General features: G+C 59.5%; 207 protein-coding genes, 2 tRNA genes and 1 pseudogene (2 of these 210 only partly in view). 74 read left to right on the top strand and 136 right to left on the bottom strand.

All coding sequences use genetic code 11. The features are described 5' to 3' along the window. From ACYVDM_RS10540 to metE, 17 genes are all read right to left on the bottom strand, one after another. Positions 1–682: the 5' portion of a hypothetical protein gene (locus ACYVDM_RS10540; protein WP_415786077.1), read on the bottom strand. Its footprint begins 8 nt before the window's first position; 682 of the gene's 690 nt are visible here — the first part of the coding sequence; the start codon lies at positions 680–682; its stop codon lies beyond the left edge, outside the window. Between the two features lie 137 nt (positions 683–819). Continuing rightward, positions 820–1,470, bottom strand: coding sequence for a hypothetical protein (locus tag ACYVDM_RS10535; protein ID WP_415786079.1), 651 nt, complete (start codon positions 1,468–1,470; stop codon positions 820–822). Then, positions 1,467–2,903 carry a hypothetical protein gene (locus ACYVDM_RS10530; protein ID WP_415786081.1) on the bottom strand — a complete coding sequence of 479 codons (1,437 nt, stop codon included), beginning with the start codon at positions 2,901–2,903 and terminating at the stop codon, positions 1,467–1,469. Before ACYVDM_RS10530 ends, ACYVDM_RS10535 begins: the two co-directional genes overlap by 4 nt. Next, entirely contained in the window at positions 2,900–3,157 is a 258-nt protein-coding gene (locus ACYVDM_RS10525) for a hypothetical protein (protein WP_415786083.1), read from the bottom strand. The genes ACYVDM_RS10530 and ACYVDM_RS10525 overlap by 4 nt, the downstream gene beginning before the upstream one ends. A 210-nt stretch (positions 3,158–3,367) precedes the next feature. Then, positions 3,368–3,499, bottom strand: coding sequence for an entericidin A/B family lipoprotein (locus ACYVDM_RS10520; protein WP_415786085.1), 132 nt, complete (start codon positions 3,497–3,499; stop codon positions 3,368–3,370). Between the two features lie 222 nt (positions 3,500–3,721). Continuing rightward, positions 3,722–4,417: a fumarylacetoacetate hydrolase family protein gene (locus ACYVDM_RS10515; RefSeq protein WP_415786087.1), complete on the bottom strand. Its 696-nt coding sequence runs from the start codon at positions 4,415–4,417 to the stop codon at positions 3,722–3,724. A gap of 158 nt (positions 4,418–4,575) precedes the next feature. Then, positions 4,576–5,106: an inorganic diphosphatase gene (gene ppa, locus ACYVDM_RS10510; protein ID WP_415786089.1), complete on the bottom strand. Its 531-nt coding sequence runs from the start codon at positions 5,104–5,106 to the stop codon at positions 4,576–4,578. Between the two features lie 3 nt (positions 5,107–5,109). After that, positions 5,110–6,720, bottom strand: a complete 1,611-nt coding sequence (locus tag ACYVDM_RS10505) for a heme biosynthesis HemY N-terminal domain-containing protein (RefSeq protein ID WP_415786091.1) — start codon at positions 6,718–6,720, stop codon at positions 5,110–5,112. A 3-nt stretch (positions 6,721–6,723) separates the two neighbouring features. Further along, positions 6,724–7,917, bottom strand: coding sequence for a uroporphyrinogen-III C-methyltransferase (locus ACYVDM_RS10500; RefSeq protein ID WP_415786093.1), 1,194 nt, complete (start codon positions 7,915–7,917; stop codon positions 6,724–6,726). Positions 7,918–7,954: 37 nt separating this feature from the next. After that, complete coding sequence (locus tag ACYVDM_RS10495; RefSeq protein WP_415786095.1) at positions 7,955–8,746, bottom strand: uroporphyrinogen-III synthase; 792 nt, start codon at positions 8,744–8,746, stop codon at positions 7,955–7,957. A 53-nt stretch (positions 8,747–8,799) separates the two neighbouring features. Then, positions 8,800–9,741, bottom strand: a complete 942-nt coding sequence (gene hemC, locus ACYVDM_RS10490; RefSeq protein ID WP_415786097.1) for a hydroxymethylbilane synthase — start codon at positions 9,739–9,741, stop codon at positions 8,800–8,802. Positions 9,742–9,852: 111 nt separating this feature from the next. Beyond that, positions 9,853–10,572, bottom strand: a complete 720-nt coding sequence (locus tag ACYVDM_RS10485; RefSeq protein ID WP_415786099.1) for a TerC family protein — start codon at positions 10,570–10,572, stop codon at positions 9,853–9,855. A 114-nt stretch (positions 10,573–10,686) separates the two neighbouring features. Beyond that, a complete protein-coding gene (locus ACYVDM_RS10480; protein ID WP_415786101.1) occupies positions 10,687–11,394 on the bottom strand; it encodes a TerC family protein in 708 nt (235 codons plus the stop codon). Positions 11,395–11,636: 242 nt separating this feature from the next. Continuing rightward, complete coding sequence (sucD, locus tag ACYVDM_RS10475) at positions 11,637–12,518, bottom strand: succinate--CoA ligase subunit alpha (protein ID WP_415786103.1); 882 nt, start codon at positions 12,516–12,518, stop codon at positions 11,637–11,639. A gap of 18 nt (positions 12,519–12,536) precedes the next feature. Next, entirely contained in the window at positions 12,537–13,697 is a 1,161-nt protein-coding gene (sucC, locus tag ACYVDM_RS10470; protein ID WP_415786105.1) for an ADP-forming succinate--CoA ligase subunit beta, read from the bottom strand. Between the two features lie 10 nt (positions 13,698–13,707). Continuing rightward, entirely contained in the window at positions 13,708–14,310 is a 603-nt protein-coding gene (locus ACYVDM_RS10465) for a DUF2889 domain-containing protein (RefSeq protein WP_415786107.1), read from the bottom strand. 149 nt (positions 14,311–14,459) lie between these two features. Next, a complete protein-coding gene (gene metE / locus ACYVDM_RS10460) occupies positions 14,460–16,754 on the bottom strand; it encodes a 5-methyltetrahydropteroyltriglutamate--homocysteine S-methyltransferase (protein WP_415786109.1) in 2,295 nt (764 codons plus the stop codon). Positions 16,755–16,883: 129 nt separating this feature from the next. Between metE and ACYVDM_RS10455 the strand changes: the two genes are divergently transcribed. Continuing rightward, entirely contained in the window at positions 16,884–17,804 is a 921-nt protein-coding gene (locus tag ACYVDM_RS10455; RefSeq protein WP_415786111.1) for a LysR family transcriptional regulator, read from the top strand. Positions 17,805–17,816: 12 nt separating this feature from the next. Here the strand turns inward: ACYVDM_RS10455 and recX are convergent, their stop codons facing one another. Both recX and recA read right to left on the bottom strand, forming a co-directional pair. Continuing rightward, complete coding sequence (gene recX / locus ACYVDM_RS10450; protein ID WP_415786113.1) at positions 17,817–18,353, bottom strand: recombination regulator RecX; 537 nt, start codon at positions 18,351–18,353, stop codon at positions 17,817–17,819. Continuing rightward, positions 18,350–19,423: a recombinase RecA gene (recA, locus tag ACYVDM_RS10445; protein ID WP_415786115.1), complete on the bottom strand. Its 1,074-nt coding sequence runs from the start codon at positions 19,421–19,423 to the stop codon at positions 18,350–18,352. The genes recX and recA overlap by 4 nt, the downstream gene beginning before the upstream one ends. A 345-nt stretch (positions 19,424–19,768) precedes the next feature. On the opposite strand from recA, the gene ACYVDM_RS10440 reads away from it, so the two are divergent. From ACYVDM_RS10440 to ACYVDM_RS10420, 5 genes are all read left to right on the top strand, one after another. Further along, positions 19,769–20,458: a response regulator gene (locus ACYVDM_RS10440; protein WP_415786117.1), complete on the top strand. Its 690-nt coding sequence runs from the start codon at positions 19,769–19,771 to the stop codon at positions 20,456–20,458. Then, positions 20,436–21,950: a sensor histidine kinase gene (locus tag ACYVDM_RS10435; RefSeq protein ID WP_415786119.1), complete on the top strand. Its 1,515-nt coding sequence runs from the start codon at positions 20,436–20,438 to the stop codon at positions 21,948–21,950. Before ACYVDM_RS10440 ends, ACYVDM_RS10435 begins: the two co-directional genes overlap by 23 nt. Positions 21,951–22,162: 212 nt before the next feature. Beyond that, positions 22,163–23,839, top strand: a complete 1,677-nt coding sequence (locus tag ACYVDM_RS10430; protein ID WP_415786121.1) for an MFS transporter — start codon at positions 22,163–22,165, stop codon at positions 23,837–23,839. Positions 23,840–24,267: 428 nt separating this feature from the next. Beyond that, positions 24,268–24,930: a response regulator transcription factor gene (locus ACYVDM_RS10425; protein ID WP_415786123.1), complete on the top strand. Its 663-nt coding sequence runs from the start codon at positions 24,268–24,270 to the stop codon at positions 24,928–24,930. Further along, entirely contained in the window at positions 24,927–26,378 is a 1,452-nt protein-coding gene (locus ACYVDM_RS10420) for a sensor histidine kinase (RefSeq protein ID WP_415786125.1), read from the top strand. The genes ACYVDM_RS10425 and ACYVDM_RS10420 overlap by 4 nt, the downstream gene beginning before the upstream one ends. 4 nt (positions 26,379–26,382) lie before the next feature. Here the strand turns inward: ACYVDM_RS10420 and ACYVDM_RS10415 are convergent, their stop codons facing one another. Continuing rightward, positions 26,383–26,601 carry a hypothetical protein gene (locus ACYVDM_RS10415; RefSeq protein WP_415786127.1) on the bottom strand — a complete coding sequence of 73 codons (219 nt, stop codon included), beginning with the start codon at positions 26,599–26,601 and terminating at the stop codon, positions 26,383–26,385. Positions 26,602–26,876: 275 nt separating this feature from the next. On the opposite strand from ACYVDM_RS10415, the gene ACYVDM_RS10410 reads away from it, so the two are divergent. Next, positions 26,877–27,776, top strand: a complete 900-nt coding sequence (locus ACYVDM_RS10410) for a recombination-associated protein RdgC (RefSeq protein ID WP_415786129.1) — start codon at positions 26,877–26,879, stop codon at positions 27,774–27,776. Between the two features lie 147 nt (positions 27,777–27,923). On the opposite strand, the gene ACYVDM_RS10405 is transcribed toward ACYVDM_RS10410, so the two are convergent. The 3 genes from ACYVDM_RS10405 to ACYVDM_RS10395 all read right to left on the bottom strand — a co-directional run bounded on the left by ACYVDM_RS10405 (position 27,924) and on the right by ACYVDM_RS10395 (position 29,980). After that, positions 27,924–29,216, bottom strand: coding sequence for an aspartate carbamoyltransferase (locus ACYVDM_RS10405; RefSeq protein ID WP_415786131.1), 1,293 nt, complete (start codon positions 29,214–29,216; stop codon positions 27,924–27,926). Between the two features lie 96 nt (positions 29,217–29,312). Further along, the gene (locus ACYVDM_RS10400; RefSeq protein WP_415787048.1) at positions 29,313–29,744 is read right to left on the bottom strand and encodes a BPTD_2524 family lipoprotein; all 432 of its coding nucleotides are present in this window, start codon (positions 29,742–29,744) and stop codon (positions 29,313–29,315) included. 107 nt (positions 29,745–29,851) lie between these two features. Then, positions 29,852–29,980, bottom strand: a complete 129-nt coding sequence (locus ACYVDM_RS10395) for an entericidin A/B family lipoprotein (protein WP_415786133.1) — start codon at positions 29,978–29,980, stop codon at positions 29,852–29,854. 180 nt (positions 29,981–30,160) lie between these two features. On the opposite strand from ACYVDM_RS10395, the gene ACYVDM_RS10390 reads away from it, so the two are divergent. After that, complete coding sequence (locus tag ACYVDM_RS10390; protein ID WP_415786135.1) at positions 30,161–30,520, top strand: hypothetical protein; 360 nt, start codon at positions 30,161–30,163, stop codon at positions 30,518–30,520. Positions 30,521–30,550: 30 nt separating this feature from the next. Here the strand turns inward: ACYVDM_RS10390 and ACYVDM_RS10385 are convergent, their stop codons facing one another. From ACYVDM_RS10385 to ACYVDM_RS10370, 4 genes are all read right to left on the bottom strand, one after another. Beyond that, complete coding sequence (locus ACYVDM_RS10385) at positions 30,551–30,892, bottom strand: hypothetical protein (protein WP_415786137.1); 342 nt, start codon at positions 30,890–30,892, stop codon at positions 30,551–30,553. 94 nt (positions 30,893–30,986) lie between these two features. Continuing rightward, positions 30,987–32,987: a DUF4139 domain-containing protein gene (locus tag ACYVDM_RS10380; protein WP_415786139.1), complete on the bottom strand. Its 2,001-nt coding sequence runs from the start codon at positions 32,985–32,987 to the stop codon at positions 30,987–30,989. Positions 32,988–33,100: 113 nt separating this feature from the next. Next, positions 33,101–33,886, bottom strand: a complete 786-nt coding sequence (locus ACYVDM_RS10375; protein WP_415786141.1) for an anti-sigma factor family protein — start codon at positions 33,884–33,886, stop codon at positions 33,101–33,103. Beyond that, positions 33,883–34,413: an RNA polymerase sigma factor gene (locus ACYVDM_RS10370; protein ID WP_415787050.1), complete on the bottom strand. Its 531-nt coding sequence runs from the start codon at positions 34,411–34,413 to the stop codon at positions 33,883–33,885. Before ACYVDM_RS10370 ends, ACYVDM_RS10375 begins: the two co-directional genes overlap by 4 nt. 429 nt (positions 34,414–34,842) lie before the next feature. On the opposite strand from ACYVDM_RS10370, the gene ACYVDM_RS10365 reads away from it, so the two are divergent. Next, entirely contained in the window at positions 34,843–35,589 is a 747-nt protein-coding gene (locus ACYVDM_RS10365; RefSeq protein WP_415786143.1) for a substrate-binding domain-containing protein, read from the top strand. A gap of 92 nt (positions 35,590–35,681) precedes the next feature. Here the strand turns inward: ACYVDM_RS10365 and ACYVDM_RS10360 are convergent. After that, positions 35,682–35,758, bottom strand: a tRNA-Met gene (locus ACYVDM_RS10360). A gap of 611 nt (positions 35,759–36,369) precedes the next feature. Between ACYVDM_RS10360 and ACYVDM_RS10355 the strand changes: the two genes are divergently transcribed. After that, on the top strand, positions 36,370–37,830 hold the full coding sequence (locus tag ACYVDM_RS10355) for an aminotransferase-like domain-containing protein (RefSeq protein ID WP_415786145.1): 1,461 nt from the start codon (positions 36,370–36,372) through the stop codon (positions 37,828–37,830). Positions 37,831–37,971: 141 nt separating this feature from the next. Here ACYVDM_RS10355 and ACYVDM_RS10350 read toward each other — a convergent pair whose 3' ends face one another. Beyond that, the gene (locus tag ACYVDM_RS10350) at positions 37,972–38,217 is read right to left on the bottom strand and encodes a hypothetical protein (protein ID WP_415786147.1); all 246 of its coding nucleotides are present in this window, start codon (positions 38,215–38,217) and stop codon (positions 37,972–37,974) included. 122 nt (positions 38,218–38,339) lie between these two features. Here ACYVDM_RS10350 and ACYVDM_RS10345 point away from each other — a divergent pair, with 122 nt between their 5' ends. Continuing rightward, on the top strand, positions 38,340–38,660 hold the full coding sequence (locus tag ACYVDM_RS10345; protein ID WP_415786149.1) for a hypothetical protein: 321 nt from the start codon (positions 38,340–38,342) through the stop codon (positions 38,658–38,660). 45 nt (positions 38,661–38,705) lie between these two features. Here the strand turns inward: ACYVDM_RS10345 and ACYVDM_RS10340 are convergent, their stop codons facing one another. Further along, the gene (locus tag ACYVDM_RS10340) at positions 38,706–39,845 is read right to left on the bottom strand and encodes a glycosyltransferase family 2 protein (RefSeq protein WP_415786151.1); all 1,140 of its coding nucleotides are present in this window, start codon (positions 39,843–39,845) and stop codon (positions 38,706–38,708) included. A 439-nt stretch (positions 39,846–40,284) separates the two neighbouring features. After that, positions 40,285–40,878, bottom strand: a complete 594-nt coding sequence (locus ACYVDM_RS10335) for a BPSL1445 family SYLF domain-containing lipoprotein (RefSeq protein WP_415786153.1) — start codon at positions 40,876–40,878, stop codon at positions 40,285–40,287. A gap of 483 nt (positions 40,879–41,361) precedes the next feature. On the opposite strand from ACYVDM_RS10335, the gene ACYVDM_RS10330 reads away from it, so the two are divergent. From ACYVDM_RS10330 to ACYVDM_RS10290, 9 genes are all read left to right on the top strand, one after another. Next, complete coding sequence (locus ACYVDM_RS10330; RefSeq protein ID WP_415786155.1) at positions 41,362–42,681, top strand: integrase; 1,320 nt, start codon at positions 41,362–41,364, stop codon at positions 42,679–42,681. Then, complete coding sequence (locus ACYVDM_RS10325; RefSeq protein WP_415786157.1) at positions 42,681–43,493, top strand: hypothetical protein; 813 nt, start codon at positions 42,681–42,683, stop codon at positions 43,491–43,493. Before ACYVDM_RS10330 ends, ACYVDM_RS10325 begins: the two co-directional genes overlap by 1 nt. 78 nt (positions 43,494–43,571) lie before the next feature. Next, positions 43,572–43,787, top strand: coding sequence for a helix-turn-helix transcriptional regulator (locus tag ACYVDM_RS10320; RefSeq protein WP_415786159.1), 216 nt, complete (start codon positions 43,572–43,574; stop codon positions 43,785–43,787). Between the two features lie 119 nt (positions 43,788–43,906). Continuing rightward, the gene (locus ACYVDM_RS10315; protein WP_415786161.1) at positions 43,907–44,188 is read left to right on the top strand and encodes a hypothetical protein; all 282 of its coding nucleotides are present in this window, start codon (positions 43,907–43,909) and stop codon (positions 44,186–44,188) included. Positions 44,189–44,190: 2 nt separating this feature from the next. After that, on the top strand, positions 44,191–46,401 hold the full coding sequence (locus tag ACYVDM_RS10310) for a phage NrS-1 polymerase family protein (protein ID WP_415786163.1): 2,211 nt from the start codon (positions 44,191–44,193) through the stop codon (positions 46,399–46,401). A gap of 484 nt (positions 46,402–46,885) precedes the next feature. Then, positions 46,886–47,269 (top strand): hypothetical protein, encoded by a 384-nt coding sequence (locus ACYVDM_RS10305; RefSeq protein ID WP_415786165.1) that lies wholly within the window; start codon positions 46,886–46,888, stop codon positions 47,267–47,269. A gap of 498 nt (positions 47,270–47,767) precedes the next feature. After that, on the top strand, positions 47,768–48,778 hold the full coding sequence (locus ACYVDM_RS10300; RefSeq protein WP_415786167.1) for a phage major capsid protein: 1,011 nt from the start codon (positions 47,768–47,770) through the stop codon (positions 48,776–48,778). A gap of 210 nt (positions 48,779–48,988) precedes the next feature. After that, entirely contained in the window at positions 48,989–49,186 is a 198-nt protein-coding gene (locus ACYVDM_RS10295) for a hypothetical protein (protein WP_415786169.1), read from the top strand. A gap of 576 nt (positions 49,187–49,762) precedes the next feature. Further along, entirely contained in the window at positions 49,763–50,344 is a 582-nt protein-coding gene (locus ACYVDM_RS10290; protein WP_415786171.1) for a hypothetical protein, read from the top strand. 25 nt (positions 50,345–50,369) lie between these two features. On the opposite strand, the gene ACYVDM_RS10285 is transcribed toward ACYVDM_RS10290, so the two are convergent. The 21 genes from ACYVDM_RS10285 to ndk form a co-directional block, all read right to left on the bottom strand. Continuing rightward, entirely contained in the window at positions 50,370–50,684 is a 315-nt protein-coding gene (locus ACYVDM_RS10285) for a hypothetical protein (RefSeq protein ID WP_415786173.1), read from the bottom strand. Between the two features lie 142 nt (positions 50,685–50,826). After that, positions 50,827–50,905, bottom strand: a tRNA-Ile gene (locus ACYVDM_RS10280). Positions 50,906–50,921: 16 nt separating this feature from the next. After that, entirely contained in the window at positions 50,922–53,219 is a 2,298-nt protein-coding gene (gene rpoD, locus ACYVDM_RS10275; RefSeq protein ID WP_415786175.1) for an RNA polymerase sigma factor RpoD, read from the bottom strand. Between the two features lie 495 nt (positions 53,220–53,714). Beyond that, positions 53,715–55,817: a DNA primase gene (dnaG, locus tag ACYVDM_RS10270; RefSeq protein WP_415786177.1), complete on the bottom strand. Its 2,103-nt coding sequence runs from the start codon at positions 55,815–55,817 to the stop codon at positions 53,715–53,717. Between the two features lie 19 nt (positions 55,818–55,836). Beyond that, positions 55,837–56,049 (bottom strand): 30S ribosomal protein S21, encoded by a 213-nt coding sequence (gene rpsU / locus ACYVDM_RS10265; protein WP_012417992.1) that lies wholly within the window; start codon positions 56,047–56,049, stop codon positions 55,837–55,839. 306 nt (positions 56,050–56,355) lie between these two features. Further along, positions 56,356–56,904: a phosphoribosyltransferase gene (locus tag ACYVDM_RS10260; protein WP_415786180.1), complete on the bottom strand. Its 549-nt coding sequence runs from the start codon at positions 56,902–56,904 to the stop codon at positions 56,356–56,358. Positions 56,905–57,045: 141 nt separating this feature from the next. After that, complete coding sequence (locus ACYVDM_RS10255) at positions 57,046–58,341, bottom strand: adenylosuccinate synthase (protein WP_415786182.1); 1,296 nt, start codon at positions 58,339–58,341, stop codon at positions 57,046–57,048. A 78-nt stretch (positions 58,342–58,419) separates the two neighbouring features. Continuing rightward, a complete protein-coding gene (locus ACYVDM_RS10250; RefSeq protein ID WP_415786184.1) occupies positions 58,420–59,577 on the bottom strand; it encodes an ATP phosphoribosyltransferase regulatory subunit in 1,158 nt (385 codons plus the stop codon). Between the two features lie 212 nt (positions 59,578–59,789). Beyond that, a complete protein-coding gene (gene hflC, locus ACYVDM_RS10245; RefSeq protein ID WP_415786186.1) occupies positions 59,790–60,680 on the bottom strand; it encodes a protease modulator HflC in 891 nt (296 codons plus the stop codon). 18 nt (positions 60,681–60,698) lie between these two features. Then, positions 60,699–62,003, bottom strand: coding sequence for an FtsH protease activity modulator HflK (hflK, locus tag ACYVDM_RS10240; protein ID WP_415786188.1), 1,305 nt, complete (start codon positions 62,001–62,003; stop codon positions 60,699–60,701). Beyond that, positions 61,969–63,075 carry a GTPase HflX gene (gene hflX, locus ACYVDM_RS10235; RefSeq protein ID WP_415786190.1) on the bottom strand — a complete coding sequence of 369 codons (1,107 nt, stop codon included), beginning with the start codon at positions 63,073–63,075 and terminating at the stop codon, positions 61,969–61,971. Before hflX ends, hflK begins: the two co-directional genes overlap by 35 nt. Positions 63,076–63,234: 159 nt before the next feature. Then, entirely contained in the window at positions 63,235–63,471 is a 237-nt protein-coding gene (gene hfq, locus ACYVDM_RS10230; protein ID WP_415786192.1) for an RNA chaperone Hfq, read from the bottom strand. A gap of 162 nt (positions 63,472–63,633) precedes the next feature. After that, the gene (gene hisC, locus ACYVDM_RS10225; protein WP_415786194.1) at positions 63,634–64,704 is read right to left on the bottom strand and encodes a histidinol-phosphate transaminase; all 1,071 of its coding nucleotides are present in this window, start codon (positions 64,702–64,704) and stop codon (positions 63,634–63,636) included. Positions 64,705–64,706: 2 nt separating this feature from the next. After that, positions 64,707–66,068: a ribosome biogenesis GTPase Der gene (der, locus tag ACYVDM_RS10220; protein WP_415786196.1), complete on the bottom strand. Its 1,362-nt coding sequence runs from the start codon at positions 66,066–66,068 to the stop codon at positions 64,707–64,709. A 21-nt stretch (positions 66,069–66,089) separates the two neighbouring features. Then, positions 66,090–67,247 (bottom strand): outer membrane protein assembly factor BamB, encoded by a 1,158-nt coding sequence (gene bamB / locus ACYVDM_RS10215; RefSeq protein ID WP_415786198.1) that lies wholly within the window; start codon positions 67,245–67,247, stop codon positions 66,090–66,092. Positions 67,248–67,251: 4 nt separating this feature from the next. After that, on the bottom strand, positions 67,252–67,890 hold the full coding sequence (locus ACYVDM_RS10210; protein WP_415786200.1) for a YfgM family protein: 639 nt from the start codon (positions 67,888–67,890) through the stop codon (positions 67,252–67,254). 7 nt (positions 67,891–67,897) lie between these two features. Next, positions 67,898–69,178 carry a histidine--tRNA ligase gene (hisS, locus tag ACYVDM_RS10205; protein WP_415786202.1) on the bottom strand — a complete coding sequence of 427 codons (1,281 nt, stop codon included), beginning with the start codon at positions 69,176–69,178 and terminating at the stop codon, positions 67,898–67,900. 57 nt (positions 69,179–69,235) lie between these two features. Next, a complete protein-coding gene (gene ispG, locus ACYVDM_RS10200; protein WP_415786204.1) occupies positions 69,236–70,522 on the bottom strand; it encodes a flavodoxin-dependent (E)-4-hydroxy-3-methylbut-2-enyl-diphosphate synthase in 1,287 nt (428 codons plus the stop codon). A gap of 12 nt (positions 70,523–70,534) precedes the next feature. Further along, positions 70,535–71,053, bottom strand: a complete 519-nt coding sequence (locus ACYVDM_RS10195) for a helix-turn-helix domain-containing protein (RefSeq protein WP_415786206.1) — start codon at positions 71,051–71,053, stop codon at positions 70,535–70,537. Beyond that, positions 71,050–72,195 carry a dual-specificity RNA methyltransferase RlmN gene (gene rlmN / locus ACYVDM_RS10190; protein WP_415786208.1) on the bottom strand — a complete coding sequence of 382 codons (1,146 nt, stop codon included), beginning with the start codon at positions 72,193–72,195 and terminating at the stop codon, positions 71,050–71,052. The genes ACYVDM_RS10195 and rlmN overlap by 4 nt, the downstream gene beginning before the upstream one ends. A 27-nt stretch (positions 72,196–72,222) precedes the next feature. After that, positions 72,223–72,648 (bottom strand): nucleoside-diphosphate kinase, encoded by a 426-nt coding sequence (gene ndk / locus ACYVDM_RS10185; RefSeq protein ID WP_415786210.1) that lies wholly within the window; start codon positions 72,646–72,648, stop codon positions 72,223–72,225. A 154-nt stretch (positions 72,649–72,802) separates the two neighbouring features. Here ndk and ACYVDM_RS10180 point away from each other — a divergent pair, with 154 nt between their 5' ends. Continuing rightward, positions 72,803–75,688, top strand: coding sequence for a valine--tRNA ligase (locus tag ACYVDM_RS10180; RefSeq protein WP_415786212.1), 2,886 nt, complete (start codon positions 72,803–72,805; stop codon positions 75,686–75,688). Between the two features lie 127 nt (positions 75,689–75,815). On the opposite strand, the gene ACYVDM_RS10175 is transcribed toward ACYVDM_RS10180, so the two are convergent. The 3 genes from ACYVDM_RS10175 to ACYVDM_RS10165 all read right to left on the bottom strand — a co-directional run bounded on the left by ACYVDM_RS10175 (position 75,816) and on the right by ACYVDM_RS10165 (position 78,457). Continuing rightward, positions 75,816–76,808 carry a Bug family tripartite tricarboxylate transporter substrate binding protein gene (locus ACYVDM_RS10175; protein WP_415786214.1) on the bottom strand — a complete coding sequence of 331 codons (993 nt, stop codon included), beginning with the start codon at positions 76,806–76,808 and terminating at the stop codon, positions 75,816–75,818. Beyond that, positions 76,805–77,671 (bottom strand): TauD/TfdA dioxygenase family protein, encoded by an 867-nt coding sequence (locus ACYVDM_RS10170; RefSeq protein WP_415786216.1) that lies wholly within the window; start codon positions 77,669–77,671, stop codon positions 76,805–76,807. Before ACYVDM_RS10170 ends, ACYVDM_RS10175 begins: the two co-directional genes overlap by 4 nt. A 177-nt stretch (positions 77,672–77,848) precedes the next feature. Continuing rightward, entirely contained in the window at positions 77,849–78,457 is a 609-nt protein-coding gene (locus tag ACYVDM_RS10165; protein ID WP_415786218.1) for an RNA-guided endonuclease InsQ/TnpB family protein, read from the bottom strand. Positions 78,458–78,594: 137 nt separating this feature from the next. Here ACYVDM_RS10165 and ACYVDM_RS10160 point away from each other — a divergent pair, with 137 nt between their 5' ends. After that, entirely contained in the window at positions 78,595–79,476 is an 882-nt protein-coding gene (locus ACYVDM_RS10160) for a LysR family transcriptional regulator (RefSeq protein ID WP_415786220.1), read from the top strand. A 33-nt stretch (positions 79,477–79,509) separates the two neighbouring features. Here ACYVDM_RS10160 and trmD read toward each other — a convergent pair whose 3' ends face one another. The 5 genes from trmD to alaS all read right to left on the bottom strand — a co-directional run bounded on the left by trmD (position 79,510) and on the right by alaS (position 84,167). Then, entirely contained in the window at positions 79,510–80,277 is a 768-nt protein-coding gene (trmD, locus tag ACYVDM_RS10155; protein ID WP_415786222.1) for a tRNA (guanosine(37)-N1)-methyltransferase TrmD, read from the bottom strand. Further along, positions 80,277–80,900 carry a ribosome maturation factor RimM gene (rimM, locus tag ACYVDM_RS10150; protein ID WP_415787052.1) on the bottom strand — a complete coding sequence of 208 codons (624 nt, stop codon included), beginning with the start codon at positions 80,898–80,900 and terminating at the stop codon, positions 80,277–80,279. The genes trmD and rimM overlap by 1 nt, the downstream gene beginning before the upstream one ends. A gap of 42 nt (positions 80,901–80,942) precedes the next feature. Continuing rightward, positions 80,943–81,203 carry a 30S ribosomal protein S16 gene (rpsP, locus tag ACYVDM_RS10145; RefSeq protein ID WP_415786224.1) on the bottom strand — a complete coding sequence of 87 codons (261 nt, stop codon included), beginning with the start codon at positions 81,201–81,203 and terminating at the stop codon, positions 80,943–80,945. Positions 81,204–81,301: 98 nt separating this feature from the next. Beyond that, positions 81,302–81,559, bottom strand: a complete 258-nt coding sequence (locus tag ACYVDM_RS10140) for a sulfurtransferase TusA family protein (protein ID WP_415786226.1) — start codon at positions 81,557–81,559, stop codon at positions 81,302–81,304. After that, positions 81,546–84,167 carry an alanine--tRNA ligase gene (gene alaS, locus ACYVDM_RS10135; protein WP_415786228.1) on the bottom strand — a complete coding sequence of 874 codons (2,622 nt, stop codon included), beginning with the start codon at positions 84,165–84,167 and terminating at the stop codon, positions 81,546–81,548. Before alaS ends, ACYVDM_RS10140 begins: the two co-directional genes overlap by 14 nt. A gap of 424 nt (positions 84,168–84,591) precedes the next feature. On the opposite strand from alaS, the gene ACYVDM_RS10130 reads away from it, so the two are divergent. The 4 genes from ACYVDM_RS10130 (at position 84,592) to ACYVDM_RS10115 (ending at position 89,357) form a co-directional block, all read left to right on the top strand. Continuing rightward, positions 84,592–85,302: a response regulator transcription factor gene (locus ACYVDM_RS10130; protein WP_415786230.1), complete on the top strand. Its 711-nt coding sequence runs from the start codon at positions 84,592–84,594 to the stop codon at positions 85,300–85,302. After that, positions 85,299–86,600 carry a sensor histidine kinase gene (locus tag ACYVDM_RS10125; RefSeq protein WP_415786232.1) on the top strand — a complete coding sequence of 434 codons (1,302 nt, stop codon included), beginning with the start codon at positions 85,299–85,301 and terminating at the stop codon, positions 86,598–86,600. The genes ACYVDM_RS10130 and ACYVDM_RS10125 overlap by 4 nt, the downstream gene beginning before the upstream one ends. Before the next feature lie 106 nt (positions 86,601–86,706). Beyond that, positions 86,707–87,765: a glycosyltransferase family 2 protein gene (locus tag ACYVDM_RS10120; protein WP_415786234.1), complete on the top strand. Its 1,059-nt coding sequence runs from the start codon at positions 86,707–86,709 to the stop codon at positions 87,763–87,765. Next, positions 87,762–89,357: an ArnT family glycosyltransferase gene (locus ACYVDM_RS10115; protein ID WP_415786237.1), complete on the top strand. Its 1,596-nt coding sequence runs from the start codon at positions 87,762–87,764 to the stop codon at positions 89,355–89,357. The genes ACYVDM_RS10120 and ACYVDM_RS10115 overlap by 4 nt, the downstream gene beginning before the upstream one ends. Here ACYVDM_RS10115 and ACYVDM_RS10110 read toward each other — a convergent pair. Further along, on the bottom strand, positions 89,305–89,700 hold the full coding sequence (locus tag ACYVDM_RS10110) for a GtrA family protein (protein WP_415786239.1): 396 nt from the start codon (positions 89,698–89,700) through the stop codon (positions 89,305–89,307). The two genes, ACYVDM_RS10115 and ACYVDM_RS10110, sit on opposite strands and share 53 nt — an antisense overlap. A gap of 87 nt (positions 89,701–89,787) precedes the next feature. Here ACYVDM_RS10110 and ACYVDM_RS10105 point away from each other — a divergent pair, with 87 nt between their 5' ends. From ACYVDM_RS10105 to ACYVDM_RS10090, 4 genes are all read left to right on the top strand, one after another. Continuing rightward, positions 89,788–90,624, top strand: coding sequence for a ChbG/HpnK family deacetylase (locus ACYVDM_RS10105; RefSeq protein WP_415786241.1), 837 nt, complete (start codon positions 89,788–89,790; stop codon positions 90,622–90,624). 239 nt (positions 90,625–90,863) lie between these two features. Beyond that, the gene (locus ACYVDM_RS10100) at positions 90,864–92,333 is read left to right on the top strand and encodes a catalase (protein ID WP_415786243.1); all 1,470 of its coding nucleotides are present in this window, start codon (positions 90,864–90,866) and stop codon (positions 92,331–92,333) included. Positions 92,334–92,418: 85 nt separating this feature from the next. Continuing rightward, a complete protein-coding gene (gene yghU / locus ACYVDM_RS10095) occupies positions 92,419–93,303 on the top strand; it encodes a glutathione-dependent disulfide-bond oxidoreductase (protein WP_415787055.1) in 885 nt (294 codons plus the stop codon). Positions 93,304–93,335: 32 nt separating this feature from the next. Then, positions 93,336–93,464: a hypothetical protein gene (locus tag ACYVDM_RS10090; RefSeq protein WP_415786245.1), complete on the top strand. Its 129-nt coding sequence runs from the start codon at positions 93,336–93,338 to the stop codon at positions 93,462–93,464. A 32-nt stretch (positions 93,465–93,496) separates the two neighbouring features. Here ACYVDM_RS10090 and ACYVDM_RS10085 read toward each other — a convergent pair whose 3' ends face one another. Next, positions 93,497–94,513: an XdhC family protein gene (locus ACYVDM_RS10085; protein ID WP_415786247.1), complete on the bottom strand. Its 1,017-nt coding sequence runs from the start codon at positions 94,511–94,513 to the stop codon at positions 93,497–93,499. A gap of 123 nt (positions 94,514–94,636) precedes the next feature. Between ACYVDM_RS10085 and ACYVDM_RS10080 the strand changes: the two genes are divergently transcribed. Beyond that, positions 94,637–95,209, top strand: coding sequence for a nucleotidyltransferase family protein (locus ACYVDM_RS10080; RefSeq protein WP_415786249.1), 573 nt, complete (start codon positions 94,637–94,639; stop codon positions 95,207–95,209). Between the two features lie 41 nt (positions 95,210–95,250). Here the strand turns inward: ACYVDM_RS10080 and ACYVDM_RS10075 are convergent, their stop codons facing one another. From ACYVDM_RS10075 to ACYVDM_RS10055, 5 genes are all read right to left on the bottom strand, one after another. After that, positions 95,251–96,408: an alpha-hydroxy acid oxidase gene (locus ACYVDM_RS10075; protein ID WP_415786251.1), complete on the bottom strand. Its 1,158-nt coding sequence runs from the start codon at positions 96,406–96,408 to the stop codon at positions 95,251–95,253. A gap of 105 nt (positions 96,409–96,513) precedes the next feature. After that, on the bottom strand, positions 96,514–97,677 hold the full coding sequence (locus tag ACYVDM_RS10070) for an acyl-CoA dehydrogenase family protein (RefSeq protein WP_415786253.1): 1,164 nt from the start codon (positions 97,675–97,677) through the stop codon (positions 96,514–96,516). Between the two features lie 58 nt (positions 97,678–97,735). After that, positions 97,736–98,905 carry a CaiB/BaiF CoA transferase family protein gene (locus ACYVDM_RS10065; protein ID WP_415786255.1) on the bottom strand — a complete coding sequence of 390 codons (1,170 nt, stop codon included), beginning with the start codon at positions 98,903–98,905 and terminating at the stop codon, positions 97,736–97,738. 14 nt (positions 98,906–98,919) lie between these two features. After that, complete coding sequence (locus tag ACYVDM_RS10060; protein ID WP_415786257.1) at positions 98,920–100,611, bottom strand: thiamine pyrophosphate-binding protein; 1,692 nt, start codon at positions 100,609–100,611, stop codon at positions 98,920–98,922. Positions 100,612–100,623: 12 nt separating this feature from the next. Continuing rightward, positions 100,624–101,598 carry a Bug family tripartite tricarboxylate transporter substrate binding protein gene (locus ACYVDM_RS10055; protein WP_415786259.1) on the bottom strand — a complete coding sequence of 325 codons (975 nt, stop codon included), beginning with the start codon at positions 101,596–101,598 and terminating at the stop codon, positions 100,624–100,626. Between the two features lie 249 nt (positions 101,599–101,847). On the opposite strand from ACYVDM_RS10055, the gene ACYVDM_RS10050 reads away from it, so the two are divergent. Next, positions 101,848–102,597, top strand: a complete 750-nt coding sequence (locus ACYVDM_RS10050) for an IclR family transcriptional regulator (RefSeq protein WP_415786261.1) — start codon at positions 101,848–101,850, stop codon at positions 102,595–102,597. On the opposite strand, the gene ACYVDM_RS10045 is transcribed toward ACYVDM_RS10050, so the two are convergent. Next, positions 102,544–103,956 (bottom strand): RNA-guided endonuclease TnpB family protein, encoded by a 1,413-nt coding sequence (locus ACYVDM_RS10045; RefSeq protein ID WP_415786263.1) that lies wholly within the window; start codon positions 103,954–103,956, stop codon positions 102,544–102,546. The two genes, ACYVDM_RS10050 and ACYVDM_RS10045, sit on opposite strands and share 54 nt — an antisense overlap. Between ACYVDM_RS10045 and ACYVDM_RS10040 the strand changes: the two genes are divergently transcribed. Continuing rightward, complete coding sequence (locus ACYVDM_RS10040; protein WP_460475413.1) at positions 103,932–104,369, top strand: enolase C-terminal domain-like protein; 438 nt, start codon at positions 103,932–103,934, stop codon at positions 104,367–104,369. The two genes, ACYVDM_RS10045 and ACYVDM_RS10040, sit on opposite strands and share 25 nt — an antisense overlap. Before the next feature lie 15 nt (positions 104,370–104,384). Here the strand turns inward: ACYVDM_RS10040 and ACYVDM_RS10035 are convergent, their stop codons facing one another. The 9 genes from ACYVDM_RS10035 to ACYVDM_RS09995 all read right to left on the bottom strand — a co-directional run bounded on the left by ACYVDM_RS10035 (position 104,385) and on the right by ACYVDM_RS09995 (position 113,030). Next, a complete protein-coding gene (locus ACYVDM_RS10035; protein ID WP_415786265.1) occupies positions 104,385–105,803 on the bottom strand; it encodes an MmgE/PrpD family protein in 1,419 nt (472 codons plus the stop codon). After that, positions 105,800–106,696: a polysaccharide deacetylase family protein gene (locus tag ACYVDM_RS10030; protein WP_415786267.1), complete on the bottom strand. Its 897-nt coding sequence runs from the start codon at positions 106,694–106,696 to the stop codon at positions 105,800–105,802. The genes ACYVDM_RS10035 and ACYVDM_RS10030 overlap by 4 nt, the downstream gene beginning before the upstream one ends. Position 106,697: 1 nt before the next feature. After that, a complete protein-coding gene (locus ACYVDM_RS10025; protein ID WP_415786269.1) occupies positions 106,698–107,447 on the bottom strand; it encodes an ABC transporter ATP-binding protein in 750 nt (249 codons plus the stop codon). 7 nt (positions 107,448–107,454) lie between these two features. Continuing rightward, the gene (locus tag ACYVDM_RS10020; protein ID WP_415787059.1) at positions 107,455–108,240 is read right to left on the bottom strand and encodes an ABC transporter permease; all 786 of its coding nucleotides are present in this window, start codon (positions 108,238–108,240) and stop codon (positions 107,455–107,457) included. Between the two features lie 110 nt (positions 108,241–108,350). Beyond that, positions 108,351–109,337, bottom strand: coding sequence for an ABC transporter substrate-binding protein (locus ACYVDM_RS10015; RefSeq protein WP_415786271.1), 987 nt, complete (start codon positions 109,335–109,337; stop codon positions 108,351–108,353). A 25-nt stretch (positions 109,338–109,362) separates the two neighbouring features. Then, positions 109,363–110,166 carry an enoyl-CoA hydratase gene (locus tag ACYVDM_RS10010; RefSeq protein ID WP_415786273.1) on the bottom strand — a complete coding sequence of 268 codons (804 nt, stop codon included), beginning with the start codon at positions 110,164–110,166 and terminating at the stop codon, positions 109,363–109,365. A gap of 38 nt (positions 110,167–110,204) precedes the next feature. After that, positions 110,205–111,401: a CaiB/BaiF CoA transferase family protein gene (locus tag ACYVDM_RS10005; RefSeq protein WP_415786275.1), complete on the bottom strand. Its 1,197-nt coding sequence runs from the start codon at positions 111,399–111,401 to the stop codon at positions 110,205–110,207. Between the two features lie 61 nt (positions 111,402–111,462). After that, entirely contained in the window at positions 111,463–112,824 is a 1,362-nt protein-coding gene (locus tag ACYVDM_RS10000) for an amidase (RefSeq protein ID WP_415786277.1), read from the bottom strand. Continuing rightward, entirely contained in the window at positions 112,800–113,030 is a 231-nt protein-coding gene (locus ACYVDM_RS09995) for a hypothetical protein (protein ID WP_415786279.1), read from the bottom strand. The genes ACYVDM_RS10000 and ACYVDM_RS09995 overlap by 25 nt, the downstream gene beginning before the upstream one ends. A gap of 127 nt (positions 113,031–113,157) precedes the next feature. Here ACYVDM_RS09995 and ACYVDM_RS09990 point away from each other — a divergent pair, with 127 nt between their 5' ends. Then, positions 113,158–113,820 carry a GntR family transcriptional regulator gene (locus ACYVDM_RS09990; RefSeq protein WP_415786281.1) on the top strand — a complete coding sequence of 221 codons (663 nt, stop codon included), beginning with the start codon at positions 113,158–113,160 and terminating at the stop codon, positions 113,818–113,820. Positions 113,821–113,928: 108 nt separating this feature from the next. Beyond that, positions 113,929–114,321, top strand: a complete 393-nt coding sequence (locus tag ACYVDM_RS09985; protein WP_415786283.1) for a VOC family protein — start codon at positions 113,929–113,931, stop codon at positions 114,319–114,321. A 105-nt stretch (positions 114,322–114,426) separates the two neighbouring features. Here ACYVDM_RS09985 and ACYVDM_RS09980 read toward each other — a convergent pair whose 3' ends face one another. The 3 genes from ACYVDM_RS09980 to ACYVDM_RS09970 all read right to left on the bottom strand — a co-directional run bounded on the left by ACYVDM_RS09980 (position 114,427) and on the right by ACYVDM_RS09970 (position 117,274). Then, on the bottom strand, positions 114,427–114,876 hold the full coding sequence (locus tag ACYVDM_RS09980) for a TrbG/VirB9 family P-type conjugative transfer protein (RefSeq protein ID WP_415786285.1): 450 nt from the start codon (positions 114,874–114,876) through the stop codon (positions 114,427–114,429). A 167-nt stretch (positions 114,877–115,043) separates the two neighbouring features. Next, positions 115,044–116,009, bottom strand: a complete 966-nt coding sequence (locus ACYVDM_RS09975) for a Bug family tripartite tricarboxylate transporter substrate binding protein (RefSeq protein WP_415786287.1) — start codon at positions 116,007–116,009, stop codon at positions 115,044–115,046. A 56-nt stretch (positions 116,010–116,065) separates the two neighbouring features. After that, positions 116,066–117,274: a mandelate racemase/muconate lactonizing enzyme family protein gene (locus ACYVDM_RS09970; protein WP_415786289.1), complete on the bottom strand. Its 1,209-nt coding sequence runs from the start codon at positions 117,272–117,274 to the stop codon at positions 116,066–116,068. Positions 117,275–117,457: 183 nt separating this feature from the next. On the opposite strand from ACYVDM_RS09970, the gene ACYVDM_RS09965 reads away from it, so the two are divergent. Further along, a complete protein-coding gene (locus ACYVDM_RS09965) occupies positions 117,458–118,186 on the top strand; it encodes a FadR/GntR family transcriptional regulator (protein ID WP_415786291.1) in 729 nt (242 codons plus the stop codon). 99 nt (positions 118,187–118,285) lie between these two features. On the opposite strand, the gene ACYVDM_RS09960 is transcribed toward ACYVDM_RS09965, so the two are convergent. Then, positions 118,286–119,815 carry a CoA-acylating methylmalonate-semialdehyde dehydrogenase gene (locus ACYVDM_RS09960; protein ID WP_415786293.1) on the bottom strand — a complete coding sequence of 510 codons (1,530 nt, stop codon included), beginning with the start codon at positions 119,813–119,815 and terminating at the stop codon, positions 118,286–118,288. A gap of 128 nt (positions 119,816–119,943) precedes the next feature. On the opposite strand from ACYVDM_RS09960, the gene ACYVDM_RS09955 reads away from it, so the two are divergent. The 3 genes from ACYVDM_RS09955 to garD all read left to right on the top strand — a co-directional run bounded on the left by ACYVDM_RS09955 (position 119,944) and on the right by garD (position 123,651). Then, positions 119,944–120,885: a LysR family transcriptional regulator gene (locus ACYVDM_RS09955; protein ID WP_415786295.1), complete on the top strand. Its 942-nt coding sequence runs from the start codon at positions 119,944–119,946 to the stop codon at positions 120,883–120,885. Continuing rightward, positions 120,851–121,921 (top strand): LacI family DNA-binding transcriptional regulator, encoded by a 1,071-nt coding sequence (locus ACYVDM_RS09950; RefSeq protein ID WP_460475381.1) that lies wholly within the window; start codon positions 120,851–120,853, stop codon positions 121,919–121,921. The genes ACYVDM_RS09955 and ACYVDM_RS09950 overlap by 35 nt, the downstream gene beginning before the upstream one ends. Positions 121,922–122,040: 119 nt before the next feature. Then, complete coding sequence (garD, locus tag ACYVDM_RS09945; protein ID WP_415786299.1) at positions 122,041–123,651, top strand: galactarate dehydratase; 1,611 nt, start codon at positions 122,041–122,043, stop codon at positions 123,649–123,651. A gap of 78 nt (positions 123,652–123,729) precedes the next feature. Here the strand turns inward: garD and ACYVDM_RS09940 are convergent, their stop codons facing one another. The 3 genes from ACYVDM_RS09940 to ACYVDM_RS09930 form a co-directional block, all read right to left on the bottom strand. Further along, positions 123,730–125,061 carry an extracellular solute-binding protein gene (locus ACYVDM_RS09940; RefSeq protein ID WP_415786301.1) on the bottom strand — a complete coding sequence of 444 codons (1,332 nt, stop codon included), beginning with the start codon at positions 125,059–125,061 and terminating at the stop codon, positions 123,730–123,732. A gap of 4 nt (positions 125,062–125,065) precedes the next feature. Continuing rightward, positions 125,066–126,322 carry a D-amino acid dehydrogenase gene (locus ACYVDM_RS09935; protein WP_415787061.1) on the bottom strand — a complete coding sequence of 419 codons (1,257 nt, stop codon included), beginning with the start codon at positions 126,320–126,322 and terminating at the stop codon, positions 125,066–125,068. Between the two features lie 172 nt (positions 126,323–126,494). Further along, positions 126,495–127,541, bottom strand: a complete 1,047-nt coding sequence (locus ACYVDM_RS09930) for a CDP-6-deoxy-delta-3,4-glucoseen reductase (protein WP_415786303.1) — start codon at positions 127,539–127,541, stop codon at positions 126,495–126,497. 211 nt (positions 127,542–127,752) lie between these two features. Here ACYVDM_RS09930 and sugE point away from each other — a divergent pair, with 211 nt between their 5' ends. Continuing rightward, positions 127,753–128,067 carry a quaternary ammonium compound efflux SMR transporter SugE gene (gene sugE / locus ACYVDM_RS09925; RefSeq protein WP_415786305.1) on the top strand — a complete coding sequence of 105 codons (315 nt, stop codon included), beginning with the start codon at positions 127,753–127,755 and terminating at the stop codon, positions 128,065–128,067. 82 nt (positions 128,068–128,149) lie between these two features. Here sugE and ACYVDM_RS09920 read toward each other — a convergent pair whose 3' ends face one another. The 10 genes from ACYVDM_RS09920 to ACYVDM_RS09875 all read right to left on the bottom strand — a co-directional run bounded on the left by ACYVDM_RS09920 (position 128,150) and on the right by ACYVDM_RS09875 (position 137,452). Next, positions 128,150–129,025, bottom strand: a complete 876-nt coding sequence (locus tag ACYVDM_RS09920; RefSeq protein WP_415786307.1) for an MOSC domain-containing protein — start codon at positions 129,023–129,025, stop codon at positions 128,150–128,152. Between the two features lie 45 nt (positions 129,026–129,070). Then, positions 129,071–129,985 carry a GntR family transcriptional regulator gene (locus ACYVDM_RS09915; protein WP_415786309.1) on the bottom strand — a complete coding sequence of 305 codons (915 nt, stop codon included), beginning with the start codon at positions 129,983–129,985 and terminating at the stop codon, positions 129,071–129,073. A gap of 4 nt (positions 129,986–129,989) precedes the next feature. Next, a complete protein-coding gene (gene pdxA / locus ACYVDM_RS09910) occupies positions 129,990–131,045 on the bottom strand; it encodes a 4-hydroxythreonine-4-phosphate dehydrogenase PdxA (RefSeq protein ID WP_415786311.1) in 1,056 nt (351 codons plus the stop codon). Positions 131,046–131,047: 2 nt separating this feature from the next. Next, complete coding sequence (dtnK, locus tag ACYVDM_RS09905) at positions 131,048–132,319, bottom strand: D-threonate kinase (RefSeq protein WP_415786313.1); 1,272 nt, start codon at positions 132,317–132,319, stop codon at positions 131,048–131,050. Beyond that, positions 132,319–133,347 carry a 2-keto-3-deoxygluconate permease gene (locus tag ACYVDM_RS09900; protein ID WP_415786315.1) on the bottom strand — a complete coding sequence of 343 codons (1,029 nt, stop codon included), beginning with the start codon at positions 133,345–133,347 and terminating at the stop codon, positions 132,319–132,321. Before ACYVDM_RS09900 ends, dtnK begins: the two co-directional genes overlap by 1 nt. A gap of 247 nt (positions 133,348–133,594) precedes the next feature. Next, the gene (thpD, locus tag ACYVDM_RS09895; RefSeq protein WP_415787063.1) at positions 133,595–134,518 is read right to left on the bottom strand and encodes an ectoine hydroxylase; all 924 of its coding nucleotides are present in this window, start codon (positions 134,516–134,518) and stop codon (positions 133,595–133,597) included. A 17-nt stretch (positions 134,519–134,535) separates the two neighbouring features. Next, complete coding sequence (locus ACYVDM_RS09890) at positions 134,536–134,937, bottom strand: ectoine synthase (RefSeq protein WP_415786317.1); 402 nt, start codon at positions 134,935–134,937, stop codon at positions 134,536–134,538. After that, positions 134,934–136,241, bottom strand: a complete 1,308-nt coding sequence (gene ectB / locus ACYVDM_RS09885) for a diaminobutyrate--2-oxoglutarate transaminase (protein WP_415786319.1) — start codon at positions 136,239–136,241, stop codon at positions 134,934–134,936. The genes ACYVDM_RS09890 and ectB overlap by 4 nt, the downstream gene beginning before the upstream one ends. 108 nt (positions 136,242–136,349) lie before the next feature. Next, complete coding sequence (gene ectA, locus ACYVDM_RS09880) at positions 136,350–136,910, bottom strand: diaminobutyrate acetyltransferase (RefSeq protein WP_415786321.1); 561 nt, start codon at positions 136,908–136,910, stop codon at positions 136,350–136,352. Further along, positions 136,907–137,452 (bottom strand): MarR family winged helix-turn-helix transcriptional regulator, encoded by a 546-nt coding sequence (locus ACYVDM_RS09875; RefSeq protein WP_415786323.1) that lies wholly within the window; start codon positions 137,450–137,452, stop codon positions 136,907–136,909. The genes ectA and ACYVDM_RS09875 overlap by 4 nt, the downstream gene beginning before the upstream one ends. 414 nt (positions 137,453–137,866) lie before the next feature. Here ACYVDM_RS09875 and ACYVDM_RS09870 point away from each other — a divergent pair, with 414 nt between their 5' ends. The 3 genes from ACYVDM_RS09870 (at position 137,867) to ACYVDM_RS09860 (ending at position 142,675) form a co-directional block, all read left to right on the top strand. Continuing rightward, a complete protein-coding gene (locus tag ACYVDM_RS09870) occupies positions 137,867–138,811 on the top strand; it encodes a MurR/RpiR family transcriptional regulator (RefSeq protein ID WP_415786325.1) in 945 nt (314 codons plus the stop codon). Between the two features lie 113 nt (positions 138,812–138,924). After that, entirely contained in the window at positions 138,925–139,932 is a 1,008-nt protein-coding gene (locus ACYVDM_RS09865; protein WP_415786327.1) for a TAXI family TRAP transporter solute-binding subunit, read from the top strand. A 136-nt stretch (positions 139,933–140,068) separates the two neighbouring features. Next, entirely contained in the window at positions 140,069–142,675 is a 2,607-nt protein-coding gene (locus tag ACYVDM_RS09860; RefSeq protein ID WP_415786329.1) for a TRAP transporter permease, read from the top strand. A gap of 275 nt (positions 142,676–142,950) precedes the next feature. Here the strand turns inward: ACYVDM_RS09860 and ACYVDM_RS09855 are convergent, their stop codons facing one another. Beyond that, complete coding sequence (locus ACYVDM_RS09855) at positions 142,951–143,688, bottom strand: LysE family translocator (protein ID WP_415786331.1); 738 nt, start codon at positions 143,686–143,688, stop codon at positions 142,951–142,953. On the opposite strand from ACYVDM_RS09855, the gene ACYVDM_RS09850 reads away from it, so the two are divergent. Next, a complete protein-coding gene (locus ACYVDM_RS09850) occupies positions 143,687–144,577 on the top strand; it encodes a transcriptional regulator GcvA (protein ID WP_415786333.1) in 891 nt (296 codons plus the stop codon). The genes ACYVDM_RS09855 and ACYVDM_RS09850 overlap by 2 nt on opposite strands. Positions 144,578–144,587: 10 nt before the next feature. Here ACYVDM_RS09850 and parC read toward each other — a convergent pair whose 3' ends face one another. Both parC and parE read right to left on the bottom strand, forming a co-directional pair. Continuing rightward, the gene (gene parC, locus ACYVDM_RS09845) at positions 144,588–146,903 is read right to left on the bottom strand and encodes a DNA topoisomerase IV subunit A (protein WP_415786335.1); all 2,316 of its coding nucleotides are present in this window, start codon (positions 146,901–146,903) and stop codon (positions 144,588–144,590) included. Positions 146,904–146,991: 88 nt separating this feature from the next. Beyond that, entirely contained in the window at positions 146,992–148,953 is a 1,962-nt protein-coding gene (gene parE / locus ACYVDM_RS09840; RefSeq protein ID WP_415786337.1) for a DNA topoisomerase IV subunit B, read from the bottom strand. 308 nt (positions 148,954–149,261) lie between these two features. On the opposite strand from parE, the gene trxA reads away from it, so the two are divergent. Further along, on the top strand, positions 149,262–149,588 hold the full coding sequence (trxA, locus tag ACYVDM_RS09835) for a thioredoxin TrxA (RefSeq protein ID WP_415786339.1): 327 nt from the start codon (positions 149,262–149,264) through the stop codon (positions 149,586–149,588). A 115-nt stretch (positions 149,589–149,703) separates the two neighbouring features. Next, positions 149,704–150,960 (top strand): transcription termination factor Rho, encoded by a 1,257-nt coding sequence (gene rho, locus ACYVDM_RS09830; protein WP_415786341.1) that lies wholly within the window; start codon positions 149,704–149,706, stop codon positions 150,958–150,960. Between the two features lie 135 nt (positions 150,961–151,095). On the opposite strand, the gene ACYVDM_RS09825 is transcribed toward rho, so the two are convergent. Further along, complete coding sequence (locus ACYVDM_RS09825) at positions 151,096–154,884, bottom strand: YhdP family protein (protein ID WP_415786343.1); 3,789 nt, start codon at positions 154,882–154,884, stop codon at positions 151,096–151,098. Positions 154,885–154,899: 15 nt separating this feature from the next. Here ACYVDM_RS09825 and glnE point away from each other — a divergent pair, with 15 nt between their 5' ends. From glnE to ACYVDM_RS09810, 3 genes are all read left to right on the top strand, one after another. Next, positions 154,900–157,692, top strand: coding sequence for a bifunctional [glutamate--ammonia ligase]-adenylyl-L-tyrosine phosphorylase/[glutamate--ammonia-ligase] adenylyltransferase (gene glnE, locus ACYVDM_RS09820; RefSeq protein ID WP_415786345.1), 2,793 nt, complete (start codon positions 154,900–154,902; stop codon positions 157,690–157,692). A 63-nt stretch (positions 157,693–157,755) separates the two neighbouring features. Continuing rightward, positions 157,756–158,436 (top strand): epoxyqueuosine reductase QueH, encoded by a 681-nt coding sequence (locus ACYVDM_RS09815; protein WP_415786347.1) that lies wholly within the window; start codon positions 157,756–157,758, stop codon positions 158,434–158,436. A gap of 414 nt (positions 158,437–158,850) precedes the next feature. Further along, positions 158,851–159,465, top strand: a complete 615-nt coding sequence (locus ACYVDM_RS09810) for an IMPACT family protein (protein WP_415786349.1) — start codon at positions 158,851–158,853, stop codon at positions 159,463–159,465. Here the strand turns inward: ACYVDM_RS09810 and ACYVDM_RS09805 are convergent. From ACYVDM_RS09805 to ACYVDM_RS09790, 4 genes are all read right to left on the bottom strand, one after another. Continuing rightward, positions 159,462–160,259 (bottom strand): type 2 periplasmic-binding domain-containing protein, encoded by a 798-nt coding sequence (locus ACYVDM_RS09805; protein WP_415786351.1) that lies wholly within the window; start codon positions 160,257–160,259, stop codon positions 159,462–159,464. The two genes, ACYVDM_RS09810 and ACYVDM_RS09805, sit on opposite strands and share 4 nt — an antisense overlap. Before the next feature lie 372 nt (positions 160,260–160,631). Further along, positions 160,632–161,405, bottom strand: a complete 774-nt coding sequence (locus ACYVDM_RS09800; RefSeq protein WP_415786353.1) for an ABC transporter permease — start codon at positions 161,403–161,405, stop codon at positions 160,632–160,634. Beyond that, complete coding sequence (locus tag ACYVDM_RS09795) at positions 161,402–162,400, bottom strand: ABC transporter substrate-binding protein (protein ID WP_415786355.1); 999 nt, start codon at positions 162,398–162,400, stop codon at positions 161,402–161,404. Before ACYVDM_RS09795 ends, ACYVDM_RS09800 begins: the two co-directional genes overlap by 4 nt. A 166-nt stretch (positions 162,401–162,566) precedes the next feature. Continuing rightward, entirely contained in the window at positions 162,567–163,343 is a 777-nt protein-coding gene (locus ACYVDM_RS09790) for an ABC transporter ATP-binding protein (protein ID WP_415786357.1), read from the bottom strand. A gap of 373 nt (positions 163,344–163,716) precedes the next feature. Here ACYVDM_RS09790 and ACYVDM_RS09785 point away from each other — a divergent pair, with 373 nt between their 5' ends. From ACYVDM_RS09785 to ACYVDM_RS09770, 4 genes are all read left to right on the top strand, one after another. Next, on the top strand, positions 163,717–165,378 hold the full coding sequence (locus tag ACYVDM_RS09785; protein ID WP_415786359.1) for a Hint domain-containing protein: 1,662 nt from the start codon (positions 163,717–163,719) through the stop codon (positions 165,376–165,378). Between the two features lie 259 nt (positions 165,379–165,637). Then, complete coding sequence (locus tag ACYVDM_RS09780) at positions 165,638–166,867, top strand: Hint domain-containing protein (RefSeq protein ID WP_415786361.1); 1,230 nt, start codon at positions 165,638–165,640, stop codon at positions 166,865–166,867. A gap of 106 nt (positions 166,868–166,973) precedes the next feature. Continuing rightward, a complete protein-coding gene (locus ACYVDM_RS09775) occupies positions 166,974–168,623 on the top strand; it encodes a Hint domain-containing protein (protein ID WP_415786363.1) in 1,650 nt (549 codons plus the stop codon). A gap of 113 nt (positions 168,624–168,736) precedes the next feature. Continuing rightward, a complete protein-coding gene (locus ACYVDM_RS09770; protein ID WP_415786365.1) occupies positions 168,737–170,026 on the top strand; it encodes a Hint domain-containing protein in 1,290 nt (429 codons plus the stop codon). Between the two features lie 101 nt (positions 170,027–170,127). Here the strand turns inward: ACYVDM_RS09770 and ACYVDM_RS09765 are convergent, their stop codons facing one another. Further along, positions 170,128–170,352, bottom strand: coding sequence for a type 2 periplasmic-binding domain-containing protein (locus ACYVDM_RS09765; protein ID WP_415786367.1), 225 nt, complete (start codon positions 170,350–170,352; stop codon positions 170,128–170,130). A gap of 155 nt (positions 170,353–170,507) precedes the next feature. Between ACYVDM_RS09765 and ACYVDM_RS09760 the strand changes: the two genes are divergently transcribed. The 3 genes from ACYVDM_RS09760 (at position 170,508) to ACYVDM_RS09750 (ending at position 175,336) form a co-directional block, all read left to right on the top strand. Further along, positions 170,508–172,613 carry a hydantoinase/oxoprolinase family protein gene (locus ACYVDM_RS09760; RefSeq protein ID WP_415786369.1) on the top strand — a complete coding sequence of 702 codons (2,106 nt, stop codon included), beginning with the start codon at positions 170,508–170,510 and terminating at the stop codon, positions 172,611–172,613. Continuing rightward, positions 172,610–174,238, top strand: coding sequence for a hydantoinase B/oxoprolinase family protein (locus ACYVDM_RS09755; RefSeq protein ID WP_415786371.1), 1,629 nt, complete (start codon positions 172,610–172,612; stop codon positions 174,236–174,238). The genes ACYVDM_RS09760 and ACYVDM_RS09755 overlap by 4 nt, the downstream gene beginning before the upstream one ends. Before the next feature lie 114 nt (positions 174,239–174,352). Continuing rightward, positions 174,353–175,336, top strand: coding sequence for a Bug family tripartite tricarboxylate transporter substrate binding protein (locus tag ACYVDM_RS09750; RefSeq protein WP_415786373.1), 984 nt, complete (start codon positions 174,353–174,355; stop codon positions 175,334–175,336). On the opposite strand, the gene ACYVDM_RS09745 is transcribed toward ACYVDM_RS09750, so the two are convergent. From ACYVDM_RS09745 to ACYVDM_RS09725, 5 genes are all read right to left on the bottom strand, one after another. Further along, positions 175,323–176,273, bottom strand: coding sequence for a LysR family transcriptional regulator (locus ACYVDM_RS09745; RefSeq protein ID WP_415786375.1), 951 nt, complete (start codon positions 176,271–176,273; stop codon positions 175,323–175,325). The genes ACYVDM_RS09750 and ACYVDM_RS09745 overlap by 14 nt on opposite strands. A gap of 151 nt (positions 176,274–176,424) precedes the next feature. After that, a complete protein-coding gene (locus tag ACYVDM_RS09740; protein WP_415786377.1) occupies positions 176,425–177,570 on the bottom strand; it encodes a TauD/TfdA family dioxygenase in 1,146 nt (381 codons plus the stop codon). A 148-nt stretch (positions 177,571–177,718) separates the two neighbouring features. Continuing rightward, the gene (locus tag ACYVDM_RS09735; RefSeq protein ID WP_415786379.1) at positions 177,719–179,323 is read right to left on the bottom strand and encodes an ABC-F family ATPase; all 1,605 of its coding nucleotides are present in this window, start codon (positions 179,321–179,323) and stop codon (positions 177,719–177,721) included. A 78-nt stretch (positions 179,324–179,401) separates the two neighbouring features. Further along, positions 179,402–180,115, bottom strand: a complete 714-nt coding sequence (locus ACYVDM_RS09730; protein ID WP_460475380.1) for a hypothetical protein — start codon at positions 180,113–180,115, stop codon at positions 179,402–179,404. A 1-nt stretch (position 180,116) separates the two neighbouring features. Beyond that, positions 180,117–180,857, bottom strand: a complete 741-nt coding sequence (locus ACYVDM_RS09725) for a hypothetical protein (RefSeq protein ID WP_460475379.1) — start codon at positions 180,855–180,857, stop codon at positions 180,117–180,119. Positions 180,858–181,149: 292 nt separating this feature from the next. Between ACYVDM_RS09725 and ACYVDM_RS09720 the strand changes: the two genes are divergently transcribed. The 4 genes from ACYVDM_RS09720 (at position 181,150) to ACYVDM_RS09705 (ending at position 185,872) form a co-directional block, all read left to right on the top strand. Beyond that, positions 181,150–182,274 (top strand): TRAP transporter substrate-binding protein, encoded by a 1,125-nt coding sequence (locus tag ACYVDM_RS09720; protein WP_415786381.1) that lies wholly within the window; start codon positions 181,150–181,152, stop codon positions 182,272–182,274. Between the two features lie 127 nt (positions 182,275–182,401). Beyond that, on the top strand, positions 182,402–183,025 hold the full coding sequence (locus ACYVDM_RS09715) for a TRAP transporter small permease subunit (RefSeq protein ID WP_415786383.1): 624 nt from the start codon (positions 182,402–182,404) through the stop codon (positions 183,023–183,025). Beyond that, entirely contained in the window at positions 183,022–185,025 is a 2,004-nt protein-coding gene (locus ACYVDM_RS09710; protein ID WP_415786385.1) for a TRAP transporter large permease, read from the top strand. Before ACYVDM_RS09715 ends, ACYVDM_RS09710 begins: the two co-directional genes overlap by 4 nt. 31 nt (positions 185,026–185,056) lie before the next feature. Further along, positions 185,057–185,872, top strand: a complete 816-nt coding sequence (locus tag ACYVDM_RS09705; protein WP_415786387.1) for an enoyl-CoA hydratase/isomerase family protein — start codon at positions 185,057–185,059, stop codon at positions 185,870–185,872. Between the two features lie 490 nt (positions 185,873–186,362). Here ACYVDM_RS09705 and ACYVDM_RS09700 read toward each other — a convergent pair whose 3' ends face one another. The 13 genes from ACYVDM_RS09700 to ACYVDM_RS09640 form a co-directional block, all read right to left on the bottom strand. After that, entirely contained in the window at positions 186,363–187,343 is a 981-nt protein-coding gene (locus tag ACYVDM_RS09700) for an LD-carboxypeptidase (protein WP_415786389.1), read from the bottom strand. After that, complete coding sequence (tadA, locus tag ACYVDM_RS09695; RefSeq protein WP_415787065.1) at positions 187,340–187,819, bottom strand: tRNA adenosine(34) deaminase TadA; 480 nt, start codon at positions 187,817–187,819, stop codon at positions 187,340–187,342. Before tadA ends, ACYVDM_RS09700 begins: the two co-directional genes overlap by 4 nt. A 4-nt stretch (positions 187,820–187,823) precedes the next feature. Beyond that, on the bottom strand, positions 187,824–188,672 hold the full coding sequence (locus tag ACYVDM_RS09690; RefSeq protein ID WP_415786391.1) for an HAD family hydrolase: 849 nt from the start codon (positions 188,670–188,672) through the stop codon (positions 187,824–187,826). Between the two features lie 57 nt (positions 188,673–188,729). After that, positions 188,730–189,299 (bottom strand): hypothetical protein, encoded by a 570-nt coding sequence (locus tag ACYVDM_RS09685; RefSeq protein ID WP_415786393.1) that lies wholly within the window; start codon positions 189,297–189,299, stop codon positions 188,730–188,732. Between the two features lie 159 nt (positions 189,300–189,458). Beyond that, complete coding sequence (gene mnhG, locus ACYVDM_RS09680) at positions 189,459–189,806, bottom strand: monovalent cation/H(+) antiporter subunit G (RefSeq protein ID WP_415786395.1); 348 nt, start codon at positions 189,804–189,806, stop codon at positions 189,459–189,461. Further along, positions 189,803–190,084, bottom strand: a complete 282-nt coding sequence (locus tag ACYVDM_RS09675) for a K+/H+ antiporter subunit F (protein ID WP_415786397.1) — start codon at positions 190,082–190,084, stop codon at positions 189,803–189,805. The genes mnhG and ACYVDM_RS09675 overlap by 4 nt, the downstream gene beginning before the upstream one ends. Then, positions 190,081–190,557 (bottom strand): Na+/H+ antiporter subunit E, encoded by a 477-nt coding sequence (locus ACYVDM_RS09670; protein WP_415786399.1) that lies wholly within the window; start codon positions 190,555–190,557, stop codon positions 190,081–190,083. Before ACYVDM_RS09670 ends, ACYVDM_RS09675 begins: the two co-directional genes overlap by 4 nt. Beyond that, positions 190,557–192,182 (bottom strand): monovalent cation/H+ antiporter subunit D, encoded by a 1,626-nt coding sequence (locus ACYVDM_RS09665; protein ID WP_415786400.1) that lies wholly within the window; start codon positions 192,180–192,182, stop codon positions 190,557–190,559. Before ACYVDM_RS09665 ends, ACYVDM_RS09670 begins: the two co-directional genes overlap by 1 nt. Continuing rightward, positions 192,179–192,523, bottom strand: coding sequence for a Na+/H+ antiporter subunit C (locus tag ACYVDM_RS09660; protein ID WP_415786402.1), 345 nt, complete (start codon positions 192,521–192,523; stop codon positions 192,179–192,181). Before ACYVDM_RS09660 ends, ACYVDM_RS09665 begins: the two co-directional genes overlap by 4 nt. Beyond that, positions 192,514–195,441, bottom strand: coding sequence for a monovalent cation/H+ antiporter subunit A (locus ACYVDM_RS09655; RefSeq protein ID WP_415786404.1), 2,928 nt, complete (start codon positions 195,439–195,441; stop codon positions 192,514–192,516). The genes ACYVDM_RS09660 and ACYVDM_RS09655 overlap by 10 nt, the downstream gene beginning before the upstream one ends. Before the next feature lie 239 nt (positions 195,442–195,680). Further along, on the bottom strand, positions 195,681–198,323 hold the full coding sequence (locus ACYVDM_RS09650) for an AAA family ATPase (RefSeq protein WP_415786406.1): 2,643 nt from the start codon (positions 198,321–198,323) through the stop codon (positions 195,681–195,683). Then, positions 198,320–199,438 (bottom strand): metallophosphoesterase family protein, encoded by a 1,119-nt coding sequence (locus ACYVDM_RS09645; RefSeq protein WP_415786408.1) that lies wholly within the window; start codon positions 199,436–199,438, stop codon positions 198,320–198,322. Before ACYVDM_RS09645 ends, ACYVDM_RS09650 begins: the two co-directional genes overlap by 4 nt. A gap of 82 nt (positions 199,439–199,520) precedes the next feature. Next, positions 199,521–200,828, bottom strand: coding sequence for a D-amino acid dehydrogenase (locus ACYVDM_RS09640; protein WP_415786410.1), 1,308 nt, complete (start codon positions 200,826–200,828; stop codon positions 199,521–199,523). Positions 200,829–200,966: 138 nt separating this feature from the next. On the opposite strand from ACYVDM_RS09640, the gene ACYVDM_RS09635 reads away from it, so the two are divergent. From ACYVDM_RS09635 to ACYVDM_RS09625, 3 genes and pseudogenes are all read left to right on the top strand, one after another. Next, the gene (locus tag ACYVDM_RS09635; protein ID WP_415786412.1) at positions 200,967–201,437 is read left to right on the top strand and encodes a winged helix-turn-helix transcriptional regulator; all 471 of its coding nucleotides are present in this window, start codon (positions 200,967–200,969) and stop codon (positions 201,435–201,437) included. A gap of 27 nt (positions 201,438–201,464) precedes the next feature. Then, a pseudogene (locus ACYVDM_RS09630) lies at positions 201,465–202,115 on the top strand (DUF502 domain-containing protein); the annotation flags it as partial. A 254-nt stretch (positions 202,116–202,369) separates the two neighbouring features. Further along, the gene (locus ACYVDM_RS09625; RefSeq protein ID WP_415786414.1) at positions 202,370–202,948 is read left to right on the top strand and encodes a restriction endonuclease; all 579 of its coding nucleotides are present in this window, start codon (positions 202,370–202,372) and stop codon (positions 202,946–202,948) included. A gap of 47 nt (positions 202,949–202,995) precedes the next feature. Here the strand turns inward: ACYVDM_RS09625 and ACYVDM_RS09620 are convergent, their stop codons facing one another. From ACYVDM_RS09620 to ACYVDM_RS09595, 6 genes are all read right to left on the bottom strand, one after another. Next, on the bottom strand, positions 202,996–204,726 hold the full coding sequence (locus ACYVDM_RS09620; RefSeq protein WP_415786416.1) for an ABC transporter substrate-binding protein: 1,731 nt from the start codon (positions 204,724–204,726) through the stop codon (positions 202,996–202,998). A 93-nt stretch (positions 204,727–204,819) separates the two neighbouring features. Further along, entirely contained in the window at positions 204,820–205,128 is a 309-nt protein-coding gene (locus ACYVDM_RS09615; protein ID WP_415786418.1) for a DUF2160 domain-containing protein, read from the bottom strand. A gap of 15 nt (positions 205,129–205,143) precedes the next feature. After that, a complete protein-coding gene (locus ACYVDM_RS09610) occupies positions 205,144–205,956 on the bottom strand; it encodes a carbohydrate ABC transporter permease (RefSeq protein WP_415786420.1) in 813 nt (270 codons plus the stop codon). Then, positions 205,949–206,830: a carbohydrate ABC transporter permease gene (locus ACYVDM_RS09605; RefSeq protein WP_415786422.1), complete on the bottom strand. Its 882-nt coding sequence runs from the start codon at positions 206,828–206,830 to the stop codon at positions 205,949–205,951. Before ACYVDM_RS09605 ends, ACYVDM_RS09610 begins: the two co-directional genes overlap by 8 nt. Then, on the bottom strand, positions 206,827–207,996 hold the full coding sequence (locus tag ACYVDM_RS09600) for an ABC transporter ATP-binding protein (protein ID WP_415786424.1): 1,170 nt from the start codon (positions 207,994–207,996) through the stop codon (positions 206,827–206,829). Before ACYVDM_RS09600 ends, ACYVDM_RS09605 begins: the two co-directional genes overlap by 4 nt. Then, complete coding sequence (locus tag ACYVDM_RS09595; RefSeq protein ID WP_415786426.1) at positions 207,996–209,072, bottom strand: ABC transporter ATP-binding protein; 1,077 nt, start codon at positions 209,070–209,072, stop codon at positions 207,996–207,998. Before ACYVDM_RS09595 ends, ACYVDM_RS09600 begins: the two co-directional genes overlap by 1 nt. A 136-nt stretch (positions 209,073–209,208) precedes the next feature. Here ACYVDM_RS09595 and ACYVDM_RS09590 point away from each other — a divergent pair, with 136 nt between their 5' ends. Next, positions 209,209–210,006, top strand: a complete 798-nt coding sequence (locus tag ACYVDM_RS09590; protein WP_460475378.1) for a DeoR/GlpR family DNA-binding transcription regulator — start codon at positions 209,209–209,211, stop codon at positions 210,004–210,006. A 48-nt stretch (positions 210,007–210,054) separates the two neighbouring features. Next, positions 210,055–211,662 (top strand): glycerol-3-phosphate dehydrogenase/oxidase, encoded by a 1,608-nt coding sequence (locus ACYVDM_RS09585; protein ID WP_415786430.1) that lies wholly within the window; start codon positions 210,055–210,057, stop codon positions 211,660–211,662. A 98-nt stretch (positions 211,663–211,760) separates the two neighbouring features. Here ACYVDM_RS09585 and ACYVDM_RS09580 read toward each other — a convergent pair whose 3' ends face one another. From ACYVDM_RS09580 to ACYVDM_RS09570, 3 genes are all read right to left on the bottom strand, one after another. Then, on the bottom strand, positions 211,761–213,857 hold the full coding sequence (locus tag ACYVDM_RS09580; protein ID WP_415786432.1) for an ankyrin repeat domain-containing protein: 2,097 nt from the start codon (positions 213,855–213,857) through the stop codon (positions 211,761–211,763). Between the two features lie 280 nt (positions 213,858–214,137). Further along, positions 214,138–215,085 carry an ankyrin repeat domain-containing protein gene (locus tag ACYVDM_RS09575; protein WP_415786434.1) on the bottom strand — a complete coding sequence of 316 codons (948 nt, stop codon included), beginning with the start codon at positions 215,083–215,085 and terminating at the stop codon, positions 214,138–214,140. Next, entirely contained in the window at positions 215,085–216,164 is a 1,080-nt protein-coding gene (locus ACYVDM_RS09570) for an ankyrin repeat domain-containing protein (RefSeq protein WP_415786436.1), read from the bottom strand. The genes ACYVDM_RS09575 and ACYVDM_RS09570 overlap by 1 nt, the downstream gene beginning before the upstream one ends. A gap of 144 nt (positions 216,165–216,308) precedes the next feature. Between ACYVDM_RS09570 and ACYVDM_RS09565 the strand changes: the two genes are divergently transcribed. Beyond that, positions 216,309–217,130, top strand: a complete 822-nt coding sequence (locus ACYVDM_RS09565) for an NRDE family protein (protein ID WP_415786438.1) — start codon at positions 216,309–216,311, stop codon at positions 217,128–217,130. 47 nt (positions 217,131–217,177) lie between these two features. On the opposite strand, the gene ACYVDM_RS09560 is transcribed toward ACYVDM_RS09565, so the two are convergent. Both ACYVDM_RS09560 and arfB read right to left on the bottom strand, forming a co-directional pair. Further along, positions 217,178–218,239 (bottom strand): ankyrin repeat domain-containing protein, encoded by a 1,062-nt coding sequence (locus ACYVDM_RS09560; protein ID WP_415786440.1) that lies wholly within the window; start codon positions 218,237–218,239, stop codon positions 217,178–217,180. A 162-nt stretch (positions 218,240–218,401) separates the two neighbouring features. Next, the gene (gene arfB / locus ACYVDM_RS09555; RefSeq protein ID WP_415786442.1) at positions 218,402–218,818 is read right to left on the bottom strand and encodes an alternative ribosome rescue aminoacyl-tRNA hydrolase ArfB; all 417 of its coding nucleotides are present in this window, start codon (positions 218,816–218,818) and stop codon (positions 218,402–218,404) included. A gap of 175 nt (positions 218,819–218,993) precedes the next feature. Between arfB and queE the strand changes: the two genes are divergently transcribed. Together queE and queD are read left to right on the top strand one after the other, a co-directional pair. Beyond that, entirely contained in the window at positions 218,994–219,626 is a 633-nt protein-coding gene (gene queE / locus ACYVDM_RS09550) for a 7-carboxy-7-deazaguanine synthase (RefSeq protein WP_415786444.1), read from the top strand. A 31-nt stretch (positions 219,627–219,657) separates the two neighbouring features. Next, positions 219,658–220,101 (top strand): 6-carboxytetrahydropterin synthase QueD, encoded by a 444-nt coding sequence (queD, locus tag ACYVDM_RS09545; protein ID WP_415786446.1) that lies wholly within the window; start codon positions 219,658–219,660, stop codon positions 220,099–220,101. Positions 220,102–220,197: 96 nt separating this feature from the next. Here queD and ACYVDM_RS09540 read toward each other — a convergent pair whose 3' ends face one another. Both ACYVDM_RS09540 and ACYVDM_RS09535 read right to left on the bottom strand, forming a co-directional pair. Then, positions 220,198–221,283, bottom strand: coding sequence for a TRAP transporter substrate-binding protein (locus tag ACYVDM_RS09540; protein WP_415786448.1), 1,086 nt, complete (start codon positions 221,281–221,283; stop codon positions 220,198–220,200). A gap of 13 nt (positions 221,284–221,296) precedes the next feature. After that, positions 221,297–222,085 carry an aldolase gene (locus tag ACYVDM_RS09535; protein WP_415786450.1) on the bottom strand — a complete coding sequence of 263 codons (789 nt, stop codon included), beginning with the start codon at positions 222,083–222,085 and terminating at the stop codon, positions 221,297–221,299. A gap of 267 nt (positions 222,086–222,352) precedes the next feature. On the opposite strand from ACYVDM_RS09535, the gene ACYVDM_RS09530 reads away from it, so the two are divergent. The 6 genes from ACYVDM_RS09530 to ACYVDM_RS09505 all read left to right on the top strand — a co-directional run bounded on the left by ACYVDM_RS09530 (position 222,353) and on the right by ACYVDM_RS09505 (position 228,193). Then, positions 222,353–222,949, top strand: a complete 597-nt coding sequence (locus tag ACYVDM_RS09530; protein WP_415786452.1) for a helix-turn-helix domain-containing protein — start codon at positions 222,353–222,355, stop codon at positions 222,947–222,949. Between the two features lie 140 nt (positions 222,950–223,089). After that, entirely contained in the window at positions 223,090–223,566 is a 477-nt protein-coding gene (locus tag ACYVDM_RS09525) for a MarR family winged helix-turn-helix transcriptional regulator (protein ID WP_415786454.1), read from the top strand. Continuing rightward, the gene (locus ACYVDM_RS09520) at positions 223,563–225,617 is read left to right on the top strand and encodes an FUSC family protein (protein WP_415786456.1); all 2,055 of its coding nucleotides are present in this window, start codon (positions 223,563–223,565) and stop codon (positions 225,615–225,617) included. The genes ACYVDM_RS09525 and ACYVDM_RS09520 overlap by 4 nt, the downstream gene beginning before the upstream one ends. Continuing rightward, positions 225,614–225,826, top strand: a complete 213-nt coding sequence (locus ACYVDM_RS09515; RefSeq protein WP_415786458.1) for a DUF1656 domain-containing protein — start codon at positions 225,614–225,616, stop codon at positions 225,824–225,826. Before ACYVDM_RS09520 ends, ACYVDM_RS09515 begins: the two co-directional genes overlap by 4 nt. Positions 225,827–225,830: 4 nt before the next feature. Then, a complete protein-coding gene (locus ACYVDM_RS09510) occupies positions 225,831–226,709 on the top strand; it encodes an efflux RND transporter periplasmic adaptor subunit (protein WP_415786460.1) in 879 nt (292 codons plus the stop codon). Next, the gene (locus ACYVDM_RS09505) at positions 226,709–228,193 is read left to right on the top strand and encodes an efflux transporter outer membrane subunit (RefSeq protein WP_415787067.1); all 1,485 of its coding nucleotides are present in this window, start codon (positions 226,709–226,711) and stop codon (positions 228,191–228,193) included. Before ACYVDM_RS09510 ends, ACYVDM_RS09505 begins: the two co-directional genes overlap by 1 nt. A 35-nt stretch (positions 228,194–228,228) precedes the next feature. Here the strand turns inward: ACYVDM_RS09505 and ACYVDM_RS09500 are convergent, their stop codons facing one another. Both ACYVDM_RS09500 and ACYVDM_RS09495 read right to left on the bottom strand, forming a co-directional pair. Then, entirely contained in the window at positions 228,229–229,086 is an 858-nt protein-coding gene (locus ACYVDM_RS09500) for an amidohydrolase family protein (RefSeq protein WP_415786462.1), read from the bottom strand. Positions 229,087–229,109: 23 nt separating this feature from the next. Continuing rightward, positions 229,110–229,737, bottom strand: partial view of an alpha/beta fold hydrolase gene (locus tag ACYVDM_RS09495; protein WP_415786464.1) — the 3' portion only. 197 nt of this gene lie beyond the right edge of the window; 628 of the gene's 825 nt are visible here — the last part of the coding sequence; its start codon lies beyond the right edge, outside the window; its stop codon occupies positions 229,110–229,112.

The raw sequence follows: 229,737 nt of genomic DNA, 5'->3' as shown, positions 1-229,737 counted from the left end.
CGGACCCATCATGTTGATGCACCAGGATTCCACTGCCGCCGTCGACGGCGGTGATGGTGATCTGAAGCGTGCTGCGTTGCCGCACCCATCGGCCAGCATCCGGCGTCAAGGTTTCTAATTGCCACTGCTCTTGCTGTAAGCCCCGGACGATAGCTCGCCATGCGGCAGGTACTGGCAAGGGAAATGTCCATACCTGCTGTGATGTATGCCCACCGCCCCTATCCTCTTGGGCGTCCAGCCGTAGTCGAAGTCGCGCGTCGCCCGGTAACCAACTCTGTGCCGGCGACGCGGTGCTGCGATGCGACTGCGTGCCATTCGCTGGATTCAAGGTCGCGAAGGAAGTGGCCGCCATGTCCAGCACGGAAATACTGCCTCGCGTTTGGCGAAGCCCCGCGGGCTCGAGTGTCACGACCCAGAATTGATCGGCAACCTCTCCGGATAACACTGCACAACCCGGATAGACACTCAGGTCGGACAGCCCGGGATACTGCTCGCTCAACATGCGTGCGGCCTGTGTAACCGACTCCGGTATTTCGATGACGCGGATATCGACAGGCACACCATGGAGCTGCATCCGAGTACCCAGCGCGGCCTGAGCGCTGCCCGGTGGCAAGACCAACCGATCAAGCAAAGACAACGTGTCGGCATACGTACTATCGGAGAGAGCCAGAGAGATCATCACAGCAAACACGCCTTGCAAACAAAATGACGTGTATGGCGACCGAGGCACGTGCCCAGAATATGCAGAGGTACACGATAGCCATCTACCCAATACGACGTTCAAATAGCGGGTTATGTCACCGCCCCATCGGCTGACGATCATGGTGTTTTCTCGGCGATCGGTGCCAGGTCATGCCAAGCCTCAAGCCAATCCCCTGTCCAGTTGCCTCGGCCCCAGGGGGCGTCCACAGGCAGCATGGGTTGCCTCAGGGCCTGCGCGGCACGTAATGAGCGTCGGGCCGCGCCCGACCAACCCAGCACAGAATCTTGAGTCCGTCGCGCCACCGTCGCATCATCGGACGCGTGCCCTGCTCCCACCGCCACGACAGTTTGGCGACGTACGGACAGCATCGACGCCGGTCTAACGTGCTCGGAAAAGGCAAGGTGCCCAGAGGGATACACGGTAGCTTGTGCTTGGCGCAATCGGGGGTCGGCCCGTAACCAGTCTTGAGCCAAAGTCGCTGCCTGCGCATTTCCGACGCGGTTGATGTCACCGGACTGAGGTAGCGTCGTCACCAACGATACAGATCCGCCTGAGCGCCCTGCCATGTCTGCACGATGGATGTGGTCTTGTCCTCTTGCGCTGGCAAACGCAGCATAGCGGCTCAGATGGGCCGCTTGTTGACCTCGCAGCAAAGAATCACCGATCGTCACCAACCCGTGCATGAATACCCCAAGCAGGCCGAGCGCGAGCATGGATTCGACGACGGCTTGCCCGCGAGACGATGAACAAGAAAGTTGGGGTTTCATCGCGGCCCACCCTCTGGATGGCGGGGCTGGGCGGAGCTAAGCCGCGCCTGCCAGTAAGGTCGAAAAAGACTCGCAAGCTCGTGCCGGCCGTCGACGCGCGAATGCGGTCGTGCAAAGTATGTTTCCGCCGCACTGCCTACCGTTATGGCCTGCCCTGCCCTCAATCCGAGGTAGGTGTATCTGCCGACAGGCGCGGCCACATTGCTTGCGGCGTCAGTCGTGGACATCGACGTAGCGGACTGACGCACCTGGATGGCAAAACGCAGAGCGTGATTCACCGCGCTCTTGTCTATCTCGTGATACGCAGGCAGCCCACGACTCGGCCATCGTTGCACGTCTACCGAGCCATAAGCATTTGCCAGGGAGTTGCTTCGGCCCGAGAATAAATCCCACGAGGTGTTTTCGTGTACCCAACGCCAAAAGTCCTGCTGTGAAAATTCATGAGGCGGTGTTGGGGTCGCCTTAGCATCCCCCGGCGTACGATGTCCGTTCTGGCCCCACCCCATCGCGTACTCACGGTAGTGGCACCCAATCCAGCGGTTAGAGCGCAAGGCGTGATAAGACAACGTGTCTTCTGCTGCCCAGCGACCCTGGGTATCGAGCCAGGTCTCGCCACGACGACGAAGCTCGTGCCGACGCGTCGGACACTCCGCCTGCACTGTCCAGGCATTGCGGCGCGTCAGGTCACGTGGCCGCAAAAAGTCGTAGCGGCCCGCAGCCCCCTGCGCCATGCCCCGCAAGTGTCCGTCTTCGCGATCTTGGTGTTGCCTCAGATAACCCGAATAGCCATCGGAGAACATGGATAATCGAAAGGGCCCATGCGAAGATGTCTCGCCCTGATCAACCGTGTCATGCGCATCGAACCCGGCACGGTCAAACTCGGGATAGTTCGCACGCAGCACCTGCCACATTGCCTGCCGGCGAAATGCCACCAGGCTGGAAACTACCGAAGCCGAGGCTTGCTGCAGGATCTGGTGCACCACGTGATCGTGCTGCTGAAAGGCATCAGCCAGCTCAGGCAGCGCGCCGCTCGTAGCGCTGGCCCGAGCGTATGCCGCGCCCAGATCCGAGCCAAAGAGCTTGCCAATCAGCGCGACCTGCGGATTGTGCCGTGTGTGCTGCTGCGATTGCGTTTGTCCGAACTGTGCCCACGATCCCAACGTCACGAGATGCGCCATCGCTACCTGATGCGCCACCTGAGCACGATTGATATAAGACAACAGATTAAGGCTGCGCGCCTGCGCGAGCGCCCCGCTATACGCGACCGCATCGGCGACATGCGTCAGACGTACGCGAGCACTGGCCGTCTGCCCAACGTTGTACAGCGCAATCCAGGCGATTCCCGCTACCGCCATCAGCATCAAGGCCAAAGGCAAGGCCTGACCGCGCTGCGCAGTAATAATGCCTGTCTGCAACACGACGTGGCCCATCATTTTGCGTGGCCCGTAAACGACTTGAGCGTACGTACTTTGGTCTGGGTGGCGGCCTTGCCCGCCGTGGACTGTGCGGCACGCGACGCGGCGGTGCCGTCTTCTCCCGCGAGCTCGTTCGCCATCGCAGCCGTCTGGGAACGGATGACCTGGCCGAACAACTGATAGACCGCAATCGCGGCCACGGCGATCAGCGCCACCACAATGACGTACTCGGTCATGCCCTGGCCACGCTGGCGAGAAATACGCGGGATCATGCATCAGCCTCTTTTCAATCGATAGAGGCTGTATTCTGAAACGACGCGGACGGGCGGGCTATTCGCAGATGCCGAGGTAGGCGAATTGGTCTCACAGACCTAGACAGGGGCTAAGCCAAGCATTAAGCAGACACTAAACAGGAGAACACTTGCCGTGATCAAAACAACAACGGCCCCCGAAGGGGCCGCCGTCATCAAAACGCGTGGGTCTTATTTGTCTGCGGCGTTAGTGATGGCTTGACCTGCCTTGGACATGTCTTGACCCACGCCAGCCATCGTATTGCAGCCTTGCAGCACGACCCCAAAAACGATAACCGCCGTCAGTATGACTCTTGCGCGCATGATGAAACTCCTGAATCAAAAAACACCGCACTGCCTCTTCAGTTTACAGTTCGGCGGTAAAAATAGCCCCCACGCTGCGCCTTTGGCTTGCTGTCCACCTCGCGGCAGGCAGGCCGCTCGGATTCGCCAGGCACACAACAGTCCGCAGGGACTGTTCTGTGTCCGGGCTCATCCCCCAAGGGGGCGTTTTTTGCCTTGGGGCGGCCCGGCGGCAAAAATATATCAAGCGATACGCACGCGCAACTCGCCCAGGCCCTCGACGCTACCGACGAGCTCATCGCCTTGTACGACAGCGCCCACGCCTTCGGGGGTGCCTGTGAAAATCAGATCGCCGGCCTTCAGTTCGAACAGGCCCGACAGGTACGAGATGCTCTCGGGGATATTCCAGATCATCTGCGAGATATCGCTGGACTGCTTGCGCTGCCCGTTGACATCCAACCAGATGGCGCCCTTTTCGAGCGTGCCGACGGCACTGCGCGGATGAATAGGACCGATCGGCGCGGATAGATCGTAAGCCTTGCCGACTTCCCAGGGACGGCCCTGTTTCTTGGCCTCGCCTTGCAGGTCGCGGCGTGTCATGTCCAGACCTAGCGCATAGCCCCACACATAGTCATTGGCCTGGTCGACGGGAATATCTTTCCCACCTTTGCCCAGCACCACAACCAGCTCCATCTCGTAATGCAGGTTGCTGGTCTTGGGCGGATAAGGCGTGGCGCCCGTCTGGCCATCCGCAATCGTCACGATAGCGTCATTAGGCTTGCTGAAAAAGAACGGATCTTCGCGACCGGTAAAGCCCATTTCCTTGGCATGCTCGGCGTAGTTGCGGCCAACGCAATAAATACGACGCACGGGGACTAATGCATCGCTGCCCACAACAGGCACGGCAACGGGCGGCAACGGAGGGAATACGTAATCCATGTTCTCTTGACCTTGTTGAATGCGTGTCGGCATGGCCGACAAAGGGGAAATCCAGTTCGCGAGTTTATCCGTTATTTCGGTGTGCCGGACCATGCAAAGACAACGGGCCGCGAAGCATTAGTGCACCGCAGCCCGACGAAATGCCAGCCCGGTTGGCCTTAGTCCTTGTTGTAGCGCTCGGCGCTACGGACGATTTCTTCGCGGGCAGCGTCGACGCCCTTCCAGCCCTTGACCTTGACCCATTTGCCTTTTTCCAGATCTTTGTAGTGCTCAAAGAAATGCTGGATACGGCTGATGTCTTCGGCGGGCAGATCTTCGTAAGACTTGATATTGCGATACGGTGGGTACAGTTTGTCGACCGGGACCGCCAGGAGCTTGGCGTCACCGCCGGCTTCGTCATCCATTTCCAGCACGCCCAGGGCGCGGCAGCGCACCACGGCGCCCACCTGGATGGGGAACGGCGTCAACACCAGTACGTCGGCGGGATCACCATCGTCGGAGAGGGTTTGCGGGATGTAGCCATAGTTGCACGGATAGTGCATGGCGGTCAGCATGAAACGATCCACGAACACGGCGCCGCTGTCCTTGTCGACCTCGTACTTGACCGGATCGGCATTCATGGGGATTTCGATGATGACATTGAAGTCTTCCGGTAGATTTTTACCGGGAGAGACGCGATCGAGACTCATGATTCAACCTTGTTTGTCTGAAAGAAGATGTGATTTGTCGTCATCCCGCTTGTCCGCATCACGCTCGACAGGTGACTCGGCCGGCCACGTGCTGTAGGTAGGCACATCAAACGCGGCGATCGGGATGGGTGCGCTATCGAAGTAGTCTTCGATATCGACGTTGGAGCCAACGGGTGCGACGGCGGGAGGATCCGGCTGCAACGCCACTGATGCCTCATGTTCCAGGGCGCGGGCATCGGGATCCAAAACGTAGTCCGCAGGCGCAGACACGGGCATATCGCTCTGGACGGTGGCGTGACTGCCTGCCAGCGAAACCTCGGGCGGATAAGTGGAATATTCGCCTTCGGCGTCCAGGTGCAGCGGATCGGCACTGGTCTCGGCCGCGGGCAAAGCCTGATCCGTCGCCAGAATGGGCAATGCCATCGTCGCTGCGGTCGCCAGGCGCCAGTGCCGCGTCGCGTCGACCGGACGGTCCAGGCGGTCATACAAGCTGCCCAACAAGGCGTGCGTCTCGGGCGAGTCAGTGCGCAAGCGCAGGCTGCGCTGCAGATAACGTTCGGCCTGCCCCCACAACTGTCCGTTCAGGCACAACATGCCCAACGCGCTCAGGAGGCCGGCATCGGCCGGACGTTTTTGCAGCCAACCCTCTGCCTTGGCCAAACGACGAGGCACCTGATCGGAATCACACCGGGCATAGGCTTGCACCAACGCAGGGGTGAAATGCACGGGAACAGCGGCTTCGAGGATTTTTGCGGCCTCGGCAGGCTCACCAGCTGCCTCGAACACCATCGCGCCCGCCAATGCAATTTGCGGCAGGGTACGCTCGTCGCTCTTGAGGTCTTTCCAGACACTGCGCCAGGCCTCGGTGCCCGATGCGGCGGCGGCGCGCAAACGCGCCGCACCCGATTTGTCGATCAGTTGCTCCGCCTCGGACTTCGATAGTGCATTGCGGCGCATCAAGCCACGCGCCAGCGTAAAGACCCGCTCGTGGTGATCCAGCGCGGCCTCTGCACGCAACAGCAGGCGCATCGTATGCAAATGACGGGCCCCGCCATCTTGCAAGGGCGTAAGCACGGCCAATGCATCCTGCGCGCGCCCTTGGTCCAACAATTGATCCGCGGCCACCGTAGCGATGGCTTCTTGCAGGCCGGTATTGCCCGACGCGTGCTCTCTTGCAGCATCCAGAAGCTGGTCTCGTCGCGCAAATTCGCCCAACTCGTGCGCGGCGCGAGCCGCCGACAAGCCCGCCAACACCCGGCGATTGGCCACGCGAGTCTGGCCCAGGAGCTTGGTCAAATTCCTTTCGGCATGGGCAAAGCGCCCCTCGAGGAGCTCTGTCCAGCCGCGCTCGAGCAGCACGTGGTCACGCGCCTCGGCGCGCTGGCCACGCCAGACGCGCATGCGATCGGGAATGGCCAGCAGCCACGCCAACAGACGCAACCCCACGTACAGGGCAATGAAAAAGCCCAGCACCAGCAGCACGAACAGCGTCAGCGACAGCTCAACGCGCCAGGGCGAAATCAACAGGATGACGTTGCCCGCATGGGAGCGCAGCACCACGGCCAACGCAACAGCGACGACGAGCAGCAGTAAAGTCCAGAACCAAGTACGCATACGTCAGTCCTGTTTGGGCGATTCAAAACCGGCGGAACGCAACGCTGCCAAGCCAGTCAGGCTATCCGCAACATCGGGTAACTGGACGGCGATATTGGTATTGGCCAACTCGTCGGTCAAACGCAGCGCCGCCTGGGTATCAACCGAACGACCGTCGTAATAGATGCCCAGCACGTCAGCGACGTTATCGAGCTCGTTTTTCCAGACCTCGGGCTGGCGCATCAACATCGCCAATTGCGCGGTCATCAGACGCTGACGCAAGGAGGCGCGCACCTGCTCGGCCTGCTCGGACGACAGCATCAATGCCGCAGGCTGGTCCACGCGTTGCACGCTGATGAGATCGCCTAACTCTTGCGCCAAGACACTGCCGGCGCGACTTGGCCAAGAAGCCATCTCGGCGCGCCAGCGCTCCCACCACGCGGCATCCGCGGGTAACTGGCTGCGCGGATCATCAGCTCGAGGCGTGGCGGGCGCCACAGCGGGCTCGGCCGAGCTATCGATCGGCTCACCCGGCGCGGCGGCATCGGGCACGAGCAACGGTGCCTTGGAAATCAGGCCCGCCAAACGATCGATACGCGCGGATTGTGCCGGGATATCTACCGTGGCAACAGCCCGCAGACGGTCGATATCACCATTGATGCTTTGTTGCAGGCTGGCAAAACGCGGCCGCGCGGCCTGCGTCAAGCGAGCTTGTGCGGTTTCCAGCGCCACGATGGCATTGTTGACATTACCGGCCAGGCGCAGTTGTTGATTGGCCAACACCAGCAGATGCTCGACATCGTTAGCCAGAATTTCATCGGTCGCGCCGCCGCTGAACGTTTGCCAAGCCTGCTGCAGGTCGTCGTAGCGCGTCTTGGACTCTTGGGCCTGGGTCGCGAGGGAGCGAAGCTGGGCCTCCTGGCTTTGGGCCAGGGTCAGGGCTTCGCGGGATGCTTTGCGGCCTTCGGCGACCGCATTTTCCAGAGTGCTGAGACGAGTCGCCACCTCACGGCCAGCCGTTTGGGACTGCTTGCGCTGTAACCATAGCGCCCACCCCATACCCAGGGCCAACAGCAGCACGATGATCAGCGCCGCGCTTAGCAGGCCTGTCGCGCGGGAAGGCTTTTTAGCCGGAACCTTGGTCGGCTTGGCGGGCGAAGCAGCGCCCGGAGTTGCCGTCTCGACGGCAGGTGCAGTATCAGGAGTCTGGTCTGTCATGACGCGATTGTATTCGGTGAAATGCCAAAACTTCGATTCAAGCCGCAACAAAGGCGGAGAGGATCGCATCATCGGCCGGTAAACAGATTTTTACCATTGGCGCTGCGCCCGTGCCACCGGCCTCTTGTTGCAGCCGTCGGGCCAGCGTGGGATGCGTGACAATAAAGCGGGAGGTCCACCACCAATCATCCAGGTCCGCCTGATGCAACCGGTCCCGAACCGCCGACAGGCCTTCTCCACTGGTCAGCAGCCACGTCACGGGCTGGTGTCGCTGCGCCCAGTCGTGCAACTGCCGCAAGGAGGATTCGGGCCAGACGGCGGGTTGGCGGCGATAGGCGGCGTGCCGCAGTACCTGTACACCGGCGGACTCGAGCTGATCACCCAACCAATCTCGCCCCTGCGTACCGCGTACCAGCAGTACACGTTGCGGCAAGTCGCCGCGTGCTGACAATACTTGCCACAATGCCTCGGAATCGTGCGTCGGCGCCTCTGGGCCCGGACACAGCACTGTTGTATTGGCGCAAAAACCGGGCGCCTCGCGCAAGACGCGCGCACTGGCCAGGCCCACAGTGGCCGCCGGCACCGCGACCGGCCAGTCGATTTGTCCTGCCAGCTCGCGGAGCTGGCTCAAATACAGCTGTATGGCATTGCCGCTGACAAAGATGACGAGATCGTAGTCTTGAGGCAATGGCAGATCGGCGGCCGCAATTGGCAGTGGCTGCAGCGTAAGCGCAGGCAAGACCAAAGGCTGCCAGCCTGCTGAACGCAGGCCGGTCGCCAGCGTATCGTTGCGGCCGTCGGGACGGGTCAGGATGGCGACTTGTGGCATAGACGAGCTTGGACGTATCCCCAAAAGAAAGCGACCGGCGAACGCCGGCCGCCTCAGACGGCGGAAGGATCTTGCAGTACGGCCAAAATGGCAGCCGCGCCGTTCGACAGCAACTCTTGTGCGGCGGCCTCGCCAATCCGCTGGGCATCCTCAATCGGACCCGTGTGCTGGCAGCGAATCATCCGGGAACCATCGGGAGACGCCACCAGCGCCTGCAGGATGACGGTATCGCCCTCAAGCTGAGCATACGCCGCCAAGGGGACCTGGCAGGAACCGCCCAAAGTGCGGGACACGGCACGCTCGGCCAGGACACAAGCCGTCGTCCGCGCGCAAGCAAGCGGCGCAAGCCACGCTCGGAGGTCATCCCGGTCGTCACGGATTTCGATACCCAATGCGCCCTGCCCGGCAGCAGGCAGGCTATCGGCAGTCTCGAGCAGGCTACGAATACGCTGATCCAGGCCCAGGCGTTGCAGACCGGCTGCCGCCAGCACAATGGCCGCATAATCCCCTCGGTCGAGCTTGCCCAGACGCGTGTCCAGATTGCCGCGCAGCGGTTTGACCTGCAGTTGGGGATACCGGTGCCGAATCTGCGATTCACGTCGCAAACTGGAGGTGCCCACGATGGCGCCGACGGGCAAGTCGGCCAATGACGTGTACTGATTGGAAACAAAAGCGTCCCGCGGATCGGCCCGGTCGAGCACGGTGCACAGTTCGAACGGGGCTTGCAGTTCGACGGGGACGTCTTTCAGGGAGTGCACGGCCAGATCGGCACGGCCATCGAGCAACGCGGTTTCGAGCTCTTTGACAAAAAGCCCTTTGCCCCCGACCTTGGAGAGGGTGCGATCAAGAATCTGATCGCCCCGTGTCGTCAGCGTCAGCAATTCGACCGTGCAGTCGGGATATAAGGTGCGCAAGCGATCACGTACATGCTCGGCTTGCCATAAGGCAAGCCGGCTGGCGCGCGTTGCGATAACGAGACGTTGCGGTGCAGACACGGGCAGAATCAACCGCCCAGGCTGGAGAAAATCACCGCAACGATGACCCCGATGATGGCCAGCACTGCAAGACCTTGCAGCAAGCTCAGACCGGACCCGGGGTTGCTGCCTTTACGCAGACTCATGTGTAGATTCCTTAGAGGCAATTTTACGGCTGGCAAGCCACCGCCCCAAGGCTACAACAAGCACTGCGCCGATGACTTCTGCAGCAATTTTAACCGCAGTGGGCTGCGGACCGAATTGACTTTCGACAATCACATCGGTAACAACCATGCCACCCGCGATCCAGCCCAGCAGTCCCGCGCCCAGCGTGACCACGAACGGATAGCGGTCGATGAGCTTAAGAACCAGGGTGCTGCCCCAGATGATGATGGGCACACTGACGATCAGGCCGAATACAACCAGGCCAATCTGATGATCCGAGTGCGCATTTTGGGCCGCCCCGGCGATGGCGATGACATTATCCAGGCTCATCACGAAGTCAGCCACGATGATGGTCTTGACCGCCGCCGCAATGGATGTACTGCCTTTGATATTGTCGTGCCCCTCGTCCTCGGGAATCAGGAGCTTGACGCCGATCCAGACCAGCAGCAGGCCGCCGACGACCTTGAGGAACGGGATGGCCAGCAGCGTGAGGGCAAAAGCAATGAGCACCACGCGCAAGATAATCGCGCCGGCCGTCCCCCAAAGAATCCCTTGCATGCGCTGCTTGGGAGCAAGATTTCGGCAAGCCAGCGCGATGACGACTGCATTATCGCCACCCAACAGGATGTCGATCATGATTATTTGGAATACTGCAGCCCAACTTATTGTTTGTAGGAACTCAAACACGCTAAAACCCCCCACCGAAGTATTTATCTAACGCACTGCTACCAGCGCAACACAGGCGAGACATCGCCGCGCCCGTCGCACGCGGCAATGTCTCGCCAAAGCGGTAAGTATAATTCAGGCCTGAGTCAGGGTTTGGCGCCGGGCCAGAAAAAATTTCCCTAACGCCAAAACCAGCAGTGCACCGATCGCGCCGGCCACTAATGCCAGTTGATGCTCAGTCCACCCCAACGCCATATCGACGCTGATGACAGAATCATGCAGCGCGGGGTCACCCACCAACAGTTCGCCAGCAATAAAGCCCAACAATGCTGCGCCAATCCAGACGATCAAAGGGAAGCGCTCGATGACCTTCAACAGCAGCGTGCTGCCGAAGATAACCAGCGGGATACTGATCGCCAAGCCCACCACCAGCAAGGTGGTGTCGCCCATTGCTGCCGCGGCGACAGCCACGACGTTGTCCAGGCTCATGACTAGATCCGCGATCATGATGGTGCGGATAGCCGACAGCAACGAGCCGTGCTGTTTGCCGTCGCCATCATCCTCACCCTCGGGTAACAGCAGCGTCACACCGATATAGACCAGCAACAGCGCGCCAACCAGCTTGAGCCACGGCAGCAGCAACAGCTTGGCAGCAACCAGTGTCAACAGGATACGCATGACGATCGCGGCCACAGAGCCTATCGTGATGGCTTTTTTCTGCTGCGAAGGCGGTAGCGAGCGCGCGGCAAGCGCAATAACCACGGCGTTATCGCCGGACAACAGGATGTTGACCCAAATGATTTGCAACAAGGCAATCCAGAATGCTGCGGATGTAAGTTCCATTCCTCTCTTCCTAGCGATCCCCTAGGTGTGAGTCAATACAGGATGCGTACCGGCCGACTTGGTATGCGCGAATAGTGTGGCCAGTGCCGGGTGCCTATGTCACCAGACGATTTTTTATGGGTGTACGCGTAAAACAAGCTCGTTATTATATTTTGCCGAGCCGGTGAAACAACTCGCGTTGCTCCTCGTGAAAAAGCCCGCCAAAACGGGCGGGCTTTCCAGACACGAGGAACGCCTCGCGTTTACAGCACGGACTTGAGCAACTTGCCCATTTCCGACGGATTGCGCGTGGTACGAATACCGCAGGCTTCCATCACTTCGAGCTTGGCATCGGCCGTATCAGCACCGCCGGAAATCAGCGCGCCGGCGTGGCCCATACGCTTGCCCGGAGGCGCCGTGACGCCGGCGATGAAGCCGACCACGGGTTTCTTCATGTTGTCTTTCGCCCATTGTGCGGCGTTGACTTCGTCGGGGCCACCGATTTCGCCGATCATGATGACGGCATCGGTATCGGGATCGTCATTGAACAGCTTGAGCACGTCAACGTGCTTCAGGCCATTAATGGGGTCGCCGCCAATACCGACGGCGCTGGATTGGCCCAGACCCAATTCGGTGACTTGCCCCACGGCCTCGTACGTCAAGGTGCCAGAGCGGCTGACGACGCCGATACGGCCCTTGCGGTGAATATGGCCGGGCATGATGCCGATCTTGATTTCATCGGGGGTGATCAGGCCGGGGCAGTTCGGGCCCAGCAGCAAGGTTTTGCTGTTCTTGGCCTTCATGCGGTTTTTGAGCTCCAGCATGTCGCGCACCGGGATACCCTCGGTGATGCAGATGACCAGATCCAGTTCGGCTTCGACGGCTTCCCAGATGGCGGCGGCAGCACCGGCGGGCGGCACGTAGATGACGGATACGGTCGCGCCGGTTTCTTGCTTGGCGTCTTGAACGGTGCCGAAAATAGGCACGCCTTCGAAGTCCTCACCGGCACGCTTGGGATTGACGCCAGCCACGAAGGCGGCTTTGCCATTGGCATACTCACGGCACATGCGGGTGTGGAACTGGCCCGTCTTGCCCGTGATGCCTTGGGTGATGACTTTGGTGTCCTTGTTGATCAGAATCGACATTTGTGAATCCTTGGCAATTTATTTGACGGCGGCTACGACGCGGGTGGCCGCTTCGGCCATGGTGTCGGCGCTGATAATGGGCAGCCCCGAGTCGGCCAGCATTTTCTTGCCCAGTTCTTCGTTGGTGCCCTTCATGCGAACGACCAACGGCACGCTCAGGTTGACGGCCTTGCACGCGGCGATCACGCCTTCGGCGATGACGTCGCAGCGCATGATGCCGCCAAAGATGTTGACCAGAATGGCCTGCACGCCCTTGTTCTTGAGCATGATCTTGAAGGCTTCGGTCACTTTTTCGGCGGTCGCGCCACCGCCCACGTCCAGGAAGTTGGCCGGCTCGCCGCCGAACAGCTTGATGGTATCCATGGTTGCCATGGCCAGACCAGCGCCGTTCACCAGGCAGCCGATGTTGCCGTCGAGCTGAATGTAGGCCAGATCGAATTTGCTGGCTTCGACTTCGGCGGGATCTTCTTCGTCCAGATCTCGGTAAGCCACGATTTCCGGATGACGGAACAGGGCGTTCGGGTCGAAGTTGAACTTGGCGTCCAGGGCGATGATGTTGCCCTTGCTGTCGCAGTTCAGAGGATTGATTTCGACCAACGAAGCGTCGGTTTCCATGTAGCACTTGTAGAGCTTTTGGAACACGTCGGCAGCCTGATCAGCGGCGCCGCCGCTCAGGCCAATGGACTCGGCCACTTTCTTGGCTTGTTCGACCGACAGACCGGTCTGCGGATCGACGTATTCGGTGATGATTTTTTCGGGAGTCGAGTGAGCGACTTCCTCGATATCCATGCCGCCTTCGCTGGAAGCGATGATGGCGACGGTCTGCGTGGCGCGGTCGGTGACCAGCGACACGTAGTATTCCTTCTGGATATCAGCGCCGTCTTCGATGTACAGGCGGCCTACCTTTTGGCCTGCGGGGCCGGTCTGGTGCGTGACCAATTGCATGCCCAGGATTTCCGACGCCAGCGTACGAACGTCGTCGAGCGAACGGGCGAGCTTCACGCCACCGCCCTTACCACGGCCGCCCGCGTGAATTTGCGCCTTGACGACCCAAACCGGCCCACCCAGCTTTTCAGCGGCAGCCACGGCCTCGTCGACGGAAAATGCGGGGATCCCGCGGGGCACAGGCACGCCAAATTGCTTTAGCAGTTCCTTGCCTTGATACTCGTGGATTTTCATGTGTTACCTGTCAGGACGAATGAGAAAAAGAGGGGGAATCGGAACTCGCGCCCGCTGTCGCTTCAGCGCTATCCCCGGTGTACCACTTGGGATAGTGCTCAAGCACCACCGCGCCGTCAGTGCGCAAGGCATGACAGCCGTCCAGCTGAAATGGGCGTACATCCGGATTGCTGCTTTGGCGCCGCCGATTGGCCATAGATTGTACTGCCGCAGTGGGCAGCACTTGTGACAGCTCGGTCATATGTGTACAGCCTGCCGTACGACCAAAACGCTCTTTGACCTGGCGCCGAAACCCTTTTAGCAGGTTCATGCCCACCAACCCCTCGTAGGCAGCGGCGATGCTCGTACATTGCTGTTCGTAGGGCGCCGCGTCATAAACCGCCTGAGCCGCCACAATCGTACATGCGTCATCAATAGTGATGCGCAGCAGCATGTGGTGTATATGGCGGCCGGCCTCGAAGACCTCGCCGTTATGCTTGGGGAAGTCGTAGCCCTTGAAGTCGATGAGCTCGGCTTCAAGGTCCCATAGCCCATCATCGCGCTCATAGGACTGCACGCGTATAGAACGCGTGTGCAGGGGGCGACGAGAAACAGATGGAGGTGGCAATGGCATTACGGGGGACCTGCTCAGGGAATTTGACGCAAAGCAGCAAATCCAGAGAAGTATAACGCAGGGCATTCAGAAACGCCCTGTCCCCCACCAACTGGCGCCCCTCCTGGGAACGCCTACACGTGACCGGCCCGGGGGCGGACCGGGACGGGTCAAGCCGCGCGCAAGGTACGCGCCGCGTCGACCATGCTAACCAGAGCCGCTTCGGTCTCGGGCCAGGCGCGCGTCTTCAACCCGCAATCGGGGTTCACCCAGAGACGCTCGCTCGGCAGGCGGGTCGCCGCCTTGCGCATCAGGCCCACCATCCAGTCCACATCCGGCACATTGGGCGAGTGAATGTCATAGACACCGGGCCCGATGTCATTCGGATAATGAAAATCCTCAAATGCCTTGAGTAGCTCCATATTGGAGCGCGAGGTTTCAATCGTAATCACGTCGGCATCCATCGCGGCAATGGATTCAATGATGTCGTTGAATTCGGAATAGCACATGTGCGTATGAATCTGGGTGTCGGCGGCCACGCCCGCAGTCGACAAGCGGAAGCAATCCACCGCCCAATCCAGATAGGTCTGCCAGTCGCCGCGACGCAGCGGCAGGCCCTCGCGTATCGCGGGCTCGTCAATCTGGATGACCCGTACACCCGCGACCTCTAGATCGACCACCTCATCGCGCAGCGCCAGCGCCAATTGGCGGCACGTCTGTTCGCGGGGTTGATCGTCGCGTACAAACGACCACTGCAAGATGGTCACCGGACCGGTCAACATCCCCTTGACGGGCTTGTCCGTCAAGGACTGGGCGTACGAGGACCAGGCAACGGTCATCGGTGCGGGACGGGCCACGTCGCCAAAAATGATCGGCGGCTTGACGCAGCGCGAACCATAGCTCTGTACCCAGCCGTTGCGGGTGAAAGCAAAGCCCGCCAACAACTCGCCGAAATACTCGACCATGTCATTGCGTTCGGGCTCCCCGTGTACAAGCACGTCCAGGCCGATTTTTTCCTGGAAACGAATAACGGCCTCGATTTCGAGGCGAATCGCTTTTTCGTAGGCTGCGTCGCTCAGTCCGCCGGCTTTCCAATCACGGCGCAGTGCGCGGATCTCGGCCGTTTGTGGAAACGACCCAATGGTCGTGGTGGGAAACGCCGGCAACTTCAGCAATTGCTGCTGTTGCGCAATACGATCCGCAAAAGGCACCCGATCGCGCGCGACCTCGGCGGCAGCTGCCATACGACGAATGACGGCCGGGTTATGAATCCGTGGAGATTGACGACGCGCTCGCAAAGCCGCGCGTTGCGCCGTCAACGCCTCGTTGACCTCTGGCGCCTCAGCGTTATCGAGCGCGCGGCCCAATACGCTGAGTTCATCCAGCTTTTGGGCCGCAAAGGACAGCCAGCCTTTGAGTTCGGCATCCAGCTCCGTTTCGTTGTCCAGATCAACGGGCACGTGCAACAGCGAGCACGAGGGCGCCAACCAGAGGCGACCCCCCAATTGCCGGCGAACCGGTGTCAATGCCTCTAGCGCAGCATCCAGATCCGTACGCCAGATGTTACGCCCATCGATCACACCGGCCGACAACACCTGATCCGGACGCAATGCGGCGGCGATATGCTGGAGCTGACCTGGCCCGCGGACCAAATCCACATGCAAGCCAGCGACCGGCAACGCCAGCACAGTGTCCTGATTGTCTTGCAGTCCTCCGAAATACGTCGCCAGCAGCAATTTAACCGGTGCCTGCGTCAGACGCTCGTACGCCGACCGGGCGGCATCGTGCCAGGCCTGGGGCAAGTCCAATACCAGAATGGGTTCGTCAATCTGCACCCATTGCACGCCTAACCGTGCCAAACGGGCCAGCACCTCGGCATAGACCGGCAACAGCGCGTCCAGCAGCGACAATTTCGCCTCGTCCCCTGCCCCGTCGGCAAACGCGTCTCCCTTGCCCAACCACAACCACGTCAGCGGACCGGGAATAACGGGTTTGACATGGTGACCCAGGGCTAGCGCCTCGTTGACCTGCTCAAACAAATACTCGCGCGCAATGCGAAACGTCTGACCCGGCACGAGTTCGGGCACGATGTAGTGGTAGTTGGTATCGAACCATTTGGTCATTTCGCAGGCGGCGGTCGGCGTGCCCGAGGGCGCGCGCCCACGCCCCATCCGAAACAAGGTATCCAGCGAGACCGGCTGATCATCAGGTTGACCAAATCGAGCAGGTACGGCACCCAACAATGTGGTCCATTCCAGAATGTGGTCGTACCAGGCAAAGTCGCCCACGGGTACGAACTGCACGCCAGCGGCGGCTTGGCGCCGCCAATGCGCGCTGCGCAATTCGCGGCCGGTTTGTTCCAGCTCCGCGGCATTCTGTTTACCTGCCCAGTAGGCCTCGACCGAGCGCTTGAGCTCACGCTGAGCGCCAATACGAGGGAAGCCTAAATTATGAATTATTGTCATAGAAATATCCAAATAAACAAATTCTGTTCAACTCAGATGCTATTCTGCCCTTAACTTAAGTTGCGTCAAAATCAATCTCAACATACATTTATTGAATATTTTTCATATAAATAATCGGTCACCCCAGCCATGCTTGAAATCCGCCATCTCGAGACACTCTCTGCTATCCGCGATGGCGGTAGCCTGCAAGAGGCCGCCGATCGGTTGCATTTGACGCAGTCCGCGCTATCTCATCAACTGCGCGATCTGGAAGCCCGGCTGGGCACCCCCTTGTTGAATCGGCGCACACGCCCTGCCCGCCTGACCACGGCCGGTCTGCGTGTCCTGGCATTAGCCGATGAGGTGTTACCCCGGATGCGAGCCACCGAGCGAGAGCTACAGCGATTGGCGGCGGGACGCACGGGCCGACTGCATATCGCCATCGACTGTCATTCATGTTTTCAATGGCTCATGCCCAGCCTGGATGTGTTTCGTACGCAGTGGCCCGATGTCGCCCTGGATCTTTCAGCGGCGTTTTCATTTGCCCCGCTACCCGCCTTGGTGCGCGGTGATCTGGATCTGGTGATTACCTCTGATCCTCAACCCCTGGAAGCCGTGGAATACCTGCCGCTGTTCAAGTATGAGTTGGTGCTGGCCGTATCGGAATCTCATCCTCTGGCGTCCAGCAAGCACATCGCCCCCGAACAACTAGCGGATCAGGTGCTGATCAGCTATCCCGTGGATCGACAACGTCTGGATGTCTTTACCGCGTTTTTGGATCCCGCCGGCGTCGAGCCCGCCGGGGTACGCAAGGCTGAATTAACCCCCATGATTGTGCAGCTTGTCGCCAGCAATCGTGGCGTCACCGCGCTGCCCAACTGGGCGCTGACAGAGTACTTGCATCAAGGCTGGCTACGGTTATGCCATTTGGGGCAGCAAGGGGTATGGCGCACGCTCTATGCCGCCGTGCGTACCGAAGATACCGATGCGTCGTATATCAGTGATTTCTTGGCGATTGCACGTGAAACGTGCTTTAAAACGCTAGACGGGATTCGATCGGCGAAAGTCTGAGCGCCATTGGCCTTAGTCGTCGCGCTCGTCACCCAATAGACGTCGAATCACCTCATGGGCAAAGCCCCGGCCCGCCAGAAAACGAGCCTGCTTGGCGTATTCGGCACGGTCTGCGGGCTTGACGCCGTAGCGCTTGCGCCAGACCTCCTGGGCGCGCTGATATTCGGAAGCGCGCAGATCATCGCGCAACTGCGCGACTTGATCTTCGGCGACACCGTGCTGGCGTAACTCTTGGACAATGCGCGCCGCGCCCTGCCGTGAGGCGCGACGATGTACCAGGCTGTGCGCAAAGCGCTCCGTAGACAGCCACCCTTCTTTTTCCAGGGCATCAAGCACGGGGTCAATCTCGGAGGCATCCTCAGCATAAGGCTGAAGCTTGCGCGCGAGCTCGTTGCGCGCGTACTCCCGTCGTGACAGATAGCCCACTGCGCGGGCCTTTAGGCTAGGGCCGCGCGGCTTGGGCTTGCCCAGCGTTTCAAAGCCGCCATCATCAGGCTCGGACTTGTCCGAGCCCCGCTGCGACCATGAAGAACCGGACCGACCAATCATGCTTCGCTATCGGCCTCGGCTTCGGCCTCGCTAGGTGGGAAGGTCGCAGCACGACTGACGATACTGTGGTTCTCGCGCACCTTGTTCTCGATCTCGATGGCGATCTGGGGGTTCTGCTTCAGGTACTCGCGCACGTTGTCCTTGCCCTGGCCAATGCGCGTACCGCTGTAGCTGTACCAGGCACCCGATTTATCAACCACACCGGCTTGCACGCCCAGGTCGATGATCTCGCCCTCGCGTGAAATGCCTGCGCCATACATGATGTCGAACTCGGCTTGCTTGAACGGCGGGGACACCTTGTTTTTGACGACCTTGACCCGGGTTTCGTTACCGACGACCTCTTCGGCTTTTTTAATGGAACCGATGCGACGGATATCCAAACGCACGGATGCATAGAACTTCAGTGCATTGCCGCCCGTGGTGGTTTCCGGGTTGCCGAACATCACACCGATCTTCATCCGGATCTGGTTGATGAAGATGACCATGCAGTTGGTACGCTTGATCGAGGCGGTGAGCTTGCGCAGCGCCTGGCTCATCAGGCGAGCCTGCAAACCGGGCAAGGAATCGCCCATTTCGCCTTCGATTTCGGCCTTGGGCACCAAGGCCGCCACGGAGTCGATCACGATCAGGTCGACCGAGCCCGAACGCACCAGGGCGTCAGTGATTTCCAGGGCCTGCTCGCCGGTATCGGGCTGCGAGATGAGCAGATCGGTCAGATTGACACCCAGCTTGGATGCATACTGCACGTCGAGCGCATGCTCGGCATCGACGAATGCGCACGTGCCGCCGACTTTCTGCATTTCGGCGATGACTTGCAGGGTAAGCGTGGTCTTGCCCGACGACTCAGGGCCGTAGATTTCAATCACCCGTCCCCGTGGCAGGCCGCCAATGCCCAGTGCGATATCGAGTCCCAGCGAGCCAGTCGACACGACCTGAATGTCATGTTCAACCGCGTTATCGCCATAACGCATGATCGAGCCCTTGCCAAACTGCTTTTCGATTTGCGAAAGCGCGGCGGCCAGCGCCTTGGCCTTTTCCGAGGCGGCTGCTTTGCTGGTTTTATCGTCCATGTGGTGTCCCGTGGATAAATGAGGTTGACGCTGTAAGGGTATGACGCGAAGGCGTGCTGCGCAGCAACAGTGACAATGCCACAATGCGGCGCGCTCCGTGCCAGAGCGGCGATTATTGCATCGGATTGTACTGTATATAAACCCAGTATGCCAAATTTCTGTAGGGTATCAGGGCCCCGACGGGGGATTCCCCGCTCTGTAGGGCGGACCATTTTCTCTAAGCATAGACCGGATTTCCCAGGAATTCCCTGGCTGGGCAATTGTCCCGGGCTGTGCCAGAATGCTCCCACACGGCGACCGCAATAGTGTCGTGCCATTCCAACGGCCTGCCCCCGCTTCCTACGCATGCGCATCCTTATCGCCGAAGACGACAGCATTCTGGCCGACGGCCTCTCTCGTTCACTCCGCCAAAACGGCTACGCCGTTGACGCGGTGAGTGACGGAACAGCCGCTGACTCCGCCCTGGCTGCCCAGCCTTTTGATCTGCTCATTCTGGACTTGGGCCTGCCCCAATTGACCGGGCTCGAGGTATTACGCCGCTTGCGGGCCCGCAACTCGGTCCTGCCGGTTTTGATCCTGACGGCGGCCGATAGCGTCGAACAACGCGTCAAGGGTCTGGATCTGGGTGCCGACGATTACATGGCCAAACCCTTTGCCCTATCAGAACTCGAAGCCCGGGTCCGCGCCCTGACCCGACGCGGTGCGGGCGGCGGCGCCACGCTCTTGCGTCACGGCCGCCTGATGTTCGACCAGACGGGTCGCGTGGCGCTGGTGGATGATCAGACGCTGGATTTGTCTGCCCGCGAAGTCAGTCTGCTGGAAATCCTCTTGACCCGCAGCGGCCGCATGGTCAGCAAGACCCAGTTGGTCGATCATTTATGCGAGTGGGGCGAAGAGGTCAGCACCAACGCCATCGAGGTTTATGTGCATCGCCTGCGCAAAAAACTCGAACCCAGCGGGGTCAAAATCATCACCGTGCGCGGCCTGGGCTATTGCCTCGAACGAGACCAAGGTGCCAGCCACCTCACCCACTGAGTCGGTCGCTCACGAAGCCCTCAACCAGGAAGCCCTGGACGCAATGCGCGGCGGGGCCAAAGGTCCAAGCTTCGCGCCGCCGCAACGATCTTTGCTGGGCGAGATCCTGGACTGGATGCTCGCCCCCCTGTTTTTGTTGTGGCCAATGAGCGTGGCCATCACCTATGTCGTTGCACAAAACATTGCCAACGTTCCGTACGACGGCACCCTGGCGCAAACCCTGCACACGCTGTCACGGCATATCCACGCGCAGGACGGGCGGGCTGTCCTCCGTCTGAATGACTCCATCCGCGATGTGCTGCATCCGGGTGAAACGGACAGCATATTCTGGCTGATTCAGGGCAGCCACGGCGAAGTCCTGGGTGGGGACAGCAGCCTGCCCTTGCCCCCCGACCTGGGCCCGCCACAGCCCGGTACCGTGCTCTATACCGAGAATACCTTGCGAGGATTTGACGTGCGTCTGGCCTACACCTGGGTCGACTTGCATATCCCGCAAACCCAGCCAGTCTTTCTGGTGGTTGCGGAAACCATGGAAAAGCGCACGGAACTCGCCAACGACATCATCAAAGGCGTGATCATTCCGCAGTTTATTGTGCTGCCCGTGGCAGTCTTGCTGGTCTGGTTTGGCCTGTCGCGCGGCGTGGCACCGCTCAACGCCTTGCAGCAACGCCTACGGGCACGCCGCCCTGACGATCTCTCTCCCATCGACGAAGGCGCCGCACCCTCGGAAATCGCCCCGCTGGTCGGCGCCATGAACGAGCTCCTGGATCGCCTGTCAGCCAACGTCCAGGCACAAAAGCGCTTTGTCGCTGACGCGGCCCACCAACTGAAAACGCCATTGGCAGGCCTGCGAACCCAGGCGGAATTGGCCTTGCGCGACGCCAGCCCGGACGAAATGCAGGCGAGTCTGCGCCAATTGATCATGGGTTCCGAGCGTGCAACGCGTCTGGTCAACCAGTTGCTGCTGCTGGCGCGCGCTGAAAACCCGCACTCCGCGGGCTTGACGTCCACGGATCTCGACACCATTGCGCACGAGCAAACTCTGCAATGGGTGCCCCAGGCGCTTAATCTGAATACCGATTTGGGCTTCGAAGGGGCTCACGGCCCGCTCTTGATTGCCGGCAACGACATTCTGCTGGCCGAGTTGCTGAATAACTTGATCGATAACGCGCTGCGCTACACGCCGTCCGGCGGGCACATCACCGTGCGCGTGCGCCGCAGCACAAAGCACGCCATCCTTGAAGTCGAAGACTCCGGCCCCGGCATTGCCACCGAAGAGCGCGAGCGCGTATTCGACCGCTTTTACCGCGTACTGGGCACGCAGGCCGAAGGCAGCGGCCTCGGCCTGGCCATTGTGCGTGAAATTTCCCAAAAACATCATGCCCAGGTGCACATTCTGGAGGGCACCTCCCACTCCGATCTGTCCGGGACCTGCATTCGCGTGCAATTTCCGTTGTATGAAAGCAATGAATCCCCTCTTCTTACCCTCTAGGGATATCCCTGCCTCTTGCACGCTCAACGCGTTCCGTTGCCCCGCTCGGGGCCTAATGGCACACTTTTTGTTTCAAATTTAAGATTCAAGTAAGCCTTCCGTCAGAACCTCGTCAGTCTCGTTTTCTACCTTGCTAACTGCCTTACACCGGAAACATACCGGACAAGAGCCGGCACGGTGGATCACTACCGGGCCAAAAACGAGGAGACATCATGAGCACTGCAACGGTGGCCAGTCCCGGCCCATCTTCGGGTCCGCGCCCGATGACCAAGGAAGAACGGCGCGTCATTTTCGCGTCGTCGCTAGGCACAGTATTCGAGTGGTATGACTTTTATCTGTACGGATCACTCGCAGCCATCATCGCGGGGCATTTTTTCTCGGGTGTAAACCCCACAGCCGCCTTCATCTTTGCACTGTTGGCCTTTGCTGCCGGCTTTGCCGTGCGCCCCTTCGGCGCGTTGGTATTTGGTCGCTTGGGTGATCTGGTCGGACGTAAATACACGTTCCTGATCACCATCGTGATCATGGGCCTGTCGACGTTCCTCGTGGGCGTACTGCCCAGCTATGCCAGTATCGGCATCACCGCCCCCGCGATCCTGATCGTGCTGCGACTGCTGCAAGGTCTGGCACTAGGTGGGGAATACGGTGGCGCGGCCACCTATGTGGCGGAACACGCGCCGCAGGGCCGTCGAGGCGCCTACACCGCCTGGATCCAGACGACCGCCACGATGGGCTTGTTCCTGTCGCTGCTGATCATCATGGGCGTGCGTGGCGTTATGGGCGAAGAGGCCTTCGCTGAATGGGGCTGGCGCATTCCGTTCCTGCTATCCGTCGTGCTGTTGGGCATTTCCGTGTGGATCCGGCTGCAGCTCAATGAATCGCCTACGTTCAAACGCATGAAGGAAGAAGGCCGGGGCTCCAAGGCGCCGCTGACAGAGTCGTTCGCCCAATGGAAAAACCTGAAGGTCGTGATCATTGCCCTGCTGGGCCTGACCGCCGGCCAAGCCGTGGTCTGGTACACGGGCCAGTTCTACGCCCTGTTCTTCCTGACCAAGACCTTGCAAGTCGATCCCAACACCGCCAACATCATGATCGCGCTGGCGCTGTTGATCGGTACGCCCTTCTTCCTGATTTTTGGTTCGCTCTCGGACCGTATCGGTCGCAAGCCGATCATTATGGCCGGCTGCCTGATCGCCGCTCTTACGTACTTCCCACTGTTCCAGGGCCTGACCCACTTTGCCAACCCTGCGCTCGAAAAAGCCCAGGCGACGGCACCGGTCACCGTGATTGCGGATCCCGCTACGTGCTCATTCCAGTTCAACCCAGTAGGCACCTCGGCATTCACCAGTTCCTGCGACGTGATCAAGTCATTCCTGGCCGGCAGCTCGGTGAACTACAGCAACCAGTCCGCTCCCGCTGGCACGGTCGCCAAGGTCACGATCGGCAACGATGAATTTGTCTCGTTCGAAGGCAAAGACATGTCGCCCGCCGAGTTCAAAACCAAAACGGCCGAGTTGAAAGCAGCCCTGACGACAGCCATCCGAGACCACGGCTACCCGGCCAAGGCCGATCCGGAGCAAATGAACAAAGTCATGGTCGTCGTACTGCTGACCATTCTGGTGATCTACGTGACCATGGTCTACGGCCCGATCGCCGCCATGCTGGTTGAGATGTTCCCCACACGCATCCGCTACACCTCGATGAGCTTGCCATATCACATCGGTAACGGCTGGTTCGGCGGCTTCCTGCCCCCCGTCGCCTTTGCCATCGTCGCCGCAACCGGCAACATCTACGACGGCCTGTGGTATCCGATCATCATCGCTGTCATGACCCTGATCATCGGCATGTTGTTCGTCCGGGAAACCAAAGACGTGGACATCAACAACTAATCACACTGTTTTCCCCCGCCAGGCGGGACTGCTGCGCCTGTCTGGCTCTTCCAAGCTCCTTCGGGAGCTTTTTTTTGGCCATCGGCCAGAGCCAAAACCAAGGCTTCGGAAAAAGAGGCGTGATTCAGGACGATGTCAGACCGACAAGACTAGACTGCAAGCTCAGAACACGACCTTGCTCCACATTGCGGGACGTTTGATCCCCAGTCCCGCAATAGCAGGGTTAGTTCTCTGACACCGATGCCACGCCCCCCGCGAGCCTTTAACGGCGTGGCATTGTGTGACCCTGCCAGGCCCGGCTTCTAAAGCCGGGCCTTTTTTTGTCTCAAGACGGCGCTATCCGCCCTTAACAAAAAACTAAACTGCTTACCCCATTATCTCGGAATACAGCCGATGTGTAGGTATGGATGGCGATGAATCGGGGTGAAATGAATCTACTTCTCGTGGAAGACGATCAATTGCTGGGCGAGACCATTTGCGATGGTGCACGCCAGAGCGGATGGCGCGTTCATCACGTCGGTGATGCGAGTTCCGCCCGGGCCGCGCTGGTGGATCACGCCTATGCGGCGGTCTTACTCGACATCGGGCTTCCCGGAGATTCCGGCCTGGCCGTTCTGCGTGCCATGCGGGTGCGCTACGACTCCACGCCTGTCCTGATCCTGACCGCGCGGGGCCGGTTGAGCGAACGGATCGCCGGCCTGGATGCGGGCGCCGACGATTATCTGGTCAAACCGTTCCAGTTCGACGAACTCTGGGCACGCTTGCGCTCCGTCATCCGACGCAGCCAGGGACGCGTCGTTCCCGTTTTCACTCATGGGGATATACAGATCGACCGCAGCCGCCGCGTGGTGAAGAAGGCGGGCGCCGATGTCATCCTCAGCGCCCAGGAATACCGCACATTGCTGGCGCTTATTGAGCGCCCTGGACATGTGGTGACGCGCGACCATTTGCATGACATCGTCTATGGCACGACGAGCGATGTCGAGAGCAATACCATCGCCGTCTTCATCCACCAGTTACGCCGCAAGCTCGGTGACGACCTGATCCGGACCGTTCACGGGCTAGGCTACATAGTGGGACAGCCGACATGAAGTCGCGCTCCATCAACGCGCAGTTAATCTTGGCAATCATCGGGGTCACCGCGTTGTTCTGGATCATTGTGGTCGCGGTGGTGCTCACAAAAACATCGATCAACCGCACCAGCACTTGGGACGAAAGGCTTGAGGCCGTCACCACACAACTGCTCGTCAGCATCCCCGCCGACAGTTACCGCGACGAGCGCGGGGGACCAGGTTTAACGTTGCCGCAATCCTTCGACGCAGTGCGCGGGTCACTGGTCTTTCAGATATGGATAGATCGAAGCAGACTGCTCGCCCACACACCGGGGGGACCGCAGACCCCGCTGCAGCCCGACTTCGCCGATGGACCTGCGTCGACCCATGTTGAAGGGAATAAGTGGCGTGTTTACTCCGCGTCTGACAGTACCGGCCGGGTGACGGTCCAGATAGGTAACCTGCAAAGTGTCGTGGATGCTGACTTACGTCACGAAGCAACGAATGAGGTAGTCCAGACGACCATACTGCTCATGATTGTGGGCCTCGTCATGTGGCTCGTCACCCACAGCGCGCTCAGACCGGTCCGCACCCTGGGCTCGGCCCTGCATCGCCGGCCCCGCTTCGATTTCACTCCCCTGCCGCTCAAGGGCCTGCCGCGGGAGTTGCATCCATTGGTCGACGCATTCAACCGCCTGCTGCAGCAACTCGACCAAGCCATTGAGGGCGAACGCCGCTTTATTGGCGATGCAGCTCATGAACTACGCACCCCGCTATCGATCTTGCAGGGGCAGGCTGAGATTGCCCTTCGCGAGGCAAACCCGCAGAAGAAAGATGCGGCCCTGAAGAAACTGCTCGTGGTGGCCCGACACAGCACCCGCCTGTCTGAGCAGTTGCTCGACCAGGCCCGCATCAATGCCGGCGGCAAGGCGCCCAAGCACGCACCTGCAGACTTGAGCAAGCTCGCACAGCATGTCGCGGATGAATTCGAGGTCTACGCCAGCCAGAATCAGCGCTCGTTGCTCTTGGAAGTATCGTCCTGCATGATTCAGTGCGACATAGACGAAATTGGCATCCTGCTGCAAAACCTATTGCACAACGCCATGCGCTACACCACCGAAGGTGGCAACGTACTGGTGCGCTGCGGCTACATGCTACCCGCGCGCGCCGCAGACGGCCCCACGGTCTTCTTGGACGTCGCGGACGACGGTCCAGGCGTTCCGGCCTCAGAACACGATGCCATCTTCGAGCGCTTTCACCGGGTAGCGAACACGCCTGTGAGTGGCAGCGGAATCGGCCTGTCATTGGTCGCAGGCATTGCCGAGTCGCATAACGCCACCATCCGGACCGGCACGGGACTGGAAGGCCGTGGTTTCATGGTGCGCGTGGTCTTCCCAGGAATAGCCCCTGCCCGGTCTCTAGGCCGAAATCAAGATAAGCGCCAAGCGACCGGGAGCGGCGCGGTCCCGAGCACACCGGGCGCTTAGGACATTAGCGACCGCGACCCAGCCCAATCACCAACAGGCCGACCACGATGGCGCCCACGCCGGCCCAAGTCGGGACCGATACCGCTTTTTCGGTCTCGGCAGTCGCCTTGACTGAACCGATCTGCAATACGGTTTCCTCGGTGGTGTAGGTAAAGCCCTTGTACACCAAAGCCGCCGCACCTATCGCGATCAGCACGCCCCCAATAATTGTCGCCAGTTTCATGGTTTGCATCCTTTTTTAGTCAGAGTCACTACGCGGCGCACGATACCGGAACGCCCCTGCGTAGTCAGTGACAGAATGTGTAACATGCCACCGTTGTGAAAGAAAGCAATAGCCTGGAACCACGGCCCCTTGTGTTGCGTAATTGACGCCAAGGGGGGGCATCCTCAGAAATGTCCGCGAAGCCCCCTGGACAACGAAGAGATACACAACAAAAGCACGTTCACACCTGCGATGCGATTCGGGGTCGTATAGAATCTACCCTTTTGCCCGACGCCATGTGGTTCAAGAATCTCAAGATCTACCGACTATCCGCACCGTGGACGCTAACCGGCGAACAGCTTGAAGAAAGCTTGGCGCGACACGCCTACCAGTCCGGCAACAACCTCGAAATGCAAAGCGTGGGGTGGATTTCCCCGCGCGAAAACGCCGCCTTGTCGCATACGGTCAATCAGCAAATTCTGCTGAGCCTGCGCGCCGAGAAAAAATTGCTCCCCGCCACCGTCGTCAATCAGGTGGCACGCGTACGCGCCCAGGAAATCGAAGAGCAACAAGGCTACAAGCCGGGCCGCAAACAGATGAAGGAAATCAAGGAGCGTGTCACCGACGAGCTCTTGCCCAAAGCCTTCAGCGTCTATCGCGACACGCGCGTGTGGATTGATCCGGTCAACCATTGGCTGGTCATTGATGCCGCAGCCTCGGCCAAAGCCGACGAAGTCATCGGCCTGCTGGTCAAGACCATCGACCCCTTGCCACTCGAAAACCTGTATGTGGCCCAATCGCCCGCTGCCGCCATGACGGGCTGGCTAGCTGCCGACGAGGCCCCTGACAACTTCAGCATCGACCAGGACACCGAGCTGCGCGCATCCGGCGAAAGTCGTGCCGCGATCCGTTACGTCAAGCACACCATCGACGTCGATGACGTGCGTCGCCACATCCAATCGGGCAAGCAATGCACCCGTCTGGCGATGACCTGGGCAGACCGTGTGTCTTTTGTCCTGACCGAGGCACTCGACGTCAAGCGCATCGCCCCGCTGGACGTACTTAAAGAAGGCAACGATGCCGTCATGCAAAATGACGACGAAAAATTCGATTCGGACATGGCGCTCATGACCGGCGAACTCGCCAAACTCCTGGCCGAGCTGACCGAGGCCCTGGGTGGAGAAAAGCGGATTTAACCAGGCAACATCACTCAAAAAACGAGTTCGGTAAACAAACACGGCAGATAGGCAACGGGGTGCCATCTCACCAAAGAGATGGCACCCCGCTCGTTTTTGGCAAGCCTGAAAACCACAAGGCACGCCATCACGTACCCTGCCTGCCAATCAATCCAGTCCGTGAAAAATCGAATCATCCGGACCGACGTGCGATGGATGTTTCCAGGTCACATCGCGCATTGAATGCTGTACCAAGCCCTCGACGCCGAGCAGCACGGCAAAAATAGCCATCCGGATCGGAATGCCGTTATCCGTCTGACGGAAAATGGCCAAGCGCGGGTCATCATTCAGATCCGTACTCAGGTCGTTCGCACCTGGGCGGCTATCTCGCGGTAGCGGATGCATGACGATAGTGTCCGGGCCGCAATGGGTGTCGATCGTCGCGCGACTGATCTGGAACTCCGGCGTATAGCCTTCGCTTTCCTCGTTGGCAAAACGCTCTTTTTGCACGCGTGTCGCATAAATGACATCCGCGCCCGCCAGCCCGTCGGCCACACTGCTCTTTTGCTCGATCACATTATCGTTGCGACTGGCCTGATCGATGATATACGTCGGCATTTCCAGCCCTGACGGCGAAATCAGCGTGAACTTGATGCCCTTGTACAGCGCCAGCAGCTTGATCAGTGAATGCACGGTACGGCCGTACTTCAGATCACCAACCATGGCGATATGCGCGCCGTCGAGCAACTTGCCCAGACGGGAAAACTCCGTCAGGATTGTATAGAGATCCAGTAATGCTTGACTGGGATGCTCGCCGGGACCATCACCGCCATTGACCACCGGAATATTCGTCGCCTCGGCGAACTCTGCGACCGACCCCTTGTCAGGGTGGCGGATGACCATCGCATCGACGTAGCCGCTCATGACGCGACTCGTGTCGTAGATGGACTCGCCCTTGGCCATAGAAGAGAAAGTAAAGCCCGTGGTGTCGCACACCGAACCGCCCAGGCGACAAAATGCCGAACCGAAACTCACCCGCGTACGCGTGCTGGCCTCGAAAAACAAATTCCCCAGCACGGCGCCCTCGAGCACGCGCGAGACTTTTTGTCGGCGTGCAATGGGCTGCATCAGATCGGCTACACGAAACAGGTCTTCCACCGACTCGCGTGTGAACTGATCGACCGAAATCAGCTGGTGTTTGCCATTGAACGCAATACGCTCACGCAACGGACCCATCTGTGCGCTTTGCGTATATTTTTCGAGTAACGCGGTGTTTTGAACGATTTCGCTCACGAACCGCTCGACCACCTCGGGCATCGCACGAAACTCCTGCGATTCCTCTGGCAACAGCCAAGTATCCAGGGCGCGCCGCTTGACGCCGATGCGCGTCGCGAAGACATCACGAGTCAAATTGAGGCGACGCATCGCGTCGCGCAGGAAGGCTTGCTGGGAAATGGACATGGCGGCCCTTGGATGGATAATGTACGCAATGCGTATATTAAATCCAGCTCATCACGGGCCGCAAGGTTTTTCCTATCGCATCCGCCAGACGCCGATTCAGTTTTCCAGGGGCCGGCAAACCGGTGTCGCGCTCTGAATAGAGGCCTGGGCTGCCTGGACTTCGGCCTCATCCCAAGGCGCATCGCCCAGCACCAAAACGGTCACCTGCGACGTGGCCGGGCCATCCGACTGAGCGCGAATGATTTCGAGGATCTTGGCAGGCTCGGTTTGCTTGTATACGCGCACCTCGTTCGGTGCGCCCTTTTCGCCCAGGCTCTGGTGAGACTGATACGTCACACCATAAGCATGGCGACGCTGTTCATGACAGACCCGCACAAATTCGCCCGCGCGGCGATGCGCCGCCTGAACGTCCGCCTGCACTGGAAAAGTCGCTGTAGCGCCCGGGGGATCGCCCGACATCAATCCTTTGCTGGCGCAGCCGCTGATTACAACGGCGATGGCAAACCCGGTCAGGCCCAAAATGCGCATAATCATTCCCACTAGATTTCACTAATAGTGGAATTATGCATCACACCTACTGCGATGCGAATTGCCCACTGCTCACGCACAGTGTGTGAGCAGTGGGCAATTAGGGATTAATCAGCAGCTTTTTGAATGCTTTCACCACCCTTTTCGATGTCTTTCCCGGCCCCTGCAACGGTATTGCACCCAGCCGACACCGCCGAAACCGCGAGCAAAACGATAAGCAAGATCTTGTTCTTCATGGGTAGGTTCTCCTAGTAACAACAAACTACGGGTGCCAGCTTGCCCAACACCCGAACCGGGCGATAAATCCCGACGTAGGCAATCATGCACTGATTACTGGTAAACCAGCAACTACACCCGTCGCGCGCAAACCACGCCCTGTCATACACGCCGGCGTCGCGTTGGTATAGCATGAGGGTATGCAAAACTCTTCTTCTTCGACGGGCGACGCGGACCAGGGCTGGGGCTGGCAACAGCCCGCCCACGGTCAAAGCGCCTTGGCACTATTCATCGACGACCTGCACCGCGTACTGCAGGCGCATGCCGCCCGGCAGTTGGCGGGGGCCGCGCCGTTGGCTAGCGCCCAAGAGCAGGTCGACAGCCTGATCGCACATTACGTCGAGCTGCGTCGAGCCCCCGAGATTTTCGACGGGCAGTCGGTCACCCTCAAAGAGGGAACGGACCGTGATGGCGTCTCGCATACCGTGCCGATTTTTTCACCGCACCTGAAAAAATCGCTGGTCGCCATGCTGGGCGGCCAAAACAAAACCACCCAGTAGGCTGACGCCAATCATTCTGACCCGGCCCCGTCACTGCCGGGTGGCGGCCTGCATCGGACCCGCCCAGGGCTCGGTCTCGAGTGACAGGCGCGTTTCCTGAAACCCTCCTAGCCCATCGCGTAACAGGCCCGCGCTCAAGGCTTGCCCCAGCGCGCGCCGGCAGAGGGTTTCAAAATCGTCGGATAGCGACTGAAAGGCGCCGTCCGGGATGCGTAACCGCAGGTTCGCATCCGCCGCCTCTGCGGCCGCGGCGGCCGTACCGATATGGACATGCGCCGGATAACCGTGTGGGCACCATACCCCCACATAGTACTGGCCCTGCGGGCCCATATCGGCAATGTAGCCGGGATGATCGTACTTGGCAGTACCCATGTGACATGTCTCCTGAAAAGAGAAAGCTGACAACCCGCTCGGGCATGGTATCCCATGCCCGGCGTTGCTGCCACAGTAGGACTTACCCCAAGCGTCAGAATGTCCTGAGAATCTGCTTCACCCGACCCTCCAGGCTCTGCGCATCGTCCTGCAACTGCCCGCGCTTGGCGTCCAGACTGCGGATTTTGTTTTCGCTACCTTCGAGTTGCTTCAGGTAACGCGTACTCAAATCACTATTTGCCGCCACCGCGGAGAGATTCTTCCGAATACGATCCTGCTCGTTGACCAGGCGCTCGTGGGTCTGCTCCAGATGCTGCAACTCGGTCTGTACCGCGATCTGTTTCTTGCGCGTATCCGCCAGCTCGACGAGCTTGGCCGCCAGCGCCGGATCCGGACTGGAGGCTGACCAACTCAACAACATATCGGGCTCGGTATCGGTCAACGCGTAGACCTGTCGCTGCAGTTGCTCGTCAACCGCTTCGAGTGTTTTTTCCTGGCCGGCGGGGACACTCGCCTTGAGCCGGTAATGGCTCGCCGTTTTACCATCGCTCTGTTCCGAGGAGAACGTCCAGCCTGACCGCACAGGATGTTCGATCACCACCGTGCGCGCGCCATCCAGCGCGCCCGTCACGGTATACCGCGTCACGATGCGTGTTTTTTGCGTCAGGCTCAACATGCCGTCTACCACCTTGGCTTGCATGAGCGCTTCGGTTGGCTTGCGATCCTCGGTGATGGTCACTTTGCGATCCGTCGCGAAGCTAGCCAAACGTGTGTCCTCATTGGGCAAACCCGCCAACTGCGCATCACCCACATAGCCGGACGTGGCATCGTAAATCGTCAAAATACCGGCAGGCAAACTGACGCTGGTCGTATTACTCAGCATCAGCGCGGCGACGGGATGAGGAGACCGGGCGGAGGCCCGGTACAACGACACCATGGTTGCCGGTACTTCGGCATCCGCGATCGGGACGGACAACGTGTCACCGTTGGCCAGGTCGTACACCCCCGGCAGCGCAAAGGTCGCGGAAATATCATTTTCGTTCGCCACCGCACTATCCTGCATGGGCGCCGCCCCACCATAGCCACTCCCGGGCTCCGGCGCGGCAGGCGGCGGTGGGGCCGCGGCAAACTCCATCGTCGAATCTGCCATCGATTGCGACCGGGCACGCGCGGCCATCGCAGAACGCTGCGCCTTTGCGCGGTTCGCCAGATTCCCAGTATCCACCTCGGGCACATTCGTCGAGGCGGTATTCACGGGCACCTCGTGCCGATCCCGCCAGTACAGTTGGTGCAAGCGCTGCCGTAGTGTGACGGGGTCGGCCGAGGTCAACACGATCTTGACACCCTTCCAGTCTTCGCCGCTGGCATTTTCCAGCACCGCCCAGGCCTGCAGACGCGCCTTTCCATTGTCCTGCACCACGACCTTGTAGGCGGTTTTCCAAATCGGTGCCGCCACCACGTAAGACACATCGACAGCGCCGCTCGTCGTGCCCTTGACGTTGATATTGATCACGCGCGAGCGATCATTGCTCGCGCGGCCGATCGCCTCGGTCGCCTCGACCAGCTTGCCTCTGAGCTCGGCATCATCCACCACGACCGATGCGTCTTGCGCGAGCGCCAGCGTTGCGACGACCCCGTCAGACGTCAGCACAGAAAGCAGAAAGTATTGCGCACCGTCCGCACCCTTGCGCGGCTCCACTCCCAACACCTTGCCTTGCACCGTCTTGCCATTACTCGTGACAGTCACGGACGTACCCTGCAAGGCCTTTAACAGCAACGGCACAGACGCCAGCGACTCCACTGTGAACGGCAGCCCCTTGAAGCTCTCTTCGCGCGGGCTTGGCCCCACCAGCGAAAAGCCCGCGACCGTCGCCGTCGCGCTGTTCAGCACCACGCTCTTCAAGATATCGTCGACCTGCTCGAGCGGCACCTCAAGCCGGACGACCTCATCTTTGCCCACGGGAGCCGCCCTGAGAATCTCGGCCAACCCACCCGACGAAAGCCTAATCTCACGGATGGGGCCATTTTCTGATGCCAGTGCCGCAGCGGGAAACACGGCCGCCACGAATAGACTTGCAACGATACGATTGAACATAAGAAAGTCCTGTGAAGAAAGCCGTCAGCTTTTAAGCTGAACTATAGCCCTTCATCATGCACAGGCGCGTCAGCTCATTGCGAATCAAACCGCCGAGGCCTGGCGCCTGCGTCTTATCCCACTGCCTTGCTCGTGAGTTGGCGTCGTACCTCGTCGGCGATGGCATGCAGGGCCGCAGGCTCCATCGGCGCGACGAGACTGTAGCCCAGGCCGCCATCGATCCAGGCATATCCATTTACCTTGCCTTCTGAATAGGGAGACATCGGCATGTCAGACTGCGTTTTCATTGGACGGGCATGCATGACAACGCGCGTGCCATTATCGTCGTCATACATGAACATCACCGCAGGTCCTTGACGCGTCGGCACAACCCGCCCGCCCATAAAGCGGTATCCAGACGCGGCCAGGTCCGGGATCGCGACGGGATGTGAAAGCTGTGCCGCCGTCCATGCGACAAGCGCATCATGATCCGTCGCGCGGATTTCGACCGGACGAATCCGGTCCGGTCCAAAGACCCTATAGCTGGCGAAAGCCTCCTGCGCAACCGCCTGCACGCCAGTGGCCGCGAGCGGCGCCATGCCATGCGCGAACCATCCGCCGGCGACACCGACCGTCAGCAGTACCGTCGCCGCGATCGCCATCGACCAACGCGACGCGGGGCGCGGTGCCCGCCGCTCCGCGATCATGCGGGACAGATCAAGCTCCGGGGGGATCGGCTCTTCGGCAATCGATCCAAACGCGGCGCGCAGTTGATCGCGTTGTTGGCGGTACCCGGCGACGCGACGAGCCACATCCGGATGAGAATCCAGATAGGCGATGACTTCGGCATGGCGCACCGCATCCAGTCTCTGATCGACAAACCCATTGAGGTCATCTTCAGTTATGGGTCGAAAAGTCATTTCACGCTCCGCAGATGAGAGTGGCTGGATTGTTGTTGGATTTCGCCGGACATCAGCTTCGACAAACGTTCACGGGCACGCGAAAGACGTGACATGACGGTACCGATCGGGATGCCAAGCGCCTGCGCGGTATCTGCGTAGGAGAGATCTTCGACAGTGACCAGCAGGAGTACTGTCTTCTGCTCCTCTGGAAGATGGTCGAGCGCGTTAAGCAAATCTCGATAATGCAATCGGTCCTCCTGACGCGCCGCGACAGCAAACGCGTGCTCATTTACGTCGTCCAATCCGACATGCAACGGCCTCCGTGTCGAGTGCCGTAGCCGGGTCATGGCGAGATTATGGAGGATCGCGAACATCCAGGCTCGAGCATCGCCATCCTTGCGTCGCTGATGCCAGCGCTCGATAGCCCTTTCCAGGCAATCCTGAACCAGATCATCGGCCGCGCCGGGATCTTTCATCAGCGCCCGGGCATAACGCCGCAATGCGGGAATATTCGGCTCTATCAAGTGAATCATGTCCTGGGTCATCATATTTCTCAGATTAGAGCCGGCGTCGCCGCCCTGGACAGCGACAACGACATCTATACCACGCTGCCGATTGATGGCTAGTATGTACTAGACGCAATCAGATGGGATTTATTCCATTGAACCTCGAAGGTTCTTACGGCCGGTCCGCGGGTCAAAGAAAACAATTTCCCGTCCGATGGAATAACCCCTCCTCCGATAGGTCTGCCTTGACATGGATTGCCTGCCGGTGACTTCAGGCAACCCGTTGTCATCGCGGCAACTCTTTCCGCAACCAAGCCCTTGGCGGCCCACTCCAGACAGCCGGCCACACAGGATTTTTTCGACCCTCCGGATCTCAGGTTTTGACGAGATTCAAACATAAGAAACAGGAGCATTTTTATGCGTTTTTCTAAACTTGCCACCGTCGGCGCCTTGATGGCAATATCCGCAGTGGCCCTCGGCACCGAGCTACATGATCCCTCGATTTCGCGCCATGCGAAAGACGGCGTCATCAAGCTTTACGGCGCCGGCGGACCTCACACGGCATTCAAGAAGGTAGCTGAGGTTTGGCAGAAACAAACCGGCAACAAGGTCGAGATCATCGCCGGTCCCGAAAAGACCTGGTCGCACAAGGCTCAGGCGGATGCCGATATCATCTGGGGCACATCCGAACAGTCAATGACGGCATTTCTTGAAACCTACCAGAGCTTTTCGTCCGATCAGGTCGATCCAATCTATGTCCGCCCAGCCATCATCGCCGTCAAGAAAGGCAACCCCAAAAAGATCGCCAGCTTCGAGGATCTGTTGAAGGACGGGGTAAAGATCGTCGTCACCGAAGGCGCGGGCGTCAGCAACACATCGGGAACAGGCGTCTGGGAAGATGTTGCCGGACGCACCGGAAAGCTAGAGGAAGTCCGGGCATTTCGGAAGAATATCGTCGCCTTCGCACATGGCTCCGGCGCTAGTTTCAAGGCGTTCAAGGCAAAAGACGCCGATGCGTGGATCACCTGGCCGAACTGGCCTGTCACCCATCCGGACGCGCTTGACGCGGTGGATCTGTCTGCCGACCGCAAAATCTGGCGTGATGTGAACGTGGCCCTGGCTCCCGACGCCGACACGAATGCAAAGGCGTTTCTGGATTATCTGGTCACCGAAGAAGCCCAGAAAGTCATGAACACGGAAGGTTGGGTTCGCTAACGACGCGCGCAGCTTTCAAGCGTAACGCGGCAAAATCGAGAAGTACAAAAACAAACACCCCCGGGGGGATTACCCTCGGAGGTGTCGGAATTTGGTTGCGGGGGCAGGATTTGAACCTACGACCTTCGGGTTATGAGCCCGACGAGCTGCCAGACTGCTCCACCCCGCGTCTGATGAAATGAATCATAGCATACTTTGCGACGGACCGCATCCCCTGCTGGACCCAAACACGCCAGAGGGGCTGTGGTTGCAGCCATAACAGACGGGCCGACACACTGGCCGCGAGCGTAATGGATGACGTCTGGTCGAATCCATACGACTCCCCCTGACGCAAGGGCACGGCAACCCGGCAGGGCAACATCCCCTCGGCCTGAGGCACCGTCTCATTGAAACTCACACTACCCTCCACGCAGACCAATGTCGCGCCATCGGCACCGTGCAGCGTACGTGTAGCCCCAGCGGGCAAAACAAGCTCCTGTGCTTGGCAAAAACAAGAAAAGATGGCCATGGCGAAATATTCCTGGACAAAGCCCTGAGTCCTGGCGCCGAGACCGCCAGTCAGGATGAAAATCAATCCCCGTCCGACGAAAAAAGCCTTATGCCGACCGGAAATCCATGGCCTTCAGCTTACGCACCCTCGCCTCACCAAAACAGACACACCAAATTCCTTTCTGTACCGTAACAGACAGTCTGTTTTTCATCTGTTATGGTCTTTTATCCGTGGAACTGTGTCTTACCGTTTGACCTGATCGAACCCATGATGTCGAGATGGATGCGCCGATGACCCCTCCTCATGATTCATCTACACACGAGCAGCCCTTATACCGGCGCCTGGCCGACCACTATCGGCAAGCCATCGATGCGGGCGTACTGGCGCCCGCAGACCGTATGCCGTCGGTACGCAAGCTGGTACGTACGCACCGTGTCAGCCTGTCGACCGCCCTGCAAGCCTGCCGCCAACTCGAAGACGACGGACTGATTGAGGCACGACCCCGCTCTGGCTACTTTGTGCGGCCCAAGCGCCGGATCACCATGCTGCCCGCCTCCGAACCCGATCCAGGGCGCCTGCCGGCGCCGGCCAGCTACGTCGGCATACACGATCGGGTATCGGATTTTGTGGCCAAGTGCGAACAGCACACGACCAGCGTCAACCTGGCATTGGCCGCAGCATCACCCGCCCACTATCCCGGTGATGCCCTGAAGCAGGCCATGATTCGTGCGCTACGCAAACACCCCTCAATGCTGGTTGATCGTGCCCTCCCCCGTGGCCACCCCGATCTGCGGCACGTACTGGCACGTCGGGCGCTCGAACTGGGTATGAACCCTGATCCGGACGACATTCTGGTCACCCACGGATGTATCGAAGCCGTCAATCTGGCATTGCGGGCCGTGGCCCGACCGGGCGACACCATCGCCGTCGAATCGCCGGTGTACTTTGGGTTATTACAAATCCTGGAAAGCCTGGGTATGCAGGCACTGGAAATTCCCACCAGCCCGCAACGCGGGCTCTCGGTGGACGCGCTGGAATTGGCCCTGCAGACTCACCCGCACCTGCGCGCCGTGGTCGTCGTGCCCAACTTTCAGAATCCGCTGGGCTGTGTCATGCCGGACACCGAAAAGGCCCGGTTGATAAAGCTATGTGAACGCCACCAGATCGCAATCATCGAAGACGACACCTATGGTGCGCTCTGCGATGACAATCAGTTGCCGCCGGCGCTCAAATCCTGGGATCGCACGGGCAACGTGATCTATTGCGCCTCGATGCATAAAACGCTGGCCCCGGGAATGCGGCTAGGCTGGATGACAGGCGGACGCTGGGACGCGCGCATCGGCATGCTGAAATTTGCGCAAAGCCGTCCAAACGAAGCTCTCGCCCAGGTGGCCGTCGCAGAATACATGGGATCCACCGCCTACGACCGCCATCTGGTGCGCCTGCGCCGCAAACTGAAAATCCAGCGGGAGCACATCGCGGAGGACATTGCCCGGTACTTTCCCCCCGGCACCCGTCTGAATGTTCCTGAGGGCGGCATGTTGCTATGGGTCGAAATGCCGGGCCAACAATCCAGCACCCAGGTATTCGAACAAGCGCTGGCGCGCGGGATACGCATTGCCCCCGGCACCATGTTTTCCAACGCTGACCGCTACAACCATTTCCTGCGTTTGAGTTGCGGCTCGTCTTACACACCACAGATGGCCGAGGCAATGCGTACCTTGGGAGACATCGTTACTGCGGCGGGCTAATCCGCCCGGCGCCCAGCCCGAAAATTGCACTTTTATGTCAGAATTTGATCGCAGGGGGTAAACCCTTGCCAATAAAAGATTTTTTCCTACTGTGCGCAATCTATCCCAAGGGTTGTCCACAGAAGCTGTGGGTAAGATGGCTTATTTCAGTGCGGCCAGGACGGTATCGCGCACACTTTCAAAGCCCGCCACATATTGAGGATTTTCCGAACGCGCCAGCAAGCTCGAATAGTTCTGCTCCAGTTGCGCCTCAATCGCCTCGCGTAGACCGGGCGACGATTTGGCCAAATGCAGCATCGACGACATGACCGAATTCAACGCATCAATGCGCCCACCCTGGTGTGAAATCGTATGCACGATAACGGCGATCTGTTCTTGGATATCCATGGAAACCTCGTGGTGAATGACTCTTGGCGCGCATGCTAGCATGCGCGTCGCTGATCGCTACAGCACTTGCACCGCGCACCGCTGTGCTTTGTAATAGCACTCATCTTATCCGTGGATTCCCCATGCCGCTTCGCCCACTCATCTATGTCCTGACGCTCTCCTTGCTTGCTGCCTGCACCAGCATGAGCGAAACCACGCCTACCGGCCCCGATACCTATCGGGTCACCTACAACGCGGGCGCCAAATGGCAAACATGGGTCGAAGTCAAAAACATCGCTCGCAAGCAGGCCGAAGCACACTGCACCAACTTGGGCAAACGCCTATCCCAACCCAAAGTGACATCCAATCACGCGACGGGCCTGATGCCCAAAGAAGCAACCGTTGACTTCACGTGCGAGGAACTACCCGCCCCCACGCCTCAAGAGCAAAAGCCGAATTCGTAAATTGCCTAGGGGCCGCCATGACGGCCAATCACTACGAGCCCCCTTCTACCGGGGTTCGTCAGCGCCAGACTGAATTGCCTTGGCCACATCCCAGGTACCTACGCCCGGCCGCTCAAGACGTCGGCCAACATGAAAGGGATCGCGCTCTTGAACTTGGATACTGTCCGGGCCAAAGACACGATACGTGACATGCCCCCACCTCACGGTGCGTACCCAGGACGCCCCGATGATCGCGCTCAGATGAAAGAGATCGACGATGGGCTGGCAACAGCCCAAGCCGAGTTGAACGAGACGCACGGACCAGGCATCCGGCATTCCAAGGCGACGCGAGAACTCGCCGATCACATACTGCTTGAGCAGCCCCAGAAGCATCAATGCCTGCAACACCCAAACTCCCGAGTCCTCGATCACTGCGACCAACAGAGCAGCGCTCCATCCGGCCAGCCTTAAACCGACCGCGCCGAGGCCTATCGACCACAACGTCGTGCGATAGATACGACACATTTGGTACTGCCGACGAGCAAAGTGCCAAGCAGACGCAAACGACTGTTCATTAGGAGAAGGCACTAACAATGATCTGTGTGTTCCCACCCGTAATCCCAACCAGGATGCACGGCGAGCCAACGCTAAATCATCGGAGAGCACGCGATCAAAGAGTGACCGCAAGTCTACCCACTGGGCCACATCGATAGTCATCGCAATGCTTCCGCCCCACGTCACACACGCAAAATCAAGCTCTACACGCGGCAGCAGTGTGGTCGCACGGTCCGTTGCTGCGACCAGATGCGCTCCCAGACGATGTCGCGCGATTTGCTGCCAACGATGGCCGCTGATAATGTCGTACTCACCTGCAACAACGGGTGAAATCAGACTGCTCAGCCAGTCTGGATCGGGCACGATATCGCCGTCCATCAAGACAATGACCTCGGTCCGAACGTCGAGATGATCCAACGCGGCTTGCTGGTTACGGCATTTTTGCGCCTGATGCGCCGCTGGCCCTGCCACGACTAGCTTGATCGGGAAACGTGCTTTGCGGATGCTCGATCGTACCCGGGCATAGGCGGGATCGTGCTCGGATTCGACGGACACGACTAAGCATGCCGGGCGCAATGTCTGCTTGTTGAGCGCGTCTAACAATGCACTAAAAGCCCGCGCCTCTCCCGTCAACGGGAGAATGATCGACACCCATGCACTCTCGGTAGTAGGGGATCGGCGTAGCCCGATCAAACGTGACATGACGGCCAGCAATGAGATGAGGCCAATACCAATCGCAACGGAATAAAGCGTGTGAATCGCGAGCACAAACACCGACCGTCAAAGTGGGCCAAATTTGCCTGCAGCCTCTCAGGGCTGCGCCGATACACACGGGAGCGACTGCACGACGGCCAAAAAGTCTCACGCCTCGATGTGTTTGGTTAATACTATCACAGTGAAATTCTAAAGTTAACGAGTTAATACAAAATAGTGATGACATAAAAGCCACCAACCTGCGAATGATCTGACCTCCGAAGGTTGGATCTACGTCCAACTTTCGAGGGTCAATTCACGAAGGCTGATGGCTTTTCATGCCTAGAAAACAGGCGCGGCCAATGACGACGTCACTGCCCCATGCGCCAGCCTTACATCAAAGATCAAGTTTGGAGATTTTTGCGCCCTCGAGCGAGACACCGGCCATCAAGCCGCCATTGTTGATGACAAAGCCCACAATAGGTTGCTGGGCCGTATTGCTATCGATGCTGCCATTGGCCCCAACCTTGGCCACTGCCACCGTCGCATCGGCGCCCACTGTCCAGCCGTCACTCTTACGGAATTTTTCCAACGCTTGGTCGGTCATGAATAGCAAGATGACAGCCTTGGATTGCGCACCTGCCTGAAATCCGACCGAGCCCGCCGTGGTGCTGTAGTAGCCAGAATCCACGCCGCCTACACGCAACACACCTTTACCGTGCTCGGCCCCAACGATTAAGCTTGCGCTGAGCACGGACGGAAAGACCAGCACTCCCTTGGCCCGTTCGACCAAGGCCTTGGAATCGGGAGACGTCTCGTACAGCTTGGTCAACGTGGCATCCGTGCCACTATTGATCTCTTGCCTCTGCTCAGATGCACTGGCCGAGGCCTTATCCGATGTCGTGGTGCATCCGGAAAATACTACTCCAGCCACCGCGACCGTCATTGCCGCCATCGCGACACGACGCATCGTCGGGAATGTATTAAGCATGGGACGCTCCTGTTCTTATTGAAGGAGCTTTTCACTGTACTCGCCTGCCAGCCCGCGTGCAAACCGCGCCGGCAAATAAGCCCCCACGCTGCGCCTTCGGCTTGCTGTCCACCTCGCGGCTGGCAGGCCGCTCGGATTCGCCAGGCACAGAACAGTCCGCAGGGACTGTTCTGTGTCCGGGCTCATCCCCCAAGGGGGCGCTTTTTGCCTTGGGGCGGCCCGGCGGCAAAAAAACCCTACCAATGAAAAAGCGCGGGATGCGGAAACTGTCCGCAAACCCGCGCCGATACTTGGTGGCCCCCCTGTGAGTCGAACACAGCACCAACGGATTATGAGTCCGATATTATGAGGTCCAACAAGATCCAGCGATATCCAGAAATCTCAGAATATCGTTGAAAAATAAGGGTTTCTAGTCCATATTCATCCGAAGCCGTCTGATTTCATCGTGACGAATTCTGGCAACAAACTGGCAACGGATAAATTATGGCCACCACCGGACAAACCCTCCGCAACCTAAAACCCGGCGTATTCACCACGCTGCAAAAGGTCAATCCGACGGGCGCTCTGCAAGTCCGCAAGCAAGCCAACGGCGCTATCACTTTTTACTGGCGCTACACGATGGACGGGAAAAGCGAACGTGTGGTTATCGGACTATACGACCCGTCCGCACCGCCCAAAAAAACCGAGCCTACTAACGCGGGCGGATACTCCATCCTCGCCGCCGAACGTGCGGCTGAAAAGAAAGCCGCCGAACACCACAACTACCGAAATAGCGGAGGCTGGCCGGCGTTGCAAGAGCAAAAACACAGAGAACGCAAAGCGGCAGAGATAGCTAAAACGGCCGTCGAACAATTCACCCTCGCCCGTCTCTGTGACGAATACTGTAACTACCTAAAGGCACTGAAACGTGACGCCCACCGCGACGCGGCCAGCATATTCCGATTACACATAAAAGAGGCGTGGCCCGCGAAAGCAGCAATGCCCGCCAATAGCGTCGAGATAGACGACGTGGCCGACATGATGCGCCGCTTACATGAACAAAATAAAGGCCGAACCGCTAATAAGCTGCGTAGCTACCTGCGATCCGCCTATCAAGCCGCCCTATCCGCAAGAACAAAGCCTGATATCCCGGTTTTATTTAAAAGTTTCGGAGTCACCGCGAACCCCGTAGCGGGAGTGATGCCGGATGAAACGCAGAACCGAGCCGATAAGCGCCCGCTATCCGAATCGGAATTGCGCAGGTACTGGCGGATTATTCGAGGCATCCACGATTTACGAGGGGCGGCCCTTCGCTTGCACCTATTAACTGGCGGCCAACGTATCGCACAGTTGGTTAGGCTACGCAATGAGCACGCGGGCAAGCGTGAAATCACTATCTACGATGGCAAGGGACGACCCGGGCAAGAGCCCCGCGCCCACATTCTGCCGCTGACTGACGCTGCGATCGAAGCTATCGCCGGTTGCCGCTCCGACGGGATATATGCAATTTCGACGGATGATGGCGTAACCCACGTGGCGCCCACGACGCTCAGTGGCTGGGCCGCTGAAATTGTGGGCGACAAGATAGCGGACTTCCAACTCAAGCGCGTCCGCTCCGGCATAGAGACCATTCTAGCCAGTGCGGGAGTATCAACCGATACGCGGGGCCGCTTGTTATCACACGGCATCGCGGGCGTACAGAATCGGAACTACAACGCATACGACTACATCAACGAAAAGCGAGCCGCGTTAGAAACGCTTTTTATGCTGCTGGAGCGAAAAACCACCGATAACGTAACGACCCTAAAGCGGAGGACTGGGTAATGGCCCGTGCGGACAAAGCCAAGGTGCGCTATGCATTCGAGAGTGGAGGCGACGAAGAACGGCCCCTAGCAAACGCCACGGAGCAAATCATTCGGGAGTACGAAAGAATGGCCGCGTCCGACGAACCGCAATTGCGCGCGCGCGGCCAGAAGCGGCTCGAGGAAATAGAGAAACTTGGCGTCGAAGGCCGACAACTATCGGGGCGGCGCGCCGCTCAACGCGCGGGAAAGAAGAAAGACGACGCGCTCGTATTGAGATGGCTCGAGCGGATCGCACCGTTGCACCCGGACGCCAAACCGGCCGCTCTGTGGAATTTGCTCTTTAAGTATCTCGAGGCTGAGGGATTAAAGCCAAGCAAAGACCTCAAGATCCGCAGCAACAAGGCAAAAGAGCCAATCATTCGCTTTGGGGACGATGACGTGATTTCCATGTCGGGATTTCGCGTAATGCTATATCGCCTACGAAATCCGGAGCCTGCCAACAAGCCGAATGATCGCGCTCGGAACGTACTGCTCCAACAATTCCGGGAATTTGAGGATGCGGATCAACCACGGAAAGCCAAGCAAGATAGAACCGCGTTCGTTGGCCCGGACGAAAACCGGGTACTCGTGAACGCCGTAGTGGAGAAGGTTCTACACCGGCACCGCGACGCTTACGCCCGCGAACTGTGGCCGGAATTTATCGCAGCGCTGGACGCTCTCGGGTTGAAACCCCGGGACAAACAGGACGCTGTGAAAACCGATGACGGCGCATCAATAACGTACGCCTCGTTTGCAAGCCGAGTAGCCAAGTTGCGTAAAAACACCAACTAAAAACGCAACATATCGCGGCTACGACGTATTCGTCCGGAACATTCCTCAGGTGCTCACTGACACCCGGAGACTTCCGACATGACTACGTTATCTCAACCCCAGCAAAAGCGTTTTATTCGATTGCCTGTCGTTAAAGACAAGACAGGCCAGGGTCGCTCGTCCATCTACGACGGCGTCGCTGCCGGCACGTTTCCCGCACCCGTAAAGATCGGTAGCCGGGCCGTCGCGTGGCTAGAACATGAGGTAGACGCGTGGATCGATGCGCGGGTGCAAGCCGCCCGTGATGCTCGCTAACGCTCTCTAAATCTCAAGCAACCCCAGCAAGATTATTAGCTGCCCTAGCCATCGGCCACAAAAAAAGCTCCCGTCGCGGGGCACATGGCGTAGCGAGGGAGCAATTGGATCTATCTATTATGATTCTCGCTGATTTCATTAAACGCGTCCAGACCACGCGCAATATCAATTTCGCCATCGCCGCGATGCGTGATGCTATCTCGGACCCTCCCGTACCTGGGACCACGGCCGCTAAGACATTTGTATATGCCCTGGATTGCCACTACGGTGCCGGTACTCTGCATGCCCCCGACCTGTCCACCCTTTGGGATTCGCTCGACGCTGATATGAAAAATCGGCTCGCGTCTGTCCTACTTCGTGAGTCGTACGACGCGCAATTCGGTATCCACCAGCGGGGCTAGCCATGCAGCAACTACCCCCCGCCCTGGCCGGGATGGCCCAGTACGCTACGTTTGTTCTATGGCGCCACGCTACTAATAAACGTGGCAAACCGATTAAAGCCGTCACGGATTCGACCGGCAAGATCCACAGCGCCCATGACCCCGCTGTACATATGACGTTCGAGGATGCCTCGACGCATGCGGCGCGTCTCGGATGTGGTGTCGGGTTTGTTTTTGGAGAAAACGACCCGTTTTGGTTTCTCGATATTGATAAATGCCTGCAACCCGATAACACGTGGTCGCCGCTCGCCACGACGTTATGCCAAGCGCTGGCCGGATGTGCGATCGAGGTATCGACGTCCGGTACGGGTCTACACATCATCGGGCGCGGCAAGTTACCCGACGACCACGCTTGCAAGAATACGGAACTCGGGATCGAACTCTACGACACGGGTCGATTCGTGGCGCTGACGGGCACGAATGCCTCGGGCGACTGCAACGCCGAGATATCCCCCGCGCTCGCGTCATGGCTCGTCGATTACTATTTCAAGCCCCGCGCGCGCCATAATTCCCCCGACTGGACGACCGAACCTTGCGACGAATGGCGCGGCCCCGTGGATGACGACGATCTGATTCGACGTGCCTGCCATTCGAAGTCGGCCGGCGCAGTATTCGGCAACCGCGCGACGTTCAATGATCTATGGTCCGATAACGTCGACGTACTAGCCACGTCGTACCCCCCGCAGAACGCATGGGATCCGTACGATCGGTCGTCGGCTGACCTCGCGCTTGCGTCACATCTGGCGTTCTGGACTGGGCGTAACGCCGAACGTATCGAACGTCTCATGCGTCAGTCGAAACTTGTACGTGAGAAGTGGGACAATCGAAGCGATTACCTACCAGCGACGATTATCGAAGCGTGCGCGCTGAATAAAGATGTGTGCCTCGATAAACCGGTTGCCGGACTGACTGCGAATGGGGCGTCTGTCGTTCTCGATACCGATAGCGGTCGGGAGATTTCGACGCGCGATCCGTTGCCGCATACGACGCTATCGGGGAAGCCTAAAGCCGTAAAAGAAAACTACGCCGAGGTATTCCAGCGCGCTGGTGTGATTTGCCGCTACGACGTGATCGGCAAGCGTGTAGAGATTCTAATTCCCGGCCATGCCTATCACTCCGACAAAAGCGACGTGGCAAGACTAGCTTGGCTCTCATCTTTATGCGCGCATTTCGGCCTGCCCCGCGACGTAATGCCCGACTACATCACGTACTTCGCCAATCAAAACCCCTATAACCCGGTACTGACGTGGATTGAGTCAAAGCCTTGGGATGGTGAATCTCGCCTGCCTCGGTTCTTCGAAACGATAACTCCCGCTAACGATTCGGCGTTGCCGGATGGGCGGCGACTTCGCGACGTGCTTATGTTGCGTTGGATGCTGACCGCCGTAGCCGCTGCGGCTAGTCCTGATGGATTCGCAACGCAAGGGATATTAGTTTTATCCGGCGCGCAAGGGCTCGGTAAATCTCGCTGGGTGGATAGTCTTGCACCGAACGAACTCGGCGTTATCCGAATCGGCGCGATTTTGAAGCCAGACGATAGGGACTCAATTACTGCGTCTGTAAGAACGTGGGTTACGGAGTTAGGCGAACTCGATGCAACGCTCAGAAAATCGGACGTGGCCCAGCTTAAGGCATTCATCACTAACCCCGCCGACGTGGTGCGCTTGCCCTATGAGCGCGCCGAATCGAAATTCGCACGCCGAACGGCATTCGTCGCAACGTGCAACAAGCATGAATTCTTGGTCGACGATACGGGGAATAGGAAATTTTGGGTTATCGCCACGTCTAACGTAAATGCTGATCACGGATTCGACATGCAGCAGGTATGGGCGGAAGTGCTCCATCTGTGGCGCGAGGGTCAACCAGCGTACTTACTGCCAGATGAAAGAGCGGCCCTTGATACGTCGAACGAGGACCATTCAGTTATTGACCCGATCGAGGATCAATTAACGACGCGCTTACGTTGGGATGCACCTAAAACGCAATGGACGTGGCGCAGCGTTACCCAAATATTGGCTGATGTGGGAGTAGACAGACCGAACAGGAGCGACACCACGAAGGCGGGGATTGTTCTTGAGAGGCTGGGTAGTCCGTTGAAACGATCAGCCACGGTGCGTTTGCGTTTAGCCCCGCCTGTTGCCTCGCCCTTCGCCGTCGCGGGTATTCAACCATGACACCGTATGACGCCGTCATCCACGTTATCAAGCAGGCGTCATGCCTGGAAACCCGCATGGATACTGGTTCTCTACTACCTATGTATACCTATGACACCTATTTATATAGAGATATATATAGATATAGGGGGGTAGAGGAGAGGAGCAACGGTAGACAGCAGCAGTGTGAACAACCACGGCCTCCAGGAGTGTTAGTAGTCTTTCGCTTAGGTGGCGTCATAGGTGCACACAACGCTGAGAGCAAGCATTCATGCGGGTTTCCAAGGGGCAACCCCGAAATTTGGCGTCATGATGGGCGTCATTTATTCGAGATGGACGCAACGGAGAATCGATGCGTACGTAGCGCGGGTAGCGTCGATGCCACTCCGACCGCATCACACGCCCACGGTGCGTATCAATCGCTCGGTCCGTGCGCTGGCTTATCTCAGGCTAACGAGACGCTTAGAGCGCCTCTATTGGCTATTCAAAATTTCGGGGAAAAATCATGCTGAGTCTTGCCGATGTTTTTGTTCGTTTCCCGGAAATTTCAGCGAGCGGTTTTAGAACTTCTGAAACGAGCGACGATGATCACGATCGTGAACGATTTAAATTATTCGTTGAACGAAACCGTGAAATCACGGCCGCCTTAAAATTTCTGGATGGCGTCGAAATTATCGAAACGTCCCGGATCGGAATACAGCTTCTCACGCATATAGCACAACGGCATCAAAACTCACGCATCTGCAACGGAGCAATGATCGTTGCTCTATTGATGGCCGGCGTTTCGATTGAAAGAGCCGTTTCGGATTCGCCGCACGTCTTGTGCTGCATCTGCCCACACTGGATCGAGACTCGCGCTCAAGAAACAAAACGGTGGCGCTATGTCTGATAAACGCCCACCGATCCGTAATGCTTTTGGCACGCTCGTGGGCAGAGTGAACGATCTGCCCTGGCCCGAACGCGTCACCGAGATTCAACGCAACGCGGGCAGTCTTATGGCCGGTCGTGCCTCGCCGGCAATTCAGCAATGGGCGGGCTCTGCTCTGTTTGCTCACTTCGAACGTGGCGTACCGCTCGATGCGGCATTAGGGCTCGTCCCTCCGCCTGGATGCAGATCGATGCATGACCACGTACGACGCGCGCGCTCGGACCGACTCCTCGTAGCGTTTGCTACTGCCGTTGGGAACGACCGTAGAGCGTTGCGCATTCTCCGAGGTAACGCCGTATGTCCCGACGCGGCCCGTCAAGCATACGACGCGCTGTTGGCGTGTGGTCATCCGCTCCCAACGGGACCTAACGCAATCACTCGATCTCGTCACCATATCGCGCTTAGCTCGCGGTGAAAGTCACCATGGAGGCTCTCTTACCTTTATTCGGAACTGACACCATGACTACCACCACCACCACACGCGCCGCAGGCCGGACCGCCGCACGATTCTTGAAAGCCCTAGCGGCTACGAGTGGCAATCCCATCGGGGCCAGCGCATTCATAGATGAGAAGCGCTGGCTGGACGGCCCCCAAATCAAGGCCGCCGTCGACATGCTTACGCAGGGCAACACACCCAGCCTGCAAGGCAGTGTCGGCGGCGACTTTATGCTCGCAGTGAGGCCAGCTACGATCATCGGCCGCCTGCCCCTTCTGCGCCGCGTGCCCGTCAATATTCGACTGGTTTACCAGACCGATGGCGTCCGGGCCTACTGGGTTCCGGAGCGCCGCAACAAGCCCATGAGCGCCGGGCGCTTCACGGACGCCGGCAGCATAGCGGCTCGCAAAGTTATCGCGCTCACCGTGATTACGGAAGAGCTAGCCCGCGCCGGGAATGGCGACGATCTCATCACGCGCGACTTGCAAGCCGCTGCCGTCGAACGGCTGGACTCCTCGTTTATCGATCAGGCCAACGCAGGCGTGGTCGACGAAGAACCCGCCTCGATTACCTATGGTGCGACCGCCATTCCCGGCACTACCGACCCTGCCGTCGACATTCGCGCCGCGCTCGCCGCGTTCAATGGACGCCTCGAATCGGCAGCATGGATCATGCACCCCACGGTTGCGGCATCGCTTAACCTGCGTGGCGGTGCATTTGAAACCGTGAACGCTCTTGGCGGTACGCTCGTTGGCATCCCTGTGGTCACATCGTCGGCCGTACCGCTTGATAGCAACGGTTCGTCGATCACGCTTCTTGACCAGGATTCCATAGAGTACGCCGGTCTCGATGGCGCCCAACTCCGCGTATCCACTGAGGCCGCTATCGAAATGGAATCGGACCCAACTACGGGCGCCAGCACGCTTGTATCGTTGTACCAAACGAATAGCGTCGGTCTGATCGCGGAGATGTACGCGAACTGGCGCGCACGTCCTGGTGCCGTGGTCGTCATTCAAGGGGCGAGTTATGGCTAAGCCAATCGACGTCCTACCACCGGGCGCGGCTGAGCGACTCCACGACAACGCATCGCGAATCATGGGCGAGTCTACGGACGCCCGCCTTCATGTGGCCGCCGCTTCGGCGTTTTCGATAGCCGTCCTGAAAGAGCTACTGCCCGTTCTGAAAGCTCAGAGCGAGCGAATCGCTCTGCTTGAGGATCACATCACAAGACCGGAGAAATAATCATGAGTCCAAATTTCCAACGCATCGTTAACGCGTTTCGAAGCGGGTTAACCGGGTCCCACGAACCGTCGGAGCCCGTTGCTGTGAGCGATGATCTCCTGAATGATTTAGGGATACTCATCGTCAAACACGCTTCTCTGACGGCGGATGATCTGAGAGCGGCTATGGACCGCGCTATCGATGTCTACGGGATCTACTGATCAACGCTCGTGTCGGGACTGTGGACGAACGCTCGCAGCCCCGACACCACGAGGAGGCCGACCACGGTTGTACTGTTCAACGTGTCGGCCGCGCCTTGCGCACCGTGACCCATGCGTTCAGTGTGGCGGCGTGGTCAAACATCCCCGGCGTCTGTTCTGCTCCGCCCCTTGCCTGCGCCTTGCGCACCATCGCCGCAAGCATCCGTTGGATCATGAGACATACCTCGCCCAAGTCACGCGTACGAGCAATGATTTCATTTGCGAACAGTGCGGTACGGCTGCACATCGCCGGCTGTCTGGCACCGCACGTAAGCGCGGCTATGTGAATCGTTGGTGCTCGCTGGCGTGTCGCAACGCTGCGATACGGGCCGCTCGCGACCCATGACGGTATGGGCGTCGGGTAGCGCCGGGGGGGGCCTAGAATGTCGAATCCATCAAAAAGCGGAATCCGCACCACTCCTCACGCGCGAACTTTTCTCCACATTTCATAATGTGAAATTCTGAATTACCGGGAATTTCTGCATCTGGCCTGGCCGTCTACGCTAGACTGCGCTTGACTCAGAAACGGGGCTCAGAATGCCAGAGAGAATAGAACTAGCAAGCGGCTTTACCGTGGCCAACTATCAGAATGCGCGCGACGCTGACGATAAGGACGCCCTGGCCGAGTTCGTAAAATGCCGATTCAACGAGCGCTATTTAATCCCCGCTGGCGTCAATGCACTATCAGACGGAGCCGTTCACGGGTTCACCATGATGGCGATTTCCTGCCTTCTCATCGAGACGCTACAGGCTTTCTACGAGGGTATGGCGGACACTAAGGGTTCATCCCGTGACATGTTTCTCCGGTTCTTTGCAAACAAGGACCTCGCCGAAGATCTCTCGGCGTTTAACGGGAACGACTGGTTCTACGCTGATATCCGCTGCGCCATCCTGCATCAAGGCGAAGCGCGAAACGGTTGGCGGATTCGACGGCTCGGCCCGCTGCTTGATCACGACAATCGAACCATTAACGCGCACGAATTCCTGAATGAATTACGGAAATCCGTAAACAACTATGCGGGCCTGATCCGGCGAAATGGTCAGCAGCTAGCGAATTTCCACGCGAAAATGGATGCGATCGTTAAGAACTGTGGGCCAAACGACGGCGAGCGCGACTAACGAAAGCGTGGCCGACAGATTGCGGTCAAGCGCCCTCTGGCAACTGGTCGCCAGGTTGCCAATCCCCCAGCCGCCAGCGCTCCTCGAATCCCTCGCCCGTAACGATCCCGGCGACCACGTCTCCGAGTGCTTGGATCTGCTGGAAGTCGGGCGTTGCTTTCTGTGCCCACCGCCTGACCGCGAATTCCCACGATGGGGTATCCAGATACTCGGAGATCTCCGGGGCCACGTCCGACAGGTAAAGCAGCGCGACTGCTTGATCATGCAGGACCGCTGCGATCGCCCACTCATCATCGAGGCGGATTTCGGAGAAATACTCGGGGATCGGGTACGTGGCCATGCGGTCTAACCTCCTCTGCACTCGCTGGAGCGTTGCGAACTGGCAACGATCAGAATTCTGGCAACAGACTGGCAACCATGCGGCGGAAAAGAAAACGCCGCCATTGCTGGCGGCGCTAAATTCCTGATTTCTCAGGGATTTTTGGTGGCCCCCCTGTGAGTCGAACACAGCACCAACGGATTATGAGTCCGCTGCTCTAACCAGGCATGAGCTAGAGGGCCGTTTAAAACTGACTGCTTATTGCCCTTCCAGGAAGCTCTTGAGCTTGTCTGCCCGGCTAGGGTGGCGCAGCTTGCGCAGCGCTTTAGCCTCTATTTGGCGTATGCGCTCACGCGTGACGTCGAATTGCTTGCCCACTTCTTCCAGGGTTTGGTCGGTGCTCATTTCGATACCGAAACGCATCCGCAAAACCTTGGCTTCGCGTGGGGTCAAGGAGTCTAACACTTCTTTGACCACATCGCGCATGGATCCATGCAATGCGGCGTCCGACGGTGCCAACGTCGCCGTGTCTTCGATGAAGTCACCCAAATGGGAGTCATCATCGTCACCGATCGGCGTTTCCATCGAGATCGGTTCTTTGGCGATCTTGAGGATCTTGCGGATCTTGTCTTCCGGCATGTCCATCTTTTGCGCCAGCGTCGCGGGATCCGGCTCGCCACCGGTTTCCTGCAAGATCTGACGGCTGATCCGGTTCATCTTGTTGATCGTTTCGATCATGTGAACCGGGATACGGATGGTACGTGCCTGGTCGGCGATAGAGCGCGTGATGGCCTGACGAATCCACCACGTGGCATACGTCGAGAACTTGTAGCCACGACGGTATTCGAACTTGTCCACGGCCTTCATCAAGCCGATGTTGCCTTCCTGGATCAGATCCAGGAATTGCAAGCCACGGTTGGTGTATTTCTTGGCGATCGAGATCACCAGGCGCAGGTTGGCCTCAGTCATTTCGCGCTTGGCCTTGCGAGCCTTGGCTTCGCCGGTGGCCATGCGCTTGTTGACGTCTTTCAGGTCCTTGAGCGGCAGGACGACGCGCGTTTGCAGGTCGATGAGCTTTTGCTGCAGTTCTTGGACTGCCGGCACCTGACGTTCGAGCGTCAGGGAATACGGATGACCTGCCGCGACTTCGGCCAACACCCAATCGAGGTCGGTTTCGTGACCTGGGAAGGTCTTGATGAAGTGACTGCGCGGCATACCTGCCCGATCCACGCAGGTGTGCAGTACGGCGCGCTCGACTTGGCGAACCTCTTCGACTTGCGCACGCAGCGTATCGGCCAGTTTTTCCACCATTTTGGCGGTAAAACGGATACCCATCATTTCGACCAGGATGGCCTCTTGGGCCGCAACGTACACGTCGGACTTGTAGCCATTCTGTTCGTACGACACACGCATCTTGTCGAACTGCTTGCTGACCTCGTCGAACTTGGCCAACGCCTTGACGCGCAGATCTTCGAGCTGCTTGCTCGACATGCCGCCGGCGGGGCCGTCGTCGCTTTCGTCTTCGTCAGCCGTCACGCCGGCGCCCGCGTACTCGGCACCGTCTTCGGGATCAACCAGACCGTCGACAACTTCGTCGATCTGGGCCTGGCCTTCGCGCACTCGCGTGATATGGCTGAGAATTTCCGTGATGGTAGTCGGGCACGCCGAGATCGCCATCACCATGTGCTTCAGGCCGTCTTCGATGCGCTTGGCGATTTCGATTTCGCCTTCGCGCGTCAACAACTCGACCGTACCCATTTCGCGCATGTACATACGCACCGGGTCAGTCGTACGACCAAAGTCGGAATCCACCGTGGTCAACGCGGCTTCGGCTTCGTCTTCGACGTCATCGTCGTTGGACGCCACCGGCGCGTTTTCGCTCATGAGCAGCGTTTCGGCATCGGGCGCCTGGTCATAGACCGCGATACCCATGTCGCTAAACGTGCTGATGATGCCGTCGATGGCTTCGGCATCAACCAAATCATCGGGCAGATGATCGTTGATTTCGCCGTAGGTCAGGTAGCCGCGATCCTTACCCAGCTTGATCAACTGTTTGAGTCGATTGCGGCGGGCTTCGTATTCCTCGGGCGAAACGGGGCCGCGAGCGATCAGATCCTTGGCATCGCCCTTGCCGCGCTTGCCACCGCGCTTGGGCGGCTTCAGATCAGGCAGGACCTCGGCGTCGCCGTCCATCGAATCGTCGAAACCATCGGAATCGTTATTCGCGTTTTTGGCGGGACGCCCAGGACGGCGACCGCTGGATGGCCGAGCCCCCCCGCCGACCAGGTCAGCGAGTTTGTCTTCGGCTTTTTTGGCACGCGTTGTCTTGACAGCCTTTGCCGCAGAGGCTGCCGGTTTCGCTGCTTTTTTGGCAGCGGTCTTTGTCGCCGCAGCAGTTTTTGTTGCCGTAGCGGTTTTTGTTGCTGTTTTAGAGACCTTCACTGCCGCTTTGGCAGGCGCTTTTTCCGCCGCCTTGCTGACAGCACGCGTGGCCGTCTTGACGAGCGTACCGGCCTCGTCATTTGCAGGGGAGGTTTTGCCTGATGTTCTGGTCATAGTCGCTTCCGTGGTCGTCGCAACCCGTGATTGGGGTCATTGCACCGCATAAACCGGCCGCACGCGCAAACGCGCCGCGATCCGGTCGATGCGGGTAAAACAGGCAAGCACGCTGAAATCACGTGCGCTACATTGTCTGTAGCGCGGATCCGCATGGATCCCACTGTTGCCCCCTCTAGCCTGACGGCCCAGGGGCGCCGCGTATCGCGAATTCGTTCCGGCCGGGTTTCCGGGCGTCGGGATGGGCTGTCTTGCCTGCGACAGGCTCTGCCAGTCTGAAGGGGTCTTGCCCCCAAGCTGCTTGCGATAGATACAGCCCCACCCTACGACGCCGCTGGCCAAAACCCTGGCCGGACCTGCGTACTTACCACCTAATTGTAACAACTTCAGCGGCCACATAGGTCATCTCATTGACACATGTTGATCTTTGACCCACATAGTGAAAATTGCGATCCGTAGTGCTATACCGCTGGAAAACCTTTAATTGTACCGTACTTAGTGTTTCCCGCTATTCTTGAGAACCAGCAAATGCGCGGACAGTTCCTGGTAACGCTGACGGGCTTCGTCCGTACTCAGCCCGGCCGCCGCCAGCCCGGACATTTCCGCTCGGACGGCCTCGAACTCGATCCTGCGTAGCGCGTCGTCCCATTCGGTCTGAGGCTCGGGCAGATCCTCCTGTGCCAGCAGATCTGCCCGCAGACTTTTTAGAACAGTCGCCAGATCGGAATCCGGATCGGCAGCCTGCAACAACGCGCCAACATGGCGTGCGCCGCTAGCTTGGGCCAACATGATCAAATCCCTGACTAACCCTAGATGGGGGCCCTTGTCCAGAACTTCAAGCTGCTGATCGCCCATAGTGTCGACTAATTCGGGATGCGCGAGCAATAGCGTCAGCAAGCGCTTGGCCAGCGAGGGCATCGTGCGCCGCCCTTCGTAGCCACCGATACCGTCGTTGCGTTTACCACGCCACTGGCCGCTGCCGCCTTTGCCGCCCTGCCAATTACCCTTCTGGCCGTCTTTCCAATTGCTTTTTCGGCCACTTTGCCAGTTTTCTTGGGCGCCAGGCTGGCCGCTCCAACCCCGACCCTGTGCGGAATCGTCAAAACCCATCCCGGATACAGGCTCGCTTTCGTAGCTGAAATCCGCCGGTTGATAGTCAAAATCCGGAGGGGGACCATCGGAATGGCCGTAATCATCGACCCGATCCACCCCGGACGCCGCCGTGCCGGAGGATGCCGCGGCATGCGGCGGCACAGTGCCCCCCGTCGCGGGCTTTCCGGGGGCAGGCTGGGCAAATGGACGGGCCGGCGCCTGCGCCAACACCTGAGCCATTTCCTCGGGCGTCAATTGCACCTGACGCGCCATTTCGCGCTCGATCTGCAACCGCAGCGCGCACTCGGGGATAGCCGCCAACAAGGGCTTGGCCTCGTGCAAACAACTGGCGCGACCCTCGGCCTCGGCCAGATTGTGCCGTGAGGCGAGCTCCTCGAGCAAGAACCGCGACAACGCCATGGCGTCAGCCAAAGAGTCCCTGAACGCCTCGGGCCCCAATTCGCGTACGTAGGAGTCCGGATCGTGCTCGGCGGGCAGAAACAAAAAACGAATCGCAATATCATCGCGCAGCACGGGCAAGCATGCCTGCAAGGCGCGCCAAGCCGCGCGGCGGCCGGCAGCGTCACCATCGAAGCTGAACACGACCTTGTCGCTGGCGCGCAGCAATTTTTTGACGTGGTCGGGCGTGGTGGCAGTACCCAGCGTGGCGACAGCGTGGGCAATGCCCTGCTGTGCCAGGCCCACCACGTCCATGTAGCCCTCGACGACGATCACCTGCCCTTCCTTGCGAATGGCCTGCCGGGCCTCCCAGAGGCCGTAAAGCTCCTGGCCCTTTGAAAACACCGGCGTTTCCGGTGAGTTCAGGTATTTGGGCTCACCTTTGCCGATGATGCGGCCGCCAAAACCCACCAGACTGCCGCGTGCGTTTCGGATAGGGAACATCACGCGCTCGCGAAAACGATCGTAACGACGGCCGTCTTCGGACTCGATCACCAAGCCAGCTTCGACTAGCGTGGGATCGTCGTAATGACTGAAAACCTTGGACAAACCGTGGCGGTCGGTACCTGACCACCCCAGACCAAAATGCGCCGCGACCTCTCCCGTCAAGCCACGCTGCTTCAGATACTGAATAGCGGCGGAAGACGCGCGCAACTGGCGCAAATAATGCGCTTGCGCGGCGTCCAGCACCTGCGTATGGCGAGACGTCTCGGCCTTTCGACGCGCGGATTCAGCCTGCTGGCGCGGGCTGCGGTCTTCTTCGGGGACGGTCATTCCGACTGAGCCGGCGAGCGTGCGCACGGCCTCGGGGAAACTGCTGCCCGTATGCTCCATCAGGAAAGTGATGGCGGTACCATGCGCGCCGCAACCGAAACAGTGATAGAACTGCTTGGTCGGGCTGACGGTAAACGACGGGCTTTTTTCGTTATGAAACGGGCACAGGCCAAGTAAATTGGCCCCACCCTTTCGCAACTGCACATATCGCCCGACGACATCTGCAACGTCGACCCGGGCGAGTAAATCTTGAATGAATGATTCTGGAATCAATAAATTCGGGAATCAAAAATCAATACATGCGAGGAGGCAGTTGCTGGCTACGAATCCGCTTGTAGTGGCGCTTGACCGCGGCGGCGTGCTTGCGCTTGCGCTCAGCGGTGGGCTTCTCGTAGAACTCGCGCGAACGCAGCTCGGTGAGCAAACCGGTCTTCTCAATCGTGCGCTTGAAGCGGCGCAGGGCGGCTTCGAACGGCTCGTTTTCCTTCAGTCGAACAATAGGCATAAAGTGGCAAACCTGCTTGGGATAACAAAAAGTTGAAAATACAGGGTGCGCTAACTGCAAGCCCGGCATAGTTTATTGACAGATCTTTGCCCTATTTCAGGCTCGATTTTTGAGCCTGGCGCCCCAAATACAGCAAGCGGCCAAGCAAAAAAACGTCAGTAAATCACGCCCATCCACGCCTATGCACCCTGGCGCCCCTTATAGGGTTCAGCGATAACCGGAGATTCTAACACGGTAATCGAAAAATTTCACATCTGTAAAACGACAAGACGTATGAAACCGGCAGCATCGCGCTGCCCGCCTGCGCTAGGCGACGGTCGACGAGCCTTTGCGAATCCACGCTTCGAGCTGATGCGGACGAAGACTATCGTAATCCTCGAACGGCTGGTGAATCCAGGGATTCGTGGGCAGTTTTTCCACAAAATAGTCTGGCGTGGCCTTGGAGTGGCCCTTCCACCACAATACCGCGCTGCGTAATTCGCTGATCTCTGGGAACTGTTGCTGCAAGTGCTCGCGCACCCGGTTGAATGTCAGACCCGTGTCAACCATATCGTCGACCAGCAATACCCGACCGGCCGGCGCGCCGCGCGTGATCGTAATGAATTTGGCGATATCCAGGTCGCCTTGTTTGGTACCAGCCGCCTCGCGATAGCTGCTGGTGGCCAAAATACCCAGCGGCGCATCGAAAATACGCGACATGACGTCACCCACGCGCACGCCGCCGCGCGCCAAACATAGAATCAGGTCGAACTTCCAGCCGGACTGATACACCTGCAGCGTCAGGCGTTCGATCAAACGGTTGTAGTTTTCCCAACTCACCCACACATGACTATCATCATTGACGGGCGTGCTCATGGCCAAGTTCTCCTAGAATGCAAAAGGCCGCCGTCGACATAGCCGACGGCGGCTTGGAATCATAACCCGACTGGCGATTCCTCTGAAACTCGAATCGCGGCGGCACACCATCGCTGGCGACCGCCATGGGTCGAGTGTGTATCAGCCTTTGAGCGGGTGACGCAGCACAATGGTTTCGTTGCGGTCCGGGCCCGTCGAAACGAGGTCGATCGGCACGCCACAAACCTCGGCGACACGCTCGAGATAGCGACGCGCCTGAACCGGAAGCTTGTCGTATTCGGTGATACCCACCGTCGACTCGCTCCAGCCGGGCAGCTCTTCGAGCACGGCTTCGGCCTGAGCCACGGCATGTGCGCCATAAGGCAGCACATCACGGAACTCGCCATTGACGCGGTAACCCACGCCCAACTGGATATTTTCCAAGCCGTCGAGCACGTCGAGCTTGGTGATGCACAAGCCGCTGATACCGTTGAGGCGCACCGAACGCTTGAGCGCGGCACCATCGAACCAGCCGCAACGACGCGCACGCCCCGTCACGGAACCGAATTCCTTGCCAATGGTGGCCAAACGCACACCGATCTCGTCTACCAGCTCCGTGGGAAACGGACCCGAGCCCACGCGCGTGGTGTAGGCCTTGGTAATGCCCAACACGTAGTCCAGCGACTGCGGACCCACGCCCGCGCCCGCCGACGCCGCACCAGCCAGGCAGTTGCTGCTGGTGACAAACGGGTAGGTACCGTGATCGACGTCAAGCAGCGCACCCTGCGCACCCTCGAACAACAGGCGCTGACCGGCTTGTTGCATGGCATACAGATTGCTGGACACGTCTTTGACCATGGGGGCGATAGCGGGAGCCAGCGCCATCGCCTGATCGCGCACTTGCTCAGCCGAGACCGGCTGCGCGCCCAGATACTGGGTCAGCACGAAGTTGTGATAGTCCAGCACCTCGGCAAGCTTTTCGTCGAACAGCGCGGGATTAAACAGGTCTTGTACACGAAGGGCGCGGCGCGCGATCTTGTCTTCGTATGCCGGGCCGATACCGCGGCCCGTAGTGCCGATTTTGCTGTCGCCTTTGCGGGCCTCGCGGGCCTGATCAATGGCGATGTGATACGGCAGAATCAGCGGGCAGATTTCAGAAATCTGCAGGCGCGAGCGTACATCCAGGCCGGCGGCTTCGAGCTCTTCGATTTCCTTGAGCAGCGCCTCGGGCGACAGCACAACGCCGTTGCCGATGAAGCACGTCACCCCAGGATGCATGATGCCCGACGGGATCAATCGCAGAATGGTTTTCTGACCATTGATCCACAGCGTATGGCCGGCGTTGTGACCGCCCTGAAAGCGCACCACGCCCTGGACGGACTCGGCCAGCCAGTCGACGATTTTGCCTTTGCCTTCGTCACCCCATTGGGTGCCGATAACCACTACGTTCTTGCTCATTGTACGAATCGATATCGAGTTTCTCGGGAAATCCGGAAATCTCCCTGCGGCCCCCTTGTAGACAAGGGGGAATCAGTTTTACAACGTTCGAACCACCCATGCGCCGTCTTTCAACGTCAACTCACGGTCGCAGATGAATTCATCCTGGCTTTGCTCGTGGCCAGGCAAGACCTGTACGACAATCTTGCCCTCGCGCCGCAATTGCCGCACTGCTGCAACCAAGGCGGGATCCTGGCCCCAGGGCGCGCGTACCGCACACGCCCGCTCGGCAGGCGGCAAGCCGCGTGCCAACTTTCGCAAATCCAGACTAAAACCTGTGGCGGGACGAGCCCGACCAAAAGCACGACTGACGTCGTCATAACGACCACCACTGACCAAGGCATCGTGCCAGCCCTCGGCATACAGCGCAAAGGTCACGCCAGAATGGTAGCCGTAGCCACCGATATCAGCCAGATCCACACCCAGCGCTACGTCGGGCATGGCATCAATGATGTTTTGCAGTGCATCGAGTGCGGCCGCCACACCAGGCAGCAAAGGCAGGTCGCGCCGGGCCTGCCCGAGGATCTCCGGCCCCCCGTAGAGGCCGGCCAGACATTGCAAGGCCGCCAGCGTGTCGGCACGCATGCCGTCCGCCTGTTGTGCCAAGCTCGCCAGGCCGGGGATGTCTTTTTCGCGCAGCAGCAAAATGATGTCTCGTACGCGCGCCGCGGCTGCGGGATCGGCGTCGACCAATGCGCGTACCACGCCGGGATGGCAGAGATCCAGGCGGGGCTGACGCACTCCTGCCGTCGCGACGGTATCCAGAACGAGCGAAATAATCTCGAGGTCCGCCTCGAACCCTGCATGGCCGTAGATCTCGGCGCCGATTTGCAGCAACTCGCGGCTGGACAATAAATCGGCCGGCCGGGCATGCAACACCGTGCCGCAATAGCAGAGCCTGGTGACGCCGGCACGATTGAGCAAGTGCGCGTCGATGCGCGTCACTTGCGGCGTCATGTCTGCCCTCACCCCCAAGGTGCGACCAGAAAGCTGATCGACCAACTTGCAGGTGCGCAGATCCAGATCGCTGCCGGTACCGGACAGCAATGAATCGATGTATTCGACCAAGGGCGGCGCGACTAGCTCAAAACCGTAGGTACGGTAAAGATCGAGCAGTCCGCGGCGTAGTTCCTCGATGCGCCGAGCCTCGGCCGGAAGTACGTCGGCAAGGTTTTCGGGCAGCAACCAGTTACCCATGAGTGTTTTTACCTGAATGACACTTGAAGAATTGCGTGGGCGACGCCCAAAACAAAAGCGGCTGAAAGGGCGTAAGCCCGCTCAGCCGCCTGCGGAATGTTTTCTAGCTTACGCGGTATTGTACATGGTTTGAGGGCTTGTGCAGTACGCGCGGTGGCGTACTGCACAAGCCCTTTTTCCTGAGGTTTCGCGTAGGACCTGAAAACCGGCGTTTACGGTTGGGCCGGCTTGGCCTGCCCGGTGGAACTCTTCATGAACTGGAAGTATTCCGAGCTCGGATCCACCACCAGGACGTCACCCGGCTTCGAGAACGACGAACGGTAGGCCTCCAGGCTCTTGTAGAACGAATAGAAGTCGGGGTCTTTGCCAAACGCGGCCGCATACAAACCGCTGGCCTCGGCATCGCCCTCACCCATCACCGTCTGCGCCTTGGCATACGCCTTGGCCAGGATCACCTCGCGTTCACGATCGGCTTCGGCACGAATTTTCTCGCCTTCTGCCGCACCGAGGGAGCGCAACTCGTTGGCGACGCGTTTGCGCTCCGCCTCCATACGACGATAGACGGATTCGGAGATTTCCGGCGCGAACTCAATCCGACGCAACCGGACATCGACGATCTGCACGCCCAATGGCTCAGCACGCTTGGCCACGGTGGTGAGAATTTCGGTCATGATCTTGTCGCGCTCTGACGACACGACTTCTTTGACGGTACGCACGTTAACCGACGCGTTCAGCGCATCGCGAATCTGCGCTTGCAGACGCTCTTGTGCGGCACGCTCGTTACCGCCAAAGGTCACGTAGTACAAGCGAGGATCGGCGATACGCCATTTGACGTACGAATCGATGAGCAGGTTTTTCTTTTCGGACGTCTGGATGCGCTCGGCCTCGGTGGTCTCGATCGTCAGGATGCGCTTGTCCAGCGTAACGACGTTTTGGAACGGCGGCGGCGCCTTGAAATACAGGCCGGGCTCGCTAATGACCTTGCGCACCTCCCCGAGTGAAAACACGAGGGCGTAATCGCGTTCGCGTACGGTAAAGACGCAGGAAGACAGGGCGGCCAGCACCAACAGAAGGCCGACCAGGATAGGCATGAAACGTTGCATGATCTTGGGCTCCCCGGATTAGCGCGTCAAACGATCGCGAGACAGCGTATTGCCACTGCTGCCACTATTACCGGTATTGCCGGACGAATTTGCGGTGCCAGTACTACGCGGGGGAGGTTCCGGCACGGCGGGCACGCTGGCGCCAGGCAACGCAGTGGGTTTCACCCCGGAAGCGTCACGCGCTGTTTGCTGCATGATCTTGTCGAGCGGCAAATACAGCATGTTGTTGCCGTTTTTGGTGTCGACCATGACCTTGCTGGCGTTCGCGAAAATTTGCTGCATCGTTTCCAGGTACATGCGTTCACGCATGATATTTGGCGCTTTTTGGTATTCAGCCAAAATGCTGTTGAAACGTGACGCATCGCCCTGCGCATCGCCAATGACCTTGGCGCGATAGCCTTCGGCCTGCTCAGCCATACGTGCCGCCTGACCACCCGCCAATGGGATGACCTGGTTGGCATAGGCCTGCCCTTCGTTGATCTGGCGCTCGCGGTCCTGGCCTGCCTTGACTGCGTCATCAAATGCGGCCTGCACTTGTTCGGGCGGCTGCACGTTCTGGATAGCCACAGTGCTGATCTGGATGCCCGACTTGTAACGATCGAGAATCTGCTGCATCAGGTTTTGAACCTCGACAGCGACTTCGGTACGGCCTTCGTATAGCACGAAATCCATGGGCTTCTTGCCCACGATTTCACGCATGGCGGTTTCGGAGGCTTGACGAACCGAATCGTCCGGGTCGCGCATATTGAACAGGTAATTCGGCGCCCCATCGGCACGCAGGCGGTACTGCACCACGAACTGCATATCGACGATATTTTCGTCAGTGGTGAGCATCAGCGATTCGGCCAACACCTTGTTGCGTGAGCCGCCCCGGAACCCGACTTCGAACGTACGAAGCTGGGAAATATTGACAGACTCGGTACTCTGGATCGGATACGGCAAACGCCATTGGAACCCAGGGGGTGCCGTGCTCTTGTATTTGCCGAACTGGGTCACCACCGCGACCTGGCCTTCCTGGACGATATAAAAACCGCTCGCCAACCACAGCAGTACCAGCACCCCGGCGATAACGCCCAGGCCGATACGGGCGCCGCGCGGCGACGGCGGCGTCATCCCGCGACCACCGCCAGGGCGATTATTGCCACCCCCGCCCTTACGGCCGAACAACGAGCCAATGCGGTTATTGAAATCGCGCCAGACCTCGTCGAGGTCGGGCGGATTGTCTCCGTTGCCTTTTGGCCTTTTGGGCGGCTCGGAGCCATTATTATTACCGCGACCCCAGCCGGGATCATTCAGATTGAAGAGTTTGGAAATTCGAGGCATTGTTTCCCACAATATGACCGATCTCTGCAATTGCCCCGCGCAATGCATCCAGACCGGCGCGCTCAGTAGCGCTTACAAATACTCGCGCAATCGTACCATGTGCATCACGCTCGATCCGAGGTTCCAGGCCAGCCCGATCAATCTTGTTGTGCACCAGAATGGTGGGAATCGATCCCGCGCCGATTTCGGCCAGGACTTTGTTGACCTCGGCGATCTGCTCGTCGCGTTGCGGACTGGCCGCATCCACCACGTGCAACAGTACGTCCGCGTGGATCGTTTCTTCGAGGGTGGCTCGAAATGCGGCGATCAAATTGGGGGGCAGATCACGGATAAAGCCCACCGTATCAGACAGCACGACAGATCCCGTGCCCTCGATCCAGATGCGACGCGTCGTGGTGTCCAGTGTGGCAAACAACTGATCTGCCGCATAGGCCCCCGCCCGGGTCAACGCATTGAACAAGGTGGACTTTCCTGCGTTGGTGTACCCCACCAATGAAACGGAAAGCGCACCGCCTCGCGCACGCGCGCGACGCTGTGTCACCCGCTGGCGCTCTACGCGATCCAGTCGTTCGCGCAGCATCTTGACCTTGGCGCCGATAATGCGGCGATCCATTTCGAGCTGCGCCTCACCAGGCCCTCGCATACCGATCCCGCCACGCTGGCGCTCCAAGTGAGTCCAGAGACGCGTCAACCGGGTGACCAGATGCTGCAACTGCGCCAACTCGACCTGTAGTTTGCCTTCGTGGCTTTTGGCGCGCAGCGCAAAAATATCCAGGATGAGTGCAACCCGGTCCACCACACGCAAACTGAACTCGCGCTCAAGGTTACGCTGCTGCGCGGGTGATAGTGGCTGATCGAACAAGACGATATCAGCCAGCAATGTGTTGGCCATCACGACGGCCTCTTGGACCTTGCCCGAGCCAATGAAAAACTTGGCATCGGGACGATCGCGCCGCGCCGTCACGGTGCCGACGATTTCGGCGCCCGCCCCACGCGCCAGCATGGCGAACTCTTCGGCATGCGCGGCGAAGTCAGGATTACCCAAATCAACGCTGATAATCAACGCACGCATACATTTTCCTTCAATCCGAGCCTACGGCTTGCTGCCCCAAAATGGGGCGTTTCTATCTTGGGGCGGCTCGACGGCAAATAAAATGCCCCATTACAGCGAAAATGCCCGCCGACACTAGCCGTGCGGCGGGCAGAAAAAGGTACAGCCGGAGCTTGACGATTATTCAGCGGGAGCATCCACCTGAAAATTGACAGCACGTGCGGGAACCACGGTGGAAATGGCGTGCTTGTACACCATTTGCGTGACGGTATTACGCAACAGCACGACGTACTGATCGAAAGATTCGATTTGCCCTTGAAGCTTGATACCGTTTACCAAGTAGATGGACACGGGCACATGTTCTTTGCGCAGCGTGTTTAAAAACGGATCTTGCAGAGTTTGCCCTTTATTGCTCATTGGCCAGGCTCCATTGTTTGTTTTGAGTGGTGGCAGACGCCGAAACATGTACTCTACAAGGTTTTCCCGAGGCGTGCCACTTGCCTTGCAGGGCAAATTCTTTCATATGGTGTCTGGTTTTTGTTAATGGCAGGGCAAATGGTTTGCCCTGTCGTTTATCCCTTAGACCAAGATGGTTTTAAGAGCTTCTATCAGACGCGCACATTGCGACTCAGTTCCCACGGTAATGCGTAGGAACTGGTCAATGCGGGCCTGCTTGAAATGGCGCACGATGATACTGCGTTCACGCAAGGCTGCGGCCAACGCGGCACCATCATGTCCGGGATGACGGGCAAAGACGAAATTGGCTGCCGACGGCAACACGTGGAAACCCAGCGCGTGCAGCTCATTGACCAACGCGGTGCGCGTCGCTATCACGAACTGGCAGGCATTCTCGAAGTAGGCTTTATCCTCTAGCGCGGCAACTGCCCCGGCTTCGGCCAGGCGATCGACAGGATAAGAATTGAAGCTGTTTTTGACGCGCTCCAGGGCTTCGATCAACACTCGGCTGCCGACCGCATACCCTACTCGCAGACCGGCCAGCGCACGCGATTTGGACAGAGTCTGGATGACCAACAGATTGTCATAACGGGAAACCAGGCTCGCGGCGGATTCCGCCCCGAAATCGACGTAGGCTTCGTCAATGACCACAACAATGTCAGGGTTGCCTGCGACGACACGTTCGATATCTGCCAGTGGCAGTGCGCGACCGGTCGGCGCGTTGGGATTCGGGAAAATGATTCCCCCCGCTTTACGCTCGACCGACGGCAGATAGTCCTGCACGTCGATACTGAAATCATCCGTCAGCGGCACTGCCTGATACGTGATTTGATACAGCCCGCAATACACGGGGTAAAAACTGTACGTGATATCGGGAAACAGCAACGGCGCATCGTGCTTGAGCAAGCCCTGGAATGCGTGCGCCAGGATCTCGTCAGACCCGTTACCCACGAACACTTGATCGGGTTGGACACCGAGATTGGCGGCGACGGCCACACGTAGACGCTCGGAGCCCGGATCCGGATAGAGTTTCAAACTGTCGTTACAAGCCGCCTGCATCGCCTGCAGTGCCTTGGGAGACGGCCCAAGCGGATGCTCGTTGGTATTGAGCTTGACCAAGTCTTGCAGCTTGGGCTGCTCGCCCGGCACATACGGGCTGAGCTTGCCCACGACGGGGCTCCAAAAACGACTCATGCTTATTTGTCCTGCGCGTACGGATTATTTGACGACTTGAACTCGATACGCAGCGGCGTGCCGGAAAGTTTGAAAGCCTCTCGGAAACGCGTCTCCAGATAGCGACGATAAGAGTCCGGGATCGCGTCTAGCGCATTGCCATGGATCACGACCAGAGGCGGATTCTGCCCGCCTTGGTGGGCATAACGCATCTTGGGACGGAAAATCCCCTTGCGAGGAGGCGGTTGCTGCTCGACAGCAGCTTGCAACTCACGGGTGAGTTTAGGCGTAGACAGCTTGGCGAATGCCGCAGCATGCGCGGACACAACGGACTTCAGCAGTGGCTTGATCCCCTGCCCCTTCAGGGCAGACGTCATATGCATGGGCGCGAACGACAAGAACCGCAGCTTGCGATTGAACTCGCGCTCGATGCGCTCGCGCTGATCGATGTCCAGGCCATCCCATTTATTGATTGCCACTACCACCGCACGGCCGGTCTCGAGCACAAAGCCGGCAATATGCGCGTCCTGGTCCGAGACCTCGGTCTGCGCATCGATCATCAAGAGCACAACGTTGCTGGCCTCGATCGCCTGCAAGGTCTTGATGACTGAAAATTTTTCGACGGCTTCGAAAACCTTGCCGCGCCGGCGCAGCCCGGCGGTGTCAATCAAGGTGAACTTGCGCCCGTCACGCTCGAAGTCGATTTCGATCGCATCGCGCGTCGTGCCTGGCAAGTCGAACGCGATAACACGCTCTTCACCCATCAGCGTATTGATCAGCGTGGATTTGCCGACATTGGGCCGACCGACAATGGCCAGCTTGATGCGATGGTCGGGCGGCAAATCGGCGACAGCGCTGCCCTCGTCGGGTTCGGGTTCAGGCTCGACGAGATCCTCTAGCGCCAGGCCGATGAGGTCGACGATACCATCGCCATGAGCCGCCGAAATCGGATAAGGCGTGCCTAGACCCAACTCGTGAAACTCGCTGGTGGCGTTGCCGACGCCCATGCCTTCCGCTTTGTTGACGGCCAGCACGACGCGTTGTTGCCCGGACTTGCGCAACAATTTGGCGATCTCGTGGTCGTGCGCGTTGACGCCGGCCCGGGCATCGACCAGGAATACCACCACGTCGGCCTCGGCAATCGCCTGCCGGGTCTGGCGCGCCATTTCGCGCAAGATGCCGGTCTTGGCGACGGGCTCGAAACCCCCGGTATCCACCGCGATAAAGGGAATATCCCCCACCCTGCCCTCGCCATAATGGCGATCACGCGTCAGGCCCGAAAAATCGGCAACCAGCGCCGCGCGAGAGCGCGTCAAGCGGTTAAAAAGGGTCGACTTGCCCACATTGGGGCGTCCGACCAGGGCGACGACGGGCTTGAGAGACACGGTTGAGTTAAGAAATAAAAGTTAGTTAGTGCCAATCAGCACAAGATTGCCATTGCCATTTTGTACCAGCACGCCGGACGGCGTGGCCTGCAAGGGCGAGACGATGGCACCGCCTCCCACCGACAATCTGGCCAGCAGACTGCCATCACTGCTCGACAGGAAATGCACGTAGCCGTCCAGATCGCCTACTGCAATGGCGTTACCCATCGCTGCAGGCGCGGTCAATTTGCGGTTTTTCAGGGCAGATTGCTTCCAGACATTGGAGCCGCTATCCAGGGCGAAGGCGTTGACCACGCTGTTCTGATCGGGCGCATAAGCAAATCGGTCATCAATCGCCATACCGCTGGCGCTGGAGAAATCCTTGGCCCATACCGGGCGCCCGCCCTGGCTGACGTTAAAGCAGACGATACGACCCTGGTAGGCCACGGCGCACAGCAGGCTACCCGCCAAGCGAGGCGACCCCACCACATCCGTCAGGCGCTCCAGGTCGCTGGCGCCACGCGGCGTGGCCACGGTGCCTTCCCACTGGACGTTACCGCTACCCACGTTGATCGCCAGGAGTTTGCCGCCCGGCAGACCCGTAATGACCAATCCCTCGGCAATGCGCATTTGGCCACTGCTGCGCAAGGCCAGTGCGGGCCCGGGGCGTTGCAAGCTCCAGAGGCGTTCGCCCGTTTCGATATTAAAGGCCTGGATACGATAGTCGCCGCTACGAACCACGACGGCGCCGAAACCGACCACCGGAGCGACATCGACCTCGCTGGAGGCTTTGGCCGTCCATTTGACTTTGCCGGTGTCGTCAAAAGCCGTGATATCACCAAGGGGCGACGCCACCACGGTGGTGTTGCCATCGCTACCCACGCCCGCTGACAGATCCGTATCGGTGGAGGCTTTCCAGACCACGCGACCACTGGCCAACTCGAGCTTGGCCACGGAGCCATCCGGGGTCGCTGCATAAACCGCATCGCCCACGACTGCCGGCACGAAACCCAGGCCCGCGCCGCTACCGATGGACGTCGACCATATCTGGCGCACGGACAACCCCGGCGCGTACTCGGTCAACTCAGCGGGTTCATAACGATCGTCGTTACTGGAAAATATCGAGCAGCCGGCCAGGGCCAGCAAGCTGGCAGTAAAAGCAACCCCACGCAAAGCTCGGTTAAAACGCAAAATAGTCATACGGTCAGGCTCCGCTGAGGGCGTCCAATTTCAGTTGCACGGCTTGTCGCAAAGGATCCCCTGCCCCCAGTCCATCCAGGGCCGACTGCCACGCCTTGCGGGCATCCTCGGGTTTGCCTTGAGCCGCCAAAATATCACCGCGACGGTCCGCATACAGCACCGCAAAAGCCGCGGGCGGATTGTCGAGTTGGGTCAGCGCGGCATCGTACTGTTTTTGATCCAGCAACAAGCCTGCCAGACGCTCGCGCGCGACAGGCTGCAGCGCCGGATGCTTGGACTGAGTCGACAGCCACTCGAGCTGCTGACGAGCGCCATCGACGTCGCCTTGCTCGACCAGGGCCTGCGCTGCGACCAACGCGCCGCGCGCCGCATAGCCCGTCGCGGCGTAATCATCACGCAGCGTCGAAATGGCTGCCTTGATACGCGCGGCGGAATCCGTGCTTTCTAGACGGGCCGCGTCTTCGAGGGCTTCAAAGTAGCCCATGGCCTGATTGGCGCGATGGCCCTGATAGGCCTTCCAGCCCCACCAACCGCCCCACGCAAGCGCCGCAACAGCCACCAGCGACATGACGAGCGTGCCATAGCGAGCCCACCAAGCCTTGATTGCGTCGAGTTGTTCCTGTTCTTCGAGATCGTATGCCATGCTTACCCTAGGATTTCAAAACATCCGCCAAGCGGTCCAGTGGAACCTGTTGCTGCGCGGCCTCGCTAGCCGCATCCGCACGCAGGAATTTGACACTGGCCGTTTGCGCGGCCACTTCATCGCTACCAAGAATAACCGCAACGCGAGCACCGCTGGCGTCCGCCCGCTTGAATTGCGATTTGAAACTGGCAGAACCCGCATGCACGATGACCGCCAACCCTGCATCGCGTAGCTGCTCGCCCACGCGTGCGGCCAGGCGTTGCGCGGGTTCGCCTTGGTGAACAACATAAACGTCGCACTCTGCCGTGGCGACCGCGGGCGCGCTTTGCTCCCACAGATCCAGCAGGCGCTCCATGCCGATAGCAAACCCGACGGCCGGTGCGGGCTTGCCGCCCAGCAATTCAACCAATCCATCGTAGCGACCACCGCCGCACACCGTACCTTGCGAGCCCAGGCGATCCGTAACCCATTCGAAAACGGTCGAGTTGTAATAGTCGAGGCCACGCACCAGACGAGGATTGAGTCGGTACTCGATTCCGGCATCCGCAAGCAGTTGGCACAAGCCATCGAAATGCGCCTGTGACTCGTCGCCCAGGAAATCAAACAAATGCGGCGCGCTGTCGGCCATGGCTTGCATCGCCGGATTTTTCGTATCCAGCACGCGCAGCGGATTGGTGTACAGACGGCGCAGGCCGTCTTCGTCCAGCACGTCGCGATGCTGCTCCAGGTGCGCGATCAGCGCGGCACGGTGGGCGGCGCGCTCGGCTGGCAAGCCCAGGGAGTTCAGTTCCAGACGCACATCCGTCAGGCCTAATTGCTTCCACAGTCGCGCCAGCATGATGATGAGCTCGGCATCGACGTCCGGCCCGGCGAAGCCCAGTGCTTCGACGTCAATCTGGTGAAACTGGCGATAGCGGCCGCGCTGCGGGCGCTCGTGACGAAACACGGGGCCAATGCTGTAGACGCGATGCGGCCGGTCATACAGCAGATTGTGCTCGATGGTGGCACGCACCACACCGGCCGTCATTTCAGGACGCATGGTCAACGAGTCGCCATTGAGTGCATCCGTGAACGTATACATCTCTTTTTCGACGATGTCCGTGACCTCGCCGATGCCGCGCGTAAACAAGCGGGTGTGCTCCAGCACCGGCGTGCGCACATTGCGATAGCCGTAGCTGCGCAGCCAACTGCGCACGATGTCTTCGAATTGCTCCCAACGAGCGCCATCGCCCGGCAGTACGTCATTCATGCCGCGGATCGCGGCGACTTTTTGAAACGCTTGCGTCATCTTCATCATGCCGTGGCGGCCCGCACTGCGGCCCACCATACGGCTCAGCCCTTACTTTTAATGAGTGGCCTGCGCACCATAACGGCGCGCGACGTAGTCTTCGACAATGGTCTGGAATTCTTCGGCGATACGTTCCCCCTTGAGGGTAACGGTACGTTCGCCGTCGATAAACACCGGTGCCGCGGGCACTTCGCCCGTACCCGGCAAACTGATCCCGATATCCGCGTGGCGGCTCTCACCGGGACCATTGACCACACAGCCCATCACCGCAACGTTCATGCTCTCGACGCCCGGGTAATTGGCACGCCAGACAGGCATCTGTCGGCGTAAATAAGACTGTATGCTGTCGGCCAGTTCTTGGAAAAATGTGCTGCTGGTACGACCGCAACCCGGGCAAGCCACCACCATGGGCGTAAACGCACGCAAGTTCATGGTTTGCAGGATTTCCTGAGCCACCACGACCTCGCGAGTGCGATCGCCCCCGGGCTCGGGAGTCAGTGAAATACGAATCGTGTCGCCGATACCCTGCTGCAGCAACACCGACAAGGCGGCGGTCGACGCAACGATCCCTTTGCTGCCCATGCCGGCTTCGGTGAGCCCCAGGTGCAACGGGTAATCGCAGCGTGCGGACAGGTCGCGGTACACCGCGATCAGGTCTTGTACGTGACTCACCTTGCAGGACAAGATGATGGCATCACCGCGCAGACCGAGCTCTTCGGCCCGCTGCGCATTGCTGATAGCCGAGACCACCAACGCGTCGCGCATCACGGCCTGGGCTTCCCAGGGCTGGGCGCGGCGGCTGTTTTCGTCCATCTTGCGCGCCATCAACTCGTGATCCAGGCTGCCCCAATTGACGCCAATGCGCACTGGCTTGTCGTAACGGCAAGCGACTTCGATCATTTGCGCAAAATTGTCATCGCGGCGCTTTCCGCCCCCCATATTGCCGGGGTTGATGCGGTACTTGGACAACGCCTGCGCGCAATCGGGAAATTGCGTCAGGAGTTTGTGGCCGTTGTAATGAAAATCGCCCACCAACGGCACCGATACGCCCATGCGATCGAGTTGCTCTCGGATCGCAATGACCTCGCGCGCGGCTTCGGGGGTGTTGACCGTAATGCGCACCAGTTCGGAACCGGCTTGCGCCAAGTCCTTGACCTGAATAGCGGTCGCGATGGGCTCTGCGGTATCGGTATTGGTCATGGATTGCACCACGACCGGCGCCTGGCCACCAATCGTGACCACGCGATCCCCCCATGTGACAGCAACCGACCGGGTTTGGCGGCGTGGCGCAGCCCCTACCTCTGGAGGCGGGGCGTCTTGGCAGGGCAATGGCAACTCTTGCATGCGTCTATTGGATTACGGGTTTGCGCTGGACAGCCAACCGGGCAACCAATCGGCGGGTAACCAGCCTTGCCAGATCGCATACGCGCCCAACGCCACCAACAGGGCCAGGATCACCCATAGCCAACCCCAAGGGGCGGCACTGCGACTATCGCTGCGCCCGCTAACGGCCACGGGAATGGGAACGGTGCGTGATTCCCGGTGAACAGAGCCCGGCGCCGACAACACGCCGACCTGGCTTTCGACCGAAGAAACGATAGCGGCTGCATCGGTGTCGAGCAAGCGCGCGTAGCTGCGAACCAGTCCACGCAAGGAAACGCCTTTGGGTAATTTGTCCCATTGTTCGTCTTCGAGCGCCTGGATCTGGCGTGGCGAGAACTTGATGCGGCTCGAGACGTCGTCCAAGGACCACCCCTTGGCGACACGTAGACTGCGCAAGGCTTGGCCTACAGGTGTCGAGGTATCGACACGTGCCGCCTGCTCTTGGGAGTTTGACTCGGTAGAAAGAGCGAGCGCATCAAGCTCTTGCGTCATGCCGGCACCTGTGCAATAGGAATGGATCGGCCAGCATTACGCTGGGCAACACGCGTACGGTCACGGACCTCGCCGGCCAACTGCCCACAAGCCGCATCGATATCGTCGCCACGCGTTTTGCGTACCGTCGTCACAATACCGGCATCCATCAGACGCTGGGCAAAAACCTTGACTCGGGCGGAAGGCGAACGCTTGAGGCCCGAGGCGGGGAACGGATTAAAAGGAATCAGGTTGAGCTTGCAGCGTACCTGACGCGCGACCTGGATCAGCGCCTTGGCATGCTGATCGCTATCGTTCACCCCGTCCAGCATGCAGTATTCGAAAGTAATGAAATCTCGCGGCGCGCTGGCCAGATAGCGTTCGCACGCCGCCAGCAATTCTGCCAGCGGATATTTTTTGTTCAGCGGCACCAGATCATCACGCAGCGCGTCTGTCGGCGCGTGCAATGAGACGGCCAACGCCACCGGGCAATCTTTGGCGAGCCGATCCATCATGGGAACAACACCGGAAGTCGATACCGTGACGCGGCGGCGCGACAAGCCATAGGCGTTGTCGTCCAGCATCAATCGCAGCGCAGGCAACAACTGATCGTAATTGAGCAGAGGCTCGCCCATGCCCATCATGACAACGTTGCTGATGACGCGCGTATCGTCGTTGCGCCCTTCGCCCAGGCGCGCCGTACCGGCGTCTGCCTCGAGAACGCGCTTGGCCCACCACAACTGGCCGATGATCTCGCTGGTTTGCAAATTGCGGTTGAACCCCTGGTGGCCCGTGGAGCAGAAGCGGCAGTTCACCGCACAGCCTGCCTGGCTGGACACGCACAAGGTACCGCGATCGTCTTCGGGAATGAAGACGGTCTCGATGGCATTGCCCTGCCCTACATCGAACAGCCACTTGCGTGTGCCGTCGGAAGAGCGCTGCTCGGTATTGACCGGCGACGCCTGGATAAGGCAGTGCTGCGCCAATTGCCCGCGAAACTCGCGGGCCAGATCGGTCATGGCATCGAACGAGTCAGCCCCGCGCTGATGCACCCAACGCTGCAACTGGCGGGCGCGAAACGGCTTGCCCCCCCACTGCCCGACCAGCTCGGACAATTTGGCGGCATCGAGGCCCAGGAGATTGACGCGTTCGGCGGTTTCCATGACGTACTCAGGCAATGCTAATCCGGATCAACGGCTGTGAATGTTGATTTCGGGGAAGAAGAAAGCGATTTCCACAGCGGCGGTCTCGGGAGCATCGGAACCGTGCACGGCATTGGCGTCGATGCTGTCAGCGAAATCGGCGCGGATGGTGCCCGCCTCTGCTTTCTTGGGATCGGTTGCGCCCATCAGGTCGCGGTTCGTCTGGATGGCGTTTTCGCCTTCGAGGGCTTGTACGAACACCGGGCCCGAGACCATGAAATCAACCAGGTCCTTGAAGAAGGGGCGCTCTTTGTGCACGGCGTAGAAACGCTCGGCATCGGCACGCGACAGTTGTTGCAGGCGCGCGGCGATGACTTTCAGGCCAGCGTTTTCAAAGCGAGCGACGATCTGACCGATGACGTTCTTGGCCACGGCATCGGGCTTGATAATCGAAAGTGTGCGTTGGACGGACATGGAGACTCCAAATTCCTAATAAAAACAGGGACTTCTGTAGGGTTTACAGTAACCCGGCATTCTAACACGCCGTCAAGTCCGTAATACATCTTAAAATGAATGGTTCGCTCGGCCAATAAATTGGTCGGGCCCCGTTTTTTGCCGGAACCCCGTAATGACCGAAGCTGCTGCCCAAACCTCCCCCGACACCCACACCGCCGACCTGCCCAAGAGCTTTGAGCCCGCAGAGCTTGAAGCCCACTGGTACAACGAATGGGAGCGCCGCGGCTATTTCACGGCGGGCCAACACGTAAAAACGGGGACGGACGCTCAACCGTACGTCGTCCAGTTTCCCCCGCCCAACGTTACGGGCACACTGCACATGGGACACGCCTTTAACCAGACCATTATGGACGGTCTGGTGCGCTATCACCGTATGCGCGGCGACGACACCGTGTTCATTCCGGGCACCGATCATGCCGGCATCGCCACCCAAATCGTGGTGGAACGCCGCCTGGATGCCCAAAATATTTCACGCTACGACCTGGGTCGCGAAAAATTCGTCGAAAAAGTGTGGGAATGGAAAGAGCAATCGGGCAACACCATCACCAGCCAGGTACGTCGCCTGGGCGCCTCCGCCGACTGGCCTCGCGAATACTTCACCATGAACGACAGCATGTCGCGCGGCGTGGTGGAAACCTTTGTGCGCCTGTACCAACAGGGCCTGATTTATCGCGGCAAGCGGCTGGTCAACTGGGATCCCAAACTGCTGACGGCCGTCTCCGACCTGGAAGTGCAGTCCGAAGAAGTCGACGGCTACATGTGGCACATTTTGTACCCGTTTGTCGACGGCCCGCAAACCATTGTGGACAAGGATGGACAGACGGTCACCCTGCGCGGCATGACCATCGCCACGACCCGCCCCGAAACCATGCTGGCTGACGGCGCGCTGTGCGTACATCCCGACGACCCCCGCTACCAGCACCTGATCGGCAAAATGGTCGAGTTGCCGCTCTGCGACCGCAACATTCCCATCATCGCCGACGACTTCGTTGATCCTGATTTCGGTACCGGTTGCGTCAAAATCACCGGCGCGCACGATTTCAACGACTACGCCTGCGCGCAACGCCACGATCTGCCGCTGATCGTGATTTTCACGCTGGACGCGCACATCAACGAAAACGGCCCCAAGCAATTCCAGGGCATGGAACGCTACGAGGCCCGTAAAGCTGTCGTGGCCCAACTCGAAGCCGAGCAATACCTGGTCAAGATCCAGCCGCATAAAATGATGCAGCCCAAGGGAGACCGCACCGGTGTGGTGCTGGAACCCATGCTGACCGATCAGTGGTTCGTGGCGATGAGCAAGCCCGCGCCCGAAGACACCCTGCATCCAGGCAAGAGCATCACCGAGGTTGCCCTGGACGTAGTGGCCAACGGCCAAATCAAGTTTTATCCGGATAACTGGACCACGATCTACAACCAGTGGCTGAACAACATTCAGGACTGGTGCATCTCGCGCCAGCTCTGGTGGGGCCACCAGATCCCGGCCTGGTACGCCGAGGACGGCCAGATATTCGTCGCCCACTCCGAGGCACAGGCCCAGGAACAAGCGCGCGCCGCGGGCGTGACGGGCCCGCTCAAGCGCGACGACGATGTACTGGACACCTGGTTTTCGTCGGGCCTGGTTCCCTTTACGACGCTGGGCTGGCCCGAAGACACGCCTGACCTGCGCCGCTATCTGCCGTCCAGCGTGCTGGTCACGGGTTTTGACATCATTTTCTTCTGGGTGGCTCGCATGGTCATGCTGACCACGCACCTGACGGGTCAAATTCCGTTCAAGCACGTGTATGTGCATGGCCTGATCCGCGATGCGGACGGCCAGAAAATGAGCAAATCCAAGGGCAACACGCTAGATCCGGTGGACCTGATTGATGGTATCGACCTGGATGGCTTGATCGCCAAGCGGACCTATGGGCTGATGAACCCCAAGCAGGCGAGCACCATCGAGAAAACCACCCGTCGCCAGTATCCTGATGGCATTCCGTCTTTTGGTACCGACGCGCTGCGTTTCACCATGGCGGCCTATGCCACCTTGGGCCGCAACATCAACTTCGACCTCAAGCGCTGCGAAGGCTATCGCAACTTCTGCAACAAGCTGTGGAATGCGACCCGCTATGTGTTGATGAATACCGAAGGCCACGACCTGACCGGCGATCAATCCGCCGAATTGTCGTTCGCCGATCGCTGGATCGTCAGCCAATTGCAGGCACTGGAAGCCGAAGTCGAGCGCGGCTTTGCCGACTATCGTTTCGATAACGTCGCCAACGCGCTCTACCGCTACGTGTGGGACGAGTATTGCGACTGGTACGTCGAGCTGGCCAAGGTACAGATCCAGAACGGCACGCCGGCCCAACAATTGGGAACGCGCCGCACCCTGATTCGCGTCCTCGAGGCCGTGCTGCGCCTGGCCCACCCCATCATTCCGTTCATTACCGAAGCCCTGTGGCAAAAGGTCTCGGTCGTGGCCGGCAAGCGCCAGGCCGATGCCACCGACAGCGTGAGCGTGCAGCCGTACCCGCGCAGCAACCCCGACGCCATCGACGCCGCTGCCGAAGCGGACGTCGCGGAGCTGAAGGCCCAGGTCGAAGCCGTTCGCGCATTGCGCGGCGAGATGAACCTATCCCCCGCACAGCGAGTCCCGCTCATTACGCAAGGCGACGCCGCCACACTCAAGCGCAATGGCCCTTACCTGGCCGCACTGGCCAAGCTCAGCCAAGTCGATGTGGTCGACACGCTACCCGATGCCGGCGCCCCGGTACAGGTGGTAGGTACCGCCCGCCTGATGCTGCACGTTGAAATCGACGTCGCGGCCGAGCGTGCTCGCCTGGACAAAGAAATCGCCCGCCTCGAAGGCGAAGTCACCAAAGCCAACGGCAAACTCGGTAACGCGAGCTTTGTCGAGCGCGCGCCAGCCGCCGTCGTCGAGCAAGAAAAGGCCCGCTTAGCGCAATTCAACGACGTCCTGTCCAAGGTCCACGAACAGCGGGCCAAGCTGGGGTAAACGCATCTCGCCACACAAGACGGCCACCCAACCGTAAACGCAACCCGTCCCTGGGGCATCGAGCAGAATGATTTGCTCGGATGCCGTCAGGGACGATGCTTATTGATGCCTTGACGTGTAAAGCGACTCAGTTGTCCATGCTGATGCCAGCCACTTTGACGACCGTTTTCCAGCGCGCAATCTCATCCAATTGAAATTTGCGCAGCTTCTCGCCGACCGCGTCCCCAGGCTTGGCGCCTATGTCTTGTATTGCCTTACTGGTTTTGGGTGCATGCAAGATCGCCGAGACGTTGCTCTGCAACAGATGCAAGCGATTTGCCGGGGTTTTTGCCGGCGCGAACAGGGCATACCAGGCCGTGGCAACATAGTCCGCGATCCCCGCCTCTTGCATGGTGACGACCTCTGGAATCACCGCGTTGCGCACGGGATCACAGACCGCCAACGCCCGCAAAGCGCCGCTCCTGATGTGCGGCAGAACAAGAGGCAAATCAGCAAACATCACTGGCACTCGTCCCCCCACAAGATCGACCAAGGCCCCCGCGCTGCCCTTGTACGGCACGTGCTGCATCGATGTTTGAGTCGAGTATTTGAACAACTCGGCCGCAAGGTGCTGAGATGCGCCCACGCCTCCCGATGCATAACTGATACTGCCCGGGCTGCCCTTTAACAGTTGCACGAGCTCCTTGACGCTCTGCACTTTCAGATCAGGATGGACGACCAACACGAGTGTGACCTCGCCCGCCAACGCAATGGGCGCGAAGTCAGTGACGGGGTCATAGGGCATGTTGCGATAGATGAGCGGATTGGTCGCATGCGTTCCAATTGAACCCATGATTAACGTATAGCCGTCGGGAGAAGACTTGGCCACATAGTCTGCGCCAATATTGCCGCTGGCGCCCGTACGATTCTCTACCGTCACGGGCTGCTTTAGTCGCTCGGACAACTGCGCACCAATCAGGCGTGTCAACACGTCCGTGGAACCGCCCGGTGCAAACGGCACAATCATATGGATCGGCTTGCTGGGGAAAGCCTCTTGCTCGGCGGCAAACGCCATAGACGGCCCGAGCATGCATGCCGCAACCATGCTGCGCAACACATCCCTTCGATGACAGGCCGTCATACCGTGACCTCCATTTCCGCAACGTGCCCTGAAGGCGTACCGAGCACGGTTGTGCGCTCCAGATGCCGCCTGCACTGAGGGTCGTAATCTCCCAATGCGAGATGGCTAGTGCAACGGTTATCCCAAATCAGTAAATCGTTCGCCTGCCAGCTATGGCGATAGACAAAATGAGGACGCGTCGCGTGACGAATCAGAAAATCGATCAAAGGCTTGCTTTCTTCCTGCGTCATTCCTTCGAAGCATTTAACCTTTTCGCCGATGTATAGCGCCTTACGCCCCGTCTCGGGATGAACGCGCACGACAGGCTGCGCCACGGGTGGGTTCAACCGTTGATTTTCCTTTTCCCAGGTCGCGGATAGTCCCGAATTTTTTCTCTCAGAATGGTGAACGCCATTCAAACCCTCAAGCATCTGCTTCATGCGCCCTGACAGCGTGTCATAGGCAAGATACATGTTCGCAAACAGGGTGTCCCCTCCCACGGGCGGCACTTCAATCGCATGCAGAAGCGACCCCAGCGCCGGCGCAAGCGTGAACGACATATCGGAATGCCACATCTGGCCGGTGTATCTAGAGTTCGACGGGCCACCATCTGGTTTTTGATCATTGGTCACCATCAACAGCACCGGCAACGTAGCGTCCCGATCCATGGGCAGCGACTCATGCTCATCCAAATCTCCAAATCGACGACTGAACGCAATGTGCTGCTCGCGGGAAATGGATTGGCCTCGTATCAGGAGCACACCGAATTGCAGAAATCCTTGATGCACCTGCTTCCACTCAACCTCAGAAACAGGAGAATGCAGATCCAACCCGATGACCTCCGCGCCCAAAGCGAACGAAAGTGGTCTAAAGTCAACAGCCATGTTTCACGCCTCCTCTTTCTGGCCATTGAATCACCCGACGATGGTTTTGATAATCGGTAATATTGAAAGAATTATTTGATTTTTCGGAAGAAATTGACTGCTCCCTTCCCTAAAAGGAAAGGGATTCCCACTTCATAGAACCGAGCCGTTGCGCATCAACACTCATGCACTCAGGTCTTACCGATCGACTTTTTCTCCTGTTGAGAGCGTCGCAAAATGAGTCAGTCCCAGATCAATCCCAACACAGCCCGGCGCGGGCGTTTTCTGCGCCACGATGTCATCACACAGCAGGCTGACAAAGTATCGCCCTGCGGGGTCTTTGCTGACGGTGACGGTGGTGACCTTGGCTGCCTTGGGGAGCTGACGGGACCAACGAATCGGGAGCGCCTCGCGCATCTTCGCCAACTTGAGCGAGCGGCCATCCCAGCGAAAGGCACTGGCGGTGTATTCGGCAGATTGCGGACCGTCCTTGCGCTTGAATCGCGCGTATCCCGTGCGTTTCGCGAAGAAATTAACAAACGCCGTTTGCAAATGGCGCAGCGTTTGTTGCAGAGGAACACTACTGACCTCGTTCAACCAGAGGTGGTCCGGCGTCTTTTTCAGCGCCGTCAGTGCAGCCGAGGTCGCGTGATACGCCAGACGCTCTTGCCGCTGGGCCCAGGCCGTCGAACGAAGATTAAGCATGTGGTTATAGACCATACGCACACAACCAAACGTGCGAGCCAGCGTGATCGCTTGCTCGGGCGTGGGATAGAACCGGAATCGGTAGGCACGTTTGGTTTGCATGCCCGAGATACTATTCAAACCAAACCAGATGGCTGGATATCCATCCAGACAACAGCTCAAGTAAGACCAATCCTGCAGCCTGACGGCGGCGTCCCTTTCCTCCCCGGCAGGAATGCCGAGGTTTCTCGGAGCAATGGATGAACCTTCGCCGTATCGAGAGTTTTATTGCCGTCGCCGAGCTACTCAGCTTTAGCGCTGCCAGTGCCAAACTGCATCGCTCGCCTGCGGCGGTCAGCACTCACGTGCAACAACTCGAGGCGGAATTGGGCGTTCCACTTTTTGATCGCACCACACGGCAAGTCGTCATGACGCCTGACGGCCAATTGTTTTATGCACGTTGCCAGACAGTTATCCGTGAACTGGCGGATATCTCCCGAGAGCTGGGAGACCGGTCGGCACTACGCGGAGGCCACGTATCAATTGGCACGGTTCCGTCGATTTCAAGCCTGAAACTGCCGGCTGTCTTGGGTGAGTTCAAAAGCAGGTATCCGAACGTCACGTTAGAACTACACGAAGGGCCGATCAATCAGATCCATCAACACCTGAGAGAACGCGTTACCGATTTCGCCGTCGCGCCCCTACACGAGGACTCGCGCGAACTGGATCACACACCAATCATCGATGATCGATTCGTTGCCATCCTTCCCCGTTCAATCGCGGCGAATCGGAAATACATCACGCTGAAGACCCTAAATCAATTCGATCAACTCGCGCTGTCTCACGAGACGGCGGTGCGAACGACGGTAGAAGTCGCCTTCCGGAATGCCGGCTTACGCTATCTCCCCAAAATCGAACTGACCCATCATCAGACGGTTATCAGTATGGTAGAAGCGGGGCTTGGCGCTGCCATCCTTCCCATGATCTGCGTACCCAAAGACGGCAGCGCCAACTATCAGGTCGTGCCTATTCGCCCGGCCAACATCAAACGGCAAATCTGCATTGTGACCTTGAGCGGCAAGAAACTCAGCCCGGTGGCCCAGACCTGCGCAGACCAGATTGCCCTGGCCCTGAGGGAGTGAATTCGTTTTTATCCCGCGTGGCAGCGGAAAGATCTACAACCCGGACGCCAGCGTCGCCAGATAACGTTCATCGGCCTTGGTCAGCCAACCATTGGCGCGTGCGCGGGCTAGCAGATCAGGACGGCGTGCTGCCGTGAGGCGCAGGGATTGCTCGCGGCGCCAACGCGCGATGTTCGCGTGATGGCCGCTCAGCAATTCAGCGGGGACGCTCTGACCGTCATACACCTCGGGCCGCGTGTAGTGCGGGCTATCGAGCAAGCCGGAAAGCGTGTCGTTAAAGGAGTCCTGTAATGCGGAGTCGCCATCATTCAGGACACCAGGCAAGAGCCGTACCGCGGCATCGACCACTGCCAGTGCGGCGATTTCTCCGCCCGACAAGACAAAGTCACCGAGCGAAATCTCGTCCGTTACACAACGATCGATAAAGCGCTGGTCGATGCCCTCGTAGCGGCCACAGATCAGGATCGCCCCCGCACTGTCGGCCAACGACTGGGCGGCTTGCTGGTCGTAGCGACGGCCCGTAGGCGACAACAGCACCACGGGCGCTAGCCCACCCCCCTGAGCGGCGCGATCTTGCTGCGCAGCGGCGACAGCGGCCTCTAGCGGGGCCGCCATCATCACCATGCCAGGGCCACCGCCATAAGGACGGTCGTCAACAGTGCGGTGCACATCGTGGGTATAGTCGCGGGGATTCCAGGCACGCAACGCCCATAGGCCTTGCGTGTGGGCTCTGCCGGTAACACCCAAGTCGCGCACCGTTCCGAACATGTCCGGAAAAAGCGTGACGACATCGAAGCGCATCAGAATTCCGCGGGCCAGTTGCTATCAATGCGGCGCGCCGACAAATCGACCGCCAGAATGTGGGCACCCACAAAAGGCACCAGCATTTCCAGCGGGCGACCCTTGGCGTCAAGCCTGGGCTCAGGCTCAGCACCCGGCGCTGGAGCGCGCTGCAACACGACACGCAAGATCGCGTGCGCGCCATTATCGGCCACGTCCTCGACAACACCGATACGAGCGAGTTCGCCCTCGGCGTCCGAATAAAATGCGCAGCCGATCAGATCAACCCAATAGTATTCATCGTCTGCGGCCACCGGGAATTGGCTACGCGGCACCTGTACGGAGCAACCACGCAACGCCTCGGCCTGATCGCGATCGTCAATACCATCTAGCTGAGCCACGACGGTCGTGCCCTGGGGCCGGGCCTGTAATACTCGATAAGTATGAGGTGCAGACGTGACAACGCCTCGCGCCGTTTCGGGGGCGAGGCGAGCCAACCACCAGGTTTTCACCCGGCGTAGTACATCAGCCTGTGCGGAATGCGGCTGCACTTTAACCCAACCCTTGACACCATACGCCCCGCTGACGCGGCCTAATTCGACTAAGTCGTCAGGCACTACGTTGCGAGTCGTGGCATCAGGCATAGGGCCAGCAACCGAACGATGCACAGGATTTCCGGCGAGCCCTTAGGCTGCGGCGGAAACCTTGGCCGAGTAGTCTTTGACCAGACGCTCGACGGCGGGCGACAGTTGTGCGCCGGTCTTGGTCCAGTACTCAACGCGATCCAGCGCAATACGCAGCTTTTCCGCGCTATCGCTGGCGACGGGGTTGTAAAAACCCACGCGCTCGATAAAGCGGCCATCGCGACGATTACGCGAATCGGCAGCTACCAGGTTGTAGAACGGACGCTTTTTGGAGCCACCGCGGGCCATGCGAATCACCACCATAGGTAATCCCTTGAATTAGTTGTGAAAAACGGAAGATTCTAGCATTAAATCGAGAGTCATGGCAAGCCTTACCTCACCCTACTCCCAGAGGGCGGTACTTATCTCCGACGCAAAAAATGTAAAACAGCGTCTTGGGCCTCGTGCTGCGCGACGAGCTCGTTACCAGTCTGCTTGGCGAAGGCCTGAAAATCGCGCGTGGCCTTGGGGTCGGTCGTGGTCACGCGCAACACCTGACCGCTCTCCATTTGAGCCAAGGCTTTTTTGGCACGCAAGATGGGCAGCGGGCAAGTCAACCCGCTGGCATCGACCTCGTGCTGGAAAGCCGGCAGACCCTCGACAATATCAGAGGCGTTCATCAACCCATCCTGTCACGCTGGCCACAGCGGCCGGCAACGCCTGGGCGTCGGATCCACCGCCCATCGCCATATCGGGCCGCCCCCCCCCTTTGCCGCCGACCTGGCTCGCCACAAAGCCCACCAGCTCGCCCGCCTTGACGCGGCCTGTCAGATCGGCCGTCACGCCACCCACCACACTGATCTTTCCATCGCCGCCGGCGCTGGCCAGCAATACGACGGCCGATTTCAGGCGGTCTTTGAGGTTGTCTACCATTCCACGCAGGGCCTTGGGATCGACGTCGCCGATGCTGGCGGCCAATACCTTGACACCCTTGATGTCGGCAGCCTTGGCGGCCAGGTCATTGCCCGCGCTGGCGGCCAATTTGCCGCGCGCCTGCTCCAGGTCTCGCTCTAGCGCACGCACCTGATCCTGCACCTGGGCGATACGTTCGGGCAGATCTGCGGGCGTGCTGCGCAACACGCCCGCTGCACGCAGCAGCAAGGCCTGTTGATTCTGTACCCATACCAGAGCGTTATCGCCGGTGATGGCCTCAATCCGGCGCACGCCAGCCGCGACCCCCCCTTCGTTCACGATCTTGAACAGACCGATATCGCCCGTACGGGTGACGTGCGTACCGCCACACAGTTCGCGCGAGAAACCGATATCCAGCACCCGCACCGTGTCGCCGTATTTTTCACCGAACAACGCCATGGCGCCACCCTTGACGGCATCGTCATACGCCATGACCTGGGCCTGGGCGGGCTGGTTTGCCAGCACCTCGGCGTTGACGATGGATTCAACCTGCGCGAGCTGCTCGGACGTCATCGGCGCATCGTGAGCGAAGTCGAACCGGGTCTTGTCCGGATCCACCAGCGAGCCACGTTGTTGCACATGGCTACCCAACACCTGGCGCAAGGCCTTGTGCATCAAATGGGTCGCCGAGTGGTTACGTACCGTGCGCGCACGGCGCACGGCATCCACGCGTGCCAGCAACGTGTCTCCGACGGTCAGGGCACCGGATTCGAGCTCCCCATGGTGCCCAAAGACGCCGGCCTGAATCTTGAGGGTATCGGCCACGGCAAAGCGAACCCCGCCCCCCTCGAGCAAACCGGTGTCACCGACCTGGCCGCCCGATTCGGCATAAAAAGGCGTGGCATCCAGCACCACGACGGCCTTTTGGCCAGCCTGAACACGGTCGACCTGAGTGCCATCCACGTACAGCGCAGTGACCTTGACCCCGTCGAGCTCGAGCTTGTCATAGCCCTCAAAGCGTGTCTCGGCCCCCTCGTAGCTCAGGCCTTCGGCCATTTTGAACTTGCCGGCGGCGCGTGCCTGATCCCGCTGACGCGCCATCGCAGCCTCAAAGCCGTCCATATCGACCTCGACATTGCGCTCGCGGCAAATGTCGGCGGTCAGATCCACCGGAAAGCCATAGGTGTCGTACAGCGTGAACAACGTCATGCCGTCCAACTGTGCCCCTGCCGACACGCCGGCCAGCGCACCATCCAGGATTTTCATCCCATGTTCGAGGGTTTCGCCAAAGCGCTCTTCTTCTTGCTTGAGCACCTGCGCGACGCGCTCGGCCGCCTGAGCCAGCTCGGGATAGGCCTGCCCCATTTCGGCAACCAGATCCGGGACCAACTTGTGGAAAAACGGCTTGGTTTGCCCAAGTTTGTAACCGTGGCGCAGCGCACGACGCACGATACGGCGCAGCACATAACCCCGGCCCTCGTTGCTGGGAATAATGCCGTCGACAATCAGGAAAGAACACGCACGAATATGGTCGGCGATGACTTTCAACGAGTTGTCTGCAAGATCCTTGACGCCGGTTTCGCGCGCAGCGGCCTGGATCAGGTTACGGAACAGGTCAATCTCGTAATTCGAATGCACACCCTGCAGGACCGCCGCGATACGCTCCAGGCCCATGCCGGTGTCTACACAGGGTTTGGGCAAGGGCTCCATGTTGCCGGCGGCATCACGCTCGAACTGCATGAACACGAGGTTCCAGATTTCGATGTAACGGTCGCCGTCCTCTTCGGGGGAACCCGGAGGGCCGCCCCAGACATGGGGGCCATGGTCGTAGAAAATCTCGGAACACGGGCCGCAAGGGCCGGTGTCAGCCATCTGCCAGAAGTTGTCCGACGCGTAGCGAGCCCCCTTGTTGTCACCAATGCGGATGATGCGTTCGTGGGGGACCCCGATTTCCTTGGCCCAAATATCGTAGGCCTCGTCATCCTCTTGGTAGACCGTGACCCAGAGCTTTTCGGCCGGCAACTTGTAGACGGTGGTCAACAGCTCCCAGGCATATTGGATCGCGTCGCGCTTGAAATAGTCGCCAAAGCTGAAATTGCCCAGCATTTCAAAGAACGTGTGGTGCCGGGCCGTATAACCGACGTTTTCCAGGTCGTTGTGTTTGCCGCCGGCGCGCACACTGCGCTGCGACGACGTCGCGCGCGAATAGGAACGGGCTTCCTTGCCGGTAAAGACGTCCTTGAACTGCACCATTCCCGAGTTGGTAAAGAGCAGCGTGGGGTCGTTGCCCGGCACGAGCGACGCCGAAGGCACAATCGTGTGCCCTTTCGACTGGAAAAATTGCAGGAACTTCTGGCGAATCTCTGAGGATTTCATGCGTGGACGAACCGGGATTAAGGCGAATCTTTAATTATAGAGGGTTGGCCGCCTAACGTCATAGCAGCGCCCGGTATAGCGGCACCACCGCGCGAGGTCGCAGATATCCGCGACAGAGTGCGGCGCAGAAACAAGCTGCATGCCCTGGGGCCCAGAAAAGGGCCACGAATCGTTCGAAAGGCACCCTGATTTCAGAAAATTTGACGAAAATTCGACGAACAATGATCCATGCTTAACTGTCAGCGCCTCTTGGCGTACTTGGCGTACTTGGCGTTGGATGCCTGGGTTTCGCCGGATCATCGCGGCTTTCGGTATGCTGGCTAGCACTGACGCGTCCGTCTATATTGGACGGCAACCCCAAGAGCCACCCTTTAAGAACAGGCCCAATTCAGCGTCAACAACCGTGCCATCGCCCTGCCCGCCTATGAAAACCGTTTCGGCCAATGTCCGTTACCAGGTATTAATCGTTGAAGATGATCTCACTATTGCGGGTAATCTTTATCAATTCTTAGAGATGGGGGGGTTTATCCCTGATGTGGCTTACGATGGATCGACGGCGCTGCGCATGCTGCAGAACCAGTCTTTTGATGCCATCGTGCTGGATGTGGGCTTGCCTGGCAAAGACGGCCACCAAGTTTTGCATACCCTACGAACCGAATGGCGCAAAGCCATTCCGGTATTGCTGTTGACGGCCCGGGATACGTTGGAAGACAAACTAGCTGGCTTTGGACATGGCGCTGACGACTACCTGACCAAGCCATTTGCCCTTGCTGAAGTACAAGCGCGCTTGTTGGCGCTCATTCACCGGGCAACGGGCACCGTCGTCGATGCCATCCAGACCTGTGGCTCCTTGCAGTTCGATGCGCGCACTCGTGACGTATCGGTCGCGAACCAGTCACTGCATCTCACGCGAAAATCCGCGCTGATTCTGGAGACGTTGCTGCGAAACGCGGGCCAAGTCGTATCGAGAGAGGCACTCGAGTCCGTGCTGTGGAACGATGAGCCGCCCTCCAGCGACGCCCTGCGCAGTCAAGTGCATCTGCTCAGACGTGCCTTGTCGGACGCCGGCTTTGACGGTATCGAAACCGTACACGGGATAGGCTGGCGGCTGGTACTGCCCGTCGCCGAATCATGAAAAACGGTACGCTCACGCAACGAGTGATATGGGCATTGACCGGCGCAGTCGCCATCTTCGTCGGCGCGCTGGCGTTGCTGGCCTATCTGGCGTTCGATCAAATGGAAGACGGGTTAGTCGATCAGATCCTCACGTCCGAGGGAGATCGCCTCGTGCATCACCTGCAAACTGACCCTGATTTTGCCGTTCCGAACGACACGCTGGAACTCAGTGGCACGATGCGTGTCTGGCTGCGCCCCGATGTCACGACCAGCGACATGCCCACTGTGCTCAAGGAGCTTGCTCCGGGATTGCATCTACTAGAGCCCGACAACGAAACCTGGCATGTCATGGTCGCCGACACGCCACGCGGACGGCTTTACCTGCGGTATGACGCCACAGAGCATGAAGCCCGTGTACACGAGTTCGGTTTAATCGTGTTGGGCATGGGCGTACTTTGCGTCATCGCCGCGTATGCCTTGTCGCGCCGTATTGCGGCCATTGCCGTCGGCCCGCTCTTGGATCTCACCAGCCGGCTATCGAACTGGGCGCCGGGTTCGCCGGATATTGCCATCACGCGCGACGACGAAGCGGGTCGACTGATCGAGGCGTTTAATCGCGTGCAGAATCAGGTGGATCACTCCATCGCTCGCGAGCGCGAATTTGCCGCCAATATCAGCCACGAAGCTCGCACGCCGTTGGCCGCTATTCGGTCTGACAGCGAAATCATGCTTCTGGATGCGGCATTGCCCGCCGACCCACGAGAGCGTCTGACACGCGTCATCGCCAACGTCGATCACATCGTCGCCTCGCTGGAAAGCGCGCACGCTATGGCGCGAGACCAACCCCGCCCGGCCGAACCTGTCGATCTGAACACCTGCATGGATGACGCGTGGCGTGGTCTGGAAGCGATCGCGGAGGCCTGTGGCCTGATATTCCAGAACCATATTCCTGCACAAACCGTGCGGATGCTGGACAGATATGCACTGCTGACGGTGCTGCGCAACTTGGTACGCAACGCGATAGACCATGCCGCCCCCGCGACGTTAACGGCATTATTGACTGTCGACGGTACCCTTGAGTTGCGTGACAACGGGAAAGGAATCAAGGCCCAAGAGTTACCCTTTTTATTTCAACGGCATTACAGCGGACGTCTGGTGGACGAGGGTGCCCGTCCTGCGGCGCGAGGCGATTTTCAACACGGCCTGGGTCTGGCCATCGCCAAGCGCGTCTGTGACATGCAAGGCTGGAAGCTTGATGTCAGGTCGCAGTCGGGCGGCCCGAACCAGGGTACGTGTTTCACACTGCGTTTTGCCTGAACGCGCCCGCTTAACTTGTTTTTCGAGATGCTTTCTTCGCATTTGACGAAAATTCGACGTACACCTGCACATACTGGGCGCTCTTGAACACTAAGTCCCCATTGTTATGCCCATCGAATTTCGTTTGGAAACGCAGGCCCACGCGCTGCCGCCCCTTGCGCCCGAAGTATCGCTAACCGCCACACTCACCCGCGCGGCCAGATTCGACGACGTGCAAATCAGTTGTGTAGTCCCGTGCCTAAACGAATGCGACAACCTGCACCTGTTGCTGCCCGCTTTGCGTGAACAGTTGAAATCTCTGTCGTCGCAATGGGAAATCATCGTCGTTGATGATGGCAGCACCGACGGCACTCAGGACCTGATGCGGGAATGGTCCACGCACGACGGTATGCGTTACCTGCAACTGTCGCGTAATTTCGGTAAAGAAGCCGCGTTGTCTGCGGGCTTTAAGAGCGCCGACGGCGACGTCATTATTTGCCTCGACGCGGACTTGCAACACTCTCCCTCACTCATCGGCGCCATGCTCGAGCGCTGGCGCTCGGGCGCCGACATGGTCTATGCCGTACGCGCGCACCGCGACGACGAATCCTGGTTCAAACGCACCGGCGCACGCTGGTTCTACCGTTTGCTCAGCAGCAATCGAAACGTACAGGTACCGGCTCATGCGGGAGACTTTCGCCTGATGGATCGGCGTGTCGTCGACACGTTAGTGGCGCTGCCGGAGCGTACTCGCTTCATGAAAGGGTTGTATGCCTGGGTGGGATTTCGTGCAGAACCTCTACCCTATACCCCCGACGCGCGTGCGAACGGAATGAGCCACTATGGCGTCTGGCGGTTAGTACGCCTAGCCCTGGCAGGGTTGACCGCCTTTACCACTTGGCCGCTGCGCATGGTCAGCCTACTTGGCAGCATTTTTGCGCTGCTCTCATTTGCCTATGGCGGTTTTCTGGTATTTGACTACCTCACCAATGGCAATCACGTCTCGGGCTGGACGACCATCATGACCGCCCTACTGTTCTTCGCGGGCGTAAATTTGATCTCGCTAGGTGTGGTCGGCGAGTACATCGCCCGCATTTTCGACGAGGTCAAAGGTCGGCCGCTGTACGTGGTCCGCCAACAACGCGGGCGAGCCCGCCGTGCCCGTTCTGCTCAGGTACGCTCTTGAACGCGCGCCGCGATACCGGGGCCCCCCTGTGGGTGCCCCCCGCCGGCTGGTTGCTATTGGCGATCGGTACTTGGTTGGCTTTCCTGGCCTGGGCACGTGCTCTCACGCTGCCTGATGAGGGTCGCTATGCAGGCGTCGCGTGGGAAATGCTACGCAGCGGCTCGCATGCGGTGCCGTTGCTCGATGGCATGCCTTATTTTCACAAGCCGCCGCTGTACTACTGGATGGCCGAACTGAGTTTCAAACTATTTGGCCTGAACGAATGGGCGGCACGCGTGCCCTCATGGTTAGCCGCATGGGGAGCGTTATCCGGCCTGTACATTTTCGTGCGCCGCTATCGCGATGCGGCAACCGCAACCGTTGCCGTTGTCATGCTGGCCACCACGCCCTTCTTTTATGGTGGCGCACAGTTCGCGAACACGGATATGCTGGTTGCGGCGATGATCACCCTGAGCGTACTGGCGGGTGCAGACGCCGTCCTGCGTGCGCAATCCGATCAACCGTACCGTCTGATGTCCCTGAGTGCCGCGGCCTTCGCGGGCCTGGCCGTGTTGGCCAAGGGCCTGATCGGGCTGGTCTTGCCTGGCGCCACACTTTTCTTGTGGCTGGTATTGACTCGACGTTGGTACGGCTTGAGGGTATTGCTTTGGCTTCCTGCGCTGGTGCTGTTCGGGCTGGTGGCCGTGCCATGGTTTTGGCTCATGCAGCAGCAATTTCCCGATTTCTTTCATTATTTCTTCGTCTATCAACACTTCGAACGATTCGCCCAGTCTGGCTTCAACAATGCACAGCCCTTCTGGTTCTACCTTCCGGTCACCGTTGGCCTGACATTGCCCTGGTCGCTATGGGGAGGCGGCGCATTACGTAGAGCGTTCTGGCAGTCTGCAGACCCTGCGGGGCTGCGCAGTCTCATGGCGATCTGGGTGGTGGTCATTTTGGGTTTTTTTTCCATCCCCAGCTCGAAGCTCATCGGCTACATGCTGCCGGCGCTGCCTCCGCTGGCCGTGTTGTTGGCCATAGTGGTCGAGCGCGCGGTGCGGCAAAGCGCAACCGGCCATGCGCGGCGACTGACCTATCGCTGCATCGCCGGGTCAGCCATCCTTTGTGTCATTCTAGTTTGTGTATTCGTGGCCAACCCGCGTCACAGCGCCAAGCCCGTCGCTCGCCAACTTGCTGCGCAAATGCAGCCCGATGATACGTTGGTGACGCTGCATGCCTACCCTTTTGATCTAGGTATTTACACGGGAGCCACGCGGCCTGCTTGGGTGGTCGACGACTGGAACAACCCCGATATTCCGTTGCGCGACAATTGGCGCAAAGAGCTCTATGACGCGGGGCGCTTCGATCCCCAGACTGCCGCCCGTGTCCTGATTCAGCGAAAGGACCTCTTGGCCCGTCTGTGCGCGGCGCCTGCAGGCAGCCGGTTCTGGGTGTGGGGGGATGCCGATGACGGCAAGCGCACTCTCATTTTGCAAGGCCTGGACGCCCGTCTTTCGGATCGACGTTACCAGGTTTGGCGCGTGGACATAGATGCAGCGTTCAGCGACCGGATGTGTGGCGAAATGCCCAAAGCCGACTCCCCAGGAAAGTGAGTACCGCCAGTCCTAGCAGGATCAATGCAAGCAGCACGTCGTAGCGTAAACGCGTGACGTGCAGCAACCAGGCGTACGCGGCCTCGTTAATCAGAAATCCGCACGCAGAAATGAGAAAGAAACGCCGTGCGGCAGTCACCCAGTGTGCTGCCAAGCGACGAAAGGTAAGTCGATAATGACCCGTGAACGACACGACAAAAGCAATCAACCAGCCTATCGCATTGGCAGCGAGAGGTGGGATATGCAACCATTGAACGCTTGTCACCGCGACCAGCCAGTGCGTCACGGCCGCGGCACAGCCGACGGCGACGAACCAAGCAAGTTGTTTGATCAGGGCAGCCATATAAATTGGGGCAATGCCGACACAGGCAACAGAAGAAACGCAGATCGATGCTGGAAATACATCGTCGTGTGTGGCGACGATTTTGGCATGAATTTGAATATCGATGCAGGCATGCTTGAATTAGCCGCATTAGGCCGGCTCAGCGCGATCAGTTGCCTATCACTTGGACCAACCTTTACGACCCATGCGCGGCGTTTGCGTGACCTTGATGTTGACGTCGGCCTGCATTTGAATCTCACTGAATCGTTCGGCCTGCAAGATCAACCCGCCGTGATGCCTTTACCAACGCTGATTACGCGAGCCTATATCAGCCAACTAGATAGCGGTTGGATTGATGAGCAATTGGCACGCCAGCTAGACGCCTTTGAGGGAGTGCTCGGCCGAGCACCCGACTATGTCGACGGCCACCAGCATGTACACCAGTTACCTGGCGTGCTGCCACGCCTGCTACGGGTGCTGGAACTACGCTACGGCAGCGATCGCCCCTGGCTGCGTCACACGGCACCGGGAACGCAAAGCGGTGTCCCCTTAAGGGAATCCGCTAAAGCGCGACTGATCGGCACGCTGGGTGCGGGGTCCGTCGAGCGCGCGGCTCGCTCTGACGGCTGGCGTACCAATCGTCGTATGTTAGGCGTCTACGATTTCCACGGGGGGCCGCGTCGCTATGCGCAATTACTGCATCATTGGCTAAACAACGCCCGAGATGGCGACCTGCTGATGTGCCACCCCGCGCTACCCGGCGCCGCAGACAAGCTGGGAGCTCAGCGCGCAGCGGAGTTTGCAGTCCTTGCGAGCGCCGAACTAGGGCAATGGATGTCACGCAATGGCGTGCAAGTCGCACGCGCCAACTGGCCAATGAGATCCGCGACACCTGAGACAGCCTGCTCGGTGACACCCGACTCCCGGGACGCAGGCAATAGGTAGGCAAAAACCAACAACCTCGTCGTCGTCATGGTGATGCTGGACGGAAGTACCCGGTACGACGAGAATCCGGGAGTGGCATGGATTTCGTGCTCCTGACTCGTGTCGGCAATGGCCATCGGGGTGGATGTCATTATCCTGCTGCTGGCTGGCCTGTATAGTTATCGACGTAAGCGTAAAGCGCGTGCCCGTTGCGTACCGGCGCATGCAACACAGATCGTATTTGCTGAAAGGAACACACCATGAGTGATTCTAAAAAACCGGGCAATCCCCCCTCGACCACGGGCGCAGGCGCACCTGCTGTCAGCGACCGTAATTCGCTGACCGTCGGTACAAACGGCCCCATCCTGCTCCATGACGTGCACTTCCTCGAGCAAATGGCGCACTTTAACCGCGAGAAAGTGCCCGAACGTCAGCCGCACGCAAAGGGCGGCGGTGCGTTTGGGGAGTTCGAAACCACTGCGGATGTCTCGGCCTACACCAAGGCCGCGTTGTTCCAAAAAGGCTGTAAGACCGAAATCCTCGCCCGTTTTTCGACGGTGGCGGGCGAATCCGGCAGCCCGGATACTTGGCGCGATGTACGCGGCTTTTCGTTGAAATTCTATACAGACGAAGGCAATTACGATCTGGTCGGCAACAACACGCCCGTTTTCTTTGTGCGCGACCCGATGAAGTTCCCGCACTTCATCCGCAGCCAGAAACGCCTGCCGGACTCGGGCCTGCGTGATGCCAACATGCAGTGGGATTTCTGGACCAATAATCCCGAATCCGCCCACCAAGTGACCTATCTCATGGGCGTTCGCGGCCTGCCCCGCACTTGGCGTCATATGAACGGCTACGGTTCACATACGTATATGTGGATCAATGCTCAAGGCGAACGATTCTGGGTGAAATATCACTTCCATACCAAACAAGGCATGGAATTTTTCACGAACGCAGAGGCCAGCGAAATGTCCGGCCTGGATGCCGACTACCATCGCCGAGACCTGTTCAACGCCATCGCAAACGGCGACCACCCGGTCTGGGTCATGTCCGTTCAGATCATGCCGTATGACGATGCCAAGACCTATCGTTTCAATCCTTTTGACTTGACCAAGACCTGGTCGCACAAGGATTACCCGCTGATCGAAGTGGGCACGATGACGCTCAATCGCAACCCCGAAAATTTCTTTGCGCAGATTGAACAAGCGGCTTTCTCGCCGGGTAACACGGTGCCAGGTATCGGCCTGTCGCCGGACAAGATGCTGTTGGGACGCGCCTTCGCCTATGCCGATGCGCAACGCAACCGTATCGGCACGAATTTCCATCAACTGCCGGTCAACAAACCCAAGGTCCCCGTCAACACCTATATGTTTGACGGCCAAATGGCCTATGAGCACAGCGGAAATCAACCGGTTTATGTGCCGAATTCCGGTGGGCGCACATGGTCCGATGAGACCGGCAAGGTGGAGGATGGCTGGGACACCGATGGCGACATGGTGCGCAGCGCCTACCAGTTGCACGCGGAAGACGACGACTTTGGCCAAGCCGGCATCCTGGTGCGCGAGGTGTTCACCGACGACCAACGCAATCAGTTGGTCGACACCGTTGCCGGCGGTCTGCTGGGCGGTGTACGCAGCCCGGTGCTCGAGCGTGCGTTCGACTACTGGAAGAACGTGGACCCTGACATCGGCAAGCGCATCGAAGACAAGGTGCGTGCGACCAAGAAGTAATTTCAGGCCATAGCCGGGCCAGTCTGATTCTGGCCGGCTGCGCCCTTTCCTCCCGGCATGAATGCCGAGGTTCCCGGAGCAAATGATGAACAATTCGTCCGATTATGTCCCGCCCAAGGTATGGAAGTGGGAAAAGCAAAACGGTGGTCGATTCGCGAACATTAATCGGCCCGTTTCTGGCGCCACGCATGAAAAAGAACTGCCGGTGGGCCGACATCCCCTGCAGCTTTATTCACTGGCCACGCCTAATGGCCAGAAAGTGACGATCATGCTGGAGGAACTGCTGGCATTGGGCCACCAAGGCGCCGAGTACGACGCTTGGTTGATCCGAATCGGCGAAGGCGATCAATTCGGCAGCGGCTTTGTCGCGGCGAATCCGAACTCGAAGATTCCAGCGCTGGTCGACCGCAGTACGCCTACGCCCATTCGCGTCTTTGAGTCGGGCGCCATCCTGATGTACCTGGCGGAGAAGTTCGATGCCTTTCTGCCGACCGAACCCGCCGAACGCGCCGAGTGCCTGTCGTGGCTGTTTTGGCAAATGGGCAGCGCGCCCTATCTGGGTGGAGGGTTTGGGCATTTTTATAGCTATGCGTCCGTCAAGATCGAGTACGCGATTGATCGCTTCGCCATGGAGGCCAAACGACAACTGGACGTGCTCGACAAGCGTCTGGCAGACAACGAGTTTCTAACGGGCGACCAGTACACCATCGCGGATATGGCAGTCTGGCCGTGGTACGGCGGCCTCGTCAAAGGAGAGATCTATGACGCCGCCGAATTTCTGTCCGTGCAGGAGTATACGAACGTCCTGCGTTGGGCAAGCGCCATCGCGGCCCGCCCCGCCGTGCAACGAGGCCGGATCGTCAACCGTGCCCGCGGAGATCTATCCAGCCAACTGCACGAGCGACACGACGCCTCGGATTTCGACTTGCGTACGCAGGATAAACTGGAGGGTAGCGACGGGAAGGTCTGATCCGTTCAAATAAATACTAGCGAACAGTCACCATGCAGCAAACTACCCTGCCCTGCGGCACCGGCTCGGATGGCCTGCCGATCGGTCTGCAACGGGTAGGCGGCTTTCGCCAGGACGCGGAGTTGCTCAAGGCCTGCGCCGTGTTCGAGGCGGCAGGTTAGCCCGGACACCGTGTGCCGACTGAAAAAACACGTCAGGAAGCCGATGTTTCCTGACGCGTCTTGGCGCTCTCCACGGATAGCGTATCAGGAAGCGCCACCCCATTTTTGATGGCAAGCACCTGGGCCATGATGCTGACAGCGATTTCCGCGGGCGTCTTGCTGCCAATATAGATGCCGATCGGTGCGTGCAGGCGCTGCAATGATTCGGGGGTCTCGTCGAAATACTCGATAAAGCGCTTTTTGCGTTCGTTGGTATTACGGCGCGAACCGATTGCCCCCACATAGAATGCTGGGCTATGCAGTGCCTCGAGCAGCGCCAGGTCGTCGAGCTTGGGGTCGTGGCTCAAGGCCACCACGCACGTCCGCGAATCGGGTTTCATCGCAAGGACGGCGTCGTCGGGCATGTCGGAGACTAGCGCGACACCAAGCACGGACCAACTCCCGGTGTGTTCGACGCGCGGATCACAGACAGTGACCGCAAAATCGTTAAACAACGCCATGGTAGCGAGGTATTCGGCCATTACGCCCGCGCCGATCAGCAACATCCGATATTGCGGCCCCAGCGTACTGGACAACATCGCACCATCAAAGTGCAGCGCCTCGGGAGCGGTGGTGGGCGTCAGAGTGACGGCGCCGGTGGCGCAGTTCACCGACCGCTGGACGAGGTGGCCGGACTCCAGTTGCTGAACCAGCGCATCCAGTGCCTCAACATCGGGCTGAAACTCCAACAGCAATTCCAGCGTACCGCCACACGGCAACCCAAACTGATGCGCCTCGTCCGCCGTGACGCCGTAACGCACGAGCGAGGGTGTCGACCGCGGTATGCCCTCGCCTCCATAGGCCTGGGTATAGCGTTGCACCAAGTCGTCTTCGATACAGCCCCCTGACACCGAACCGATGCAGCGGCCGTCTTCGCGTAATGCCATCATGGAACCGACTGGGCGCGGGGATGAACCCCAGGTTTTGACGACCGTGACGAGCATGACTCGCTGCCCGTCGGCGTGCCAATCGCGTGCGCTGCGCAATACGCGTACGTCGACGCTTTCCATGCGATGATTTCCTTATACGTGGCGGGCTGTGCTCGTTCCCGAACGTCCCGCTTGCCTACTGTCTACGGTTTGCCGCTAGCCAGGATAGACTAAGCACATCCCATTAATCGATCGTATTGCCAAATGCCAAAAACGCTACCTGATCCCGTCGTCATTGTACTTGCAGCCGGCCAGGGAACCCGTTTTCGCGCGTCAGGGGGACAGGTGCACAAGCTTGACGCAGCGTTAGCGGGGCTGCCCGTGCTACAGCACGTGATACGCGCGGTGACGGCGTCGGGATTGCCGTGGCACGTTGTCCACCATGCATCGGGAGCCGGTATGGGCGACTCTATCGCCGCAGGCATCAACGCCACGGTCGATGCGCCAGGCTGGCTTATCCTGCCTGGCGACCTGCCACTGGTCACACCGCACTCGTTACGTTGCGTGGCGCAAGCGCTGGCCACATACACCGTGGTGGTGCCCCATTGGCAACAGCACCGGGGGCATCCAGTCGGGTTCAGCGCGGCGTGTCGCGATGCACTGATGCAACTGTCCGGCGAGATGGGTGCCGCATCGGTGGTGCGCCATTACCGCACATCAAATGAGGTCCTGGACCTGGCGCTGCACGACAGGGGCATCATCACCGATATCGATACCGTGGCGGATCTGGCGGGCGCGGAAAGCCTCCTGGCCTCGCGCTCTCGCCCATCGCGTTGACGGCCGATAGACCACCCATCAGCCCGCTATCGGCCCAGGCGCTACCCTGCCCCCAGGTCACGCAACGACGCCATGGTGACCTCGTAGGGGTGGGTGACCCCCAGCAGGGCCATATTCCGATGGACTTCCTCGTGTAGCAGCGTCAGTGCCCGAAGCACCCCTGCCTGCCCGGCGGCCGCGACGGCGTAATTGAAGGGGCGTCCGGCAAAGACGCAACGCGCTCCTAAGGCGAGTGCTTTTAAGACATCGGACCCCCGCCGTATTCCACTGTCCATCATCACCACCGTCTCGGGCACGGCCGCTACGATGTCAGCCAACACGTGCAGCGGCGATACGGCCCCGTCCACTTGGCGGCCACCGTGATTGGAGACCACGATGCCGTCCACGCCGATAGAACGGCAGACCTTCGCATCCTCAACGGAAAGTACGCCTTTGATGATCAGGTTGCCCTGCCAGAAGGTGCGCGCAGCCTCGATGTGCGACCAGTTCAGGCTGTCACGGCTCTTGATGTCCCTGTTCAGGTTTTTAGAGAGAACCGGATGACCCCGCTCGGCTCTCCAATTCTCGAGATGCGGCATGCCATCGTTCAACAACATGCGCGCAAAGCTACCAAACAACCATCCGGGTCGCGAGATCCCCTGCAAGGCCAGATTCAGGCTAGGTCGCAGGGGCGATGAAAAACCATTGCGCACATACCGGTCGGGGCTCACCGAGACCGGCAGATCCACCGTCAATACCAGATTCTTGTATCCCGCCGCGGCGGCGCGATCCAGCAGGCGTTGGATTTCGTCTTTTTCACCCGGTACATAGGCCTGAAACCACGCGTTGGGCGCGGCCGCCGCGACGGTTTCGAGGCGGGTCAGCGACGCACCGCTCAGGACATACGGCACATTGCGTTGATGCGCCGCCTGGGCAAGCGCGACGTCTCCGTGATAGGTGTACATGGCACCCAGCCCCACCGGTGAAATGCCGAATGGACTGGCATATTCGTGACCAAACAGCGTAATCCGCTGATGCCGGCCAGAGACATCTTGCAGCATCCGCGGAATAAAGCCGTAACGCTCAAACGCATTTCGATTGCGCCGCAGGGACACCTCGTCCTCGGCACCATTCTGGATATAGCTGAATATCGCCCGAGGCAGTGCCTTGCGGGCGAGTTCTTCGAAATCCAGCAAATTTTGAACGTTATCCAAACGCATTTGTCGCCTCATTTTTATGATCGACATAGAGTGTACGTCCGCCTGCGCCCTTTGCGAATTCCGCAACGATTCCGCGGCAGGCCCGCAGAGCCAATGTTTTACGATTTAGTAGGACTTGGGCAGACCCAATGTTTTCTCGGCGATGAAGCTAAGAATCATCTGCGGACTCACGGGTGCGAGGCGCGGTATCCATGCCTCGCGCAAATAGCGTTCGACGTGATATTCCTTGGCGTAGCCCATGCCGCCATGCGTAAAGATGGCGTTCTCGCAAGCCGTGTAGCAGGCTTCGGCCGCCAGGAACTTCGCGCTATTGGCTTCTGCGCCACAGGGTTGTTTCTGGTCGTACAGCCACGCGGCTTTTTGCACCATCAGGTGAGCGGCCTCCAGCTCCATCCACGAACGCGCCAGGGGATGCTGTATGCCCTGATTCTTGCCGATCGGCCGATCGAACACTTCGCGTTCCTTGGCGTAGCGGCTGGCTTTGCGCAGCGCGACCTGGCCCAGGCCGACGGCCTCCGCGGCAATGAGGATACGCTCGGGATTCAATCCATGAAGAATGTAGCTGAACCCCTTGCCTTCGTCGCCGATGCGGTCTTCGACAGGGATGCGCAAGTCATCAATGAACAGTTGGTTCGAGTCCACACACTTGCGGCCAAGCTTTTCGATTTCGTGCACTTCAATAGCGGAACGATCAAGGTCCGTATAGAACAGGCTCAGCCCTTCACTCCCTTTACAGTCCTCAATCGGGGTCGTACGCGCCAGCAATAGAATTTTATTAGCGACTTGGGCGGTCGAGATCCACACCTTCTGACCCGTGACCACGTAATGATCTCCCTGGCGAACGGCACGGGTTTTCAGTTTGAGCGTGTTCAAGCCCGTATTGGGCTCGGTGACGCCGAAGCAGGCTTTGTCTGTACCTGCGATCAGGGGCGGTAGCCACCGTTGTTTCTGATCTTTCGTACCAAACACCACAACCGGGTGCAGGCCAAAAATATTCATATGTACGGCCGATGCACCAGACAGGCCAGCACCGGTAGCCGATATCGTGTGCATCATCAGTGCCGCCTCGCTGATCCCCAGCCCCGCGCCGCCGTACTCCTGCGGCATGGCAATGCCCAGCCACCCTGACTGCGCCAGCGCCTGATGAAAATCAAAGGGATAGCCGCCGTTCTTGTCCTTGTTGAACCAATACTCATCATCGAACGGTTCGCACAGGCGTTCAATCGCCGATTTTATTTGTTCGTGCTCGTCACTGAGTCTGAAATCCATGACACGTATCCTGCTGGGGTGGATGGTTGAAAAATATTGATGCGACGCTGCCCTAGCCTCACACAACCACGGGAGCCGGAAAATCAAACTCGAGCTGGTGTTGACCAAAACACGGCGGCGGCATGCGATAACGCGCGGGGGTTCGGCTGAGTTTTACCGGCGAGGCGATACCCATGTAGCCATCGTGCTCCAGGACCATTTGACGATGCGCGGTATGAGGATGCTGCAAGGCTTGAGGGATGCTCAACACGCTCGAGCACGGCACCCCCGCCTGAAGCAACTGTTCAGAAAGCGCCTGGGCGTCGTGCTCACGCAGCAGCGCGATCAATGCCTGGCTAAGCGCCTGCCTGTTGGCGCACCGATCACGATTCGATGCATATCGCGGGTCCTTTGCGATCTCTGGAACGCCAAGCGCCTCGCACAGAATCCCGAACTGACGGTCATTGCCAACAGCGAGAAAAATCGGGTCGGTCGCGGTTGGAAAGGTATCGTACGGGGCAATGTTGGGATGGGCATTGCCCGTTCGTTCAGGCTTGGCGCCAGAGGCAAAGTAGCTCGCCGTATGCGGATGCAAGATTGACAGAGCGCAATCGAACAGCGCGATGTCCACGAACTGCCCGCGGCCGCTGCGACGTCGCTCTTGCAGGGCCAACAACACACCGATCGCGGCATTCATACCCGTCACCATATCCACGATCGGCACGCCCACGCGCGTGGGTTCGCCAGCGGCATCGCCATTGACGCTCATGATGCCGGACATGGCCTGGATTGCGGCGTCGTAACCGGGCATGCCACCCAGCGGACCATCGGCGCCAAAGCCGGATACGCGGCAATGAATCAATTGCGGAAACCGTTCGCTCAGCACGTCGAAACCCAGCCCCCAACGCTCCATCGTGCCACTCTTGAAGTTCTCGACAAGGACGTCGGCATTCTCCAGTTGAGCCAGCAAATGATCGCGCCCGGTTTCGGACGATAAATCAAGCCAGGCGCCGCGCTTGTTGCGATTGATCCCCTGGTAATACGCCGCGACGTCGCCCATGAAAGGGGGACCCCAGGTGCGAGTTTCATCGCCGGCGGGCGGCTCGATCTTGATCACATCTGCACCGTGGTCGGCCAATATCTGAGTGCAATAGGGGCCGCTTAGCACCCTGGAAAGATCGATGACACGGATGCCGTCCAATGCCCCGCCGACCGAGTCGCGGTCAGTCAAACTAGAAGCTTTCTGCATGATCGCCTGCCACGTTATGGTTTCGCCTCATCACCCGCCCGTGCTTTGGCGGCATTGATCATCGCGGAATAGGGGTAGTACGGCGGGAACGGTCCGATGGCGTGCATGTCGACCTCTACGAGAGAGGGGCCGCGCGTCGCGAGCGCCTGCTGTACGGTGGCGCCAAAGTCCTCTACCCTGCTCACGCGCCAAGCCGGCATATTGGCGAGTTCGGCCAGCTTTAACAGATCGGGCGCCAACAGATTGCTATGCGCATAGCGTCCTTCGCACATCGCATCCTGCATGTGCTTGATGACGCCATAGCCACCGTCATTCATGACGATCATCACGATGTTGGCAGCTTCCTGCACAGCCGTCCATATCTCCGTCATATTGAAGAAGAAACCCCCGTCACCACTAAGCAGCACCACTTTTTGATTCTTGCTGCCGATCGCTGCCCCGATACCGAGCTGAAGCCCCTGGCCGATGCCCGCCCCTACGGGATAGATGTTGTGATGCTGGTCATGCAGCGGGAAAAGGCGATGGCCCCACGTGCTATTGCTGAGCGTAACGTCGCGCGCGAAGATGGTATCGGCGGGCATCACGGCACGCAGTTCAGACGCAAAGTCTTGATAAGGGCCCAGCGTCTGTCGAAAATCAGCGATCGCTTGTTGCTTCGCATCGCGCACGGCCTGCGTAAATGCCGGATCAATCGACAATGTCTCGTCGCGCAAGCGGGTCAGCAGCTGCCGCAGCGCGACGGCGGCATCGGCACATACGAGAAGCTTGCCGGGATAACCGCGATCCTGGGCAGCCGGATCCACATCGATTCTCACCAGGTTGTCTGGCAGCTTCAGTTTGTGATCAAGGGTCTCGTGCCCACGCAACCGGGAACCCACGACGAGCAGGAGATCGGCCTGCTCATAAAGCGCTTGAACCGCCGGGCTGCCCGGGCCGTTGAGCCCGCCGAGATTCGAGGGATGGTCGTCGGTGACGACACCGTGCCCATTCCAGCTCGTGACCATGCCAAAGCCCAACTCCAGCAATGCAGCTAGCTCCCGACTCGCATCCCGGGCGCCGCCACCTGCCCAGATCATGGGACGCTTGGCGGCTTTCAGGAGTTGCGTCAGCTGCTGGATCTCTTGCGCTGACGGCTCTCGCGATGCTGGCGCGGGAACGACATAGGCCTGTGCATCGGCGGGCCGGCCGATCTCGGCACGCTGAATATCGATGGGAATCTCGACACTGACGGGGCCTCTCGGTGCCGTCACCGCCTCGGTCCAGGCCTGCTTCAAGACATCGAGCGCCTCGTTTGCTGCGCGCACGCGAAAGGCTTTCTTGCTGACGCTGCTCAGCATGCCTAGCTGGTCTGGCACGTCATGCACGGCGCCCGTATCGGCACCGATATGAGCCATGGCGCTCTGGCCGGTGAGGTGTAGCAGCGGCGTACCCGCAAACCTGGCCTCTACCAAGCCAGGCACCGCATTGGATGCGCCCGGCCCGGTACTACTGATCACGACGCCGACCTTGCCGCTCGCACGCGCCAGGCCGTCAGCCATGTGCGCGGCGCCCGTCTCTCCGCGCGTCATCACCATACGGATGGTGTTGTTCAGCGTGATACCGTCCATCATCGGGATGTTATGGACGGAGATAATGCCGAAGACGGTGTCTACACCGTTATGGGCGAGAAAGTCTGCCACCAAGTGGCCAACAAGGTATTTCGACATCAAATTGCTCCCTTAATCCTGGCGAAGATTGGCACGCTCGGCGAGGTCGCGAAACTGCTCTCCCTCGCTTGCAATACGTTCCCCCACTTGCTTGGGAGAACTGTCGACGATGGTGTAGCCCGAGGCTTGCATCCGCTCGCGAAAAGCGTTGTTGGCAAGTATTTTTGCGTTCGCGTCCGACAGGGCCTTAACCACTTCTGCCGATGTGCCGGCAGGTGCCAGGATGCCCAGCCATCCGTCAAAAATGAACTTGGGATAACCGGCTTGAACCATGGTCGGGACGTCTTTGAACATGGCATTGCGTTCACCCGAGGTAACGGCCAATGCCCGAACACGACCGCTTTCCACCAGGTTTTTCGCCGTGGTATTCAGGTCAAACAACATGGTGATCCGGTCCGCGATCAGGTCACTTTGCGCGGGTGCGTTGCCCTTGTACGGAACGTGCGTCAGCTCAATGCCCGCGTTTTGCTCGAAGAGTTCGCCGGACAGATGGTTCGACGCGCCCACGCCGGCAGACCCGTAAGTCAACTTGCCGGGATTCGCCTTGGCCGCCGTCACCAGGGATTGAATGTCCTTATAAGGGGATGCGGCGTTCACCAGCAATACGTTGGTGTAGCTCACCACCGTCGCCACGGGCTGAAAATCCTTGATCGGATCAAAGTTTGTCTTTTGCAGCGCGGGGGTAATCGTGACGGTCGGGCTGGCGGTGAAAAACAGGGTATAGCCATCGGCGGGCGCGCTCGCGACGGCCTGCGCCGCAATCGTTCCGCTGGCGCCACCGCGGTTTTCAACCACCACGGACTGCTTGAGTAGCTGGCCCAGGTGTTGCGCATACTCACGCGCCACAATGTCCACCGACCCCCCGGGCGAATAACCCACCAGCAACCGTATCGCTTGATTGGGATAGCCCCCTTGCGCCATGACGGCTGAAAAAGGAACCGCGCTCAGGCAAACGGCCGCTGCCAGCTTTTTTGACCAGATGTTCATATCGTCTCCGTGTGTTCTGTATTGCCGCTCAAACCGCGCGGCTTTTTGGAATGCCGGTGGGCATGTCGAGAAAACTATATCACCTTAAATTCTTATGAAAGAATAATTATTCCTACACATGAATTTTTGTTAAGCTGGATAAAATTTTGATACCCAGGCAATGCAGTACCTCGCGTTGACCCTTCTTGGCCGCTGACCCAGACAGGCTCTTGCCCGACGGGCGCCTTGTCCTATCGATAGGATGGATTTATGTCGGAAGTAAAACTTGTCGCCCGTACACTTGATTTATTTGAATGCTATGCAGACAAGGGGGAACCGCTGTCTCTCACCGAGCTCTCGCAGGGATTACAGGCACCGATGTCCAGCACGCTGGCGCTGGTGCGCACGCTGGTAGGCCGCGGCTACCTCTACCAAACACGCAAACGCACCTATTACCCGACAAAGAAATTGATGGGCATCTGTACGTCCATTGACATGCAAGATCCCGTACTGGACATCTTGCGCCCTTACTTGGTGCGACTACGGGACAAAAGCCGTGAAACCGCGGTTCTGGGAACACGTGAAGATTTGCGGGTGCTTTATCTGGACGTCGAGCCCTCGTCCCACCCCATCCGCTATACCGCGCAAGCCGGCGAGACTCGAGGCTTGCACTCGAACTCCCTAGGCAAAGCCTTGTTGTCGGCCTTGGAAGAGAAGGAATTGCAGGATGTGCTGGGTCGTCTCAAACTGACAGCGCTGACCGATAAAACCCTGAGCAGCCCATCAGCGTTGCGGGCAGATTTAACGCTATCTCGTCAACGAGGCTGGTCAGCGAATATCTCGGAAAGTGTTCCGGATCTCGCCGCCGTGGCTGCGCCCTTTTGCCTGGCCGGAAAATGGTATGCCCTATCCATCGTCGGACCGATCGTCCGAATGCAGGACGCATGGGATCAGCATGTAAAGGTATTAACCGGCGTCATGAAGGATATCGCGCAAGATCAGGCTGTGGAGAATATGTGAGGGATAGCCGCAGGAGATATCGACACGAAGATCGACACGAAGATCGACAATATCAATATCACGATTTTCTCTTGGGACGACATCGCACCGACGAGTTACGCGGCGCATACCAGCAAATTTTCCGGTTCGAGCAAACTGGGTTTGTTGTCTATCCAAACCGTTGACTGCCCCTTCCCTAAAGGGAAGGGATTCCCACTTCACCGAACCGAGCCGTTGCGCATCAACACTCATGCACTCAGGTCTTACCGTTTCTCCATGGGCTAACACCGCCAGCCCGGCGGCTAATACGTTATTCGCTGCGTTGAGGTCACGGTCGTGGTCTGTTCCGCATCCCGGGCACGACCAACGCCGTACGTTCAACGACAACTTGGTCAAGACATGCCCGCAATGGCTGCAACGCTTGGTGGAGGGGTACCAGCGATCCACCCGCACGACGTCTCGTCCAACCCAACGCGCTTTGTATTCAAGCTGTCTCACGAACTCCGCCCATCCGGCATCACCGATGGATTTAGCAAGACAGCGGTTTTTCTGCATGGCTGATACAGACAAGCTTTCTACGGCGATCACTTGGTTCTCGTGGATCAACCGGGTGGAGAGCTGGTGCAGGAAATCCCTGCGGGTGTCTGCGATCTTGGCATGCAGTTTGGCGACTTTTAGTCTCGCCTTGGCACGGCGAGCCGAGCCGCGTTGTTTCCTGGCCAAACGGCGTTGTAGCTTGGCCAACTTGGCTTCATGTTGTCGAAAGACCTGCGGCGCATTGATTTTTTCTCCTGTTGAGAGGGTCGCAAAATGAGACAGCCCCAGGTCAATCCCGATACAGTTCGACGTCGGAGGTTTCTGTGCCACGACGTCATCGCACAGCAGACTGACAAAGTATCGTCCTGCGGGGTCTTTGCTGACGGTGACGGTGGTGACCTTAGCAACCTTGGGAATCTGACGGGACCAACGAATCGGGAGCGCCTCGCGCATCTTCGCCAATTTGAGCGACCGGCCATCCCAACGGAAAGCACTGGCCGTGTATTCGGCGGATTGCGAACCGTCTTTGCGTTTGAAGCGCGCGTATCCCGTGCGTTTCGCGAAGAAATTAACAAACGCCGTTTGCAGATGGCGCAGCGTTTGTTGCAGCGGAACACTGCTAACCTCGTTCAACCAAATGTGGTCCGGCGTCTTTTTCAGCGCCGTCAGCGCAGCCGAGGTCACGTGATACCCCAGACGCTCTTGTCGCTCGGCCCAAGCCGTCGAACGAAGATTAAGCATGTGGTTATAGACCACGCGCACACAACCAAACGTGCGAGCCAGAGTCATCGCTTGCTCGGGCGTGGGATAGAACCGGAATCGGTAGGCACGTTTGGTTTGCATGCCCAAGATACTATCCAAACCGAACCAGATGGCTGGATATTTATCCAGATATCAACTCATATCAGACCAATCCTGCAGCCCGACGGCTGCACTCCTTTCCTCCCCGGCATGGATGCCAAGGTTTCTGGAAGCAATGGATAAACTACGAAATCCACCGCGGTGGAAATTCGTTGAACAACGTCGCGCAATTGCATGTCGCCATGGCGTTAAAAAACACGGAATTCTTCGAAGTCTTGCTTCCGGGCGGTGCGCAGAAATATAGCCTGATTGACGACATTGAGCCCGACGCGGAAGGCTACGCTCATGCACCCACCGAACCGGGCCTGGGCGCCAAGATCGACTTTGACCTCATTGAGCGCAAGCGTATCGCGGTATTGTCGTGTTTGCGTAATCCTTCGAATCAAGGGAACTGATGTCTCTAGCGCCTTTCACTCTATGCGCCTCGGGCACATCGACGCGGGCTGCAATGGCGACAATGCATCCCAATCCGCGTGCACAGGCAACGCCAGGCAAGCTTGGATCTTTGCCTGGGTCTCACTCACCGTCCAACCCGCAGCCATCATCAATCGCTGCGTCAGATCCGTCAACGCCGCCAGTGTCAACGGATTTTCCGGATCACCGGGCGCGTCATCGGCTTGCGCCTGGAACGTACGACCATCTTTCAATGACATCGTGACTGCGGAGCCAAAATGCGCAGGATATCGAGCATTGCTGCGCGCATCGGTTAGCAGCCGTGTCAGCGACCGCAGTCGTGCGCAATCAGGATCCGTCAACGATGGGCCATCCAGCTGCGCCGGCTCCAGGCTACCTGACAGCAAGGCCTGCGCCACGACATGCTGCAAGCTAAATCGCGCTTGCGCGGCACTTACCGGCTCGGGCCTATCGCAAAATGCAATAGCGTCGTCATAGGTATGAATGTCGATGCTTCGTATCTCGTCCACCAATGCGGTACGTGGCGGAATGCTGGAGAGTGCGCTTAACCACATTTTTCGCACATCCAATGCGGCGGCGATCGCCGCATGAGCGTGACGACAGGCCGTCCAAGGTTTGAAGCTGACGCCATGGATATGAGGATCGCTGTCTGGCGCATTCAAAACAGCCGTCGCGTTGCCCTGCTCGGACAACGCTGCAAAGAAACCCTTATCACCCTCCAACGCATGTTCTGGGCCTGTCAATCCGGCGCGCGCCCACAAGGCAGCCTGTACGCCCACCTGTGCCGCGCGTTGCGTATGCCAAGGTTTCGCATCGCAATCGTCCAGTCGGATTTGCCATAAGCCAGCCGCCTGTGTTGCAGCCAGGCAAATGGCATGTGCGCATTGCTCCGCACTTAACTTTAGAAGCGCTGCCGCCGCAACGGCAGCGCCGATTGCACCGCAAGTCGCGGTGGGATGGAAAAACCGGTAATGCGCCGGGTTGGCCGCTAACCCCATGCGTATCGTGGCCTCGTACCCTCGCGCCAAGGCATCCAGCACGGTTGGCCCTGATGCGCGAAGTGCCCGCCCCATATGCAAGACCACGGGGACGATCACGGGTCCGGGATGAACGAGCGCGCCACGATGCGTATCGTCAATCTCCAGCAGGCTGCCCAGCGCCGACTCGAACCACAAATCAGCGGGTCCGGGCATTAGCGCTGCCACCGTGTCAGACGTCATCGCGCCAACGTCGCTTGCCGGCGCAATGCCACCGTGTGCATGCGCCACATGGGTGGCCAACTCGGTCACGGCAGCTAATGCCGCACCACCATGCCAGTGCATCACATGCAGAGCAGACCGGTCCCGCGTGCGCGCATCGACCGGTCGCAGGCACAGTTTCGCCAGCGTCAAGGCCAGCGGCATGCGCGTCGTCAATGCGCTTTCTCCGTTTGCGAACCGGGTGCTGGAAACTGCGCGGCGTACCAATCCGCGATCGCGCTTCCGTTGAGAAATACGACCCTCGGATGCGCGATCAGCAGGTCGAGCATTTCTTCGAAATAGCCGAACCTGTGCGGAACACCCATCAAATGGGGATGCAGGCCTAGCGCCAGCACGCGGGGTTGAATCTGGCTTTCCCGCTCGAACAGGCTTAGCGTGCGCTGAAGGCGCAGCAAAAACTCATTAGACGCGTGCTTTTCGATGGCGTAGATGATCGAGTCGTTCAACTCCAGGTTGTACGGCATTTGCATCAACGCGCCCGTTTTCACCTGCATCCAGTTGGGCAAATCATCCACGACCCAGTCACACACGTAATCGACGCCGGCCGCAGCCAGTATGTCTGGCGTGTCGAAGGTCTCGCGCAATCCCGGGCTTAACCAGCCGCGCGGACGCATCCCCGTGAACGCCGCAATCTTGTCCAGGGTTTGCTCAATAATATCGGCCTCGGCACCCGCATGATTAATGGACTTTTGGTGCATGCCGTGCCCGATGAATTCCCATCCGTGACGGAGCATGGCCTCGGCGGCGCGCGGGTAAGCATCGATCACGCTGGCATTGCAACTGGTTGACGCGGGCAACTCGCGTTGTGCGATCGCGTTGAGCATACGCGGCAAGCCCGCACGCATGCCGTAATCGGCCCAACTGAAATTGGGTACGTCGGGCACGGTTTCTTTACCATGCGGCGGCGTGATCAATGTTCTGGGCATGGGCTGATCCAGGCTCCAGTTCTCGACATTGATCACCAGGTGCACCATGATCGCGCCGTCTGGATGTGGCTGACACACCGAACGGTCTTCGGGGAAAGCATAAGCAATGCGCGGATTCGCCATGTCAGTGCCTTATCTGCTTCAGAATATCCAACTTGAGGCCATTGAAAACCTCGCCCGTGATCAGATCCAGAGACCGAGGACGTTCCAGCGGTACCGTCATGCGCGACGCGATGCGTCCCGGACGCGCGGACATGACATAAATCGTGTCGGCCAGCAGGATAGCCTCGTCAATATCATGCGTGACGAACACGACTGTCGTGCGCAGGTTTTGCCACACGGACAACAGCAACTCCTGCATCGTCAAACGAGTCTGTGCATCCAGCGCACCAAAAGGCTCGTCCATCAACAACACTTTGGACTGCATCGTCAATACACGAGCAATGCCTACGCGCTGCCGCATGCCACCGGATAACTGCACCGGCAAATGCTTGGCGAAGGCCGACAGCCCCATAATGTCGAGCATCTCGCGCGCACGCGCTTCGTAGGCGTTTTGAGGCATGCCCGCGACCTTGGGACCGAACACCACGTTTTCCCAGACGTTAAGCCAGGGGAACAAGGCCGCCTCCTGGAACACCACACCGCGCTCGGGGCCAGGGCGCGACACGGTGGCGCCATTGACCGTCAGGCGGCCTGAACTGGGCGCCTCGAAACCCGCGATGAGATTCAACAGCGTGGATTTTCCGCAACCCGACGGGCCAAGCAAGGCCACGAATTCGCCCGCGTGCACGTTCAGATCGATGCCCTCTAGCGCGTGCACGGGCGTCGCGCCCGGATAAGTCTTACTGACCTGTGATACCGCAATATTGGTCATGAGATCCTCAATGATTCTGCAACATGCGCCACAAGAGTACGCGGCGCTCGATCAGCACGATCAACCGGTCGCTGATATAGCCCATCAAGCCGATCGACACCATGTCGGCCAACACGATATCCATGCGACCGACGTAATAGGCATCCCACAGGACGTAACCCAGCCCCGATTTCACCGCGACCATTTCAGACACGATGACGGCCGTCCAGGCGATGCCCAGCCCTATGCGCAATCCGGTAAAGATCGATGGCATCGCCGCCGGTAGTACGACACGCCGCAATAGTTGGCTTGAGGTGGCCCCCATCATGCTCGCGGCGCGAATCAAGTTACGATCGACGTCGCGCGCACCCTGTGTCGTGTTGACCACGATCGCGTAGAACCCGCCCAGAAAAATCAGGAAGATGGAGCCCATATCGCGTATGCCAAAGACAGCGATGGAGAACGGCAGCCACGCCGTGATCGGGATCGGACGTAGCCCCTGCACCATCGGATCCAGCATGTCGGACACGAGTCGGCTCCAGCCGATGGCCAGTCCCGTCGGAATCCCGACCAACATGGCCAGGGCGAACCCCTGAAAGACGCGCATCGCGGAATACGAGACATTGCTGACCCATGTTCCCAAGTAGGGATTCAGGCCAAGCCCCGGACTACCGAAAATCCAGTCATACCAGGATAGGGCCACCTGCCACGGTGTAGGGACGATGCCCGCGAACCGCGCGGAACTGCCCGCCGCCTGCCAGATCAACAGGACCAGGATCGGCACGATGAACCCAAGCAGGGTCTGCTTGAGCATCTGTGAACGACGTGGAGGTTTTTTTTCCACTAGCGCCACCTGTTTTAACGTAGATGCGTTCAACAAACTCTCCTGGCGTGACGAACGAAAATCGCCACGCATCGTTTACGTTATTTAGACTGCATCACCTGTTCGATCAAGGACGGGTCCCAGGCTCGGGTCACGTCATCACTGACATCTTTCGGTATCACGCCCAAGTCATGGAAGGTCTTCGCCTGGCGCTGCAATTGATCCAGATCCAGCACGCCGCCCAGCTTGATGAGCTTTACCGATTCACGCGTAACGTCGATCGGCAGACCGGTGTATTTCGCATAGGCTTGCGCAAAGGCTTCGGGATCCTTGGCGAACCGCTCTTCCGCGGATTTGTAGGCCCACAAAAAGCAGGTCACGGCTTCGCGTTTGGTCTTGATGGCCTCTCGCGTGGCGGCCAGTAACCCCAACTCGGCGCCGACGGCTTTGGATTGGCTGTACTCCAGATTTTTAGAGAAATAGGCATCACCCGAGGCCACCAACTGCGATTCGAACGGTTCCCACAGAGCTACCGCGTCCACATCACCGCGCTGCAAAGCCTGCACGAATGCGGTACCACCCCCCTGGATATTCACGGCCGTAAAGCTGTTGTACGGCACGTCCTTCTCCGTCAACGTGGCGGCCCACTGGAACCAGACGGCTGACCCCGGCGCAATGCCAATGCGCTTGCCTTTGATGTCGTCCCAGTCTTTGATATCGACGCCTTTGCGGGTCACCAGGTATTTGGGAGATGAGGCCACGCCGGTCAGGCCGACCAGTTTGTCACTGCCCTGCGCCAGCGCAATCGCCAGATCCGCCGGGCCGACGCCCGAAATGTCGACCGACCCCGACAACAGCGCCGTGCGAGCGTCTGCATAGCGCACAAACTCGACGGGCTTGATCGTGACGTTGCAGGATTTGACCTCGTCGGCGACGAACAGCATGGGCGACAAGTGGCCGACCTTGACGTATCCGACGCTCAGTTCCTGTGGCGTCGCAGCAGCCTTGGGTTGCGGGCCGACGGCAACGCTCATCGCGGCATACCCCGCCAAGGCGAGGGTCAACGCAGTCTTGATGAATGTTTTCATGATTTCCCCTTGTTTGACATCAAAATCAGCGTCCTGCGAAGCGCGGCAATCGCTTTTCGCGGAACGCGGTTTGGCCTTCCTGGTAATCCTGACTGTCGAAGCAGGCCTGTACGGCCGCATTCACCTCGTCGGCCGATGGCGCCCCCGCAAGGCCTGGCAAGTGCCGTAATGCCAGCTTGGCTGCCCGCAGGCTGAGTGGAGCATTGCCGCTGACGGCATTGATGCGTTCGATGGCGCTCCGATCGAAATCCGTATCGTCGAAAACCTCGGTGGCCAACCCGATGCGCGCCGCTTCGAGCCCATCGAAAGTGCGGGCGGTCATAAACAGATCGGAACATCGCGCCGCACCCAGGACTTCGCGCATGCGCGCGACGCCCACCAGGGTGTAGCCCAGCCCCAGCCGTGCGGCCGGCATGCGAAATCGAGCGCTGGCGTTGCAATAGCGCAGATCGCAAGACACCGCGAGGCCCATACCCCCTCCCATGCAGACACCGCGAATCACGGCGATGGTGGGATGACGACAAGCGATCAACGCGTTCTGCGCGCTGGCGACTGCCCGCTCGTAACGAGCCACCTGCTCAGGATCGTTGCGCTGTTCGCCGAACTCCGAAATGTCGGCGCCCGACACAAATGCCCTGTCGCCTCGCCCTTGCAGGACCACCGCGCGCACGTCGGAGTCACTGTCGCCCGACTGCACTGCCTGACCCAGGCTTTCCCACATGCTCAAGGACATGGCGTTGTATCGACGCGTATTCACGACCTCAATAACAAGCAATCCGTCAACGCGCCGCACATCGATATGACCCGGTGCGTTTTTCGGTGTTGTCATCCATTCCGGAGATGTCGTTATCGATTGCGGCTGCGTCATCACACCACCCCTTCGGCATGCAAACGCGCGATGGCCGCGTCGTCATACCCTGCCTCGCGCAGAACCTCGTCGGTATGCTCGCCCCAGCCCGGTGCGGTGCGTGCGATCGCGGCGGGCGTCCGCGTCAATGTGACCGGTTGGCTGATCAGCGTGCGCTCGCCCCCCTGCCAGGCCTGCACCGTACGCGCGGCCTGCAGATGCTGTACCTGTGGATCCTCGAACATTTGTGGCACGCTGTACACGGGTCCAGCCGGCACGCCTGCCGCATTCAGCAGATCGACCCAATGCGCCACGGATTGCTCACGAAAGACTTCCTGTATGACTTCGTTTAATTTCCGTCGATGGCGAACCCGCAGCTTTTCCGTGGCGTAGTCCGCGTCATCCAGCCAGTCCTGCCGACCCAGTACCAAACAAAAACGTTTCCAGTTTCCCTCCCCCGCCGCGCCCAGATTGAACGTACCGTCGTTAGCCGCAAACAGTCCCATGGGACAACTGGTGGGATGATCGTTGCCCTCTTGCACCGGCACATCGCCATCGTTCAAGTAGCGTGCCGCCTGGAAGTCCATCATCGCGATCTGGGCATGTAGCAGCGAGGCATGGACCCACTGCCCTTCACCGGAGACTTCACGCTCCAACAAGGCCGTCAGTATGCCAAGCGCCGTGTATAGGCCGGTGCTGGAATCCGCCACTGCCAGCCCTGCGCGCACCGGCCCTTGTCCGGGCAGGCCGGTTACCGACATCAAGCCACCCATGCCCTGCACGATCTGGTCGAAGCCCGGGCGCCGCGCATATGGACCATCCTGACCAAAACCCGAGATACTGGCAAGAATGATGCGCGGGTTGATCGCGCGCAGCGATTCATAATCCACACCCAGGCGCGCCTTCACATCCGGTCGCCAATTCTCAACGACGACATCAGCCTGCTCCACCAGAGAGCGCAGCACCTCTCGGCCCTCCTCGCGTTTCAGATTCAGCGTCAATGAACGCTTGTTTCTGTTCAGGTTCTGGAAGTCGCCGTTCCAGCGATCCGCCGCAAACATGGCCTCGTTGGGATCAATGCCAGGGGGAGGTTCGATGCGGATCACGTCGGCGCCGAAGTCAGCCAGCATACGCACGCACGTCGGCCCGGCACGCACCCGTGACAGGTCCAGGACACGAAAGCGCTGCAGGGCTGGAGAAATCGGAATATGTGGCATGGTGGCAGGTGATTTAGACTTATAAAGAAACGGGCGACGTGGCTGCAGCGCTGGTATGCAGTCACGATGAAAGAGGACGGTCGTATAGGCCGCGAGCCGAGGCGTGCGCAAAATCCAGCAAGACGGCTTCATGACCCACAGGGGCTATAGCCTGTACCGACACTGGCATGCCACGTTCGTCCTGGCCGACGGGGTACACGACGGCGGGCAAACCCAGATAATTCACAAACGCCATCCAACTAAACAACTGCAGCAGCCGACGGGGCTGGAAGGTCGGTGAACGACTGTCGACGTCGGCCCAGTCCGGTACGCGGCAAGGCAGCGCGGGCGTCAGCAAGATGTCGTGATCGCCGAATATGGCGCGCACGAAGGCGTCGGTATGCGCTGCGCGCTGCGCCAGCGCCTGGGCGTACCACCATGCAGGTATCACCGCACCGGGCAGTGCGACGGCGCGGGCATGCGCGCCTAGCCCGACTGCGGTACCGCGCAAGGCGCTACGGTGCACCATGGCGGCTTCGCTATGCATTAACACTTGTGCAAGCCGATGCCATTCGGCCAGGCCGTTCAGCGCGCCGGGACGCTCTTGAGCCCCCACAGTACGTGCATAGTGCCGGAGCACATCGTGGGTAGCGGCGTCTGCCTGGCCTAATTCCGAACCATGATTCCAACAGGCGATAACACGCGAGGCCGGTCTGTGCGGGGATCGAATATGTTCGTCAGACGCCGTATGCAGAGCGTCGAATACGAGACGCGCGTCGTCGGCGCTGCGGGCCAGGATGCCCACGGTATCCAGACTGGGCGCCAATGGCGCCACACCGTCCTGTGACAATCTCCCGTAACCGGGCTTGAGCCCCACGATGCCGCAGGTCGCGGCAGGCATGCGTACGCTGCCGGCCGTGTCTGTACCGAGTGACGCGTAGCAAAGCCCGGCGGCAACGGCGACAGCCGACCCGCTGGAAGAACCGCCCACGGCGGCATGCTCATTCAGAGGATTGATAGGTCTCGATGTGTTCGGATTTTCGCCCGTCGCGCCGCAAGCGTGCTCCGCCATCGCCAGCGTCGCCAATGCGACGGCCCCGGCCTGCTGCAGGCGCTGCACGACAGGGGCTGTCCCTTCGTGCTCCAACCTAGGGCGAAAACCGGTGACAGCGCCGCACCCAGGGGGGTGATCGCCGATCTGAAAGACATCTTTGTGCGCAACGGCCACCCCGCTCAGCGGCAAGGTCGGGTCGAGCACCGCAGATCCCCCCTCCGCTGCAGGAATCATTCTCGCGACGCATCCATAAGCCTCGATCGCCATCGCCGAACGCTGTTGGGCCAGTACTTGGCTAACGTCATAGTGGCCCATGCGGACACCCGCCCGCAGGTCCGCGATGTTACTGGGCAAGCCGGCAGGCGTCAGAGATTGCTTGATGGCAGACATGACGGCCCTGCTGTTGACACATCGGTAGATACATCGGATGCCGGATACCCCTGCGCTACCGTGGGAGAAAAATCCTGATCATCGACCCTTGGCTGCAGCCGCGCCAATGTCTTTGCCAACGCGCGCAACTCGGCGGCGGACGCGGCAATCCCCTGCGCATCCAGCGCGGTCTTTAGCCCTGCACAGTCCCACTGCAACCTGGCCATGATTTCCCTTGTTCATCAACGATGAGCGACGGTCGATCTCGTTTTCCGATAATATTATTTTTAGATTTATAAATATATTTATAAGCCAACTGATAATATGCTGCAATCGGTTTTTCTCCCTAAACGAATGAAATCCAGTGAACGCATCCGCTCCGCCATAGAAGAAGACATTCGTACAGGCAATCTTTTGCCTGGCGATTCGATCGATGAGCAAGAGATCGCGGCCCGATTCCAGGTCTCGCGTACGCCCGTGCGCGAGGCGCTGTTGCAACTGAAAATCCAGGGCCTGCTGCTCAGCCAACCGCGCGCCGGCATGGTGGTCGCGAAAATGGATCTGCAAGAGCTGTTGGCGATCTGGGAACTACTGGCGGAAATGGAAGGCGTCTGCACACGTCTGGCATGCCAGCGCATGACGCCGGCCGAACGCGCCGAACTACAGCAGATCCACACCGACGCCCACGCTATCGTGCAGGCGGACGACGCCGATGGCTGGCGCGAGGCCAATCATGCATTCCATGATGTCTTGTATCGCGGATGCCGGAATCCTTATCTGCGACAAGAGTTATTGCAGCTGCGCGCCCGCACCGGCGCCTACTTGCGTCATGCCTTTAGCGCAGTTGGCCGCATCAAGGCGTCGTATGAGCAGCACGAGGAACTCCTACAGGCCATCCTGGAAAATAACCCCGAACGCGCACATCAAATGATGATGCAACACATCAGTCTGGCGCAGGGGGCTCGGGGATTAGCGGATTTCCTGATCAATATTCCCAAATCGATGGTGAAGGGCTAGAGTCTAAGGTGTCAGCATCAATGGCTGCACCCACGGTGACCGCGGATTACCTGCAACATCATCGCGTCACTCGCATCTCCTCTTTCCCACCTTTCCAGGAGAGCCATCATGTTTTCACACATTACTGTTGGTATCAGCGATTTCGAACGAGCATTACGTTTTTATGATCAATTGTTTGGCGTGTTAGGTATAGAACGGCGGTTCTGCGACACGAACATTCCCTGGGCCACTTGGGCGCCTAACGACGATTACCGCCCGTCTTTCATGATCGGCAAACCTTTTGACGGCAACCCTCACGATCCCGGTAACGGACAGATGTCGGCGTTTCTGGCGTCCTCTCGTGACCAGGTACGGCAGGCACATGCGATCGCCCTGGCTGAAGGCGGGCTCAGCGAAGGCGAACCCGGCTTGCGACCGCACTATCACCCCAACTATTTTGGCGCGTATTTTCGGGATCCGGATGGGAACAAATTGTGTGTCGTCTGCCATCAGGCGGAATGAGCGTGGATCAAATCCTCGCTTCAACGACAGCGATCGCGATCACTGCCGTCGTCAATCGATCGCTTGATACACGGCCTTGTCCGGCCACGCGCTGAGCACGGTCTGTCAGCGTGGCGGCGATGTCGTTAATGGCGGTAATGGCGGCACGAAATCAGGGCCGCTAGCGGGCGCCTCGAGGATGGCAGGCAAGGACGGTGGCGGGACGTGCCGCTCGACCCGTGCGATATAACGCCCGCCCTGCAATACCAGTGCGGGCCACACGCCATCGACGATAATGTATGGGTCTTGACGATGATACGGCAGCGGTGTCAGCCCCTCGGGCGTTTGCGCGAACAAGGCGGGCGGCGTGCGCCCCGGCGCGAACTGCAACCACGTGCGGCCTGCGCCGCTGAACACCTGCAACGGCGCCACCATGGGGTCGCCCGACAACTGCCAATTGAAGTCATAGTGGTCAGCCTGCGTACCGCTGCCCGGCCAGCCCTGCCCTGTGTTTAGCCACGGTGAACAACCCGCCAGACATAGCGACAACAGCCCTGCCCCCAAATATCGAATCATGCTTTCCCCGAATAAAGAAGCGCCCCTAGAGAGGCGCACGAAAAGCATGATGACGGGCTAGGGGAAAGACGCCTAGACAGACATATACGAACGGAGGTTTTTATTCAGTCGCTGGATTGAGGCCTTGCACGGTTGAGCGTTTCGGCCTTTACCCAATCTCGGCGCGACTATTCGATCACAATCCCGCGCTCTTCGATCAACGCCTTCCATCGATAGAACTCTTCAGCCTGAAACGCAGTGAATTCCTCTGGCGTGTTTGCAACGATCTCCAGTCCTTGCTCTTCTAGTTTGGTGACGACCGCGGGATCTCTGAAACTGGCGATGGTGGCCTTGGACAGCTTGTCTTTAACCTCCGCAGGCAAACCTTTGGGTGCAGACAGTCCCTGCCAGGAATAGACCACCGCGTTAGGGACGCCCGCCTCTGTCAGCGTCGGGACGTCTGGCAAAACGGCTGAACGCTTGCTGCCGGTGACAGCGATGGCTCGCAGCTTGCCTGCGCGAATATGCGGCAATACGGCGTTGACGTTCTGAAATGAGTAGTCGACTTGACTACCCATCAGGTCGTTAATCGCGGGCGCGCCGCCTTTGTAGGCGACATGCATGCCCGCCGTCTGTGTCTGCTGCAAAAAAACCTCGGCCGACAGGTGGTCCGACGCCCCATAGCCGGAGTTGGCGAAGCTGATCTGCCCGGGCTTGGATTTCAGCTCGGCAATGACGTCCTGTACCGTGCGTACGGACTTGCTGGGTGCGGCGACCAGCACGTTGGGCGCTTGTACCAGGACGGAGATGTAATCGAAGTCCTTGAGTGCATCGTATGAGGTGGACTTGATTAAGTGTGGCGCGATGACGTAGGTACCCAATGATGACATCATCAACGTGTAGCCATCGGGCTCGGCACGCTGGACGGCTGCGGCGCCGATCGTACCCGTGGCGCCGGCACGGTTGTAGACCACGAACGATTGATCCAGGCGGCGTTGCAGTTGCTCGGCCAACAATCGTCCGATGGTATCCGTGGCGCCACCAGCGGGAAATGGCACAACGACTTGCACAGGTTTTTCTTTGGGCCACGGCGTCTGCGCAGTCACGCTGAACGCGACACATGACAACATCAGCGCGGCAATCACTTTTTTCATTTTGGCTCCCCTTCGCTACCGCCTGGTGTCGCGGCATCAATAGTTGTACGGTGATATCAGGATGTCGCGACACTTTCGCGAATGACCGCGTCCTGCCGAACCTTGACGTCGGGGCTCAGGCGTGTGCCCAGGCCAGGCGCAGTGGGCGCCATGACCATGCCGTTGTCGACGATGGGAAGATCGGTGACTAGATCCCGGTACCACGTACTCAACGTGGCGCGAACGACCTCTTGAAAGATGGCCGTTGGCGCATGCATGGCCAGGTGCAAGCCAGCGATCAGCGTGACGGGTCCCGTGCAATCGTGTGGCGCCAGCGGTCGGGCGTAGGCTTGGGCCAACGCGGCGATTTTGCGCCCCTCGGTCAGACCGCCGCACCATGCCAAGTCCAACATCACGATATCCAGGGCGTCGTTAGCGAGCAGGTCTCGAAATGGCACGGTACCGGCCAGTGTCTCGCTACCGCAGATCGGGACGCTGGTACGGCCTCGCAGGTCGGCCAACGCCTGCGCGTCGTCCATTTTGCTCAAGGGATCTTCGGCCCAGAAGACGTCGTAGTCCTCCAGACCGCGACAAATGCGCAGTGCCGCGTTGGCGCTCCATAGGCTGTGCAGTTCGCACATGACTTCGATGCGATCACCGACCGCCTCGCGAATCTTGCGAAACGGTTCCAGGCCGAGCCTTAGGTCCTGCGCACTGATCAGATGTCCCCCTGTCGCAGCGGCATAGGTATCGAACGGCCAGATTTTCATGGCGCTGTAGCCCTCATCAAGGAGGCTTTGTGCCAAAGCGCCGGCATCCCGCATAAAAGCGATCTGGTCGTCATAGGGGCCTGCCGACAACTCTGTGCCATCGGTGCTCCGTCGGGCAACGCCACCCGTGTTGTAGGCGTACCCGGCGCAGGTGTTGTAAGCCCTGATGCGATCGCGCACGCCGCCGCCCATGGCGATATAGGTAGGTACACCCTGACGTTGCCCGGCCAAGTCCCACAGCGCAATGTCCACGGCACTGGCGGCGCGGATTTCGGCGCTGGTGCTGTGGAAACCCAGATAAGGATTCATCAATTGCTGCGAGACGGCTTCAATGTGCCGGGCGTCGCGTCCCAGTAACCAGGGCGCGACTTGTTCGTGCAATACGGCCTCGACCGCTTGTGCGCCGCGAAAGGATTCCCCCAGGCCCACCAGGCCCTCTTCCGTTTCGATTTCTACCCAAATCAAATTGGGACGTTCGTTGATGCGTATGCTGCGTAACGCTGTAATGGTTGCCATACCTTGGATCTGCTCTTGTCCGATGAAGTCATGGCAAACCCGCCATCGGTGCCGAACGAAAGTCGGACCCAGGTGAATCGCCGCTGTGTCGTATGCTCGCGGCGAGCGGTTATCTTGTCAATAAATTGAACAAGTAGTATTACTACTTTGAAAAGGGCTGTTTGGCATTCAAGGACGGTGACGATGGCAATTTCCCCATTGAGCGATTTCGCTTACAAGCAGATGTTGCAAACCATCGAAATACGGGAACCCGATGAACGGTTACCCAGCGAGGAAGCGTTGGCACGCACGCTAGGCGTATCGCGCCCGGTGTTGCGCCAAGCCCTGGCGCGGTTGCGCACCGAAGGATGGGTATATGCCCGGCGCGGCGCGGGAAATTTCGTAGGGAAACCGCCCGTTTTGCAGAGCGCGACGTTCGGCCCGCTGCACAGCATTCCGGACATGCGCAGCTTTTTGGAATTTCGTTGCCTGATAGAGGGCGAAAGTGCCGCAGCCGCGGCGCGATGTTCCGACGCACCGCTGCTGGCGGAAATTGATCGACGGCAACGTATGCTCGAAACGGCGTGGAGTCGTGGCGAGCCGGGTATAGAAGAGGACATCGCGTTTCATGGTGCTATCGCGTCGGCGAGCGGCAATCGTTTTTTCGGTATGACGATGGCGGCGTTAGCCGAACAAACACGTGTCTCAATCAAACTGATCCGCGAGCTATCGCCACTGCCTATGGTGCGTCGCGCCGTAGACGTACGCAACGAGCATCGCGCGATCGGCGATGCAATCAAGGCTGCAGACGCCGACGCGGCCCGCGAGGCGATGGTGGCGCATCTGCGTGGCGGGATGACACGCTTGTTTGGTGTCGATGATATGAGTATCCCCCGCAGGAATATCCCCACTCCTCCCACCAGGGATTCGTAAACGACTCGAGGCGACAAACCTTTGTCGCCTCGTTCGTGCCTGGCTCATCTATCGGTGCATCGGTCGCCGCATCAATGGTTGAGGCGACCATGCGCCCGCTTATCGAATCGTCGGCATCGCAAATTCAGCGCCCTTGTTGATGCTTTCGGGCCAACGCTGCATGATGCTTTTTTGGCGCGTGTAAAAACGTACGCCCTCTTCGCCATAGACATGCATGTCGCCGAACAGCGAGCGTTTCCAGCCGCCAAAACCATGCCACGCCGTGGGCACGGGAATGGGTACGTTCACCCCTACCATGCCGACTTCGATCTGACGACCGAATTCACGCGCGACGTTGCCATCACGCGTAAAGCAACTGACGCCGTTGGCGAACTCGTGGTTGTTGATCAACGAGACAGCGGAAGCGAAATCCGGCACACGCACGCAGGACAGCACGGGACCGAAGATTTCTTCTTTATAGATGCGCATGTCCGGCGTCACGTTATCAAAGAGCGTGCCGCCCAGCCAGAAGCCATTGTCGCAACCTTCGCCGGCCAGCGAGCCCTGGAAGTTTCGGCCATCAGCCAACAGCGTTGCGCCTTCGTTGATGCCGATATCGATATAGCCGGTGATGCGCTGACGCGCTTCGGCCGTGACGATCGGGCCCATTTCGGCTTGTGCGTTGGTGCCGTTGAGCACTTTCAGTTCTTTCAGGCGTTCGGTCACGCGAGGAACAACCTGATCCGCGGCCGAGCCCACCAGCACGGCGACGGAAATCGCCATGCAGCGTTCCCCAGCGGAGCCATAGGCGGCACCCATCAGGGCATCGACGGCTTGATCGATATCCGCGTCGGGCATGATGACCATGTGATTCTTCGCGCCGCCCAACGCCTGAACGCGCTTGCCGTTGCGAGCGCCCGCTTCATAGATTTGCTGTGCGACGGGCGTCGAGCCGACGAAGGAAATGGCTTTGACGTCGGGCGCTTCGATCAGGGCCTGTACGGCGTGGTGATCGCCCTGGACCACGTTGAAGACACCGTCGGGCAGTCCGGCTTGTTTGAGCAGTTCGGCAAGCAACAGCGAGGGGCTGGGATCGATAGGGCTGGGTTTCAGGATGAAAGTATTGCCCGTGGCAAGCGCCATCGGGAACATCCACATGGGCACCATGACCGGAAAGTTGAACGGCGTGATGCCGGCGACAACGCCCAGGGGCTGACGCAACGTCCAGTTGTCCATACCGGAGGCGACTTGTTCGGTGAAATCGGTTTTCAGCAACTGCGGCGCGCCGCAGGCGAACTCGACGATGTCGATGCCCCGGGCGACTTCGCCTTGCGCGTCGCTGAAGACTTTGCCGTGTTCAGCGGTAATCATCCGCGCCAGGTCGTCTTGATGGCGATGCAACAATTCCAGAAATCGAAACAACACGCGGGCCCGGCGCAGCGGCGGGGTGGCGGCCCAGGCGGGGAATGCTTTGCGGGCGGCGGCGACAGCGGTCTCGACATCCGTCAGTTCTGCCAGGGCGACGCGCGCCGATACTTGCCCGGTAGCGGGGTTGAATACGCTGCGGGTTTTGGGGTCTTGCGGGTTGACGCGTTGACCGTCGATCCAGTGGCCAATGAGGGAAGATGTGTTTGCGGCTGCGGAAGTCACGGGCGATATCCAGGAGAGGTTGATCGAAAACAAGCCCAGTCTACGACTCGGCTCGCTTCAAGAGAAGGCCGGATTTGCGACATCAGTGTTTGATAAAATGAACAATCATCAGTTTCGGGAACGCCAAAATGGCTGCCGACCAGATTGCCCCGCTCGTCGCGGATATCTATTTGTTGACCGCGCTGGCGGAAACCCGCAGCTTTACCCAGACCGCGAAACGCCTGGGGGTATCGAAAGCCTCGGTCAGCACGCGTATCAATGCCCTGGAAAAAGCCGTCGGCCTGCCACTGGTGCGCCGCACGACGCGCCACGTCATGCTGACCGAGGCCGGGCACAATCTGGTCGAAGATGCGGCCCCCGCATTCGAACGCATTAGCACCGGCTTTCTGGCGGTAAAGGATTTGTCGGATGTGCCACGCGGCACGGTCAGGCTGACAGCCCCGGTGGCCTTTGGACGCCAGCATCTGGCGCCGGTGCTGCCGGCGTTTTTGCGCCAGTACCCGGAGGTACGGATTGAACTGGAGCTGATCGATCGTCTGGTGAATCTGGCGCATGAGGGCTTTGATCTGGCGATTCGACATACGGATCACCCTCCCGAATCCTATATTGCATGGGAGTTATGTTCATCCCGGTCCCTATTGGTCGCCAGCCCGCAGTACTTGCACGCGCATGGCGAGCCTAGGCACCCTCGTGATTTAAGCGACCACGCCTGTGTCACGTATCTAGGCAACCGTACGTATGAGACCTGGTCGTTCGTACAGGACGGGCGGCGCCGGTCAACGCCGCAACCTATCGTGATACCAGTCAGGGCAAGGTTTCGAGCCAACAACAGCGAAGTGCTGCGCCAAGCGGTGCTAGAGGGCGCGGGGATCGGTATGCTGCCAGACTTCAGTGCCGTGACGACACCTCCCAATGGCCTGGTGGAAGTCTTGTCAGGCTGGCGCGTGCAGGGGTTTTTTGGTAGCAAACTCTATGCGCTGCGACCCTGGTCGGCGCATGTGCCGCAATCGGTGAAATGCCTGGTGGAGTTTTTACGTGACAAATACGCGCAAGGATTCGAAGGTGAATGACCGCACGACACGCGGCAGCCGAGGCGGCCGTAGCGGCGTCACCTTGACCGATGTCGCACGCCTGGCCGGCGTATCGGCGATGACCGCATCGCGTGCGCTGAATCAGCCTGATCGGGTATCGGACGATACCCGCCGGCAGGTGCTCGAAGCCGTTGCCAGCAGCGGCTATGTACCCAACCTGCACGCCGCGGGATTGCGCGCTCGGCGCACCCGCATGATTGCGCTGATGGTCCCCTCGATCGCGTCGGGCTCGGCGTTTTTGCTGGCCGTTCACGCGATGACAGAGATTCTGGTCGAGGCCGGCTATCAGGTCATGCTGAGCGAGCGTGGCTATGATCGTTCGCGCGATGACATCGTGCTGGAATCCGTGATTGCCCGGCGGCCCGACGGTATTGTGCTGACGGGCCTGATGGAGTCGCCACTGGCGCGACAACGTCTCGCAGCATCGGGCATTCCCGTGGTGGAAACCTGGGAAATGTCCGATAACCCCATCGACATGCTGGTGGGGTTTTCGCACTATGAGGTGGGCCAGGCCATTGCGCGTTATATGCATGCGCAAGGCAAACGTCGCGTGGCGTCGATCGCAGCGACCGAGGCGCGCACGGCCGCGCGCTTTCACGGGTTTGCCGACGAGGCTCTGAAACTGGGAATCGCGGGCCGTCACTTGCGGGAAGGCAGCTCGCTGGTGATATCGCCGCCAAGTCAGTTGGGACACGGGCGTACAGGCCTGGCGCGTGCCCTGGAGGGCGACCCGGGGGTCGATGCGATTTTCTCGGCCACGGATATGGTGGCGCTGGGTACGCTGATGGAAGCCCAATTGCGCGGGATTCGTGTTCCCGACGATCTCGCCGTCATCGGATTTGGAGATTTCGACTTTGCCTGCAATGTCTCCCCTACCCTGACGACGGTCCGAGTGGACCACGAGGATATTGGGCGTCGCACGGCAGGTATGCTAATAGACCGTATCGAAGGCATTCAACCCGCGCACCCAATCCAGGATGTGGGATTCAAACTGATACAGCGGCAAAGCGGCTGACGATCGTCGCAAGACGCCGATGCCAGACGCTGCCCGCGCGTTGACGACTCAAAAAGTTAACGTTAACATTCACGATATTACCTCTCATCCATCACCCATCCAACCCCACTTTTTCACGTATGTTGACCAGCACGAAACCTTCGACGACAACGGCAGTTCCTCTCACTGACACGCCCCGCGCCATTCGCATGCACGCCAACGACAACGTCGCGATTGTGGCGAATCAGGGCGGGCTGAGCGCCGGTACGCAATTGCCTGACGGTCCCCAATTGCTTGACCGCGTTCCTCAGGCACACAAGGTCGCCCTGGCCGACATTCGCGAGGGTGCGGAAGTCCGACGCTACAACGTCACGATTGGCTATGCGAACCGCGATTTACCGGCGGGAAGCTGGGTAAACGAAAATGTGCTGACCATGCCGGCGGCGCGCACGCTGGATGATCTGCCTATGGCAGATCAGACGCCTGCCCCCCTGCCCCCGCTGGACGGCTATACCTTTGAGGGTTATCGCAATGCCGATGGCAGTGTCGGCACGCGTAATTTGCTGGCTATCACGACCACCGTGCAATGCGTGGCCGGCGTAGTGGACCACGCCCTGCAACGCATTCGTGCCGAGTTGCTGCCGCGCTACCCGAATGTGGACGGCGTCGTGGTGCTGGAGCATGGCTATGGCTGTGGCGTCGCCATTGATGCGCCGGATGCGGTGGTGCCGATTCGTACGCTGCGCAATATCAGCCGCAATCCGAATTTTGGCGGCGAGGTGATGATCGTCAGCCTGGGCTGTGAAAAGCTGCAGCCCGAACGCCTGATGCCGAGCAATAGTATTCCTATCCAGGCGGATGGCTCCCTCAGTCAGGGGCTGGATGTAATGCGTCTGCAAGACGACGAACATATCGGTTTTCAGGCCATGATCGAGGCCATCCTGGCTCAGGCGGTACCCCACCTGGAACGCCTGAATGGCCGCCAGCGAGAAACCTGTCCGGCCTCTGATTTGGTGGTGGGCGTGCAATGCGGGGGTAGCGATGCATTCTCGGGCGTGACCGCCAACCCGACGGTAGGATTCTGCAGCGATCTGCTGGTACGCGCAGGGGCGACGGTAATGTTTTCGGAAACCACCGAAGTCCGCGACAGCGTTGAACAACTGACCAAGCGCGCCGAGACGCCCGCCGTCGCAGAGGACATTGTGCGCGAGATGGCCTGGTACGACGCATATCTGCAACGTGGTCAGGCTGATCGCAGCGCCAACACGTCGCCCGGGAATAAAAAAGGCGGTTTGTCGAACATTGTCGAAAAGGCGATGGGCTCGGTGATCAAATCGGGCTCGGCAGCCATCAATGGCGTCTTGAGCCCCGGCGAGAGCTTGCGTGATCGTGGCATCAAACAAGGTCTGGTCTACGCCGCCACCCCCGCCAGCGACTTCATTTGCGGCGCACTGCAATTGGCCGCCGGCATGAACCTGCATATTTTCACAACGGGACGCGGCACGCCCTATGGTCTAGCCGAAGTGCCTGTCGTCAAAGTTGCCACACGCACCGACCTGGCGCGCCGCTGGCATGACCTGATGGATGTGAATGCGGGACGTATTGCCGATGGCGAGGCCAGCATCGAAGAGATGGGCTGGGAGATGTTCCATCTGCTGCTGGATGTGGCGAGTGGCCGCAAACAGACATGGGCCGAGCGCTGGAAACTGCACAATGCATTGGTGCTGTTTAATCCCGGGCCGGTGACCTGATCGTCAAAGACCGGACTTATCAGCACAGAGGGCCATGACAGTGTTTCTGTCATGGCCCTCTGGTATTGCAGATCGCGATTAACGCTGCTGGACGATTTTACGTGCCTGTTCCGAGGCGCTATTCAGGGCCGCGACGGGCGGCGTCTGTCCGTCCAGGGCCTGATTGAGCTCGGTGTTCAATACTGGCTCGACACGGTCGTAGTTTTTCATGCGGAAACCGCGGCTGGTGTTGGGTGCCTTGCCCGTCATGGATGCGACGACCGCCTTGGCGCCAAGCACTTTGTCGTAGAACGACACGTCAGCGGCGCGGAAGGCCGCATCCGTCAGGGGCAGATAGCCCGTGCGCTGATGCCATTCAGCGGCGTTGACCGGCTTGGACAACCAGGCCAGGTATTGCGCCGTCGCCTTTTCCTGGTCTTTCGGATGCCCATCGACCGCCCACAGCGCGGAGCCACTGACAAACGGACTGCCGGCTGCGGCCGTGACCTGTGAATAGAACGGCAATGGCGCCACGCCGAACGACAAGGAACGCGTGTTCATGAACGTACCGGCCGATCCCGATCCGGACGTCAAGACGCCGCATTGCCCCTTGGCAAAGAGCTGATCGTTTTGTGCAGAATCGGAATGCTGCATCAACAACAGCGAGCGCTTCCAGCTGACCATCAAGGAAATATGGCGCATGTACAAGGTGTCGAACTGGAAGACAGGCGGTTTTTTGCTGGAGACCAGACCATTGTCATTCGAGGTGTACAACTGCTTGTTGATGGGCGCCAGATTCTCGAGGTGGACTTGCACCTGGTTGCTGGTGGCGTACGGACACTCCAGGTTGGCGACGTCTCGCAGCTTGAGCAGATCAGCCTGCAAATCCGCCCACGTACGCGGCGGCTTGTTGGGATCCAGCCCGGCCTTCTTGTAGTAGCTCAGGTTGTAGTACATGACCGGGATTTCGGCCATCCAGGGGAAAGCCAGCAGACGCCCTTTATCATCACGGATAAAGCTGGAAGTCGAAGGCAGGAACCAGTTCAGGTCCTTGATCGGATGCTGCGCCAGCAATTTGTACAAGGGCAGGATTGCCTTGTGCTGGGAGACGACTTCGGGTGAGCGATTGTCCGCCAGTTGAATCAGATTGGGGCCGTCTTTCTTTTTCAACGCCTCGGTAATCGCAACCTGCAGCGCCTGGCTATCGGCAAAACCGCGCAATTCGACGTCGACTTCTTTTTGTTCGTTGTTGTACTTCTTGGTGAGCTTTTCAAACTCTGCTTTGTTGGGGCCGCTCAACGTATGCCAGACTTCAATTTCAACGCCGGCGCCATACGCAGTGCCTGCCACCGCCATGGCTACGCCGAATACCCAGGTGCGCCGGCTGGCGCGCAATGCACGGGCCAGGCCCGCCAATTTCAGTATTTTCATGCGTTTATAGACCAAGAAAAGGAAATTCAGGCTCTGGTTTGCGTCCGCTGAGCAGATCGGCCAAAGCCCGGCCCGAACCGACACCCATCGTCCAGCCCAGCGTGCCATGACCTGTATTGAGGTACAGGTTGGGGATGCGGGTGCGTCCGATGAGGGGTACGTTCGATGGAGTGGACGGGCGCAAGCCCGACCAGTAACTGACGCTCTCGAAATCGAGGGCGCCGGGAAAAAGTTCACGTGCCAGACGGGTCATTGCTTCGCAACGGCTCGTATTCAGCGAACGGGAATAGCCGGACAGCTCGGCGGTGCCAGCCATACGCAGACGATTACCCAATCGCGAAAAAACGACCTTGTGACTGCTGTCCGTCAGGCTGACCGACGGTGCGGCGACCGGATCAATCACGTTGAAGGTCGCCGAGTAGCCCTTGGCCGGATAGACATTGCACGGCACGCCCAGGGGACGCAACAGGCGGGGACTGAAACTGCCCAAGGCCATGACGTAGGCATCGGCCGCGATCCGGGCAAAGCGGCCATCTGGCTCGATGACCTCGAGGCTTTGCACTTGTCCGCCCTCGGTAATCAGGCGGGTCGCGCTGGTTTCGTAGCGGAACTCGACACCGGCGGCCTCGCATCGTTGGGCCAACCCCGTTGCAAACAAATGCACATCGCCGCTTTCGTCTTCGGGCGTGTAATCACCGCCCACGATCGTGGCACGATGCGGCGCCAGGGCGGGCTCGATGGCAATTACCTCGTCGGCGGTGACAACGCGGCGCTCGACCCCGAAATCGCGCATCAGGCCGGCCGCCTTTTGTGAGGTTTCGAATTCGGCCTGGTCGCGGTAGAAATTGAGTATGCCGCGCTCCAGGTGATCGTAGGGGATCCCTAATTCGGTACGCATGCTGCGCAGCGTGCTACGGCTATATTCAGCCAAACGCACCATGGCGCGGATATTGGGCGCCAACCGGCCCGGCAGGCATTCGCGCAAAAAGGCCAGGCCCCACAGCCACTGACGCAAATCGAGCTGGGGACGGAACAACAGCGGCGCATCGTCCTGAAACATCCATTTCAGCAGTTTCAGCGGAGCCTGGGGATTTGCCCAGGGTTCCGCGTACGAAACGGAGATTTGCCCGCCATTGGCCAGGCTGGTTTCTTGTGCTGCGCCGGGGCGACGATCAACCACCACGACATCGTGTCCGGCCTGGCGTAACCACCAGGCACTGGAGATGCCGATAATGCCGCTGCCCAATACCGCTACTTTCATGCGCGCCTTGCTCCTTGCGCCGCCTGCCGCAGCGGGCTGTGCCTCTGCTGCCGCGACGTAATCCATTCGAGATGTCGTGCCGCAGTTTACAGCGCCGGCCGACCCTCGCCTATGACATAACCGCAGGAGCCGTATCTATTTACACCGAAAGGTTTCATTTCCGCCCGCTGCCTCAGGATCCGACTGCTGCCAAGTCCGCCTGCGAGGTAAACGCATCGGCGTAGAACTCTTCCTCGGGCAATCCGCACTGGGCCGTGAACTCGCGGCGCGCCGCGTCCACCATGGGGGGTGCCCCGCAGGCGTACACCTGATAGCCCGACAAAGCGGGCAGGTCTTGCATGACCGCCTGATGGACGAAACCGGTACGGCCTGTCCAGGCGTCCTCGGGTAAAGCATCGGACACCACCGGCACATACCGGAAGTCGGGCAGCGTCTGCTCCCAGGACCGGGCAAGCGCATCCATGTAGAGGTCTTGCGGGCGGCGTCCCCCCCAGTACAGCACGACCGGACGACGGATCTCGTGATGGGCCATATGTTCGACAATGGCCTTGACCGGCGCAAACCCCGTGCCGCTGGCCAACAACACGATGGGTTTGTCAGAGTCTTCGCGCAAGAAGAACGAACCAAACGGTCCCTCCAGACGCAAAATCTCACGGACTTTCATCTGGGTCGTCCCCGTGCCAAACACGTGATCGGTGAACAATCCGCCCGGCATGTGACGGATGTGCAGCTCTAGCGGGCTGCCATTGTGCGGCGCGCACGCCATGGAGTAGCTGCGGCGCTTGCCGTCTTTCAGGATGATTTCGACGTATTGCCCCGCGTAGTAACGGAAGGGATCGGCGGCGGGCAGTTGCAGGCGCAACACCGTCACATCGGGCGCGGCCAATTCCATTTCCTGCACCCGCGAAGGCAGTTTGCGAATCTGGATGTCGCTGGCAAGACGCACCTCGGTGGCTTCGACCACCAGATCGGACTGCGGACGTGCCTGGCAGAACAGCGTATAGCCCTGGGACAGCTCTTCGGGTGAAAGGATCTGGGCGGGATATTCGCCCGCATCAACCTGACCGGAAACCACTTTGCCCTTGCAAGTGGAACATGCGCCACTGCGACAGCTATAGGGCAGCACGATACCGGCGGCCAGGGCGGCGTCGAGCACGGTTTGACCGGTTTCGACAGGAAATTGATGCTGACTGGGTTGTACGGTGACCTGGAAACTCATGAGTACCAATCTATAGAAATAAGCTCGGCGCTGGTGCAACGGCTGGGCAGGTGAATGCCTCGCCATCCCGGCGGATAATTTGCTATTCTATAATTTTTACTGCACCGGGACGGCTCGGCGCAGTCGCCGGCTAGGCTGCCGGCCTATTCCTATCCGGGGACGGCCCCATTTGCCAGTGCATACGCTGGCTATATTGAAAAAGGGGCATGTCATGGCCTGGATTATTCTGGTGTTCGCGGGGCTGTTCGAGGTCGTTTGGGCGATTGGCCTGAAATACACCGAGGGTTTTACCCGTTTGGTTCCCTCCATCGTCACCGTGCTCGGCATGATAGTGAGCTTTTGGCTACTATCCACGGCGATGAAAACACTGCCACTCGGCACGGCTTACGCCGTTTGGGTCGGTATCGGCGCGATCGGGGCGTTCATCGCCGGTATTGTGCTGTTTAACGAGGCCTTGAGCGCCATGCGCGTAATCAGCGTGCTCTTGATCGCCGCGGGCCTGATTGGGTTGAAGCTGTCGACCTGATCGCCCAGTCACGCACAACATGAAAAATGCAGGCAGAGGCGTCAGACCTCTGCCTGGATTGTGCGCAATCTTACGATCGAGCTTAAAAATCGAGTTCAATCTCCACCGCATCGCCCACATTTAAACGGCTGCCTTGCGGCGCGTCGACAATGGCGTTTTGGCCAAAGACAATACCGATATCGAGTTGCCGATAGGTGGCCAATGTCCAGCCTGGCTCATCGTAGCGCTCGCCGGTCAGTTGATCGACGTTGGGCATGGGACATCGGGTGCAGGGCTTGACGAAGGCCAGAAGGCTATCACCGATAGCGATCTGGGCGGTGACGTCTTCGTCATAGGCCTCCCAGTCGTCGCCCTCGATCACAATGTTGGGACGAAAGCGATCCATGGGGACGGCGGGCTGCCCATGTGCCGCCAAGCGGGCGTTTAAATCATCCAGCGACGCCTGATTGGTAATCAGCAACGGAAAACCGTCAGCGAACCCGAAAAAATGGTCGCCGACAAAGCGTTCGGCCTGTTCGGGATGCGCCTCGCGCCAACGCTCGACCCAATCGATCTTGGCAGGCCGTTGGGCCTGCTGATCGACTTTGAAGAGCACACAACTCAGGCCCAAGGCTTGGCTAAGCCAAGCGGCGGCTTCAGTGCTTTCTTCGCGAGCTGCGACGGTGTCTTTCCACACAGTGACGCCCCGTGCGACAGGGCCGAGCTGCGAGCCGTCCAGCGGGACGCGCAAGACAGGCATGTCTGGCGCACGCAGTTCGAGATGATCCGCCGTCAAGGCCGGACGAATGCGGGCCATGGCGGGCCACTGGCGCTGCGTCATGAACTGCCCTTGCGCCGTCAGGATCATCCAGCGCCGGTCGCCCAGCAAACCTGCTCGATCAATGGGCGACGTTGTCAGATCAATCGCCGCGCAAGATTTAATAGGGTAAATATGCAAGCTGAGGATACGTGCAGTCATGGCGGATACCGGGGAACCCGAGGCGTGGATGACGAGGTCCCAAGCTTAGCATCCGCCGCCTCTCTCGCGCAGTTGCCGCAATGCCTCTAGCGCGGCCTGCAGCGTGGCCTCAACGTCGGCTAGCGAGGCAGCGTCGGCCGGCGGGGTCGCGACGACCGACGGCGGCACGGCAGACTTTGCACTATCAGGCAAGGCCGGATGCACGCGTTCGCCCGCGGGCGTCACGTCTACATCGAATACCAGTTTTTCACCGCGATGCCAGGTGGTGAACCATTCCAGCGGTTGGCCATGCTGGTCATAGCCCTGCCCTTCGAGCATCAACAATGGACTGCCCACGCTCACGCTCAAGGCATCGGCCAACACGGGGTCGGCCCCCACCGCGCGAATGCGATTGCGTCCCCGACCGGGATGCAAGCCGAACTGCTGAACCAGCGTGCGATGCAATGAAGCATCTTGCAAATGCTCGGCAGTCAGCCCCGAAAGGCGGGCACGCGGCAACCAGGTGCGGACAAAGGCCAGCGGCTCGCCATCGACGCCGCGCAGACGCTCAAGCACGAGCGTATCGTCAGAGCCAAAAAAAGTGGCCACCTCGGGAGGCGGTGCCTCGGGTGCTAGTCGCAGGACGCTTGTCTGCAGCGTCGTACCCGTACTGGCGAATTGCTCGAACAGCCCGGTAGAGCGTTGCACCAACCGACGATGTTCAACGGGAGGTGCAACCGTGGGAGCACGCCCGGGCTCGCGCCGGATCAGGCCTTCGGCCACCAGCGCGGCCAGCGCCTGACGCACGACGCTGCGCGCCACGCCAAACTGGCGGCACAACGCGGACTCGCTCGGCAATACGGTGCCTGCGGCCAGGCTCCTGCCATGAATCTCACGGCGTAGCGCCTGGGCGACTTGCCCATGCAAAGGATGGCCGCTGGTGCGATCCAGCGCTACCTCGGCACCCGCGTTCGACGCCATAGGATCAGCCCCCCGTGGTGGAGCGCGCGGTTTCCCAAACCTGTGACCATCCCGGCGCCAGATTGGCTGCACGTTCGGCGGCCAGGATCAGGCTGTCTTCGCGTGCGATACCCTTGCCCGCGATATCGAATGCCGTACCGTGGTCGACCGACACGCGCACGACGGGCAGGCCAACAGTGATGTTGACGCCATCGTCCCCATAGACCGATTTGAAGGGAGCGTGTCCCTGGTCGTGATAGCAGGCAATCACGAATTTCCATTTGCCGCGTACGGCCTGGGGGAACAAGGCATCAGCGGGAATCGGACCCGCAGCGAGGATGCCCGCCGCATTGGCCTCGGCCACGGCAGGCACCAGGATGTCGGCGTCTTCGGTACCGAAAATACCGTTTTCACCCGCGTGCGGGTTCAGCCCGGCCACGGCGATCGGCTCGTCGCTACGGCCCAGTGCTTTGGCGAAAGCACCCGCCAGGCGCAAAACGGCACGCATACGTTGAGGCGTCACATCGTCAATGGCCTGACGCAGCGAGACGTGTGTCGTGGCGTGAAAGATATACAACTCACCAGCGGACAGCACCAGCGAAAACGTCTTGACGCCGAATTCATGGGCCAGCAACTCGGTATGGCCAGGCCATTTATGGCCGCCCATGTGCATGGCGGCCTTGTTCAACGGCGCCGTCACGATGCCGTCAATGCGACCTTGACGCGCCAACTCACAAGCCGTGGTCACAAAACGCACGGAGCCAGCTCCCGCCTCGGCGCTCAATTCGCCCAGTGGCACATGCTCCAGCGATGGGCCCGCCTGGATGACTTCGATGACACCCGGCTCGTTAGTCACTTGTTCGGGACCTTCTACGACACGCACGCGGGACGCGTCGGCCCCCTGCGCCTGGGCCGCTTTGCGCAGCGCGCCGGCATCGCCGATCACGACCAAACGCGCCCGTTGGCGCAGCTCATCGTGGCCCAGCAGCATTTTGGCGGTGATCTCGGGGCCTATGCCCGCGACATCGCCCAGCGTGACGGCCAGCGTCGGAATATGAGTCGGCGTTACGTCTTGCGTCATGATCAGAATCTCCTTTCGCGAACCGCACGCGCGGCCCGAATCAATACATCGTCAGTGCCAAAGCCTCCTGCCTTGGTCACAATGGGCAGCCCGGCAGCCGGCCCGCCCGTCAGGGTGCCTAGCGGCACGCCCCCAGTCACTTCGTCTACGAGCGCAATGCCGCCGGCTTGTAATGCAGCCAGCACGGCACTGGCGCCGTCGCCACCGGTGGCCACGACACCAGCGACTCGCCCGGCAGGCGTCGTCGCTGCAGCCCGGTTTGCCGCAACGCGACTGCCATGACTCGCCAAGCTCTGTTGGATCAATTGTCCGGCCAGGGTGCCCAAGCGAGTCGCCACGGCATCCGAACTCAAACCGTCCAACCGCCCCTCTGGCGCCAACAACAGCCAAGTCGACTGCGGCTCGGCAACCGCGGCCGTTTTGCAGACTTCTGCCGACCACTGAGACCAAACCGCGTCATCCGCGAGTTGCGCCAAGGTCGGCGACCATACCCGTGCACCGTCCGCCTGCAAGGCAGCGACTTGACGACGCGAAGCGCTGTGTTGGGAGGTCACCACCACCAGGACGGCTCCTCGCGTTTCGGCGCCCGCCCACAACCGGGCCAACGGCGCAGCCAAGCCTCCCGAGCCCACCGGCACTGCGCGCTCGCCGATCAAGGCAATCGCCCGAGCCAAGCGATCCATGTCCTGTTGCGTGACGGCATCGACGACGACGGTATGGCCCGCCGCGACGATCCGGTCTGCCAGCGACTGCGAGGTTTCGCCGGGAACCAACGCGAGTTGCGCGCCGCCCAGCAAGGTGGGAATGTGGCTCTCGGTAACGGGGGTTACCGGGTCGGTTGCCGCGGAAGTTTCGGTGACCGGCTTGTCGTTCACATACAGCACGCCGTCGCGCACGGTACGACCCGTATCAGGAAATGCCGGGCAGACCACCGCGATGGCGTCACCGCGCCATGCTGCCCGTGCCGCGTCAATTTCGGCCCTGAACGCACCGCGCAAGGTCGAATCGACTTTCTTGTACAACCGCTGTACGCCCGCGGCGCGCAAGGCGGCCACGTCCTCGCGGACGATAGTGGCCGCCTGGGCCGCCGGCAGAGACCGACTGTGCGTTGTCACCGCGATCACCTCTGCCCGACTGGCAGCGGGGTCGGTCAATGCCTGGCTGGCCCGGCCCACCGACAATTGCGTGGTCCAGCCGGCACGCACAAACTGCACCGCCGTATCGCCGGAGCCCGTCAGATCATCGGCAACAATCGCGATAAAGGGGCCCATCATTACACCTTTGCGTCGGCAACCGGCGGCGCGGTTTCGTCCAGCATCGCCACGACATCGTCAGACGGTTTTAATTCACCCGCACGCTTCAGGAAGTATGACGCCAATACCGGGGCCAGAATGGAACTGATCAGCACACAAGCCGCGACCTGCGCTGTCGCCGTGCCGACGTAGGGCAGCAAGGAAGGATCAGCTGCGGCCACCACGGCGGGGGTGGCGATCGCGTTGCCTGCGGTAGTTCCGGCGGCAAAACCAATGCCGCTTTTGCCACCACGACGCAGAATATAGCGGTAGCCCAAGTACACGAGGAAACCCGTCACGGGGCTGATCAACAGGCCCAGCACCAGACCCGTCATACCGCCCGACAACACCGCGCCCAGGTTGATCCCTGTACCCAATGCGAACGCAAAAAACGGGATCACAATATTGGGGACTGGCTTGAGCACGTTACGCCATTGCACGTCCAGGTTACCGACCACAACGCCCAGCAGGAACGGCACAAGTGCGGCAATCAATGCAGTCACCGGAATGTCGGCCAGGCCCGATGCGCCCAGAAACAACAGGCTAAAAAACGGGCCGTCGTTCACCGCGCTGGCGACGTAGGCGCCACGATCGCGGCTATCGCCGTACTGACCCGTGTAGGCCAACCACAGACCGCCGTTGCTATTGTCAAAGGCGGCCAACAGGGCCAGGATCGACACGCCCAGCACGCCGTCCAGACCGACAAAACTACCCAAAATGATGATCAACGTAGCGGGCACGATGGTTTTCATCAGCAAAATCGTGCCTGCCGTCGCCAAGATCGGGCCGCCCGTGCGCATATTGACCTGGGTACCGGTCGCGAAAATCAACAGTGCGATCAAAGGCAACGCACTGTTCTTGAACAAGGCCGTCGTGAATCCCCCGATCGCCAGGGCGTCAGGGGCGAATGTGCCGATCAACGAGCCCAGAATCAACGGGATCAACATCAACCCGCCCGGCACTTTGAGCATGATCGAGAACATGGGGAAACGAGAAACTTCGGCGTTCATTAGGTGCGTCTCCTGGCGCTTTTGTCATAGGTCGGCGTGCCTGGGGAATCCTGAAACGCCGAGCGTAAGAAAAACGTAGTGTACAACTGATACGTACAGGCTGTACGTACAGTGTTTGTAAGCGCGACAACGCCATGTCGTTCTCAAAAACAAACAGCCCCCAGAGAGACTCTCTGGGGGCTGTCCTATACGCCAGTACCTCAGTGGGAAACACCGGCAATTTCTGCCATGGCCTTCCCGTGGCCAGCTACTCCACGAGTTTCAGGGCGTCCAGCGGCGTCACCGCCTTGAATGCCTGACGCGTGGCAATATGCTCGGGCCGAGGATCCAGCCCGTACTTGGGCGGATTCAGCGTGTTTTCCATGCTGTTGTAGACCATGAACACATTGGCACGCGGCCACGGCGAGATATTGCTGTTTGAGCCGTGCATGGTGTTGCAATCGAAAAACACCACGGAGCCAGCTTTGCCCGTCATAGTGCGAATGCCACCCTGCTCTACCAGCAATTGCAGGCTGACCGGATCGGGCACGCCGTACTCTTGCTTCTTGAGCGAATGCTTGTAGTGCTCGCGCGGGGTTTCGCCCACGCACGAAATAAACTGACGATGCGATCCCGGCACCAGCATCAGCGGACCGTTGCATTCGTTGTTGTCGCTCAGCAGCACCGAGCAGCTCAGTGCGCGCATGGACGGCATACCGTCTTCGACGTGCCACGTTTCAAAATCAGAGTGCCAGTAGAACTCTTTCCCTTTGAAACCGGGCTTCATGTTGGCGCGCGATTGGTGGATGTACACCTCGGAACCCAACAGTTGACGCGCCACATGGGCGAGTCGAGGGTCACGGGTTAAACGTCCCAACATGGCATTGAGCACGTGGACACGGAAGATCGAACGCACGGCGTTGCTGCCGGGTTCGGTAATGGCTTCCTCGCGGCGCACGATCGCCGGATCGCGTGTCATGCGGTCGACCTCGGCAATCAGCGCCTGGACTTCCGTATCGGAAAACACGTTTTCCAACAGCAGAAAACCGTCGCGATCGTAGCTGTCGACTTGCTCGGCCGACAGTGCGTCGGCATATTTACCATCGCCATAGACCACGGGATCGTGGCGAGCGATGATGGCGGAACTTCGATCCGTACGCGAGGCGTACGGATCCTGGGCAGGTGAGATCATCATTAACCTCCTTGTATTCAGGCCGCTTTGATTTCGTCGGGCAGCGAGTAGACGCCGTCGGCGTCGTGCACTTCCAGACCCGTCAGCGGCGGGTTGAACACGCAGATGACGCGCAGCGGCTCTTTGCCGCCGCACAGCCAGTGCTCATCGTTTTCGTTCAGGGCGTAGACAACGCCCGGTCCCAAATCGTACTTTTTGCCGTCGGCAATCGTTTCGATTGAGCCGTCGCCTTCGATGCACCAGACCGCTTCAAGATGGTTCTTGTAGTGGATGTGCGTGCGTCCGCCCGGAAAAATGGTGGTCTCGTGAAACGAAAACCCCATGCCATCCTTTTTCAGCAGCACTCGGCGGCTAACCCAGGTATCGGTACGGACTTCGTCCTGCGTTCCGATCACATCTTTCACATTGCGTACGATCATCGGCGTTTTCCTCCAAATTTCAAAACACGGGCAGATTGTCCGGACTCGCCCAGCGCTTCAGCTAGGGCGGATTCGATGGTTTCCAGGCCACGGGTCAGCAACTCGTCTTCGATGGTCAGAGCCGGCAACAGCTTCAGGACTTCGTCCTGCGCACCCGAGGTTTCGATCACGAGACCACGCTTGAACGCCTGCTGCGCGATGCGATTTGCCAACGCGGGTTCAGCGGTAGTCACCAGCCCCTGAATCAGGCCACGGCCACGCACGGCCAGACCGGCGTTGGGGAAACTGTGGGCCAGGTTTTCCAGCCAATCACGCACCATACGTTCTTTGCGCTGCACTTCGCTGACGAATGCATCGCTGGCCCAATAGGTATTGAGCGCCTCGGTCGCGGTAACGAACGCCAGGTTGTTGCCGCGGAACGTGCCGCTGTGGGCACCGGGTTTCCAGATGTCCAGTTCGGGACGCATCAAAACCAGCGACATCGGCAGACCAAAGCCGGACAGGGACTTGGACAGCGTGATGATGTCGGGTCGGATACCCGCCGACTCGAAACTGAAGAAGTTCCCCGTACGGCCGCAACCCACCTGGATGTCATCGACGATCAGCAGCATGTCATGACGACGGCACAGCTTTTCCAACTCTTTGAGCCAACGCAGCGTTGCCACGTTGACACCGCCCTCGCCCTGCACCGTCTCGACAATCACGGCGGCGGGCTTGTCCAGACCGCTGCTGGGGTCATCCAGCATGCGCTCCAGATACGCCATCGTGTCCACGTCGGGACCAAAATAACCGTCATACGGCATGAAGGTCGTGTTACCCAACGCATAGCCGGCCGCATCGCGGAACTTCATATTGGCGGTTGCCGCCAACGAACCCCCACTCACGCCGTGAAATCCGTGGGTAAAGGAAATGATGTTGGAGCGCCCTTTCACCTGGCGCGCGATCTTCAGCGCGGCCTCGACGGCGTTCGTGCCGGTCGGCCCGGTGAACTGGAGGGTGTATTGCCAGTTGCGCGGCTTGAGCAACACGCGATCAACGGTTTCCAGAAATTCTTTCTTGGCGCTGGTGGCCATATCCAGGCCATGCACTACGCCATCGGCTGCCAGGTATTCGAGCAGCTTTTCTTTGAATACAGGATTATTGTGGCCGTAGTTCAGGGTGCCTGCGCCGCTGAAGAAGTCGATATATTCTTCACCGTCTTCGTCGATCAGCAACGAGCCGCGCGCCTGGCTGAATATCACCGGAAACGACCGAATGTAGCCACGCACCTCCGACTCCATTCGGTCAAAGATTTTCAAGTCCATAATATATCCTCCGTTCATTTCGTGAATTGACAGACGTAACGGTGCCGATGCCAAAGAGACACCAGGGCAACGCCACGTCCCGGTTCCAACAGGCTGCAGGCCTGTCCGCTAGCGGACGGACTGCGTAAACGGGCCTATCTTCAACAACATCTCGTCGTCATGGTCCGCACCACCGAATAACTGCCGATCAAAGAACGGCTGCTCGGAAATGTGGGCGCCGAGCTCGCCGGCCAAGCCGGTAAACGTGCGGCGCGAGGCCTGGTTATCAGGGCCTACCGTGGTTTCAAGATGACGAACATGCTTCAACTCGTCGCGCTGCAAGAGTTCGCGAAGCATGGTGCGGCCTAACCGTTGGCCGCGTGCTCGGGCATGCACGGCAACCTGCCAGACGAAGATCACGTCGGGCCGAGCTGGCGGCACATAAGCGGAAATAAACCCATCTATCCGACCGCCGGCGCTTTCGGCGACGACGCAAGTCGCGCTGAAGTGCTCGCACAGCAACAGATAGGCATATAGAGAGTTGACGTCGAGTGGCGGGCACTCGGTAATCAGGCGATGCAGTGCGGCACCGTCGATACGACGCGGTTGCCTGAAAATCAGGCTCGCAGGCGAGGCGGCCGATTGAACGGCCGTAGAAGGCTGGGTAGAGGTCAGGTCATGCCCCCTCATACGACCAACCCCGACTCGGGCGGCGCACCGCCAGTGGGGACCTCGAGAATGGGTGATGAGACATCGGTGTGCGCCTCGACCACGTGACCTTCTTGTTCCATCAATGTCACGATACGCTCCAACGCTAAAGTAATCGTGGCCTGCTCGATCTCGGGCAAGGCGTTCAACCCGTCGGCCAGATGCTTTTGCAATGGCGACGGAGCATGCTCGGCCAAGTCGCGGCCGGCGTCAGTCACCGAAACAAACACAATGCGGCGATCGACACGGCCGCGCTCCCGTCGCACCAGGCCCTTGTCTTCCAGGCGATCAAGGATGCCCACGACCGTACTGGGACTGACGTGGATATCGCGGCTGATCGCGGTCGCCGTCATGGGGCCATTGGCAATGACCGTACGCAGGCACATCAACTGCGGCGCAGTGATGTTGCTGACGGCCGCCAGCTGGCGCGAATGCAGCGCGATCGAGCGCGTGATGCGGCGCAGGGCACGCAAAATGCGCAGGTCGTACTGCTGTGACGGATCGGGTAACGGTGCATTATTCATGACTGAAATAGTTCAGTAGGATTGATTTCTGTACAAATGATTCTACCCAGATGATATGCGCTTGAGCATCATGGGTCAACCCAAGCCTCCAAGAAAATACGAAAAGATGAGGCTATGTTTCAAGAAGATGGTGAAAAATATCATCTTTTACATTTCCCTCCGGGGGAAATCTTTGCCATGCCTCGCATACGCCAGAAGTCCGAGACGGATCAAATCCGTGCCAGTACACCCCTTCAAGCCCGGACTCCTGTGCACCGGCACCCCGTAATACACAAACAAAGAAAACGAAGCTGCGTTTGGCCTCATCGCCAGGGACGTTTGGTAAACGGTAAGGAATACCCTAATTGTTAAAAAAACATATGTTTCTTAAAGTCCACGCCGGTAGTCATATGTTTTTTTAACGCTCCACCCCCTATGCCGCCGCCATCCCCACCATCGCTGATCTTGGAACGTCTGCAGAGTTTGTTCGATCAATTGCCGCCCGAGCTTCGGCGCGCGGCACACTGGGTGGTCGATCATCCGGCCGAAGTCAGCCTGTGGTCCATGCGACGCCAGGCCCAGGCGCTGGGTGTCGCGCCTGCCACGATGCTGCGTTTGGCGCGTGCCGCGGGCTACACAAGCTATGAGGCCTTTCGGGTGCCCTTCCAGCAAGCGCTTGCCGGCACCGAACCCAGCACGCTACGCGAACGCGCCGCAAAACTGCAAGCGGCCCAGGCACAGCCCAGCGCGCCAGGTCACAGCGCGTTGACGTATTCGCAGGTCCATGCCATCCAATCCGTGACGTCGGTGAACAGACCCGAGACATTCGAGGCGACCGTCACGACGCTGTTAAATGCTCGCCACGTCGGATTCCTCGGTACGCGTTCGGCCTTTGGCATCGCGTTCCAAATGCACTATGCCTATCAACTCGTGCGGCGTAACAGTCTCCTGATTCATGGCCTGGGTGGCCTGCATGCCGAAGCCGCCGACAATTTATACGAAGGTGACGCGTTAATCGCGATTTCGCAGGCGCCCTACCCGACGGAAACTGTACTTCTGGCGCGACAGGCCGCCCAACAGGGTGTGGCCGTTATTGCCCTGACGGATTCGCCGCTATCACCACTAGCAACAGATGCTCGGCACGTCCTACTATTCGACCGTGCTGACCGTAAAGAGGGGAAACGTCAAAGCGCGCAGCATGGCCTGGGATCTTTCTTTCACACCACGGCGGGGCTGCTGGCCCTGTCCGAGCACCTGATCGCCCGCCTGACGGCTCGCGGCGGCGAAGCCGTGCTGAATAGATTGAGCGAAATCGAAGAGCGTATGCACGCCGATAACGTGTTTTGGTCCGCCTCCGCCGCCGCTCAACTCGATCATTAGAATATTGCCGCGCTGGCATCCCAGCGCACTATGTCACGCGTTCCGGCCCGGACGCGTTGTTTTACCGGAAGCGCCGGTTACTTTCACGGGGAACATCCTCACAAGGAGTTTGTATGAGTCAGACTATAAAACCTATTTTCGGCAACAAAAAGAAAACCTTGAGTCTCGCCGCGGCCTGCACGGCTGTTGCCCTGGCTTTTGCGGCTCCGCTGCCCGCCGCCGCGCAGCAAAAGTTCGTTAGCATCGGGACCGGTGGCGTCACGGGTGTTTACTATGCGGCCGGTGGTGCGATCTGCCGCCTGGTCAACAAAGACCGCGAAACGCACGGCGTGCGCTGCTCGGTCGAATCCACCGGGGGCTCGGTCTTCAACGTCAACACTATCAAGGCCGGCGAACTGGACCTGGGCGTGGTGCAATCCGACGTTGGTTTTAACGCCTACAACGGCAAAGGCCAGTTCAAGGATGCGGGCGAGTTCAAGAAATTGCGCTCGGTGTTTTCGGTTCATCCCGAGCCCTTCACCGTCGTTGCCCGCAAAGAAGCCAACATCAAGTCGTTCGAAGACTTCAAAGGCAAGCGTTTCAACGTAGGCAACCCCGGTTCGGGCACACGCGCCTCGATGGAGGAACTGCTCGCCACCATGGGCTGGAAGCTCAGCGATTTTTCGCTGGCCTCTGAACTGCGTCCCGACGAGCACGGCTCGGCATTGTGCGACGGCAAAATCGACGGCTTCTTTTATGGCGTCGGACACCCCTCGGCAAACATTCAGGACCCGGCTACGACGTGCGGTGCACAGTTGATCTCGTTGACCGGCCCTGCCGTAGACGAGTTGGTCGAAAAGTATCCGTACTACTCCAAGGCCACCATTCCCGCCGGCCTGTATCCGAACAACGACAAAGAAACCCAGACCTACGGTGTAACGGCCACGTTCGTGACTTCGGCCGACGTGCCTGACGAAACGGTCTACGCCGTCGTCAAAGCGGTCTTTGACAACCTCGACGACTTCAAAAAACTGCACCCCGCCTTCGCTCACTTGAAAGCTGAAGACATGGTCAAGAACGGCCTGTCGGCCCCCCTGCACCCGGGTGCTGAAAAGTACTTCAAAGAAAAAGGCTTGCTGTAAGTCAGTGGCGTATGGCCTGGAGCGCCCCTCGGGGGGCGCCTTGGGCCTGAGACGCCCTGGTGCCGGAGGTGCATTGCGTCATCCCACGATGGCGCAATGCACTCACCGGCTGGCCAAAATCTATTAGGAAAACTCAATGAAGACCGAGCCGTCCTCTACGACAGCTGATCTGGAACAATTGGTCGCCGATGTCGACCGGGGCGGGCGCCAGGCGGGCGGGATCGCCGGCGCCACGCTGGCGATTGGCGCACTGGTCTGGGCCCTGTTCCAGCTCTGGTATGCCTCGCCGTTGCCCTTTACGTTTCGATGGGGCATTTTTAATGACACCGAAGCGCGTGCCCTGCATCTGGGCATCGCCATGTTTCTGGGCTATCTCGCCTACCCGTTCAGCAAGCGGTCCCCGCGTGACCAGATGCCCTGGTATGACTGGGTGCTTGCCCTGATTGCGGCGTTCTGCGGCGCCTATCTATTCCTGTTCTACAACGATCTCGCTCAGCGTCCCGGTCAACCGACCACCATGGACGTCACTACAGCAGCCGTCGGCCTGCTCTTGCTGTTGGAGGTCACGCGTCGCTCGCTCGGTCTGCCGATGGCGGTACTGGGTGCGGTGTTTGTGCTGTACGTACTAGCGGGCCCCATGCTGCCTGATGTCCTGGCCCACCGCGGCGCCTCCATCGAACGCCTGGCCTCGCACATGTGGCTGACGACCGAAGGCGTCTACGGTGTCGCACTCGGTGTGTCCGTATCGTATATCTTCATTTTCGTGCTGTTGGGCTCGCTGCTGGACAAATGCGGCGCCGGCAACTACATGATGCAGGTGTCGTTCGCGCTGTTGGGCCACTTGCGCGGCGGTCCCGCAAAAGTAGCCGTGGTGTCCTCGGCGGTCAACGGCCTGGTCTCCGCGTCGTCGGTCGCCAACGTGGTTACCGGTGGTATCTTTACCATCCCGCTGATGAAAAAAGCCGGCTATGGCGGCATTCGGGCGGGCGCTATCGAAACGGCGTCGTCGGTCAACGGCCAGATCATGCCGCCCGTCATGGGCGCAGCGGCGTTCCTGATGATCGAATACGTGGGTATCCCGTACACGGACATTATTCGCCACGCGATTTTGCCGGCCTCGATCTCGTACATCGCGTTGTTCTATATCGTGCACCTGGAAGCCTTGAAGCTCGGTATTCAACCCATGATGTCCGCCGGCGCGCCGCGTACTCCATTGCAAAAACTTGCAGGCTGGGGCATGGGCATTTCCGGAACACTGATCGTCATGGGCCTGGTGTATTGGATCGGCATAGGCGTCAAGGCTGTCGCAGGCGATGCCGCCATGTGGATACTGCTAACGTTGCTGGTGATCCTGAATATCTGGCTGATGCGTGTAGCTGCCAAGCACCCGGACTTGCCGACGGAAATCAGCGTCACCAATCCAGTACGTCCGGAGCCATGGCCCACCGTCCGCGCGGGCCTGTACTTCTTGATTCCGATCGGTATCCTGGTGTGGTGCCTCAGCGTCGAAGAGCTGTCCGCCGGCCTGTCGGCCTTCTGGGCCGCCCTGGCCATGCTGATACAGATGATCGTTCAGCGACCGCTGATGGCCTGGTTCCGCAAGCAGGATGTCAAGCCTGCCCTGGGGCTCGGTTGGCGCGAGGCCATCGGCGGCCTCGAAGACGGTGCCCGCAACATGATTGGCATTGCCATCGCCTGCGGCACCGCCGGCTTGATCGTAGGTGCCATCACCTTGACCGGCCTGGGCCTGCGCATGACGGCGTTCGTCGAGTTGGTGTCAATGGGCAATGTACTGCTGATGCTGATCTTTACGGCCCTCGTCTGCCTGGTTCTTGGGCTGGGTATGCCGACCACCGCCAACTACATCCTGATGGCCACGTTGATGGCACCCGTCGTCGTGGAGTTGGGAGCCCAGAACGGGTTGGTGATTCCGCTGATTGCCGTGCACATGTTCGTGTTCTATTACGGCATCATGGCCGATATCACGCCGCCTGTCGGTCTAGCGACCTTTGCGGCGGCGGCGATTTCAGGTGAAGACCCCATCAAGACCGGTATTCAAGGCACGACCTACGCCCTGCGCACGGCGGTGCTGCCGTTCATTTTCGTCTTCAACCCGATGTTGTTGTTGATCGACGTCAATGGCTGGTGGGAGCTGTTCCTGGTCGTGGGCGGCGCCGTTCTAGCCTCGCTGACCTTCGCGGCCGCCACTCTGCGCTGGATGCGCGTGCGCTGCTCCCTGATCGAGACGCTCGTACTGTTGCTCATCACGTTCATGCTGTTCCGTCCGGACTGGTTCATGAATCAACTGGCCGACAAGTACGTCAATGTGCCGGCCTCGGAGATCTCGAACACAGCGGCCGCGCTTCCTCCGAATGGTCGTTTGGTGGCCGTACTGCAAGGAATGAACATTGAGGGCGACGAACTCACCAAAACGGTCGCGGTGGGCCTGCCAGCCCTGCCCGAGGGTGACACCGCCACGGGCGTCGCAGCCGGCCGCAAGCGGCTCAGCGAGGCCGGTCTGATGGTCACGGCGCTGGGCGATCAGGTGCAGATCGGTGCGGTGCAGTTTGGCAGCCGGGCCCGCAAGGCCGGTTGGGAACAAGGTTGGGACGTACTCAACGTCAAAATCCCCAACCCCCATCGTCTATCCGAGTTCTGGGTGTATATCCCTGCACTGGCGCTGCTGGCGTTGATCTGGATGTTCCAAGGTCGTCGCGAAAAACGGCAGCAAGCATCTACATAACGACGTTCGTGAAGGAGGTTGCCTGAGCAAGATAGGGCAACCCGTAAGAAAGAGGGCACCGCGAAAAAGCGGTGCCCTCTTTTTTTTGCCGCCGGGCCGCCCCAAGGCAAAAAACGCCCCCTTGGGGCGGCAGCAAGCCGAAGGCGCAGCGTGGGGGCTTTTTATTGCCGCCGGGCCGCCCCAAGGCAAAAAACGCCCCCTTGGGGGGCAGCAAGCCGAAGGCGCAGCGTGGGGGCTTTTTTGTCGCCGCGGCGGCGCCATATACGTGCTCGCAATCAGGAAAAAGCCATATAGGCTGCAACGAGCAACATGCAGATGCCGAAGACTTGACCTTGGATTTTTACAGCACGAGTTGACTGGAATCGGCGCATTACTAACTGCCCCCCGTAGATCCACGGGAAATGGCAGACCACGCACACAACGAGAAATGCGATGGTGAACAACGCGACCTGCATGCCGAGCGGTTTTACTGGATTAAGGAACTGAGAAAACATTACCAGGATCATCGAATGGATTTTTGGGTTGAGGACGACGGACAGAAATCCATCCCGGATACCGAGGTGTTGCAACCGCCGTGCACCATTATCGGTAGCCCCCGCTGACGATCGAAAAAATCCCCATGCCAGATACAACGTATAGGCAATTCCTGCCCATTTGATTATCGTCTCGATGTTCGGGTAGCCATGCAACAACCTGCCCAGGCCCAATCCATATGCAACGCACAGTACGAGGTTGCCGACCTCAAAGCCGATCCAGAATGGCAGCGATCCGGCTATTCCAAAGCGACCACCGGCGGTCGCTAATAAGGTGTTGCCTGGCCCCGGACTAACCACCATCGGAACCGTGTAGCCGAAAAACAGAATCCATATATCCCATGCAATCATCGCAGCCTCTATCAGCAAGTACCGGGATTTCGCATTTCCCGGCGAGTGCGTATTGCAAGTGACTTCACGGCTTATCACAAACGGATTATCCTCATACCCTCGATAAGTCAAAGTAATCGAGGACTCCATGCGACGCCTTCCGCCTTTGGGTGCGTTACGTGCTTTCGAGGCTGCAGCGAGGCATTTGAGCTTTACGCGCGCAGCGGCTGAGTTATGTGTAACGCAGGCCGCTATCAGTCATCAGATTCGTCAGCTAGAAGACTGGCTTGGCACGAAACTGTTCGAGCGTCGAGGACACGCATTGACACTGACTGCCAAGGGACAGGCATATCTGCCCGAGCTTGCAGAAGCACTTGATCGAATCTCGGCAGCAACCCTGCGCCTCATGAAGCACGACGATCGACCGTTGCGCATCACGGTCTTGCCCTCATTCGCTTCCCGGTGGCTCGTGCCTCGTCTGGAGTCGTTTCGTGCCCGGCATCCCAAGATTGATGTGCGTTTGGACAGTTCAGCCGACTTATGGGACTTTGCGACAGAGCGTTTCGATCTCGGCATTCGATCAGGGCTGGGAAAATGGACAGGATTGAAGGTTGATCTGATCGCCCGAGAAGCGTTGAGTCCAGTCTGTAGTCCAACGCTCGCTAACGGGGCACGGCCCATTCGCGCTCCGGCGGACTTGGGTCATGCCCGCCTGCTATATGACACGCCTCACGACGCGTGGCAGCGCTGGTTTAACCTTGCCGGGATGGATGCACCCGAAATGAACGCTGGCGTATCGTTCACCGACGCCAGTCTCGCATTGCAGGCCGCAATGGATGGGCAAGGTGTTGCTCTTGGACGGCTCACGCTCGCTGCGAATGATCTTCAGTGTGGGCGACTCGTACAACCATTCAATGTCGTGTTGCCTAACGATTACAGTTATTGGCTTGTCTACCCATCGACAGCATTGCATCGCCCCGGCGTTGCAGCCTTCCGGAAGTGGCTGCTCTCAGAGGCGCAGCGCGGGAGCTTTTTATAGCAACGGCCGACTACAGCACGGGCGAGAGCACCGGTTGCTTGGGCCGTACATCCAGGGCGCGCCCCTTGCGTGCCCGCTTGCCGACATACAGATCCAGTGCCGAGCCCACCAGAATATCTTCGGTCGGCTTGTTGCGGTAAATGCCGGTAGCGCGTAGGCCTCCTGCTCCGATGGGCACGGCTTGCTCGAGCTTGTCCGTCCCATCCAGGCCCATCAGGATAGTGCCACGACCACCGCCCGATAGCGACTTGACCTCTTCCAGGCCAAACACCAGACATTTGCCTTTGGCCGACAACAGGGCCAATTGCCGTGCGCCGCTGAACAACGGCACGGGACGCAGCAACGCATCGCCGGGTTCCAGGGTGATGAACTGCTTGCCCGCACGCTGACGCGACATCATGTCGCTCAGTTTTGTCGCAAAGCCAAAACCGCGTTGTGTGGCCAGCAACCATCGGCTATCCGCCGCCGCAGCGATGCTGTGCACGATGCGCGTGCCCGGCGTGAGATCAATCATGGTCGTCACGGGCTGTCCGTCGCCGCGTGCAGATGGCAGACCCGAGACGGCCACGGAATACACCCGGCCGTTGTCGCCCACCGCAATCAGGGTATCGGTCGTACGGCACTCGAACGCACCATACATATCGTCGCCCTGCTTGAAGCCAAATTGCGAGGCATCATGCCCATGCCCCTGACGCGCGCGCAACCAGCCCTTTTGCGACACAACGACGGTGACGGGCTCATCCAGTACTTTGGTTTCCAGGACGGCACGCTCGGCGGATTCGATCAAAGTGCGTCGATCATCGCCGTATTGCTTCGCGTCGGCCTCGATCTCCTTGATCAGCAGACGTTTGAGCGAGGTGGGGTTGTCAAGCAGCTCTTGCAAGCGGGCTTGCTCGTCGCGCTTGTCGGTCAGCTCTTGCTCGATCTTGAAACCCTCGAGACGCGCCAATTGGCGCAAGCGCATTTCCAGAATGTCCTCGGCCTGGCGTTCCGACAGCGAAAAACGCTGCATCAATGCGGCCTTGGGTTCGTCGGATTCGCGGATCGTCTGGATGACCTCGTCGACATTCAGGTACACGACCATGCGGCCTTCGAGCACATGAATGCGATCCGTGACCTTGTCCAGGCGGTAGCGCGTACGACGTACCACGGTATCGGTGCGGAACACGATCCATTCGACCAGAATGTCGCGCAATCCCTTTTGACGTGGCCGGCCATCTGTACCGATGCACACCAGGTTCACCGGCACGCTGCTTTCCATGCTGGTTTGCGCCAGCAGCGTATTGACGAACTCATCGCGATCCACACGAGACGTCTTGGGCTCAAAGACCAGACGTACCGCGGCGTCTTTGCCCGATTCGTCACGCACCGCATCCAGGAGGTTCAGCATGACAGCCTTGGACTGCTGCTGATCCGCCGTCAGGGCTTTTTTGCCGGTCTTGATCTTGGGGTTGGTGATGTCCTCGATTTCTTCGAGGACCTTCTGCCCAGACGCGCCCGGCGGCAATTCAGTCACCACTAGCTGCCACTGCCCGCGCGCCATTTCCTCGAACTGCCAACGCGCGCGCGCCTTGAGCGAGCCTCGTCCAGTGGCATAGACGTTGGCGATATCCGCAGTGGACGTGATGATCTGGCCGCCGCCTGCGAAATCTGGCCCCGGGATCATCGTGTACAGATCGCTGTCGGAGAGGTTGGGATGCTTGACCAGAGCCACGCAAGCCTGTGCAACCTCGCGCAGATTATGCGAAGGAATTTCCGTCGCCATACCCACTGCAATACCCGACGCGCCGTTGAGCAACATCACGGGCAAGCGCGCCGGCAGCATTTGCGGCTCTTGCTGGCTGCCATCGTAGTTCGGGGCGAAATCGACCGTGCCTTCGTCCAGCTCATCGAGCAGCAGACGCGAGAACGGCGTCAGGCGCGCCTCGGTGTAACGCATGGCCGCAGCGTTGTCTCCATCGCGCGAACCAAAGTTGCCATGACCATCGACCAGGGGGTAGCGCAGCGAAAAATTTTGCGCCATGCGCACCATCGCGTCATAAGCCGCCTGGTCGCCGTGCGGGTGGTATTTACCGAGTACGTCGCCGACCACACGGGCGGACTTGACGGGCTTGGCGCCAGGGCCCAACCCCATGTCCTGCATCGCGTAGAGGATGCGGCGCTGCACGGGCTTTTGGCCATCGCCCACATCGGGCAAGGCACGACCACGCACCACGGAAACGGCGTAGTCCAGATAAGCCTGCTCAGCATAGCGGGCCAGTGTAATGGCCGCGTCGGCCTCGCCAGCGGCTTCGTCGAACAAGCCAGGTTGATTGCTATCAGTCATGTGTCTTCGGAATAGCTAATACGGTCAGCAAAGGGGCAGCGTGAACCCGCAGGTCAAACTGCCCCGTGAGGGCATGAACAGTCAAGGATCAGATATCGAGCTCGGCCAGATTGCCCTTTTCTTCGATCCAGGCGCGGCGTTGCGATGACTCGCCCTTGCCCATCAGCATGTCAAACATGCGGGTGGTGTCCTCGGGGGTCAGGCTGCCATAACCCACCGGCAGCAAACGGCGCGTGTCGGGATTCATGGTGGTTTCCCACAGTTGCTCGGGGTTCATTTCACCCAGACCCTTGAATCGGCTGACGCTCCAGGCGCCTTCGCGCGCACCCTCTTTGCGTAGCTTGTCTTGGGCCGCCTCGAGTTCGCCTGAATCCAGGCAATAGATCTTGCGCGCGGGGCGTTTGCCCTGGGCAGGCACGTCCAGGCGGAACAGGGGCGGCTTGGCCACATAGACGTGCCCGGTTTCGACCAGCCTGGGAAAATGCCGATAGAACAAAGTCAGCAAGAGCACCTGAATGTGCGAGCCGTCGACGTCAGCGTCAGACAGAATGCAGATACGGCCATAACGTAAGCCAGATAAATCCGGCGTGTCGTTGGGACCATGCGGATCCACACCGATCGCCACGGAAATATCGTGAATTTCATTGTTGGCAAAGAGCCGGTCGCGGTCGACTTCCCAGGAATTGAGCACCTTGCCACGCAGCGGCAGGATCGCCTGGAATTCTTTGTCACGCCCCATCTTGGCCGAACCGCCAGCCGAGTCACCCTCGACCAGGAACACCTCGGTGCGCGTGGCGTCAGACGACTCGCAATCGGTGAGCTTGCCCGGCAACACCGCGACGCCAGAACTCTTGCGTTTCTCGACTTTTTGCGCGGAACGCGCGCGCGCCTGAGCCTGCCGAATCGCCAGTTCGGCGAGTTTTTTTCCGTACTCGACATTGCTGTGCAGCCAGAGATCCAGCGCGCTTTTTACAAAGCCGCCCACCAGCCGCACGGCGTCGCGGCTATTGAGCCGTTCTTTGATTTGGCCCTGGAATTGTGGGTCGAGGACCTTGGCCGACAACACAAAACTCGTGCGCGAGAAGACGTCTTCGGGCAGGAGCTTGACGCCTTTGGGCAGCAAACTGTGCAGTTCCGCAAAGCCCTTGACAGCGCCGAATAGCCCTTCGCGCAGGCCGGACTCGTGCGTGCCGCCAGCGGGCGTGGGGATCAGGTTGACATAGGACTCGCGCACGGCGTTGCCGTCTTCGGTCCAGGCCACCACCCACTGCGCGCCTTCGCCATCCGCAAAGCTCTCGTGATCGGCACCGGCATATTGCTGACCCTCGAAGAACGGCACCATCAGCTCGGCGCCGGACAACGCCTCGGCCAGATAGCCGCGCAAGCCATCGGCATATTGCCAAGTCTTGGTGTCGCCGGTTTTTTCGTTGACAAGCGTGACTTTGACGCCCGGCAACAACACAGCCTTGCTGCGCAGCAGGTGGGTCAATTCACTCAGCGGGATCTGGGGGCTGTCGAAATATTTGACGTCCGGCCAGACTCGCACTCGGGTGCCCGATTTTTTGCGGCCGCCCTCGGGATAGGGAGCCAGCGGCTCGGTGACGTCACCGCCTTGGAATACTAGGCGACTGGTCGCGCCGTCGCGCCAGACGACGACTTCCAGTCGCGTCGACAGCGCATTGGTGACGGATACCCCCACGCCGTGCAGGCCGCCAGAGAACGCGTAGGCGCCCCCGCCGTGCTTGTCGAATTTGCCCCCGGCATGCAGGCGCGTAAAGACCAATTCGACGACCGGCGCGTTTTCTTCGGGGTGCAACCCGACGGGAATGCCGCGGCCGTCGTCCTCGACGGAGACGCTGCCATCGGTATGCAGCGTGACCTGGATTTGCTTGCCATAGCCGGCAAGCGCCTCGTCAGCGGCGTTGTCGATGACCTCCTGCACGACGTGCAGGGGATTTTCGGTGCGGGTATACATACCCGGACGCTGGCGCACCGGCTCCAGTCCCTTCAGGACTCGGATGGAGGCTTCGGTGTAACGTGGTGTAGCCAAGTTATCCCCAAGATCTGTGGAAAAAAACCGACATTTTACGGATTAGTCTAGATTCTGCGCGGCTTTAGGTAGGATGCGCACGACCTGACCAGCTCCGAATTCGGTAGGATAAGCGTTTGGCGGTTGGGGAATCAGCGGACAGCACAAGGTGTGCCCCACCATTCCATCAATCGCGATGCAACATGCTACACAAAACCGGCAAACCCTGTTGTTATTAACAGTGGTATGCTTAGCGCATCACCTCCCTTCTAGTAGAACAAAACGGCAAAGACGCCCACGCGTCCACAGCCCCGGAACAGAGAATCACCATGAGCGAGCAAATCAAAAACGTCAGCGACGCCAGCTTCGACGCCGATGTCATCAAATCCGGCCAGCCGGTGCTGGTCGACTATTGGGCGGCCTGGTGTGGCCCCTGCAAGATGATTGCCCCCCTGCTGGAAGAGGTCGCCACCGAGTACGCGGGACGCCTGACCGTCGCCAAGCTCAATGTCGACGAAAACCAGGACACAGCCACCAAGTACGGCATCCGCGGTATTCCCACGCTGATGTTGTTCAAGGACGGCCAAGCCGCCGCCACCAAGGTCGGTGCGCTGTCGAAATCACAACTTACCGCTTTCCTTGATGGCGAGTTGTAATACACTACATGCTACGAACACGCATCGGCTTGACCGATGCCCGGACATGACTACCGCGCGGGCCCGTCCGTGGCCCGCCGCCACTACTCTTCTCTAATATCCCCCTTTCACCGCGATGCACCTTAATGAACTGAAGGCGCTGCACGTTTCGCAGCTGCTGGAAATGGCCGCAGGCCTGGAAATCGAAAACGCCAACCGCTTGCGCAAGCAAGAGCTGATGTTTGCCATCATGAAACGGCGCGCCAAACAGGGCGAGCAGATTTTTGGTGATGGCGTCCTCGAAGTCTTGCCTGATGGGTTCGGCTTTCTGCGCTCACCCGAGACCTCATACTTGGCGAGTACCGACGACATTTACATCTCGCCGTCGCAGATTCGCCGTTTCAACCTGCACACAGGCGACTCCATCGAAGGCGAAGTCCGCACGCCAAAAGACGGCGAGCGTTACTTTGCGCTGGTCAAGGTCGACAAGGTCAACGGCGTTCCCCCCGAGTCGATCAAGCATCGCATCATGTTCGAGAACCTGACGCCGCTGCATCCCAATCAGCCAATGCGTCTGGAACGCGACATCAAGAGCGAAGAAAACCTGACTGGTCGGATCATGGATATCTTTGCGCCGATCGGCATGGGCCAACGCGGCCTGATCGTCGCGAGCCCCAAATCGGGCAAGACGGTGATGATGCAGCACATTGCGCACGCCATCACCACCAACTATCCCGACGCTGTCATGATCGTACTGCTCGTTGACGAGCGGCCCGAAGAGGTCACGGAAATGCAGCGCACCGTGCGCGGCGAAGTCGTGGCATCGACCTTCGACGAGCCCGCGACGCGTCACGTGCAGGTGGCCGAAATGGTCATCGAAAAGGCCAAGCGTCTGGTCGAAATGAAGAAAGACGTGGTGATCCTGCTGGACTCCATCACGCGTCTGGCTCGCGCTTACAACACCGTCGTACCGGCCTCTGGCAAGGTCCTGACGGGTGGTGTCGATGCCAATGCCCTGCAGCGCCCGAAACGATTCTTCGGCGCCGCGCGTAACCTCGAAGAAGGCGGCTCGCTGACCATCCTGGGCACCGCGCTGATCGAGACCGGCAGCCGCATGGACGAAGTCATCTACGAAGAGTTCAAGGGCACGGGCAACTCCGAAGTCCACCTGGAACGTCGTCTGGCCGAAAAACGCGTTTATCCAGCGATCAACCTGAACAAGTCCGGTACCCGCCGCGAAGAGCTGCTGATCAAGCCTGATCTGCTGCAAAAGGTCTGGGTACTGCGCAAGTTCATCCACGATATGGACGAGGTCCAGTCGATGGAGTTCATCCTGGACAAAATGCGCGCCACCAAGACCAATGCCGAATTCTTCGACATGATGAAGAAGTAAACACCATCAGGCATCAAGAAGGCAGCATCACGAAAAACGGGCCAAGATACTTGGCCCGTTTTTCATGCATCAATCAGAACGACAGGGTGTTGTCCGAATCAGTGTTCAGATCAGAACTACCGACTGTTGCCCTGATCAGTGTTCGATATACTCGTCGGGTGTCGAGTGCTTGGGCGCCGCCTTGGTCTCGACAGGTTCCAACTTCGGGTCATTCCACGAGCCCGTCACCCCATATTCCACCGTCATCGCGTGAGCCAGCGGTTGTTTCAGCAGCCACTGCGTCACGAACGCCCCCAAGCCAATCAAGGGGTTGACCGCCAACGCGGCCGCGACCGCGGCGCCGCTGACATCCAGATTGGGAATCACCACGGCTTTCAGATCCCATTGCTCGGCCACGATGTTCGCATCACCGGCCAACACGATCGTTGCCGCCGGGCTATTGACCTTGAATCCCTCGGTGTGCGCGATCCCGTGACTCAACGCAATATCGCCCACAATCGTGTCAAACGGAAAACCTTCGCGAGCCCAACTCGTCGGATTGAACTCCAGTCTGGCCAAGCGGGACAACGACTGCACAGACAGTAACTCCAACAGGCGCGCGCCGCGCGAATTGACCGTCAGGAGACGCCCCTTGCCCAGACTGATCTGTAATTGACCCTCGATATTGGTCAGACTCTGCGACCAGGGCAGATCGCGCCACGTCAGTTTGCCCGTCACCGTTCCACTGCCGCCAGTGAGGCGATCTTTCAGACCGATACGGTCGACAAAAGCCCCCAAGTCCTTGAACTGCGCCTTGGTGTCGACCGTGAGCCCGCGCTCCGAGCCCTTGAGAAGCCAGTTGCCCGACGCGTCCAGCTCGGCCGACTCGTTGCTAATACGCAGCTTGTCCAGACGCCACAGTTGGCCGCGCTGCATATTAGTTCCCAAGACCTCTAGCGCCCCGACGTCATAGCCATACAAAGAGAGTTGCTCGGCCTGCAAGTCAATCGCGGGAATATCCGAGAGTTCCTCGTCAGGGGACTCCAACGATCCCCCCCGTGATTTTGGGACCTTATCGGGGGAAGATTCTTTCTTGGCAGACGTGTTGCTGACGTCCTGTTGCTTACCAAATGCCAAATGCTTGAATCGTGCCGTCACTTGCCCGGCAATCGCGCCAGAGGCCTCTTGCCAAGACACTGTGCCCGTCGCCTGCCGCGACGTCAGGTTGACCAGCCAGCGTTCAGGCTGCGGTCGCGTTGCCTGCAGCGTCAATTCGTCCAATCCCCAACCGGCCACCTGCAAACGACCCGTCTTCAGATTGATCTTGGTCAACGTCGGTAGTGAATCGGAATCGTGCTTCTCAGCATCCGACGAAGAGGATTTCTGTTCAGGCATCAGCGTTTTGGCTACCCGTTCCCAGGCATCGATATCCAACTCTGGCATCTGTACATCGACAACCATTCCGCTTGCCGGCAGCGTGGCCGGCCGGCTCACGCCCAACGCACCGCGCGCAAAGTAGCCCGCCTGACGCGATGCCCGGTCATGCTCAAGCAGCAATGCGATATTCGAACCCGCGCTGACCGACAATTGATCACGCTTGCCGCCGCCCCCCTGCGCCGCCGCCCATCGCACCTTGAGAGGGAATTCACCCTCCTTGCTCTTGCCCAGAGGCGAGGGAAGATCAATCGCCATCCCGTCCAAACTCGCATCCACCGAGATATCCAGCACGCCGCCAGGGCCATACGCCAAACGCCCGCTGTACGGCGTCTGCCCCGACAAGCGCTCCATGACGGGTTTCTTGACCCAATCCCTCAGGCCAGACGCTGGCAGGGTGCCGTCAAAACGCAGCGCATCCTGGCGACTCTCGAGCTTGCCAGCGATACGCGCCGGCCCACCCAGAAATTCTGTGCGTAACTCGTCCGTGCGCAGTCCCTTCTCCGAAAAATGAAGCTCGCCGCGCAGCTTGCGCAGCATCGGCATTTGCGGCACAAAGCGGAAATCATTGCCAGCAAAGACGATGTCTCCGTCGACCTTGGTTTCCTCTGCGTCGAGCAACGGCACCTCGAGCTTTAGCGGTACCTGCCAAGATCCCGTGCCCTCGGCCTCGTCGAGTGCACCGTCGAGCAAATGGCCCAGTTGATAGTTGGCGGCCAACGCCAAATACGCCGACACGGAGCCCGAGCTCTGCGCCTCGAGATGCAGGGTCGAGTTGTGCTCCATATTGGGAATCGCGGCGGTGATGGCGCCCATCTTCAGGTCATGGCCCTCGCCAGTCCGCGCCGTCGCCCCGCCCGGGCTATCCAGCGACAGACTGACCTTGTCGACGGCAAAATTGCCGGACACGTTCTCCAGTCGAGGCCAGCCCTTTTCTCGCCGACGCGCGGGCGCGTAATCCACGATGGCGTCGTGATAGGCCCCGGCAATTCGAAACTGGCCAACGTCGCCTTCGTCCTCAAAAGGGAAATCGTCCAGATCACCCTGCACGGTCACAGACGCATCCCGCACCTGGCCCTCGGGTAAGCCCTGCGCCAACCATTCACGCGCATCGGCACTGACGGTCAACGGCAGGTATTTGTGAATCGCCGACATGGCGCCACGCACTAGCGTGCCCTGAAAATCCGCGTTGCCTGCGGCCGTCTTGCCCTCGCCTGTCCAACGCCCCTGCAGGCTGACGTCCAGGTCCCGATTCGCCATATTGAACTGACGTACATCAATCACCAGCGGCTGCTGTGCCGGATGACGGACCGTGGCGTCCATGCGGACCGTGTCCGCTTGCAGCAAATCCGTTGCAAAAACGGTGGGTAAATGCGCACCCAGGCCCGTTAGCTCCGCACGCACTGCCAGTCCGTCGTTATTTTCGGTCTCGGCCGGCGACACGTGCTCGCCCTGCACCACACTGCCCGGCGGGCCTTGCACATGAATCGTGCCCGATGCCAAGTGAACGGCCGTGGCGTGATCGGCCGGCACAGCACCTCCGTCCCTCAATCCCTCGGCCGATGTGGTCCCGCGCGCCCGCCAACGCAGTTCGCGCAGCGCAGCATCCGCGGTGACATCGACCACCTTGCCCTCGTCCAGGGTCAGCCAGGCACGTGCCGCCGTCCGGCCCGATATGGCGGGTACCGATAACCACGGCGCCCACGCCTGTGGCTCGGCGTCGTCGAGCTCCGCATACAACTCGCCCGCCCAGCCGGCCGAACCTGCCTGTAATGGGTTTCGCTTGAGATTGCCGCGCACCGTCAGCGCCCGCGCTAGCGCCGCAGGAGGTTCGGCGTTCAGGGCAAAGCGGTGAGACAGCAGACCGTTATAGAAACGCAAACTTACATTATTCAGTACCACCTCGGGCGCCTGCCGCAAGTCGTCCTGCCAATGCACCGTCGCGCCAACCAAGGCCAAATCGCGTTGCGCCGCCAACCACCGAAGCAGCGGTGAACGACCCTTGTCGTCTGCGTCAGAGGTATCCGACAGCGCTTTGAGATCAATGGACTGGCCCGCGATCCAGAGATGATTCGTCGCATCGCGTCGCGCCCACAGTTGCGCCCCATCCACTCGCAGGCTGAGCAGCCGCGGTTCCATCACCAGCACGCTACGCCACCCCAATACCGCCGAAACCGTCGGCAGCGACAGAACCGATTCGGCGTGCGGGTCATCGATCGTCAACGAGGTTAATTGCAGGCTGGGATTCAAGCCGCGCCAACTGGCCTTCAGATGGCCAATCTCGACGCGCGTGCCCAAGGCATCGCTGGCATAGGCTTCGATTTTCGGCCGCCACTGGTCAATATTGGGCAATATCCAATAACGCAGGCCAAGCAACGTCGCGGCCGCGACAAAATAGACGGTGATTCCGCTCCAATAGAGACAGCGGATGACTTTGGTGGATAACGACACAGATCTGTGGGCAGGGAGATCATCTTGGGGTATCGTCCCCTTATACCTGAAACGCGTCATTCCGTCTGCCCTCCCATGTCACCTTCCCTACTCGCCCCCGCGCTCGCCTGGTCTGGCTATCTGCGCCGCCGTGTCGATGCCCGCCCTGATCTGGCCGCCTGGCTGGAAGTCTCCAGCCGTCACCCCGTTACCGCTAATGCGCTAGCCGCGTGGCAAGCCGAGCTGGCGGGCGCCGAGGCCGCAGCCATATTACCCGTGGCACAATGCCGCGAAACCTTGCGCAAGCTGCGCGAGCGCGTGTTCACGACCCTGATGGTGCGCGACCTGGCCGGTCAGGCTACGCTGGAAGAAGTCGTGGGCGCCATGACGGCACTCGCCGACCTGGCCGTGGCCGCCGCCTATCGCAGCGTCGCCGCAGAGTTAGCCGACGTGCACGGCATTCCGCGCGATCCGGCAACAAACGCGCCCCAGGAAATGCTGATTCTGGGCATGGGCAAATTGGGCGGCGGCGAGCTGAACGTCTCATCAGACATAGACCTGATCATGCTGTACGGCGAAGAAGGCGAAACAGACGGACCGCGCCGCATCAGCCATCACGAATTCTATGGGCGCCTGACCCGACGCATGATGCCCGTGCTTTCCGAAGCCGACGCCTATGGCCAGGTCTTTCGCACCGACTTACGCCTGCGCCCCGATGGCGACTCGGGCCCGCCCGCCTGGAGTCTGGATGCGCTGGAGCACTACTTGGTCGCCCAGGGCCGCGAATGGGAACGCTACGCCTGGCTAAAGGCGCGCCTCATTCCGGCACAGGCCTTTCCCGACAGTGACGCATCGGCGCAAGAACGTCAGCTCGAAAGCCTACGCGTACCCTTTGTCTATCGCAAGTATTTCGACTTTGATGCACTAGCCTCGCTACGTGACCTGCGCGAACGCATTCGCCAGGACTGGCAACGCCGCGCCCTGGCGCGCAACGGCATCGATAGTGCCAACAACATCAAACTCGGCGACGGCGGGATTCGCGAAATCGAATTCGTGGTGCAGTTATTCCAACTCGTGCGCGGCGGCCGAATGCCCGCACTGCAACGCCGCGGACTGCTGCAGGCGCTGCACGCCGAATGCGAAGCCGGTCTCATCAGCCCGAACGACACGCAGCGCCTGGAACACGCCTATCGCTTTCTGCGCCGGGTCGAACACACCCTGCAATACCGTGAAGACGAGCAAACCCACCTGTTGCCCGGCGACCCCGAAAAACGCGCGCAATTAGCTGCCGCCCTGGGCCTGAGCACCGATGAGTTCGAGCGCACCCTGACCGAGCATCGCAATTTTGTACAGCAGACGTTTCGTAACGCTTTTCGTCTGGCAGGTATGGGCGATACTGATGATCATCATGCCGACACGGCCACGCCTAGCGCTGCACGCATTGATGCCGACGACGACGATGACGAGCACGATGCCGAAAGCCGCCTGGCCGAGCAAATCAAGCAGGCCTTTGGCGATGATGCCGACGAACCCCTGCGCCGTGCCGAGTCACTGGTAAACAGCCACCGCGTACGCAGCCTGCCGGAAAGCAGCCGACGCCGCCTGGAAGCCCTGCTACCCGCCACCATCCATGCCGCCCGCCAGACCGCCGCGCCGCAACAAGCCGCCGTGCGCCTGCTTGGCTTGATCGAAACCATCGCTCAACGCAGCGCCTACCTGGCGCTATTGGCCGAGTTCCCCGACACCCTGGCACGCGTCGCCCGCATGGTAGCGGCCAGCCCGTGGGCCGCACAGTACCTCACGCAGCACCCCCTGCTGCTGGACAGCCTGATCGACTGGCGCACGCTATTCGAGCCCTTGGATTTCGACCAGATCGCGCGGCAGCTATCCGCCGACCTGGATGCCTGCACCCTGCCCGACGGCGAACCCGATATCGAGCAGCAGATGAACCTGATGCGCGACGTCCAGCGCCAAGCCAGTTTTCAACTCCTGGCGCAGGACCTGGAAGGCCAACTCACCGTCGAGGCGCTCGGCGACCAACTGTCCGCCCTGGCCGATATGCTGCTGGCCGAAACCATACAGCGTGTCTGGCCTCTCGTGAACAAGGATCCCGACGCCAGTCCGAAATTCGCCATCATCGCCTACGGCAAACTGGGAGGCAAAGAGCTGGGTTACGCCTCCGACCTGGACTTGGTCTTTCTCTTTGACGACCCCCGCGAAGACGCCCTCGAGATCTACGCCAAACTCGGCCGTCGTATGACCTCATGGCTATCGACCATGACCTCCTCCGGCCGCCTATACGAAACCGACCTGCGCCTGCGCCCCGACGGCGACGCCGGCCTGCTGGCGGTCTCCGTTGAGGCCTTTGAACAGTATCAACTGCAGCACGCCTGGCCCTGGGAACACCAAGCCCTGACGCGCGCCCGCTACGCCGCGGGCGACACCACCGTCGGTGCTCGCTTCGAGCGCATCCGCGCCGACGTGCTCGTGCAGCCGCGCGACACCGCAAAACTCCGTGACGACGTCCTGGCCATGCGCGACAAGATCAGCGCCGGCCACCCCAACACCAGCGGCAACTTCGATCTGAAACACGACCGTGGCGGTATGGTCGACGTCGAGTTCGTCACGCAATACCTGGTCCTGTGCCACGCCGCCACTCACCGGGTGCTGGTCAACAACCTGGGCAACATCGCGCTGCTGCGCCTGGCCAGCGAAGCCAGCCTGATCCCTGCCGACCTCGCCCAACGCGCGGGCGACGCCTACCGAACCTTGCGGCGCGGCCAACACCAACTCCGCCTGCAAGGCATCGAAAAAGCCCGAGTCCCCCAAGACCAACTACCCGAAGAACGCGCCGCCGTCACCGCCTTGTGGCGTACCGTCCTGGGCTGATCGAACCATCCCTGTCCAAGTCATCGTAAAATAAGGGTTTTTACCGCCCTACCGCTGCCTGCCATGTCTGAATTTGTGCGCCCCAAACTCGATCTGCCCACCGGCCGCCACAAGGTGCTGATGCACTCGTGCTGTGCGCCCTGCTCCGGCGAAGTCATGGAAGCCATGCAGGCGTCGGGCATCGACTATTCGATTTTCTTCTACAACCCGAACATCCATCCGGTCAAAGAGTACGAACTCCGCAAGCAGGAAAACATCCGCTTCGCCGAGGAACATGGCATCGAGTTCATCGACGCCGACTACGACATGGACAACTGGTTCGACCGCGTCAAGGGCCTGGAACACACCCCCGAGCGCGGCGAACGCTGCACGGTCTGCTTCGACATGCGATTCGAGCGCACGGCCCTGTATGCGCATGAGCATGGTTTCGATACGATCACCAGCTCTCTCGGCATCTCGCGCTGGAAAGACATGAATCAGATCAATGGCTGCGGCGAACGCGCGGCAGGCCGCTACGACGATCTGGTCTACTGGACCTACAACTGGCGCAAGGGCGGCGGCTCTCAACGCATGATCGAAATCTCGAAGCGCGAGAATTTCTACCAGCAGGAATACTGCGGCTGCGTTTATTCTCTGCGCGACACGAACAAGCACCGCCGCTCGCAGGGGCGCGATCGCATTCATATCGGCGTGAAGTTCTATGGTAAGGAAGAGCTCGTCGATTTGAGTACCTTGCAGGATTGATGTTCTTGCTTGCTTGCGACGCGATTGGTGTTCTTGCGGGCGTGAGTGCTGCTGACGTAGGGTGTCGCGCTTGGAGCGTTCCGGCGGTTTGCCAATGGGGGGCGCCGACCTAATCAAAACGGCTCGGCCCAACCAGGGGCCTCGGCCCCGCTACGCGGGGCTGCCCGTTTTTCAAAAGGCCGGCGCCCCCCATTGGCAAACCACCGGAACTCACAGTCGTGACAACGCCATGGTCGTTGGCCCGCGACGGGCTGTGATGAACATTTATCGTATCGATGTTCGGCGCGCTGAGAACACCCGAGAATGCGAAACATGATGAGCGGGCGTTCGGCGTAGCGGAAGCATCATGGACGGCCGCGCGTCAAGAACTCCTTCTCGCCGCAATGATCACTCACTCGCCTACAATCGAAAGCTATGAGTGATACGTTAAGTGCGCCCTGTCAGTACGAGGAAGATATCAAGAAGAGCCGCTTCGCGGTTTTTGCTGCGCCGGTGGCCAGCGTGGATGAGGCGATGGCGTTCTTTGCTCGGCATAGCGATCCGGCTGCGACGCACAATTGTTGGGCGTATCGCATTGGGCTGGCGTATCGGTTTAACGATGATGGTGAACCTGGCGGGACCGCTGGGCGACCTATTTTGCAGGCGATTGAGGGCCAGGACCTGGATCGGGTAGTGGTGCTGGTGGTGCGCTGGTTTGGCGGGATTAAGCTGGGTGCCGGCGGACTGGTGCGGGCCTATGGTGGGTGTGCGGCGCAGTGTTTGCGGCTTGGGCCGCGGGTGCCGATCATTGAGACGGTAAGTGTTCAGTGCCGGTGCGATTATGCGGAGCTAACTTTACTGAAGGCGCGTGTTGAGCAGGCGGGAGCCTCGGTTGAGACTGAGCAGTTTGATGGTGAGGGTGCCGCGTTGACGTTGGTGGTGCCGCGTACGGTGGTGGCGGATGTGGAGCGTGTGGTTACCGATATCACGCGTGGGCGATCTCAGTGGACGATTCAGGCACCGTGCCGACTGTGTAGGCGTGCAGATTAACCGCCGTGGCAGTCGGGGACTTCTTGGTCCAGGTAGACGTCGAATGCGACGTCGCGGGCCCATTTTTCGATCATGGTGTTGATGGTGCCTTGGCGGCGCCATTCTTTCATGGTGTCGGTTAGCCAGGTTTTGGTCGCGACGTCGTGGTCAGGGATGAGCCAGACGCGTTCGGCGCGTGGGCCGTTTTCGGACAGGGTGGAGGAGAATTTTTTCCACTCGGGGAATTTCATTAATGGCGCCCAGGTGACGTCGTCGATCAGGCCGATGTCGCAGTTGCCTTCGCGTACGGCGACGAGGGCGTCGGATGGAACGCGGTAGGTACGTACGGTGGTGCCCCATTGTTGGGCGAGTGCCTGGGCCTGAAAGGCGGCGGTGGACATGCAGACGGTGAGGCCTTTGGCGTCTTTCCAATGCTGCAGTGTGGTGTCGCTGCGAATGATGGCTTTGGGGCGTGCGGCGTAGCCGGTGGGAATGGCGGCGATGTGTTGATCGGCCTGCGCGGGTACAGGTTGATCCGTTCGGTGGGTCACGTTTTCGCCGGCAGGGGCTGGCATGTTGTGGGTAGTCAGCCCGGGCGTGCTTTGACCGGCGATGTGATCGCCGATCAGGAGATCGACTTGGCCGGTAGTGAGCGCATTGGCCTGCTGAGCCGGATCGATTTGCACGAGTTTTACGGGCAATCCGAGTTGTTCGCCAAGGCGTTCGGCCATGACGGTGTCCAGGCGTTCCGGCGTACGAATTTTGGCGCCAGCGATGGCTTCGGGTGCGAGGTATGGGATGCCGACGATCAGCATCCCACGTGTGCGTGCCTGCGCGAAGGGGGTAGCTGATCGAGGTGAGGCTGTAGATGCCTGTGCTAAGGAGGCCGCTGATTGAGGTGAGCCTGCGGATGCTGCCGTTGATGAAGCAGGCAGCGGCTCGGCGATCGCTACTGCCACGGCGAATAATAACGACGCCGCCAACGTACTCAACAGAGGTGATTTGATGCGGTGGCGCTGTCCAGGCTGTTTGCCGGTTGGGTAGGCGGCCCTGCCCGCAGTGTGCATTGGTATCGCGTTGGCACGATGCACGGCGGTGGACGCGGTGGGTTGCCGGACACGGGTGCAAGAGGTGGTTAGAACATCCATGGCGTCAGGCGGGCGGGTTTGCTACCCGCCCCTTCCCTTTTAAACGTACTGATAGCGCAGCAAGCGATGCTTGAGGTTTTCGAGGATGAACTGGTCGATCAGGGCCGCGAGGATGGCGATGACCAGGATGTTGGCCATAACACCCGTCATGTCGGCGATTTCGCCGGAGTAGGCGAGCGACCGTCCGAGACCCTGGCCGAACCCGATCAGCATTTCCGCGGAGATCAGGGCGCGCCAGGCGTTACCGAAGGCCAGTTGTGCGCCAGTGATGAGCTCGGGCATGACGGCGGGCAGGTAGACGCGTTTGATCAGGCCCCAGGAGGTTGCCCCCATCACGCGCGCCGCAGAGACGTGGACGCGTTGCACGGATTCGGTGGCGTTCATGACGCTGAGCGCGGCCGGAAAAAATGCGGCCAATGCGACGACCACGATAATGGGCGTGTTGCCAAAGCCCATTACGATCAGGAACAGCGGTACCCAGGCGATGGACGGAATCGACTGCAGGATGACGATGGCGCTGCGCAGGACTTCGCGAAAAAAGTACAGCACCGCTGCGACGAGACCAAAACCTACGCCGGCCAGCAGCGCCAGGCCGTAGCCTGCGCCCAGGCGTCCGAGCGAACCCGCCAGGCTCTGATGAAAGGATGATTCGCCCAATTCGTTGAACAGGCGCTCGACGACGGCGGGCACGCCGGGCATCAGGAAGTCAGGCAATGCCCAGGCGGCGCACTGCCACAGCAACAGAATGAAGACGACGCCAAGCACCCCGGCGAGGTGCTTGCGCAGTCCGGTTACACGAGTAGATGCGCTCAAAGTTTACGAGCCTCTTGCCAGGACAAATCGATGATGCTGGACACGTCGTACGGCTTGCCGTCGCGGGTTTTCAGCGAACCTTGGGCTTGCAGGATATCGGCGATTTCTTGCATGCGCGCCGTGTCTTTGTCGGTCAGCTTGGCCGTGAAGACCTGGGTCTTGATGGCGTCAGTGATGACGGTTTCACGAGGCAATTCGCCTTGCTTGAGTGTTTTGAGCGTGGGCTCGGCGATGAAGTACGACGCGATCAGCTTGGAAGCCTGCTCGGGGTTCTTTTGCAGTAGTTCGATGGCGGCTTTTTGTGCGTCGAGCGCCTTCCATACGTCGTCTTTGCGCTTGTCCAGCACGTCGCCCGAGGTGATCACCACCATGCACGGGAACGGCCAGGCCTGGCCGACTTCGTAGATTTGCTTGACGGGCGCGACCAGTTGCGCGATGCGGTCATACGGCTCGAACAGGAACGCCGCGTCGACGCGTTTGCCGACCAGAGACTGCACGGCGACGGCGGGGCTCACGCCCATGATCGTGACGTCTTCGGGTTTGAGGCTGCCCTCTTTCAGGACGACGCCCTTTAGCACGACGTCGGCGGTGCTACCCTCCTTTTGCGAAGCCAGGGTCTTGCCTTTGAGATCGGCGATCTTGTCAATGCCGGAATCATCACGCACAACCAGCGAGTGGTAGCCTTGTTGCGCGCCACCGACGACCTTCAGGTCGGCGCCTTTCGACGCCCATGCGACGGCGTTGGTAAAGCCCAGTACGCCGATGTCGGCCTGGCCACCCACGATGGCTTTGATCAGGTCAGTACCCGATTTGAATTCGATCAGTTCGGTATCGAGGCCGGCGTTCTTATAGAACTCGCCCTCTTGGGCCACGATGGCCTGGGCATCGTCCATGACGCGCAGATAACCCACGCGGAGTTTCTCGGCGGCCATGGCCGGCGCCGCGGCCAACAATGCCGCAGCCAGTGGCAAAGATAACCATTGTTTAAGTTTCATGAGTGCTCCCAGAGGGGGTATCGGTAGTAGGTTCAACCCTGTCTGACACGTGCGTCCAGCGTGACGCGTCGGGTCGACAGGCGGCAGTCATAAAAAAGTCGATGTGCTCGGCTTAGGGGTGGTTCAACACGCAGCGGCGGGATCAGCGCGGATGACCCGAGGCTGATCAGGCCGCCAATGCGACATTGCCCTCGTCTTTGTCCGCGCTGTCGGTGACTTGGATACCCAACAGGCTGAGGATCTCGCGTTTTTCCGTGGCCAAATCCGACAAGTCGTGCGTCTTTCGACGTTGCGTCAGGTTGAATTCGCGCAGTACGCGGGCCGGACGGGCGCTGAACACCACGATACGATCGGCCAGGAACAGCGCCTCGTCGACGTCGTGGGTCACCAACAGCACCGTGGGCTTTTCTTGCTGGATGAGTTGGCGCAGGACATCTTGCAGACTCAGGCGCGTCAGGGCGTCCAGCGCGCCAAAGGGCTCGTCCATCAGCATCGTCTGGGGCTGGGCGATAAATGCCCGCGCCAATGCGGCACGCTGGCGCATGCCGCCCGACACCTGCTGAGGATAGTAGTTCTCAAATCCCGCCAGTCCGACGCGCTCCAGCCAGGCGACGGCTTTTTCGCGAGCCTGGGCGCGAGCGACGTTCTGGAACTCCAGTGCCAGTGACACGTTGTCGCGCATGGTCAGCCAGGGGTACAGCGCGTGCTCTTGGAATACGAGGGTACGACTGGGGTGCGGACCGGTGACGGGCTTGCCGTCGGCGAGCACGCTGCCACGCGTGGGGTTTTCCAGGCCTGCCGCCATGTGCAGCAAGGTCGATTTGCCACATCCCGAGGGGCCTACCAATGCGACTAACTCGCCCATTTTGAATTCACTGGAGAACCCGTCAACAACGTGCAGTGCACCGAAGTCTTTGTGGACATGGTCGAAAGTCAGATTCATAGAGCGGGCTCGCGCACAACGTGCTTAAAAAACATAGCCCTAATCTAACAATTCGCTATATGAATCCAAACTATATTTTAATCATTGAATCATTACTTTTAGTTATATAAATATCGCATCCTCAGGTGAGATATCGAACACCCATAGCCGCGTGATCGGTTTTCACGATGCCTTCGGCATTGATTTTCAGCAAAAAATACAACAATAAATATCAATATTAAGAAATTAATAGGACTTTTAACGTAATTATTGATTGAATTTCTTTGTATTGTGAGCCATATTTAGACTTCAAGTGACATTTAAAGTTATTTGGAAAGTTTTCAACGGTTGCAGCTTTCCCCTTTCTTGTTTTCCCTCTTGGAGCGCGAATTCAATGGCTACAGTCTCGATTACGATACCCAACGGCGATTCCAAAATCGTCAAACCCGACGATTCCCATGGCGTCAACAACGATGACACGATTGACTTAACCCTGGAGGGCAGCAATCAACTGACGGTTGAGCACCTGCAAGTGCACCTCCACGTTGTGACCTCTGAAGCAGGTACCGGCGAAAGCGTCATTACCTCTGCACAGGACTCGGATCTCTCCATTCGCCACGTCCAACTGAATAACGGTCAAACCCTCAAGTACAACGTCGACCACGAGTCGTCGCTGACGTATAACGCCAAGGCGGACCAACTCGACGCGCTGGAGTCGAGCACGTTTCATTTCATGGGCACAACCGAGGGCGGTGACCCCGGTGCCGCCATTAAGCTCGTGCTGCCTCAGCCACTGGACACGGACATTAATCCCTCTATCACGAATTTGCAGCCCGGCGACTCGCTTTTGATCGAAATCGATGACGGTAGTGGGACGCCCATCGTACCGGCACACTATCAGTTCAATACTCAGCCAAGCGGCGTTCAGTTGCGTTTCTTCGACAGCGAAGACAACGATCTGGTGTATTTTGACCTGCCCGAGGGTTTCAACCAGGACCTCACATACGAAGTGGACTCGAATGGCAACTTCGTCGTCGGTTGCTATTTGCGCGGCACACACATCGCCACACCCGAGGGCGAAAAACTCGTCCAGGACCTGCAGCCCGGCGATCAAGTGCTGACCGCCAGCGGTAGCGTCGCCACCGTGAAATGGCTGGGGCATCGCACCATGTACGCCAGTCGCATTCCCGCCAATCACGCCATTCGCGCGTATCCGGTATGCATTGCAGCCGGGGCACTTGCGCCCAATGTGCCCACGCGAGATTTATACGTGTCGCCCGGCCATCATATGTACTTTGACGGCAAGCTGATTCCCGCCATGCTGCTGGTCAATGGCAAAACCATTACGCAGGATTTCTCTCGCCACGCGTTCGAGTACTTTCACGTCGAGTTGGATCGATTCGATATCCTGCTGGCCGAAGGCGCGGCTGCCGAGTCCTATGTCGATACGGGCAACCGTTCGACGTTCGAAAACGTGAAGACAGTCTCGATGCTCGCGGACTTTGGACCTGCCGAGGGTCGCCCTTCTATCGATGGCATCCAGATCGCCCGATCCGGGCCCGCGGTCGAGGCCGTGCGCAAGCATTTACTCAAGCGCGCCGCGGCGATCACGAAATCCACGCGCGTCAATGATCCCGATCTAAAAATTTCCGTCAACGGCCAGGAAATCTTGCCCGAGCTCGCCGGCCAGACCGAAGGGGTGATGCGCTTTGTCTTGCCGTCGGGTGTCCAGGCCAGCGATCTGCACATCGTGTCGCGCTCGGCCGTCGTCCGTGAAACCACGTGGCATGCCCGGCGTGATCTACGACGCGTCGGCGTCGCGCTGGCCAGCATCACCATCGAAGACGCCACGGGCCGACGCGAGATCAATGTGCAGGATAAGCGCTTGCGTGGGCTGCAACCGTCGCAGGACGTCCGCGGCGTCATCATGCGCTGGACTACGGGGAACGCGATTATCCCCGCCACGCTGCATGCCATCGAAGGCCCGGCCGTGCTCGAGCTGGATGTGCGGCGTACGTATTCGTATTGGGCGCCCGCGCAAAAGCGCGCCGCGTAGCCGAACAGTCATCTGATTGACATCTGATTGACGCCGTACTGACATCTCACACGGCGCCGCGGCCCCGGGCCGCTGCAGACGACCAAGTTACTCGTTCATTGAGTAGCCCAAGACACTGCAGCGGCCCAAGCGACCTTAGCTACCCGTCGGCGATAAACGCTCGCTAAACGGCTGCGCCCGTTATCATGCGTTACCACTTGCAAGACATAGAACAGCGCGTTTCCCTAAGCCTACTCAACCTAGCGGATGCCTTCTTGTCATGACCCAGTTCATCTTGGTAAGCGACGAAAACATTACATTCGATTCCTCGTTCTCCCCTGAGGACGGCATTGCCGATATTGCATTCCAAAAATCCAACACGGTCACGGTTGACGATATTGATCTCACCATTAACCTCGACGCGACTCATGGCGACGAAACAGGGCTGCCCGCACCAGCACAGACCACCATCAACGCCGTCAACGATGCCAACATCGTCATTGATTCCGTGATTGGCTACGAGCGGGATGGCGCGAGTCTCACGCTGAACATCAGCGACACATCGTCGATTTTTTACAACGCAACAAACATCAGCAATCTAGACGATTTTGACAAAGTGACCGTGAATTTCACGGGCGACGATGGCGCCGGGTTGTTCAAGCTGCAACTTCCGCCCGAAAGCGTTTATCGCAGCGCCACCCTGTCCGGGCTCTCGAACGGAGATTCGCTCATTATCGAGCCATACGGTTCCGCAACGGGCATTGGTCGCGTAAATTGGGATGCGGCAAATAGCGAATTGCATATCGACGTCCTCGAGCCAGACGGCTCATTGCGACCAGCCTTGACTTTCAAGGTCGAGGGTGACATCCCGGCGGACGCGACGTTTGAGAATGTAGGAAACGGCCAGGTCACCTTCAAGTCACCGTGCTATCTGCGCGGTACGCATATCGCCACATCCGAGGGTGAAAAACGCATCGAGGACCTGCAAGCCGGTGATCAGGTGCTTACCGTCAGTGGACGGCTCGCCACGGTGAAATGGGTGGGCTACTTCAAGCTGCACAGCAATCGCATCCCTGCTCAACATGCAACCCGTGCCTATCCGATATGCTTCACGGCCGGCGCGCTCGCGCCCAATGTTCCTACGCGAGACCTGTACGTGTCGCCTGGCCATCATATGTATTTTGATGGCAAGTTGATCCCTGCCCTGCAGTTGGTCAACGGCAAAACCATTACGCAGGATTTCTCGCTACGTGCGTTTGAGTACTTTCACGTCGAGCTGGATCGATTCGACATCATTCTGGCCGAGGGCGCGGCGGCGGAGTCCTATGTTGATGCCGGCAATCGCTCGGCATTCCAGAACGTGAACATCGACTCGATGCTGGCAGATTTTGGTCCTGCCAAAGGCCGCCCCGTCATCGATGGCATTAAAGTCGTGCGCGCCGGCTCCGTCGTTCAGGCCGTACACCAGCGCTTGCTCGAGCGTGCCGAGGCACTGAAACTCGCCGTGTAAGCACGCGCACGACAACGGCTAATGCCGCTATCTTGCGTTACCCCCTGCAAGACATAGAACAGCGCGTTTCCCTAAGCCCACTCAACCTAGAGGATGCCTTCTTGTCATGACCGATTACTCGTTAAGACCCGACGAAGACCTCACGCTCGATGCCTCGAGCGACCCGTTCGCGAACATTACACCTCACGGACCCAACACGATTACCGTTGATGGTAGTGATATCTACATGAACCTCGATGGCACCTCTGGGGAATTCATCGGCGCCTTTCCGGTGACGACTATCAACGCCACCAACAATGCCAATGTCGTCATTGAACAATTGACTGGTTACTCGATAGACGAGACGAGTCTCACGCTGAATATTGACGACACCTCCTCGCTTTCTTATGGCACGAAAGACTTCAATCAAGAGGCCTTCAGCAGGACGACTGTTAATTTCACGGGTGATGGCGGTGGGATATTCAAGCTCCAGCTTCCGCCCGAGAATATTCCTGACGGTGCCATATTGACCGGGCTCTCGAATGGCGATGCGCTTTATGTTGACGCGCTGGATCCAGAGACAGGAATACAATATAAGGTTGACGTAAATTGGGACATGTCAAATCGCCAATTGTCTATCGCTTCCATCGACCCGAACGGCAATGTGCGATCACACGTGACTTTCAAAGTTGAAGGTGAGATCCCACCTGACGCGATATTCGAGGACCTTGGAAACGGCAGAATCACCTTCAAGTCACCGTGCTATCTGCGGGGCACACACATCGCCACACTCGAGGGTGAAAAGCCCATCGAAGACCTGCAGCCGGGCGATCAGGTGCGCACCGTCAGTGGACGAGTCGCTACCGTGAAATGGGTGGGCTATTTCAAGCTGCACAGCAATCGTATTCCCGCCCCACATGCAATTCGTGCCTATCCGATATGCATCACGGCCGGCGCGCTCGCGCCCCGCGTTCCTACGCGAGACCTGTACGTGTCGCCCGGCCATCATATGTACTTCGACGGCAAGCTGATCCCCGCCTTGCTGTTGGTCAATGGCAAAACCATTACGCAGGATTTTTCTCGACGAGCGTTCGAATACTTTCACGTCGAGCTGGATCGGTTCGATATTATTTTGGCCGAAGGCGCCGCGGCGGAGTCCTATGTTGATGCCGGCAATCGCTCGGCATTCCAAAACGTGAACGTCGACTCGATGTTGACGGATTTTGGTCCCGCCGAAGGTCGCCCTGATATCGATGGTATTCAGATTGCCCGATCCGGCTCCGCCGTCGAGGCCGTGCGCAAGCATTTGCTCAAGCGTGCTGCGATGCTGACGCGCTCCACTCGCGTCAATGATCCCGATCTGAAAATCTCCGTCAACGGCCAGGAGATCCTTCCCGATATTGCCGGCCAGACTGAAGGGGTAATGCGCTTTGTCTTGCCCTCGGGCATCCAGGCGAGCGATCTGCACATCGTGTCGCGCTCCGCCGTCGTGCGTGAAACCACATGGCATGCGCGACGTGATCTACGACGCATCGGTGTCGCCCTGGCCAGCATCACCATCGAAGACGCCAGGGGCCGACGCCAGATCAATGTGCAGGATAGGCGCCTGCGTGGTCTGCAGCCGTCGCAAGATGTTCGCGGCGTCATCATGCGCTGGACTACGGGGAACGCGATTATCCCCGCCACGCTGCATGCCATCGACGGGCCGGCGGTGATCGAACTGGATGTGCGGCGTACCTATTCGTATTGGGCGCCCGCGCAAAAACTCGCCGCTTAACTGAATAGACAACGCTCGCTAAGCGGCTGGACCGTTATCGTGCGTTGCCACTTGCAAGACATAGAACAGCGCGTTTCCGTAAGTCCACTCAACCTAGCGGATGCCTTCTTGCCATGGCCGATTATTTATTAGAACCCGACGAAAACATTACGTTCGATCCCTCGTCTTCTCCCGAAGACGGCACTGCCAAGCTTACAGTCGTAGGCAACAACAGAATTACGGTTGACGGTCTTGATATCGACATTAGCATCGGGGAGGTACCGGGCGTCTCCCAAAGTGCACAGACAATCATCGACGCTGCTAACAACGCCAACGTCACCATTGATGACTTGGAGGGTTACCACACAGGCTCCCAGAGTCTCACGCTCAATATTGATGACACATCGTCGATATCCTATGGTGCCGAAGAGTTCAATCCAGAGGCCTTCAGCAGGACGACCATTAATTTCACGGGTGACGGCGGTGGCGTGTTCAAACTGCAGCTTCCGCCCGGACGTGTTCCTGACGGCGCCATTCTGACCGGGCTCTCGAATGGAGACACTTTCTATCTTGAGACGGACTCTCCCTTGAGGAAGATTGGCGACGTACGTTGGGATGCATCAAGTAATGAATTGCGCGTAACCACCTTCGAACCAGACGGCTCGCGACAGACGGCCGTGACCTTCAAGGTCGAGGGCGACATCCCTGCTGACGCGACGTTCGAGAATGTTGGAAACGGCCAGATCACCTTCAAGTCGCCGTGCTATCTGCGGGGTACGCACATCGCCACATCCGAGGATGAAAAACGCATCGAGGACCTGCAGGCCGGTGATCAGGTGCTTACCGTCAGTGGACGGCTCGCCACCGTGAAATGGGTGGGCTATTTCAAGCTGCACAGCAATCGTATCCCAGCTCAGCACGCAACTCGTGCCTATCCGATATGCATCACAGCCGGCGCGCTTGCTCCCAATATTCCTACGCGAGACCTGTACGTGTCACCCGGCCATCATATGTACTTCGACGGCAAGCTGATCCCCGCCCTGCTGTTGGTCAATGGCAAAACCATTACGCAGGATTTCTCGCTACGTGCGTTTGAGTACTTTCACGTCGAACTGGATCGGTTCGATATTATCTTGGCCGAGGGCGCGGCGGCGGAGTCCTATGTTGATGCCGGCAATCGCTCGGCATTCCAGAACGTGAACATCGACTCGATGTTGGCGGATTTCGGTCCTGCCAAGGGTCGCCCCACCATCGACGGCATTAAAGTCGTTCGTTCCGGACCCGTCGTTCAGGCCGTACATCAGCGCTTGCTCGAGCGCGCCGAGACACTGGCCCAATGGGCGCAGTCCGCCGGCCCGAACGTCGGACTGACATCGACGGCCAGATTATCGACAACCACTCAGCGTGGCGCTGGAATACGTTAGATCCCGCCTACTCTGGTCATGGCAAGCGGGCCGACATTTCGACGTACGGCCCGTTTGCCAAATCCGTTTTGATTGCTTGCGACAGCGCCCCCAGTTCGCAGCTATCGGCTATCGGCTATCGGCTCCAGCTTGCGGGTTGCCAGCGACATTTGCAGTGTGGGCGTCGCGCTGCCCATCGAGATTCGTTTGATGGGATAGGACAATAAGACGGAAGGATCGGGCATCGGCAGCACCGACAACCCCAGGCCGGCGCTGACCATGGCCACGATAGCCGCGGGATTGCCGAGCTTCAGGGTACAGCGCGCATCGCCGACGTTCTTATGCACAAAACGGGTCGCCGAGGCACTGCCGACAGTGCCGGGTTTTGCGATTTTTATTTATATAAAATTCCGAATAATCACCCAATAATTTTCGTTGGAATACTGAAGTCGTTCTCTCTATCATGGATGAAACTTTCATCTGAGCAGAAGGAGCACGAGCAATGTCAACGTGGGCGATAGGAATTGATATTGGAGGTACGTTCACCGACGTTGTCGCGCTGAATTATGGCGGTGGCGCGCTGCGCTCGCTTAAAGTCTTGACGACCCATGGCGATCCCGCCGAGGGTGTGGCCAACGGTGTCCAGGCCCTGATCACCGAATGCCAGATTGACTCCCGCCAGGTAAAACGCATCGTCCACGCGACCACGCTATTCACCAACGCGCTGATTGAACGACGCGGCGAACCCACGGGCCTGCTGACCACCGAGGGGTTCCGCGATGTGATCGAGATCGGCAATGAGCGCAAGTACGATCTCTACGACTTGAATATTGAGGCCGCGCCGGCGCTGGTGCAACGACGCTGGCGCGTCGAGATCGGCGCGCGCATGGATGCCGACGGCCAGGAACTGGCGCCCGTGGATGCGGAGCAAGTCAAACGCGCCGTGGCGCCCTTGATCGAGGAAGGGGTCAAATCGCTGGCAGTCTGTCTGCTGCATGCCTATGTGGATCCCAGCCACGAAATCGCAGTGCGCGATATTCTGAAACAGGCTTATCCCGACCTGGACATTACCTTGTCCAGCGACGTGGCGCCCGTGATCCGCGAATTCGAGCGCACGTCCACCACGTGCGCCAATGCGTATATCAAGCCGCTGGCCAATCGCTACCTGACCGCGTTGCAGCGTCGCTTGAGTGCCCTGGCCCTGCCCACCGATGTGCTGATGATGCTGTCCAACGGTGGTCTGTGCCATGTCGACGAAGCGCGCCGTACCCCCATCGAATTGCTGGAGTCCGGCCCCGCCGCGGGCGCGATCTCGGCATCGCACTATAGTGCGCGTGATTCGCTGTCCGACCTGCTGGCCTTTGACATGGGCGGCACCACGGCCAAGCTGTGCCTGGTAGAAAACGGCAACCCCTCTATCGCCTACGGTTTTGAGGCGGCGCGGCAAAGGCGTTTTGCCGAAGGCAGCGGTCTGCCGATCCGCATCACCACCGTGGATCTGATCGAGATCGGCGCGGGTGGCGGCAGTATTGCGTACCGCGATGCGCTGGGCTTGCTCAAGGTCGGCCCGCAAAGCGCAGGCTCGGAGCCCGGCCCGGCGTGCTATGGCCTCGGCGGCGAGGACGCCACGGTGACCGATGCGAATCTGCTGTTGGGCTATTTGAATCCCGAGTACTTTGCGGGCGGCACCATGAACATCGACGTCGATCTGGCCGGACAACAGCTGGGCAAGATCGGCGATGAGGTCGGCCGAGACAAGGTCGGCGTGGCTTGGGGTATTCATGACATCGTCGCCGAGAACATGGCTGGCGCGGCGCGTGTGCACGTGGCCGAGCGCGGCCGCGATCCGCGCGATTTCGTGCTGCTGTGCACGGGTGGCGGCGGACCGCTGCACGGCTACTACGTCGCCCAGAAGATCGGCGTCAGCAAACTGGTATGCCCACCCGCCGCGGGCGTGGCCTCGGCCTACGGCTTGCTGGTGGCCCCGGCGCGTGCCGACCGCTCGCGTACGGTCAGTGTCCGTCCGGGTAGCGACTCGCTGCAAACGCTGGAGTCAGCATTCGCTGACCTGGAAACGCAGGTACAGATTTCGCTCAATGCACTGGAAGCCACCTTTGGACCGGTGCGGATATCCCGCTACGCCGACGGCCGCTTCGCGGGCCAGGGCTTCACCCTGACCGTCCCGTTGCCGGACGGCCCGTACCACGGTCCGGGTGCGTCTGACGAAGCCAGCGTGCGTGCCGCGCTACTGACCGCCTTCGAAGCCGGCTATCGCGAGAAGTTTGGCCGTACGCCCCCCGATGTGCCGATTGAACTGCTGAACCTGCGCGTGTCCGGCGAAGCGCCGCCACGCCAGAAGCCGCCGCATGAAGCCGTCCCTACCGGCGCCACCGCGACGCCCAAGGCGCGGCGCAACGTGTATTTCCGCGAATGCAACGACTACGTCGACACGCCTATCTATGACCGCGCCACGCTGTGCGCCGGGTTCCAGGCCATGGGCCCCTTACTGGTCGAAGATGCCGGCTCGACCCTGGTCGTTGGACCGCGCGGCCGTGTCAGCCAGTCGCTGAGCGGCAACTTGATTGTCGATATCCTGGAGCAAGCATGAGCCAACCCCAAGTCATGGACGTGACGACCGATCCGATTTTTCTGGAAGTGTTCTGGGCGCGCATTCGCTCGATCGTCAACGAAGCAGCCAAGATGATTGTCCGCACCTCATTTTCCACGCTGTCCACGGAAGCCAACGATTTCGCCGTCGTGCTGACAGACTCGCAGGGCCGCGCGTTGTCGGAAAACAGCGGCAGCATCCCGTCTTTTATCGGCACGCTGCCCCGCACCACGCAAGCCGCCATCGAGCGCTTTGGCACCGAGAACATGCGTGCGGGCGATGTCTACATCACCAATAACCCCTGGATCGGCACCGGCCACCTGAACGACGTCACCCTGGTCAAGCCGCTGTTTCACCAGGGCGCGCTGGTAGCTTTTGCGGCCTCGACGGCGCACGTGCCCGATATCGGCGGCAAGATCCGTTCAGTCGATACCCGCGAGCTGTACGAGGAAGGTTTTCATATTCCGCTGATGCTCTTGCTACGCGAGGGCAAGGAAGACGAAACGCTGCTGAACCTGTTGCGCACCAACGTGCGCACGCCCGAGCAGACGGTCGGTGATATCTGGGCGCAAATGGGCGCACTGGAATTGATTGGCGGGCGGATCGACGCGCTACTCAAGGAATATGCGCTGCCCGAGCTCGATTCGCTGGCCCATGCTTTGTTTGAGCGCAGCGAGGCCGCCATGCGCGCGGCCATCCAGGCCCTGCCAGATGGCAAGTATCAGTACCAGATGAATACCGACGGCTTCGAGGAACCATTCCTCTATGTCGTCGAGGTGCGCATCGAAGGCGATACGATCACCTGCGATTTCGAGGGCACGTCGCCCCAGCAGCCACGCGGTATCAACTGCGTGCTGCCGTATACCGCGGCCATGTGCGCGTACGCCATCAAGACCCTGCTGTTGCCGGACCTGCCCAACAACGATGGCCTGTTTCGCCCCATCAGAACCACGGCACCCGAGGGCTCGTTGCTGAATCCACGCCAGCCCGCTCCCGTGGGCGGCCGCTCGTGCACGGGCCACTATGTGCCAACCGTCGTGTTTGGCGCCATGGCCCACGTAATCCCACGCGCCGTGATCGCCGGCGCGGGATCCCCGCTGTGGGTCACCAACTTCAGCGGCACACGCCCCAACGGCAAACCCTTTGCCACGGTGCTGTTCTACAACGGTGGCATGGGCGCATCGGCAACCAAGGACGGCGCCTCGGTCATGGCATGGCCCAGCAATATCTCGCCGACGCCCGTAGAAGTCGCCGAGCGCGAGGCGCCGCTGCTCTTTAAGCGCAAGGCGTTTCGCACCGACTCCGGCGGACAAGGACGTCATCGCGGCGGGCTGGGTGAGGAAATATGTTTTGTCAGCCGTCACGACACACCCATGTCGGTCATTTTCATGACCGAACGCACCAAGGTGCCCGCGCCGGGTATCGCCGATGGCGAAGCCGGCGCCTGCGGCGAAGTGCTAATCAATGGCGAGGTCATCAACAACCGGCTGCCTCAGTGGATACAACCCGGCGACGAGATCACCCTGCGCACCCCCGGAGGGGGTGGCTACGGTCCGGTGGTCGAGCGTAACCCGACGCTGATCAACCGCGATCAGCAACAGGGATACGTGCAAAACGTGCCGTAATTTTCGGGCCGCGCATCAAGCCCGCCGGCTTGATGCACCGGCGGGGTGGCGGCCCAAACAGACGTTTTGTCACCCCGCCTATACATCGATGATCAACGATCACAAGGGGAATTTATGAACAAAGCACTATTGAACAAGCGCATCTTCTGTGGCGCGCTGACGCTGACTGCCGTGATGGCGGTGCCCATCGCATCGGCGGCTTATCCCGATCAGCCCATCCACTTCGTCGTGCCCTACTCCGCGGGCGGTTCGACCGACCTCCTGGCACGCATGCTGGGCGAGAAAGTCGGCAATCAACTGGGGCAAACCGTCATCGTGGAAAACCGCCCGGGCGCCGGCAGCAACATCGGCACCGGCTATGTCGCCAAATCCGAACCCGATGGCTACACCATCCTGATGGCGACCTCCACTGCGCTGGCAACCAACCCTCATCTGTTCAAGAACCTGCAGTACGATCCGCAAAAAGACCTCGCCCCCATCATCCTGACGAGCACCCTGCCCAGCATGGTGGTGGTCAATGACAAGCTACCGGTCAAGACGATCGCCGAGCTCAATACCTATCTGAAGGGCCCAGACGGTCCCCATACTTTTGCGTCGGCGGGCACCGGCACACCGGCTCACCTGGGTGGCGAGCTCTACAAGCGCTCGTTGGGCGTTAACGTGATTCATGTCCCGTACAAGGGTGGCGCGCCTGCCTTGACTGATCTGGTGGGAGGCCAGACCGATTTCATGATCGCGGTGGCGCCCGAAGCCATCCCGCTGGTCAAGGACGGGCGGCTGCGCGCGCTGGCGGTCACCACCAAAACGCGTTTGGCCGCCTATCCGGATCTGCCCACGGTGGCCGAATCCGGCATTCCCGGCTATGAGCTAATCGCCTGGTACGGCGTGCTGGCGCCGGCCGGGACACCTGCCCCCATCATCGATAAACTGAACGCGGCTTTTGACAAGGCGCTTCAGGACCCGGCTGTCGCCAAGAAAATGGGAGAAATGGGCTTTGTGATCGACGGTGGTACGCCGTCCGTGCTGACCGAGCGCATTCGCACCGAGAGCGCCAAGATGAAAGAGCTCATTGAGCAGGCCAACATCACGCTCGACTGACGCGAGCAGCGATACGCACGTGCCGCGGCACGGGCGTATCGTGCAGTACCTGCTCGAAGATCGAAAGAAAGGCGTCGGCACTGGGCGACAGCGACCGCAGGCGACGCGAGACCAAACAGATCTCGCGCGATAACTGCGGCGTCTTCAGTGGCCGAAACCGTAGGCCATCTGCAAATCCCGTGTGCTCTACCGTCAGCGCCGGCACGATCGAGTAACGCCCCGGTATTTTCAAAAGCGAAAACAGCGACGTCGTGGACGAAACCTCGTCGAGCTTGCCCTCGCGCCGGCGAAACCCACGCGCCTGCTTGGCCAGAAACGCGCCGATACCCGTATCGTCACTGAAGCCCACGTAGTGATCAGGATCGAGTTCGCTCCATGCCAGAGCGTCGGAGCGCTGCGCCAGCGGGTTATCCTCGCCCACCACGATGCCATAACGGTCGCTCAGCAAGGGGGTGTAGATCAAATCTTCCAGACCGTTATGCTGTGCTGCCACGGCGAAATCAATGGTCCCTTCGGCCACCATCTGCTCGACCCGCTGTGCTCCCGCGTCGCGGATAGATATCGTGATTTGAGGAAAGTCCCGTTTGAAGACTTCGATCACCCGGTACAGGTAATAGTCGATTACCGACGCGGCGGCGGCGATACGCAAGTGCCCGCGCTGCACGCTGGCAAAGGCCTTCAGGTCCGAGATCGAGGCGTCGAAACGCTTGACCAGTTGCTCGGCCTCGGCCAGGTAGTGTTCGGCCTCGTCTGTCATGGACACACGACGCGTGCTGCGATCGAAGAGTTTGACCCCGACCGAGTCCTCGAACTGCTGGATGACATTGGTCAGCGACGACTGCGTCATATAAAGGCGCGACGCCGCAGCCGTGAAGGTGCCACTGCGCGCCACCTCGACAAAGCAGCGTAAATGACGCATGGATACGTTGCGCGACATCGTTTTCCTTTATTCGTATTTTCAGAATAAATATGTCTAATTTATCACTGAAAAGTGATGCTACGATAGACGACAGATGTCATTCGTTAGTCGGCCATTGATAGGCGGCCATTCCCGGTGGCCGATATGCCGGGCTACTTAGCACGGTGGCTCAAACGGCCAACGATGCGGCCATGTCTTCCTTACGAACCTTGGGCGCCCACGTGGCGTAGAGCATGCCCAATGCGTCTGCTTGCTGCCGCTCATAGGCGAGGAAAGCCTCGCTGACCTCGGTACCGCGCATACCACCCCGCACGGCGCCCGGTCGGCCGTCCACGAAATATTCTTCCCACGCTTGTGGCAAGCGTTGCGAGATGGGCACCGCCAACCACAGGCGCAACAGATGGCGCTTCTGATCAGGATCGTCATAATCTTCGAACGAGGTCCGCGAGTGCAGCGTGACGTAGCTGTTGAGCAGTTGCATATCACCGCGTTCAAGCTCCATCGTGTAGCAGAGCTTCTCGCTGGCCATCAGTTGCTCAAGCAGTTCGATGGCGTCGGATTGTGCGTCCGTCAAGCGTGGAACTTCGGGAAAGTCCCGCTGGGCAGCGACAATATTCTTGCGGTTCATGCGCGCGGCAAAGCAATCGCCGTCTTGGGCGAACACCGGGCAGCGATAGTAAGGCGGCTGGCTAGGGTCCTGCGCCCCTTGGTAGCTATGAAAGAACGGACGAACCATCACCTCGAGCAGGTCCGGACGCAGCCGCTGGACTTCATCGTGCAGCGCGATCGAACTGACCACTTTGCTGCCGCCGCCTGACTTCGCGGTGCGACGGCACAGCAGCGCCACAACATCCGTCGAATCGATATGGAAATCCAGTTGGGCGTTGGTGTTGTAGCCACGACCACCCTTGACCTTGTACGAGCCACCGGCGTCGCGCACGTCGGTCGTGAAATCACTGGCGCGGTTCTGTGGGCGACCGACGCCCATGTACAAGCCCATGCCCCAGTAGGCCATGCGGACGTCTTCTTCGGTCCAGACGTCCACGGGAAAGCCTTTCATCAGGCACATGCCCCAGCGACCCTGGGTCATGGCGATCGCCTGGCGCAGGATGGCCTGTGTCTCGGCATCCAGCGGAAAATCCTGTTGCCGCCATTCCAGCAGGGGCTTGCCATGCGTCTTGGCGTGCCGCAGGGCCTGATTCAGCGAATCAATGTGTCGCTGGCCGACGCGCAGCACCCAGGATACGTCCTTGCGAACGTCGTCCGCGATCCAGGCTTGCGGACCGCCCTGCCCAGTGGCTTGCTGGCTACTCATTTGTACGCTCTCCATCGTTCGGGGAAAGCGTTCAGTCTAGGCAGAGGCGTCCGTCTTGGGTAGCGCCGTTGTTTGATCCCTGACGTAAGCCTTTTTGAAGGCTACGTGCGTCACGGGGCACGCACGCCAGGGCGGTGGCTGGTGGCGATCAGCCTTCGATGCCGCGCGAGGACAGGAAGTCTTCGTAGCCGCCACGATAGTCGACGATCTCGCCATTGGGCAGGACTTCGATGATGCGCGTCGCCAGACCCGAGACGAACTCCCGGTCGTGCGACACAAAGATCAAGGTGCCCTGGTACTTTTCGAGTGCGAATTGCAGCGACTCGATCGACTCCATGTCCAGGTGGTTGGTGGGCTCGTCGAGCAGCAGGACGTTATGCCGGCCCAACATCAGGCGACCAAAGGTCATGCGGTTTTTCTCGCCGCCAGACAGGACTTTGGGGGCCTTGGGCAGATCGTCCGCCGAGAACAGCAACCGACCCAGCACCGAACGAATGGATTGATCGTCGTCACCAGGCTGACGGTACTCGCCCATCCAGTCAAGCAGATTGATATCCGTTTGCTGGAACTGGTCAGAGACGTCTTGCGCCATATAGCCCAGGTCAGCGTTATCCGACCATTTCAGCGAACCTGAGTCGGGTTTCAGATCGCCGGCCAACAGGCGCAGCAGCGTGGTCTTACCCACACCATTGGCGCCGATGATGGCGATCTTTTCGCCTGCGTCGATCATGGTGGAGAAATCACGGATGACCGGCGCATCGTAGGATTTGGAGAGCTTTTCGATCGTGACCGCCAGGCGGTGCATGACCTTGTTTTGCTCGAAACGGATGAACGGGTTCTGGCGCGACGACGGCTTGACCACGACCTGCTCGGACTTGATGCGGTCGATCTGCTTCAGGCGCGAGGTCGCCTGACGAGACTTGGATTTGTTGGCGGCGAAACGGCGCACAAAGTCTTGCAACTCGGCGACGCGCTCCTTGGCCTTGGCATTGTTGGAGACCAGACGCTCGCGAGCCTGGGTCGAGGCCAGCATGTAGTCATCGTAATTGCCGGGATAAATACGGATCTCGCCGTAGTCCAGGTCGGCCATATGGCTGCAAACCTGGTTCAGGAAGTGCCGGTCGTGGCTGATGATGATCATCGTGCTCTGATAGCTGTTGAGCACGTTTTCCAGCCAGCGAATCGTGTTGATATCCAGGTTGTTGGTCGGCTCGTCGAGCAACAGCACATCGGGATTCGAGAACAGCGCCTGCGCCAGCAGGACGCGCAGCTTCCAGCCGGGCGCGATCTCGCGCATCGGCAGTTGATGCTGATCGACGGCGAACTCCAGGCCCAGCAGCAACTCGCCCGCGCGGGCCTCGGCGGTATAGCCGTCGTACTCGGCAAACTTGGCCTCGAGCTCGGCCGCACGCATGTAGTCGTCCTCGGTCGCCTCGAGGTTGGCGTAGATCGCATCGCGCTCGGTCATCGCGTCCCACATTTCTGTGTGACCCATCATGACCACGTCCAGCACGCGCAGGTCTTCGAAGGCAAATTGATCCTGACGTAGTTTGCCCAGGCGCACCCCCGGATCGAGCGAAACGTTACCGCCGGAGGACTCCAGGTCACCGCCGATGATTTTCATGAACGTCGACTTGCCCGAGCCGTTGGCCCCGATCAAACCATAGCGGTTGCCTTCCCCGAACTTGACACTAACGTTCTCGAAAAGGGGTTTGGGACCGAACTGAATAGTAAGATTGGCGGTAGATATCACGGTATTTTATTAGGGCAAGAGACGCCCGCACAGACGCGGGGCTAAACCTAACAGTGTACCAAGTCGCGATTACAGCCGCTAATCCGCCGGGAAACCCTCGTCTCGCCACGCCCAACCCCGTACGTGGGCCTGGTCGGCCAACGCCCGAGCAAAAGCGCGTTCGAAGCCCGGTGTCAGCGGCAACACGCCCAGATAGTCACCGTCATGTCCCTGCGTCACCACGCCCATCAGTCCCAGCGTGGAAAGCTCTGGCGCCAGCGTGCCCCAGTCTTTCGTGAGGGCGCAACGACGCACTAGCGAGGCGGGCAGCTCGGGGGGCATGGCGTCGCGGGGGCAGAAAAACACGACTTGCGAGGCCGACAGATGCCAGGCCCCGATGGAGAACAGGCTGCGCGCCTGCGCGGGTACATCGGTGCAGGCCAGCAGAGGCTCGTTCAGTCCGGCTATCGGCCGGATCCAGACGTCCTCGTGCCGCTGCCAGTCCTGCGCCGCGTCCTGGCCCGTCAGTCGACGAAGCCAATCGGCAACTGGCCAGGTGCGTCGCGCCTCCTGGCCATCAGGCAAGGTTTCCGTCAAAAAAACCACGCCGGCAATACGGCAGAATGCCTCGGACAAGGCGTCAATCAACGCGGACGGAAGGCCTTCGTCCACTGGCGTGGGATGTTGTGTCCAGTCCAACCGATACATCGCCTGACCGGGCGCGAGCACGCCCAACTGCAAGGCCTGCGTATCGCCTTCTTCGCCCACGCGGCCCCATGTCAGAGAGAGTGTCCCCGCGCGGGCGTCTGGCATCTTAGTGGCCTTCACCACGCAGCCAGGCGCGGACTTCGGCCTCGCTGCTGATGATCAGCGGGCGAAAACGCGTGTCTTCGGCCCAGTCATAAACCACGCCGGCCACCGTGCTGCCGACGAAATAGCCCACCCCGCCACCAATAATGCAGCCCCCGAGGCCGCCAAGACCCGCGCCAATGGCATTACCCACTAAAGGCGCCTCACTGCCGGCCCAAAAACCTGCTGTCGCACCACCCGCGCCGACGACCTTGCAACCCGCCCAAGCCCCCGCCCAACCGGCAACGACCTCGGTCGCTCGCCGCAACGGTTTATCGGCCTGAACAATAGAGACCGCGTCGACGGCCATGCCCACTACGCCCAAAAAGCGACCGCCATGACGAAAGTAGCGTGCGGCATGGTATGTCGCCGGGGCGGCACCCGAAACAGGGGTATGGTTAGTAATGCCAAAGGTCGGCAGAGTTTTACTCTGATTCCAGTGATAGGTGATGGCCTTGCTGCCGTTAGGCAATTTCTGCTCACCGTAATCTAGACGCAATTGACGGCCAAATTTCTTGCCAGGATCTTCGACAAAAAAGAGCGTGGAGGTCGAATTCTTGAAATTGCCGGGTGCATAAAGCTGAATGCACAGTCCTTGCGTGCCGGGCACCGGAATACGGACAGACGACGCGGCGCCAGCACCAGCCATCGGGATCACAGCGCCGGACCAGGGCGCCGTTGCGTTTTGTGCCTGTTCGTCAGCCACAGATCCTATCCTCATGTACATAGACCCGAGCGGAATTGAATCACGATAACGCACGTGAGGACAACTCAATGGGTCTTTTCGCATCGCTCTTACGGGTTATCCCCATATGTCAAACAATTGTCAGGATGGGTTCAGCAAGGTTTAATCGACAAGCGGTATGCCAAACCATGTACAAGTATTTCAATTCACGCATACCGCGCAGGTCCCATGCATTGCGCTTTGTTCTTGCTGCACCTTACAAGCTGTTCCATAACAAGCTGGTCCATGCAGTTCACCGAGGAGACAACAAGCCATGCCACAAGCCACATCATCACGTCGTCGTTTCATTGCAGGAGCCACCACCATCGCAGGTTCCGCGGCGCTAGGATTTCCAGCCGTGACGCGCGCACAAAACGCGCCTATTTCTTTGCGCTTTCAAAGCACCTGGCCGGCCAACGATATTTTTCACGAGTTCGCGCAAGATTACTGCCGCAAGGTCAACGATATGGCCGAGGGCCAGTTGAAGATCGAAGTGCTGCCCGCCGGGGCCGTCGTAAAAGCCTTTGACCTACTGGATGCCGTGTCGGCAGGCACACTGGATGGCGGCCATGGCGTCGTGGCCTATTGGTACGGCAAGAACACCGCCGTCGCGCTCTGGGGTTCGGGCCCGTCGTTCGGGATGGATGCCAACATGCTGCTGGCCTGGCATGAATACGGTGGTGGTAAAGAACTGCTGACCGAGATCCAAAAAGCGATGGGCGTCAACGTCGTGTCGTTAATGTACGGCCCCATGCCGACACAACCGTTTGGTTGGTTCAAAAAACCCATCACCAAGTTCGAAGACGTCAAAGGCGCGAAGTTCCGCACGGTAGGCCTGGCTATTGACATGTATACCGCCATGGGCGCGGCGGTCAACGCCCTGCCCGGCGGGGAAATCGTTCCTGCGCTGGATCGGGGCCTGCTGGACGGCGCGGAGTTCAACAATGCCTCGTCCGATCTATCGCTGGGCTTTCCGGACGTGTCCAAGATCTGCATGCTGCAAAGCTTTCACCAAAGCGCCGAGCAGTTTGAGATCCTGTTCAACAAGAAAAAATATGACACGCTGCCCAAGCATCTGAAGCATATTCTGGCCTACGCGTCGCAAGCCGCCAGCGCCGACATGTCGTGGAAAGCCGCCGACCGTTATTCCACCGACTACATCAAGCTGCAGAAAGACCATAACGTCAAGTTCTACAAAACACCCGACTCCATTTTGCAAGAGCAACTCAAGATCTGGGACGCCATGATCGAAAAACGCTCGGCAGAAAACCCCTTGTTCAAGAAAGTGCTGGAATCCCAGCGCGACTTTGCACAACGGGCAGGACGGTGGCACAACGACGTTTCCGTCAATTTCCGAATGGCATTCAACCACTACTTCTCGCGCAAGCCCGCCGCCTGATTCGTTGATGGTTGACGTCAAGCCGCACCCTTGCACCCGCCTGGCGCGCCGGACCGATCGTTCGGCGCGCCAGGCGGGTGCGCATTTGTGCGCCCTGCTCTGCACTCTGTAATCTGGATCTCGCCCAATGCTCAAGTTGATACGCATGGTGGATCGGCTGTCTACTTTTGTAGGACAGACCTTTGCCTGGTTGATCGTCGTTCTGACAATCCATATCTGCTGGGAAGTCGCCAATCGATACATATTCAATACCCCCAGCGCGTGGGCCTTTGATTTGCAGCTGATGTATTACGGCGTGCTGTTCATGATGGCAGGCGCGTACACCCTAGCGAAAAGCGGCCATGTCCGGGGAGACATTCTGTATGGCTTTTTGCCGCCCCGCGTACAGGCCGGGCTGGACATTGTTTTGTATATCATTTTCTTCGTCCCGGGCGTCGTCGCGCTCGTGTGGGCCGGCTGGTATTACGCCGGCGAATCCATCGCCATTCGAGAACACTCTTCGCTGATGGCTGACGGTCCACCCATCTATCCCTTCAAAGCCTTTATCCCCATCGCCGGCGCCTTCTTGCTATTGCAAGGACTAGCGGAGATCGCGCGCTGCGCCCTCTGTCTGCGCGACGGCGTCTGGCCCGCCCGCGAGGAAGACGTGGAAGAAGTTGACGTCGACAAGCTCAAGGAAATGGTGCACGTCAAAGACGAAGACATCGCCCAGCTCGACCGCTACGTCATCGACGAGGAGAAGGCCAAGTGAAAATCAATAAAGCACTCTGGTTCGGCCTGACGTGCATCGCCATCGTGGTGGCGATGATAGGCTTTCTGACCCCTTGGCACGACATCACCACGGGTCACCTGGGACTTCTGATGCTGGCGCTGATCGTCGTCGCCATCATGCTGGGCTTTCCCACCGCCTTTACGCTGATGGGCATGGGCGTGCTGTTCACGTTTCTCGCCTACTACCTGCAAAACGCCGACCCGCAACAATCCATACGTCAAACGCTGGACCTGATGGTGCAGCGTACCTACGCCACCATGACCAACGATGCGCTGATCTCTGTGCCGTTGTTCGTGTTCATGGGCTACTTGGTCGAACGTGCCAACCTCATCGAAAAACTGTTTCGCTCCATGCACCTGGCCCTGGCCAGACTACCGGGAGCCTTAGCGGTGGCCACGCTAGCCACTTGCGCGATTTTCGCCACCGCCACCGGGATCGTGGGCGCTGTCGTCACTCTGATGGGTTTGCTCGCCATGCCCGCCATGCTCAAGGCAGGCTATAGCGTGCGCCTGACCGCGGGCTCCATCACGGCGGGCGGCTGCCTGGGCATCCTGCTGCCCCCCTCGGTCATGCTGATTGTGTACGGCGCCACCACCGGCGTATCCGTCGTGCAGCTCTATGCCGGGGCATTCTTTCCGGGCTTGATGCTGGCCGGATTGTATGTGCTGTATGTCATGCTCGTAGCGAAACTGAGCCCCAGCTCCGCCCCACCCCTCACCGCCGCAGAACGTGAAATTCCGCTGCCCGCCGAGGCCGACGCCCTCAAACGCCAAGGCTATACGAACGCCGTCAACGGCCTGCTGAGCGGTCTGTTTAAAGGCCGTCGCAACAGTGGCGTGTCGTTGCGGTTCTTGTCACGCAACATGATGCTGGCGTTAACACCATTGATCGCCTTTTTAGTCATCACGGGCTCGGCGTACTACCTCGTGACAGATCCACCTGACGTCTATGAGATCCCCGCAGAATTACGGCTGGGTGGCGGCGGCGGTGGTGACTACGGTGGACTGGCGGAGCCGCCGATGGATGGCGGACTCGCAGAGCCCCCCATGGAGGGAGGCCTCGCCGAACCGCCCATGGATGGCGGCCTGTCCGAGCCGCCTGGTGCCGGTGGGCTGGCCGAACCGCCCGGCGCCGAGAGCGCGGCTTCGTCCGCGATGGGCAAGGCCGAAAGGGGCGCCGCAGCCAGCACCGCCCCGGCAGCACAGGACGAGGGCCCCGCACGCGAACCCGCGCCCAACGGCTACTGGATATTCTTTGGCATCTGCCTCGCCATTCTGCTGATCTTTTACGCGCTGCTCACCTGGGCCAGGCTAGAGGTCTTCAAAATGCTGATGGGATCGTTCTTTCCCCTCGCCATCATGATCGCCGCTGTGCTGGGCTCCATCACCTTTGGGCTGGCCACGCCCAGCGAGGCCGCCGCCATGGGCGCCATGGGCGGCGCGCTCTTGGCCCTGCTGTACCGGCGGTTGAACATGCCGGTGCTCAAGGAGTCTGTCTTTCTCACGGCCAAAACCAGCGCAATGGTCTGCTGGTTATTCGTCGGGTCCTCGATCTTCTCGGCGGCGTTCGCGCTGCTGGGCGGCCAACGTATCATCGAAGAGTGGGTGATATCGCTCGGACTCACTCCCATTCAGTTCCTGTTGCTCGCACAGGCCATCATCTTCCTGCTGGGGTGGCCGCTTGAATGGACCGAAATCATCGTCATTTTCATGCCGATCTTCGTGCCTTTGCTGATCACCTTCGACGTCGACCCGCTGTTCTTTGGCCTGCTCGTCGCCCTGAACCTGCAAACCGCGTTCCTGTCTCCCCCCGTAGCTATGTCTGCGTTCTATCTCAAAGGCATCGCGCCACCCCATGTCACACTGAATCAGATTTTCATGGGCATGATGCCTTTCATGGGGATCCAGATCATCGCGATCTTCCTGCTCTATATGTTCCCGGGCATCGGCCTCTGGCTGCCGACTGTGCTCTATCGCTAACCCCAAAACCGGCCTTTGAAGGAAGCTGTACATGCTGCAAACCCTGGAAGTCGCCTACGGCCCCCAAACGGCCGTCGTCTGGCTCGCCCGACCCGACGTACGCAACGCCCTCGACGCTCGTCTCATCGGCGAGCTCACGGAAACCTTTAATACTCTGGCGGAGGACGACAATATCCGCGCCATCGTCCTCGCCGGCCGCGGCAAGGTCTTTTGCGCCGGCGCCGACCTCAATGCCATGCGTCAAAGCGCGCAGGCCAGCGAGGCGGACAATCGCGCAGACGCCCTCACCCTCGCCACCCTGCTCCACACCATCTATACCTGCCCCAAGCCGACTATCGCCCGCCTGCACGGCGCTTGCATGGCCGGCGGCCTGGGCCTGGCCACGGCTTGCGACATCGCGGTTGCCAGCCGCGAAACTCGCTTTGCCCTCACAGAAACCCGCCTGGGTCTCATCCCGTCCATGATCTCGCCGTACGTCCTGCGCGCCCTCGGCCCCCGCGCCGCCAGCCGCTGGTTTCTCACGGCCGAAACCTTCGATGCCGCCGAAGCCTGGCGCATCGGCCTGGTTCACGAACTTTGCGAACCTGAAGACCTGGATCCGCAGATCAATGCGATGTTAGGCAGCCTTATGCAAGCCTCGCCGAACGCATTAAGGGAATCCAAGCGCCTGATACACGACATCCCGCAACATCCCATCGACAGCGCCGTCCTGGAAGACACCGCCACCCGCCTGGCCAAGCTTCGGGCTACGCCGGAGGCCCAAGAAGGTATCGCAGCGTTTCTCGAAAAGCGTAGGCCGTCCTGGATTCCGGAGCAAGATACGGACGGTGGGAACGAAGCAGAGTGAGGGTGCGTTGGCGTAGGTTGATGCCAACGCTGGCATTCTCTGATGTGTGGGAGGCCGGGGCCGAGTGGCCACGCTGGCCAGTTTGAGGTTCGGGCAGTCCCGCGCAGCGGGACCTCGGCCCGTGCTTATGGGCCGAGCCGAGCCGATCTGGCCAGCGTGGCCACTCGGCCCCGGCCTCCCACACATCAGAGAATGCTGTAACCCACGTTGTTGTCATGCCATGGATGCTCTAACCCAGCTTGCAATGTTTATGCGGAGTGATGTCGTGGGTGCTTCGGGTAGATTAACAGGTGGGCAATAAACGTCGTGGCGATCTACTTGTATGTTCCAGGATATGACTGGCGTCTAGCGCTCTTGAGCGGCATATCATTGCCGACTAAGAGTACGGCCAAGCGAACTGACATAAGCGTAGGCCAGCCCACATTGCAGTCCGTGCCGCGCGCGGGGGTCGGACGTGTCAAAAACCAGACCTACATCAGCAAATCGTCCTTCAATGCGAATGCTCATCGATAACAAGATGCGCCATCCCCGCCTCGGTAGCAATCCCCACTTTCTGCCCGATCGGCAGCGTCGCCTTGCTACGGATATGCCCATAAGGCAACCCCGTAATGACTGGCACTTTCACCACGCTACGCAGCCACTTGACCACCGCCGGCATATCGTATCCCGCGTCGTGCTGCGCCAATCGGTACTCCGTAAAATAGCCAAAGACAATTGCCTTTTGACGCTGTAGCACACCCGCCTGCAACAACTGCGCCAACATCCGCTCGACCCGAAAAGGATGCTCTGCCACATCCTCGATGAACAAAATCCCGCCACGCACCTTGGGCATATATGGCGTCCCCATCAACGACATCATCGTCGCCAGATTGCCGCCCCATAACACCCCGCGTGCATCCACCCGGTCCGCATCCCGAGTCTCGAAACTCAGGATTTCCAGTTCCCCGCGCATCAACTCGCCGAACAACGCTGCCGTCAGATCATCGACCGTCTTGCCGCCAAAATCTGCCACTGCCGTCGCGCCCGTATAACTCACTGCGCCCGTCTGCGCTAACAGCGCCAAATTAAACGCCGTGAAATCACTCAGCCCCACAAAACGCTTGCCGCTATCGGCCATCGCACGCCAATCAATCTGCGGCAACAAACGGCTCAAACCATAACCGCCACGCGTCGCCATCACGATGGGATGCTTTTGCGCAATCGCGCGGTTCAGCCCGGCCAGGCGCTGCTTTTCCGTGCCCGCAAAACGCTGATGCACCGCCAATGCCGCGCGATCCACCGCCGTTTTAAAACCCTCTTGCGTCAAACGCTCCTGCGCCAACGCCACCGTCTGCGGATCACGAACCGCAGACGACGGCGATATCAAATAAATCCCGCTGGACGCCTTGGCCTGATGCGCGTGATCATGACCGCAGTCGTCGACGCAGACATGGCCTGCGTGGCCATGCGCGGGATGTTCAGTAATACTCATGTAGATTCCTTTGAGCGGCGTTCGCGAAAAAACCGACGCAGCATATCGCCGCAGGGTTGCGCCAATACGCCGCCAGTAATAGTCGTGTGATGATTCAATCGTTCTACGGCGCCGACATCCAGCACACTGCCGCAGGCCCCCGTTTTGGGATCCGATGCGCCATACACCACCCGGTCCAGTCGCGCATGCAACATCGCACCGATGCACATCACACAAGGCTCCAGGGTCACGTAAAGGCTTAAGCCGGGTAAGCGGTAATTATCCAGATGCTGTGCGGCCGCGCGTAGCGCCACGACCTCGGCGTGCGCCGTGGGATCACTATCCGTAATAGTACGGTTGTACCCCGCCCCCAAGACCTGCCCCTGCGCATCGACGACGACCGCGCCCACCGGAACCTCGCCTATGCGCCACGCGGCCTCGGCTTGCTGCATGGCGAGGGACATAAAATTTTCATCATCCGGCAACGTCGCCGTCACGCTATCAACCACGATATACCCGTGACTTCAGCGCAATGCGGCCGGCCAGACTGGTCACCGCCTCTTCGAGCCATTGATAAAGCTCGGCGTCTTCGCCATAGCGCGCCTGGTTCAGATTCGACACGCGCCCTTCCTCGATAAAACCCCAGGCCCGGCTACGCTTGTCGCGATGCTTCGGATCCCACACGCCGAACGCAAAACCGCCAGCGCTGCGAATCAACGAAAAACACGGAATATCGGTATATCCATCACCGACAAATACCATCTGATCAAACGGCACGCGCAGGCGGTCTTCGGGAACCTTGCGGTTCACCTCGAACGGCTTATTGCGAAACTCTCGCCCGATAATTCCCTTCTGGATATGGAACAAATAGCGGGTCTTGTCGGTAAAACTCACCAGACGGCGTGGGAACACAATGCCCCCGTCGGGACCGTACACAAATTCGGACGCCCAGATCTCGGTGAACTCGTGGGCGATCGGTGTCGAACGCACCACATCGCCTATCCCGCTCGAGATCAAATAAAATTCAAGCTGCACCTGTGGGTGTTCGGCCCGCACCGCGCTGCGCAAGCGCTGAAATAACGTCGGCACGCCATCGTGCAGAGGCAGCCTGGCCCCCCATTCTTGCAAACCCTGCTGCGTGATCAGGCCATGTTCGCCACTGCGAGACAGCGCAATCATCTCGTGCAAATAGGCCGGCACCGGGTCCCAATCCTGATCGCTCAGCAACGGGCCGACCTTGTCCTTCCAGAATGCAGCCGTATCCACCCCCAGGCTATCGAGAAAGCCAGACGTGCTGTCGGGAGCCAGCGTATCGTCGAAATCGAATATCAGGGCTATAACGTCAGACATGGGAGCGGCAAAAAATCGGTGATAGGCTGCATTTTGCCTGATCCCGACCCTGCCGTCTTACTGCACGGGCAACGGCGTAGCCGGTGCGGCGGGCGCGCCCGGAGTCGCAGGCATACTTGGTGTGGTGCCCGGTACCGTTCCCGGGGCCGGGCTCGGCGCGCTAGTACCCGGAACCGTCGCGCCCTGAGTGCCTGTGGCAGGCATCGTGCCAGAGGGCTGCGGGGGTACCTGAATCACCGTTTCGCGCAATATCCCACCGCTTTCTACGCTTCCCTTCACGCTAGAGGGCGACGACATCTGCTGCAGGCAAGTCTGACGCTGCGACGCAGGGAGTTTGTTGCAGCGATCCGTCGCATTGCTGCTGTAATTAGCCGATTGCCCGTTATCCAGTCGCTTGCGATTGGCCTCGTCACGCGCCGCGCCCGCCTCTTGCAAGCAAACCGCCTTGCTCTGATGTGTCTGGCCCGTGTTGCAGCGCTGTACGTCCAACTCGTACTGCGACTGAATCGAACTGGATGCCGAGGTATTGGCCGCCTGCGCGACGGACATCCCCGCCAACCCGCCTAGCGCCCCGGCTACCGCAAACACCAGCGTGCAGGTCCGATTGTGTATATGTCGTAGGTTCATTTTTCGCTCCTTCAACAATGTCGTATGCGTGATAAGCATACAAGCCAGTTGTTACGGTACGACAAAGCGGCAAGCCTGAGGGCGTACAGATGTTACAAATACGTCGGCCCGTAAACGGCTCCGGGGTTCCGTAGCGCCCTGATACGATTCGCGCCCGAGTTATTCGCGTCCCTTGTTATTAGGGGTGAACTCGCCCCGCTCGCGCTGACCGCGGTATGCCGAGGCGCGCATCAGCAACATGGCCGTCACCGGCGAAGTGATCAGCAGCAACAGCGTAATCAGAATCTCGTGGATGACAAAACGCTCCTCTATCGACGAGAACACCAGAATAGACGCCAGCAATACACAACCCGCCCCCATGGTATTACCCATGGTCGGCGCATGAATACGCGACACAAAATTTTTGAATCGCAACAAACCTACTGAACCAATCAGCGCAATGATTCCCCCGGCGATCAGCAAAATACTAGCGGGGATACCCGCCCACAACGGAATATCGGTGTTCATGGTTCGATCACCTCGCCGCGCAACAGGAACTTGGCCATTGCGGTCGATCCGACAAAGCCAAACAGCGCGATCAGCAATGCCACGTCAAAGTACACCGAAGTCCCTGACCGGATGCCAAATGCCAACATGGCCAACATGCCGTTAATGTAAAACGCATCCAGCCCCAGGATACGATCCTGGGCGGTCGGGCCCCGCACCAGTCGTACCGTCGCGCAAGCCATTCCCAGTACAAAACACAGCAGCGCAAATGATGCGGCCCAAAATAGCATGACGTTCATTCGAAAACCTCCATCAAGGTGCGCTCGTAGCGGTGCTTGACCAACTTGACCCAGGCGTCTTCGTTCTCGAGATCCAGCACATGCAAGGTCAATATGTCGTGAGACACGTCGACCCACACGGTACCGGGTGTATAGGTCAAGATGCAACCCAACAGCGCACGGCCATGCGGATCCTGCAAATCCAGCGAAATATGGACGTGACCCGGGGTGTAGGCACGGCGATACTCGAGAATCAACTTTCCCACGGCGATGTTCGAACGCACGATGTCGAGTATTACCCGGCCCGCCAGCCCCACCAGCAACCACAGCTTGTGAGGCCGGCTGCGCAGCGGTCGCAAGCGGGTCGATGCCACGCCGAGCCATATCGCTAATGCAGCGCCCAACGCGATCTGACCCGCAGAGAACGACTCGTTCAACAACAGCCACAGGATAAGTAGCACCAGGGGCAGCAAAATTTTGTAAAAGCGCCGCATCAGTGCCCCCCTATCGCCCGGGTCGGGCTCGCCGACAACACAGCGTCAATGTACAGAGAGGGGTCATCCAGCGACCGTGCGGCCGCGTCCAGATACGCCGACACGGGCCCTGCCCCCGCGGCCAGCGCGACACACAGCAGAAGCAAGATGCTGACCGGCCCCGCCTCAAGGACACGCAGGCGCGGCGTGGTGCGCTCATCGTTACCCCAGAAAATACGCATGCCGGCACGCCCGAAAGCAATAATACCGGCCAATCCCGCGACCAACACCCCCGCCACCAGAATCCACGCATCGGCGGGCTGCATTGAGGCATTCGCCTCGGCCACGGCGGCCGATAACAGCGAGAACTTTGCCACGAAACCGGACAAGGGAGGCAAGCCGGTCACCAGCAGTGCACACGAGACAAAAGCCAGGCCCAGGAAGGCCATCGCCGCGGGAATCGCGACCCCGACCACGTCATCGGACCGATTGGGCGATTCAGGATCATCCAGGTCGAACAAGTCGAGCGTCACCGCCAGGACATTGGCCCCGAAGGTCTGGGTACGCTCCACCAACTCGACCAGCATGAAAAACGCACCCGTGGTCAACACCGAACTCACCAGATAAAACAGCGCGGGCCCGGTCAAGCGAACGCCCGGCATACCTAGCGCGGTGAGCAGCGTGCCTGCGGAAACAATCACGCAGTAGCTGACGAGCTGATCCAGTTGCTGCGTCGCCAGCAACCCGATGGCGCCAAAGATCAATGTCGCCATCCCGATCACGAACATCCATTCCAGGCTGAAAGCCGCAGGCGCACCGGTTGGCAGCAACAGCGACCCAATGCGCAGCAAGGCATAGATGCCCACCTTGGTCATGATGGAAAAAATAGCGGCCACCGGCGCGCTGGCAGAGCTATAGCCTCGCACCAACCAGAAATTCATCGGCCATGCGCCGGCCTTGACCAAAAAAGCGACACCCAGCACCGCCGCGCCAATCTCGAACAGCAAGCGATCGGTGCCGCCCAGCGTCCCTGCACGCACTGCCAGATCGGCGAGGTTCAGCGTGCCCGTCACGCCGTAGATCAGCGCGATACTGATCAGCAACAGAAACGATGCCACCAGGTTGACCGCGATGTATTGCAGGCCGGCACTGACGCGAGCGACGCCCGAACCATGCAAAATCAGACCATACGAAGCGGCCAGCAGGATCTCGAAGAAGACAAACAGGTTAAACAGGTCGCCCGTCAGAAAGGCGCCATTGAGCCCCATCAGCAGGAACTGGAACAACGAATGAAAATGCACGCCTAACCGATCCCAGCGCGCCAACGAATAAAACAGCGAGGCCACGCCCAGCACAGCGGTCAACGTCAACATGACTGCCGAGAGCCGGTCGACCGCCAGCACAATGCCAAATGGCGCCGCCCAATCGCCCAACAAATAAACGCCCACGCCCTTGGGCCAGATGTCTCCCGCGCCAGCGGCCAGCGCGAGCAAGGTGATGGCGGCAGCCAATTGAGCCAGCGCCGCCAACACAGAGATGCTCGCCCGCAAAATTCGGTGCTTGTCCGCCAGCAGCAACATCGCCGCGCCCGCGATCAGCGGGACGACGATGGGATAGACAGGTGCGTGTTGCAACCAATTGATCAAGATTCCGACTCCCTGCCATCAACGTGGTCGGTGCCAGTCAACCCGCGAGAAGCCAGCAATACGACAAGAAACAAGGCGGTGGTCGCAAAGCCAATCACGATAGCCGTCAACACCAATGCCTGGGGGATGGGATCAGCCAGCGCGGCCGGGTCGGCCACCCCGCTTGTGGCGACAACCGGCGGACGCCCCACCGTCAGGCGACCCATTCCGAAAATGAACAAATTGACGGCGTACGACATCAGGGTCAGGCCCATGATGACCTGGAAGGTGCGTGGTCTCAGGATCAACCACACCCCCGACGCGGCGAGTACGCCAATCGCGATGGCGAGTATCAGTTCCATTGGGCAGGACTCCCGGATTCTGCGGCGGTAGCTTCGGCCGCGGCCGACGCCTCGGCGGCGGCTTTACGTTGCGCACGCAAGGATTGGTGAGCCAGAGCGACCAGTATCAGCACGGCGCCGCCCACGACCAGCATGTAAACACCAATATCAAAGAACAGCACGCTGGAAAGGTGGATATGCCCAATGATAGGGATGGAAATATCTGCTGCCAGGGCCGACAAAAGTGGCTTGGAGGCAAACCAGGCCGCGATCGCCGTTCCCCCCGCGCACAAAAGTCCGAGTCCGATCCAGTGTTGCGGATTCAGGCGACTGCGCGATTCCACCCAGTACACCCCGCCCACCATGTATTGCAGGATCACGGCAGTCGCCATGACCAGCCCGCCGACGAAACCGCCGCCGGGCGCGTTGTGGCCGCGCAGCAGCAAGTACACCGACACCATGGCGGCGATGGGCAACAGCAGGCGTACCAATACGGCGGGCAGCGCCATGGCATTGTCGGGCAGCAGAGCCTTGGTATCGGGCGATACCGTCGGGATACCCTGGTCGCGCTGCTGGCGAGGCAGATCAATGCTCTCGGCCGGTGGCCGGAAACGCCGCAACAGGGCATAGACTGTCAACGCCACGATACCGACGACCGTGATTTCGCCAAAGGTATCAAAGCCACGGAAATCGACCAGAATCACGTTGACGACGTTGGTGCCTCCACCTTCGGGCAGCGCGTTCTCGACAAAATAAGAGGAGATGGTCTGACCCTGCGGACGTGTCAGGACGACGTAGACCAACGCCGCGAGCGAGGTGCCGGTCACTGCGGCAATCACCAGATCTCGCACCCGGCGTGCCCGTGCGCGGAAGTGATTATCAACGCCACCCTCGATACGACGCGGCAACCACCGCAGGCCGAGCAACAGCAATACGACGGTCACGACCTCGACCGCCAATTGGGTCAGGGCCAGGTCAGGCGCCGAGAACCAGACGAACGTCACGCAGGTGACCAGCCCGGCGCCACCGGCCAGGATCAATGCGGCCAAGCGGTGATATTTGGCTTGATAGGCGGCGCACACCGCACAGATCGCCCCAACCGTCCACAACACGGCAAAAGCGGGATCCAGCGGCGTTGTAGCGGAGGTAATTCCGTCCCACTCTCCTTGGCGCAATGCCAGCCAGGCCACGAACAAGGCCCCCAGCACCATCAACAGCATTTGGACTTGCATACGCGTGGAGGAAATGCGCATCAGCACCCAGTTGGCCGCCACGCTGGAATAATCGAACAGAAACTCGAACGAACGCCGCCCGTCGAACCGATAAATGAACGGGACGCGACCGGGATGGGCGCGCTGTCGGGCCCGCAAAGCCAGATACAGCAAGATGCCGCTGATCATGGCCACAAAGCTCATCACCAACGGCAGATTCACCCCATGCCAGACGGACAGGCTGTACTCCGGCATGGCTTGACTACCCAGGATGCTTTGCGCCGCACTATGCAAAAAAGGTCCAAGCGTCACGCCGGGGATGATTCCCACGACCAAACAGGTCAACACCAGCAACCCGCTGGGCACCAGCATCCAGCGGGGCGGCTCATGCGGCGCGCGCGGCAAGTCTTTGGCTGGTGGGCCGAAGAACACCTGCAAAATGAATCGCAGCGAATACGTCACACTGAACGCACTGGCGATCACCGCAAGAGTCGGCAGACCATGCTGCACAATGGGGTCGCCGCTGACAAAGGTCGTCTCGGCGAAGAACATTTCCTTGGAAATAAAGCCGTTGAGCAACGGCACCCCCGCCATGGCGGCGGCCGCGACCACTGCCAGGGTCGCTGTGATCGGCATGGCGTGTCGCAACCCACTCAGTCGTCCCAAATCGCGCGTACCTGTTTCGTGATCGACGATACCCGCCGCCATAAATAGCGAGGCCTTGAAGGTGGCATGGTTGACCATATGGAAAATCGCCGCCACCAGCCCCAGCGAGCTGTTCATTCCCAACAGCAGCGTGATCAGCCCCAGGTGACTGATCGTGGAATAGGCCAGCACGCCCTTCATGTCTTGCTGAAAAATGGCGGCGTAGGCCCCCAGGAACAACGAGCACAGTCCTGCTCCGCCGATGATCCAGAACCACTCATCGGTACCGGACAACACCGGCCAAAAACGGGCCAGCAGGAACACGCCCATCTTGACCATCGTGGCCGAGTGCAAATAGGCCGACACCGGCGTGGGCGCCGCCATGGCGTTGGGCAACCAGAACTGAAACGGAAACTGCGCGCTCTTGGTCAATGCGCCCAGGGCCACCAGGATCAAGACGGCGGGATACCAGGGATCGGCGCGAACGAGGTCCCCCGAGGCCAGGACCTGATCAAGGTCGTAGCTGCCGACGATGTCGCCCAGAATCAACACCCCCGCCAGAAGACACAATCCCCCTGCGCCCGTCACCGTCAAAGCCATCCGTGCGCCGCGGCGGGCGTCTTGCCGGTGATGCCAATAGGCAATCAGCATGAACGAGGCCAGGCTGGTCATTTCCCAAAATAGGACTAATTGAATCAGATTACCTGACAGCACCACGCCCAGCATGGCGGCCATGAATGCCTGGAAAAACGAGAAAAATCTCGGTACCGGGTCCTCCGGCGACATGTAATACCGCGCGTACAACACGATCAGGGCGCCCATGCCCGATACGATCAAGGCGAATAGCCAGGCAAAGCCATCCATCCGCAACGTGAACTGCAAGCCCAATGCCGGCGCCCACGCGAGGTCCGTACGAACGATGCCACCGTCAGCAACCTGCGGGTACAGACTGGCCACCAGCAGAAAACTGGTCAATGCGGTCAAGCCGGCCAGCCAGGCCTCGGCGTTGCGGGCGTTGGATGGCAACAGCGCGGCGCACAGGCTGCCGACAAACGGCAGAGCGAGGATGAGAATCAGCAACATGGTATTCCGGGAGGACCGGCAGCGTGAGTCTGGGGCATGAGCCACACCTGATGCCGGGATGGAGTTACATGAAAGCCAAGCCAAGCCCATCGGACCCCGCGAGCCGCAAACACGGCAACGGCGTATCTGTAAACGTCGGCCAAACTCTCACCCCGAAAAATATCAGATTCCTGTAAGGTTCGCACAGCGATCCAGGCAATTTTTGCGGTTGATAGGCACTTTAAGGTGCATTTTTCGTGTCAATTTGAGTGAGTTAGGGGCACGGGGCGTATCGGTACTCCCATATCCTGCCAAGATTCGGCGTGGCAGGTCAGCAGCAACACCTGGTGCCGAGAAGCGGCATCGTATAGTGCACGCTTCATCAACTCGCGCCGATCCTGATCGGCATGTACCAGCGTATCGTCCAGCACCAACAGGGTCGGCCGGCCCGCTTGCTGCAATAAATCCGCATAGGCAAACCGCGCCAATACGCCGAGCTGCTCGCGCGTCCCAAAACTCAGGGTGTCCAGGGCTTCCTGCGCCTCGGCCCCTGCTCCTCGCAACACGGCGGCAGGCATCAAGGCATCGTCCAGACGCCATCGCGCCCCCGGAAACAACAATCCCACATAGTGCTGCAGACGTTGCGCCAGCGGCTCAAGCAGACGCTGGGTCGCCGTCGCGCGCCGCTCTCCCAGCAATTGCCACAGCAAATCCAGCGCCTGGGCGCGTGTGGTGAATTCGTCACGCCGACGGGCCAGACGCTGCGCTTCGGCCTGCGCCTGGAGCAATTGCTCTCCCAATCCGTGCGCTTGCGCCTGCTCCAGCTTGCCCTGCAACTGGAGCAATTCGGCGTGACGGCGTTGCTGCTCGTCCCGCAACAATCGCGCCGACTGCTCAAAACGCTGGGCGTCTTGTTCAATCAGCTCAGGTTGCTGGGCCTGCAACGCTGCCTGCACAGTCTGGCAACGCTGCGCCAAGGTGTCGCGCGTGGCGCGCGCCTCGACCAACCGAGCCCCGCGCTGCTCGCGTTGTTCGACACGACTGGCAGTGTCGAACTCAGCCTGCCGGGCCGTCCATTGGGCTTGCAAGACCTGCGCCGTCGCCTGCTGCGTATCCAGCGCCGTCCGCGCGGTTGTCACGGTGCGATCGGCGTGCTCCGCCTCGACCTTTGCCGTCCGCAGCGCCTGCTGTGCCTGGATCAGATCAACGGGGGTGTCGACGTCCGGCAAACCGGCCAGCTGCGCTTCGAGCTGTGCCCGACGTGCCTGCGACTGGGTATGCGAGGCACGCAGCGACTCGATACCCTCGGGCGCCTGAATGCGCAGCGTTTGCCGCGCCATGTCCAGTTCTCGACGGACCTGTTCATAGGCGGCGGCACGCGTCTCGGCCTCAGCCAGCGTGGCCGCCCCAAGGCCAGCCAGCAACGCCTCGCGCTGTGCGTTCGCTTTGTGTAACTCAGCCAGGACGGCGGGTAGATCTCTGCCACCCGGCTCGATGCGCAAGCGTCCGACCCCGGGTATTTGTACGTCAGTCGCCTCGGTCAGCAATACCTCGCCCGCCCCCGCCAGTGTCTGCGCCGCGACCTGCAATGTCTGCCCCGGGGTCAGGTCGTGCAGCACACGCGTCGCGCCGGCGTGCTGCTGAATCTGCAGTTGCACCAGATGCTGCTCGAGTTTGCGCAGGCTGCCCAGTGCCTTGTCGTCGATGACAGACTGGGTCTCGGCGGCCTGCAGGCTCTGCACCTGTGCCGCCCACTGCTCCGCCTGGGCAATGCGCTCCTGGCCGTGCTGCAGTTCCGCTTCCAGCCGCGCGATTTGTGCCAGGCAATCCTGTCGCTGGGCCGCCTGCTGCGCCGCCACCACCTGGGCATTGCCCTCGGCCAGTCGTTCGGCACTGCGTTGCTGATGTTGCTGCGCGCGCGCCAGTGCCTCGCGTGCCGGCGACAGACGCGCCGTCGCCGCCTCGGCCTCGGCCTGCGATGCACGCAACGCAGCCGCGTCCCGCTGGTCCCGTTCCACCTGCTCATGCAGCAGGGCCAGCGTACTGTCCGCCTGCGTCAGCTCACGCTGCAGGCCGGTCAGCGCGTCCCGCTCGCGACTGATTTCGTTCAAGCGAGCCCGGGCCTGCGCTGCCCGTTGCTCCATCCCAAGCCAGGGCTGGTCATGCTGCGCCTTGTCGTACTCGCGCCGCAGCACCGCCAGACGGTCAACATCCGCATCCAGCGCCTGCTTGGCGGCTGTCAGCGTCGCGACGGTCTGCTCGGCACGCTGACAGGCGTCTTCCGCCTCTTTATAGGCCCCCTTGGGCCGGCCACTGCGCCCATCGCGCAGCGTGGCGCGTTCGGACTCGACCCGCTCGTACAGCGAGTCGCCGTCGGCCGAGGTGAGCTCGCCCGTCAAGCGCGTCAGCGCATCGCGGACATGACTTTGGGCATGGACGGCGGGTTCGAGCAGATTCTGCCCCGCACCTTGCTCTATCCATAACAGGCCCGGGATGCCGCCATGTTCCGCGCGACTGCCGCCCTTGGCGGAGAACTCAAACCCCAGCAATGCGGCCAGAGCGTTCTCCGCCGCTTCGCCTTCGTGACGCGTCGCGCCCTCATTGATCAACAGTTCGCAACGGGCTCGGCTGAGGAATGACTTGCGCAACAAATACTGTTGATCGGCATGCTCGAATGCAATCTCTACCGACGGCCGGGCGCCCGACATCCCCCACGGTGCCAGATCGGCGACCTTGGTCGTTTTGTAGCGTTCTAGAAATGCCGCGCGAATGGCGATCGCAATGGTGCTCTTGCCAGCCTCATTAGGCCCGGCGATCACATTCAGGCCATCAGCCAAATCGTCCAGGACGACCGGATCACGAAATTTGCGGAATTCCTCCAGAGCGATACGGCGCAGTTTCATGGCGCCGCCGTCCGTTCGCGCTGGAATTGCACCAGCAGCCGCAAGGCTTGACGCGCAACCGCTGCCTGCGCGGGATCGTCCTGTAGCGTTTGCAACTGCGCAGCCACCTCACTCACGTAACCGCTGGCGCCCAAGGTCAGCAGATCCTCGGCATCGGGCGCGAGCGATAGGCCGTCGGTGTCGAGCAGCAAGGCACGACTACGGGCCATTGCCCGCGCGACGGCGTCTTGCAGGGCGTCCCAGGCCTCAAGCGGCAACTGCCCCGCGACCTCCAGGCGCAACACATCCTCTGCGTCGATTTCCTGTAAACGATGCGCCAACGACTCGGCATCAGAGCTTAACTGCAGCGATTCGTCCCATAACGCCCACCGATAACGACCGACAGGCAAGATCGCAACCGCCGGCTCGGCACCCGGGCCGGATAGTGTCACGTCCAGCACGCTCCCCGATGCATTCGCCCGAAAGCGATCTGGCTCCGGTGTGCCGGCATACCAGGTGCGTGCATCGATCTGCAGGCACCCATGCCAGTCGCCTAGCGCCAGATAGTCCAGCCGCGAGCGACTCGCCCGATCCACGGCGATCGGATTGGCGGAATCCACGCTGTCGGGCAACCGGCCCGTGATGCTGCCATGGGCCAGCCCCACCCGCAGCCGACCCGGCGCAGTTTCCAGCGTGTCAAAAACGGCCGTTGTATCGTCGTAGGTGTGCCGCTGGGTCAGGGGCGCGGCCAATACGGCCAGATTCAGCGTCGGAAGATCGACCACGCCAGGTTGCAAGGGGATATGCACATTCGGCCCAATACAGCCTAGTTGGCGCGCACGCGACCAGACGCTATCGGCCAACGCTGCGTCGTGGTTGCCGGCAATCATGACCCATGGACCGGTAAAGGCAGACAGCGCATCGAACAAACGCCGGATCGTGCGATCCGACACGGCTTGCGTATCGAACACATCGCCCGCCACCAACACCGCATCGGCGTGGCGCTCGGCCGCCAGCGCCGCGATGCGTGCGACGACGTCATAGCGCGCCTCGGCCAGCATGGCCGCGTCGTCAGTATCGAACTGACCGTATTGCCGCCCGATCTGCCAGTCGGCGGTATGGATGAGATGCGTCACGAAACCCCTGCTAGTGCCTGCGCCATGATGGCGATCATGGGGAATTGTGGCACATCGCGGGGCCGCGGCGAGCGCGGCAGATTCAGGCTGCCGAATGCTCCCCGAGCGCCAGGCGCGACTGACGCACCCGCGAGGCGCCGTAACGCGACAACGCCAGATCGTCAGCCCGGATCGTGGGCGGCTGGCCGGTCACCAGGTCGGCCAGCAGCTTGCCCGAACCGCAGGCCATGGTCCAGCCCAAGGTGCCGTGCCCCGTGTTCAGGAACAAGTTGGCATAGCGCGTCGGACCGACAATCGGCGTGCTATCTGGCGTCATGGGGCGCAGACCCGTCCAGAACTCCGCTTTGGTCACATCGCCGCTGCCGGGATACAGATCATTGACCACGTATTCCAGGGTGCGACGACGCGCCGGGTTCAAACGCAGATCAAAACCGGCCAACTCCGCCATGCCGCCAACGCGGATACGGTTGTCAAAACGCGTTACCGCGACCTTGTAGGTTTCGTCCAGCACCGTCGACACCGGGGCAGCTTTCGAATCCCGCAGGGGGATCGTCAGCGAATAGCCCTTGACGGGATAGACGGGCAAATCCAGTCCCAACGGCCGCAGGAAACCACGCGTATAGCTGCCAAATGCCGCCACGTAGCGATCAGCCGTCAGCGTCTCGCCGTCGACTCGAACCCCGGTGATCTCGCCGCCGGCCATTTGCAAGCCCTCGACATCCTGCCCATAGCGAAACTCCACGCCCAGTCCCGCAGCCAACTGCGCCAATTGACGGGTAAAGAGACGGCAATCCCCGGTTTCGTCATTGGGCAGGCGCAGGCCACCGACCAATTGTTGAGAGGCGTGCGCCAAGGCAGGCTCGGCGGTTTGCAGGCGATTGCGGTCAAGCAACTCGTAAGGCACGCCGCAGGCCTCCAGCACCTGGATATCGCGTTGCGCGGCCTCGTATTGAGATTCGGTGCGAAACAGCTGTAACGTGCCGCGAGTACGCTGCTCGTATTGAATCCCGGTCTCCGCGCGCAAATCGCTCAGGCAATCCCGGCTGTACTCGGCCAGGCGCAGCATGCGTTCCTTGTTGATCGTGTAGCGGGCGGCCGAGCAGTTGGCCAGCATCGCGGCCATCCAGCGCCATTGATACAGCGTGCCGTCCGGCCGGATCGCCAGCGGCGCATGCTCTTTCTGAAACATCCACTTCAGGGCTTTGAGGGGGATCCCGGGCGCCGCCCAAGGCGTGGAGTAACCCGGCGACACTTGGCCGGCGTTGGCATAGCTGGTTTCACATGCCGCCTCGGCCTGGCGGTCGAGAACCGTGACTTTGACCCCCTGACGGGCCAGGTAATACGCGGTTGTCGTACCGATGACACCACTGCCCAGAACGATGACGTGCATGAAATTCCCCTGCTGCAGACGATTTAAACAAATGAATCGATAGTCTAGGATTGAATAAGCAGTGGAAATCACTAAAATTATTGGTTCTAATTGGTTTTTATACTGATACCAGCGGCTAACCGGCCCTCTCAGAGCGAAATGCGCGAACTTGATCGTATCGACTTGAAAATCCTGGATATTTTGCAACGTGATGGGCGGATTTCCATCACCGATCTGGCCGAGCGCATCAGCCTGTCGGCGACGCCCTGCTCCGAGCGCGTCAAGCGCCTGGAACGCGAAGGCGTCATCACCGGGTATCATGCGCGCGTCGACCCTGCGGCGTTGGGTCGCAATTTATTGGTATTCCTGGAAATCAAGTTATCGGCAAAATCAGGTGATGTCTTTGACAAGGTCAAACAGGAATTGCTTTACGTCCCCGAGGTCATGGAATGCCACTTGGTCTCGGGTGATTTTGATTATCTGGTCAAGGCACGCCTGACCGAAATGAATGAATACCGCCGACTGCTGGGCGCGATTCTGAAACGCCTGCCGGCGTCGGCCGAATCTCGCAGCTATGTGGTGATGGAAGAAATCAAGGAAACCTTGTACTTGCCCGCCGTCGGCCATTAATTACGCATTACCGGAGATCCACACCCCATGACGCGCCTGTATCGATATTTTTTCCGCGGGCTGATTACCGTCCTGCCGATTGTGCTGACGCTGTACCTGCTGTTTGTGTTCCTCACCTGGACCGAAAGAGCCGCGCTATCGCTGCTCAGTCCGTTTATCGGTAGTTTTTATATTCCCGGCATGGGATTGTTGCTGGGGATTCTGGGCATTTTGCTTATTGGCTATTTAGTCTCGAAAGAGCGCGTGCAAAAGATCTTTCATTTCGTGGAGATGCCGTTTACCAACATCCCGGTAATCAAAAGCATTTATTCGTCGCTCAAAAGCTTTGCGGATTATTTTTCGCCCAGCGCTAAAGCCGACACCCAGCACGTCGTCGTGCTGCGTATCCCAGGCCAAGCACTGGAACTGGTGGGTCTGATCACTCGACGCAGCACCGAAGGCTTGCCCGAGGGATTTTTGTCCGGTGACCGTGTCGCCGTTTACTTGCCCATGGGTTACATGATCGGTGGCTATACCGTGTTCGTCCCGACCGACTGGGTGCAACCCATCGACATGTCAGTCGAAGAAGCCATGCGTGCGTCGCTGATTGCCTGGATGGCCCAATCGTCAACATCAGGGCGCCCTGTGCCGCCCACCGCGCCTGTGGCTCCAACGAATCCGGGGGCTTTTGCAGCGCCTGTAACGCCAGCAACGCCTGCGACACCTGTAACGCCTCCAACTTCGACAACTCCCGCGACGCCGACAACTCCAGCAACGCCTACGACTCCACCGCCAGCGCCAGAGACGCCACCAGCCGCGCCGGCAACGACGCAGTCACCTACCCCGCCCTCTGACACGCCCAAATCCTAAGTCTTCTGTCCTAAGCCTTTTCAAGCCTTCTATCTAAGCTTTTTATCTAAGCCTTTTATTCACTTCGCTGCCCAGGATCCCCCATGAAATTCATGGCCAAAAACTCTCTCTTTGCCATTTTGCTTCGATCATCATGGTGGATCAGCATGCTCGTCGCGGCGGGACTGGTATTAGTGGCGGTTGCGGTCGTGCCGCCAGCCTACGCGCCCTTTCCGATTTTTGGCGCCATCCCGTTTATCGTGATCTCCGGCGTGGCCGCCTGGAAACAACGCAACAAGCCTTCGCAGGCCCGCATCGAGGAAACGAGCCAGGCTCTGTCCGTGCTGTCCTGGTCGGCTTTTGCCGATCAACTCGAAGCGGCCTTGCGCAAAGACGGTTGCGAGGTCAAACGCTTAAAAGGCTTAAAGGGTGATGCCGCCGACTTTGAAGTCACGCGAGCGGGCAGCGGCCGGGCGCTCATGTCAGCCCGGCGCTGGAAAGCCGCCCACACCGGCGTCGAACCGCTGCAGCGCCTGCAGGCCGCACGCGCCGAAGCCGGCGCCAACGAGGGTATTTATGTCTCGCTGGGCGCCGCTTCGGGTCCCGCATTGGCCTATGCCGCGCAGAACAACATCCAGATCATGGATGCCCAGGCGCTAGCCAAACTCTTTCGCCATCGATAACAGCCGGAGCCAATGCCTGCGCAGTTGGCAACCGGCCCCCCCTTACATCAACGAACCTTGCCCTCCTTCCAGGCCTGCAGCAACTGATCGTACGGAATGGTCTGGCCCTGAGGTTTTTCGTTGGCCAATTTCTTCCATGGCGCATGCTCGTCCGATAGCCACTTGGCGGGATCGCTCTTTTTGTTGAGCTTGGGCGCACACTGCGCCATGCCCGCGCGTTCCAGGCGCGCCATCACGCGATCCATTTCCTCGGCCAGATTATCCATGGCCTTTTGTGGCGTCTGCTCACCCGTCACGGCGGTCGCGACGTTCTTCCACCACAACTGTGCCAGCTTGGGATAGTCGGGAACGTTATTGCCCGTCGGTGTCCAGGCAACGCGTGCCGGGCTGCGATAAAACTCGATCAGGCCGCCATAGTTGTCGGCATTCTTCGTGAAGTAATCGCTGTGAATATCGCTATCGCGAACAAAGGTCAGGCCGGTGATCGATTTTTTCAACGACACGGTCTTGGCATTCACGAACTGGGCATACAGCCATGCGCCTGCCAGACGATTGGGATCGGTGGATTTAAAGAACGTCCACGAGCCCACGTCCTGGTAGCCGTTTTGCATACCCTCTTTCCAATACGGGCCATAGGGCGACGGCGCCATCCGCCACTTGGGCGTGCCGTCCTCATTCACCACCGGCAACCCCTTCTTGGTCATATCGGCGGTAAAGGCCGTATACCAGAAGATCTGCTGCGCGATATGGCCTTGCGCGGGCACCGGTCCGGATTCCGAGAAGGTCATGCCCATAGCCTGCGGCGGTGCGTACTTCTTCATCCAGTCGATGTACTTGGTCAGGGCATACACTGCCGCCGGGCTATTGGTCGCCCCGCCTCGCGACACCGACGCGCCGACTGGCGTGCACTTGTCGTCGGCCACGCGTATCCCCCATTCATCGACCGGCATCCCGTTGGGCAGCCCCTTGTCGGCGGCGCCCGCCATCGACAACCACGCATCGGTAAAGCGCCAGCCTAATGACGGATCTTTTTTGCCGTAATCCATGTGGCCATAGATCTTCTTGCCATCCAATTCTTTCACATCATTCGTAAAGAAATCGGCAATGTCCTCGTAGGCGGACCAGTTCGTGGGCACGCCCAGGTCATAACCGTACTTGGCCTTGAACTTGTCGCGCAAATCCTGGCGGGCAAACCAATCGGCGCGAAACCAGTACACATTGGCAAACTGCTGGTCCGGCAATTGATAGACCTTGCCGTCGGGCGCGGTCGTAAATTTGAGACCGATGAAATCTTTCAGATCCAGATCGGGGCTGGTCCATTCCTTGCCGTCCCCATCCATATAGTCCGATAAGGGCAGAATGGCGCCATAACGGTAGTGTGTGCCGATCAGATCCGAATCCGAAATCCAACCGTCGTAGATCGACTTGCCCGACTGCATGGAGGTCTGCAGTTTTTCGACCACATCGCCTTCCTGGATCAAGTCATGATTGACTTTGATCCCGGTGATTTCACTAAAGGCGCGAGCCAGAGTTTTGGATTCGTACTCGTGGGTCGTAATGGTCTCGGACACCACATTGATTTCGGTGACACCTTTGGCCTTGAGCTTGGCCGCAGCATCGATAAACCATTGCATCTCGGCCATCTGCTTGTCCTTGGACAGCGTCGAAGGCTGGAATTCCGAGTCGACCCATTTTTCCGCCTCGGGTACGCCCGCCCAGACGGTTGAACTCCCGATCAATGCAATAGCCGCAGCCATCGCTTGCAAACGCAATTTCATGACCTTCCTCCTCGATGAACCTTCCCTTTTATGCTGCGGACCTGGGCCTGGGAAGCTACCGGCCGGCGGTCATTTCGCTACAACATTTTTTAATTAACCCTTGCGCATCACCCATGCCAATACCAGCAATGACACGGCAAAACCGATCCAGAGCGAGGGCGAATCTTCCAACCCAAACCAATCCATCATTTTTTCGCCCAGCCCGACATAGGCCAAGTTGATCCAGGCCATGATCATCAGGCCGATAAACAATCGATCACCTCGCGTCGTCGCGATCGGCAAAAAGCCTTTGCGCAACGAGGTGGGCGATTTCAGCTCCCATACCGTCATGCCGACCAGCATCAGCCCAATGCAGATAAAAAACACCGCGACCGGCGTCGTCCATACCATCCACTGCAACATGGTGCGCCCTCCTCGCTAAACCCGGCCCATCGCAAATCCTTTTGCGATGTAGTGCCGCACAAACCAGATCACGATTCCCCCGGGCACGATGGTCAGGACGCCGGCCGCCGCCAATACGCCCCAATCCATCCCCGATGCCGATACCGTGCGTGTCATCGTCGCCACGATGGGTTTGGCATTGACCGAGGTCAACGTGCGCGCCAACAGCAACTCGACCCAGCTGAACATAAAGCAGAAGAACGCCGCTACCCCCACGCCTGCCTTGATAAGAGGCAAAAAGATCGTCAGAAAAAATCGCGGAAACGAATAGCCATCGACATAGGCGGTCTCATCGATCTCGCGCGGCACGCCCGACATGAAGCCTTCCAGGATCCACACAGCAAGCGGCACGTTAAACACCAGGTGCGCCAACGCCACTGCCAAATGCGTATCCATCAGCCCCAGCGAGCTATACAACTGAAAGAACGGCAACAGGAACACCGCGGGCGGTGTCATGCGATTGGTCAGCAACCAGAAGAACACGTGCTTGTCGCCAATGAAGCGATAACGGGAAAACGCATAGGCAGCCGGCAACGCCACCGCCAGCGAAATCACCGTGTTGATCACCACATAAATCAGGGAATTGATATAGCCCGAATACCAGGCGGGATCCCTGAAAATAGTGAGATAGTGTTCAAACGTGAAATCGTTCGGCCACAACGTCAGCGTACTGACGATCTCTGTATTGGTCTTGAACGACATGTTCAACATCCAGTACAGCGGCAGGATGGCAAACGCCAAGTACAGCACCAGAAAGCCCGTGCGCCAGGCCCAACCCCGCTTATCCATGAATGTCCTCCTGCTCGTTCGTACCCGCGCGCTGCATCCAGTTGTACAGCATGAAACACAGCAGCAAAATAATCAGGAAATACACAATCGAAAACGCGGCGGCAGGCCCCAGGTCAAACTGGCCCACGGCCTTTTGTGTCAGGTACTGAGACAAGAACGTCGTCGCGTTGCCCGGGCCACCTCCCGTCAACACAAAGGGCTCGGTATAAATCATGAAGCTATCCATGAAACGCAACAACACCGCGATCATCAAGACCCCGCGCAGCTTGGGCAACTGGATATAACGGAACACCGCCAGACGCGTCGCCCCATCAATGCGCGCGGCCTGGTAGTACGCCTCGGGTATCGCGCGCAACCCCGCATAGCACAGCAGCGCCACCAGCGGCGTCCAGTGCCACACATCCATGGCCAGCACCGTCAGCCAGGCGTGCAGGGAGTTGCCGGTATAGTGATAGTCCACACCCAACCACGTCAGCGCAGCGCCCATCAGCCCGATATCCGTGCGACCAAACACCTGCCAGATCGTGCCCACGACGTTCCAGGGAATCAGCAGCGACAAGGCGATGATCACCAGTACCGCCGAGGCGCGCCATCCCGTCGCCGGCATGCACAACGCCAGCAAAATACCGAGCGGAATTTCAATGGCCAGCACCGCCAGCGAAAATCCGATCTGTCGCAACAAGGCGCTGTGGAGCTCTTCGTCCTGCAGCACCATCGCATACCACTCCGTGCCCACGAACACGCGGCGATCGGGTGAAAAAATGTCTTGCACCGAATAATTGACGATTGTCATCAGCGGCAAAATGGCGGAGAACGCCACGCAGATCACGACCGGCAACACCAGCAGCCAGGCACGCTGATTGATGGGCTTCATAGCATGCGCTCCTCGTTTCGATAGAAGCAGGTATGCGGATTCAATAACGGCAGCCAGACCGTATCACCCACCGCGACCTCACGGCCGACATCCGCGCGAGCGCGCAACACCATGCCCTGAAAATCGCAGGTCAGCAGCAGATAGGTTCCCAAGTCCTGGACCCGAGACACCTGGGCCGGCACCGCGCCTGGCGTCCCGGCCTCGCACGGATGCAGATATTCGGGCCGCACACCTAATTGCACAGCGCCGGCCTCGGGCAGCACACTCGCCATCGAGGGCGACAGCCCCTCATTGGATAACGGGCCAGTTGATGCGTCGTGCCGCGATTCCGTCACGCCGGACCATGCCAAAGGCGACGCCGACTCCGGGCTCCACAAGCGATAGGCGCCGACCATCAACGCCCCGTCTTGCCATTGGGCCGGCAGAAAATTCATCCCCGGCGAGCCGATGAAATGGCCCACGAACGTATGTGCGGGACGCTCGAACAAGTCTTCGGGGCTGCCGATCTGCACCGCCTTTCCCTTTGACATCACGACCACCTGTTCGGCAAACGTCAGCGCTTCGGTCTGGTCATGCGTGACGTAGATCAACGTCAGCTTGAGTTCATGATGGATCTCTTTGAGCTTGCGCCGCAATTGCCATTTCAGATGCGGGTCAATCACAGTCAACGGCTCATCAAACAACACCGCCGATACGTCGCTGCGCACCAACCCGCGGCCCAGGGAAATTTTCTGTTTGGCGTCGGCGCTCAACCCACTCGCTCGGCGGATCAATTGTCCCGACATGTCCAGCATCTCGGCGATGCGCCCCACGCGCTCTCGGATGTGCGCTTCTGGCATCCCCCGATTACGCAAGGGAAAAGCCAGGTTGTCAGCCACCGTCATGGTGTCGTACACCACGGGAAATTGAAACACCTGGGCAATGTTGCGCTGCTGCGGCGTCAACGCCGTCACATCACGACCGTCAAACAGGATTCGACCCTGCGACGGACGCAATAGTCCCGAAATGCAGTTCAGCAAGGTCGTTTTTCCGCAGCCCGATGGCCCCAGCAGCGCATAGGCGCCCCCATCGCGGAAAGTGAAACGCAGAGGCAGCAAAGCATAGTCGTCATCCGATTGGGGCTGGCTGACGTATGAATGGGCCAGGTCCAGTTCAATCGCAGCCATCAGGCAGCCCCTGCGGCACTGCCGGTCGTCAGCAATTGTCCGCCCGCATCAAAGGCATACAGGCTCGCGGGATCAAAATACAGCGTCAAGGTGTCCTCCAACTCGTAGCGGTGCACACCCGCTAATTGCGCCACCACCGGTCCCGCCGAGGTTTGCGCATGCACATACGTATCCGACCCCGAGATCTCGGCCAGTTGGACCACCCCGGGCAAGGCCACCCGTCCCGTGCCGGGTTCGGTGCTAAAGGCGCCGGCCCGCAAGCCCGCCGTCATCGCCGGCTGGCCATCTGCGTCGGGTAGCCGACGCGCCGCCACCACACCGCCCTGAAGCACGATGCCGCCTTCCTGGCGTTGGGCGGCAAAGAGATTCATGGGCGGGTCACTGAATACGCGCGCCACGCGCAGCGACGCGGGTCGGTGAAAGACCTCTGCCGCCGGGCCGTACTGCAAGAGCTCGCCCGCATCCATCACCGCCGTATAGCCGCCCAGCAACAGGGCTTCGGCCGGCTCGGTGGTGGCGTACACCACTGTCGAGTCCCCCTCGGCAAACAGGCTGTCGAGCTCGTCGCGCAACTCCTCGCGCAGCTTGTAGTCCAGATTGACGAGCGGCTCATCAAGCAGCACCAATGGCGCCTGCTTGGCCAAAGCGCGAGCCAGGGCGACGCGCTGCTGTTGCCCGCCCGATAACTCGGCCGGATAGCGTTTCAGAAAGTGCTCGATGTGCAGGCGTTCGGCCATCGCCTGGACCTGACCGGCGATATCAGCCTCGCCGCGCAACTTCAGCGGCGACGCAATGTTGTCGTACACCGACATCGAGGGGTAATTGATGAACTGCTGGTAGACCATGGCCACATTGCGGCGCCTTACCGGCACGCCCGTGACATCGGCGCCATCGACCAGGACCCTGCCCGACGTGGGGCGATCCAGCCCCGCCATCACACGCATCAACGAGGTCTTGCCCGCCTGGGTCACCCCGAGCAACACCGTCATTGCGCCAGGAATCGGGGACAGACTCATCGGATACAGATGGGTTTGCGACCCCGCACGCAGGGAAATCTGGTCCAGCATTAACTGCATCGTGTTCCTCCAAGTGGACAGATGCGCTGCACTTTCGTTATTTATTTGTATTTTTGCGTTTTACCCAACAAACGAAAGAAAAACAATCGTGCACTGCGTCATTTTATTTTCGATTTTGTTGTTTTATGATGTCGGCATGATACTGAACCCTCGTCAAACCGCACTGGTCGAGCTGGTTCGATCCCAGGGATCGGCCAGCATCGAGTCTCTGGCCCGACATTTTGATGTCACCCTGCAAACCGTGCGGCGTGACGTCAATCTTCTCGCAGAAGCCGGGTTGCTGTCACGCTTTCATGGTGGCGTCCGTATCGAGTCGTCCACCATCGAGAACATCGCCTATCGCAAACGCCAGGGCCTGCATGCCGAGGCCAAACAGCGCATCGCCCGCGCGGTCGCCCAGGCCGTGCCCGATGGCTGTTCGCTGATCCTGAATATTGGCACGACGACCGAGGCGATCGCCAGAGAATTGTTGCGTCATCGCGGACTGCGTGTCATTACCAACAACCTGCACGTTGCCGATATTTTGTCGGACAACGTGGATTGCGAAGTCATCATCGCGGGCGGCGTCGTGCGCTCGCGCGACCGGGGTATTGTGGGCGAAGCCACCATGGACTTCATCCGCCAATTCAAGGTCGATATCGGCCTGATCGGTATTTCCGGTATCGAAGCCGACGGCACTTTGCGCGATTACGATTTCCGCGAGGTCCGCATCGCCCGCAGCATCATCGAACAATCACGCGAGGTCTGGCTGGCGGCCGACAGCAGCAAATTCGAACGCCAGGCCATGGTCGAACTGGCCCATATCTCGCAAATCGACCGGTTTTTTACCGATGCCCATCCGCAGGCGCCTCTTGCCCAGGTCCTGCAAGAATCCGGCGTTCGCTGCGTGATCGCCGAAGCGCCTGTCGAACCTATTCCCGGTGCCTCGTTGTAACTGCCGGCTCTGCCTTCGCGCCGCCCCTCCTTCCTCTTATCAAGCACCATGAACTCGACGCCCGTTCCTAAGCCCATCCCCAACCGCCATACCCTGCTCAACACCATGAATGACCGCGCGGTCTGGGACGTCGTCGTGATCGGTGGTGGCGCAACCGGCCTGGGCACTGCGGTCGATGCCGCAGCACGCGGCTACCGCACCTTGCTCATCGAGGGCGAGGATTTCGCCAAGGGCACCTCCAGCAGAGCCACCAAACTGGTGCACGGCGGGGTGCGTTACCTGGCCCAGGGCAATATCAGTCTGGTGCGCGAGGCCCTGCATGAACGCGGCCTGCTCAATCGCAATGCGCCCCATTTGGCCTGGCCGCTGGGTTTCGTCGTGCCGGCCTATGGCTTGTTTGATCAGCCGTTCTATGGGGTCGGCTTAAAGATGTACGACCTGCTGGCCGGCAAGCTCAACCTGTCGCCCAGCCGCTGGTTGTCAAAAGACGAAACACTGGCGCACGCCAGCACCGTTGCCCCTACCGTGGGAGGGCGAAATCTGCGTGGCGGCGTGCTGTACTACGACGGTCAGTTCGACGATGCGCGATTGGCGACGGCGCTCATGCGTACGCTATTCGATCTGGGCGGCACGGCCATCAATTATGTCCGCGCAACGGGCTTGATACGCAGCAACGGCAAAAGCGCCATCGAAGGCGTCATCGCACAAGACACGTTCAGCGGCACGGAATACCCCTTGCATGCGCGCTGCGTCGTCAACGCCACGGGCGTATGGGTCGATGCCGTGCGCCGCATGGATGACGCCCAAGCCCAAACCATGGTCGCGCCCAGCCAGGGCGTGCACCTGACGCTGCCACGCGATTTCCTGCCGGGCGACAAAGCCATCCTGGTCCCCAAAACTGACGACGGGCGCGTGCTCTTTGTCGTGCCATGGAACGGTCACACGATTGTGGGCACCACCGATACGCCGCGCGACGACTTGCCCCTGGAGCCGAATGCGTCGGACGCTGACGTGGATTTCATTTTGCAAACGGCGGCCCGCTACTTGAGCCGCAAGCCGACACGCGCGGACGTGACCAGTGTCTGGGCGGGCCTGCGCCCACTAGTCAAGGCCCCAAGCGACACCGCCACGAAAACCCTGTCGCGCGAACACACGGTTGTAGTCTCGAACTCGGGCCTGGTCACCGTCACGGGCGGCAAATGGACGACCTATCGCAGGATGGCGCAGGACGTCATCGACATCGCCATTACCCACCAGCTCTTGCCACAGGCCCATTGCCGCACTGCGGATCTGCCGCTGCATGGCGCCGGCCCTGTAGGTGCGCCAGGCGCCCCTGCCCGTGGTACGCCCGACAGCTATTACGGCACCGATCTGCCGGCATTGCGCGCCCTGCCCGGCATCGAACACATCCTGGTCAAGGCCAGCGGCCTGACCGAAGCCCATGTGCGCTTTGCCGCCCGGCATGAGCTAGCCCGCAATGTCGAAGACGTCCTGGCCCGCCGTAATCGCGCGCTGTTCCTGGATAGTGAATCCGCCATCCTGGCCGCCCCCGAGGTGGCACGGATATTGGCCGAGGAGCTCGGCCTGGATGCCAACTGGCAACGTGCCACACTGGAGGCGTTTGAAAAAACCGCGGCGCATTATCGGCTCAGGTGATCGGGTACCAAAGCACCAAAGCGGCCCTCGCGAGGGCCGCGTCAGAGACTGATGAAATCCTCGGTACGATCAGGTTGGATGCCTCTGCGGATTTCACATTACCCTCGTGAATCACTCGCGAAACCGGTGACGTGTAAGCCCAGTCGAACACGCTGCGCCTGGTCGAAGCCCCACTGTGGATACAACTTCTCAAGGACTTTTTCGTCCATAGCCTCGAGTCGGGCACCGGCCTCGAACAGCCTATCGAACGTCGCCTTGAATGCGGTGGAATGCCACCCGTAGCTGCTTTGATTATCACTGAGGTGAAACATCACCGTACGCCCCTCGTTATCACGCGCGTTGACATCTGCAGCGTTGGAAAGCAGGACTTCTACCGCGTCAGGGTTTCCGCTCTGAATGGCGTGTACCAAGGGGCTAAAGCCGTTAACGTCTTGCGCATTCACATCGGCGCCGCTCTCGCAAAGCGATCTGACACCTTCGTCGTCGCCTTGCCTTGCCGCAAGGTGCAGCAGTGTGCGCCCCTCGTTATCTGCCAACCTGATATCGGCTCCCATGCTGATTAAGTGTTCTACCATACCCTTATTGCTAGCGTCATAGGCTGCCATCACTGCTGTCCGCCCGTCCTCATCACGCGCGTTTACATTGGCCCCGTGTGTGCACAGCAGGTCGACAAGCTCCTCATCGTCGTCCTGTACTGCCAAGCTGAGCGGGGTCTGTCCGGCATGGTTCGCCAACGAGGCATTCGCGTGCCCTGTTTTGATGAGAATTTCTGCGATCTTGAGGTAACCGCGGTTGATCGCAACGATCAACGCCGTGTTTCCGTTGCGGTCTTGTCCATTCACGATCTGGCTTGCATCGCCCCTAAGCAAGTCCTCCACCTCAGACATCTTCTTCGCCATCGTCGCCCGAACGAGCGGGGGGGACGTATCGTAGTGGCCTATATTTCGGCTCTCTACGAACAGAGCCCAAGGGATCTTCTGGGACGGATCTGGTGCGTCAGTTTCTGACGAGAGGACGTCCAACGACGTCTTCGCTTCGTCATCGAGCCTCGCGTCTATCGCCTGGTGCAACAATGACGGGTCGTGGTTTCTTGGCAAGGAAATCAATTGGTCAGTGTGCTCCTGATGATCTGGCACGTCAGGTTCTGACAAGAGGACGTCCAACGACTCCTCTGCTTCGCTATCGGGCTCCGCGTTTACCGCAAAGTCGAAGAATGGCGGGTCTTGTTGTTGCGACACGGCAATCGATGGGTCAGCGCGCTCATGGTCAAGCGCATTCATATCGGCGCCGTGAGCGTGAGGCTCGGCGATCAGGTTCCGGTCGCCGGCCTTTACCGCAACCTGCAGCGGTGTGTCTCCCTGGTCATTCAGCGTCTCGATATTGGCGTCCGGGTTCTTGAGCAAGTCTTTTGCAGCCTGTACATCGTCGCGCAGTTTGACTGCCATCGATGCTGCCTGCTCATGCTTGGCCAGCGCGCTTACACCGGCCCGGCTTGCGCGAAACGCATCGGTAACCAGGGCGAGAAGTTCTGGATCCGCCCGCTCTCTTGCCAAGCTGAGCGCGGTCTCTCCGGCACGGTTCGCCAACAAGACATTCGCTTGTCCTTCAGTGATCAGCACTTTCGCGATGTCGAAATAACCCCGGCGGACCGCCGCCATCAACGCCGTATTTCCCATCTTGTCTTGCACGTCTACGCTCTGGATTGCGCCGGCCCCAAACAAGGACTTCACCAGATCCACAATCCCCGTCATCGCCGCCCAGATGAGTGCGGTGCACCCTCTGGCATCCGTCGCGTGGGGGGAGGCGCCAGCACTCGCCAGCGTCTTGACCATTTCTATGTTCTCCCTTTCAACGGCGAGAATCAAAGGGGTCTTTCCGAACCGATCAGGCGCGTCAATTTCTGACGGGATGAGCTCCAACAACGTCTTTGCAACTTCATTGAGCCCCGCTTTTATCGCCTCGCCCAATAATGGCGGGTCTTGTTGTTTCAACGTCGCAATCAATTGATCTGAGCAGTTTCTAGAAAGGACACCGATTTCGGCTGCGATACTATGGTCTATTGCCCGCATTGTCTCGGACTGAGTCTCGGCGCCACTCAGTTGCGTGACTCTGGCGATGACATTGTTGATTTCACTCTGTGCTTTGTCGTCGTGCGTTCCTGACACGAAACGGCTCACATAGCTGATCGGATTCATAAAACATCCTTATCTGGGATCGATTGCAAATTTGAGGGGATGTTGTTCTCGCCCGGGATGCTATGGACGAATCATGCTTTGTCCCGTTGTCCCGGACAGGAGACAATCGGGGTCAACGATGATGTATGTCACCGGACCAAGCTGAATTGGTCATGACAGCCTCCGCTCAGCTTGTGATGCTCATCGTAGGTAACAGAGAAAACCGTTTCGTTCCCGCTTTTTACCCATACGCAGCTTGCGTCTGGCCACTCATCGGGCCGGACTCATGCAATAGCAACAATTACATAGCCGTTGTGTCGCCCATAGCACGAAGAGCGGCGACGCCCAGACACGCGAATGCGCGCTCATATTGCCCGTCGCTAAACGATTCTTTACAAGCAACTAAATAATACGGAATCGTACGCTTGTCGCGATCACGCACGTTGGCGTCCGCCCCATTGAGCACCAAGGCGACGATCATTTTGAGGTTTCCCGCCTGGATGGCGCGTATCAAGGGACTAAAGCCTTCAGGGTCTGGCGCATTCACATCGGCGCCGCTTGAGCAAAGCGGGCCGATAAGATCTGTATCCCCCCGTCCTGTTGCCAAGCTGAGCGCGGTATCTCCGGCATGATTCGCCAACGAGACATTCGCGTGCCCTTCCCTGATCAGCATGGTTGCGATCTCGAGGTGGCCCCGGCTGATCGCGGCCATCAACGCGGTATTTCCCGCGTTGTCCTGCGCATCCACGATCTGGATTGCGCCGGCCCCAAACAAGGACTTCACAAAATCCACGATCCCCGTCATCGCCGCCCAGATGAGCGCGGTGCATCCTCTGGCATCTGTCGCGTGCACGGAGGCGCCAGCCCTCAACAGTGCCTCGAAGATTGGTTTGTTACCGCTTTCTGCGGCGAGAATCAGAGGAGTTTTCCTGGACGCATCACGCCCTTCAATGTCTGACGGGACGAGTTTCAACAACGCCTTCGCGACCTCATTGAACCCCGCCTTTATCGCTTCACCCAATAATGGCGGGTCTTGTTGTTTCAACACGGCAATCAATTGGTGAGGGTGCGCTTGATAAAGAGCATCGATTTTTCCCGCAGCCTCGCTGTCTCTTTCGTGCAGTGCTTCGGACTGGGTCTCGCCGTCCAATTGTTCCTTGAGATTGGCGATGGCCTCGTTGATTCCACTCCGGTTTTTGCCGTCGTTCGTTCCATACACGAGACTGCTCACATAGCTGATCGGATTCATCAGGTTTTCTGGACGTCGATGCTGGACGCCTGGGGAACATTTACGGGTTTCTCTTTCTGCTCGATATTTAGCCCCGCTAGTTTGAGCATCTCACCGTCAAGACTATCCAAATCCAGTAGTTGACCGACCAGCGCAATATCCATGGAGTATGGTCGAGCACCCGCGTCGCGCAGTTCTTTGACAGTCTCACGATTGTTGCTAGAAATCGCATGAAACAAGGCGGTACGTCCCTGCTTATCTTTCATATCGATATCGATATTCTCTTCTTTCATGTACTCAATCAGGAAACGCACGGCTTCCGTGTTACCTGACCGGGAGGCCAGCGCTATCGGCGTGAGACCCTCATGGTTCTGCGCACTCAGATCAGTCCCTTCGTTGTAAAGCCTGTGGGCAATACTTCTATTGAAAGCCGGCTGGCTCGCCATCAGGCCCAAGGCCGTGTCTCCATCTTTGTTGGTCAGCGTGACATTCGCTTTGGCGTTATTAAGCAATTCGTATATCAGCGATATGCTTGATTCGAGACCCTCGCTGCCTCTGGTGTGATCCTTCATATTCATAACGGCAAACATCAGCGCAGTGTTCCCGCCTTTATCTTGTACATCCACGCTAGGAATGGCCCCCGCACCCAACAGGGATCGCACCAGCTCCACAATGCCGCTCAAGACCGCCCACATGAGCGCGGTACATCCTGTGGCGTCTACCTTCTGCATATCCGCGTTGCCTGATAACAGTTCCCGGACGAGATACTCGCTGCCTTGCTTGGCCGCAAGCATCGACGGCGTAAGCCCATCGCTATTTGGGGTATCGATCTCGAACGGGATTATTTTCAGCAGCGTCGACACCGCGGACTCAAGGTTCTTTTCCACGGCTTCGCACAGTGGCGGAGTTTCTCGCCGTTTCAGCGCCGCGATCACTTCATCGGGGTGCTCTTCAAACATCTCATCGATGCTCGACACATACTCCTCGTCAAACAGATACTTTATAGCCTTGTTTATGTCCTCCTCTAGCTCCTGATTTTGCTGATCGTTGTTTCCAACAACATAGTTATACGCGGCTCGAACGGGATTGAAACTCGTCATGACGACCTCTATTTAAGGTGTGATAGTCATCGTAGGTAACACCGCATAGGGTTTCGTTCCCGTTTTCTCCCGGGGCGCGGCTCCGCGCCTTATGATCCAGACGGCGTATCATTCATTCACTTCACCGCCAGACCGATTGCCCCCATGTGCCTCGCCGTCCTCGCTTTACACCATCTTTCCGGTGTTCCCGTCCTGATTGCGGCCAACCGCGATGAGTTTCATGAGCGTCCCACCCAGGCGGCGGCCGTCTGGCCGGGCGGCAAGCCCCAACTCTATGCGGGGCGAGATCTTCGCGCCGGCGGCACCTGGATGGGCGTGGACGAGCGAGGCCGTTACGCCCTCGTCACCAATTTTCGTGATCCGCAAAATCTGCTGACCGATGCCCCGTCGCGGGGCGCACTGGTCGAGGCCTATCTGCGCGGCGACGCCCGTCCGGCGGACTATCTCGCAGACGTGCATACCCGCGCGGCGCGCTACAACGGTTTCAACCTGATCGTGGGCGACACGGCCAGCGCCGGCTACCTGAGCAATTACGATGGCGCGCCCCGCGCACTGCCGCCCGGCATCTACGCACTGTCGAATCACTTGCTGGATACGCCCTGGCCCAAGCTCATGCGCCTGAAGGCCGGATTCGAACGCGTCTTGCAAGCCTCGCCACAGCCCAATTTACCTGCCCTCTACGAGGCCCTGGCCGATAGCACGCCCGCGGCGGACGACGAGCTGCCCCACACCGGCATCCCGCTCGAACGAGAACGCCTGCTCAGCAGTCCCTTTATCGTCAGTCCCAACTACGGCACGCGCGCATCAAGCGTGCTGGCCCTGCACGCCGATGGCCGTGGCGAACTGCATGAACGCCGCTTTAGTCCCGAGGGTGTGGTGATAGGGGATAGTGACTTGGCGTTTGCATGGCAACGTGCCACGCTGGAGGCGTCCGAAAGAACGGCGGCGCATGATCGGCTGAAATGATGCGGTACCTGCGGCCCCCTGGCAGGGGCCGCGTCAGCGGGGATCAATTAGGTGTTCGACGCGTCGATACTCGGGGTTTTATCCCCCAGTCCGTTACCGTCCGTTGCGCGTTGGAGCCGACCTATTTCATCAGCGCCAACCCTCTTTCCCAATTCGCCGATCGCTTTCTCATCCATTGACAGGAGATCAGCGCCAGCGTGGACCAGTTGTTTCGCAATATCCGCGTTTCCGTCGACAGTCGCATAATACAGAGCGGTACGGCCCCGATTATCTTTCATATCGATATCGATACCTTCTTTTTGCATGTGCTCAATCAGGAAACGCACGGCTTCCGCGTTACCTGACCGGGATGCCAGCACTATCGGCGCGCGACCCTTATGGTTCTGCGCACTTAGGTCAGCCCCTTCCGTGTAAAGCGAGTAGGCAACACGTCTACTAAAAGCCGGCTGGCTCGCCATCAGACCCAAGGCCGTGTCTCCAGCTTTGTTGGCCAGCGTGACATTCACTTTTCCGCTGTCAAGCAGCGCCCTTGCCGTCATCTCGGCTTTCAAGAAATCGTCGCTGCCGCTCTCCTTCATATTCATAACGGCAAGCATCAGCGCGGTGTTCCCGTCTTTATTTTGTACATCCACACTCGAAATGGCCCCCGCACCCGCGCCCAACAGGGATCGGACCAGCTCCACAATGCCGCTCAAGACCGCCCACATGAGCGCGGTACATCCTGTGGCGTCTACCTTCTGCATATCCGCACCACCCGATAATAGTGCCCGGACGAGACTGTCGCTGCCTTGCTTGGCCGCAAGCATCGACGGCGTAAACCCCTCGCTATTTGGGGTATCGATCTCGGACGGGATTATTTTCAGTAACTCCGGCACCATGCGTACAAGGTTCTTCTTCACGGCTTCGCACAGTGGCGGAGTTTCTCGCTGTTTCAGCGCCGCGATCACCTCATCGGGGAACTTTTTAAACAACTCATTGAGGTCGCTCGCACTATTATTAAACAGCTCCGATATAGCGTCGTTTATTTTCTCCGCTATCTCCTGATTTTGCTGATCACTGAACCCTACAACATAGTTGTAGGCGGCTCGAACGGGATTGAAACTCGTCATGACGATCTCTATTTAAAGTGTGATAGTCATCGTAGGTAACACCGCATAGGGTTTCGTTCCCGTTCGCCCGCCGGGGCGCGGCGAACTGCTTGAACGCCGCTTTGATCACGAGGGTGTGGCGATATGTGACTTGGCGTTTGCCTGGCAAGCACGAGCGAACGCTCAGCCGTCCGTCACTTTTCCCCGCAAACGCTTGACCTCCCCATGCTGCACCTTTCCTTGCACGCGGCGGCGCTGCGACGCGCGGGTGGGCCGTGTCGGCCGCCGCAGCTTGACGGGTTGCGCTACCGTACGCACCATTTCCGCCAGTCGCTCCAGGGCCTCGGCGCGGTTTTTTTCCTGACTGCGAAACGCCTGCGCCTTGATCACGATAATGCCGTCTTTGGACACCCGTCTGTCGGCCAGCTCACACAACGCGTCTTTAATGTGATCGGGCAAGCTGGACGCGCGCACATCAAATCGCAGATGCACCGCGCTGGATACCTTGTTGACGTTCTGTCCGCCCGCGCCCTGCGCGCGAATCATGCCGAACTCGATATCGCGTTCGTCCAGATAGAGGTCGTCTTGAATGTGATACATAGCTGAATCGCCTGTTTACGCCAGGCCGCTAAAGCGCTTCAATGCCTGAAAACTTTGTGAATTATGCTTCACAATCCCTCGCCAAACCGGTTACCGAGGCTCATTTTTTCCCCTAACACCGCTAACCCGTAAAATGACGGGTTTACCTAGTCGATTCGACACTGTCGCCCCCCGCATGACCTATTCCGCCAAAGAAATCTTCAAAACCCTGCAAGGCGAAGGCGCCCAAGCAGGCCGCGCCGCTGTATTCTGCCGATTTGCGGGATGCAATTTATGGTCGGGCCGTGAGGCAGACCGAGCGAGCGCCGCCTGTACATTCTGTGATACCGATTTTATCGGGACGAATGGATCGGGTGGAGGCAAATTTGCCACGGCGACCCTGCTGGCGGACACCATCGCGGCGACCTGGGGACCCGGCACCCAGGACCGCTATGTCGTCTTCACGGGTGGCGAGCCGCTGCTGCAACTCGACACCGAATTACTGCAAGCGGTGCATGCGCACGGATTCACCGTCGCCATCGAAACCAATGGCACGCTGCCCCCGCCCCCGGGCATTGACTGGATCTGCGTCAGCCCCAAGGGTACGGCGCCGGTCGTCATCGAACACGGCCACGAGCTCAAGCTGGTCTATCCGCAAACCAATGCCCTGCCCGAGACCTACTCACACCTGGATTTTGAGCACTTTTTCCTGCAACCCATGGACGGGCCAGCGCGCGTGGCCAACACCGAACAAGCCGTACAGTACTGTCTGCAGCATCCGCAATGGCGGCTCAGTCTGCAAACGCATAAATACATAGGCATCCCCTGATGAAGACCCCTCACGCCCTGCGAGGTTTGCGATGATCTCCGTGACTCGCAAGCTGGAATTCGATGCCGGGCATCGCATCCCCGATCATCGCAGCCAATGCCGCAATCTGCACGGGCATCGTTATGTGCTCGAGCTCACCCTGACCGGCGATGTTGTCGATGCCCCCGGCGCATCGGATAACGGCATGGTGATGGATTTTTCCGAGATCAAATCGATCGCCAAGCAGCATATCGTCGACCCGTGGGATCACGCTTTTCTGGTGTATCGCGACGACACAGCCGTGCGCGGATTTCTGGATACGTTACCCAACCACAAAACCGTGGTGCTGGATTGCATCCCTACGGCAGAAAACCTGGCACGCGTTATTTTTCAGACACTGGCGCCACACTACCACGGCCATTACGGCACACAATTGCGCCTGGCGCGTGTGCGCTTGTATGAAACGCCCAATTGCTGGGCGGATTTTGAGAGCTAAAGCGACCCTTTTGAGCTGAGGCCGCGCGTCAGATCAGGCAAGGGCCGAGTCCGCCATTGGGTTGCAGGCTTATCAGCCCGCCCCATGGTGCTTCTCTCAGAGTCCGTTTTCGCGCGTAGCCATCAGATAGTTTTCGGCGGCGCCATCATTGACGCTGTTCCATAGCAGCTGATCCGCGCGAAAGGCTCGCCATGATGCGAGTATCTTGGCGAACGACGGGCTTTTTGCCGCGTAGTCCTCCAGCACTTGCTTGGTGGCGCTCTGCATCGCATGCATGACTTCGGGTGGCCAGGCTTTCAGTTTGACACCCTGCCCCACCAGGCGCTTGAGGGCCACGATATTGTTTGCATCGTATTTGGCCAGCAAATCATCTGCGGCGGTCGCGCACGCGGCACGTAATGCCTCTTGATAGCGCGGGGGCAATTTCGCCCAGCTATCTTGGTTGATCGTCAAACTCAGGCTTGCCCCGAGCTCTAAAACACCGGGGCCGTAGTAGTAGCTGGCCACCTTGGAGAACCCCAGTTTCTCGTCGTCATAGGGCCCGACAAACTCGACAGCATCCAGTGCGCCTTTTTCCAGCGAAGGGTAGATGTCGCTGCCCGCCACTTGCTGAGGGATGGCGCCGAGCTTTTCGTACACCATACTCAGCAGTCCGGGGGTGCGAATCCGTAGCCCTTTCAAATCGTCTATCGACTTGATCTCCTTGCGAAACCACCCGCCCATCTGTGCCCCGGTGTTACCGCAAGGAATCGACAGCGCATTAAATCGGGCATACAGATCGTCCATCAATGCCCCGCCGCCGCCATGCAGCAGCCATGCCGTATGCTGGCGCGGCGTCAACCCAAACGGCACGCCGGTATCAAAAACGAGTGCGGGTTCTTTACCCAAATAATAAAAACCCGCTGTATGCCCACACTCTGTCGTGCCGTTTTGCACCGCGTCCAGGACTTGCAGCGGCGGCACTAATTCTCCCGCGGAAAACGGTCGGATCGTAAACTTGCCGTCGGTCAATACCGACACGCGTTCAGTCAGGTACTCGGCCGCGCCCCATACCGTATCCAGGGACCGCGGAAAACTACTGGGCATGCGCCAATTAATGGTGGGCGCCTCTTGCGCGACGACGGGCGCGGATAGCAGGGCCCCACCCGCTCCTGCCAAAGTAAGGAAACGGCGGCGTTGCATGGCAAAGCTCCTTTCAATCGATACAGTCAGGCGCCTCGCGTAATGCGCGGCGGGCAAAGTAAGAGAACGTCAGTTCCAGAATCTTGGGCTTGACCAGGAAATCATGTGACTCGCGCGCTAATTCACTGGGGACGGGATTAACCGGCCCAATGGCTCGCGCACGCAACTGCAACGCCGCCACCTGCTCTAGCCATATCGCCATGACCGTGGCTTCCTCAACGGATTTACCCGCGGTCAGCATGCCGTGATTGGCCAGCAAAATGGCCCGCTTGTTGCCCAACGCGGCTGAAATGATTTCGCCTTCGTCATCGCCAATCGGCAAGCCGGGCCACTGCGCCAAATAGGCACAATCGTCAAAAAACGGTGTGGCATCCATATGCGCCACCACCAACGGCTCGCCCACCATCGACAAGGCCGACACGGCGGGAGGATGCGTATGCACAATGCACTGCACTTCGGGACGATGCCTGTAAATCCAGGCATGAAAACGATTTGCCGGATTGGGCAGCGATTTGCCATCCAGCGCATTGATGTCTTCGTCGATCAAAATCAGTTCGCTGGCACGCGCTTCGTCAGCGCCGATACCAAAAGGCAGCGTCCAGATCGTGCCCGGCTCGTCGCCTCGCGCGGTGATCTGGCCCGCCAGGCCGCCGTGCCAGTGCCCCTGTGCGGCCAGCATCCGGCAGGCTAGCGCCATTTTCTGCGCAGAGGTCCAGTTCGTGGTCGAAGCCGCCCGCTCATCGATCTCGCGATCGACACGGTTGCGCAGGGCTTCTTTATCTTGCGAAGCGTAATTTGACATCGTGATACCCATTTTCTATCGCTATATCTGCAGATTGCAGCCGTCCTGAAAATCGGCCCACACGCCTGCAGCGTAATACGTTTCGGCAAGCTGCTTCTCTTGCCTTGTTTTTGCCCATTGGACAACATGTTGCCCAAAGTACAAATAATTGCCCGCTTAGGCAACAGGGAAAAACCCTCAGGCGTGCCCTGTGGTCCCATTCAAACTGTGAGGCCCTTCAAAAAGTGGCATCATCCGGTTTTCGTCCGTGATATCCGCTGTCTGTCCATGCGATCCAAACAACCACCTTTAGCCCCCCAGACGCTCGATGCCCAACAAGTCGGCCTGCGCATACGGGCGACGCGCCGCAAACATAAATTGACGTTGACCGCGCTATCGGCGCAAACCGGCCTGGACAAGGGTTTTCTTTCACGGCTGGAGCGAGGCGAGAAATTCGGCTCAGTCGGTACGCTGCATACCGTGGCGGCTGCGCTCGGGACGCCACTTTCCGCCCTGCTGGGCGAAGCCGATCCAAAAGACGAAATCCATATCGTGCGCGCGGGCGAACGACACCGGCTCAGTTCATCAGACAACGAGCCAGGTGAACATGCCTATGAAGCCATCACGACGGGCGCAAACAACAGCGGTCTATCCGTCATGGTGGTCGAAGTCGGTACCCATGGCGAACGGACCGTGGCCCATCATGGCGGCGATGAGTTGATCTTCGTGCTCGAGGGCCGTGTGCGGGTGCATTTTGGCGAGCACACGGTATTGCTGGAGCGCGACGATAGCGTGCGCTTTCCGGGTTATCTGCCACATAGCCTATGTGCCGAGGGCCGCAAAAAGGCCCGTGCACTCATCATCATCGCCAGCGATCAAGCCTGAGCCGCTGTCTGATGATTGCGTAGTCGATGACCGCGATATCCACCCCGTACACCACGTTTCACTGACGGGTTGACGATGCCAATCCCTGAAAGTCGTTACCCATATTGATAGGATGCTATTAAATAGCTTACAATCGATCTATGCCTTCACATTCTGATTTCGATCTCATGGCCACCACAGCGAGCCTGATGGTGCTGTCTCGCGCTTACCGTAGCGCGGCCGATGATGCGCTGTCTGAATACGGCCTGTCGCAGGCGACGGCCTGGCCTGTCATCTTCGTCGGCCGTCTGGGCGATGGCGTACGCCAGGGCGCGCTGGCCGAGGCGCTCGGCGTCGAAGGCCCTTCACTGGTTCGCGTGCTGGATCACCTCGTTTCATCAGGCTTGATCGAACGCCGCGAGGCCCCCGGTGATCGCCGCGCTCGCACGATCCACTTGACGCCAGATGGACATGCCCTGCGCGAGACAGTCGAGGGGGTGCTGATCAAACTACGCCGCAAAATTTTCAAAGACATCAACCACGACGATCTGCAGGCTTGCATGCGGGTCTTCAACACCCTCAAAACATCGTTGGGCCGTCATGACGCAGTCCCTCTTCAAGAAGACCCACGGCCATGAAGTTTCCTGATGGCAACGAGATTCTTTTCTCGCTCAAGTGCTACATAGGCGCCATTACGGCGCTTTATCTTTCGTACTCCATCGGATTGTCCCGCCCATTCTGGGCGATGACGACAGCTTATGTCGTGGCTCAGCCGTGGGCCGGCGCCGTGCGGTCCAAGGCCGTTTTCCGGCTGGGCGGCACTTTTTTTGGCAGCGCCGTCGTGGTGTATCTGGTGCCGCGCCTCGCTAACCAGCCGGTATTAATGGTGCTGGCCATGTCGCTCTGGATCGGCGTGTGCCTGTATATCTCGGTGCTGGACCGTACGCCGCGCTCGTATCTGTTCATGTTGGCAGGCTATACCGCCGCCATGATCGGCTTTCCAAGCGTGACGTCTCCCATGACAGTGTTCGATACGGCTTTGGCCCGGGTCGAGGAAATTTCTTTAGGCATTGTGTGTGCCACGCTGGCACATAGTTTGATTTTCCCGCGCGGGATTGCCGGCCCCTTGATGGCACGTTTAGATGCCACCATGCGTGATGCGCGCAACTGGGTCCACGATATTCTGACCAATCGCGAGACCGTGTCGCGCGGCAAAGAGCGCCGCGTCCTGGCCGAGGATCTGTCCCAACTGCGTATGCTCGCCACTCATGTGCCATTCGATACGGGCAATATCCGTTGGACGTCGAGCGCGGTGCGCGCGATGCAAGACCAAATCGCCGCCTTGACGCCGCTAGTGTCGGCAGTCGATGACCGCTTGCACGCGCTGCAAAAGGACGGGCGCTCGTTGCCGGAGACCGTCGAGACTATTTTGCGAGATATCGCGGCGTGGATCGATGCCGGGCCCAAGGCCGAACGCACGCAAGCTCACACACTGCGCGAGGCGTTGACAGAGCTGGCCCCCGAGATCAACCCTGCCGCCGATTGGCATGGTGTGCTGATGGTCAGTCTGGTCAATCGTTTACGTGAGCTGGTCGACGGCTATGATCGCTGTCTGGCGCTGCGGCATGACATTCGTGATGGCCTGGCGGGTACGCCGCGCCAATCCGGCCGCCCTGCCCGCTTGAGGTTCGGCGCTGTCATGCACCGTGATCATGGTTTGGCATTATGGTCGGCGCTGGCCGCTGGCCTGGCCGTATCAATCTGCTGCGTTTTCTGGATTCAAACATCGTGGACGAACGGCTCGACGGCCGTCATGATGGCTGCGATTTTCAGCAGTTTTTTCGCCGCGCAGGACAACCCCCTGCCCGGCATCATGCAGTTTCTGACTTACACCGTTTACTCGATACCGATCTCAGCGCTGTATTTACTGGGAATCTTGCCAGCGGTGCACTCATTTGAAATGCTGGTGCTGACCATGGCGCCTGTTTCTCTGGTGCTTGGCGTATTGATTGCCCGTCCGGCTTATACCCTTAAGGCCATGGCATTGCTATTTGGCTTTCTGGGCACGCTCGCGCTGCACGATACGAACACGGCTGATCTGGTGTCGTTTATCGACACGATGACTGCGCAAATCATAGGTGTGACAACGGCGGCCATCACTGCCGCGATCTTTCGCACGATGAGTGCGGACCACAGCGCGCGCCGAATCCAAGCCGCCAACTGGAAAGAGCTGGCGGCGCTGGCGGGTGCCAGCCAAGTCCCGTCACGCTCGGACTATGCGTCCCGGATGTTGGACCGTATCGGCATGCTGCAGCCTCGCTTGTCTCTCGCCAAACGAGCCGATGATCATTTGGCCGATGACGCATTGAAAGACTTGCGCGTGGGCAACGATATTGCCGAGCTGCAACGCGCGCGCCGTATTTTTCCCGCCATCGACGCCACGGTACGCCCGGTATTGAAAGGCTTGGCGGATTTTTTCCGGCAACGCGCGACACAGCAACGCAAGCCCTCCGATTTTCCTAACTTGCTCGAGAACATTGACCGAGCCTTGGCCCGCGCCACAGCATCGCCCGGCACCTTGGTGGCACGTGAACGCGCCGTCGTGGCGCTGGTCGGAATCCGGCGTGCCTTGTTCCCCGAAGCCCCTGACTATCAATCCGGTATTTTGCTGCCGGTCCATGCATCATGATCGGCGAATTTAATCTTTACGGCATTTATTTCCCTTGGCCATTGGTGCTGGGGATGATCACGCTAGGTGTGGCCTGGGCCGTACGGCGTGTGTTGGCGCGCATCGGTTTTTATCGAATCGTCTGGCACCCGGCCCTGTTCGATGTGGCGCTCTATGTCGTCCTGTTGTACGGCGTGTATCTGATTTCACCTTATATCTTTAAGAAGTAGCATCATGAAAATCCTCAATTCACCGCGCCTTCGTCGTATCGGCAAGTTTGCCGTGACGGTGCTGGCCGTGTGCGCGGCCATCTATGCAGGCTGGCAGTTATGGGTCCACTACGAAATCGACCCGTGGACACGTGATGGCCGCGTCAAGGCATACGTTGTGCAGGTCGCGCCCGATGTGTCCGGCCTGGTCACCGCCGTCCCTGTTCATGATAATCAAGACATCAAAAAAGGCGATGTTCTGTTTCAAATCGATCGCGCCCGTTTCCAATTAGCGTTGGATCAGGGCAAGGCCGCCGTACGCGCACAGCAGGTGGCCCGGGATCAGGCCGCGCGAGACGTCAAGCGTAATCGCTCGCTCGGCAAATTGGTCGCGACCGAGGACGTCGAACAAAGTCAGGCGCGTCTGCAACAATCTGAAGCCGCATTGGCCGAGGCCGAGGTCCAACTCAATACGGCCAAGCTGAATCTGGAGCGTAGCCGCGTGGTGGCCATGGTCGACGGGCGTGTCACCAATTTGGATTTGCGCGCGGGATCTTATGCGACCGCCGGCCGTGGCGTCATGGCGCTCGTGGATGCCAACTCGTTTTACATCGAAGGCTATTTCGAGGAAAACAAACTGGTGCACATCCACGAAGGCGACTCCGCCACCGTCACGCTGATGGGGGAATCCCGTCAGATCAACGGCCACGTGGAAAGCATCTCAATGGGTATTGCGGACCGCGATCGCAGCTTGGGGGAAAACTTGCTGCCCAACGTGAATCCCAATTTTAATTGGGTACGTCTCGCGCAGCGCATCCCCGTGCGCATCCGTATTGACAAGGTGCCTGATGGCGTCCGTTTGGTGGCGGGCCAAACCGCAACCGTGGAGGTTCATTCGAAATGATTGCCTCTCGCGTTTTAAGCCCGCTAGCGCTAGCCATCACCCTCGTGGTGGCGGGCTGCGCGGCGGTCGGCCCGGATTACAAAGCCCCCGCGGACGCCGCGGTGAATCGCCCTGACGCCGCGGGCGATTTTCAACAGTCTCATGAAGCGGTTTTCCAGCAAAACAGCGTGCCCGGTACATGGTGGCAGCTGTACCAAGACCCGACACTGGACGCGTTGATCGGTCAGGCCCTGCAGGCCAATACCAGTTTACGCATGGCGACGGCCAATCTGGAACGCGCGCAGGCCGTGACCCAAGAAGCCCGTGGCGCACAACAGCCCACTATCGGGGTGAACGCCTCGCCGACCTATGGGCATACGTCGGGAGTGTCGGTATTGTCGCCAGACACCCGGCCGATGAACCGTTGGTCGTATTCGGGTGGCATCAGCATTGGTTATCAACTCGATTTGTTTGGCCAGATCCGCCGTGCTATCGAGGCCGCCGAGGGAGATGAGCAATCCGCTCAGGCCGCCTATGATGCCACGCGCGTCACTGTCGCGGCGGAAACGGCGCGTGCGTATGCCGATATCTGCTCGGCTGGTATGCAGTTGGCCTCGGCGCGTCATTCGGTGAATGTGCAGCGCGATTCGCTGGATGCGGTGGAACGCCTGCAGCAAGCCGGCCGTGGCACCGCGCTGGATGTCACGCGCGCGCGCAGCCAGCTGCAACAGTTGCAGGCGAATCTGCCACCCTTTGAGGCAAGTCAACGCACCGCGCTGTATCGCCTGGCCGCGTTGACCGGCCGCACACCGGCGGAAATGCCGACGACGCTGTTGTCATGTGACAAGCCACCTCGGTTGACCGAAACGATCCCGGTCGGAGATGGCGCCGCGCTGTTGCGCCGCCGTCCCGATATTCGCCAGGCGGAACGCACGCTGGCGGCCTCGACGGCGCGTATCGGTGTGGCCACGGCGTCGTTGTATCCCACGATTTCGTTGGGACTGTCTGGGGCATCGGGCGGGCCTGCGACGATTTTTGGGGAACGCGGCACGTATAGCTGGAGCGTCGGCCCGCTGATTTCCTGGACCGTGCCCAACACGGGTGTGGCACAGGCGCAGATTGCTCAGGCCAAGGCCGTGGCGAGTTCCGCCCTGGCCAGCTTTGATCAAACGGTGTTGAACGCCTTGCGTGAAACCGAGAGTGCGCTGGTATCGTATGCACGGCAGCTCGACAGGAATGCGGCACTGGAAGAGGCGCGCAACCAAAGCGCGATCGCGGCCAAGCAGGCCGAGCAGTTATTCCATGCGGGTAAAACGGATTATCTGAACGTGCTGGATGCGCAGCGTACGCTCGCCACGGATGAAAGCGCGCTGGCCGCCTCGCAGGCGGCGTTGAGCGGTAACCAGATCGATTTGTTCCTGGCGTTGGGTGGTGGGTGGCAGGATCAGCCGGAGACCGGCCAAGCGATAGGCAAAATGCCTATCGCCCAGCCAGCACACCGCTAAACGAAAGAGGCTTAGGCACTTGCATTTGACGGATGTTATGCCAGTCTCGTTCCTGGTCGATATAGTTCGTAAGCGTTATCCCATAGCGCCTTGCGGGCATTTTCTTTCCCCAAGACACGACGGACCAGATCGAGATCCGTGGAGTGGAAAGGTCGCTTCGCTCTGGTCGACGGCAGGTCTGTACCAAACATCAATGCATTGGGATTCCGCTGTGCAATGCGTTCAAGAGCCATCGGCACATTCATGCTAACGCGGCCGAATCCCGTTGCTTTGATCTTGGCGCCCGCATCGACCAGATCTAGCAAGACCGGCACTCCCTCCTCTGTCATCCCCAAATGATCGATGACGATCTGAGGCAGTTTTGCCAATTGTGGTAAATGGGATCGCATTTTGGCTGCGTCCAGATAGAGCTCGGCGTGCCATCCAGCAATGTCGTAGACGCGCTGTGCGAAGGTGACCACTTCACTCATGCTATCGACTTTTCCCCGATACAAATTAAATCGTACAGCACGTACCCCAGCGCCCCTCAGGTGTCGAATTTCTGCATCGGAAATATCCGACGGTACTTGTGCAACACCGACCCAATCGGGCCCTAGCTGCTTCAAAGTGGAAACCAGATAAGTCTGATCGAATCCCTGAAACGAGCCCGACACCACAGCGCCTGCTGCGACATTCAGCGAAGCCACATCAGCGCGATACTGAGGGATTGTGTAATGCGGCGGAACGTAGCCCTGATTGGGTACGAGCGGAAACCGAGGATCGATGATGTGGCAGTGCGCATCAAAAACCCGTTGTTTTTCATTTGATACGTGCGCACATCCAAGCAACGTACCGCCAGCCGCTACCGCACCAAGGCCAGCAACGGTAGTCAAGAACCCCCGACGATCAATCATGTGGTCTCCTCCTGGTTTATTTCTTAGCCACGCAGTATGGTGGCGTGTATTGCCAAAGCCACTTCTTCTGGGCATTCAATGGGTGTGTAATGCCGCCGCTTTGGCAGGATGGTCAATTTGGCTTGCGTTAATAGACTGACCAGCTCCCTCGCCATGGCCACTGGAGTGGCATAGTCTTCCTCTCCTACGACTACCGAAACAGGCCCTGTGTACTGTGATAAGCGATGCCGCTCATCAGCGCGGCCTAACATCCGACACGTCTCGGCATAGGCATCGGCGTCGTTCACCAGAAAGACTCTCACGGCTTCCTGGACGAGGTCTGGTTCTTGTTCGGCAAACGCCTCCGAAAACCAGCGGCTGACCTGAAATGGCACCATGGCCTGAAAGCCCTCTTGTCGAGGCCGCAACGCTCTCTCATCCCAGACAAGATGCGCGTTTTCGCCATAACATGCCGTCGAATCGATAATCGTCATGCTGGCGACCCGCTCGGGATGCCGTCCCGCAAATGCCAATGCGACCGTCCCCCCCATCGAACATCCGATCAGATGCACTTTTTGCGCATGCAGATGGTCCAACACGTCACCAATGTCTTTCGCAAAGCGCTCAGTGGTATAGGGCCCCGCCGCGCGGTCTGATTCCCCATGGCCTCGA

Source organism: Bordetella tumulicola, from assembly GCF_054779135.1.
The sequence above is the reverse complement of the archived record's forward strand: the minus strand, read 5'-3'. Positions and strand labels throughout refer to the sequence as shown.

What these genes read in the sequence shown, in the direction of transcription:
- ACYVDM_RS10535 (WP_415786079.1), bottom strand. Translation starts at nt 1,470, where the DNA reads ATGAAACCCCAACTTTCTTGTTCATCGTCTCGCGGGCAAGCCGTCGTC.
- ACYVDM_RS10530 (WP_415786081.1), bottom strand. Translation starts at nt 2,903, where the DNA reads ATGATGGGCCACGTCGTGTTGCAGACAGGCATTATTACTGCGCAGCGC.
- ACYVDM_RS10525 (WP_415786083.1), bottom strand. Translation starts at nt 3,157, where the DNA reads ATGATCCCGCGTATTTCTCGCCAGCGTGGCCAGGGCATGACCGAGTAC.
- ACYVDM_RS10520 (WP_415786085.1), bottom strand. Translation starts at nt 3,499, where the DNA reads ATGCGCGCAAGAGTCATACTGACGGCGGTTATCGTTTTTGGGGTCGTG.
- ACYVDM_RS10515 (WP_415786087.1), bottom strand. Translation starts at nt 4,417, where the DNA reads ATGGATTACGTATTCCCTCCGTTGCCGCCCGTTGCCGTGCCTGTTGTG.
- ppa (WP_415786089.1), bottom strand. Translation starts at nt 5,106, where the DNA reads ATGAGTCTCGATCGCGTCTCTCCCGGTAAAAATCTACCGGAAGACTTC.
- ACYVDM_RS10505 (WP_415786091.1), bottom strand. Translation starts at nt 6,720, where the DNA reads ATGCGTACTTGGTTCTGGACTTTACTGCTGCTCGTCGTCGCTGTTGCG.
- ACYVDM_RS10500 (WP_415786093.1), bottom strand. Translation starts at nt 7,917, where the DNA reads ATGACAGACCAGACTCCTGATACTGCACCTGCCGTCGAGACGGCAACT.
- ACYVDM_RS10495 (WP_415786095.1), bottom strand. Translation starts at nt 8,746, where the DNA reads ATGCCACAAGTCGCCATCCTGACCCGTCCCGACGGCCGCAACGATACG.
- ACYVDM_RS10480 (WP_415786101.1), bottom strand. Translation starts at nt 11,394, where the DNA reads ATGGAACTTACATCCGCAGCATTCTGGATTGCCTTGTTGCAAATCATT.
- sucD (WP_415786103.1), bottom strand. Translation starts at nt 12,518, where the DNA reads ATGTCGATTCTGATCAACAAGGACACCAAAGTCATCACCCAAGGCATC.
- sucC (WP_415786105.1), bottom strand. Translation starts at nt 13,697, where the DNA reads ATGAAAATCCACGAGTATCAAGGCAAGGAACTGCTAAAGCAATTTGGC.
- ACYVDM_RS10465 (WP_415786107.1), bottom strand. Translation starts at nt 14,310, where the DNA reads ATGCCATTGCCACCTCCATCTGTTTCTCGTCGCCCCCTGCACACGCGT.
- metE (WP_415786109.1), bottom strand. Translation starts at nt 16,754, where the DNA reads ATGACAATAATTCATAATTTAGGCTTCCCTCGTATTGGCGCTCAGCGT.
- ACYVDM_RS10455 (WP_415786111.1), top strand. Translation starts at nt 16,884, where the DNA reads ATGCTTGAAATCCGCCATCTCGAGACACTCTCTGCTATCCGCGATGGC.
- recX (WP_415786113.1), bottom strand. Translation starts at nt 18,353, where the DNA reads ATGATTGGTCGGTCCGGTTCTTCATGGTCGCAGCGGGGCTCGGACAAG.
- recA (WP_415786115.1), bottom strand. Translation starts at nt 19,423, where the DNA reads ATGGACGATAAAACCAGCAAAGCAGCCGCCTCGGAAAAGGCCAAGGCG.
- ACYVDM_RS10440 (WP_415786117.1), top strand. Translation starts at nt 19,769, where the DNA reads ATGCGCATCCTTATCGCCGAAGACGACAGCATTCTGGCCGACGGCCTC.
- ACYVDM_RS10430 (WP_415786121.1), top strand. Translation starts at nt 22,163, where the DNA reads ATGAGCACTGCAACGGTGGCCAGTCCCGGCCCATCTTCGGGTCCGCGC.
- ACYVDM_RS10425 (WP_415786123.1), top strand. Translation starts at nt 24,268, where the DNA reads ATGAATCTACTTCTCGTGGAAGACGATCAATTGCTGGGCGAGACCATT.
- ACYVDM_RS10420 (WP_415786125.1), top strand. Translation starts at nt 24,927, where the DNA reads ATGAAGTCGCGCTCCATCAACGCGCAGTTAATCTTGGCAATCATCGGG.
- ACYVDM_RS10415 (WP_415786127.1), bottom strand. Translation starts at nt 26,601, where the DNA reads ATGAAACTGGCGACAATTATTGGGGGCGTGCTGATCGCGATAGGTGCG.
- ACYVDM_RS10410 (WP_415786129.1), top strand. Translation starts at nt 26,877, where the DNA reads ATGTGGTTCAAGAATCTCAAGATCTACCGACTATCCGCACCGTGGACG.
- ACYVDM_RS10405 (WP_415786131.1), bottom strand. Translation starts at nt 29,216, where the DNA reads ATGTCCATTTCCCAGCAAGCCTTCCTGCGCGACGCGATGCGTCGCCTC.
- ACYVDM_RS10400 (WP_415787048.1), bottom strand. Translation starts at nt 29,744, where the DNA reads ATGCGCATTTTGGGCCTGACCGGGTTTGCCATCGCCGTTGTAATCAGC.
- ACYVDM_RS10395 (WP_415786133.1), bottom strand. Translation starts at nt 29,980, where the DNA reads ATGAAGAACAAGATCTTGCTTATCGTTTTGCTCGCGGTTTCGGCGGTG.
- ACYVDM_RS10390 (WP_415786135.1), top strand. Translation starts at nt 30,161, where the DNA reads ATGCAAAACTCTTCTTCTTCGACGGGCGACGCGGACCAGGGCTGGGGC.
- ACYVDM_RS10385 (WP_415786137.1), bottom strand. Translation starts at nt 30,892, where the DNA reads ATGGGTACTGCCAAGTACGATCATCCCGGCTACATTGCCGATATGGGC.
- ACYVDM_RS10380 (WP_415786139.1), bottom strand. Translation starts at nt 32,987, where the DNA reads ATGTTCAATCGTATCGTTGCAAGTCTATTCGTGGCGGCCGTGTTTCCC.
- ACYVDM_RS10375 (WP_415786141.1), bottom strand. Translation starts at nt 33,886, where the DNA reads ATGACTTTTCGACCCATAACTGAAGATGACCTCAATGGGTTTGTCGAT.
- ACYVDM_RS10370 (WP_415787050.1), bottom strand. Translation starts at nt 34,413, where the DNA reads ATGACCCAGGACATGATTCACTTGATAGAGCCGAATATTCCCGCATTG.
- ACYVDM_RS10355 (WP_415786145.1), top strand. Translation starts at nt 36,370, where the DNA reads ATGACCCCTCCTCATGATTCATCTACACACGAGCAGCCCTTATACCGG.
- ACYVDM_RS10350 (WP_415786147.1), bottom strand. Translation starts at nt 38,217, where the DNA reads ATGGATATCCAAGAACAGATCGCCGTTATCGTGCATACGATTTCACAC.
- ACYVDM_RS10345 (WP_415786149.1), top strand. Translation starts at nt 38,340, where the DNA reads ATGCCGCTTCGCCCACTCATCTATGTCCTGACGCTCTCCTTGCTTGCT.
- ACYVDM_RS10335 (WP_415786153.1), bottom strand. Translation starts at nt 40,878, where the DNA reads ATGCTTAATACATTCCCGACGATGCGTCGTGTCGCGATGGCGGCAATG.
- ACYVDM_RS10330 (WP_415786155.1), top strand. Translation starts at nt 41,362, where the DNA reads ATGGCCACCACCGGACAAACCCTCCGCAACCTAAAACCCGGCGTATTC.
- ACYVDM_RS10325 (WP_415786157.1), top strand. Translation starts at nt 42,681, where the DNA reads ATGGCCCGTGCGGACAAAGCCAAGGTGCGCTATGCATTCGAGAGTGGA.
- ACYVDM_RS10320 (WP_415786159.1), top strand. Translation starts at nt 43,572, where the DNA reads ATGACTACGTTATCTCAACCCCAGCAAAAGCGTTTTATTCGATTGCCT.
- ACYVDM_RS10315 (WP_415786161.1), top strand. Translation starts at nt 43,907, where the DNA reads ATGATTCTCGCTGATTTCATTAAACGCGTCCAGACCACGCGCAATATC.
- ACYVDM_RS10310 (WP_415786163.1), top strand. Translation starts at nt 44,191, where the DNA reads ATGCAGCAACTACCCCCCGCCCTGGCCGGGATGGCCCAGTACGCTACG.
- ACYVDM_RS10305 (WP_415786165.1), top strand. Translation starts at nt 46,886, where the DNA reads ATGCTGAGTCTTGCCGATGTTTTTGTTCGTTTCCCGGAAATTTCAGCG.
- ACYVDM_RS10300 (WP_415786167.1), top strand. Translation starts at nt 47,768, where the DNA reads ATGACTACCACCACCACCACACGCGCCGCAGGCCGGACCGCCGCACGA.
- ACYVDM_RS10295 (WP_415786169.1), top strand. Translation starts at nt 48,989, where the DNA reads ATGAGTCCAAATTTCCAACGCATCGTTAACGCGTTTCGAAGCGGGTTA.
- ACYVDM_RS10290 (WP_415786171.1), top strand. Translation starts at nt 49,763, where the DNA reads ATGCCAGAGAGAATAGAACTAGCAAGCGGCTTTACCGTGGCCAACTAT.
- ACYVDM_RS10285 (WP_415786173.1), bottom strand. Translation starts at nt 50,684, where the DNA reads ATGGCCACGTACCCGATCCCCGAGTATTTCTCCGAAATCCGCCTCGAT.
- rpoD (WP_415786175.1), bottom strand. Translation starts at nt 53,219, where the DNA reads ATGACCAGAACATCAGGCAAAACCTCCCCTGCAAATGACGAGGCCGGT.
- rpsU (WP_012417992.1), bottom strand. Translation starts at nt 56,049, where the DNA reads ATGCCTATTGTTCGACTGAAGGAAAACGAGCCGTTCGAAGCCGCCCTG.
- ACYVDM_RS10260 (WP_415786180.1), bottom strand. Translation starts at nt 56,904, where the DNA reads ATGAGCACGCCCGTCAATGATGATAGTCATGTGTGGGTGAGTTGGGAA.
- ACYVDM_RS10255 (WP_415786182.1), bottom strand. Translation starts at nt 58,341, where the DNA reads ATGAGCAAGAACGTAGTGGTTATCGGCACCCAATGGGGTGACGAAGGC.
- ACYVDM_RS10250 (WP_415786184.1), bottom strand. Translation starts at nt 59,577, where the DNA reads ATGGGTAACTGGTTGCTGCCCGAAAACCTTGCCGACGTACTTCCGGCC.
- hflC (WP_415786186.1), bottom strand. Translation starts at nt 60,680, where the DNA reads ATGCAACGTTTCATGCCTATCCTGGTCGGCCTTCTGTTGGTGCTGGCC.
- hflK (WP_415786188.1), bottom strand. Translation starts at nt 62,003, where the DNA reads ATGCCTCGAATTTCCAAACTCTTCAATCTGAATGATCCCGGCTGGGGT.
- hflX (WP_415786190.1), bottom strand. Translation starts at nt 63,075, where the DNA reads ATGCGTGCGTTGATTATCAGCGTTGATTTGGGTAATCCTGACTTCGCC.
- hfq (WP_415786192.1), bottom strand. Translation starts at nt 63,471, where the DNA reads ATGAGCAATAAAGGGCAAACTCTGCAAGATCCGTTTTTAAACACGCTG.
- hisC (WP_415786194.1), bottom strand. Translation starts at nt 64,704, where the DNA reads ATGAGTCGTTTTTGGAGCCCCGTCGTGGGCAAGCTCAGCCCGTATGTG.
- bamB (WP_415786198.1), bottom strand. Translation starts at nt 67,247, where the DNA reads ATGACTATTTTGCGTTTTAACCGAGCTTTGCGTGGGGTTGCTTTTACT.
- ACYVDM_RS10210 (WP_415786200.1), bottom strand. Translation starts at nt 67,890, where the DNA reads ATGGCATACGATCTCGAAGAACAGGAACAACTCGACGCAATCAAGGCT.
- hisS (WP_415786202.1), bottom strand. Translation starts at nt 69,178, where the DNA reads ATGACGCAAGCGTTTCAAAAAGTCGCCGCGATCCGCGGCATGAATGAC.
- ispG (WP_415786204.1), bottom strand. Translation starts at nt 70,522, where the DNA reads ATGCAAGAGTTGCCATTGCCCTGCCAAGACGCCCCGCCTCCAGAGGTA.
- ACYVDM_RS10195 (WP_415786206.1), bottom strand. Translation starts at nt 71,053, where the DNA reads ATGACGCAAGAGCTTGATGCGCTCGCTCTTTCTACCGAGTCAAACTCC.
- rlmN (WP_415786208.1), bottom strand. Translation starts at nt 72,195, where the DNA reads ATGGAAACCGCCGAACGCGTCAATCTCCTGGGCCTCGATGCCGCCAAA.
- ndk (WP_415786210.1), bottom strand. Translation starts at nt 72,648, where the DNA reads ATGTCCGTCCAACGCACACTTTCGATTATCAAGCCCGATGCCGTGGCC.
- ACYVDM_RS10180 (WP_415786212.1), top strand. Translation starts at nt 72,803, where the DNA reads ATGACCGAAGCTGCTGCCCAAACCTCCCCCGACACCCACACCGCCGAC.
- ACYVDM_RS10175 (WP_415786214.1), bottom strand. Translation starts at nt 76,808, where the DNA reads ATGACGGCCTGTCATCGAAGGGATGTGTTGCGCAGCATGGTTGCGGCA.
- ACYVDM_RS10170 (WP_415786216.1), bottom strand. Translation starts at nt 77,671, where the DNA reads ATGGCTGTTGACTTTAGACCACTTTCGTTCGCTTTGGGCGCGGAGGTC.
- ACYVDM_RS10165 (WP_415786218.1), bottom strand. Translation starts at nt 78,457, where the DNA reads ATGCAAACCAAACGTGCCTACCGATTCCGGTTCTATCCCACGCCCGAG.
- ACYVDM_RS10160 (WP_415786220.1), top strand. Translation starts at nt 78,595, where the DNA reads ATGAACCTTCGCCGTATCGAGAGTTTTATTGCCGTCGCCGAGCTACTC.
- trmD (WP_415786222.1), bottom strand. Translation starts at nt 80,277, where the DNA reads ATGCGCTTCGATGTCGTCACGCTTTTTCCGGACATGTTCGGAACGGTG.
- rimM (WP_415787052.1), bottom strand. Translation starts at nt 80,900, where the DNA reads ATGCCTGATGCCACGACTCGCAACGTAGTGCCTGACGACTTAGTCGAA.
- rpsP (WP_415786224.1), bottom strand. Translation starts at nt 81,203, where the DNA reads ATGGTGGTGATTCGCATGGCCCGCGGTGGCTCCAAAAAGCGTCCGTTC.
- ACYVDM_RS10140 (WP_415786226.1), bottom strand. Translation starts at nt 81,559, where the DNA reads ATGAACGCCTCTGATATTGTCGAGGGTCTGCCGGCTTTCCAGCACGAG.
- alaS (WP_415786228.1), bottom strand. Translation starts at nt 84,167, where the DNA reads ATGAAATCCTCAGAGATTCGCCAGAAGTTCCTGCAATTTTTCCAGTCG.
- ACYVDM_RS10130 (WP_415786230.1), top strand. Translation starts at nt 84,592, where the DNA reads ATGAAAACCGTTTCGGCCAATGTCCGTTACCAGGTATTAATCGTTGAA.
- ACYVDM_RS10125 (WP_415786232.1), top strand. Translation starts at nt 85,299, where the DNA reads ATGAAAAACGGTACGCTCACGCAACGAGTGATATGGGCATTGACCGGC.
- ACYVDM_RS10120 (WP_415786234.1), top strand. Translation starts at nt 86,707, where the DNA reads ATGCCCATCGAATTTCGTTTGGAAACGCAGGCCCACGCGCTGCCGCCC.
- ACYVDM_RS10110 (WP_415786239.1), bottom strand. Translation starts at nt 89,700, where the DNA reads ATGGCTGCCCTGATCAAACAACTTGCTTGGTTCGTCGCCGTCGGCTGT.
- ACYVDM_RS10105 (WP_415786241.1), top strand. Translation starts at nt 89,788, where the DNA reads ATGAATTTGAATATCGATGCAGGCATGCTTGAATTAGCCGCATTAGGC.
- ACYVDM_RS10100 (WP_415786243.1), top strand. Translation starts at nt 90,864, where the DNA reads ATGAGTGATTCTAAAAAACCGGGCAATCCCCCCTCGACCACGGGCGCA.
- yghU (WP_415787055.1), top strand. Translation starts at nt 92,419, where the DNA reads ATGAACAATTCGTCCGATTATGTCCCGCCCAAGGTATGGAAGTGGGAA.
- ACYVDM_RS10090 (WP_415786245.1), top strand. Translation starts at nt 93,336, where the DNA reads ATGCAGCAAACTACCCTGCCCTGCGGCACCGGCTCGGATGGCCTGCCG.
- ACYVDM_RS10085 (WP_415786247.1), bottom strand. Translation starts at nt 94,513, where the DNA reads ATGGAAAGCGTCGACGTACGCGTATTGCGCAGCGCACGCGATTGGCAC.
- ACYVDM_RS10080 (WP_415786249.1), top strand. Translation starts at nt 94,637, where the DNA reads ATGCCAAAAACGCTACCTGATCCCGTCGTCATTGTACTTGCAGCCGGC.
- ACYVDM_RS10075 (WP_415786251.1), bottom strand. Translation starts at nt 96,408, where the DNA reads ATGCGTTTGGATAACGTTCAAAATTTGCTGGATTTCGAAGAACTCGCC.
- ACYVDM_RS10070 (WP_415786253.1), bottom strand. Translation starts at nt 97,677, where the DNA reads ATGGATTTCAGACTCAGTGACGAGCACGAACAAATAAAATCGGCGATT.
- ACYVDM_RS10065 (WP_415786255.1), bottom strand. Translation starts at nt 98,905, where the DNA reads ATGCAGAAAGCTTCTAGTTTGACTGACCGCGACTCGGTCGGCGGGGCA.
- ACYVDM_RS10060 (WP_415786257.1), bottom strand. Translation starts at nt 100,611, where the DNA reads ATGTCGAAATACCTTGTTGGCCACTTGGTGGCAGACTTTCTCGCCCAT.
- ACYVDM_RS10055 (WP_415786259.1), bottom strand. Translation starts at nt 101,598, where the DNA reads ATGAACATCTGGTCAAAAAAGCTGGCAGCGGCCGTTTGCCTGAGCGCG.
- ACYVDM_RS10050 (WP_415786261.1), top strand. Translation starts at nt 101,848, where the DNA reads ATGTCGGAAGTAAAACTTGTCGCCCGTACACTTGATTTATTTGAATGC.
- ACYVDM_RS10045 (WP_415786263.1), bottom strand. Translation starts at nt 103,956, where the DNA reads ATGCAAACCAAACGTGCCTACCGATTCCGGTTCTATCCCACGCCCGAG.
- ACYVDM_RS10030 (WP_415786267.1), bottom strand. Translation starts at nt 106,696, where the DNA reads ATGGCGAATCCGCGCATTGCTTATGCTTTCCCCGAAGACCGTTCGGTG.
- ACYVDM_RS10025 (WP_415786269.1), bottom strand. Translation starts at nt 107,447, where the DNA reads ATGACCAATATTGCGGTATCACAGGTCAGTAAGACTTATCCGGGCGCG.
- ACYVDM_RS10020 (WP_415787059.1), bottom strand. Translation starts at nt 108,240, where the DNA reads ATGCTCAAGCAGACCCTGCTTGGGTTCATCGTGCCGATCCTGGTCCTG.
- ACYVDM_RS10015 (WP_415786271.1), bottom strand. Translation starts at nt 109,337, where the DNA reads ATGAAAACATTCATCAAGACTGCGTTGACCCTCGCCTTGGCGGGGTAT.
- ACYVDM_RS10010 (WP_415786273.1), bottom strand. Translation starts at nt 110,166, where the DNA reads ATGACAACACCGAAAAACGCACCGGGTCATATCGATGTGCGGCGCGTT.
- ACYVDM_RS10005 (WP_415786275.1), bottom strand. Translation starts at nt 111,401, where the DNA reads ATGCCACATATTCCGATTTCTCCAGCCCTGCAGCGCTTTCGTGTCCTG.
- ACYVDM_RS10000 (WP_415786277.1), bottom strand. Translation starts at nt 112,824, where the DNA reads ATGTCTGCCATCAAGCAATCTCTGACGCCTGCCGGCTTGCCCAGTAAC.
- ACYVDM_RS09995 (WP_415786279.1), bottom strand. Translation starts at nt 113,030, where the DNA reads ATGGCCAGGTTGCAGTGGGACTGTGCAGGGCTAAAGACCGCGCTGGAT.
- ACYVDM_RS09990 (WP_415786281.1), top strand. Translation starts at nt 113,158, where the DNA reads ATGAAATCCAGTGAACGCATCCGCTCCGCCATAGAAGAAGACATTCGT.
- ACYVDM_RS09985 (WP_415786283.1), top strand. Translation starts at nt 113,929, where the DNA reads ATGTTTTCACACATTACTGTTGGTATCAGCGATTTCGAACGAGCATTA.
- ACYVDM_RS09980 (WP_415786285.1), bottom strand. Translation starts at nt 114,876, where the DNA reads ATGATTCGATATTTGGGGGCAGGGCTGTTGTCGCTATGTCTGGCGGGT.
- ACYVDM_RS09975 (WP_415786287.1), bottom strand. Translation starts at nt 116,009, where the DNA reads ATGAAAAAAGTGATTGCCGCGCTGATGTTGTCATGTGTCGCGTTCAGC.
- ACYVDM_RS09970 (WP_415786289.1), bottom strand. Translation starts at nt 117,274, where the DNA reads ATGGCAACCATTACAGCGTTACGCAGCATACGCATCAACGAACGTCCC.
- ACYVDM_RS09965 (WP_415786291.1), top strand. Translation starts at nt 117,458, where the DNA reads ATGGCAATTTCCCCATTGAGCGATTTCGCTTACAAGCAGATGTTGCAA.
- ACYVDM_RS09955 (WP_415786295.1), top strand. Translation starts at nt 119,944, where the DNA reads ATGGCTGCCGACCAGATTGCCCCGCTCGTCGCGGATATCTATTTGTTG.
- garD (WP_415786299.1), top strand. Translation starts at nt 122,041, where the DNA reads ATGTTGACCAGCACGAAACCTTCGACGACAACGGCAGTTCCTCTCACT.
- ACYVDM_RS09940 (WP_415786301.1), bottom strand. Translation starts at nt 125,061, where the DNA reads ATGAAAATACTGAAATTGGCGGGCCTGGCCCGTGCATTGCGCGCCAGC.
- ACYVDM_RS09935 (WP_415787061.1), bottom strand. Translation starts at nt 126,322, where the DNA reads ATGAAAGTAGCGGTATTGGGCAGCGGCATTATCGGCATCTCCAGTGCC.
- ACYVDM_RS09930 (WP_415786303.1), bottom strand. Translation starts at nt 127,541, where the DNA reads ATGAGTTTCCAGGTCACCGTACAACCCAGTCAGCATCAATTTCCTGTC.
- sugE (WP_415786305.1), top strand. Translation starts at nt 127,753, where the DNA reads ATGGCCTGGATTATTCTGGTGTTCGCGGGGCTGTTCGAGGTCGTTTGG.
- ACYVDM_RS09920 (WP_415786307.1), bottom strand. Translation starts at nt 129,025, where the DNA reads ATGACTGCACGTATCCTCAGCTTGCATATTTACCCTATTAAATCTTGC.
- ACYVDM_RS09915 (WP_415786309.1), bottom strand. Translation starts at nt 129,985, where the DNA reads ATGGCGTCGAACGCGGGTGCCGAGGTAGCGCTGGATCGCACCAGCGGC.
- pdxA (WP_415786311.1), bottom strand. Translation starts at nt 131,045, where the DNA reads ATGACGCAAGACGTAACGCCGACTCATATTCCGACGCTGGCCGTCACG.
- dtnK (WP_415786313.1), bottom strand. Translation starts at nt 132,319, where the DNA reads ATGATGGGCCCCTTTATCGCGATTGTTGCCGATGATCTGACGGGCTCC.
- ACYVDM_RS09900 (WP_415786315.1), bottom strand. Translation starts at nt 133,347, where the DNA reads ATGAACGCCGAAGTTTCTCGTTTCCCCATGTTCTCGATCATGCTCAAA.
- thpD (WP_415787063.1), bottom strand. Translation starts at nt 134,518, where the DNA reads ATGATCTCACCTGCCCAGGATCCGTACGCCTCGCGTACGGATCGAAGT.
- ACYVDM_RS09890 (WP_415786317.1), bottom strand. Translation starts at nt 134,937, where the DNA reads ATGATCGTACGCAATGTGAAAGATGTGATCGGAACGCAGGACGAAGTC.
- ectB (WP_415786319.1), bottom strand. Translation starts at nt 136,241, where the DNA reads ATGGACTTGAAAATCTTTGACCGAATGGAGTCGGAGGTGCGTGGCTAC.
- ectA (WP_415786321.1), bottom strand. Translation starts at nt 136,910, where the DNA reads ATGAGGGGGCATGACCTGACCTCTACCCAGCCTTCTACGGCCGTTCAA.
- ACYVDM_RS09875 (WP_415786323.1), bottom strand. Translation starts at nt 137,452, where the DNA reads ATGAATAATGCACCGTTACCCGATCCGTCACAGCAGTACGACCTGCGC.
- ACYVDM_RS09870 (WP_415786325.1), top strand. Translation starts at nt 137,867, where the DNA reads ATGCCGCCGCCATCCCCACCATCGCTGATCTTGGAACGTCTGCAGAGT.
- ACYVDM_RS09865 (WP_415786327.1), top strand. Translation starts at nt 138,925, where the DNA reads ATGAGTCAGACTATAAAACCTATTTTCGGCAACAAAAAGAAAACCTTG.
- ACYVDM_RS09860 (WP_415786329.1), top strand. Translation starts at nt 140,069, where the DNA reads ATGAAGACCGAGCCGTCCTCTACGACAGCTGATCTGGAACAATTGGTC.
- ACYVDM_RS09850 (WP_415786333.1), top strand. Translation starts at nt 143,687, where the DNA reads ATGCGACGCCTTCCGCCTTTGGGTGCGTTACGTGCTTTCGAGGCTGCA.
- ACYVDM_RS09855 (WP_415786331.1), bottom strand. Translation starts at nt 143,688, where the DNA reads ATGGAGTCCTCGATTACTTTGACTTATCGAGGGTATGAGGATAATCCG.
- parC (WP_415786335.1), bottom strand. Translation starts at nt 146,903, where the DNA reads ATGACTGATAGCAATCAACCTGGCTTGTTCGACGAAGCCGCTGGCGAG.
- trxA (WP_415786339.1), top strand. Translation starts at nt 149,262, where the DNA reads ATGAGCGAGCAAATCAAAAACGTCAGCGACGCCAGCTTCGACGCCGAT.
- rho (WP_415786341.1), top strand. Translation starts at nt 149,704, where the DNA reads ATGCACCTTAATGAACTGAAGGCGCTGCACGTTTCGCAGCTGCTGGAA.
- ACYVDM_RS09825 (WP_415786343.1), bottom strand. Translation starts at nt 154,884, where the DNA reads ATGACGCGTTTCAGGTATAAGGGGACGATACCCCAAGATGATCTCCCT.
- glnE (WP_415786345.1), top strand. Translation starts at nt 154,900, where the DNA reads ATGTCACCTTCCCTACTCGCCCCCGCGCTCGCCTGGTCTGGCTATCTG.
- ACYVDM_RS09815 (WP_415786347.1), top strand. Translation starts at nt 157,756, where the DNA reads ATGTCTGAATTTGTGCGCCCCAAACTCGATCTGCCCACCGGCCGCCAC.
- ACYVDM_RS09810 (WP_415786349.1), top strand. Translation starts at nt 158,851, where the DNA reads ATGAGTGATACGTTAAGTGCGCCCTGTCAGTACGAGGAAGATATCAAG.
- ACYVDM_RS09805 (WP_415786351.1), bottom strand. Translation starts at nt 160,259, where the DNA reads ATGCTGATCGTCGGCATCCCATACCTCGCACCCGAAGCCATCGCTGGC.
- ACYVDM_RS09795 (WP_415786355.1), bottom strand. Translation starts at nt 162,400, where the DNA reads ATGAAACTTAAACAATGGTTATCTTTGCCACTGGCTGCGGCATTGTTG.
- ACYVDM_RS09790 (WP_415786357.1), bottom strand. Translation starts at nt 163,343, where the DNA reads ATGAATCTGACTTTCGACCATGTCCACAAAGACTTCGGTGCACTGCAC.
- ACYVDM_RS09785 (WP_415786359.1), top strand. Translation starts at nt 163,717, where the DNA reads ATGGCTACAGTCTCGATTACGATACCCAACGGCGATTCCAAAATCGTC.
- ACYVDM_RS09780 (WP_415786361.1), top strand. Translation starts at nt 165,638, where the DNA reads ATGACCCAGTTCATCTTGGTAAGCGACGAAAACATTACATTCGATTCC.
- ACYVDM_RS09775 (WP_415786363.1), top strand. Translation starts at nt 166,974, where the DNA reads ATGACCGATTACTCGTTAAGACCCGACGAAGACCTCACGCTCGATGCC.
- ACYVDM_RS09770 (WP_415786365.1), top strand. Translation starts at nt 168,737, where the DNA reads ATGGCCGATTATTTATTAGAACCCGACGAAAACATTACGTTCGATCCC.
- ACYVDM_RS09760 (WP_415786369.1), top strand. Translation starts at nt 170,508, where the DNA reads ATGTCAACGTGGGCGATAGGAATTGATATTGGAGGTACGTTCACCGAC.
- ACYVDM_RS09755 (WP_415786371.1), top strand. Translation starts at nt 172,610, where the DNA reads ATGAGCCAACCCCAAGTCATGGACGTGACGACCGATCCGATTTTTCTG.
- ACYVDM_RS09750 (WP_415786373.1), top strand. Translation starts at nt 174,353, where the DNA reads ATGAACAAAGCACTATTGAACAAGCGCATCTTCTGTGGCGCGCTGACG.
- ACYVDM_RS09745 (WP_415786375.1), bottom strand. Translation starts at nt 176,273, where the DNA reads ATGTCGCGCAACGTATCCATGCGTCATTTACGCTGCTTTGTCGAGGTG.
- ACYVDM_RS09740 (WP_415786377.1), bottom strand. Translation starts at nt 177,570, where the DNA reads ATGAGTAGCCAGCAAGCCACTGGGCAGGGCGGTCCGCAAGCCTGGATC.
- ACYVDM_RS09730 (WP_460475380.1), bottom strand. Translation starts at nt 180,115, where the DNA reads ATGCCAGACGCCCGCGCGGGGACACTCTCTCTGACATGGGGCCGCGTG.
- ACYVDM_RS09720 (WP_415786381.1), top strand. Translation starts at nt 181,150, where the DNA reads ATGCCACAAGCCACATCATCACGTCGTCGTTTCATTGCAGGAGCCACC.
- ACYVDM_RS09715 (WP_415786383.1), top strand. Translation starts at nt 182,402, where the DNA reads ATGCTCAAGTTGATACGCATGGTGGATCGGCTGTCTACTTTTGTAGGA.
- ACYVDM_RS09705 (WP_415786387.1), top strand. Translation starts at nt 185,057, where the DNA reads ATGCTGCAAACCCTGGAAGTCGCCTACGGCCCCCAAACGGCCGTCGTC.
- ACYVDM_RS09700 (WP_415786389.1), bottom strand. Translation starts at nt 187,343, where the DNA reads ATGAGTATTACTGAACATCCCGCGCATGGCCACGCAGGCCATGTCTGC.
- ACYVDM_RS09690 (WP_415786391.1), bottom strand. Translation starts at nt 188,672, where the DNA reads ATGTCTGACGTTATAGCCCTGATATTCGATTTCGACGATACGCTGGCT.
- ACYVDM_RS09685 (WP_415786393.1), bottom strand. Translation starts at nt 189,299, where the DNA reads ATGAACCTACGACATATACACAATCGGACCTGCACGCTGGTGTTTGCG.
- mnhG (WP_415786395.1), bottom strand. Translation starts at nt 189,806, where the DNA reads ATGAACACCGATATTCCGTTGTGGGCGGGTATCCCCGCTAGTATTTTG.
- ACYVDM_RS09675 (WP_415786397.1), bottom strand. Translation starts at nt 190,084, where the DNA reads ATGAACGTCATGCTATTTTGGGCCGCATCATTTGCGCTGCTGTGTTTT.
- ACYVDM_RS09670 (WP_415786399.1), bottom strand. Translation starts at nt 190,557, where the DNA reads ATGCGGCGCTTTTACAAAATTTTGCTGCCCCTGGTGCTACTTATCCTG.
- ACYVDM_RS09660 (WP_415786402.1), bottom strand. Translation starts at nt 192,523, where the DNA reads ATGGAACTGATACTCGCCATCGCGATTGGCGTACTCGCCGCGTCGGGG.
- ACYVDM_RS09655 (WP_415786404.1), bottom strand. Translation starts at nt 195,441, where the DNA reads ATGTTGCTGATTCTCATCCTCGCTCTGCCGTTTGTCGGCAGCCTGTGC.
- ACYVDM_RS09650 (WP_415786406.1), bottom strand. Translation starts at nt 198,323, where the DNA reads ATGAAACTGCGCCGTATCGCTCTGGAGGAATTCCGCAAATTTCGTGAT.
- ACYVDM_RS09640 (WP_415786410.1), bottom strand. Translation starts at nt 200,828, where the DNA reads ATGCACGTCATCGTTCTGGGCAGTGGTGTCATCGGTACGACAACCGCG.
- ACYVDM_RS09635 (WP_415786412.1), top strand. Translation starts at nt 200,967, where the DNA reads ATGCGCGAACTTGATCGTATCGACTTGAAAATCCTGGATATTTTGCAA.
- ACYVDM_RS09625 (WP_415786414.1), top strand. Translation starts at nt 202,370, where the DNA reads ATGAAATTCATGGCCAAAAACTCTCTCTTTGCCATTTTGCTTCGATCA.
- ACYVDM_RS09620 (WP_415786416.1), bottom strand. Translation starts at nt 204,726, where the DNA reads ATGAAATTGCGTTTGCAAGCGATGGCTGCGGCTATTGCATTGATCGGG.
- ACYVDM_RS09615 (WP_415786418.1), bottom strand. Translation starts at nt 205,128, where the DNA reads ATGTTGCAGTGGATGGTATGGACGACGCCGGTCGCGGTGTTTTTTATC.
- ACYVDM_RS09610 (WP_415786420.1), bottom strand. Translation starts at nt 205,956, where the DNA reads ATGGATAAGCGGGGTTGGGCCTGGCGCACGGGCTTTCTGGTGCTGTAC.
- ACYVDM_RS09605 (WP_415786422.1), bottom strand. Translation starts at nt 206,830, where the DNA reads ATGAAGCCCATCAATCAGCGTGCCTGGCTGCTGGTGTTGCCGGTCGTG.
- ACYVDM_RS09600 (WP_415786424.1), bottom strand. Translation starts at nt 207,996, where the DNA reads ATGGCTGCGATTGAACTGGACCTGGCCCATTCATACGTCAGCCAGCCC.
- ACYVDM_RS09595 (WP_415786426.1), bottom strand. Translation starts at nt 209,072, where the DNA reads ATGCAGTTAATGCTGGACCAGATTTCCCTGCGTGCGGGGTCGCAAACC.
- ACYVDM_RS09590 (WP_460475378.1), top strand. Translation starts at nt 209,209, where the DNA reads ATGATACTGAACCCTCGTCAAACCGCACTGGTCGAGCTGGTTCGATCC.
- ACYVDM_RS09585 (WP_415786430.1), top strand. Translation starts at nt 210,055, where the DNA reads ATGAACTCGACGCCCGTTCCTAAGCCCATCCCCAACCGCCATACCCTG.
- ACYVDM_RS09580 (WP_415786432.1), bottom strand. Translation starts at nt 213,857, where the DNA reads ATGAATCCGATCAGCTATGTGAGCCGTTTCGTGTCAGGAACGCACGAC.
- ACYVDM_RS09575 (WP_415786434.1), bottom strand. Translation starts at nt 215,085, where the DNA reads ATGAATCCGATCAGCTATGTGAGCAGTCTCGTGTATGGAACGAACGAC.
- ACYVDM_RS09570 (WP_415786436.1), bottom strand. Translation starts at nt 216,164, where the DNA reads ATGACGAGTTTCAATCCCGTTCGAGCCGCGTATAACTATGTTGTTGGA.
- ACYVDM_RS09565 (WP_415786438.1), top strand. Translation starts at nt 216,309, where the DNA reads ATGTGCCTCGCCGTCCTCGCTTTACACCATCTTTCCGGTGTTCCCGTC.
- ACYVDM_RS09560 (WP_415786440.1), bottom strand. Translation starts at nt 218,239, where the DNA reads ATGACGAGTTTCAATCCCGTTCGAGCCGCCTACAACTATGTTGTAGGG.
- arfB (WP_415786442.1), bottom strand. Translation starts at nt 218,818, where the DNA reads ATGTATCACATTCAAGACGACCTCTATCTGGACGAACGCGATATCGAG.
- queE (WP_415786444.1), top strand. Translation starts at nt 218,994, where the DNA reads ATGACCTATTCCGCCAAAGAAATCTTCAAAACCCTGCAAGGCGAAGGC.
- queD (WP_415786446.1), top strand. Translation starts at nt 219,658, where the DNA reads ATGATCTCCGTGACTCGCAAGCTGGAATTCGATGCCGGGCATCGCATC.
- ACYVDM_RS09540 (WP_415786448.1), bottom strand. Translation starts at nt 221,283, where the DNA reads ATGCAACGCCGCCGTTTCCTTACTTTGGCAGGAGCGGGTGGGGCCCTG.
- ACYVDM_RS09535 (WP_415786450.1), bottom strand. Translation starts at nt 222,085, where the DNA reads ATGTCAAATTACGCTTCGCAAGATAAAGAAGCCCTGCGCAACCGTGTC.
- ACYVDM_RS09530 (WP_415786452.1), top strand. Translation starts at nt 222,353, where the DNA reads ATGCGATCCAAACAACCACCTTTAGCCCCCCAGACGCTCGATGCCCAA.
- ACYVDM_RS09525 (WP_415786454.1), top strand. Translation starts at nt 223,090, where the DNA reads ATGCCTTCACATTCTGATTTCGATCTCATGGCCACCACAGCGAGCCTG.
- ACYVDM_RS09520 (WP_415786456.1), top strand. Translation starts at nt 223,563, where the DNA reads ATGAAGTTTCCTGATGGCAACGAGATTCTTTTCTCGCTCAAGTGCTAC.
- ACYVDM_RS09515 (WP_415786458.1), top strand. Translation starts at nt 225,614, where the DNA reads ATGATCGGCGAATTTAATCTTTACGGCATTTATTTCCCTTGGCCATTG.
- ACYVDM_RS09510 (WP_415786460.1), top strand. Translation starts at nt 225,831, where the DNA reads ATGAAAATCCTCAATTCACCGCGCCTTCGTCGTATCGGCAAGTTTGCC.
- ACYVDM_RS09500 (WP_415786462.1), bottom strand. Translation starts at nt 229,086, where the DNA reads ATGATTGATCGTCGGGGGTTCTTGACTACCGTTGCTGGCCTTGGTGCG.